The sequence below is a fragment of the Anaerosoma tenue genome (genome assembly GCF_023161965.1).
In the GTDB taxonomy this organism is placed as follows: Bacteria; Actinomycetota; Coriobacteriia; order Anaerosomatales; family Anaerosomataceae; genus Anaerosoma; species Anaerosoma tenue.
In genome coordinates this window covers 115,343-340,958 of the sequence record NZ_JALNTY010000003.1, presented here as the reverse complement: position 1 = coordinate 340,958, position 225,616 = coordinate 115,343, and the positions used below count along the sequence as shown (strand labels likewise).

At 66.1% G+C, this 225,616-nt stretch carries 235 protein-coding genes, 6 tRNA genes, 2 pseudogenes and 1 riboswitch (2 of these 244 cut by a window edge); of the genes and pseudogenes, 198 read left to right on the top strand and 45 right to left on the bottom strand.

Translation table 11 applies throughout. From position 1 onward, the window contains the following. From MSB02_RS09395 to MSB02_RS09345, 11 genes are all read left to right on the top strand, one after another. Positions 1-683: the 3' portion of an ABC transporter permease gene (locus tag MSB02_RS09395; protein WP_267194975.1), read on the top strand. It extends 52 nt beyond the left edge of the window; only the last 683 of its 735 coding nucleotides appear in the window; its start codon lies beyond the left edge, outside the window; the stop codon is at positions 681-683. Next, a complete protein-coding gene (locus MSB02_RS09390; RefSeq protein ID WP_267194974.1) occupies positions 673-1,803 on the top strand; it encodes an ABC transporter ATP-binding protein in 1,131 nt (376 codons plus the stop codon). The genes MSB02_RS09395 and MSB02_RS09390 overlap by 11 nt, the downstream gene beginning before the upstream one ends. Before the next feature lie 61 nt (positions 1,804-1,864). Continuing rightward, on the top strand, positions 1,865-3,271 hold the full coding sequence (gene fdhD / locus MSB02_RS09385; protein WP_267194973.1) for a formate dehydrogenase accessory sulfurtransferase FdhD: 1,407 nt from the start codon (positions 1,865-1,867) through the stop codon (positions 3,269-3,271). Beyond that, positions 3,272-4,513, top strand: a complete 1,242-nt coding sequence (locus MSB02_RS09380) for a molybdopterin molybdotransferase MoeA (RefSeq protein ID WP_267194972.1) — start codon at positions 3,272-3,274, stop codon at positions 4,511-4,513. Next, positions 4,510-4,728, top strand: coding sequence for a hypothetical protein (locus tag MSB02_RS09375; protein ID WP_267194971.1), 219 nt, complete (start codon positions 4,510-4,512; stop codon positions 4,726-4,728). Before MSB02_RS09380 ends, MSB02_RS09375 begins: the two co-directional genes overlap by 4 nt. Before the next feature lies 1 nt (position 4,729). Beyond that, positions 4,730-5,257, top strand: a complete 528-nt coding sequence (gene mobB / locus MSB02_RS09370) for a molybdopterin-guanine dinucleotide biosynthesis protein B (RefSeq protein ID WP_267194970.1) — start codon at positions 4,730-4,732, stop codon at positions 5,255-5,257. After that, the gene (moaA, locus tag MSB02_RS09365) at positions 5,244-6,266 is read left to right on the top strand and encodes a GTP 3',8-cyclase MoaA (RefSeq protein WP_267194969.1); all 1,023 of its coding nucleotides are present in this window, start codon (positions 5,244-5,246) and stop codon (positions 6,264-6,266) included. Before mobB ends, moaA begins: the two co-directional genes overlap by 14 nt. Position 6,267: 1 nt before the next feature. Next, complete coding sequence (gene moaC / locus MSB02_RS09360) at positions 6,268-6,774, top strand: cyclic pyranopterin monophosphate synthase MoaC (protein WP_267194968.1); 507 nt, start codon at positions 6,268-6,270, stop codon at positions 6,772-6,774. A gap of 3 nt (positions 6,775-6,777) precedes the next feature. After that, the gene (locus tag MSB02_RS09355; RefSeq protein ID WP_267194967.1) at positions 6,778-7,221 is read left to right on the top strand and encodes an MOSC domain-containing protein; all 444 of its coding nucleotides are present in this window, start codon (positions 6,778-6,780) and stop codon (positions 7,219-7,221) included. Then, positions 7,221-7,706, top strand: a complete 486-nt coding sequence (locus MSB02_RS09350; protein ID WP_267194966.1) for a MogA/MoaB family molybdenum cofactor biosynthesis protein — start codon at positions 7,221-7,223, stop codon at positions 7,704-7,706. The genes MSB02_RS09355 and MSB02_RS09350 overlap by 1 nt, the downstream gene beginning before the upstream one ends. 3 nt (positions 7,707-7,709) lie before the next feature. Then, positions 7,710-8,867 (top strand): aminotransferase class V-fold PLP-dependent enzyme, encoded by a 1,158-nt coding sequence (locus MSB02_RS09345; protein WP_267194965.1) that lies wholly within the window; start codon positions 7,710-7,712, stop codon positions 8,865-8,867. A gap of 17 nt (positions 8,868-8,884) precedes the next feature. Here the strand turns inward: MSB02_RS09345 and MSB02_RS09340 are convergent, their stop codons facing one another. Continuing rightward, positions 8,885-9,922: a L,D-transpeptidase family protein gene (locus tag MSB02_RS09340; RefSeq protein ID WP_267194964.1), complete on the bottom strand. Its 1,038-nt coding sequence runs from the start codon at positions 9,920-9,922 to the stop codon at positions 8,885-8,887. 101 nt (positions 9,923-10,023) lie between these two features. On the opposite strand from MSB02_RS09340, the gene MSB02_RS09335 reads away from it, so the two are divergent. The 14 genes from MSB02_RS09335 (at position 10,024) to MSB02_RS09270 (ending at position 23,683) form a co-directional block, all read left to right on the top strand. Then, positions 10,024-10,872 carry a CheR family methyltransferase gene (locus tag MSB02_RS09335; RefSeq protein ID WP_267194963.1) on the top strand — a complete coding sequence of 283 codons (849 nt, stop codon included), beginning with the start codon at positions 10,024-10,026 and terminating at the stop codon, positions 10,870-10,872. 67 nt (positions 10,873-10,939) lie between these two features. After that, entirely contained in the window at positions 10,940-12,268 is a 1,329-nt protein-coding gene (locus tag MSB02_RS09330) for a methyl-accepting chemotaxis protein (RefSeq protein ID WP_267194962.1), read from the top strand. Then, complete coding sequence (locus tag MSB02_RS09325; protein ID WP_267194961.1) at positions 12,265-12,756, top strand: chemotaxis protein CheW; 492 nt, start codon at positions 12,265-12,267, stop codon at positions 12,754-12,756. The genes MSB02_RS09330 and MSB02_RS09325 overlap by 4 nt, the downstream gene beginning before the upstream one ends. Further along, positions 12,749-13,123: a response regulator gene (locus MSB02_RS09320; protein WP_267194960.1), complete on the top strand. Its 375-nt coding sequence runs from the start codon at positions 12,749-12,751 to the stop codon at positions 13,121-13,123. Before MSB02_RS09325 ends, MSB02_RS09320 begins: the two co-directional genes overlap by 8 nt. A 10-nt stretch (positions 13,124-13,133) precedes the next feature. Further along, on the top strand, positions 13,134-14,180 hold the full coding sequence (locus tag MSB02_RS09315) for a protein-glutamate methylesterase/protein-glutamine glutaminase (protein ID WP_267194959.1): 1,047 nt from the start codon (positions 13,134-13,136) through the stop codon (positions 14,178-14,180). 7 nt (positions 14,181-14,187) lie between these two features. Beyond that, positions 14,188-16,137 carry a chemotaxis protein CheA gene (locus tag MSB02_RS09310; RefSeq protein WP_267194958.1) on the top strand — a complete coding sequence of 650 codons (1,950 nt, stop codon included), beginning with the start codon at positions 14,188-14,190 and terminating at the stop codon, positions 16,135-16,137. Position 16,138: 1 nt separating this feature from the next. Further along, a complete protein-coding gene (locus MSB02_RS09305; RefSeq protein ID WP_267194957.1) occupies positions 16,139-16,750 on the top strand; it encodes a chemotaxis protein CheC in 612 nt (203 codons plus the stop codon). 11 nt (positions 16,751-16,761) lie between these two features. After that, positions 16,762-17,274: a chemotaxis protein CheD gene (locus MSB02_RS09300; protein ID WP_267195011.1), complete on the top strand. Its 513-nt coding sequence runs from the start codon at positions 16,762-16,764 to the stop codon at positions 17,272-17,274. Positions 17,275-17,290: 16 nt separating this feature from the next. Continuing rightward, the gene (locus MSB02_RS09295) at positions 17,291-18,799 is read left to right on the top strand and encodes a sensor domain-containing diguanylate cyclase (RefSeq protein ID WP_267194956.1); all 1,509 of its coding nucleotides are present in this window, start codon (positions 17,291-17,293) and stop codon (positions 18,797-18,799) included. A 56-nt stretch (positions 18,800-18,855) separates the two neighbouring features. Beyond that, on the top strand, positions 18,856-19,194 hold the full coding sequence (locus tag MSB02_RS09290; RefSeq protein WP_267194955.1) for a hypothetical protein: 339 nt from the start codon (positions 18,856-18,858) through the stop codon (positions 19,192-19,194). 35 nt (positions 19,195-19,229) lie between these two features. After that, on the top strand, positions 19,230-20,150 hold the full coding sequence (locus tag MSB02_RS09285) for a peptidoglycan-binding domain-containing protein (RefSeq protein ID WP_267194954.1): 921 nt from the start codon (positions 19,230-19,232) through the stop codon (positions 20,148-20,150). 89 nt (positions 20,151-20,239) lie between these two features. Next, positions 20,240-21,232 (top strand): C40 family peptidase, encoded by a 993-nt coding sequence (locus MSB02_RS09280; protein ID WP_267194953.1) that lies wholly within the window; start codon positions 20,240-20,242, stop codon positions 21,230-21,232. A gap of 39 nt (positions 21,233-21,271) precedes the next feature. Then, positions 21,272-22,483: an MFS transporter gene (locus MSB02_RS09275; RefSeq protein WP_267194952.1), complete on the top strand. Its 1,212-nt coding sequence runs from the start codon at positions 21,272-21,274 to the stop codon at positions 22,481-22,483. 96 nt (positions 22,484-22,579) lie between these two features. Continuing rightward, positions 22,580-23,683, top strand: coding sequence for a type IV pilus twitching motility protein PilT (locus tag MSB02_RS09270; protein ID WP_267194951.1), 1,104 nt, complete (start codon positions 22,580-22,582; stop codon positions 23,681-23,683). A 27-nt stretch (positions 23,684-23,710) separates the two neighbouring features. Here the strand turns inward: MSB02_RS09270 and MSB02_RS09265 are convergent, their stop codons facing one another. Next, the gene (locus MSB02_RS09265) at positions 23,711-24,085 is read right to left on the bottom strand and encodes a VanZ family protein (protein ID WP_267194950.1); all 375 of its coding nucleotides are present in this window, start codon (positions 24,083-24,085) and stop codon (positions 23,711-23,713) included. Between the two features lie 85 nt (positions 24,086-24,170). On the opposite strand from MSB02_RS09265, the gene MSB02_RS09260 reads away from it, so the two are divergent. Continuing rightward, the gene (locus tag MSB02_RS09260; RefSeq protein WP_267194949.1) at positions 24,171-25,076 is read left to right on the top strand and encodes a DMT family transporter; all 906 of its coding nucleotides are present in this window, start codon (positions 24,171-24,173) and stop codon (positions 25,074-25,076) included. A 1-nt stretch (position 25,077) separates the two neighbouring features. Here MSB02_RS09260 and MSB02_RS09255 read toward each other — a convergent pair whose 3' ends face one another. The 3 genes from MSB02_RS09255 to MSB02_RS10615 all read right to left on the bottom strand — a co-directional run bounded on the left by MSB02_RS09255 (position 25,078) and on the right by MSB02_RS10615 (position 26,439). Next, entirely contained in the window at positions 25,078-25,740 is a 663-nt protein-coding gene (locus MSB02_RS09255; RefSeq protein WP_267194948.1) for a hypothetical protein, read from the bottom strand. Positions 25,741-25,897: 157 nt separating this feature from the next. Further along, positions 25,898-26,137 carry a DUF1462 family protein gene (locus tag MSB02_RS09250; protein WP_267195010.1) on the bottom strand — a complete coding sequence of 80 codons (240 nt, stop codon included), beginning with the start codon at positions 26,135-26,137 and terminating at the stop codon, positions 25,898-25,900. A 107-nt stretch (positions 26,138-26,244) separates the two neighbouring features. Next, positions 26,245-26,439: a 4Fe-4S binding protein gene (locus MSB02_RS10615; RefSeq protein ID WP_267195009.1), complete on the bottom strand. Its 195-nt coding sequence runs from the start codon at positions 26,437-26,439 to the stop codon at positions 26,245-26,247. 206 nt (positions 26,440-26,645) lie between these two features. Here MSB02_RS10615 and MSB02_RS09240 point away from each other — a divergent pair, with 206 nt between their 5' ends. From MSB02_RS09240 to MSB02_RS09215, 6 genes are all read left to right on the top strand, one after another. After that, positions 26,646-27,803 (top strand): methyl-accepting chemotaxis protein, encoded by a 1,158-nt coding sequence (locus tag MSB02_RS09240; protein ID WP_267194947.1) that lies wholly within the window; start codon positions 26,646-26,648, stop codon positions 27,801-27,803. After that, positions 27,803-28,261 (top strand): RidA family protein, encoded by a 459-nt coding sequence (locus MSB02_RS09235; RefSeq protein ID WP_267194946.1) that lies wholly within the window; start codon positions 27,803-27,805, stop codon positions 28,259-28,261. The genes MSB02_RS09240 and MSB02_RS09235 overlap by 1 nt, the downstream gene beginning before the upstream one ends. 179 nt (positions 28,262-28,440) lie before the next feature. After that, positions 28,441-30,582, top strand: coding sequence for a NapC/NirT family cytochrome c (locus MSB02_RS09230; protein ID WP_267194945.1), 2,142 nt, complete (start codon positions 28,441-28,443; stop codon positions 30,580-30,582). A gap of 147 nt (positions 30,583-30,729) precedes the next feature. Then, a tRNA-Pro gene (locus MSB02_RS09225) sits at positions 30,730-30,806 on the top strand. 58 nt (positions 30,807-30,864) lie between these two features. Next, positions 30,865-31,545: a DUF2085 domain-containing protein gene (locus MSB02_RS09220; protein WP_267194944.1), complete on the top strand. Its 681-nt coding sequence runs from the start codon at positions 30,865-30,867 to the stop codon at positions 31,543-31,545. Between the two features lie 63 nt (positions 31,546-31,608). Beyond that, the gene (locus tag MSB02_RS09215) at positions 31,609-31,986 is read left to right on the top strand and encodes a hypothetical protein (RefSeq protein ID WP_267194943.1); all 378 of its coding nucleotides are present in this window, start codon (positions 31,609-31,611) and stop codon (positions 31,984-31,986) included. A gap of 23 nt (positions 31,987-32,009) precedes the next feature. On the opposite strand, the gene MSB02_RS09210 is transcribed toward MSB02_RS09215, so the two are convergent. Further along, the gene (locus MSB02_RS09210; protein ID WP_267194942.1) at positions 32,010-32,459 is read right to left on the bottom strand and encodes a hypothetical protein; all 450 of its coding nucleotides are present in this window, start codon (positions 32,457-32,459) and stop codon (positions 32,010-32,012) included. A 68-nt stretch (positions 32,460-32,527) separates the two neighbouring features. Between MSB02_RS09210 and MSB02_RS09205 the strand changes: the two genes are divergently transcribed. The 75 genes and pseudogenes from MSB02_RS09205 to rpsI all read left to right on the top strand — a co-directional run bounded on the left by MSB02_RS09205 (position 32,528) and on the right by rpsI (position 91,117). Then, a complete protein-coding gene (locus tag MSB02_RS09205) occupies positions 32,528-33,337 on the top strand; it encodes an SAM hydrolase/SAM-dependent halogenase family protein (protein WP_267194941.1) in 810 nt (269 codons plus the stop codon). A 64-nt stretch (positions 33,338-33,401) separates the two neighbouring features. Then, a complete protein-coding gene (locus MSB02_RS09200; protein ID WP_267194940.1) occupies positions 33,402-34,400 on the top strand; it encodes a 3'-5' exoribonuclease YhaM family protein in 999 nt (332 codons plus the stop codon). An 85-nt stretch (positions 34,401-34,485) separates the two neighbouring features. Further along, positions 34,486-35,280, top strand: coding sequence for an S-methyl-5'-thioadenosine phosphorylase (locus MSB02_RS09195; protein WP_267194939.1), 795 nt, complete (start codon positions 34,486-34,488; stop codon positions 35,278-35,280). A 26-nt stretch (positions 35,281-35,306) separates the two neighbouring features. Beyond that, on the top strand, positions 35,307-36,440 hold the full coding sequence (locus MSB02_RS09190; RefSeq protein ID WP_267194938.1) for a site-2 protease family protein: 1,134 nt from the start codon (positions 35,307-35,309) through the stop codon (positions 36,438-36,440). A 118-nt stretch (positions 36,441-36,558) separates the two neighbouring features. Further along, on the top strand, positions 36,559-37,200 hold the full coding sequence (locus MSB02_RS09185) for a redox-sensing transcriptional repressor Rex (RefSeq protein WP_267194937.1): 642 nt from the start codon (positions 36,559-36,561) through the stop codon (positions 37,198-37,200). Positions 37,201-37,304: 104 nt separating this feature from the next. Continuing rightward, positions 37,305-37,535: a Sec-independent protein translocase subunit TatA/TatB gene (locus tag MSB02_RS09180; protein WP_267194936.1), complete on the top strand. Its 231-nt coding sequence runs from the start codon at positions 37,305-37,307 to the stop codon at positions 37,533-37,535. A 169-nt stretch (positions 37,536-37,704) separates the two neighbouring features. Further along, positions 37,705-38,178, top strand: coding sequence for a transcription elongation factor GreA (gene greA, locus MSB02_RS09175; protein WP_267194935.1), 474 nt, complete (start codon positions 37,705-37,707; stop codon positions 38,176-38,178). Between the two features lie 9 nt (positions 38,179-38,187). Further along, positions 38,188-39,687 (top strand): lysine--tRNA ligase, encoded by a 1,500-nt coding sequence (gene lysS / locus MSB02_RS09170; RefSeq protein WP_267194934.1) that lies wholly within the window; start codon positions 38,188-38,190, stop codon positions 39,685-39,687. A 187-nt stretch (positions 39,688-39,874) separates the two neighbouring features. Further along, a complete protein-coding gene (locus MSB02_RS09165) occupies positions 39,875-42,427 on the top strand; it encodes an ATP-dependent Clp protease ATP-binding subunit (protein WP_267194933.1) in 2,553 nt (850 codons plus the stop codon). A gap of 9 nt (positions 42,428-42,436) precedes the next feature. Beyond that, complete coding sequence (radA, locus tag MSB02_RS09160; protein ID WP_267194932.1) at positions 42,437-43,786, top strand: DNA repair protein RadA; 1,350 nt, start codon at positions 42,437-42,439, stop codon at positions 43,784-43,786. Between the two features lie 79 nt (positions 43,787-43,865). Then, entirely contained in the window at positions 43,866-44,921 is a 1,056-nt protein-coding gene (gene disA, locus MSB02_RS09155) for a DNA integrity scanning diadenylate cyclase DisA (protein ID WP_267194931.1), read from the top strand. Positions 44,922-45,050: 129 nt separating this feature from the next. After that, complete coding sequence (locus tag MSB02_RS09150) at positions 45,051-46,100, top strand: PIN/TRAM domain-containing protein (protein ID WP_267194930.1); 1,050 nt, start codon at positions 45,051-45,053, stop codon at positions 46,098-46,100. Further along, positions 46,097-47,290, top strand: coding sequence for a 2-C-methyl-D-erythritol 4-phosphate cytidylyltransferase (ispD, locus tag MSB02_RS09145; RefSeq protein WP_267194929.1), 1,194 nt, complete (start codon positions 46,097-46,099; stop codon positions 47,288-47,290). The genes MSB02_RS09150 and ispD overlap by 4 nt, the downstream gene beginning before the upstream one ends. Positions 47,291-47,389: 99 nt before the next feature. Then, complete coding sequence (gene cysE / locus MSB02_RS09140) at positions 47,390-48,106, top strand: serine O-acetyltransferase (protein WP_267194928.1); 717 nt, start codon at positions 47,390-47,392, stop codon at positions 48,104-48,106. Further along, positions 48,087-49,592 (top strand): cysteine--tRNA ligase, encoded by a 1,506-nt coding sequence (gene cysS / locus MSB02_RS09135; protein ID WP_267194927.1) that lies wholly within the window; start codon positions 48,087-48,089, stop codon positions 49,590-49,592. The genes cysE and cysS overlap by 20 nt, the downstream gene beginning before the upstream one ends. A 6-nt stretch (positions 49,593-49,598) precedes the next feature. After that, positions 49,599-50,330 carry a 23S rRNA (guanosine(2251)-2'-O)-methyltransferase RlmB gene (rlmB, locus tag MSB02_RS09130; protein ID WP_267194926.1) on the top strand — a complete coding sequence of 244 codons (732 nt, stop codon included), beginning with the start codon at positions 49,599-49,601 and terminating at the stop codon, positions 50,328-50,330. Then, positions 50,327-50,839, top strand: a complete 513-nt coding sequence (locus MSB02_RS09125) for an NYN domain-containing protein (RefSeq protein WP_267194925.1) — start codon at positions 50,327-50,329, stop codon at positions 50,837-50,839. The genes rlmB and MSB02_RS09125 overlap by 4 nt, the downstream gene beginning before the upstream one ends. A 228-nt stretch (positions 50,840-51,067) precedes the next feature. After that, positions 51,068-51,715 (top strand): RNA polymerase sporulation sigma factor SigH, encoded by a 648-nt coding sequence (sigH, locus tag MSB02_RS09120; RefSeq protein ID WP_267194924.1) that lies wholly within the window; start codon positions 51,068-51,070, stop codon positions 51,713-51,715. Positions 51,716-51,757: 42 nt separating this feature from the next. Continuing rightward, positions 51,758-51,832: transfer RNA gene (locus tag MSB02_RS09115), tRNA-Thr, on the top strand. A 183-nt stretch (positions 51,833-52,015) separates the two neighbouring features. Then, positions 52,016-52,636, top strand: coding sequence for a hypothetical protein (locus tag MSB02_RS09110; RefSeq protein ID WP_267194923.1), 621 nt, complete (start codon positions 52,016-52,018; stop codon positions 52,634-52,636). A gap of 171 nt (positions 52,637-52,807) precedes the next feature. Beyond that, a tRNA-Tyr gene (locus MSB02_RS09105) sits at positions 52,808-52,892 on the top strand. 34 nt (positions 52,893-52,926) lie between these two features. Further along, positions 52,927-53,002 (top strand) — tRNA-Thr (locus MSB02_RS09100). 32 nt (positions 53,003-53,034) lie between these two features. Further along, positions 53,035-53,111 (top strand) — tRNA-Met (locus tag MSB02_RS09095). A gap of 149 nt (positions 53,112-53,260) precedes the next feature. Further along, positions 53,261-54,448, top strand: a complete 1,188-nt coding sequence (gene tuf, locus MSB02_RS09090) for an elongation factor Tu (RefSeq protein WP_267194922.1) — start codon at positions 53,261-53,263, stop codon at positions 54,446-54,448. Between the two features lie 167 nt (positions 54,449-54,615). Then, positions 54,616-54,765 (top strand): 50S ribosomal protein L33, encoded by a 150-nt coding sequence (gene rpmG, locus MSB02_RS09085; protein ID WP_267194921.1) that lies wholly within the window; start codon positions 54,616-54,618, stop codon positions 54,763-54,765. A 35-nt stretch (positions 54,766-54,800) separates the two neighbouring features. Next, a tRNA-Trp gene (locus MSB02_RS09080) sits at positions 54,801-54,876 on the top strand. Between the two features lie 74 nt (positions 54,877-54,950). Continuing rightward, positions 54,951-55,184 (top strand): preprotein translocase subunit SecE, encoded by a 234-nt coding sequence (secE, locus tag MSB02_RS09075; RefSeq protein WP_267194920.1) that lies wholly within the window; start codon positions 54,951-54,953, stop codon positions 55,182-55,184. 6 nt (positions 55,185-55,190) lie between these two features. Then, positions 55,191-55,721: a transcription termination/antitermination protein NusG gene (nusG, locus tag MSB02_RS09070; protein ID WP_267194919.1), complete on the top strand. Its 531-nt coding sequence runs from the start codon at positions 55,191-55,193 to the stop codon at positions 55,719-55,721. A 121-nt stretch (positions 55,722-55,842) separates the two neighbouring features. Continuing rightward, positions 55,843-56,268, top strand: coding sequence for a 50S ribosomal protein L11 (gene rplK, locus MSB02_RS09065; protein WP_267194918.1), 426 nt, complete (start codon positions 55,843-55,845; stop codon positions 56,266-56,268). A 111-nt stretch (positions 56,269-56,379) separates the two neighbouring features. Further along, positions 56,380-57,087 carry a 50S ribosomal protein L1 gene (rplA, locus tag MSB02_RS09060; RefSeq protein ID WP_267194917.1) on the top strand — a complete coding sequence of 236 codons (708 nt, stop codon included), beginning with the start codon at positions 56,380-56,382 and terminating at the stop codon, positions 57,085-57,087. A 298-nt stretch (positions 57,088-57,385) separates the two neighbouring features. Next, positions 57,386-57,907: a 50S ribosomal protein L10 gene (gene rplJ, locus MSB02_RS09055; RefSeq protein ID WP_267194916.1), complete on the top strand. Its 522-nt coding sequence runs from the start codon at positions 57,386-57,388 to the stop codon at positions 57,905-57,907. Between the two features lie 72 nt (positions 57,908-57,979). Beyond that, a complete protein-coding gene (gene rplL, locus MSB02_RS09050) occupies positions 57,980-58,360 on the top strand; it encodes a 50S ribosomal protein L7/L12 (protein WP_267194915.1) in 381 nt (126 codons plus the stop codon). A 181-nt stretch (positions 58,361-58,541) separates the two neighbouring features. Continuing rightward, positions 58,542-62,168, top strand: a complete 3,627-nt coding sequence (gene rpoB / locus MSB02_RS09045; RefSeq protein WP_267194914.1) for a DNA-directed RNA polymerase subunit beta — start codon at positions 58,542-58,544, stop codon at positions 62,166-62,168. Positions 62,169-62,233: 65 nt separating this feature from the next. Further along, positions 62,234-66,478 (top strand): DNA-directed RNA polymerase subunit beta', encoded by a 4,245-nt coding sequence (locus tag MSB02_RS09040; protein ID WP_267194913.1) that lies wholly within the window; start codon positions 62,234-62,236, stop codon positions 66,476-66,478. A gap of 210 nt (positions 66,479-66,688) precedes the next feature. After that, positions 66,689-67,060, top strand: coding sequence for a 30S ribosomal protein S12 (rpsL, locus tag MSB02_RS09035; protein WP_267194912.1), 372 nt, complete (start codon positions 66,689-66,691; stop codon positions 67,058-67,060). Positions 67,061-67,126: 66 nt separating this feature from the next. Further along, on the top strand, positions 67,127-67,597 hold the full coding sequence (gene rpsG, locus MSB02_RS09030; RefSeq protein ID WP_267194911.1) for a 30S ribosomal protein S7: 471 nt from the start codon (positions 67,127-67,129) through the stop codon (positions 67,595-67,597). 34 nt (positions 67,598-67,631) lie between these two features. Beyond that, positions 67,632-69,728 carry an elongation factor G gene (gene fusA, locus MSB02_RS09025; protein WP_267194910.1) on the top strand — a complete coding sequence of 699 codons (2,097 nt, stop codon included), beginning with the start codon at positions 67,632-67,634 and terminating at the stop codon, positions 69,726-69,728. Between the two features lie 10 nt (positions 69,729-69,738). Continuing rightward, entirely contained in the window at positions 69,739-70,926 is a 1,188-nt protein-coding gene (tuf, locus tag MSB02_RS09020) for an elongation factor Tu (protein ID WP_267194909.1), read from the top strand. 36 nt (positions 70,927-70,962) lie between these two features. Continuing rightward, positions 70,963-71,271 carry a 30S ribosomal protein S10 gene (gene rpsJ / locus MSB02_RS09015; protein ID WP_267194908.1) on the top strand — a complete coding sequence of 103 codons (309 nt, stop codon included), beginning with the start codon at positions 70,963-70,965 and terminating at the stop codon, positions 71,269-71,271. A 108-nt stretch (positions 71,272-71,379) separates the two neighbouring features. Continuing rightward, the gene (gene rplC / locus MSB02_RS09010; protein WP_267194907.1) at positions 71,380-72,000 is read left to right on the top strand and encodes a 50S ribosomal protein L3; all 621 of its coding nucleotides are present in this window, start codon (positions 71,380-71,382) and stop codon (positions 71,998-72,000) included. 34 nt (positions 72,001-72,034) lie between these two features. Then, the gene (gene rplD / locus MSB02_RS09005; protein WP_267194906.1) at positions 72,035-72,658 is read left to right on the top strand and encodes a 50S ribosomal protein L4; all 624 of its coding nucleotides are present in this window, start codon (positions 72,035-72,037) and stop codon (positions 72,656-72,658) included. Further along, positions 72,658-72,942: a 50S ribosomal protein L23 gene (gene rplW, locus MSB02_RS09000; RefSeq protein WP_267194905.1), complete on the top strand. Its 285-nt coding sequence runs from the start codon at positions 72,658-72,660 to the stop codon at positions 72,940-72,942. The genes rplD and rplW overlap by 1 nt, the downstream gene beginning before the upstream one ends. A 147-nt stretch (positions 72,943-73,089) precedes the next feature. Beyond that, positions 73,090-73,920, top strand: a complete 831-nt coding sequence (gene rplB, locus MSB02_RS08995; protein WP_267194904.1) for a 50S ribosomal protein L2 — start codon at positions 73,090-73,092, stop codon at positions 73,918-73,920. An 18-nt stretch (positions 73,921-73,938) separates the two neighbouring features. Beyond that, the gene (gene rpsS / locus MSB02_RS08990) at positions 73,939-74,217 is read left to right on the top strand and encodes a 30S ribosomal protein S19 (RefSeq protein WP_267194903.1); all 279 of its coding nucleotides are present in this window, start codon (positions 73,939-73,941) and stop codon (positions 74,215-74,217) included. A 72-nt stretch (positions 74,218-74,289) separates the two neighbouring features. Further along, positions 74,290-74,631, top strand: coding sequence for a 50S ribosomal protein L22 (rplV, locus tag MSB02_RS08985; protein ID WP_267194902.1), 342 nt, complete (start codon positions 74,290-74,292; stop codon positions 74,629-74,631). A 4-nt stretch (positions 74,632-74,635) separates the two neighbouring features. Then, entirely contained in the window at positions 74,636-75,361 is a 726-nt protein-coding gene (gene rpsC, locus MSB02_RS08980) for a 30S ribosomal protein S3 (RefSeq protein ID WP_267194901.1), read from the top strand. After that, positions 75,362-75,787, top strand: a complete 426-nt coding sequence (gene rplP / locus MSB02_RS08975; RefSeq protein WP_267194900.1) for a 50S ribosomal protein L16 — start codon at positions 75,362-75,364, stop codon at positions 75,785-75,787. Further along, positions 75,788-76,000: a 50S ribosomal protein L29 gene (gene rpmC / locus MSB02_RS08970; protein ID WP_267194899.1), complete on the top strand. Its 213-nt coding sequence runs from the start codon at positions 75,788-75,790 to the stop codon at positions 75,998-76,000. 11 nt (positions 76,001-76,011) lie between these two features. Beyond that, positions 76,012-76,272 carry a 30S ribosomal protein S17 gene (rpsQ, locus tag MSB02_RS08965; protein WP_267194898.1) on the top strand — a complete coding sequence of 87 codons (261 nt, stop codon included), beginning with the start codon at positions 76,012-76,014 and terminating at the stop codon, positions 76,270-76,272. Between the two features lie 82 nt (positions 76,273-76,354). Beyond that, on the top strand, positions 76,355-76,723 hold the full coding sequence (rplN, locus tag MSB02_RS08960) for a 50S ribosomal protein L14 (RefSeq protein WP_267194897.1): 369 nt from the start codon (positions 76,355-76,357) through the stop codon (positions 76,721-76,723). Positions 76,724-76,752: 29 nt separating this feature from the next. Next, positions 76,753-77,064 carry a 50S ribosomal protein L24 gene (gene rplX, locus MSB02_RS08955; RefSeq protein ID WP_267194896.1) on the top strand — a complete coding sequence of 104 codons (312 nt, stop codon included), beginning with the start codon at positions 76,753-76,755 and terminating at the stop codon, positions 77,062-77,064. Positions 77,065-77,149: 85 nt separating this feature from the next. Continuing rightward, on the top strand, positions 77,150-77,692 hold the full coding sequence (rplE, locus tag MSB02_RS08950; RefSeq protein WP_267194895.1) for a 50S ribosomal protein L5: 543 nt from the start codon (positions 77,150-77,152) through the stop codon (positions 77,690-77,692). 55 nt (positions 77,693-77,747) lie between these two features. Next, complete coding sequence (locus MSB02_RS08945; protein ID WP_267194894.1) at positions 77,748-77,933, top strand: type Z 30S ribosomal protein S14; 186 nt, start codon at positions 77,748-77,750, stop codon at positions 77,931-77,933. A 104-nt stretch (positions 77,934-78,037) separates the two neighbouring features. Next, positions 78,038-78,436 (top strand): 30S ribosomal protein S8, encoded by a 399-nt coding sequence (gene rpsH / locus MSB02_RS08940; RefSeq protein WP_267194893.1) that lies wholly within the window; start codon positions 78,038-78,040, stop codon positions 78,434-78,436. A 27-nt stretch (positions 78,437-78,463) separates the two neighbouring features. Then, complete coding sequence (gene rplF / locus MSB02_RS08935; protein WP_267194892.1) at positions 78,464-79,000, top strand: 50S ribosomal protein L6; 537 nt, start codon at positions 78,464-78,466, stop codon at positions 78,998-79,000. A 51-nt stretch (positions 79,001-79,051) separates the two neighbouring features. Continuing rightward, the gene (rplR, locus tag MSB02_RS08930; protein ID WP_267194891.1) at positions 79,052-79,420 is read left to right on the top strand and encodes a 50S ribosomal protein L18; all 369 of its coding nucleotides are present in this window, start codon (positions 79,052-79,054) and stop codon (positions 79,418-79,420) included. Positions 79,421-79,436: 16 nt separating this feature from the next. Continuing rightward, positions 79,437-79,949, top strand: coding sequence for a 30S ribosomal protein S5 (gene rpsE, locus MSB02_RS08925; RefSeq protein ID WP_267194890.1), 513 nt, complete (start codon positions 79,437-79,439; stop codon positions 79,947-79,949). Between the two features lie 6 nt (positions 79,950-79,955). Further along, positions 79,956-80,144, top strand: a complete 189-nt coding sequence (gene rpmD, locus MSB02_RS08920) for a 50S ribosomal protein L30 (protein ID WP_267194889.1) — start codon at positions 79,956-79,958, stop codon at positions 80,142-80,144. Positions 80,145-80,234: 90 nt separating this feature from the next. After that, entirely contained in the window at positions 80,235-80,681 is a 447-nt protein-coding gene (gene rplO / locus MSB02_RS08915) for a 50S ribosomal protein L15 (protein WP_267194888.1), read from the top strand. Then, on the top strand, positions 80,678-81,940 hold the full coding sequence (gene secY, locus MSB02_RS08910; RefSeq protein ID WP_267194887.1) for a preprotein translocase subunit SecY: 1,263 nt from the start codon (positions 80,678-80,680) through the stop codon (positions 81,938-81,940). Before rplO ends, secY begins: the two co-directional genes overlap by 4 nt. A gap of 100 nt (positions 81,941-82,040) precedes the next feature. Next, complete coding sequence (locus MSB02_RS08905) at positions 82,041-82,688, top strand: adenylate kinase (protein ID WP_267194886.1); 648 nt, start codon at positions 82,041-82,043, stop codon at positions 82,686-82,688. Positions 82,689-82,691: 3 nt separating this feature from the next. Then, on the top strand, positions 82,692-83,441 hold the full coding sequence (map, locus tag MSB02_RS08900; protein ID WP_267194885.1) for a type I methionyl aminopeptidase: 750 nt from the start codon (positions 82,692-82,694) through the stop codon (positions 83,439-83,441). An 84-nt stretch (positions 83,442-83,525) separates the two neighbouring features. Then, entirely contained in the window at positions 83,526-83,747 is a 222-nt protein-coding gene (gene infA, locus MSB02_RS08895; protein ID WP_267194884.1) for a translation initiation factor IF-1, read from the top strand. A 124-nt stretch (positions 83,748-83,871) separates the two neighbouring features. Continuing rightward, on the top strand, positions 83,872-83,985 hold the full coding sequence (gene rpmJ, locus MSB02_RS08890) for a 50S ribosomal protein L36 (protein ID WP_267194883.1): 114 nt from the start codon (positions 83,872-83,874) through the stop codon (positions 83,983-83,985). Between the two features lie 13 nt (positions 83,986-83,998). Next, a complete protein-coding gene (gene rpsM, locus MSB02_RS08885; protein WP_267194882.1) occupies positions 83,999-84,373 on the top strand; it encodes a 30S ribosomal protein S13 in 375 nt (124 codons plus the stop codon). Positions 84,374-84,376: 3 nt separating this feature from the next. Continuing rightward, the gene (rpsK, locus tag MSB02_RS08880) at positions 84,377-84,778 is read left to right on the top strand and encodes a 30S ribosomal protein S11 (protein WP_267194881.1); all 402 of its coding nucleotides are present in this window, start codon (positions 84,377-84,379) and stop codon (positions 84,776-84,778) included. Between the two features lie 21 nt (positions 84,779-84,799). After that, positions 84,800-85,426 carry a 30S ribosomal protein S4 gene (gene rpsD, locus MSB02_RS08875; protein ID WP_267194880.1) on the top strand — a complete coding sequence of 209 codons (627 nt, stop codon included), beginning with the start codon at positions 84,800-84,802 and terminating at the stop codon, positions 85,424-85,426. A gap of 31 nt (positions 85,427-85,457) precedes the next feature. Continuing rightward, positions 85,458-86,396: a DNA-directed RNA polymerase subunit alpha gene (locus tag MSB02_RS08870; RefSeq protein ID WP_267194879.1), complete on the top strand. Its 939-nt coding sequence runs from the start codon at positions 85,458-85,460 to the stop codon at positions 86,394-86,396. 13 nt (positions 86,397-86,409) lie between these two features. Continuing rightward, a pseudogene (gene rplQ / locus MSB02_RS08865) lies at positions 86,410-86,757 on the top strand (50S ribosomal protein L17); the annotation flags it as partial. Positions 86,758-86,838: 81 nt separating this feature from the next. Further along, the gene (locus tag MSB02_RS08860) at positions 86,839-87,654 is read left to right on the top strand and encodes an ATP-binding cassette domain-containing protein (protein WP_267194878.1); all 816 of its coding nucleotides are present in this window, start codon (positions 86,839-86,841) and stop codon (positions 87,652-87,654) included. Beyond that, positions 87,642-88,472, top strand: coding sequence for an ATP-binding cassette domain-containing protein (locus tag MSB02_RS08855; RefSeq protein ID WP_267194877.1), 831 nt, complete (start codon positions 87,642-87,644; stop codon positions 88,470-88,472). Before MSB02_RS08860 ends, MSB02_RS08855 begins: the two co-directional genes overlap by 13 nt. Further along, the gene (locus MSB02_RS08850) at positions 88,469-89,266 is read left to right on the top strand and encodes an energy-coupling factor transporter transmembrane component T family protein (RefSeq protein ID WP_267194876.1); all 798 of its coding nucleotides are present in this window, start codon (positions 88,469-88,471) and stop codon (positions 89,264-89,266) included. Before MSB02_RS08855 ends, MSB02_RS08850 begins: the two co-directional genes overlap by 4 nt. 8 nt (positions 89,267-89,274) lie before the next feature. Beyond that, positions 89,275-90,048: a tRNA pseudouridine(38-40) synthase TruA gene (truA, locus tag MSB02_RS08845; RefSeq protein WP_267194875.1), complete on the top strand. Its 774-nt coding sequence runs from the start codon at positions 89,275-89,277 to the stop codon at positions 90,046-90,048. Positions 90,049-90,280: 232 nt separating this feature from the next. Next, complete coding sequence (rplM, locus tag MSB02_RS08840) at positions 90,281-90,715, top strand: 50S ribosomal protein L13 (RefSeq protein ID WP_267194874.1); 435 nt, start codon at positions 90,281-90,283, stop codon at positions 90,713-90,715. A gap of 3 nt (positions 90,716-90,718) precedes the next feature. Beyond that, complete coding sequence (gene rpsI / locus MSB02_RS08835; RefSeq protein WP_267194873.1) at positions 90,719-91,117, top strand: 30S ribosomal protein S9; 399 nt, start codon at positions 90,719-90,721, stop codon at positions 91,115-91,117. 81 nt (positions 91,118-91,198) lie between these two features. Here the strand turns inward: rpsI and glmS are convergent, their stop codons facing one another. From glmS to MSB02_RS08815, 4 genes are all read right to left on the bottom strand, one after another. After that, positions 91,199-93,055 carry a glutamine--fructose-6-phosphate transaminase (isomerizing) gene (gene glmS, locus MSB02_RS08830; RefSeq protein ID WP_267194872.1) on the bottom strand — a complete coding sequence of 619 codons (1,857 nt, stop codon included), beginning with the start codon at positions 93,053-93,055 and terminating at the stop codon, positions 91,199-91,201. An 81-nt stretch (positions 93,056-93,136) separates the two neighbouring features. Then, entirely contained in the window at positions 93,137-94,093 is a 957-nt protein-coding gene (locus MSB02_RS08825) for a 6-phosphogluconolactonase (RefSeq protein WP_267194871.1), read from the bottom strand. 9 nt (positions 94,094-94,102) lie between these two features. Then, complete coding sequence (glmM, locus tag MSB02_RS08820; RefSeq protein WP_267194870.1) at positions 94,103-95,452, bottom strand: phosphoglucosamine mutase; 1,350 nt, start codon at positions 95,450-95,452, stop codon at positions 94,103-94,105. Between the two features lie 29 nt (positions 95,453-95,481). Beyond that, on the bottom strand, positions 95,482-96,684 hold the full coding sequence (locus MSB02_RS08815) for a UDP-N-acetylglucosamine pyrophosphorylase (RefSeq protein WP_267194869.1): 1,203 nt from the start codon (positions 96,682-96,684) through the stop codon (positions 95,482-95,484). Between the two features lie 208 nt (positions 96,685-96,892). Between MSB02_RS08815 and MSB02_RS08810 the strand changes: the two genes are divergently transcribed. The 13 genes from MSB02_RS08810 (at position 96,893) to MSB02_RS08750 (ending at position 109,458) form a co-directional block, all read left to right on the top strand. Beyond that, positions 96,893-97,393 (top strand): holo-ACP synthase, encoded by a 501-nt coding sequence (locus tag MSB02_RS08810; protein ID WP_267194868.1) that lies wholly within the window; start codon positions 96,893-96,895, stop codon positions 97,391-97,393. A gap of 67 nt (positions 97,394-97,460) precedes the next feature. Beyond that, positions 97,461-98,960, top strand: coding sequence for an NAD(P)H-hydrate dehydratase (locus MSB02_RS08805; RefSeq protein WP_267194867.1), 1,500 nt, complete (start codon positions 97,461-97,463; stop codon positions 98,958-98,960). A gap of 50 nt (positions 98,961-99,010) precedes the next feature. Beyond that, positions 99,011-99,472, top strand: a complete 462-nt coding sequence (locus tag MSB02_RS08800) for a CBS domain-containing protein (RefSeq protein WP_267194866.1) — start codon at positions 99,011-99,013, stop codon at positions 99,470-99,472. Positions 99,473-99,475: 3 nt separating this feature from the next. Next, complete coding sequence (alr, locus tag MSB02_RS08795) at positions 99,476-100,600, top strand: alanine racemase (RefSeq protein WP_267194865.1); 1,125 nt, start codon at positions 99,476-99,478, stop codon at positions 100,598-100,600. Between the two features lie 225 nt (positions 100,601-100,825). Beyond that, a complete protein-coding gene (locus MSB02_RS08790; protein ID WP_267194864.1) occupies positions 100,826-101,194 on the top strand; it encodes a V-type ATPase subunit subunit G family protein in 369 nt (122 codons plus the stop codon). A gap of 61 nt (positions 101,195-101,255) precedes the next feature. After that, positions 101,256-103,223 carry a V-type ATP synthase subunit I gene (locus MSB02_RS08785; protein WP_267194863.1) on the top strand — a complete coding sequence of 656 codons (1,968 nt, stop codon included), beginning with the start codon at positions 101,256-101,258 and terminating at the stop codon, positions 103,221-103,223. Continuing rightward, on the top strand, positions 103,220-103,543 hold the full coding sequence (locus tag MSB02_RS10540) for a hypothetical protein (RefSeq protein ID WP_323748524.1): 324 nt from the start codon (positions 103,220-103,222) through the stop codon (positions 103,541-103,543). Before MSB02_RS08785 ends, MSB02_RS10540 begins: the two co-directional genes overlap by 4 nt. Before the next feature lie 43 nt (positions 103,544-103,586). Next, positions 103,587-104,165, top strand: coding sequence for a V-type ATP synthase subunit E (locus MSB02_RS08775; RefSeq protein WP_267194862.1), 579 nt, complete (start codon positions 103,587-103,589; stop codon positions 104,163-104,165). Continuing rightward, positions 104,162-105,268, top strand: coding sequence for an ATP synthase A1 subunit C (gene ahaC / locus MSB02_RS08770; RefSeq protein ID WP_267194861.1), 1,107 nt, complete (start codon positions 104,162-104,164; stop codon positions 105,266-105,268). The genes MSB02_RS08775 and ahaC overlap by 4 nt, the downstream gene beginning before the upstream one ends. Further along, complete coding sequence (locus MSB02_RS08765; protein WP_267194860.1) at positions 105,261-105,593, top strand: V-type ATP synthase subunit F; 333 nt, start codon at positions 105,261-105,263, stop codon at positions 105,591-105,593. The genes ahaC and MSB02_RS08765 overlap by 8 nt, the downstream gene beginning before the upstream one ends. Beyond that, positions 105,593-107,347 (top strand): V-type ATP synthase subunit A, encoded by a 1,755-nt coding sequence (locus tag MSB02_RS08760; RefSeq protein WP_267194859.1) that lies wholly within the window; start codon positions 105,593-105,595, stop codon positions 107,345-107,347. Before MSB02_RS08765 ends, MSB02_RS08760 begins: the two co-directional genes overlap by 1 nt. After that, entirely contained in the window at positions 107,348-108,778 is a 1,431-nt protein-coding gene (locus MSB02_RS08755) for a V-type ATP synthase subunit B (protein WP_267194858.1), read from the top strand. It begins immediately after the preceding gene. Between the two features lie 32 nt (positions 108,779-108,810). Continuing rightward, positions 108,811-109,458, top strand: a complete 648-nt coding sequence (locus MSB02_RS08750) for a V-type ATP synthase subunit D (RefSeq protein ID WP_267194857.1) — start codon at positions 108,811-108,813, stop codon at positions 109,456-109,458. Positions 109,459-109,702: 244 nt separating this feature from the next. Here the strand turns inward: MSB02_RS08750 and MSB02_RS08745 are convergent, their stop codons facing one another. Next, the gene (locus MSB02_RS08745; protein WP_267194856.1) at positions 109,703-110,047 is read right to left on the bottom strand and encodes a hypothetical protein; all 345 of its coding nucleotides are present in this window, start codon (positions 110,045-110,047) and stop codon (positions 109,703-109,705) included. Positions 110,048-110,181: 134 nt separating this feature from the next. Between MSB02_RS08745 and MSB02_RS08740 the strand changes: the two genes are divergently transcribed. From MSB02_RS08740 to MSB02_RS08700, 9 genes are all read left to right on the top strand, one after another. Continuing rightward, complete coding sequence (locus MSB02_RS08740; protein WP_267194855.1) at positions 110,182-110,697, top strand: nitroreductase family protein; 516 nt, start codon at positions 110,182-110,184, stop codon at positions 110,695-110,697. A 13-nt stretch (positions 110,698-110,710) separates the two neighbouring features. Continuing rightward, the gene (locus MSB02_RS08735; protein ID WP_267194854.1) at positions 110,711-111,346 is read left to right on the top strand and encodes a uracil-DNA glycosylase; all 636 of its coding nucleotides are present in this window, start codon (positions 110,711-110,713) and stop codon (positions 111,344-111,346) included. 10 nt (positions 111,347-111,356) lie between these two features. Next, complete coding sequence (tsaE, locus tag MSB02_RS08730) at positions 111,357-111,839, top strand: tRNA (adenosine(37)-N6)-threonylcarbamoyltransferase complex ATPase subunit type 1 TsaE (protein WP_267194853.1); 483 nt, start codon at positions 111,357-111,359, stop codon at positions 111,837-111,839. After that, the gene (gene tsaB, locus MSB02_RS08725) at positions 111,836-112,657 is read left to right on the top strand and encodes a tRNA (adenosine(37)-N6)-threonylcarbamoyltransferase complex dimerization subunit type 1 TsaB (protein WP_267194852.1); all 822 of its coding nucleotides are present in this window, start codon (positions 111,836-111,838) and stop codon (positions 112,655-112,657) included. Before tsaE ends, tsaB begins: the two co-directional genes overlap by 4 nt. Beyond that, the gene (gene tsaD, locus MSB02_RS08720; RefSeq protein ID WP_267194851.1) at positions 112,654-114,147 is read left to right on the top strand and encodes a tRNA (adenosine(37)-N6)-threonylcarbamoyltransferase complex transferase subunit TsaD; all 1,494 of its coding nucleotides are present in this window, start codon (positions 112,654-112,656) and stop codon (positions 114,145-114,147) included. The genes tsaB and tsaD overlap by 4 nt, the downstream gene beginning before the upstream one ends. Positions 114,148-114,371: 224 nt before the next feature. Then, positions 114,372-115,856, top strand: coding sequence for a cell wall-binding repeat-containing protein (locus MSB02_RS08715; protein ID WP_267194850.1), 1,485 nt, complete (start codon positions 114,372-114,374; stop codon positions 115,854-115,856). Positions 115,857-116,117: 261 nt separating this feature from the next. Further along, positions 116,118-116,411 carry a co-chaperone GroES gene (locus tag MSB02_RS08710; RefSeq protein WP_267194849.1) on the top strand — a complete coding sequence of 98 codons (294 nt, stop codon included), beginning with the start codon at positions 116,118-116,120 and terminating at the stop codon, positions 116,409-116,411. 47 nt (positions 116,412-116,458) lie between these two features. Next, the gene (gene groL / locus MSB02_RS08705) at positions 116,459-118,090 is read left to right on the top strand and encodes a chaperonin GroEL (RefSeq protein WP_267194848.1); all 1,632 of its coding nucleotides are present in this window, start codon (positions 116,459-116,461) and stop codon (positions 118,088-118,090) included. Between the two features lie 100 nt (positions 118,091-118,190). Next, positions 118,191-118,547, top strand: coding sequence for a hypothetical protein (locus MSB02_RS08700; RefSeq protein WP_267194847.1), 357 nt, complete (start codon positions 118,191-118,193; stop codon positions 118,545-118,547). On the opposite strand, the gene MSB02_RS08695 is transcribed toward MSB02_RS08700, so the two are convergent. After that, the gene (locus tag MSB02_RS08695; RefSeq protein WP_267194846.1) at positions 118,544-119,200 is read right to left on the bottom strand and encodes a LysE family transporter; all 657 of its coding nucleotides are present in this window, start codon (positions 119,198-119,200) and stop codon (positions 118,544-118,546) included. The two genes, MSB02_RS08700 and MSB02_RS08695, sit on opposite strands and share 4 nt — an antisense overlap. Positions 119,201-119,324: 124 nt before the next feature. Here MSB02_RS08695 and ychF point away from each other — a divergent pair, with 124 nt between their 5' ends. Next, on the top strand, positions 119,325-120,389 hold the full coding sequence (ychF, locus tag MSB02_RS08690; RefSeq protein ID WP_267194845.1) for a redox-regulated ATPase YchF: 1,065 nt from the start codon (positions 119,325-119,327) through the stop codon (positions 120,387-120,389). 9 nt (positions 120,390-120,398) lie between these two features. Here ychF and MSB02_RS08685 read toward each other — a convergent pair whose 3' ends face one another. Next, positions 120,399-122,051, bottom strand: coding sequence for an N-acetylmuramoyl-L-alanine amidase (locus tag MSB02_RS08685; protein ID WP_267194844.1), 1,653 nt, complete (start codon positions 122,049-122,051; stop codon positions 120,399-120,401). Between the two features lie 277 nt (positions 122,052-122,328). Between MSB02_RS08685 and MSB02_RS08680 the strand changes: the two genes are divergently transcribed. From MSB02_RS08680 to MSB02_RS08645, 8 genes are all read left to right on the top strand, one after another. Beyond that, positions 122,329-123,504, top strand: a complete 1,176-nt coding sequence (locus tag MSB02_RS08680; protein WP_267194843.1) for a GuaB3 family IMP dehydrogenase-related protein — start codon at positions 122,329-122,331, stop codon at positions 123,502-123,504. 8 nt (positions 123,505-123,512) lie between these two features. Then, complete coding sequence (gene guaA, locus MSB02_RS08675) at positions 123,513-125,063, top strand: glutamine-hydrolyzing GMP synthase (protein WP_267194842.1); 1,551 nt, start codon at positions 123,513-123,515, stop codon at positions 125,061-125,063. A 95-nt stretch (positions 125,064-125,158) separates the two neighbouring features. Then, complete coding sequence (locus MSB02_RS08670; RefSeq protein ID WP_267194841.1) at positions 125,159-125,437, top strand: chorismate mutase; 279 nt, start codon at positions 125,159-125,161, stop codon at positions 125,435-125,437. After that, entirely contained in the window at positions 125,434-126,231 is a 798-nt protein-coding gene (aroF, locus tag MSB02_RS08665; protein WP_267194840.1) for a 3-deoxy-7-phosphoheptulonate synthase, read from the top strand. Before MSB02_RS08670 ends, aroF begins: the two co-directional genes overlap by 4 nt. Positions 126,232-126,395: 164 nt before the next feature. Then, positions 126,396-126,605 (top strand): hypothetical protein, encoded by a 210-nt coding sequence (locus tag MSB02_RS08660; RefSeq protein ID WP_267194839.1) that lies wholly within the window; start codon positions 126,396-126,398, stop codon positions 126,603-126,605. A 49-nt stretch (positions 126,606-126,654) separates the two neighbouring features. Beyond that, positions 126,655-128,898: an ATP-dependent helicase gene (locus tag MSB02_RS08655; protein WP_267194838.1), complete on the top strand. Its 2,244-nt coding sequence runs from the start codon at positions 126,655-126,657 to the stop codon at positions 128,896-128,898. A gap of 26 nt (positions 128,899-128,924) precedes the next feature. Then, positions 128,925-130,553 (top strand): putative manganese-dependent inorganic diphosphatase, encoded by a 1,629-nt coding sequence (locus MSB02_RS08650; protein ID WP_267194837.1) that lies wholly within the window; start codon positions 128,925-128,927, stop codon positions 130,551-130,553. 2 nt (positions 130,554-130,555) lie between these two features. Then, on the top strand, positions 130,556-131,236 hold the full coding sequence (locus MSB02_RS08645; protein WP_267194836.1) for a phosphatase PAP2 family protein: 681 nt from the start codon (positions 130,556-130,558) through the stop codon (positions 131,234-131,236). Here MSB02_RS08645 and MSB02_RS08640 read toward each other — a convergent pair. Continuing rightward, the gene (locus tag MSB02_RS08640) at positions 131,229-132,986 is read right to left on the bottom strand and encodes a HAMP domain-containing sensor histidine kinase (protein ID WP_267194835.1); all 1,758 of its coding nucleotides are present in this window, start codon (positions 132,984-132,986) and stop codon (positions 131,229-131,231) included. The genes MSB02_RS08645 and MSB02_RS08640 overlap by 8 nt on opposite strands. Beyond that, positions 132,983-133,708 (bottom strand): response regulator transcription factor, encoded by a 726-nt coding sequence (locus tag MSB02_RS08635; protein ID WP_267194834.1) that lies wholly within the window; start codon positions 133,706-133,708, stop codon positions 132,983-132,985. The genes MSB02_RS08640 and MSB02_RS08635 overlap by 4 nt, the downstream gene beginning before the upstream one ends. A 196-nt stretch (positions 133,709-133,904) precedes the next feature. On the opposite strand from MSB02_RS08635, the gene MSB02_RS08630 reads away from it, so the two are divergent. The 4 genes from MSB02_RS08630 to pstB all read left to right on the top strand — a co-directional run bounded on the left by MSB02_RS08630 (position 133,905) and on the right by pstB (position 137,463). After that, entirely contained in the window at positions 133,905-134,789 is an 885-nt protein-coding gene (locus MSB02_RS08630) for a phosphate ABC transporter substrate-binding protein (protein WP_267194833.1), read from the top strand. Positions 134,790-134,795: 6 nt separating this feature from the next. Continuing rightward, on the top strand, positions 134,796-135,722 hold the full coding sequence (gene pstC / locus MSB02_RS08625) for a phosphate ABC transporter permease subunit PstC (protein WP_267194832.1): 927 nt from the start codon (positions 134,796-134,798) through the stop codon (positions 135,720-135,722). Next, on the top strand, positions 135,719-136,585 hold the full coding sequence (gene pstA, locus MSB02_RS08620; protein WP_267194831.1) for a phosphate ABC transporter permease PstA: 867 nt from the start codon (positions 135,719-135,721) through the stop codon (positions 136,583-136,585). Before pstC ends, pstA begins: the two co-directional genes overlap by 4 nt. 68 nt (positions 136,586-136,653) lie before the next feature. Further along, a complete protein-coding gene (gene pstB, locus MSB02_RS08615; RefSeq protein ID WP_267195008.1) occupies positions 136,654-137,463 on the top strand; it encodes a phosphate ABC transporter ATP-binding protein PstB in 810 nt (269 codons plus the stop codon). Positions 137,464-137,698: 235 nt separating this feature from the next. Here the strand turns inward: pstB and MSB02_RS08610 are convergent, their stop codons facing one another. After that, on the bottom strand, positions 137,699-138,460 hold the full coding sequence (locus MSB02_RS08610; RefSeq protein WP_267194830.1) for an SDR family NAD(P)-dependent oxidoreductase: 762 nt from the start codon (positions 138,458-138,460) through the stop codon (positions 137,699-137,701). Between the two features lie 196 nt (positions 138,461-138,656). Then, positions 138,657-140,018 carry an NADP-specific glutamate dehydrogenase gene (gdhA, locus tag MSB02_RS08605; RefSeq protein ID WP_267194829.1) on the bottom strand — a complete coding sequence of 454 codons (1,362 nt, stop codon included), beginning with the start codon at positions 140,016-140,018 and terminating at the stop codon, positions 138,657-138,659. A 114-nt stretch (positions 140,019-140,132) separates the two neighbouring features. Here gdhA and MSB02_RS08600 point away from each other — a divergent pair, with 114 nt between their 5' ends. Beyond that, positions 140,133-141,461, top strand: coding sequence for a glutamine synthetase family protein (locus MSB02_RS08600; RefSeq protein WP_267194828.1), 1,329 nt, complete (start codon positions 140,133-140,135; stop codon positions 141,459-141,461). An 80-nt stretch (positions 141,462-141,541) separates the two neighbouring features. On the opposite strand, the gene MSB02_RS08595 is transcribed toward MSB02_RS08600, so the two are convergent. The 13 genes from MSB02_RS08595 to MSB02_RS08535 all read right to left on the bottom strand — a co-directional run bounded on the left by MSB02_RS08595 (position 141,542) and on the right by MSB02_RS08535 (position 155,847). Next, positions 141,542-142,261 (bottom strand): ABC transporter ATP-binding protein, encoded by a 720-nt coding sequence (locus MSB02_RS08595; protein ID WP_267194827.1) that lies wholly within the window; start codon positions 142,259-142,261, stop codon positions 141,542-141,544. Continuing rightward, positions 142,236-143,036: an ABC transporter permease gene (locus MSB02_RS08590; protein WP_267194826.1), complete on the bottom strand. Its 801-nt coding sequence runs from the start codon at positions 143,034-143,036 to the stop codon at positions 142,236-142,238. Before MSB02_RS08590 ends, MSB02_RS08595 begins: the two co-directional genes overlap by 26 nt. After that, positions 143,036-143,866 (bottom strand): molybdate ABC transporter substrate-binding protein, encoded by an 831-nt coding sequence (modA, locus tag MSB02_RS08585; protein ID WP_267194825.1) that lies wholly within the window; start codon positions 143,864-143,866, stop codon positions 143,036-143,038. Before modA ends, MSB02_RS08590 begins: the two co-directional genes overlap by 1 nt. Before the next feature lie 237 nt (positions 143,867-144,103). Further along, complete coding sequence (locus tag MSB02_RS08580; RefSeq protein ID WP_267194824.1) at positions 144,104-144,382, bottom strand: DUF2149 domain-containing protein; 279 nt, start codon at positions 144,380-144,382, stop codon at positions 144,104-144,106. A 94-nt stretch (positions 144,383-144,476) separates the two neighbouring features. Beyond that, complete coding sequence (locus MSB02_RS08575; protein WP_267194823.1) at positions 144,477-145,109, bottom strand: MotA/TolQ/ExbB proton channel family protein; 633 nt, start codon at positions 145,107-145,109, stop codon at positions 144,477-144,479. 31 nt (positions 145,110-145,140) lie between these two features. After that, positions 145,141-146,904 (bottom strand): NHL repeat-containing protein, encoded by a 1,764-nt coding sequence (locus MSB02_RS08570; protein WP_267194822.1) that lies wholly within the window; start codon positions 146,902-146,904, stop codon positions 145,141-145,143. Continuing rightward, positions 146,901-147,452, bottom strand: a complete 552-nt coding sequence (locus tag MSB02_RS08565) for a hypothetical protein (protein WP_267194821.1) — start codon at positions 147,450-147,452, stop codon at positions 146,901-146,903. Before MSB02_RS08565 ends, MSB02_RS08570 begins: the two co-directional genes overlap by 4 nt. Positions 147,453-147,485: 33 nt before the next feature. Continuing rightward, positions 147,486-147,950 carry a hypothetical protein gene (locus MSB02_RS08560; RefSeq protein ID WP_267194820.1) on the bottom strand — a complete coding sequence of 155 codons (465 nt, stop codon included), beginning with the start codon at positions 147,948-147,950 and terminating at the stop codon, positions 147,486-147,488. 15 nt (positions 147,951-147,965) lie between these two features. Further along, positions 147,966-150,068: a cell wall-binding repeat-containing protein gene (locus MSB02_RS08555; RefSeq protein WP_267194819.1), complete on the bottom strand. Its 2,103-nt coding sequence runs from the start codon at positions 150,066-150,068 to the stop codon at positions 147,966-147,968. A 240-nt stretch (positions 150,069-150,308) separates the two neighbouring features. Then, positions 150,309-151,298 (bottom strand): substrate-binding domain-containing protein, encoded by a 990-nt coding sequence (locus tag MSB02_RS08550; protein ID WP_267194818.1) that lies wholly within the window; start codon positions 151,296-151,298, stop codon positions 150,309-150,311. A 78-nt stretch (positions 151,299-151,376) separates the two neighbouring features. Then, entirely contained in the window at positions 151,377-152,162 is a 786-nt protein-coding gene (locus tag MSB02_RS08545) for a hypothetical protein (RefSeq protein WP_267194817.1), read from the bottom strand. 35 nt (positions 152,163-152,197) lie between these two features. Beyond that, positions 152,198-153,730, bottom strand: coding sequence for a threonine synthase (gene thrC / locus MSB02_RS08540; protein ID WP_267194816.1), 1,533 nt, complete (start codon positions 153,728-153,730; stop codon positions 152,198-152,200). 89 nt (positions 153,731-153,819) lie between these two features. Next, the gene (locus tag MSB02_RS08535) at positions 153,820-155,847 is read right to left on the bottom strand and encodes a cell wall-binding repeat-containing protein (protein ID WP_267194815.1); all 2,028 of its coding nucleotides are present in this window, start codon (positions 155,845-155,847) and stop codon (positions 153,820-153,822) included. 161 nt (positions 155,848-156,008) lie between these two features. On the opposite strand from MSB02_RS08535, the gene MSB02_RS08530 reads away from it, so the two are divergent. Continuing rightward, entirely contained in the window at positions 156,009-156,596 is a 588-nt protein-coding gene (locus MSB02_RS08530; RefSeq protein ID WP_267194814.1) for a class I SAM-dependent methyltransferase, read from the top strand. Between the two features lie 42 nt (positions 156,597-156,638). Here MSB02_RS08530 and MSB02_RS08525 read toward each other — a convergent pair whose 3' ends face one another. From MSB02_RS08525 to MSB02_RS08515, 3 genes are read right to left on the bottom strand one after another with little or no spacing between them, the layout of a single operon-like run. Next, positions 156,639-158,597 carry a cell wall-binding repeat-containing protein gene (locus MSB02_RS08525; protein WP_267194813.1) on the bottom strand — a complete coding sequence of 653 codons (1,959 nt, stop codon included), beginning with the start codon at positions 158,595-158,597 and terminating at the stop codon, positions 156,639-156,641. A gap of 56 nt (positions 158,598-158,653) precedes the next feature. After that, the gene (locus MSB02_RS08520; protein WP_267194812.1) at positions 158,654-158,890 is read right to left on the bottom strand and encodes a hypothetical protein; all 237 of its coding nucleotides are present in this window, start codon (positions 158,888-158,890) and stop codon (positions 158,654-158,656) included. A gap of 28 nt (positions 158,891-158,918) precedes the next feature. Next, entirely contained in the window at positions 158,919-159,449 is a 531-nt protein-coding gene (locus MSB02_RS08515; protein WP_267194811.1) for a GNAT family N-acetyltransferase, read from the bottom strand. 81 nt (positions 159,450-159,530) lie between these two features. Between MSB02_RS08515 and MSB02_RS08510 the strand changes: the two genes are divergently transcribed. From MSB02_RS08510 to lipA, 12 genes are all read left to right on the top strand, one after another. Beyond that, complete coding sequence (locus tag MSB02_RS08510; RefSeq protein WP_267194810.1) at positions 159,531-160,712, top strand: cofactor-independent phosphoglycerate mutase; 1,182 nt, start codon at positions 159,531-159,533, stop codon at positions 160,710-160,712. A gap of 213 nt (positions 160,713-160,925) precedes the next feature. Then, positions 160,926-161,390, top strand: coding sequence for an NUDIX hydrolase (locus MSB02_RS08505; RefSeq protein WP_267194809.1), 465 nt, complete (start codon positions 160,926-160,928; stop codon positions 161,388-161,390). Between the two features lie 367 nt (positions 161,391-161,757). After that, on the top strand, positions 161,758-162,930 hold the full coding sequence (locus MSB02_RS08500; RefSeq protein WP_267194808.1) for a homocysteine biosynthesis protein: 1,173 nt from the start codon (positions 161,758-161,760) through the stop codon (positions 162,928-162,930). 2 nt (positions 162,931-162,932) lie between these two features. Continuing rightward, positions 162,933-163,340, top strand: coding sequence for an NIL domain-containing protein (locus tag MSB02_RS08495; protein ID WP_267194807.1), 408 nt, complete (start codon positions 162,933-162,935; stop codon positions 163,338-163,340). Positions 163,341-163,359: 19 nt separating this feature from the next. Beyond that, on the top strand, positions 163,360-163,728 hold the full coding sequence (locus MSB02_RS08490; protein WP_267194806.1) for a hypothetical protein: 369 nt from the start codon (positions 163,360-163,362) through the stop codon (positions 163,726-163,728). Then, positions 163,721-166,129: a homocysteine S-methyltransferase family protein gene (locus MSB02_RS08485; RefSeq protein ID WP_267194805.1), complete on the top strand. Its 2,409-nt coding sequence runs from the start codon at positions 163,721-163,723 to the stop codon at positions 166,127-166,129. Before MSB02_RS08490 ends, MSB02_RS08485 begins: the two co-directional genes overlap by 8 nt. Next, positions 166,126-166,788 (top strand): methylenetetrahydrofolate reductase C-terminal domain-containing protein, encoded by a 663-nt coding sequence (locus tag MSB02_RS08480; RefSeq protein WP_267194804.1) that lies wholly within the window; start codon positions 166,126-166,128, stop codon positions 166,786-166,788. The genes MSB02_RS08485 and MSB02_RS08480 overlap by 4 nt, the downstream gene beginning before the upstream one ends. Beyond that, positions 166,785-167,651: a methylenetetrahydrofolate reductase gene (locus MSB02_RS08475; RefSeq protein WP_267194803.1), complete on the top strand. Its 867-nt coding sequence runs from the start codon at positions 166,785-166,787 to the stop codon at positions 167,649-167,651. Before MSB02_RS08480 ends, MSB02_RS08475 begins: the two co-directional genes overlap by 4 nt. Further along, on the top strand, positions 167,635-169,245 hold the full coding sequence (locus MSB02_RS08470) for a metallophosphoesterase family protein (protein WP_267194802.1): 1,611 nt from the start codon (positions 167,635-167,637) through the stop codon (positions 169,243-169,245). Before MSB02_RS08475 ends, MSB02_RS08470 begins: the two co-directional genes overlap by 17 nt. Before the next feature lie 53 nt (positions 169,246-169,298). Continuing rightward, entirely contained in the window at positions 169,299-169,679 is a 381-nt protein-coding gene (locus tag MSB02_RS08465) for a molybdenum cofactor biosynthesis protein MoaE (protein WP_267194801.1), read from the top strand. 36 nt (positions 169,680-169,715) lie between these two features. Continuing rightward, entirely contained in the window at positions 169,716-171,107 is a 1,392-nt protein-coding gene (lpdA, locus tag MSB02_RS08460) for a dihydrolipoyl dehydrogenase (RefSeq protein ID WP_323748522.1), read from the top strand. Continuing rightward, complete coding sequence (gene lipA / locus MSB02_RS08455) at positions 171,107-171,979, top strand: lipoyl synthase (protein WP_267194800.1); 873 nt, start codon at positions 171,107-171,109, stop codon at positions 171,977-171,979. The genes lpdA and lipA overlap by 1 nt, the downstream gene beginning before the upstream one ends. Positions 171,980-171,989: 10 nt before the next feature. On the opposite strand, the gene MSB02_RS08450 is transcribed toward lipA, so the two are convergent. Next, positions 171,990-173,033 (bottom strand): GGDEF domain-containing protein, encoded by a 1,044-nt coding sequence (locus MSB02_RS08450; protein ID WP_267194799.1) that lies wholly within the window; start codon positions 173,031-173,033, stop codon positions 171,990-171,992. A gap of 99 nt (positions 173,034-173,132) precedes the next feature. On the opposite strand from MSB02_RS08450, the gene MSB02_RS08445 reads away from it, so the two are divergent. From MSB02_RS08445 to MSB02_RS08390, 13 genes and pseudogenes are all read left to right on the top strand, one after another. Continuing rightward, on the top strand, positions 173,133-173,831 hold the full coding sequence (locus MSB02_RS08445) for a UPF0280 family protein (RefSeq protein ID WP_267194798.1): 699 nt from the start codon (positions 173,133-173,135) through the stop codon (positions 173,829-173,831). A 41-nt stretch (positions 173,832-173,872) separates the two neighbouring features. Further along, the gene (locus MSB02_RS08440) at positions 173,873-174,166 is read left to right on the top strand and encodes a DUF2469 family protein (RefSeq protein ID WP_267194797.1); all 294 of its coding nucleotides are present in this window, start codon (positions 173,873-173,875) and stop codon (positions 174,164-174,166) included. A gap of 6 nt (positions 174,167-174,172) precedes the next feature. Beyond that, positions 174,173-176,302, top strand: a complete 2,130-nt coding sequence (gene ligA / locus MSB02_RS08435; RefSeq protein ID WP_267194796.1) for an NAD-dependent DNA ligase LigA — start codon at positions 174,173-174,175, stop codon at positions 176,300-176,302. A 40-nt stretch (positions 176,303-176,342) separates the two neighbouring features. Beyond that, positions 176,343-176,510, top strand: a pseudogene (locus MSB02_RS10610) (4Fe-4S binding protein); the annotation flags it as partial. A 171-nt stretch (positions 176,511-176,681) separates the two neighbouring features. Further along, positions 176,682-177,419: a CPBP family intramembrane glutamic endopeptidase gene (locus MSB02_RS08430; protein WP_267194795.1), complete on the top strand. Its 738-nt coding sequence runs from the start codon at positions 176,682-176,684 to the stop codon at positions 177,417-177,419. Between the two features lie 25 nt (positions 177,420-177,444). Further along, positions 177,445-177,750 carry a hypothetical protein gene (locus MSB02_RS08425; protein WP_267194794.1) on the top strand — a complete coding sequence of 102 codons (306 nt, stop codon included), beginning with the start codon at positions 177,445-177,447 and terminating at the stop codon, positions 177,748-177,750. An 82-nt stretch (positions 177,751-177,832) separates the two neighbouring features. Further along, positions 177,833-178,060, top strand: a complete 228-nt coding sequence (locus MSB02_RS08420; protein WP_267194793.1) for a hypothetical protein — start codon at positions 177,833-177,835, stop codon at positions 178,058-178,060. Positions 178,061-178,223: 163 nt separating this feature from the next. Then, positions 178,224-178,526, top strand: coding sequence for an Asp-tRNA(Asn)/Glu-tRNA(Gln) amidotransferase subunit GatC (gene gatC, locus MSB02_RS08415; protein WP_267194792.1), 303 nt, complete (start codon positions 178,224-178,226; stop codon positions 178,524-178,526). Continuing rightward, positions 178,523-180,007, top strand: a complete 1,485-nt coding sequence (gene gatA, locus MSB02_RS08410) for an Asp-tRNA(Asn)/Glu-tRNA(Gln) amidotransferase subunit GatA (protein WP_267194791.1) — start codon at positions 178,523-178,525, stop codon at positions 180,005-180,007. Before gatC ends, gatA begins: the two co-directional genes overlap by 4 nt. 126 nt (positions 180,008-180,133) lie before the next feature. Beyond that, the gene (locus tag MSB02_RS08405; RefSeq protein ID WP_267194790.1) at positions 180,134-180,568 is read left to right on the top strand and encodes an NHL repeat-containing protein; all 435 of its coding nucleotides are present in this window, start codon (positions 180,134-180,136) and stop codon (positions 180,566-180,568) included. A gap of 18 nt (positions 180,569-180,586) precedes the next feature. Continuing rightward, entirely contained in the window at positions 180,587-182,056 is a 1,470-nt protein-coding gene (locus MSB02_RS08400) for a cell wall-binding repeat-containing protein (RefSeq protein ID WP_267194789.1), read from the top strand. Between the two features lie 141 nt (positions 182,057-182,197). Next, positions 182,198-183,763 (top strand): Asp-tRNA(Asn)/Glu-tRNA(Gln) amidotransferase subunit GatB, encoded by a 1,566-nt coding sequence (gene gatB, locus MSB02_RS08395; RefSeq protein ID WP_267194788.1) that lies wholly within the window; start codon positions 182,198-182,200, stop codon positions 183,761-183,763. A 97-nt stretch (positions 183,764-183,860) separates the two neighbouring features. Next, positions 183,861-184,145, top strand: a complete 285-nt coding sequence (locus MSB02_RS08390; protein WP_267194787.1) for a hypothetical protein — start codon at positions 183,861-183,863, stop codon at positions 184,143-184,145. A gap of 387 nt (positions 184,146-184,532) precedes the next feature. Here MSB02_RS08390 and MSB02_RS08385 read toward each other — a convergent pair whose 3' ends face one another. After that, positions 184,533-184,868, bottom strand: a complete 336-nt coding sequence (locus MSB02_RS08385) for a hypothetical protein (RefSeq protein ID WP_267194786.1) — start codon at positions 184,866-184,868, stop codon at positions 184,533-184,535. A gap of 133 nt (positions 184,869-185,001) precedes the next feature. Here MSB02_RS08385 and MSB02_RS08380 point away from each other — a divergent pair, with 133 nt between their 5' ends. From MSB02_RS08380 to MSB02_RS08360, 5 genes are all read left to right on the top strand, one after another. Then, the gene (locus MSB02_RS08380) at positions 185,002-186,273 is read left to right on the top strand and encodes an MFS transporter (protein WP_267194785.1); all 1,272 of its coding nucleotides are present in this window, start codon (positions 185,002-185,004) and stop codon (positions 186,271-186,273) included. Continuing rightward, a complete protein-coding gene (locus tag MSB02_RS08375; protein WP_267194784.1) occupies positions 186,270-187,118 on the top strand; it encodes a GNAT family N-acetyltransferase in 849 nt (282 codons plus the stop codon). The genes MSB02_RS08380 and MSB02_RS08375 overlap by 4 nt, the downstream gene beginning before the upstream one ends. 78 nt (positions 187,119-187,196) lie before the next feature. Then, positions 187,197-188,084, top strand: a complete 888-nt coding sequence (locus MSB02_RS08370) for an NAD(P)-dependent oxidoreductase (RefSeq protein ID WP_267194783.1) — start codon at positions 187,197-187,199, stop codon at positions 188,082-188,084. Between the two features lie 68 nt (positions 188,085-188,152). Next, the gene (locus tag MSB02_RS08365) at positions 188,153-188,863 is read left to right on the top strand and encodes an AIM24 family protein (RefSeq protein ID WP_267194782.1); all 711 of its coding nucleotides are present in this window, start codon (positions 188,153-188,155) and stop codon (positions 188,861-188,863) included. A 35-nt stretch (positions 188,864-188,898) separates the two neighbouring features. Further along, on the top strand, positions 188,899-189,150 hold the full coding sequence (locus MSB02_RS08360; RefSeq protein WP_267194781.1) for a TIGR04076 family protein: 252 nt from the start codon (positions 188,899-188,901) through the stop codon (positions 189,148-189,150). A 100-nt stretch (positions 189,151-189,250) separates the two neighbouring features. Here MSB02_RS08360 and MSB02_RS08355 read toward each other — a convergent pair whose 3' ends face one another. The 4 genes from MSB02_RS08355 to cysK all read right to left on the bottom strand — a co-directional run bounded on the left by MSB02_RS08355 (position 189,251) and on the right by cysK (position 194,857). After that, positions 189,251-191,947 carry a heavy metal translocating P-type ATPase gene (locus MSB02_RS08355; protein WP_267194780.1) on the bottom strand — a complete coding sequence of 899 codons (2,697 nt, stop codon included), beginning with the start codon at positions 191,945-191,947 and terminating at the stop codon, positions 189,251-189,253. Positions 191,948-191,969: 22 nt separating this feature from the next. Then, entirely contained in the window at positions 191,970-193,391 is a 1,422-nt protein-coding gene (locus MSB02_RS08350) for an urease accessory protein UreH domain-containing protein (RefSeq protein ID WP_267194779.1), read from the bottom strand. Positions 193,392-193,474: 83 nt separating this feature from the next. Then, positions 193,475-193,819 carry a hypothetical protein gene (locus MSB02_RS08345; protein WP_267194778.1) on the bottom strand — a complete coding sequence of 115 codons (345 nt, stop codon included), beginning with the start codon at positions 193,817-193,819 and terminating at the stop codon, positions 193,475-193,477. 78 nt (positions 193,820-193,897) lie between these two features. Then, positions 193,898-194,857, bottom strand: coding sequence for a cysteine synthase A (gene cysK / locus MSB02_RS08340; protein WP_267194777.1), 960 nt, complete (start codon positions 194,855-194,857; stop codon positions 193,898-193,900). Positions 194,858-195,012: 155 nt separating this feature from the next. On the opposite strand from cysK, the gene MSB02_RS08335 reads away from it, so the two are divergent. The 12 genes from MSB02_RS08335 to MSB02_RS08280 all read left to right on the top strand — a co-directional run bounded on the left by MSB02_RS08335 (position 195,013) and on the right by MSB02_RS08280 (position 207,436). Further along, positions 195,013-195,540 carry an RNA polymerase sigma factor gene (locus MSB02_RS08335; RefSeq protein WP_267194776.1) on the top strand — a complete coding sequence of 176 codons (528 nt, stop codon included), beginning with the start codon at positions 195,013-195,015 and terminating at the stop codon, positions 195,538-195,540. Then, on the top strand, positions 195,540-196,328 hold the full coding sequence (locus tag MSB02_RS08330; protein ID WP_267194775.1) for an anti-sigma factor family protein: 789 nt from the start codon (positions 195,540-195,542) through the stop codon (positions 196,326-196,328). The genes MSB02_RS08335 and MSB02_RS08330 overlap by 1 nt, the downstream gene beginning before the upstream one ends. A 46-nt stretch (positions 196,329-196,374) precedes the next feature. Then, on the top strand, positions 196,375-197,847 hold the full coding sequence (locus MSB02_RS08325; protein ID WP_267194774.1) for a nicotinate phosphoribosyltransferase: 1,473 nt from the start codon (positions 196,375-196,377) through the stop codon (positions 197,845-197,847). Positions 197,848-197,860: 13 nt separating this feature from the next. Further along, positions 197,861-198,475 (top strand): bifunctional nicotinamidase/pyrazinamidase, encoded by a 615-nt coding sequence (gene pncA, locus MSB02_RS08320; protein ID WP_267194773.1) that lies wholly within the window; start codon positions 197,861-197,863, stop codon positions 198,473-198,475. 11 nt (positions 198,476-198,486) lie between these two features. Next, complete coding sequence (locus tag MSB02_RS08315; RefSeq protein ID WP_267194772.1) at positions 198,487-199,068, top strand: flavodoxin family protein; 582 nt, start codon at positions 198,487-198,489, stop codon at positions 199,066-199,068. Positions 199,069-199,201: 133 nt separating this feature from the next. Further along, on the top strand, positions 199,202-199,825 hold the full coding sequence (locus tag MSB02_RS08310; protein ID WP_267194771.1) for a hypothetical protein: 624 nt from the start codon (positions 199,202-199,204) through the stop codon (positions 199,823-199,825). A 190-nt stretch (positions 199,826-200,015) separates the two neighbouring features. Continuing rightward, the gene (locus tag MSB02_RS08305) at positions 200,016-200,615 is read left to right on the top strand and encodes a TetR/AcrR family transcriptional regulator (protein ID WP_267194770.1); all 600 of its coding nucleotides are present in this window, start codon (positions 200,016-200,018) and stop codon (positions 200,613-200,615) included. Next, complete coding sequence (locus MSB02_RS08300) at positions 200,609-202,687, top strand: efflux RND transporter permease subunit (RefSeq protein ID WP_267194769.1); 2,079 nt, start codon at positions 200,609-200,611, stop codon at positions 202,685-202,687. Before MSB02_RS08305 ends, MSB02_RS08300 begins: the two co-directional genes overlap by 7 nt. A gap of 3 nt (positions 202,688-202,690) precedes the next feature. Then, on the top strand, positions 202,691-204,652 hold the full coding sequence (locus MSB02_RS08295) for a hypothetical protein (RefSeq protein WP_267194768.1): 1,962 nt from the start codon (positions 202,691-202,693) through the stop codon (positions 204,650-204,652). Positions 204,653-204,781: 129 nt separating this feature from the next. Beyond that, the gene (locus MSB02_RS08290) at positions 204,782-205,654 is read left to right on the top strand and encodes a DegV family protein (RefSeq protein WP_267194767.1); all 873 of its coding nucleotides are present in this window, start codon (positions 204,782-204,784) and stop codon (positions 205,652-205,654) included. A gap of 64 nt (positions 205,655-205,718) precedes the next feature. Beyond that, positions 205,719-206,573, top strand: a complete 855-nt coding sequence (locus MSB02_RS08285; protein WP_267194766.1) for a DegV family protein — start codon at positions 205,719-205,721, stop codon at positions 206,571-206,573. Between the two features lie 5 nt (positions 206,574-206,578). Continuing rightward, complete coding sequence (locus MSB02_RS08280) at positions 206,579-207,436, top strand: alpha/beta hydrolase (protein ID WP_267194765.1); 858 nt, start codon at positions 206,579-206,581, stop codon at positions 207,434-207,436. A gap of 60 nt (positions 207,437-207,496) precedes the next feature. On the opposite strand, the gene MSB02_RS08275 is transcribed toward MSB02_RS08280, so the two are convergent. After that, positions 207,497-208,846: a cyclic 2,3-diphosphoglycerate synthase gene (locus tag MSB02_RS08275; protein ID WP_267194764.1), complete on the bottom strand. Its 1,350-nt coding sequence runs from the start codon at positions 208,844-208,846 to the stop codon at positions 207,497-207,499. A gap of 242 nt (positions 208,847-209,088) precedes the next feature. Between MSB02_RS08275 and MSB02_RS08270 the strand changes: the two genes are divergently transcribed. From MSB02_RS08270 to MSB02_RS08255, 4 genes are all read left to right on the top strand, one after another. Next, the gene (locus MSB02_RS08270) at positions 209,089-209,640 is read left to right on the top strand and encodes a hypothetical protein (protein ID WP_267194763.1); all 552 of its coding nucleotides are present in this window, start codon (positions 209,089-209,091) and stop codon (positions 209,638-209,640) included. Positions 209,641-209,829: 189 nt separating this feature from the next. Continuing rightward, positions 209,830-210,633: an NYN domain-containing protein gene (locus MSB02_RS08265; RefSeq protein WP_267194762.1), complete on the top strand. Its 804-nt coding sequence runs from the start codon at positions 209,830-209,832 to the stop codon at positions 210,631-210,633. After that, positions 210,630-211,748 carry a 1-aminocyclopropane-1-carboxylate deaminase/D-cysteine desulfhydrase gene (locus tag MSB02_RS08260; protein WP_267194761.1) on the top strand — a complete coding sequence of 373 codons (1,119 nt, stop codon included), beginning with the start codon at positions 210,630-210,632 and terminating at the stop codon, positions 211,746-211,748. The genes MSB02_RS08265 and MSB02_RS08260 overlap by 4 nt, the downstream gene beginning before the upstream one ends. 15 nt (positions 211,749-211,763) lie before the next feature. Then, positions 211,764-213,077: a glycosyltransferase gene (locus tag MSB02_RS08255; RefSeq protein WP_267194760.1), complete on the top strand. Its 1,314-nt coding sequence runs from the start codon at positions 211,764-211,766 to the stop codon at positions 213,075-213,077. Positions 213,078-213,105: 28 nt separating this feature from the next. Here the strand turns inward: MSB02_RS08255 and MSB02_RS08250 are convergent, their stop codons facing one another. Together MSB02_RS08250 and MSB02_RS08245 are read right to left on the bottom strand one after the other, a co-directional pair. Further along, complete coding sequence (locus MSB02_RS08250) at positions 213,106-213,300, bottom strand: ferredoxin (RefSeq protein WP_267194759.1); 195 nt, start codon at positions 213,298-213,300, stop codon at positions 213,106-213,108. 57 nt (positions 213,301-213,357) lie between these two features. Beyond that, on the bottom strand, positions 213,358-213,861 hold the full coding sequence (locus MSB02_RS08245) for a GNAT family N-acetyltransferase (protein ID WP_267194758.1): 504 nt from the start codon (positions 213,859-213,861) through the stop codon (positions 213,358-213,360). Between the two features lie 205 nt (positions 213,862-214,066). Between MSB02_RS08245 and nifV the strand changes: the two genes are divergently transcribed. The 3 genes from nifV to MSB02_RS08230 are packed head-to-tail and all read left to right on the top strand — an operon-like array spanning position 214,067 to position 217,032. Continuing rightward, the gene (gene nifV, locus MSB02_RS08240; protein WP_267194757.1) at positions 214,067-215,251 is read left to right on the top strand and encodes a homocitrate synthase; all 1,185 of its coding nucleotides are present in this window, start codon (positions 214,067-214,069) and stop codon (positions 215,249-215,251) included. After that, complete coding sequence (locus MSB02_RS08235; protein WP_323748521.1) at positions 215,248-216,528, top strand: 3-isopropylmalate dehydratase large subunit; 1,281 nt, start codon at positions 215,248-215,250, stop codon at positions 216,526-216,528. Before nifV ends, MSB02_RS08235 begins: the two co-directional genes overlap by 4 nt. 3 nt (positions 216,529-216,531) lie before the next feature. After that, complete coding sequence (locus tag MSB02_RS08230; RefSeq protein ID WP_267194756.1) at positions 216,532-217,032, top strand: 3-isopropylmalate dehydratase small subunit; 501 nt, start codon at positions 216,532-216,534, stop codon at positions 217,030-217,032. 169 nt (positions 217,033-217,201) lie between these two features. Here the strand turns inward: MSB02_RS08230 and MSB02_RS08225 are convergent, their stop codons facing one another. After that, entirely contained in the window at positions 217,202-217,597 is a 396-nt protein-coding gene (locus tag MSB02_RS08225) for a type II toxin-antitoxin system death-on-curing family toxin (protein ID WP_267194755.1), read from the bottom strand. Then, on the bottom strand, positions 217,594-217,842 hold the full coding sequence (locus MSB02_RS08220) for an AbrB/MazE/SpoVT family DNA-binding domain-containing protein (RefSeq protein WP_267194754.1): 249 nt from the start codon (positions 217,840-217,842) through the stop codon (positions 217,594-217,596). The genes MSB02_RS08225 and MSB02_RS08220 overlap by 4 nt, the downstream gene beginning before the upstream one ends. A 242-nt stretch (positions 217,843-218,084) precedes the next feature. Between MSB02_RS08220 and MSB02_RS08215 the strand changes: the two genes are divergently transcribed. After that, a complete protein-coding gene (locus tag MSB02_RS08215) occupies positions 218,085-219,176 on the top strand; it encodes an isocitrate/isopropylmalate dehydrogenase family protein (RefSeq protein ID WP_267194753.1) in 1,092 nt (363 codons plus the stop codon). Between the two features lie 21 nt (positions 219,177-219,197). After that, positions 219,198-220,367, top strand: a complete 1,170-nt coding sequence (locus tag MSB02_RS08210; RefSeq protein WP_267194752.1) for a TolB family protein — start codon at positions 219,198-219,200, stop codon at positions 220,365-220,367. 15 nt (positions 220,368-220,382) lie between these two features. Here MSB02_RS08210 and MSB02_RS08205 read toward each other — a convergent pair whose 3' ends face one another. Beyond that, a complete protein-coding gene (locus MSB02_RS08205) occupies positions 220,383-221,531 on the bottom strand; it encodes an acetoin utilization protein AcuC (protein WP_267194751.1) in 1,149 nt (382 codons plus the stop codon). A 229-nt stretch (positions 221,532-221,760) separates the two neighbouring features. Continuing rightward, positions 221,761-221,844: riboswitch (cyclic di-GMP riboswitch) on the top strand. A gap of 107 nt (positions 221,845-221,951) precedes the next feature. Here MSB02_RS08205 and MSB02_RS08200 point away from each other — a divergent pair. From MSB02_RS08200 to ilvB, 3 genes are all read left to right on the top strand, one after another. After that, positions 221,952-223,292 carry a cytochrome c3 family protein gene (locus MSB02_RS08200; RefSeq protein ID WP_267194750.1) on the top strand — a complete coding sequence of 447 codons (1,341 nt, stop codon included), beginning with the start codon at positions 221,952-221,954 and terminating at the stop codon, positions 223,290-223,292. Positions 223,293-223,787: 495 nt separating this feature from the next. Then, positions 223,788-225,452 carry a dihydroxy-acid dehydratase gene (gene ilvD / locus MSB02_RS08195; protein ID WP_267194749.1) on the top strand — a complete coding sequence of 555 codons (1,665 nt, stop codon included), beginning with the start codon at positions 223,788-223,790 and terminating at the stop codon, positions 225,450-225,452. Further along, positions 225,449-225,616 carry the beginning of a biosynthetic-type acetolactate synthase large subunit gene (gene ilvB, locus MSB02_RS08190; protein ID WP_267194748.1) on the top strand. The gene runs 1,581 nt beyond the window's last position, so the window shows 168 of its 1,749 coding nt (coding positions 1-168); it begins with the start codon at positions 225,449-225,451; its stop codon lies off the right edge, out of view. Before ilvD ends, ilvB begins: the two co-directional genes overlap by 4 nt.

Here is a 225,616-nt window from a genome sequence, read left to right as displayed (position 1 = left end):
GCGATCTCACGCTGTACGGGATCATCGGGCTGTCGCTGCAGGTCTCGGGCATCTCCATCGCGATAGCGATGGCGATCGGCGTTCCGCTCGGCTACTTGATCGGGTCAAGACGTTTCGTGGGGCGGCGGATGGTGCAGGTGCTCGTCAACACGGGCATGGGCCTGCCTCCGGTGGTCGCCGGCCTGACGGTGTACATCCTGCTCTCGCGCACCGGTCCGGTCTCCGAGTTGTGGACGTCCCTGTCTGGCTCGATAGCTCCGCGCATGCTCTTCACGCTGCCCGCGATGATCTTCGCGCAGGTGGTCATCTCCACCCCGCTGGTGACCGGCGTGACCGCGGCGGCCATCGGCTCGGTGCCCGTGGAGCTCAGGCTCCAGGCCCGCTCGCTCGGTGCTTCGGCCTGGCAGGAGGCGACCCTCGTGGTGAAGGAGGCGCGTCGGGGCGTGATGGCCGCCGTGGTGGCGGGGTTCGGCGGGATCATCTCCGAGGTCGGGGCGGTCATGATGGTCGGCGGCAACATCGAGGGGCAGACGCGCGTGATGACCACCGCCATCGTTCTCGAGAGCCGCAAGGGCAACTTCGGCATCGCGCTCGCGCTCGGGTTCATCCTCATCGGCATCGCGTTCGTCATCAACAACGGGCTGACCGCCCTCCAGCATTCGGGAGGGCGCTATGAGCGCTAGGACCCCCGCGTGCACGCGCACCCCCATCATCGTGGGCGAGGACATCGAGGTCAGGTACCATAAGCGGACCGTGCTCGAGGTCGAGCGCTTCGAGCTATGCAACGGTGAGACACACGCCATCCTGGGTCCCTCTGGCTCGGGCAAGTCCACGCTCCTCCGCATCCTCGGCCTGCTCGAGAAGCCGACCCGCGGCCATGTGACGCTCGACGGCCGGCCCGTGGAGCCCGGCGACAAGTCCGCGCGCATGATGATGGCGGCCGTCTTCCAGAACCCGTACCTCTTCAAGGGGACCGTGGGCGAGAACGTCGCCTACGGCCTGGCCCTCCGCAAGGTTCCGCGCGAACAACGGGATGAGCGCGTGGCGGCGGCACTCGAACGCGTGGGCCTGGGCGGGACGCAGAAATCCTCGGCGCTCCAGCTCTCCGGAGGAGAGGCGCAGCGGGTGGCGCTTGCCCGGGCGCTGGTGCTCGAGCCGCGGATCATGCTCCTCGACGAGCCGCTCTCGTACCTCGATCCGCTCATCAAGCGGCGTCTGGTCACCGACTTCTCGGAGATCCTCTCGGCCGAGGGTGTGACCGCGCTCTACGTCACCCACGACCAGGACGAGGCGATGGTGGTGTCCGACCGGGTCACGATCATCAACGAGGGCCGCGTCGTGCGAAGCGGCGGCGTGGACGAGGTGATGACCCTGCCCACCACCGAGTGGGTCGCGGACTTCATCGGGATGGAGACCGCGCTTCACGGTGGGATCGTGGGCCGTTCGGAAGGCGTGGCCGAGGTGTCTGTGGGCGGCGAGCGGGTCTTCGCGGTGACCGACCTGCCCGTTGGGATCGACGTTCTCGTGGGCATCCGTCCCGAAGATGTGTTGCTCTTCGATGCGGACGTCGATATCCCGCAATCCTCCGCTCGCAACCGCCTCCGCATGCGCGTCGACGGCGTGGAGCGGCGGGGCGGCACCGACAGGATCAGTCTGTCCTCCAACGGGTTCCGCATCGCCGCATCGGTATCACGAGCCTCGGCGCGCGAGATGGGTCTTGAGCCCGGCTCCGAGGTGATCGCCCTGTTCAAAGCGACCTCGGTCACGGTAGCCTCTGCAGTGGGTGTACCCTCTGGGGTATGATACCTGGGCCGCGTCCACCGGGCGCGACGCTCGCGGGCCGGCACTCGCGATGGAGGTAGGCGTGCCTGAGACAAGTCGAATCCCGGTCACCGCCGCTGTTTTGGCGGGTGGCCGATCCCAGCGGATGGGCGTCGATAAGACGCTCCTGCTCTTCGACGGCGAACCGCTCGTGCGGCGGGTGGCCGAGACGGCCGCCCGTGTTTGCCGTCATGTCGTGGTGGTCACGAACCGGCCGGACACCATCCGGCAGGCGGGGTTGCCCGCATCGGTCGAGGTGCTCACCGATGAGGTCGCGTACCAGGGTCCCCTCGGCGGACTGGTCACGGCGCTGGCCAATACCACGGACGAGTGGGTCCTGGCGCTTGCCGCCGACATGCCCTGGCTGGAGCCCTCGGTCATCCGGACGCTCTGGGAAGCGCGGGACGGCGCCCAGGTGGTGGTCCCGGTGGGCGAGAAGGGCCCCGAGCCGCTGCTCGCCCTCTACCACACCAGCTGCTTGCCCGAGGCTCGCCGGGTGCTGGCGTCGGGACGCCGGCGGCTGATGGCCCTGGTGCCTGCGGTCAAGACGGTCGAGGTGCCGCTCGAAACGTTTCGTGAAGTCGATCCCGGGCTCAAGAGCATCGTGAACATCAACACGCCGGACGAACTCCTCGAGTCTCGGGACCTGAGCTCACAGGAGTCGAAGGCTCCGGCGCCCCGGGTGTCCATCATCGAGGTGGGCGCACGAGCATCGCGCGGGATGCCGTCAGAGCGCCCCATCACCGTGTTCCTCAACGACGGCGAGATCGCCACCATGCAGTCGACCCCGGAGGATCTTGCCGACCTCGGCGTCGGCTTCCTGCTCGCGGAGGGCTTCATCAGCGACCGTGACGCACTCGAGGGTGTTGACGTCGACCACAAGCGGGGGCTCGTCTACGTTCGCTCGCGCGAGGAAGCGCCGCCCGACGTGGCCGAGCGCAAGCGGTACGTGACATCGGGCTGCGGCAAAGGGATCACGTTCGCGTCGGTGGGCCACGCCAGGGGCATCGAGGCCGTGGAGTCCGATGTGCAGGTGGATTCCGAGGTCGTCTACGACCTGGTGGGACAGCTCGCCCGCGCGGCTTCGGCATACCGCGACACCGGCGGGATGCACTCGTGCGGTATCGGACGAGGCCGGGACCTCCTGCTGGTGCGTGAGGACGTAGGGAGGCACAACGCGCTCGACAAGCTGTTCGGCCGGATCTGGCTCGACGGCATCGACACTCGCGACACGGTCCTCCTTACCACCGGTCGTATCAGCTATGAGATGGCGGTCAAGGCCGCCAAGGCCCGCGTTCCCGTGGTCGTCTCCCGCACGGCCGTCACCGACCTTGCCGCGGAGATCGCCGAGAGGGCAGGACTCACGCTGGTCGGGTATGCACGCGGTGGTAAGCTCGTTGTTTACACGCATCCGAATCGGATCAGAGTCTCGGAAGAAGAGGGTGAGTAGATGATCAGCGTCGAAGAGGCCCAGGAGCAGGTACTCTCCCGCATCTCCCGGCTGGAGCCGGAGCGGGTCGACCTCCTCGCGGCTCTCGGGCGCGTGCTGGCCGAGGATGTCGTATCGGACATCGACGTCGCGCCCTTCGACAACTCGGCCATGGACGGGTACGCCGTCCGTCATGCCGACGTGAGGTCGGCCTCGGCTGACACGCCGATCGTCCTCGACGTCGTCGAGCACATACCCGCCGGCGTCTCGCCGCAGGTCACCGTCGCACCGGGCACGGCGTCCCGCATCATGACGGGCGCCCCCATGCCCGCAGGAGCTGACACCGTCGTGATGGTGGAGCGCACCCGGCCCGGAAGAGCCGACGGCGGGCCGGACGGGTCGGTCGAGATCCTGGCCGCGCCGTCACCCGGCGAGAACGTCCGCACGCGCGGCGAGGAAGTCAGGGCCGGCGACACCGTGCTGCTTGCCGGAGAGAAGATCGGGCCTGCGGCGATCGGGTTGGCCGCGTCGGTGGGGCACGACACCCTGCTCGTGTACCGGAGACCGCGGGTAGCCATCGTCTCGACAGGTGATGAGCTCGTCGATGTGACCGAGAAGCCCGGCCCGGGTAAGATCCGCAACTCCAACTCCTACTCGCTTGCGGCCCAGGTCATGTCGGCCGGCGGCGAACCGCACATCCTCGGCGTGGCTCGTGACACTGAAGAGCACACGAGGTCCATGCTGGAGCGCGCCCCCGAGTTCGATCTGATGGTCACCACCGGAGGCGTGAGCATGGGCGACTTCGACGTCGTCAAGAAGGTGCTCGAGGAGATCGGCGAACTGGCGTTCTGGAAGGTCGCGATGCGTCCGGGCGGACCCCAGACATTCGGCGCGATCGGCGAGACGCCCTTCTTCGGGCTGCCCGGCAACCCCACCTCCACGATGGTGGGCTTCGAGATGTTCGTTCGTCCCGCCGTCCGCAAGATGGCCGGCTTCAGTGCGCTGCTGCGTCCGCGCTCGATCGCGAGGCTGACGCATGACGTGAAGAAGCGGGCCGAGAAACGGTACTTCCTGCGCTCCAGGATCACGCGGTCCTCCGACGGGCGCTACTCGGTCACGGTGTCAGGCAACCAGTCCTCCGCGCTGCTCACCTCGATGCATCGTGGCAACTGCCTGATCTCCCTTCCCGAGGGGGAATCGCTCATCACCGCGGGGACCGAGGTCCTCTGTATCCGGCTCGACATGGAAGAGGGAACAGCATGAGCAGCGACAGCCAGAAGTTCAAGGATCCCCGCTGGGCATCGCAGGTCACCGACGAGATGATGGAGGCCGTGAAGGCCAAGGCGCGCGACGGCAAGATCACGTGCCCCGTGCTTCGCAAGTTCGCTGAAGACCAGGGTGTGCCCTACAAGGTGGCTGGCGCCGCCGCCGACGCAGCCGGTCTCCGTGTCCACAACTGCGACCTCGGGTGCTTCTAGCGTGGCCCACAGTGCCGCGATCCCGGTCGTCTCGGTCGTAGGAAAGAGCGACTCGGGCAAGACCACGTTGATGGAGCGGTTGATCCGCGCTCTCACGGAGCGCGGCTACCGCGTCGGCAGTGTCAAACACCACGTGCACGACTTCGACATCGACGTGCCCGGCAAGGACTCCTGGCGCCACGCCAAGGCGGGAGCCGCATTAACGCTCGTGAGCTCGCCGTCGAAGCTCGGCATGGTGCGGCAGATGGATCACGAAGCGTCCCTGGACGAGTTGCTCTCGCTGGCGCACGACGTGGACATCCTCCTCACCGAGGGGTACCGTCGCGCGGGCGAGGTGCGGATCGAGGTCTCCCGGCGAGCCAGGTCCACCGAACTGGTATGCGAGGCGTCCGAGCTCTTCGCGCTCGTGACGGACAACCCGGAGATCCGGGTCGGCTCCGTACCGGTGTTCGGCCTGGACGACGCGGCCGGTCTTGCCGATCTCGTCGAGACCACGTTCCTGAAAGGCGGGCCGGATGGCGATCGATAGGCACGGACGCCGCATAGACTACCTGCGCATCAGCGTCACTGATAGGTGCAACCTGCGATGCGTGTACTGCATGCCGCCCGGCGGCATCGAGTGGAAGGCGCATGAGGAGATACTGACCTTCGAGGAGATCGAGCGATTCGCGCGGATCGCCGCGGAAGAAGGCATCAGCAAGATTCGCCTCACCGGAGGCGAGCCGCTGGTGCGGCTCGGGATCGTCGATCACATCAGGCGCCTCCACGAGACCACGGGCATCGAGGCCATCGCGCTGACCACCAACGCCACGTTGCTCGCACGGTACGCCGAGGACCTGGCCGATGCGGGCCTCAAGCGTATCAACATCTCGCTCGACACGCTCGATCCCGACGTCTACTCCCGGATCACCCGCGGAGGGAAGCTCGAGGACGTTCTCGAGGGCATCGAGGCGGCATTTCGCGTGGGCATGGATCCCGTGAAGATCAACGTCGTCGTTGTGCGCTCGCTCGAGCAGGACCTGGCAGGCTTCGCTCGCATGACGCTCGAGCGGCCCGTCCATATCCGCTTCATCGAGTACATGCCCGTGGGCGACGTGGGCGCGCACAGTTGCGCGAGCTCGGACACCGACGGCTGGACCGCGGACGATCACGTCCCGACCGATGAGATCCTCGAGCGCCTTACCACTGAGGGCGCGGCCCTCGGTTTCGGCGAGTTGGTGCCGGTGGAGCGCGACAACGCGCCGGGCGGGTGGGGTCCGGCAAGCTACTACCGGTTTGCCGGCGCGCCTGGAACCCTCGGCATGATCTCGCCGCTCTCGCACCACTTCTGCAGCGAGTGCAACAGGCTTCGCCTCACGGCCGACGGCGGGTTGCGCACGTGCCTGTTCAGTGACGACGAGATCGACGTCCGAAGCGTGCTGCGCGGTGGCTCCGACGAGGATGTCCGGGCGTTGATCCACAGGGCGCTCGCCGAGAAGCCGGAGAGCCACAACCAGCAACTGGGCACCGTCCGCCATATGTCAGAGATCGGAGGCTGAGATGGCATCCGGTGATGAACTCACGCATCTCGACGAACACGGTTCCGCACGCATGGTGGACGTGGGGTCCAAGCCGGTGACGCATCGCCAGGCTTCGGCCGAGGCGATGATCCGGATGCGGCCCGAGACGCTCGCCATGATCGTGGAGGGCCGGGCGCCCAAGGGAGACGTCTTCGCCGTCGCCCGCATCGCCGGTATCCAGGCGGCCAAGCGCACGCCGGACCTCATCCCGCTGTGCCACCCGCTGCCGATCACGAGCGTGGCGGTCGACCTCGAGCCCGTGGACGCCGGGGTGCACATCGTCGCCACATGCACCACGGACGGCAAGACCGGCATCGAGATGGAGGCGCTCACGGCGGCATCGACCGCTGCGCTCGCCCTGTACGACATGTGCAAAGCGGTCGATCGTGGCATGGAGATCGCTCATGTGCGCTTGCTCGAGAAGTCGGGCGGCGCATCGGGGCACTGGCTCCGTGAAGGCGCCAGCCCTGCTCACAAGGAGGACTGACACATGGCGGCCACCGTCACATCGGTGAACCTCTCGGCCAAGAAGACCGTTCGCAAGACGCCGGGCACGAGCGGTACGCTCGTTGTGGGTAGCGGCTTCGAAGGGGACGCGCATGCGGGAGACTGGCACCGGCAGGTAAGTCTGCTCGCAGAAGAATCGATCGCGAAGATGCAGGCCAAGGGGCTGGACGTGGATGCGGGCGACTTCGCCGAGAACATCACCACGAGCGGCATCGACCTCGTGTCACTGCCTGTGGGCACCAGGGTTCGTGTGGGGGACACGCTCCTCGAGGTGAGCCAGATCGGCAAGGAGTGCCACACCAAGTGCGCTATCTACTACCAGGCGGGTGACTGCGTGATGCCCAAGGAGGGGATCTTCGCGATCGTCCTGGAGGGTGGATGCGTGTCGGTGGGTGACGAGGTCGTCGTGATCGGGGAGGGTGCCTGATGGCCGATCTGCGTGTCGGGGTTCTGACATCATCGGACACCCGGTCCGCCGGGGAGGCCGAGGACACCTCGGGCGCCGCGCTCAGGGAGCTTTCCGAGGCCCGCGGTTGGACGGTCGTCGACTACCGGTTGCTGCCCGACGATCGCGACGCCATCGCGGCCGCGCTCGTGGAGATGGCCGACGAAACGTGCTGCGACGTCGTGTTCACCACCGGCGGCACGGGTTTGGGTCCTCGTGACGTGCTGCCTGAGACGACGCTCGCGGTCTGTGATCGTGAGGTGCCGGGTATCGGCGACGTGATCCGCTCGGAGAGCCTGAAGATCACCGACCGCGCGATGATCTCCCGTGGCACGGCCGGCCAGCGAGGCACCACGCTGATCGTGAACATGCCCGGATCGGAGAAGGCGGTGCGGGAGTCGTTCGGTTTCGTGGAGAGCGTCATCGAACATGCCGTGGAGATGATGGCCGGGGGAGGACACGGCTAGGTCATGTGCCCGCAGCCGATCCTCTACTTCGACCACTCGGCGACCTCGTGGCCCAAACCTCCCGGGGTGGCCGAGGCCATGCAGGAGGCTCTTCTGGAGGCCGGGGGGAACCCGGGGAGGGGCGCTCACTCGCTGGCGCTCGCAGCCGAGCACACGGTGACGCGCGCCCGGGGCGACGTTGCCCGGCTTCTCGGCGTCCCTGACGCCAGGGACCTCGTGTTCACACCAGGCTGCACCTTCGCGCTCAACCTCGTTCTCAAGGGGACGCTAAGACGCGGCGACCGGGTCGTCGTCTCGGCGCTCGAGCACAACGCCGTGGTGCGACCGCTGCACGTCCTTGCTGCCCGCGGCGTGAAGGTGGCGCGGGTGCAAGCCGACAGCGAAGGGCATATCGACGCCGATGCCGTGGAGCGCTCGGTGGCGGCGTCGGCCACACGCATGGTGATCTGTCAGCATGCGTCCAACGTCACGGGGGCCATCCAGCCGGTGGCGGATCTCGCTGATATCGCGCACGAGCACGGCGCCGTGATGGTGGTCGACGGCGCGCAGGCCGCCGGTCATCTGCCGCTCGATCTCGCCACGCTCGGCGTGGACGCGTACGCGTGCTCGGGCCACAAGGGCTTGCTCGGTCCTCAGGGCGTCGGGGTCCTGTACCTGGCGCCGGGTCTCTCCCCGGTGGAGCTCGTGCAGGGCGGCGGAGGCGGTCCCTCCGAGGAGCCCGCCCAGCCCGATATCCGTCCCGACCGGTACGAGGCCGGTACGGGGAACACGCCAGGGGCGGCAGGTCTCGGCGCTGCGGCGAGGTATCTGCTCGAGCACGGCGCCGAGATCGAGCGGCGCGAGCGTTCGCTCACTCGCCGGCTGCATGAAGGGTTGCTCGGTATCCCGGGCGTCAAGGTGCTCGGACCCGCGATCGACGTGCCGCGGGCCCCCGTCGTCAGCATGACCCACGACAGGATCCCGCCGGACGAGATCGCGTTCTCGCTGGACCGTCGGTACGGTATCGCGGTCCGCGCGGGCCTGCACTGCAGCCCGTGGACGCATAGCATGACCGGTACGCTCGAGACGGGCGCCGTGCGGTTCGGGCTCGGCTGGAACCTGACCGAGGACGATGTGGACCGTGCCCTGGAGGCGGTCCGCGAGGTCTGCGCCGGGTCCTGATCGGACAGGTCGGGCTTCTATCGCACCACGTAGACCGGGGTGCCCACGTCCACGCGCTCGTAGAGTTCCTCGATGTCCCAGCGGTGCATCCGCATGCACCCGTGTGATGCCGCGGTGCCGATCGAGGAGTCGATGTTGGTGCCGTGGATCCTGATACCCCCCACGTTCAGGTTGAACGCTCTGGTGCCGAGCGGGTTGTTGGGTCCGGGGCCGATGTAGCTCGGCATGTTGGCCGCCCAGGCAGACCCCGGGTTCCCCCACGTGGGCATGTACCGCTTCTGTGTGATCTCGAACTCCCCGCGCGGCGTCGGGTGGCCGGGGGTGCCCACCGCCACGCCGTACGTCTTGGCGAGAGCGCCGCGCTCGTACAGGTAGAGCCGGCGCTCGGAGATGTCCACGAGTATCGCGGGGCCGAGGTCGGCCTCGGTCGTCGTGGGCTCCGTGCTGCGCACGACCGCCTGTACCGTCCGCTGGCCGTTCGTAAGCGCCGACCTGAGGATATCGGCGGTGGCAGTGGTGTCCAGGGACACGCCGGCCCTCGACGGACGAACGACGATCGTGTCGGTCTCCAGGGCGAGGGCGGCGTCAGCGGCGGTCGTCTCTATCGAGGCGGCGGTACGTTCGAGCCAGGTCGCGAGCGCGCTCTCGTCAAGCGTGATGCTGAGATCCGAGGAGCCGCCGGACTCCCGCTCCGCGAACCGGCCGGCCACGCGCTCGGCGAGCGTCGAAGCCACTCGCGGCTGGAAGGCGGTCTCCACCATGGCGTCGACGTCGACCGCGACCATGGATGCGGCGTCGAGCGTGAACGAACGGTCGCCATGACGGACGGTGATCGGATCGGCCAGCGGCGCTGCCACATCGCGCGCTATGTGCTCCCGCGCCGCCTGACGTGTCATCCCCGACACGTCGACCCCGGCGATGGTCGAGCCCGGTGGCAGGATCTCGCGGGTACGCCAGTCGTCGGCAACGGCCACAGCACCCCCGCCGGCGGCGGCGAAAAGGAGGAGGGATGCGATGAGTGCGGTTATCCGTAGTGGAAGCGACGCCCGGTGCATGTATGCTCCTTGCAGGTGGGAGCGGCCGTTCACGTGCCGCATATTCTACAATGGGATCGTCCTGTGTGAAGGCCGGGCACGTTCATGGGCCGGGGGGTTCGATGCATCAAGGGGCGGGGGAGGACATCAACCGCGGCAGCCTCGAGCGGTTGTTGGCCAAAGTGATGAGCGATCGAGGCCTCGATCTCGGCCAGTTTCGTGCGCGATATGTGGAGCGGCGGGTCAACGTGCGGCTCAACGCGCTCGGCCTGACCACGTATCGGCAGTACGCCGCGTATCTCGATGCACATCCTGAGGAGTACGCAAGGCTGCTCGACACGCTCACCATCAATGTGACGCAGTTCTTCCGTGACCCCGATGTGTACCAGCTGTTCAGGGATGAGGTCCTTCCCGCGGTGGTGTCGGCGAAGCAGCAACGCAAGCAGCGGCTCCTGCGGATATGGTCCGCGGGATGCGCTACGGGCCAGGAGCCGTATTCCTTGGCGATGTCCGCGCTCGACGCGATCGAACGTCTCGACGCCGGAACGATGCTGCCGATGGTCATCGGTACGGACATCGACCCCGTTGCGTTGGCCACCGCCAAGGCGGGCGAGTACCCGGCCAAGGAGATCGCGCATATCCCTGAACCCGACCGCACGCGGTACGTGGAGGTCGATGGCGACAGGATGCGCATGCGCCAGAGCGTGAAGGACATCGTACGGTTCCAGTACCTCAACCTCTTCGAGAACCCGCCGATACATGGGGTTGACGTGGTGTTTTGTCGCAACGTATTCATCTACTTCAACCGGAACGACCAGGAGCGGCTGCTCAACGCGTTCTGGGAGTCGCTCACGCGGGGAGGCTATCTGGTGCTCGGGCGTTCCGAGCGTCTCACGCCTCAGGTATCGGAGCGGTTCGTGTTGGTGGACAGCAGACAGCGCATCTACCAGAAGCCGCGGGGACTGCAGTAACGATAAGGGTTTGCTATCGTTGACCGATGAGCATCGTGTCACGTGGCACAAGCCGAGGAGGGTCCGCATGACCGAGAACAACCGCGCCAGCCAGATGAAGCGTGGTCTGTCGTTCACCTTCACGCTTCTCACGTGGATCACGATCGGGCCTGCGGTGCTCGTCGGGCTCACGGCGACGGGGCTGTTCGCCCTCTACACGCTGGACCTGCCGTTCGAGACACTCCGAACGATCGCCGTCTTCGGCGCCATCGCGATGGCGATCTGCGCGGTACCGGGCTCGCTCGCATGGCGTGCGGCGTTCAAGAAGCGGGTGTTGGAGCCGCTCCGGGACCTCGGCTCGGTCATGGTCGAGGCGGGTGGAGGCGACCTCACCGTTCGCGCGGATGCTCCGCACGATGATGAGATCGGCTTGCTGGTCACGGAGTGCAACGGGCTGATCGCCTCGCTGGCCGATATCGCCAGCCAGGTACGGATCTCGGCCGAGTCGGTCACCAATGCGGCCACGCAGCTGTCCGCGTCTTCCGAGGAGATCAACGCTTCGTCGATGGAGATCTCGTCGTCGGTGCAGCAGATCGCGCACGGCGCAGAACTCCAGTCGAGGAAGGTCGAGGAGACCACCGCTGCGATGGAGTCGATCTCCACAAGCGTCACCGATATCGCGGACCGCGCCATGGACGCCAGCCGCACGAGCGACGCAGCGGCTCAGGTAGCCCTTGCCGGCGAGCAGTCCAACGAAGAGGCCATCGCGAAGATCAACGAGGTCCTTGAGGCGATCCTGGTGCTCGCCGATTCCGTGGAGAAGCTCGGCAAGCGCTCGAGTGAGATCGGGCAGATCGTCGATGTGATCACCACGATCGCCGACCAGACGAACCTCCTTTCGCTCAACGCCGCGATAGAGGCGGCGCGCGCAGGCGAGTCGGGCCGGGGCTTCTCGGTGGTGGCCGAAGAGGTGCGCAAGCTCGCGGAGGGCTCCGGCAAGGCCGCCGAGCAGATCGGCGAGCTCATCAAGGAGGTCCAGGCGGAGACCGCGAACGCCATCAAGTACATGGAGATCGGCACCAACGAGGTGCGTCTTGGCGCCGAGGTGGTCTCGCGTAGCGGCGATGCGCTCCGGCAGATCACCGAGGCGGTCACCAGGACCGCGCAGCTCGCCCAGCATATCGCCGACACCACCGCGGAGCAGGCGAAGCGTACCGGTGATGTCGACAGGGCGATGCATGACATAGCGGCGGTGGTGGAGGAGAACGCGGCGAGCGCCCAGGAGACTGCCGCGGCAGCCGAACAGCAGACGGCGTGCATGGAGGAGATATCCTCCTCGGCCCAGGATCTGGCCGACATGGCCCATCGTCTCGAGGAGTCTACCCTGCAGTTCCGTTTGGGAGAGGCGGACGCGTGATCGAGCCCGTTGCGAGCGAAGTCCGGCAGTACGTCCTTTTCAGCCTGTGCGAGGAGGAGTACGGGCTGCCGATCTCCGCTGTGCGCAGTGTGATCAGGTACGAAGACCCCACTCCCGTCCCCAGGGCTCCTGAGGGCGTGGAGGGCGTGTTCAACCTGCGCGGACAGATCCTCCCGCTCGTCGATCTCGGGCGGCAGTTGCGGGGGCGTCCCCTCGAGCCGACGACGCACTCGCGCATCATCGTCGCCGATGGTGGCGTGGGCGGCGTGGGCCTTGCGGTCGACCGGGTCCATGAGGTGGCGCGGATCCCCGTCGATGACGTCAAGCCCGCGCCCGCAGCCGCTGTCACCAGTGTGATGAGCGACGCGTTCGAGGGTGTCGCCACGTACAACGACCGGCTGATCATCCTGCTCGATGCGGAGAAGGCGCTACCCAGGCCGGTGCTCCCGTCTGCCGGCACAGTCCAGGAAGGTGGCCTCGATGCCTAGGTCCGTGCTCGTCGTCGACGACGCTGCGTTCATGCGCATGATGATCCGGGACATCCTGTCCCGGGAAGGCTACGTCATCTATGAGGCGGTCAACGGCCGTGATGCAGTGGAGAAGTACCACGAGGTGCACCCCGACCTCGTCACCATGGACATCACGATGCCGGGTATGAGCGGACTCGAAGCCCTGCAGACGATCCGCGACCAGGATCCCGCTGCGCGGGTGCTCATGGTGAGCGCCATGGGTCAACAGAAGATGATCGTCGAGGCGCTCGAGTACGGCGCGATGGACTTTCTGGTGAAGCCGTTCCAGCCCACGAAGGTGCTTGAAACGGTCAAGAAGTGCCTGCAAGCAGCACCACGCGGCTGAATGGGGAGCCATGCGCTCCACGGTCAAGGTCCTTGTGGTCGATGATTCGGCGCTCACACGTCAACTTCTGACAAGGGCGCTGTCGCTCGACCCTGCCATCGAGGTCGTTGGAACCGCGCGCACGGGTGTCGAGGCGATCGAGAAGACGCACTCCCTCGCGCCTGACGTCGTGACGCTCGATATCGAGATGCCCGAGCTCACCGGTCTTGAGGCGTTGCCCCACATCATCCGGACCAGCCCCGCGCGCGTGCTCATGCTCAGCTCGATAGACGACCCCGACACCACCTACACTGCGCTTGAGCGTGGGGCTACAGACTTCATCGTCAAGCCTGCGAGCGGATTCGCCACCTCGCTCACCGAGCTGAGCGAGGTGCTGATCAAGAAGATCAAGACGGCGTATCGCGTGCGTCCTGAGCGACGGCTGTTCGCACGTCACGACGAGTTGCGGCGGGTCGCGGGCATTCCGGGGCCGTCCGGGGGAGGTCCCCCGGACCACATCGTGGCGATAGCCGCTTCCACGGGAGGCCCGCCCGCGTTGGAGGCGGTCATCCTGGGCCTGGATACCGGTCTTGGCGCGTCGTACATGATCGTGCAGCACCTGCCGAAAGGGTTCACGGGCTCTCTCGCCCGCCGTCTGGGCAGACTGGCGCCGATCCCGGTGGTCGAGGCGGAGGACGGCATGCCGGTCGAGCGTGACACGGCGTACATCGCACCGCACGGCAGCCACATGACGGTGGCCGGGAGGCGGACGATGCGTATGTCGCTTCAGGATGCGCCGCCGCTCCACGGCGTGAGGCCTGCGGCCGATCCGCTGTTCATGAGTGTGGCCGAGCACGTCGGCAAGGACTCCGTGGGGGTGGTCCTCACCGGGATGGGCTCCGACGGCGCTGCAGGGCTGCGTTCGATCATGGAGGCCGGAGGTACGACGATCGTTCAAGACGAGGACAGCAGTGTGGTCTGGGGCATGCCCGGGGCCGCGGTGCGCATGGGTGTGGCATCCCGCGTGGTGCCGATCGACGATGTGGCGAGCGAGATCCGCCGCGCAGTGAGGGGGTGACCGGGTTGTGAGCGATGACATGTCCGCATATGTGGAGGTGTTCCTGAGCGAAAGCGCCGAGTACCTGCAGGCGATCACCGACGGCCTCCTTGCGCTCGAAGCCGATCCCGTGGACCTGGAGCCGGTGGAGACCGTCTTCCGGGGCGCCCACTCGCTCAAAGGGATGTCCGCCGCGATGGGTTACACACGCACGCAGGAACTGACGCACAAGATGGAGTCGCTCATGTCGACCGTGCGGTCACGGGAGCAGATGGCGGACCATGAGCTGATAGACCTTATGCTTCAGGCGACCGACCGCGTGCGTGAGGTCATCGCCGATGAGTCCTCGGGGGGCAGCACCGTCGCGATCGATGACATCGTGGCCCGGCTTGTATCGCGGACCGGCCAGGGGCCCGGTGCGGGGACGCCCGAGCGGCCCAAGGAAGGCCCTGCAGCGGCGCCGCGCGCGACCGGCGAAGGATCCCTCTTCAGCGTGCAGGTCCATATCGAGAAGAGCTGTGTACTCAAGGGCGTGCGCGCGTACATGGTCATCAAGCGGCTCAACCATCTCGGGACCGTGGTCGAGACCCATCCCGGAGCGAGGGAGATCGAGGACGAGCAGTTCGAGGACTCGTTCGAGGCGATCGTGCGGAGCAAGGCAACACCCGAGACCATCCGTGAGGCTGTCCTTGCCGTCACAGAGGTCGAGGGGGTCGAGGTCGAGGCAGCGCCGGAGCCTGACACCGCCGACTCACCCGGTCCGGGTGCGGTGGCGCGCCCGGAGGCGACCCGTACGAACGTGCCCAAGGTCGCGGAGACGCAGACGGTGAGGGTGTCTATCGGGCACCTGGATACCATCGTAGACCTCGTGGGCGAGCTCGTCATCGTCCGCTCCCGGTTGGAGGATGTCGCCGGACGGTTGCAGAGCAGTGAACTCTTCGAGTCCCTCGATGTCCTGAGGCGCATCAGCGCCGACCTGCAGCAGGAGGTCATGCAGACCCGGATGGTGCCGGTGGGCAACATCTTCAACCGCTTTCCCCGCATGGTCCGTGACCTGGCGCGTGATCTCGGCAAGGACGTCGTGCTCGAGATGGAGGGGCAGGACATCGAGCTCGACCGCACGGTGCTCGACGAGATCGGCGACCCGATCGTCCACCTCCTGCGCAACGCTGTGGACCACGGGATCGAGTCGCCCGAGGAGCGCGTGGCGGCCGGCAAGCCGGCGCGCGGGACGGTGCGTCTGGTGGCCGAGCGAGTGAGGGAGCAGGTGTTGATCACCGTCGAGGACGACGGGCGCGGCATGGATGTCGACCGGATATGGGAGAAGGCCGTCGAGCGCGGAATCGCCGACCGGGACGATCGTGACTCGTACTCCCACGAGGACATCCTGATGTTCGTCTGCATACCCGCGTTCACCACCGTGGACAAGGCGACCCGCGTATCGGGCCGGGGGGTGGGCATGGATGTGGTCAAGGGGAAGATCGAGTATCTCGGGGGCGGCATCGCGGTGTCCTCGACCCCCGGACAGGGCATGAGCATCGCGCTCCAGCTGCCGCTCACGCTCGCGATCATACAGGCGTTGCTCGTGAGCAGTGCCGACCAGGTGTACGCGCTGCCACTCAGTGCGGTCGACGAGGTTCTCTCGCCCGATGAGGTGCAGGCCAAGACCGTGGACGGCGCACCGGTGGTCGTGCTTCGCGACGGCACGGCGGTGCCTCTGAGCCGGCTCGACAAGCTCTTCTCGCACAGTCGTGCCGCGGACGACGACGGCGCCGACCACCACCTTGTGCTCGTGCGCTCGGGCCAGTCCATCCACGCGCTCGCCGTTCCCCTGCTCGTGGGGAGACGTGAGGTCGTGATCAAGCCGCTGTCGGCGCTGTTCCGCGGCCTCCACGGCCTCGGCGGCGCGACCGTTCTCGGGGATGGCCGGGTGGCTCTCATCCTTGACCCGCGGACGCTCTTCTCACAGGAGGTCTAGCATGGACCCACGCGATCTCACCGACATGCAGTTGGACGCACTGGGAGAGGTCGGGAGCATCGGCGCCGGCCACGCGGCAACGGCTCTCTCCCAGCTGCTCGGCACTCCGGTCGATATCGACGTGCCTGATGTCAGGCTCCTCCCTGTCACCGAGGTGCCTGCCGTGCTCGGCGGGCCCGAGAACCTGGTGGGAGCGGTATACAGCCGCCTTCTCGGCGATCTCGGTGGAGGACTGCTGTTCGTGCTGGATCGTGAAGGACTTCTCCAGCTCTCGGACCTGCTGCGGTCACGGGAACCAGGCACGTCCAAGTCGCTCGGCTCGGCCGAGGAGGCCACGGTCACCCATGCGGCCGCGATGCTCATATCCGCATACCTTGCGGCGGTCGCGAGACTCACGGAGCTCTCCGCGCTTCCCGGCCCGGAGCAGTTCGCGTTCGACATGCTGGGCGCAATCCTGGAGGGTGTCTCCATGCAGATCGGCCTCAAGGTCGACAACGCCATCCTCATACTGACGCGGTTCTCCACTGCAGGAGCAAGCGTCGACGCGGCGCTATTCTTCCTTCCCGACCCGGACAGCCTGGATGTCATGCTCGGCCGGCTCGGGATCATCTGATCGCCGTGACGATGTCCAACACGACAGGAGGCTTCTGGGCCGATCCAGATGAGAACACGGTGGTGGTGGCCACCGGCGAGCTCGCGGTGGCCGTCCATCCGCAGGTCCTTGTGACGCCCGCGCTGGGGTCGTGCGTCGGGGTCACGCTGTGGGACGCGTTCACCCGACGCGGCGGGATGGCACACATCATGCTGCCATCTCCTTCGGACACACGGCTCGGTGGGCTCGCGGACCGGTTCGCCACCGTGGCCGTACCGCGTCTTGCCGAGGCGGTGACGGGGGGCCTTCCACGGCGCAGGCTCGTTGCGAAGCTTGCTGGCGGTTCGACGATGTTCGGCGGTGAGGCGAACATCACCGGCATCGGGATGCGTAACGTGGATGCGGTGAAGCAGCAGTTGAGCCTGTTGCGGATTCCCGTTGTTGCCGAAGATATCGGTGGGAACTATGCGCGTACTATGGAGTTGTACCTGGATACCGGGCTGGTAGTGGTCCGCAGCTACCGGTACGGTATCAAGGAGTTGTGACAGCACGTCCAGGGTGTTGACCGGAAGGCTTGTGATGGAGGAGCGGGCAGGGGCTGCTGCGGCATCGGCGGTCCGGGAAGGCCATATCAGCATCGCGATCGCGGGAGGCGGCCTCCGCGCGACCTCGGTCCTGCGCCTGCTCAACGACATCGAGAATCTCGATGTCGTGGCAGTATTCGACATCGGCCGCACCGCTCCCGCGATGCGGCTCGCCGAAGACCTCGGGATCTTCACGACGACGCAGGTATCCGAACTCTCGCAGATCTCCGGTCTCGATCTGGTCCTGGATCTCTCCGAAGACGAGGCGTTGTACCGGTCGCTTGACGCCGAACGGCCCGCCGATGTCGTCGTCGTCACCGGCAGCGGGTCGGAACTCGTCTGGGACCTGCTGATCGCCAAGAAGCGCAGCGAGGAGCAGGAGAAGATATTCGTCGAACTGCAGGTGGCCTACGACAAGATCCGTAGTCATGAGCGCCGCCTGCAGGCCAGCAAAGAGGCGCTCGAGCGTGCCAACGAAGAGCTCGAAAGCCGCCTCGCGGAGATCTTCTTCACGCACGAGTTCTTCAAGGCGTTGACGACGTTCAGTTCCGTGGAGGACGTGACCAGCCTGATCGTGGACGGCGCGAACGGCATCCTCGGAGCGGAGATATCGGCTGTCTATCTGTTCGACCAGCGCGATTGGACGCTTCGCCTGCGCGCGAGCCAGGGTCGCCCCGAGGACTACTTCGTCCCGGCGGTCCCTGTGGCCGAGACCATCCTCGGCGTGGCGTTCCGGGAGGGCTTCGTCCAGCAGAGCGATGTGCAGGTTGGGACCGACCTCAATGCCTGGAGCACCCGGCCCGAGGAGATCCGGTCACATGCGGCGATGCCGCTACGCTCGGGCGACTCCGTGATCGGCGTGCTCATGATCGCCTCGGCCACGTTCCGGGATCTCACGCAGGCCGAGCGCGACAGGCTCCAGGTGATCGCCAACCAGTCATCGCTGGCCCTCCAGAACGCTCTGCTCCACGAGGAGCTGGAGCGGCTTTCGGTGACAGACCGGCTGACCGAGCTGTACAACCACGGCTATCTCCACCAGCGGCTCGACGAGGAGATAGAGCGCGCGATGCGGTTCGGCCACAGGCTGTCGGTGATCATGCTCGACATCGACGACTTCAAGCAGTTCAACGATCGGTTCGGGCATCCGAAGGGCGATATGGTCCTGAAGGCGGTGAGCTCGGTCATCAGGCAGAACCTCCGCGAGATCGATGTCGCGGCCCGCTACGGCGGCGAGGAGTTCGTCGTCGTGCTGCCCGAGACCGACGTGGCGGGCGCTCTCGCAGTGGCCGAGAGGATCCGCACCAGCATGGAAGAGTACCCGCACATCGCGGACGAGCAGGGCGAACGGGTCACACAGACGATCTCGCTCGGGGTGGCCACCTATCCGCTGCACGCCTCCGACGGGGCGTCGCTCATCGAAGCCGCGGATCAGGCCATGTATCGGGCGAAGCGTGCGGGCAAGAACCGGGTGGTCGTTGCGGCCTAGGGGCGCTGTCGACGCAGGTGTCGCGCGTGGCTGCATGACCAGGAGAGGTGGACGGCGTGAGCCTGGCACGGGCGCTCGCGAATCTTGAGCTTGACGCTACCAACGAGCGTGTCCTTCGTGATGTGCTCGTGTTGTTCGCGCACCATCCGGGCGAGCCGCTGACCGAGCACGACATCGTGATGCGCACGGGGCATCAGCGGGAGGAACTCTACGAGATGCTCTCGGCTCTCGTACGTGCGTTCGTGCTAGACTTCGACAGCGCATCGGGCGTGTATACCTTCAGTGGGGATGTCGTGGTGGGTTTCGAGATCGATACGTTCAAGCGGCGTGTCGACAGCCACCAAGGCCACGTATCCTCGAACGTCGCGCGGTTCAGGGAGCGTCACGGCTTCTGACCGCGCACTGACATGATCGCCGATCGGAGTCGATGGTGCTGAAGCCGATCTCACAAGGTGACCGGGGCGCCGCAGTCGAGGATGTGCAGAAGCGGTTGCTGATGCTCGGCTTCGATCTCGGCCCTACCGGCATAGACGGCGTCTTCCTGGGCGCGACGCTGACGGCCGTGAGGCGGTTCCAGCGAGAGCACGAGCTGTCCGAGGACGGTGTCGTCGGTGACGAGACGTGGTCCGCGCTCGTGGACGCCACATTCCGGCTCGGGGACCGGCTGCTGTACCTCAGGATCCCGTACTTCCACGGCGCCGACGTGTCTGTGCTGCAGGGCGCCCTCAACGTGCTCGGTTTCGCCTGCGGGCCTCCCGACGGCATCTTCGGCGCGTACACGGAGCGCGCGGTGGGCGAGTTCCAGTCGAACGTGGGCCTTCCGCGCGACGGCATCGCCGGTCCGGAGACCGTCCGTGCGATCGAGCAGCTCCATCATGTATGGCAGGGCAAGGATCCCGGAGCGCCTGCTGCGCTGCCCGTTGCGGCTGCGCGTGCTGCCGAGGCGCTCGGCAGGGCCCGTCTCGTCCTCGTATGGGAGGGACAGGGGGCCCGCGCCATCGCCGAGCGGGTGGCCAACCTGGCGTTGGCCGCGGAGCCTACGGCGCAGGTGGAGGTGCTCGAGACGGCAGAGCGTGTGTCCGCAGCCGCTGGTTCATTGACCGTCAGATTGTGCACAGGGCCGGAGGTGTCGCCGGCGGAGGGGATGCCCGTCGTCAGCGTGCACGCCGGAGCGGGCGCGGAAGGCAGGTTCGTCGCCGCGTTCGGTGCGCTTGGAGAGCGTCGGGAGGTCTGCGTGTCGCTTCCGGACGGTGCTCACAGCGACGAGCGGTCGGCACAATCGGTCGCGGTCCGCATCCTCGACGGCCTCTGTGCCGTGCTGTCTGCGAGGTCCGGGTCTGTGGTACGATGATTCGTCCATTCGGCGGTTCCGATCGATGGACGAGGAGGTCGAGAGTCCTGGGCGGTCCACTTCAGCGGGTTATCGGCCCGCTTCTGATCATGGCGATGCTGCTTGGTCTCGCCGCGCCCGCGTCGGCCACTCCTCTTGACGATAAGCGTGCAGAAGCAGCGCGCATCAAGGCACAGGTGGACGAGCTCGACGTGGAGCTCGAGATAGCCGCCGAGGAGTACAACGAGGCGCGCGGGCAGTACGAAGCGGTGACCGCGGACGTCCAGGCCAACGAGGAGCTCGCGGCTGAGCTCGAGGCCCGCCGGGCCACGCTGGAGACGCATCTCTCCACCCGTGTCGTGAGCATGTATCGTCAGGGCCCTCTCGGTGCGCTCGAGGTCCTGCTCGGCGCAACGTCCTTCGACGAGTTCGCTACGATGTGGGATGTGCTGCAGACGCTCAACGGCAGAGACGCCGCGCAGATGGCGGAGCTCCGGGAGACCCGCACGGAGCTTGAGCGCGTCCACGCCGAACTCGCGGCTCAGCAGGCCGAGGCCAAGGCCCACGCCGATGTCATGGAGCGCCAGAGGGCGGAGGTCGAAGGCCAGCTCGAGGAGCGCGAGCGGCTCCTCGCGGGGGTCGAGGAGGAGATCGCCGAGCTCGTTCGTGAGGCGGAGGAGGCGGCCAGGCGCCGTGCCGCAGCCGCGGCGGCAGCTGCACGACCGGCCACCGACTACGGCGATCCCACCAATGCTCCACGCTCATCCGTCGTGGCCATCGCCTTGTCGAAGCTCGGGTCTCCCTACAAGTGGGCGGCGGCGGGTCCGGACATGTTCGACTGCAGCGGCTTCACCATGTGGTGCTATGCGCAGATCGGCGTCAGCCTACCGCACAGCTCACGCGCACAGATCAACGTGGGCCAGCGCGTCTCGAAAGCCAACCTCGAGCCCGGAGACCTCGTGTTCTTCGGCCGAAGCACCATCCATCATGTCGGCATCTACGTTGGCAACGGCAACTACGTACACGCACCCAGCACGGGGGATGTCGTCAAGGTGTCGAGCCTGGGCGCGCGCAGCGATTACGTGGGGGCATGCAGGCCCTGACATCGGCGGGGCTTGTCTAGTGCATTGATGGGGGAGCAGATGCCGGGGGGTCGTCTGTGGGCGCCGTTGCGCTCATCTGACTATCGTCGTCTCTGGGCGGCACAGCTGATCTCGGTGGTCGGCGACAAGGTCGACCAGATCGCTCTTGGCGTGCTCGTATACGAGATCACCGGGTCCGAACTCCAGATGGGCATCATGCTGGCGATCTCGATGCTCCCGGCGGCGCTCTTCGGCATCGTGGCCGGCGCATATGTGGACAGGTGGGACCGCCGGCGCACGATGATCGTGGCGGACATCGCACGGGCGGCGCTCGTGCTCGCAGTCCCGTTCGTTGCCGAGTACAGCCTGATGGCCGTGTACGGGGTCGCGTTCCTCGTGGCGGCGGTCTCGCTCTTCTTCGAGCCCGCGAAGCTCTCGCTCATCCCGGATCTCGTGGCGCCCGACGACCTGATGGCGGCCAACTCCCTGGATAGCGTGACCGTCTCGGTGGCCGAGCTCACCGGTCTTGTCTTCGCAGGTGGTCTGGTCGCCCTGATGGGTACGCGGTCCGCCTTCTTCCTCGACTCGGGGACCTATCTGCTCTCCGCGGTGTTCGTGTCCCTCATCGCGCACCGGTCGCCGTCTGCGGCAGGTGCGGCGGGTGGCGTCTCGCTGGCGCCGATCGTGAGGGAGACCTCGGCGGGGCTGCAGTACGTGTGGAGTCACCCCATTCTGCGTGACCTTCTCGCTGTGTACTCGGTGGCGATGATGGGTGTCGCCGCGTCTACGGTGTTCATCTACACGATCGCGCTCGACCGCTACGCGGCTGGAGCGCCCGGTTTGGCGGTGCTTGACGGCGCGATCACCGTCGGCCTGCTTGTGGGAAGCGTGGCGGTCGGCCGCGGTGATCCGTCCGGCCCCGTGCGCACGCTATTGCGCGGCCTGTTCGCCTTCGGGCTGCTGGTGTCGCTGTTGGCTTTCGCGCCCTCGGTGCAGTGGGCGGCCGTCGTGTTCTTCGCAGCGGGTATCGCGAACATGTACTTCTATGTTCCGCTTGCGACGGTCCTGCAGCAGGGCACCCTTCCGATCATGCGAGGGCGCGTGTTCGCGGCCAAACAGACGCTCAGCCGCGTGCTCTCGGTCATCGGGTTCATCGGGGCGGGGGCACTTGCCGAAGGCGTGGGGCTCACACCCTCCATCCTCGCCGCGGCGGCCCTGATCGTCATCATGGCGCTGTTCGGGTGGTCCCGACCCCACCTGCGTGCGGCATGAGTCACTGACGTGCGTGGCCGAGAGGAGTAGACTGCAGCAGTAGCCGCCCGGTGCGCGCCGGACGGCCGAATCGTCGTCGAGTGAAAGCGGGCGCACATGGCGGAGATCGACGGCCTGCTGAAGATCATGGCGGAGCGGGGCAGTTCCGACCTGCACATCAAGGTCGGTTCGCCGCCTGCTGTGAGATTGAACGGCAAGCTGGTAGTGATGACCGAGTATCCCTCGCTGTCGCCTGACGCCACCCGCCAACTCGCTGTCGGCATGATGGACGACCGGCAGGAGCAGTCGTTCGAGAACCACCGCGAGCTCGACTTCGCGTACTCCGTGCCCGGTGTCGGGCGCTTCAGGGTCAACGTCTTCCATCAGCGGGGCAGCGTCGGCATGACGCTGCGACGGGTCACCACCGAGCGCACGGGTATCGAGCAGCTCGGACTCCCGCCGGTCGTTCGACGATTGGCCGAGGAGCCGCGTGGCCTGGTCCTCGTCACCGGTACGGCAGGCTCTGGCAAGACCACCACGCTCGCCGCGATGATCGATCACATCAATCACACCCGGGAAGGGCATATCGTCACGATCGAGGATCCGATCGAGGTGCTCCACCAGGATGTGAAGTGCATCATCAACCAGCGCGAGGTCGGCATCGACACGGAGAGCTACGCCGACGCGTTGCGGCATGTCGTCCGTCAGGATCCCGACGTCGTGCTCATCGGCGAGATGCGTGACCACGAGACCGTGTCCGCCGCGCTCACTGCGGCCGAGATCGGCAACCTCGTCCTCTCGACGCTGCACACCATCGACGCGACCGAGACGATCAACCGCATCATCGACTTCTTCCCTCCGTACCAGCAGAAACAGATCCGTCTCATGCTGGCGTCCACGCTCAAGGGCATCATCTCCATGCGGTTGATCCCCGCCATCAACGGCGGGCTGGTGCCGGCGGTCGAGGTCATGGTCATGACCGGCACGATCCGCGAGTACGTCATGGACTCCGAGAAGACCTACATGATCCGGGATGCGATGGAAGAGGGCGAGTACTACGGCATGCAGACGTTCGACCAGAGCCTGTTGCGGCTGTACTCGCAAGGCCGCATCACCCTGGAGGACGCCGTCGCCATGGCGCAGAACGCGCACGATTTCCGGATCAAGGTCCGGCAGCTGGGTGTCACTGCCGAGCAGGCGGCGCAGACCGGCGTGTACTGAGGGGGCCGCGGGCGCTCGCGCGCGCGGTCAGCGGTCGCGGCGCGCACGTCGTGCCAGTAGCAGTCCCATTGCGGCCCCGGCACAGGCGCCCGCCGTGTCCACGAGCCAGTCGGCCGGGTCCGGGACCCTGCCTGGCACGAGCGCCTGATGGAGCTCGTCGGTCACGCCATACGCGGAGGCGAGCACGACCGCGAGCAGCACGACCCGTGCTGTGGGCATACCGTCCGGGAGGGCCAGGGTATAGAGGGCGCCAAGCACGGCATAGAGGAAGAAGTGTCCGTACGAACCATAGTCACCGGCCGGGACCGCGTCTCCGGGCATCGATGACAGCGCGAAGATCACCGCCATCCAGGCGATCGCCGCATATCGTGCGTAACGTTCCATCGTGTCCGGGGTGGTCACGGCGGTTCCTCTCCATTGACGGGCCTCATGGGGTTCTGCCAGCGTAAGACATCCTACCGTCAGTCAGCCTAACGGAAGGCGCCCCATGCGTCGTGGAACGGCCCTTGCGCTGGTCGTCGCATCCGCAGCGTGCTTTGGCACGCTGGCGGTGCTCGGCGCGCTCGCCTACCGCTACGGCGCACGACCGCTTCCGCTCCTCGCATGGCGCTTCGCCATCGCGACCGTGGTGATGGGCGGCTACGTCGCGATCAGACGACCCGGCGCCCTGGTGGCGGCCCGTGCCGACCTCGGCCGGTTCGTCCTGCTCTCGGTCGCAGGGTACGGCGCGGCCTCGATGTGCTTCTTCTTCGCGTTGGGTCATGCTTCTGCGGCGGTCGTCACGGTGCTGCTCTACACGTACCCCGCCCTGGTCGCGCTCTACGAGACGTTGGCGGGTAGGAGCAAGCTGTCGTGGACGACGGTGGCGGGGGTGATCATGACGTTCGCCGGCTGCGCTCTGGTCGTGGGACTTCTCGACGCTGAGATCCACGTCGATGCGGTCGGGACGATCCTTGGCCTTGGAGCCGGCGTGGGATACGCGTCGTTCACCGTGATGTCGGGTCGACTCGTCGGCGGCCACTCGCGCCTGGTGGTGATGACGTTCCTGTTCGGAGTCTCTGCGGTGGTGATCGGCTGCGTGTCGCTCCTGGCAGGCGAGAGCCTGTCCCCGGCCGCGTGGACGCCAGCCCTCTGGGCAGTGCTGGCCTTGTTGGTCGTGATCCCCACCATCGTCGCAGTCGCTCTTTACATGGGAGGTATCAGGCGCCTCGGTGCGTCGCGAGCCGCTATCGCGTCCACCACGGAGCCGCTCTTCACGATCGCGCTCGCGTGGATGCTCCTCGGTGACAGGTTGACGTTCGTGCAGGCCATCGGGGCGCTGCTGGTGGTCGCGGGCGTGATGCTAGCCGAGAGGTTCGGCACCGGTGCTTCCGAGACGGTGCTGCCGGCCTAGTTCAGGCGGAGGCGACGAGGGCGAGTGCCGCCCGCCCCGCGACGCCGAGCATGAGGATCGCCGCCTGACCGCCGAACGCCCACCCTGCGGCCCGCCGCGTCGTCGCTTTCGATGCCCCTGCGGCTACAAGACCCCGCGCGGTGAGGATCCCTGAAGCCGCCAGGGCTCCGAGCTGGAAGACAGGGCCCAGGGCGAGCGCGTAAGGGATCAGCGCTGCCGTATATACGATGAGGAGACGCCCGCGCTCCAGTTCCGCGTGCGGCACGAGGAGCGCGAGGATGGTGAGGCGCGCCGCCGCCCACAACGATTCCACCGCAACGGCGAGGAGCACTCCGGCGAGCGGGTCGCCCCCGGCGGAGGCGAGGCCTGAAGCGATGGCAAGTCCTCCTACGAAGGCCCGGAGGCCGAACGCGGCGGCCGTCGATCGCGCTTCAGCAGGACCAGCATCCCAGGCGTGTACGGTGTCGAAGTGATAGGCACGGATGTGCCGCCACTGCGCCGACCATCCGGAAACGCCCCTCAGGACGGCACGCGCACCGTGCACGCACCGGCGCCACAACCGGGTGAGGAGCAGCCGCCACGTGAGAAAGAGAGCGAGCGCCGCGGCGCCGAGAGGGCCGTGATGTCGCGTCCGGGTGGTCGCCTGGGTGCTGTCGGCTTGCATGAGGGCGTGTCCGATCGATGCGCTGCGTCTGCCGGTACAGTCTACCCGACGGGCCCCGCCGGCCGTGCCCGAGAGCGATCCACGCCAGGTGTGATGGTGGGTGGAAAGGCGAAGGGCCGGGAGATCCCGGCCCTTCGGTGGTTCCGCGCGGCTGCGGTCAGTTGCTCGTGTCGAGCCTGGTCTGCACCGCACGAAGGATGGCGGGATACGAGACGGCACCGTCGTACATCGGCGTACCGTCGACCACCGTGACGGGATACACGAGACCCTGGTCCTGTATCAACGAGACCATGGTCTGGTGCGCGGCTGCTATCTCAGGGCGGCTGGTGTCGTAGTACAGCACACGAGCCTTGTCACCGAACCGGTGCTCGATCTCGGCGCGGACGATCGCGGTGATCTCCTCCGGAGACCATGATGGACCTCAACCACCGCTCCAGCAGGTGGTCTCTACAGGGAAGTCGTACACTTCCACGCTGACTGTCGTCTCGGGCATCGAGCATCCTCCTATGCAGTGCGGACGGCTCCACCGGGGCAGTAGCGCGCACAGATGGCGCAGCCGGTGCAGCGTTCTTCATCGACCGTGTAGCCGAGTGCTCCGGGGTACGGGCCACCCGCTACCGGGATGATCGCCCCTCGCGGGCAGGCCCTTCGTGCCGGACATCCGGGTGACCTGTCGCAGCTTGCCGCGTCTATGCTCACGTGGCGCACAGCGGCTCCTCTCGTTCCGTCAAGACATGGTCACGACGCATGGTATACCCCGCTGGGTATTCGTGCAAGTACGGCGCGCTCATGCGCGTACCGCATTCGAGGCCATGTCGGCCATGTCCGCTCGCAAACGCCGCCGTGCTGGTAGGATATGCCCAGGGGCGATGGTGTCCGGGCATCGAGATGCGAAGGCGGGGAGCATGGATCCAGAGACTGGCGCTGCAGCGCAGACGCGCTCGTTGTGGTCGTTCGTGGGGGCCGGGGCGATCGTCGGCGCCGTGTTCCCGTTCCTTGCCGCTCTCCTGGTCGAGCCCAAGAGCGCCGGTGCCGGGGTCATCTTCTGGGTGTTGTGTATCGCGGCGGGCGTGGGGGTGGGGGCCGCCTGCCACGTCATGCTCGGGCGGGTCACTGAACGCGCTCTTCGTGGCGTGTTGGAGCAGACGGGTAAGACGCTCGGCGTCTCGGTGCGCGAGACCGATGGTGTCGACGATGTGAACCGCGAGATCGCCCGCATCCTCGACCACCTGTCGTCCCTGCTCGGCCATGTGAGGTCGGTGGGGGCCAACATCAAGGCCGTCAACGCCGAGATCATGGCCGCCACCGAGGAGCAGGCATCGGGTGCGGCCCAGCAGGCGGCCGCCGTCACTGAGACCTCGGCGACCGTCGAGGAGCTGGCGCAGACATCGAGCCAGATCGCGGATAATGCGGCCGCGGTGGTCCGGATCGCGGAGAAGACGCTCGCCAGCGCCGAAGAAGGCATGAGCGCCGTCGCCGACACCGCCATGGGCATCGAGGAGATCCGTGAGACCACCACGCAGTCGTCCGACAGGATCCTCGCACTCGGCGAGCGCAGCCAGGAGATCGGGCGGGTCCTCTCGATCATCGACGAGATCGCCGAACAGACGAAGATCCTCGCGCTGAACGCCGCTATCGAGGCCGCGCGCGCCGGTGAGGCCGGCAAGGGTTTCTCGGTCGTCGCCGAGGAGATCCGCAAGCTCGCCGACTCGGTCACCGAGTCCACGCAGGAGATAGGTCGCGTGGTGCGCGAGATCCAGGCATCCACCTCATCGCTCATCATGCAGACCGAGAAGGCGGCCAAGAAGGTCGTCGAGGGCCAGGATCTCGCCGCGAACACCGCCACTGCCCTTGAGCGCATCGTGGAGCAGGTGGAGGAGACCACCGATTCGGCCAAGCAGATCTCCGTTGCGACTCAGCAACAGCGGACGGCCTCAGACCAGGTGGTCGTGTCGATGCGCGAGGTCGCACAGGTCTCGCAGCAGGCTGCCGAGGCGTCGCGGCGCATCAATGCGGCGATCACCGAACTCGGCCGTCTCTCCGACGACATCGCGGTGCGCTGATGGGCGTCCGCGATCGTCTCAAGAAAGCCGGCCTCGAACTTCCGGCGCCGGTCGCACCCGTGGGCGCGTATGTGCCGGCGGTGCGATCAGGAGCGCTCGTCTTCACGTCGGGGCAGATCCCGATGCGCAACGGTTCCCCGATCGCAACGGGACGCGTGGGTGGTGACGTCAGCGTGGACGAAGCCCGGGAGTGTGCGGTGCAGTGCATCCTGAACGCGCTCGCGGCCGCCTCGACCGTGTGCGACCTCGATGAGGTCGAGCGGGTGGTCAAGGTCGTCGGATACGTTGCGTCCGATCCCGCCTTCACCGGGCAGCCAGGCGTCATCGATGCCGCCAGTGACACGCTTATCGCCGCGTACTCCGATGCGGGGCGGCACGCGCGCGAGGCGGTGGGTGTGGCTGCGTTGCCTCTCGGGGCGCCGGTGGAGATCTCGCTCGTGCTTGAGATGCGGCGGTAGTCGCCGTGAGCAGGAACGCGCTCCCAGCCGCCGAATAACACGGGTGGAAGACCCGCCCGAGGCGGCATATCCGTATTGTCGGGTCGGTGGGGTTCGGCTATCGTTTATCGGAGGCGGCCGAGGGGGCTGTCTCCGTGGTGCTGCGACATACCAGGTACGTGTGCGAGGAGAGGGTGCGTATGGCCAAGGAGCCGAAAGAGAAGAAGGGCAAGTGGGGGAGGTGGGTAGCCGGCTGGAAGGACCCGGTGAAGCGTCCCCGGTACTACATCTGGACCGGTGTCGTCGTTCTCGCGCTCGTGGCGGTGATCAACGCTGCGTTCGTGGTGACATCCGGTTACTGGTTCTGTGAGACCTTCTGTCACTACATCCAGCTGGACTCCGTCCGTGCGTATGACGACGGCTCCCACAACATGGTCGCGTGCACATCCTGTCACATGCCCGTTGATGCCGACCCCGTCACTCTGACCTTGCATAAGATCGACGCGGTCGTCACCGGTATGTACCAGATGGTCACCGAGACCTACGCAGTGCCGCTCAACGCGACCAGCCACCTCGCGCTTCACAAGGTGCACATGGGCGACGAGCAGTGCACCCAGTGTCACGACCTCGACAACCGCAAGATCACCCCGAGCGAGGGCATCATCATCAACCACGATGCCCACACCGACCGGGAGATCCTTTGCACCGGATGCCACAACCGTGTCGCGCATCCCGAGGACGAGGCGTACGCCGACTTCATCACCGTTAACCCCGATACCGGCGAGAAGGCCGCGAAGCATGCCGACTTCATGACGATGACGGCGTGCTTCCGTTGCCACACGCTCACGGACGAGTCGCCCTCAGGCGCCGAGTTCAAGGCTCCCGGCACGTGTTCCGCGTGTCACCCGGCCGACTTCGATCTCAAGCCCGCCAACCACGACGAGCCCGGGTTCTATCCTGGCGGTCACGCTGAGCTGGCCGCGATGGAAGTCGATCACGCGACCGGTCGTCCGGCGGAGGACATCATCCGCCCGATCCCGACCGGCGGCGACTACCTGATGCATGAAGAGGCCGACGGCGAGCATGAGGCCGAAGGCGAGCATGAGGCCGACGGCGAGCATGAGGGCGAGCACCACGATGAAGACGTGCTTGCGGTCGTGCCCGTCGAGCAGGTCGACTACTGTGCGACCTGCCACGTGAAGTCGACGTTCTGCGACGGGTGCCATGGCATGGAGATGCCGCACCCCGAGGAGTTCAAGACGAAGACCCACCCCGAACTCGTGCCGACGATGATCGACAAGTGTGAGATGTGCCACCAGCAGTCGACCACGTACTTCTGCGACAGCTGTCACCATGGCTCGAAGGTCGACTGGACGTTCGACACGGCGGTGGCCTGGCAGACCCAGCATGCGACGACCGTGGTGGAGAAGGGCGTGGACGGCTGCCTCGGCGCCTGCCACGACCAGCAGTTCTGCGTGGATTGTCACAACGAGCTGCAGCCGCTCCCCACGTCGCATACGGCGAACGATTGGCTGCATGGTGAGCTCACCGTGACCAACTACCCGGATGAGCCTGCGGTCGCGACCGCTTCGCACGCGGTGTCGGCGCTGAAGTCGATCGAGAGCTGCGAGGTCTGTCACGGAGCCGGAGGCACGTCCGCGCAGTTCTGCGTCGACTGCCATGGCACCGCCGAGATCCCGCACCCGGACACCTTCAAGACGAACCACGTGTCCGGTCGCAACACCAAGGACATGTGCGCCAACTGTCACCAGGCCGTCGAGCTTTGCTCCGACTGCCACCACAAGGGTGCCGTGAACGGTACTCCGTGGCAGCAGCAGCATCCGGTGACGGTCGCTGAGGACGGCGCCCAGCCGTGCTTCGAGAAGTGCCACGAGGACAAGGCGTTCTGTGTCGACTGCCACACCGATCTCAACGCGGTGCCGTCATCTCACACGGTCGCTGACTGGACGCGCCGTACATCGGCTGACACGGGCGCTGCCCACCAGCTCGCGTACAAGGACGCTCCCGATTCGTGCGACTACTGTCACGGTGACGGTGGCGTCGAGGCGAAGTTCTGCCAGGGCTGCCACAAGCTCGAGATGCCCCACCCGGGCGGCTTCGATGAGCAGCACAAGGCCGATTTCGACGCCGACAAGTACACCAGGGACGTCTGCGCCAACTGCCACGACCAGTTCTTCTGCGACTCGTGCCACCATACCGGTGCCGTAGCCAACGAGGCGTGGCGGACGTACCACCCGAACATCGTGAAGAAGGATGGTGCGCAGCCTTGCTTCGACTGCCACGAGCCCACCTTCTGCTCGTACTGCCACGTAAGGCTGTAGCAGCAACGATGCTCGGTCGCTCATAGGTCTGAGCGAGGGCCCGGCCGGATCTTCCGGTCGGGCCCTCGGTGTGCGCCGGCGACGATCCCTGTCGCGCCACGATTTCCTTTGCCCTTGCCGCAGCGACCATGTATCATAGCGGCTCGTCGGGATGTGGCTCAGCTTGGTAGAGCGCTGCGTTCGGGACGCAGAGGTCGTGGGTTCGAATCCCGCCATCCCGACCATCCGAAACACCACTGACAGGCCGGCGTGACCGGCCTGTCAGCGTATCCGGGGGGCATGATGCTGGACACCCTTTTCACGGCGGTCGGCTACGGACTCTGCCACCAGTTGCCGGAGCGGTCGTTCTTCGCCGGTGGCTTCCAGCTCCCTGTGTGTGCCCGCGACACCGGCATCTACCTCGGCTTCGCACTGGGCCTGCTTGCTCTCAGGCTCATCCACCGGGACGAGCGCCCCACAGAGTTACCGCGCTGGCCGGTGTTGGCGCTGATGGCGGCGTTCATCGCCGCGATGGGGTTCGACGGTGTGACCTCCTACCTGGGGCTTCGGGAGTCCACCAACGACCTGAGACTCATCACCGGCATGCTTACCGGATGGGCTCTTGCAGGCATCACGCTCCCGATGGTCAACGGTCAGCTTTGGCGGCGTGCGGGCTCCGGGCGGATGCTGTCGTCTGCTGGCCGAGTGGCATCCTGGCTGATCCTGCTGGTCGCGGCGTTCGTGCTCGCGCGATGGGTGATGCCGCTGACCGGGATCCTCTATCCCATCACCGTCACCGCGGCGATCCTCCTTACGTTCATGAGCGTGAACCTCATCTTCGTCTGTCTCGTGCCGGCTTTCGAGCGGCGTGCGGAGCGCATGCGGGACGCCTGGCCACAGCTCCTGATCGCCCTGGCGCTCACCGGCATGGAGCTGGCGGCGGCTGCATGGCTCCGCAGCTTCACCGAGCGGTTGCTCGGATAGCGGGTTCCGTGTCATAGCGGCGCGATATCCTCCGGTCGAACATAGGTTCGGAGGAGGTACATCATGGTCGTGCAGCTATCGCTTCCCGTCTTCGTCAACGATACGGACCAGTTCGACGCGCTCATCGGTCGGCTCATCGCGGAGTGGGGCGATCGTACGGAGGCGCCACGCCATACCGAGTACGCCGCGCGGGTCACACGCGGTCGGTTCGATGAGTGGGATGGCCGGCCGCTGACACGAGACGAACAGCGGCGCGTGGAGTCCTACTTCAGGGCCGTGCTGCGGCGCCGGATCCTCGGAGGGTCCGACCGGAGTGCCCGTACCGCCCGGGGGCGGCTCGTCGCACTCAGCATCGAAGAAGACCTCATCCGTTCAGGGTGGGACGCCGCGCGTGCCGCAGATGAGGCCTCACGCGCCGCCGGTCTTCCGGCCAGTGCTTGAGGCGGGCGTGGAGATGGTCCGTTTCAGCGGATCGAGTGAGCGCTCACCAGGCTCATATCATCGGCCGAGTATATCCACATCCGACGGTAGCGCAGATCCTCTGACGGGTCGCCCCAGACCTCGATCACGACCCATGCGGGTTCACCCTCGTACGTTGCCGACCACACCTCCACCGGAACGGCGTTCACGTCTGCGGGGAAATCGGTGGTGAGCGCATCCGCCAACGCCGCCGCGTCATCACCATACGTACGGAGGTCGGCGAGCGCATCCTGCCTCGCCTGCTGCGCATCGTTCGGATCGATGTCGTGGGCGTCTTCGATCTGCACCGACTCGAGCATGAGGGTGAGGTCAGAGGCTCCGAAGGAGGCGCCGTCGGGTATATAGGTGACGCGCGTCGATGACGTGCACGCGGACGCGAGCATTAGGAGGATAGAAAGGCCTATCGCGTACGTGAGATGCTTGGCAGACGTCATGTGTACCTCCTGGCGATCCTGACAGCAACGATACCACCACGAGATGCGATCCGAATCGAAGGAGGGCCATGAATTCGATCATCTGCTTCACTTCCGACTTCGGCAGCGGTGACACGTGGGTGGGCATGTGTCACGCCGTGATCCTCCGTGCCTGCCCACAGGTGCGTATCGTGGATCTGGCCCACGACGTGCCCCCCTTCGACATCCGCAAGGCCGCTGTGGTGGCAGCCTCCGGTGTATGGCAGCTTCCCGATGCCATCCACCTTGCCGTCGTCGATCCGGGTGTTGGCGGTGGCCGCCGCGACCTCATCGTCGTCACCGGCTCCGGCTCGATCCTCGTGGGACCCGACAACGGCGTCCTGATCCCGGCGACCTGGCGTTCGGGTGGCATCGCCGAGGTCTTCTCGATCGTGCCGGAACATCTCGACTTCAGCCTCCCTCTGCCTACGTTCCATGCGCGCGACATCCTGGCGCCCGCAGCGGCGATACTCGCCTGCGGAGTGCAGGCCTCGGTCATCGGCGAGCCGGTGGACCCCGACACGATGGCCGGTCCTCCTTTCGCCCCACATCGTGTCGAAGGGGATGCTTTGGTTGCCGAGGTGATCGACATCGACCGCTTCGGATCGTTCCGGATCGCGATCCCCGCCGAGGCCCTGCACGACCGTGTGGGACGAGGCGAACGGGTGGAGATCACCATCGGCCACCTGTTGGTCGAGGCCCCGTTCGGTTTGACGTTCTCAGACGTCGAGGAGGGTGAACCCGTGGTGTTGATCGACTCCTCCGGATGGCTCACGGTCGCGGTGAATCTCGGCAGTGCGGCCGACAGGTACGGTGTCGAGCCCGGAGTCGTAGCGCACTGTCACCTGCCCGGGAGGTGAAGCGTCATGTCAGACCCGCGCGGTACGCTGCCAGCGGACGATGAGACGGTCCGACGGAGGTCTGATGGCGATGCCACGGCAGTACACGGTGAGTCTGACGGCAGGTGAGCGGGTCGATACGACGTTCGCACTCCGCTCGAAGGAGATGCGCTCCTCGCGCACCGGTGAGGCCTATCTGTCTCTGGAGTTCGCGGACAGGAGCGGCCGGATATCCGGGATCATGTTCAGGCCCGGCCGCGAGGCGGAGTCGGTACCGGTCGGGACGGTCGTCGCAGTCCGTGGCACGGTGACCGCGTACAGGGGCGTGCTTCGCGTATCCGTCAGCTCGATGAAGCCCGCCTCCCGCTACGAGCCCAGGGAGATACTCCCCGCAAGTCCGCGCGACGCTGACGAGATGATCTCCGAGCTGCGTGACCACGTGCGTGCGATCGCGAACCCAGGGCTCGCGGGTCTCGTGAAAGCAGTGTACGGTGACCGTCGGTTCATGCGCGCATTCCGCGTGTGCCCGGCCTCTCGCAGCGAGCACCACGCATACATCGGCGGCCTGCTCGAGCACACCGTTGCTGTCGCCGGCCTTTGCCGCACGATGGCGGATCTGCATCCTCAGATCGATGGGGACCTGCTGCTCACCGGCGCGCTGCTCCACGATATCGGGATCGTCGATGAACTCGAGTTCCAGACCTCGATCGAGTACACGGACCGCGGGCGGCTGTCGGGACATGGGGTTCTGGGCGATCGGCGCCTCTTTGCCGCGGCCGCTGCGCTTGGGAGCCCGCTGAAACCCGACGTGCTGGATCACGTGTCGCACATGGTGCTCTCGCACCACTCGGCTGACGAGCAGGGTGGTCGTCTGCGGCCGCGAACGCTCGAGGCGGCGGCTCTCGCGCAGGTGGATTCCCTCGATGCACGGACTGCGGGTTTCATAGCCGAGGGGCGGGTAGCCGGCATGGTGGGGGAGCGATGGACGAGCGGGGGGATCCAGGCTGTCAGCCCCCCATCCGATGAGTCGCCAATCCAGGCCGCCTCTGCTCCTGCAGCGGAGCTCGGGCGCAGGAGTGCCTGAAGCACGCGCGGGATGGTCTACAATCACCGTGTGAGCAGCGCCTCACAGAGTAGTCGCAAGCCCATCCGATACGAGGAGCTATCCAATGGACTATCCGCAGGCTGATATCGGTGTCTTCGGCGGCAGCGGCCTATACTCGCTTCTTGAGAGTCCCGCTGAAGTCACGGTCCACACACCCTACGGCGATCCCTCGGCCCCGATCACCTATGGTGAGATCGGTGGTCGCGTCGTCGCCTTCATGCCGAGGCATGGCACATCACACACCATCCCGCCGCACATGATCAACTACCGTGCGAACGTCTACGCGATGAAGCAGATGGGGGTCTCGCGCATCATCGGACCCAACGCCTGCGGGTCATTGCAGGCGCACGTGAAGCCCGGTGACTTCGTCGTATGTGACCAGTTCGTGGATCGCACCAAGGGGCGTAAGGACACCTTCTACGACGGGCCCCAGACGACGCACGTCTCTTCAGCAGACCCGTACTGCCCCACCATGCGGCAGGTCGCGGTTGAGACCGCTCGGGAGCTCGGGATCAGCGTCCACGATGGCGGGACCGTAGTCGTGATCCAGGGGCCGCGTTTCTCGACCCGTGCGGAGTCGCGCTGGTTCGCGTCCCAGGGCTGGGAAGTGATCAACATGACCCAGTACCCGGAGTCCTATCTCGCGCGAGAGCTGGAGATCTGTTACTGCAACATCTCTCTGATCACTGACTATGACGCCGGCACCGCGGGCGCCACGCCGGTGACCAACGACGAGGTCGTGCGGGTCTTCGCGGAGAACACGGAGAAGATCAAGAGTCTGCTGTACGCGATGATCCCGGCGCTACCGGAGGAGCGGCCGTGCCTGTGTGCGACCGCACTGGAAGGCGCCGTCTTCTGATGCCTCTCTCCAGGAGCTGAATCGCCGTGTTCGGTCTACCCTCGGTGCGGCTTGGGCGTCCGTTCGGCATACCGCTTGAGATCGATGCGAGCTGGCTCTTCGTCTTCTTCCTGGTGGCGGCCACACTCACCACGAGCTACTTCCCGGCCGCGGTTCCCGACGAAGGTCCGTTGGTCTACACCGTTCTCGGCTTGCTGACGTCTATAGTGTTCTTCGGATCGCTGGTGCTGCATGAGCTTGCCCATTCACTCGTGGCGAGAGCCGGAGGTCTGAGTGTGTCCCGGGTGACGCTGTTCGTGTTCGGTGGCGTCTCCCAACTCGACGACGAGCCGAGCAGCCCCGGGCGGGAGTTCCTCATGGCCCTGGCGGGGCCCGCCACGAGCCTGGTGCTTGCCGGGCTCTTCTGGGGCGCGTCGGTGTTTGCCGCGGCGGCTGGCGGGAGCGGGCTGCTACTGGTCCCCTTGGAGTATCTCGCCGTGATCAACGGATCGCTCGCCATCTTCAACCTGCTGCCGGGTTTCCCGCTTGACGGAGGACGCATCCTCCGCTCGATCCTGTGGGCTCTCACCGGCGACCAACTGAAGGCGACCAAGTGGGCGAGCAGGTCGGGACAGGCGATAGGCACGATGCTGATAGCTGTCGCCGTCTTCGGCGTTCTCGGCGGCAATTTCGATCTTGTTTGGCTGGCTGTCATGGGCTGGTTCATATCGAGCCTTGCGGCGGGTGCGTATCGCCAGCAGATGACCCGGTCACGCCTGGCGGACGTGCCGATCTCCACGATCATGTCGACGCCGGCGGTGCTTGCCCCTGCTGACCTCTCCCTCGAGGAGATGGGTCATACGTACTTCCTGGCCGGTCGCCATACCCGCTATCCTGTGGTCCAGGACGGCCACGTGATCGGCCTGATCGATGTGGAGCGAGCGAACGACGTTCCCCGTGAGCAGTGGCCGATGACGACCGTGGCCGAGGTGGCGTCGAGGAACCTCGAGGGTGCGGTGGCCACGCCGACGGTGTCGGTCGAGAGCGTGCTGTCACGCCTCGAGCCCGGAGGGCCTGGTGCGGTCCTCGTGGTGGAGGATGGAAGGCTGGCCGGGATAGTCACCCGCTCGGACGTGATCCGGTTCATCATGGACATCGCGCGCGAGCGTCCACTTTCGTAGACGCGGGGCCGGTCGGATATCATGGGCATCGGAGAAGTAGTCCCTTATCGTATCTTGTTTACTTTGTAACAGCGGGTTACCATGTTGTGCACCAGTCGCCACTGTGAATGGTTGGCCCATGAGAGAGCGAATACCCGAGGGTGTCATCGAGCGGTTGCCCGCCTACCTCAACGTGCTCATCCAGATGCGGGCGGACGGCGAGTGCACCGTCTCCTCGGCGCGACTCGGTGAGCTCACATCGGTCAATCCCGCACAGATCCGTCGAGACCTCACGTACTTCGGCTCGTTCGGCAAGCGCGGGGTCGGATATGACATCCAGACGCTCGTGGAGCGCATCCAGCACATCCTGGGATCTGACCATACGCACCGTCTCGCACTTGTCGGGGCAGGCAACCTCGGCTCGGCCATCGCGGGCTACAACGGTCTGCGCCAGCACGGTTTCCTCGTGACGTCCGTGTTCGACAACGATCCTCGCAAGGTGGGATCGCGCATCGGTGACATCGTGGTCCAGCCACTCGAAGACATGGAGCGGACTCTCAGGAAGCAGGATATCCGTATCGCGGTCATCGCCGTCCCGCCCGAAGCGGCGCAGGAAGTGACCGATCGGCTTGCAGCCGCGGGTGTGCGCGTGATCCTCAACTACACGCCGGTCATCGTGCGCGTGCCCGAGGGAGTGACCCTGCACAACACCGACCCGGTACAGGAGTTGCTTCACACGCTGTATTATCTGTCGCGTCAGGAGGGCGTTGCGCGCGTCTGAGCGCTGCGGCGGATGGCGCGTCTATCGCGTAGATGGTACGCTGGCCAGCAGTCACAGATGGTCCGTTCGCCGGCAGCGACGGGTCTGAGATCTAGGAGGTAGGCATGGCGGCATTTGGTCTTCCCGGTGGCATGGAAGTGTGGATCATCTTTGGGATCATCCTGCTCCTGTTCGGCCCCACGCAGCTGCCGAAGCTTGCCAAGATGTTCGGCAAGTCGGCCAAGGCGCTGAAGGAGGGCATGGACGAGGGAATGTCCGAGCTCGACGAGGACGACTCCGCCAAGAAGAAGTCGGCTGACGCCGAGGAAGCGTCCGGTGGACCGAAGGATTCGTAGCTTGTGGGTCACCGAGCACGACCGAACGAAAGGCGCCTAAAGGCGCCTTTCGTCATCCAGGTCGCTTGTGTCGCGTTCTGCCCGTCGCTATACTCTCCCGAGTCGCCGAGGGGTTCGGCGATGACGTGCCCACGGCTCGAAGCCGTGGACCGACGTACAGGAGTGTTGCATGCAGAGAGAAGTCGCGCTGACCGCTGAGGGCCAGGCCAAGCTCGAAGAAGAGCTGCTTCACCTGGAGACCGTGCGCCGCCGCGAGGTGGGGGAGCGCATACGCGAAGCCAAGGAATTCGGAGACATCTCGGAGAACTCCGAGTATGACGACGCGAAGAACGAGCAGGCCTGGGTCGAGAGCCGTATCGCGGAGATCAGCCAGATCCTGGCGAATGCCACGATAATCGAATCACCCCGTCGTCCCAGCTGCGTCACGCTCGGGGCACGCGTGCATCTGAAGGATGTCGCCAGCGCCGAGGTGTTCGTGTATCAGCTCGTCGGCTCCGCCGAAGCCGACCCGACGAACAGCAAGATCTCGAACGAGTCGCCGGTCGGCCAGGCGATCATGGGTTCGAAGAAGGGCGATGTCGTCGCTGTGACCACCCCGCGTGGAACACAGATCACCTACGAGATCGTCTCCATCACCAAGTAGCGGAGGGACATGACCGAGGAGCTGCGAGCCGACGCACGGACCACCGATGAGGTGATGGCGGGGCGCCTGGCGAAGATCGCTGAGCTTCGCGACAAGGGCATCGAGCCGTTCCGTGACGGTTTCGAGCGCACGGCGTCCGTCGGCGACGTGGTATCCCGCTACTCGGGGCTTGAAGCCGGCGAGGAGACCGATGACATCGTCACGGTGGCCGGACGCATCGTCGCCAAACGCGATCAGGGCAAGGTCCTCTTCCTCGTTATCCGCGACGGCGCTGCCGAGATCCAGGCCTTCTGCCGGCTCAACGTGCTGGGCGACGAAGCGTTCTCGTTCGCCCGTGATCTGGACCTCGGTGACTGGGTCGGCGTGACAGGACGGGTGATCAGGACCCGGCGCGGCGAGCTGTCCGTCTCACCCGGTGAGGTCGTGCTCCTCTCCAAGTCGATCCGGCCGCTCCCGGAGAAGTACCACGGCCTTGCCGACACGGAGACCCGCTACCGGCAGCGTTACGTCGACCTGATCGCCAACCCGGAGGTCCGCACCGTCTTCGAGACGCGCTTCCGGGTCATCGCCGCGATCCGGCGGTTCATGGACGCCCGCGGGTTCCTGGAAGTCGAGACGCCCATGCTCCAACCGATCCCTGGTGGAGCCACCGCTCGTCCGTTCGTGACGCACCACAACGCCCTCGACATGGACCTCTACCTTCGCATCGCGCCTGAGTTGTATCTGAAACGTCTGCTCGTGGGGGGTTTCGAGCGTGTGTACGAAGTGAACCGCTCCTTCCGCAACGAGGGCATGTCGCCTCGCCACAACCCCGAGTTCACGATGCTCGAGGCGTATCAGGCGTACGGCACGATGGAGACGATGCGCGAGCTGACGGAGTCGCTCATCACCCGTGTGGCCGAGGAGGTCCTCGGCACGCTCGAGATCGAGTACCAGGGTGTGGCCGTGTCCCTGATCTCGCCGTGGCGGCAGGCGACCATGGCGGACCTGGTGTCCGAGGCCGTCGGCGGAGAAGTGAGCGTCCACACACCGGTCGCGGAGCTCCTGGTCCTGTGCGATCGGCACCAGGTACCCGTCGACCCGTCGTGGGGTCCGGGCAAGCTGCTGACCGAACTCTTCGAGAAGCTCGTCGAACACACCCTCATCCAGCCCACCTTCGTCACGGGCTACCCCGCCGAAGTCTCTCCGCTTGCGCGCCGCAACGACGCGGACCCCGCGATCACCGATCGGTTCGAGCTGATGATCACGGGCCGTGAGTTCGCCAACGCGTTCTCAGAACTCGTGGACCCGCTCGACCAGCGTTCCCGCTTCCAGGCCCAGGCGGCCGCCAAGGACGCGGGCGACGATGAGGCCATGTGGGTGGACGAGGACTATCTGCGCGCGCAGGAGTACGGCATGCCGCCTGCGGGTGGTCTGGGTATCGGCATCGATCGTCTCGTGATGCTCCTCACGGATAGCGCGTCCATCCGGGACGTGCTCCTCTTTCCTCACATGCGTCCGGAAGCCTGACGTTCTCTCGGCGGTGCCGCGCCATGTACCGCACCGCATTCCATGATCTGAGTGTCAGGCACTCATATCCGTGGCATCGTGCTTGCTTGATCCCGGGTATGCTTCGACCCGTGCCGTCGAGCGGGGTAGAATGATCGTGCGGAACCCGATGCGCCGTCACAGGCGCTGCAGATAGGAGCGGATCGCGATGTTCGAGCGTTTCACCGAGAAGGCCAGACGCGTGGTGGTCTACGCGCAAGAAGAGGCCAAGAAGCTCAATCAGAACTACATCGGCACAGAGCACCTGCTGCTCGGGCTGATCCGTGAAGAGGACGGCATCGCCGCGAAGGCGCTCGAGAGCCTCGACATCTCGCTCGAGGACGTCCGCGACCAGGTCGAGGAGCTTATCGGTCACGGCACGTACATGCCCACGGGCCATATCCCGTTCACGCCTCGGGCCAAGAAGGTCCTCGAGCTCTCCCTCCGTGAAGCCCTCCAGCTCGGCCACAACTACATCGGGACGGAGCACATCCTGCTCGGCCTCATCCGCGAGGGCGAAGGCGTGGCGGCCCAGGTGCTGCTCAACCTGGGCGCCGACCTGGAGAAGGTGCGCTCGGCGGTCTTGCAGCTCCTTTCGGGCTACTACGGCAAGCAGAACGAGCCCGCCGAGGAGCGTCGCGGCGGGCGCGGCGGCGACGTGTCGTTGCTCGACGAGTTCGGGCGGAATCTCACACGGGCCGCGGACGAGGGCAAGCTGGACCCGGTGGTGGGCCGCGAGCAGGAGATCGAGCGCGTGATGCAGATCCTGTCACGCCGCACCAAGAACAACCCCGTGCTGATCGGTGAGCCGGGCGTCGGCAAGACCGCCGTGGTCGAGGGTCTGGCTCAGCGCATCGCGGCCGATCAGGTGCCGGAGACCATCAGCGACAAGCAGTTGTACACGCTCGATCTCGCCGCGCTGGTAGCCGGCAGCAAGTATCGCGGCGAGTTCGAGGAGCGTCTCAAGAAGGTCATGAAGGAGATCCGCGAACGCGGTGATGTCATCCTCTTCGTCGACGAGATGCACACGCTCGTGGGTGCGGGAGCCGCCGAGGGAGCGATCGATGCCGCCAGTATCGTGAAGCCGGCGCTTGCCCGGGGAGAGTTGCAGACGATCGGCGCCACCACGCTTGACGAATACCGGAAGTACGTCGAGAAGGACCCGGCGCTCGAGCGGCGGTTCCAGCCGATCATGGTGGGAGAGCCGAGCGTCTCCGAGACCGTCGAGATCCTTCGCGGACTCCGCGATCGCTACGAGGCGCATCACCGTGTCTCCATCACCGACTCGGCGATAGAGGCGGCTGCGCAACTATCGGCGCGCTACATATCCGACCGTTTCCTGCCCGACAAGGCGATCGACCTGATCGACGAAGCCGGCAGCAAGATGCGCATCAAGACGATGACGGCTCCTCCCGGCGTGCGTGAGATCGAGGAGCGGCTGAAGCAGGTGCGCCAGGAGAAAGAGGCGGCGATCGAGGCGCAGGAGTTCGAGAAAGCCGCTGCCCTCCGCGACAAGGAGAAGCAGACCATCGCCGAGAAGCGGCGTGTCGAAGAGGAGTGGCGCAAGCCCGATGTCCAGCGGATCGTCGAGGTGACCGAGCGCGAGATCGCCGACATCGTCTCGATGTGGACCGGCATCCCCGTCACCAGCCTCACCGAAGAAGAGACCGAGAAGCTGCTGCGTATGGAGACGAGCCTCCATCAGCGCATCGTCGGCCAGGACGAGGCCGTCACTGCCGTGTCGAAAGCGATCAGGCGCGCGCGTGCCGGTTTGAAGGACCCGCACCGCCCGGCCGGATCCTTCATCTTCCTGGGTCCGTCGGGCGTGGGTAAGACCGAGTTGGCGAAAGCCCTGGCCGAGTTCCTGTTCGGCAGCGAAGACGCGCTCGTCTCTCTCGACATGAGCGAGTACATGGAGAAGCATACGGTCTCCCGGCTCGTTGGATCGCCTCCCGGGTACGTCGGCTTCGACGAGGGCGGACAGCTCACGGAGGCCGTGCGCCGGCGGCCTTATTCGGTCGTCCTCTTCGATGAGATCGAGAAGGCGCACCCCGATGTGTTCAACGTGCTGCTCCAGATATTCGAGGAGGGTCGTCTGACCGACGCCCAGGGTCGCAAGGTGGACTTCAAGAACACCATCATCATCCTTACGTCGAACCTCGGGGCTCGCGATATCGTGAAGGGCCAGACCATCGGCTTCTCAGTGCAGGAGACAGGGGCGCTGGCGTACGAGACGCTCAAGGAACGCGTCACGGGCGAGCTCAAGAAGGTGTTCAGGCCCGAACTGCTCAACCGAGTGGACGAGGTGATCGTCTTCCACGACCTCAAGTCGGAGGAGACGGAGCAGATCGTCGACCTGGTGATGGAGCAGCTTGCCGACCAGATGCTGGTGCAGGGCCTCGGTATCAGGTTGACGCCCGCCGCCCGCAGCCTGCTCGCCGGCAGGGGCTTCGATCCCGCACTTGGAGCGAGGCCGTTGCGCCGGGCCATCCAGCGTTTGGTGGTAGACCCGCTCTCAGAGCAGATCCTGGCCGGTTCGTGGCCTCCGGGACAGACGGTGCTCGTGGATGCCGAGAACGACGAGATCGTCTTCAGCGCATCCGACGAGCCGGTTCAGATGCCGGTGTCCACGGCTGCCGACGCACCCAAGTCCACGATGGTGCCGCGGTCATCGGGTTCGCGTCGCGGTTCGGGCGCCACCGGCGGCTCGGTGGCGGAGTAGCGAGGTCCCGTGGCCAGACCGCACACGAGTTGGCGATGTCAGCAGTGCGGTCACGCCGAGCCGCGGTGGGTCGGGCGATGCCCTCAATGCGGCGAGTACGGAACGTTCGTAGAGGAGGCGGCCCCGGTCGCCGCGCCCGGCCCCTCGGGGGTGACCGCCTCGCCCCAGCCGGTCACCGCCCTGGCCGACGTCTCCGTCGAGGAGGAGTTCCGGTTCTCCACCGGCATCGGTGAGTTCGATACGGTCCTGGGCGGCGGTCTGGTACGAGGGTCCGTCGTCCTCATCGGAGGCGAGCCCGGGATCGGGAAGTCCACGCTCCTCCTCCAGGCGGCAGGCAGCCTCGGACATCGCGGTGTCGAAGTCCTCTATGTATGTGGCGAGGAGTCAGCGCAACAGGTGCGCTCGCGCGCGGACAGGGTCGGCGCGGCCAACGGCATCTCCCTCCTGCCCGAGGTGGATGTATCGGTCATCGAGGCCACGGTGCTCGCGGAGAAGCCCGCGGTGGTGGTCGTGGACTCCATCCAGACGCTCTTCGATCCCGGCCTCGATGGCGTTCCCGGGAGCGTGGGACAGGTGCGCGCGACCGCTGCTCGTCTCGTGCGGTTGGCGAAGTCGCACGGCACCACCGTCATCGTGGTGGGTCACGTCACCAAGGAGGGCTCGATCGCCGGTCCCCGTGTGCTCGAGCACGTCGTGGACACGGTTCTGTACTTCGAGGGTGCGTCGGATCACATGTTCCGCATCGTGCGAGCGGTCAAGAACCGCTTCGGGTCCGTGTCCGAGGCGGGGATATTCGAGATGACCGGAAGCGGTCTGGCCGAGGTGGCGCAGCCGTCCGCGGCGCTGCTCGCCGGGCGCGACGGCGGCGTGTCGGGCTCGGTCGTGATGGCCACGATGGAGGGCACGAGACCGCTGCTGGTCGAAGTGCAGGCGCTGGTGACCCCGAGCTATCTGCAGATGCCGCGGCGACTGGCGGTGGGCGTCGAGACGCCCCGGGTGCTGCAGGACATGGCCATCCTGGAGCGGCGTGCAGGAATCTCGCTCGGATCCCACGACGTCTACGTGTCGGTCGTCGGCGGGGTGCGGGTGAGCGAGCCGGCCGTCGATCTGCCCCTGGCTCTCGCGATCGCCTCGGCGTTGAAGAACAGGCCGGTGGGCGACGGTGTCGTGGTCTTTGGAGAGCTCGGTCTCACCGGTGATGTGCGGGGTGTGCCGCACGCTGAGGCGCGCATGAGGGAGGCGACGCGGATGGGCTTTGGAGACGTGCTCGCTCCGGCGTCGGCGGCATCAGCCGGTGGCAGCGCCCGATTCGTGGGTGTCAGGACGCTCGCCGAGGCAGTGGAGAGAACACTTGGGTGACGGCGGCTGGTGATGGGGCCGCCGACATGGGAGAATCACGGAAAGCCCTGATCGCACGACGCGGGAAGGTGACGAAACGGTGGAGCGCGAAGATGTGATGCTGGCCGCGCTGGAGTCTGTCGCCCCCGGTACCCCTCTGCGCCTCGCACTCGATCACGTGATCGCCGGGCGGACCGGTGCGTTGATCGTGATCGGGGACGAGAAGGGCGTGGATTCGCTCAGCAACGGCGGTTTCGAGATCGAAGCCTCGTTCACGCCCCAGCGGCTGTTCGAACTCGCCAAGATGGACGGGGCAATCCTGCTCGATGAAGGCGCGAGCGGCATCCGCAAGGCGAACGTGCATCTCATGCCCGATCCCGCGCTGCCCACGTCCGAGACCGGCATGCGTCACCGCACCGCCGAGCGTGTAAGCAGGCAGACGGACGCCCTGGTCATCTCGGTCTCACAGCGGCGCGAGGTGGTCACCCTGTACCGCCGGGGCACACGGCTCACGCTGCAGGACATCGACGTGGTGCTCGCCAAGGCGAATCAGGCCTTGCAGACGCTCGAGAGGTATCGCACGAGACTCGATCAGGTCTCGGCCCACCTCACCGCGCTGGAGTTCGAAGGGGCGGTCACCTTCCGGGATGTCGCCGTCGTGATCCAGCGCGCCGAGATGTTGCGGCGCGTCGCGCGCGAGCTGAGCCGCTCCATCGTCGAACTCGGCACAGAGGGGCGGCTCGTACGTCTTCAGCAGGAGGAACTCACTGCCGGAGCGGAGGACGACTACCTCATGCTCGTGCGCGACTACGCACCTGACCCGGCCGTGAAGAAGGCATCGGCCTCGATGGCACGGATCGGCGCACTAGGGACCGAGCAGCTCCTCGAGCCTTCGGCGATCGCGAGCGCACTGGGTTTGAGCGGCAAGTCCGACGCGGGCGAGCAGCCGGTCAGTCCACGCGGGTACCGGGCGCTGTATCGGATACCCCAGATCCCGGCGACCGTCGTGAACAGGCTGGTCGAGCATTTCGGCACGCTCTCAGCACTCAGCGAGGCGACCATGGACGAACTGGACTCTGTCGAGGGTGTGGGTGCGCGCCGCGCCCGCGTGGTGACCGATGGGCTTCGTCGCATGCGTGATCGCACGGTGCTCTGAGGGCGCCTCGCTGTGCTACGATCGGCCCGCTATCGGCTCTCGACACTATCAACAGCATCACGACCGGCCGATGGAAGGAGGTGAAGGCGCTCGCCAGATGTGCCATCTGGCGCCATAGCGTCGGAGCCCATGATCGTACAACTCGCACGGGTGCTGCTCGTGACGGGGGGCGCTCTCGGTGGTTTCGCGGTCTCGCAGCAGGTCGACTGGACTACCCCTACCGGTTTCTCAGAATCATTCGTCATCTTCATCTTCATCATCCTGGGAGCTTCGATGGGGTACCTTCTCGGCGGCATCCTGGGTCGCGAGTTCACCGCTGCGTGCCGCCGTGTCAGCTCGCGCCTCTCGGAACTTGAGACGCCCGCTCTCCTGCTCGGAGCCGTGGGCCTGCTCGTCGGTCTGCTCGTCGCGTTCATCCTGTCATCGGCGCTCCTGCGGTACATCGAACGGCCGCAGTGGCTGGGCTTCGCGGCAACGGCACTGCTCTTCCTGTTGTGCGCGTACGCCGGCGTGGCGCTGTTCATGCTCCCCGCACGGGACGGCTCGCTCAGCATCGGCGTGGCCGCATCTCCCGTGGATGCGCGTCCACCGAAGATCCTCGATACCAGCGCGATCATCGACGGGCGCTTCGCAGACGTCGCTCGCGCAGGTGCGTTGGACGGTCCGATCCGTGTCCCCAGGTTCGTGCTGATGGAGCTGCAGACGCTCGCCGACTCCGCTGATGACGCTCGCCGCGCACGCGGTCGCAGGGGTCTCGACCTGCTCACCGCCATGTCCGAGGGGGAGCCGCAGGTGCAGGTGCTCGAAGCCGACTTCCCCGAGATCCCCACGGTGGACGCCAAGCTCGTCCGCCTCGCGCTCACCAGCGGAGGCGCGATCGTGACGGTCGACTACAACCTCACCAAGGTCGCTCGCGTCGAGGGCGTTGGCGTGGTGAACATCCATGAGATCGCCGATGCCCTGAAGCCGGTGCTCCTGCCCGGAGACACGCTGCGGATCCCTGTCAGCAAGGAGGGCAAGGAGCGTGGCCAGGGCGTAGGGTACCTTGGAGACGGCACGATGGTCGTCATCGCTGACGGTGCCGGGATGATCGGCTCGGAGGCGGACATCGAGGTCACGTCCGTCTTGCAGACGTCGGGTGGGCGCATGGTGTTCGCCAAGCCGGTGAGGCCGGCATGAGAACGGCGATCATCGTGGCCGGCGGCAAGGGGGAAAGGCTTGGCCGAGATGGGGGCAAGCAGCTCGCACACATAGGGGGCGAGCCTGTGCTCTCCCACACGCTCCGCGTGTTCGATGCATGCGATCTCATCGACGCCATCGTCGTCGTGACCGATCCCGGGCGGGTTGCGGAGTATGGGTCGGTGGCGGTCGCTCCTGTCGGCTCGGCCAAGGTCGTGGCGGTGGTTCCCGGGGGTCTGTCGCGCTCTGATTCGGTGCGTTCCGGCCTCAGTGCCGCACCCGGCTCGACCGGCGTGATCGTCGTGCACGATGGTGCTCGACCGCTGGTCACCCCGGCGACGATCGCCGGAGCGATCGAGATGCTGGAGCGGGACGATGAATGTGCGGGGGTGGTGGTGGGGCACCCTTCGTATGACACCCTCAAGCAGGTGGATGATCTCGACGTGGTGGTTGCCACCCCCGATCGCGCGACGATCTGGTCGGCTCAGACGCCGCAGGTCTTCCGGGCGCAAGCCGTGCGGGATGCGTACGAGCAGGCTGCGCACACCGGGTGGACGGGCACGGATGATGCTTCGTTCGTCGAGCACGCCGGCGGCATGGTGCGGGTGTTCGCCGGGCCACGGGACAACGTGAAGATCACCGTGCCGGAGGATCTTCGGGTGGCCGAGGCGTTGCTGCAGGCACGGGAAGGACGGGCAGGGATGGATTCTCTCCGCGTCGGCACCGGCTACGATGTCCACGCGTTCGCAGAGGGGCGAGCCCTGGTGCTCGGCGGGGTCACCATCCCGTACGAGCGCGGATTGGCGGGGCATTCGGACGCAGATGTGCTTGTTCACGCACTCATGGACGCGATCGTCGGTGCACTGCGGGAGGGGGATATCGGCCGCCTGTTCCCGGACACCGACCCACGGTATTCCGGCGCATCGAGCGTCGGGCTGCTGCGTGAGGTGGCGGCCCTCATGCGCGAAAGAGGTTTCCGGCTCGTCGACGCGGACACCGTGCTCGTACTCGAGAAGCCCAGGATAGCCCCGTATCGCGAGGCGATGCGTGCGGGGATCGCGCGGGCGCTCGATGTGGATGTCGAGCGTGTCGGTGTGAAGGCCACCACCACCGAGGGGCTCGGCTTCGCGGGCCGCAAAGAGGGAGTCGCGGCTCACGCGGTGGCGCTGCTCGAGCGGTGCAGGGCGTGACCGGAGACGCGCCTCGTGCGCTGGTTGACACGCTTCGGATGGTGACGTGATAGTGGTGCGACCTGGCACCGGTGGGTGGACGATGGGAGGGTCCGACTGATGATCGCGCGTCTGCGCGCGGATATAGACGCGGTCATGGAGCGCGACCCCGCGTGCCCTTCGGCGTTCTCGGCGCTCACGAACTACCCCGGCCTGTGGGCCGTGTGGTGGCACCGGGTCACACACCGCTTGCACAGCGCCGGGCGGACCTGGCTGGCCCGGCGCATCAGCCAGTGCGTACGCGGCGCCACCGGAATCGAGATCCATCCGGGTGCGACCATCGGCGCGCGTTTCTTCATAGACCATGGCATGGGTGTCGTGATCGGTGAGACGACGGTCATCGGTGATGACGTGACGATCTATCAGGGAGTGACGCTCGGCGGGACCGGCAAGGAGCACGGGAAGCGCCACCCCACCCTGGAGGATTACGTGGTGGTGGGCGTGGGGGCAACGGTGCTCGGGGACATCACGATCGGACGTGCCACGCGCGTCGGAGCGGGCGCGGTCGTGGTCTCCGATGTGCCGCCACACTGCACCGTGGTCGGTGTACCTGGTCGCGTGGTGGTCCGCGAAGGAAAGCGCGTCGAGACCATCGACCTCCACCATGAGGATCTGCCCGATCCCATCATCGAGATGTACCGCGCGCTGCAGCGCCGGATGGACCGCATCGAGGCTCGTCTCGTACGCGACGAGGGTATCGGTGCCGAGGCTGGTGAGCGCGTGTTCCCCGTCGAAGACGAACGAGGAGAGGACAGCGATGACGATCCGCGTCTATAACACGCTGACGCGCTCGAAGCAGGAGTTCGTTCCGCGCGAGCCCGGCACCGTTGCCATGTACGTGTGCGGACCGACCGTCTACAACCACATACACATCGGCAACGCCCGGACCTTCCTCACGTTCGACGTCATCAGGCGGTATCTGACGTTCAGGGGATTCGACGTGCGGTTCGTGCAGAACATCACAGACGTGGACGACAAGATCATCGCTCGCGCGAACGAGGAGGGTCGTGCGCCGGGAGAGGTCGCCGCCGAGTATACGCAGGCGTTCCGGGAGGCCATGGACGCGCTCGGCGTGCTGAGGCCGACGGTCCAGCCCAAAGCCACCGAGACGATCGACGCGATGATCGAGATGACCCAGCGCCTGATCGAGCGTGGACACGCCTACGCGGTGGACGGCGACGTCTACTTCTCGGTGCGCAGCTTCCCCGGGTACGGGAAGCTCTCAGGACGGAACGTGGACGACCTGGAGAGCGGGGCTCGTGTCGACGTGGATGAGCGCAAGGACGATCCGCTCGACTTCGCGTTGTGGAAGGCGGCGAAGCCGGGTGAACCGCAGTGGCAGAGCCCGTGGGGGGCCGGCCGGCCCGGATGGCATCTTGAGTGCTCGGTCATGTCCGAGCGGGAACTCGGCCTCACGTTCGACATCCACGGCGGCGCGAGCGACCTCATCTTCCCGCACCACGAGAACGAGATAGCACAGTCGGAGGCCGCCACCGGGGAACCGTTCGTGCGGTACTGGCTCCATGGTGGGCTGCTCCAGGTCGATCAGGAGAAGATGAGCAAGTCGCTCGGCAACTTCCTGCTGCTGAAAGACGTGCTTGCCCGGTATCCTGCTCCCGTGATCCGACTGCTCATGCTCCAGACGCACTACCGGAGTCCGCTCGACTTCTCGACCGACCGCCTCGATGAGGCGGGACGCGCATACGAGCGGCTGACGACACCTCTGCGCAACTTCGTGTGGGCGAAGCGCAATCGCACGGCCAGCGAACTACCGGAAGCGACTCCGCTCGTTCTCGAGGCGCTCGAGGCGGCGCCGGGGGCGGCCCACGATGCGTTCATCGCGGCCATGGACGACGACTTCAACACCGCGGGTGCTCTGGCGGCGATCTTCGACCTCGTGCGCACCACCAACGCGTTCCTCGAGAGTCACGGCATCGGGGGGAACGCACGATACGCGGGGCGGCTCGAGGCGGCGACAGCGATGATCAGCGAGCTGCTGGGTGTGCTCGGCGTGGAGGTCACCGGCGAGGATGTCTCCGACGCATATCCGTCCGCCGTCCTGGATCTCGCCCGTGACTTCGCCGGCTACGATGGGACCGACACGCAGCAGGCGGTCACGTCGTTGCTCGCCGCGCGGTCTGCGGCACGGTCCGAGCGCAACTGGGCGGCGGCCGATGGCATCCGTGACGGTCTGGCCGACCTCGGCTTCACCATCGAGGACACCCCGTCGGGCGCACGTGTGTCGTACCGCGATCGAGGGTGACCCGCCATGCCGGATGTGATCGAGGGGCGTAACGCCGTCCTCGAGGCCTTGCGTTCCGGTGTCAGGCTTGAGCGTGTCCTGCTCGCAGACGGGCTCAAGCCGAATCCTGTCCTCGATGAGATACGCGGGCTTGCAGCGAAGGCGGACATACCCGTCGAGCGTGCCAGGCGCGATGAGCTCGACGGGCTGAGTGCACGTGGCGCGCACCAGGGCGTCATCGCGGCTGCGGCCCCTTTCGTGTATGCGGAACTCACGGACGTGCTGAGTGCGATCGCCGGTCGCCCCCGGGCGCTGGTGGTCGTGCTCGACCACGTCACCGACCCGGGGAACCTCGGCGCCATCATCCGATCGGTGGAGGTCGCGGGCGGCGATGCCGTGGTGATACCGCGAGACCGCGCGGCCGCCGTGGGCCCCGTGGTCCACAAGGCCTCGGCGGGTGCGACCGCTCACCTTCCGGTCGTGCGGGTATCCAACATCGCTCAGGCCATCGCCATTCTGAAGGACGCGGACGTGTGGGTCGGCGGCGCCGATGAGCGTGGTGAGGTCGATCTGTGGGATGCGCCTCTTGACGGACGTTGTGCGCTCGTTCTCGGCGCCGAGGGGTCGGGGCTGTCGCGGCTGGTCCGGGAGCGGTGCGACTTCCTCGTATCGATCCCGGTGGCCGGACGTGTCTCGTCGCTCAACGTGGCACAGGCAGCGAGCGTCCTTGCGTTCGAGTGGGTCCGGCGCCACCGATGAGCCGGCACCGGCTCATCATCGACGGCTACAACGTCATGCACGCCGCCCCGGAGTACCGCATGCTGATGGAGCATGACATCGACGCGGCAAGGGCGCGCTTCATCGGCGATCTCACGAGTCTTGCGCACGACGAGGGCCGGGTCACGGTCGTGTTCGATGGGGGAGGGAACCCCGCATCCGATGGGGCGCCACATCACATCGGCGGGCTCGCTATCGTGTTCTCTCCGGCCGGCGTGACCGCCGATACCGTCATCGAGGCGCTCGCACAACGCGCGCGTGAGCGTGGCGAACCGGCGATGGTGGTCACCTCCGATCGGGCCACACGCGATGCCGTGCGGTCCGGGACCGTCGCGGTCCGCTCGTCAGAGTCGTTCGCGGCCGACGTGCGGGGGTCGCTGTCAGAGACCACTCTGGGCGGCCGATCGAGCAGGAAGGGGACGGTGGCTACACGCATCGATCCCGAGGTGAGCAGGACACTCGCGCGGTGGGCGCGGGGAGAGCGCCGCTGACCCGTCCGTCGCCTTCGTGGCGGCGCTCGATGGCCATAGCCGTCGGATTGGATTAACGAATCTCAACAGGGAGAATCAGGCTTGTTCAGGCTTCCTGGAATCCGTTGACACCCCCCTTGCCGGTGCTATGGTCGTTAATGATTCACGAGTACCTTGTAAGGCGCGGCCGGCACCGTGCTCCACTCCTCCACCCCGATTGCGGGGGGATTCGCGGGAGGGACTAGGCCTTTGCAAAGGACGCTTGGGGACTCACGACGTAGACTCGATCGCTGCGACGAGATGACGCTCATCTGTGCGGCGCAGCAGGGCAACGAAGCGGCGAGTGCCGTGCTCGTCTCGAGGTACAAAGGATTCGTGCGTTGCAAGGCGCGCTCTTACTTCCTTGCAGGCGCGGATCGAGACGATGTCATCCAGGAGGGCATGATCGGCCTGTACAAGGCGATCCGCGATTACGACCCCTCCCGCCAGGCCAGCTTCCGTTCGTTCGCTGAGCTGTGCATCACCCGTCAGCTGATCACCGCGATCAAGTCGGCAAGCCGGCAGAAGCATTCTCCGCTGAACACATACGTGTCGCTCAGCCGATCCACCAGCGCCGAGGAAGAGGGCGACCGTGTGCTCGCCGACATCCTCGCGGCTCGTGAGGTCTGCGATCCCGCGGAGATCGTCATCGCTGCCTGGGAGACGGCGAGCATCCGGGAGGGATTCCTCCAGGTGCTGTCACCCTTCGAGAAAGAGGTGCTGCGCCTCTACGTGGAGGGGAAGTCCTACCAGGAGGTGGCGGACGCCCTTGAGCGGGGAGTGAAGTCGATCGACAACGCGCTTCAGCGCATCAAGCGCAAGATCGAGTTCCAGATCGAGGTTTGTCGCGCCTGCTGACAGGTGGCCTCGTCCGGCGGACGTCGTTACAATAGGCGGGCCGCCGGCGTAGCTCAACGGCAGAGCAATCGCCTTGTAAGCGATAGGTTGTGGGTTCGACTCCCTCCGCCGGCTCCACCTGGAATATCGGCCCGGACCTTGGTCCGGGCCGCGGTGTTTCCGTCGGGCATCCTTCTCGCGTTCTCCCGGTTGGGCTAGCATGGAGAGCGGCAGACGCCTATCGTGACCGCATCCCGGGTGAGCGCATCCGCTCCGGCATGTGCGGTATCGTCCGGAGGTGCGCTGCGGGAGGAGGGGCGCATGCAGCCGACAGGGGCAGGTCTGGCACGCGAGGTCGCCAAGCGGGTCCTGGCCGCACACATCGCGAGGACGGGCGGGACCCAGGTGGAACAGACGCCTGCCCGGCGCGAGGATCCGGCTGGTGTGGACATCCGGTACGTCCTCGCGGGGGTGCCGCGGAGCGCGCGGGTCAGGGTGGACACGTACTACGGTACCGATCCCGCGCACATCGCGGATCGTGCGCTTCCGTACTATCGCGCCGAGGCGCGTGCGTACGCACTGGAGGAGACCGCCGACGTGGCGACCCGCACCCCAGGCTGGGTGTATTCGTCACGAGCGGACGACCTCATGTACTATCGGATGGCGATCCCCCGGCCCGAGGCGGAGGTCGCCGCCCTGCTGTCCGCTCCTGACGGAGTGTTCCTCTCCGAGCTCGGGATCGAGCGGGACGACCTGCGTATCATTCCCATGGCGCCGCTGCGTGATTGGTTCTCCAGGGAGGGCGGCCGATTCGCGCCCCGGCCTGTGATAACCGGAGGACGGTCCTCATGGCAGCGCATCGTGCCGTTCGCCGACCTGGAGTCGGCTGTGCCAGGGGTGAGGCTGGTGGGTCCCGTCTATCGTTTCCTCGACGTCCGGTAGGCCGGGTGCCGTCTTGTGCGGTTCGGTCGCGGTGCGCCTGGGCGCTTGTATTGGATACGCCCGGCACCGTTGTAGTCGTTGACACTGTTCTTGGCGATGCAGTAGTATTCCTTTCGCCTGTCGCCAGGCAAGCAACTTGAAAATGTGATAGAGCACGGCTTTTTTATTGTCGGGAGTGTGCCCGAGTGGCTAAAGGGGACGGGCTGTAAACCCGTTGGCTATGCCTACCTTGGTTCGAATCCAAGCGCTCCCACCACGATCACCCCGTCTTGCAAGCGCAAGGCGTATCCGCCCACATAGCTCAGTCGGTAGAGCACTTCCTTGGTAAGGAAGAGGTCACCGGTTCAAGTCCGGTTGTGGGCTCCACCGTCCACGTGCCGGCCGCCTGGCCGGTTCGAGGCGGCGTAGCTCAGTTGGTTAGAGCACACGGTTCATACCCGTGATGTCACTGGTTCGAGTCCAGTCGCCGCTACCAGGCATCAAACGGAGACGCGGAAGCGTCACGTGCACACGATAGCTAGATACGATACTGCGATCCCCGCGCCGCGGGGGAAGCAGGCCGGAGGCGGGATCTTCAGCCCGCGACCGGCACGGTCGCCAGCAGGTCCCAGAAGGAGGAGACTCATGGCCAAGAAGAAGTTCGAGCGCACCAAGCCGCACATGAACATCGGCACCATCGGTCACGTCGACCACGGCAAGACCACGCTCACGGCTGCGATCACGAAGACCCAGGCGGACAAGGGCCTGGCCGACTTCACGCCGTTCGAGGACATCGACAAGGCTCCCGAGGAGCGCGAGCGCGGTATCACCATCGCCATCGCGCACGTGGAGTACGAGTCGGACAAGCGCCACTACGCGCACGTCGACTGCCCGGGTCACGCCGACTACGTGAAGAACATGATCACCGGTGCCGCCCAGATGGACGGCGCGATCCTCGTGATCGCCGCCACCGACGGCCCGATGGCCCAGACCCGCGAGCACATCCTGCTCGCCCGTCAGGTCGGCGTGCCGAACATCGTCGTGTACCTCAACAAGTGCGACATGGTCGACGACGAGGAGCTCCTCGAGCTCGTCGAGATGGAGGTCCGCGAGCTGCTGTCCGAGTACGAGTTCGACGGTGACAACATCCCGGTCATCCGTGGCTCGGCTCTGAAGGCGCTGGAGGGCGATGATCAGTGGCTGCCGTCGATCCAGGAGCTGCTCGACGCGGTCGACACGTACTTCCCGGATCCCGAGCGTGAGACCGACAAGCCGTTCCTGATGGCCATCGAGGACGTCTTCACCATCACCGGTCGCGGCACCGTTGCCACCGGCCGTGTCGAGCGCGGTGTGGTCAAGGTCGGCGACGAGGTCGAGATCGTGGGCATCCACGAGGAGACCCGCAAGACCGTCGTCACCGGCGTGGAGATGTTCCGCAAGCTGCTCGACCAGGCCGAGGCCGGCGACAACATCGGCGTGCTGCTGCGCGGCGTCGCCCGCGACGAGATCGAGCGCGGCCAGGTGCTCTGCAAGCCCGGTTCGATCACCCCGCACACCGAGTTCCTCGGCCAGGTCTACATCCTGACCAAGGAGGAAGGCGGCCGTCACACCCCGTTCTTCGACGGCTACCGTCCGCAGTTCTACTTCCGGACCACCGACGTGACCGGCGTGGCGCACCTGCCCGAGGGCACCGAGATGGTCATGCCCGGCGATAACGTCGAGATCAAAGGCGAGCTCATCGGCCCCATCGCGATGGAGGAAGGCCTGCGCTTCGCTATCCGCGAGGGCGGCCGGACCGTCGGCTCGGGCCGTGTGACGAAGATCATCAAGTAGGTCTTCACCCCATCAGAACCGAGACGGGGCCTGGCACATGGCCAGGCCCCGTTTTCGCCGCTCATGCGCGGTGTCGTGTTTTTGACAGTGCTCTAGAGCGGGTGTTAGATTACGCTATCGTGCGGCCAGTGGCCGGATGGTCCGGTCCACGGTCGTGAGGAGGAACGATGAGAACGCTCGTCACGCTGGCGTGCACAGAGTGCAAGCGGCGAAACTATACGACGAACAAGAACAAGCAGAACAACCCGGAGCGCATCGAGTACAAGAAGTACTGCAAGTGGTGCCAGACCCACACGCTCCACAAGGAGACCCGCTAGCGGGTCGGGTTACACCGCGTCGCAAGGCGCGTTACAGGGCAGTAGCTCCAACGGTAGAGCGCCGGTCTCCAAAACCGGATGTTGGGGGTTCGAATCCCTCCTGCCCTGCCAGATACGGATCGGCCGCAGTGTGCGGCATGAGATACCGGTCCCGCTCACGGCGGGGCGGAAGAGGTGTGAAACGCATGGGCCAGGGCAAGAAGAGCGCCGCGAAGCCGGGTGTGTTCAAGCGCATCGGCCAGTACTTCAAGGACGTCAAGGGTGAACTCAAGCGCGTGGTCTGGCCGTCGCGTCAGGAAGTGCTGAGTTCCAGCGTGATCGTGGTCGTGACACTCATATTCTTCGTGCTCTTCACGCTCGTCATCGACAACATCTCGTCGTTCGTCTTCATAGACGTGCTCGCCGGGATGGGCAGGTAGGACGTCATGGCCAAGAAGTGGTACGTCATACACACATACTCGGGCTACGAGAACAAGGTGGCCACCAACCTCCGTCACCGGATCGACTCCATGGGCGTACAGGACAAGATCTTCGACGTCCTCATCCCCAAGGAGACCGTGACCGACCTCAAGGCCGGCGGCCGCAAGGTCACGAGCGAGAAGAAGGTCTTCCCGGGCTATATCCTGGTGCAGATGGAGCTCGACGACGACTCCTGGTACGTCGTCCGCAACACGCCGGGTGTCACCGGGTTCGTGGGCGCCCAGGCCAAGCCGGTGCCGCTGTCCCGCGCCGAGGTCGAGCGGATCAAGGGCAGGGTGTCTGCGTCGGCTAAGCCTCGCACGATGACCGACTTCATCGACGGCATGCCTGTGAAGGTCACGTCCGGTCCTCTCGAGGACTTCGATGGCGTGATCGCCGAGGTCAACGCCGATCAGGGCAAGCTGAAGGTGTTGGTCTCCATCTTCGGCCGCGAGACGCCGGTCGAGCTCAGTTTCGACCAGGTGGCCAAGTTGTAACGAAGCGAGTCCGCTCGCGCCGGTGGGGGATGCTGCCACCGGGCTTCTCGTGAGGGATCGCTCGGTTGAGAAGGAACGTCAACGGCGTCGATCGAGACGCCGAGGAGTGAGGACGGAACAGATGGCGAAGAAAGTCGTCGGATTCATCAAACTGCAGATCCCGGCAGGACAGGCCAACCCGGCCCCGCCTGTCGGCCCGGCCCTCGGCCAGCACCAGGTGAACATCATGCAGTTCTGCCAGGCGTTCAACGCCGACACGCAGGACAAGATGGGCACCATCATCCCGGTCGAGATTACCGTGTACGAGGACCGCTCGTTCACCTACATCCTCAAGACTCCTCCCGCGGCCGTCCTGCTCAAGCAGGCCGCCGGGATCGAGTCCGGCTCGGCAACGCCCAACCGCACGAAGGTGGCTACAGTCACCCAGGCCCAGCTTCGTGAGATCGCCGAGACCAAGATGCCCGACCTGAACGCCAACGACGTCGAGGGTGCCATGAAGATCATCGCGGGTACCGCCCGTTCGATGGGTATCACGGTAGAGGGTTAGGCGGGCCGCCGCCGGGTGTAGCGGCGTCTGCGTGAAGGTTTCGCGTCCGGCATCCGGCCGGTCGCGTGATGTGGGAGGGCACTCGCTGCCCGCTGACCACGAGGAGGAACGATGAAGCGAGGTAAGAAGTTCGCGGCCGCGCAGGCTGCGGTGGACCGGGAGCGGCTCTACGCGCCGCTCGAGGCGATCAGGCTCGCCAAGGAGGTCGCCTCAGCCGCGTTCGATGAAACGGTGGAGGTCCACTTCCGTCTCGGCATCGACACCCGCCAGGCCGACCAGCAGGTTCGCGGGAGCATCTCGCTGCCGCAGGGCACCGGCAAGACCGTCCGTGTCGCCGTGTTCGCCCAGGGCGAGAAGGCGAAGGAGGCCGAGGAGGCGGGCGCCGATGTCGTTGGTGCCGATGACCTCGTGGAGCGCATCTCCGGCGGATTCCTCGACTTCGACGCCACGGTGGCGACGCCGGACATGATGTCCAAGGTCGGTCGTCTCGGCAAGATCCTCGGCACCCGCGGCCTCATGCCGAACCCCAAGCTTGGCACGGTCACCATGGATGTCGGCCGGGTCGTGAAGGAGCTGAAGGCGGGCCGCGTGGAGTATCGAGCCGACAAGTACGGTATCGCGCACGTGGGTATCGGAAAGAAGTCCTTCAGTGTCGAGGCGCTCGTGGAGAACTACGGGGCGCTGCTCGACGAGATCCTGCGTGTGAAGCCCGCCTCATCCAAGGGTCGCTACATCAAGTCGATCACCGTCTCGACGACGATGGGCCCCGGGATCAAGGTGGATCCGTTGAAGACGCGCAACCTGCTCGAAGAGGCCTGACGGCCGATCCGGGCTTGCACTATAGGGCCGGGGCGTGGATAATCGCACCCGCTCGCATTTGAAAACGCACGCACGAACGCTGCCGTAGACAGCAGGTACCCGGAGGCATCCGGGTCGAAAGGGACCGGGCCCGGTCCCGCCAGCCGAGGTGGAGCGACCATCGAACGTCAGACGCGCAGGCGTCATCGTAACGTGGCCTCCGCACTCACCGGCGGGGGCCACGTCGCATTCGGGAGCATTTCCGATGGAGCGGCCAGAGCCCGCAGGCGTGGTCGCGTGCCGGAAGGGAGGTGAGTGTATGCCAACGAACGAGAAGCAGCAGCAGGTAGCCGAGATCAAGGAGCGGCTGACCGGCTCCAGCGGCCTGATCATGGCCGACTACCGTGGTCTTACGGTGAAGGAGATGCGGCAGCTGCGCACGTCTGTTCGCGACATGGGCGCCGTGATCACGGTGTACAAGAACTCGCTCGCTCAGATCGCCATCCGCGAGCTGGATATGCCGAACATGGACGAGTACCTGGAGGGGCCGACGGCGTTCGTCTTCACTCCTGAGGATCCGGTCGCGACAGCGAAGGGCCTTCTGGCCTTCGCGAAGGAGCACAAGGTCTTCTCCTTCAAGGGTGGCTACATCGACGGGCAGTTGGTCGATGCGGAAGCCGTCAAGGCGATCGCATCGCTGCCGTCCCGCGAGGAACTCATCGCGAAGCTCATGGGTACCATGCTCAACCCGCTTCGGAACTTCATGGCCATGGCGAACGCCCCCGCGGGCGCATTCGCTCGCGCCGTCCAGGCCGTGGCGGATCAGAAGGCTGCCGCATAGGCAAAGAGTATCGACGTATACGGACCTGCGGCGCCGTCGTCAGGTCCCGGAACACAGAAGGAGTATCAAGCAATGGCTGATCTCAAGCGTGAAGACATCCTCGAGTGGGTCAAGGCCGCTCCGGCCCTCGAGCTCGCCGAGCTCGTCAAGGAGATGGAAGAGGTCTTCGGTGTCTCGGCTGCCGCGCCTGTGGCCGCCGCCGCTCCTGCCGCCGGCGAAGTCGCCGCCGTGGAGGAGAAGGACAGCTTCGACGTGGTCATCGCCTCGGCTGGAGGCACGAAGATCCAGGTCATCAAGGTCGTGCGTGAGCTCGACTCGAGCCTCGGTCTCAAGGAGGCCAAGGACCTCGTGGACTCAGCCCCGAAGGCGGTCCTCACGGGCGTGAACAAGGAGAAGGCCGACGAGGCCAAGGCCAAGCTCGAGGAAGCCGGCGCCACCGTCGAGGTCAAGTAGCTCTGAGCCAAAGCGGGGAGCTATACGGCCCCGTGACAGGTTCGTGGCCGGCGGCGCTCAAGCGCCGCCGGCCACGACGCACACGATACGTCAAGCGCTAGTTGACCGGGGGAATCACCTTCGGTAGACTGAACGTTTGCGACTCTCAGTACGCCGCTCGGGTATAAGGAGGAATAACCTGGTGCCGCGCGAAGCAGGTTCCCCCGTTCCCGCAGGTGCTCGCCTGCGCCGTTCGTTCGCGAAGATCCCGGAGATCCTAGAGGTCCCCAATCTCATCGCGATACAGACAGACAGTTTCAAATGGTTCCTCGAAGAGGGACTCCAGGACACGTTCCAGGACATATCTCCGATCAGCGACTTCACCGACACGCTTGCGGTGGAGTTCGGCGCGCACGAGTTCGGTGACGCGAAGTACTCCGTGGAGGAGTGCAAGGAGAAGGACATGTCCTACCAGGCGCCCTTGTTCGTGGAGGTGCGCTTCATCAACAAAGAGACCGGCGAGATGAAGGAGCAGCAGGTCTTCATGGGCGATTTCCCGCTCATGACCGATCGCGGCACCTTCGTCATCAACGGCACCGAGCGCGTGGTCGTATCGCAGTTGGTGCGGTCACCCGGCGCGTACTTCAAGTGGGATGTGCGTAACAACAAGAGCTACGCGGTCGGATCGGTCATCCCGAGCCGCGGCGCGTGGCTGGAGTTCGAGATCGGCCGCCCGTGGTTCTCATGGGTGGCAGCCGGTCGTCCGATGGAGATCGACAAGCAGTTCGGCGAGGCGTACGTGCGCGTCGACCGCAAGCGCAAGGTGCCGGCAACGGTGCTCATCCGCGCGTTGGGCATCGCGGAGACCGAGGAGGAGATGGTCGACATCCTCGGGGACACCTTCGTGGTGCGCCAGACGCTCGCACGCGACCACACGACCACCCGCGAAGAGGCTCTGATCGAGCTGTACAAGCGACTCCGTCCCGGCGAGCCCGCGAACGTGGAGTCCGCACGGTCGCTCCTCGACGGCCTCTTTTTCAACCCGCAGCGCTACGATCTCGGCAAGGTCGGCCGGTTCATGTTGAACCGCAAGCTCGAAGTGTCGATCCCCGAGGAGGTCCACACGCTCACGAACGAGGACGTCGTGGGCATGCTGAAGTTCCTCGTCGGCCTGTGGGAGCAGGACTACCGCGAGCACATCACGGACGATGTCGCTTCCACGATCCGCGCCAAGTTCGAGACCGTCCGGCTCGGTGACGCCGATCGCGGCTACGAGATCGACGACATCGACCACTTCGGCAACCGTCGGGTGCGAAGCGTGGGAGAGTTGATCCAGAACCAGTTCCGCATCGGTCTGGCGCGCATGGAGCGCGTGGTCCGTGAGCGCATGACGACGCAGGATGTGGAGCAGATCACGCCGCAGTCGCTCATCAACATCAGGCCGATCGTGGCCTCGATCAAGGAGTTCTTCGGCTCCTCGCAGCTCTCGCAGTTCATGGACCAGACCAACCCGCTCTCCGGCCTCACGCACAAGCGTCGCGTCTCGGCCCTCGGCCCCGGCGGTCTGTCGCGCGAGCGTGCCGGCTTCGAAGTCCGTGACGTGCATCCGTCGCACTACGGTCGCATGTGCCCCATCGAGACGCCTGAAGGCCCGAACATCGGCCTCATCGGCTCTCTGGCCACGTTCGCCCGCATCAACCCGTACGGCTTCATCGAGACGCCGTACCGCACGGTGGTCAAGGGCAAGGTGACCGACGAGATCGTCTACCTCACGGCGGATGCCGAGGAAGCCTACATCATCGCCCAGGCGGCGGAGCCGATCGACCCCAAGACCGGCAAGTTCCTGAACGAGCGCGTGCTGTGCCTCACCAAGGGCGGGAACCCGGAGGACGTGGAGCCCGAGCGCGTCGACCTGATGGACGTGAGCGCCCGCCAGATCGTCTCGGTCGCCACCGCGCTCATCCCGTTCCTTGAGCATGACGACGCCAACCGCGCCCTGATGGGCTCGAACATGCAGCGCCAGGCGGTCCCGCTCCTCACTCCGTCAGCGCCGTTGATCGGCACCGGTATGGAGTATCGCGCGGCGGTCGACACGGGCGAGATCCTGATCGCCCGGCGTGCCGGCACCGTGTCGTATGTCGACAGCATGGCGATCGAGGTCACCACCAAAGACGGTGTCGATCGTTACGTGCTCCCCAAGTTCACGAGGTCGAACCAGGGGACCTGCATCAACCATCGTCCGCTTGTCGCCACTGGTGACAAGGTCATCGAGGGTCAGGTGCTCGCTGACGGACCGTCTACCGAGGCTGGCGAGATGGCCCTCGGCCAGAACCTGCTCGTGGCGTTCATGCCGTGGGAGGGCTACAACTACGAGGACGCGATCATCCTTTCGGAGCGGGTGGTCCGCGACGACCTCCTCACCTCGATACACATCGAGGAGTACGAGGTGGAGGCGCGCGACACCAAGCTCGGCCCGGAGGAGATCACGCGCGAGATCCCGAACGTCGGCGAGGACGTCCTGGCCAACCTCGACGAGGACGGCATCATCCGCATCGGCGCCGAGGTCTTCCCCGGTGACGTGCTCGTGGGCAAGGTCACACCAAAGGGTGAGACCGAGCTCACCGCCGAGGAGCGGCTGCTTCGCGCGATCTTCGGTGAGAAGGCGCGCGAGGTGCGTGACACCTCGCTGAAGGTGCCGCACGGCGAGACCGGCCGTGTGATCGCCGTCCACAAGATGAGCCGCGACAACGGTGACGACCTCAACCCGGGTGTGAACGAGCTCGTCCGGGTGTACGTCGCCCAGAAGCGCAAGATCCAGGAGGGCGACAAGCTCGCCGGACGTCACGGCAACAAGGGTGTCATCTCCAAGATCCTCCCGATCGAGGACATGCCGTTCCTGGCCGACGGCACGCCGGTCGACATCATCCTCAACCCGCTCGGCGTGCCGAGCCGAATGAACATCGGGCAGCTGCTCGAGACGCACCTCGGCTGGGCCGCACGCGTAGGCTGGAGCGACGAAGCCAAGCAGACCGCGCCGGTAGCGGGGCCGATCCACATCGCCACGCCGGTGTTCGACGGCGCCAAGGAGCATGAGATATCCGAGACGCTCGCCAAGGCCGACCGCAACGTCAAGCTCCAGGCGAAGGACCGGTACGGCAAGCGTGTGTACGACCCGGTCGTGCCCACGATCTCCGACGAGGGCAAGACCCAGCTGTTCGACGGACGTACCGGCGAGCCGTTCCGCCAGCCGGTCACCATCGGCATGATCTACATCCTGAAGCTGCTGCACCTGGTGGACGACAAGATCCACGCGCGTTCCACGGGCCCGTACTCGCTGATCACCCAGCAGCCGCTGGGAGGCAAGGCGCAGTTCGGTGGCCAGCGTTTCGGTGAGATGGAAGTCTGGGCGCTGTATGCCTATGGCGCCGCGTACGTGCTCCAGGAGATCCTCACCATCAAGTCCGACGACGTCCTCGGACGTGTGAAAGCGTACGAGGCCATCGTCAAGGGTGAGAACATCCCTGAGCCTGGTATCCCCGAGAGCTTCAAGGTCCTCGTCAAGGAGATGCAGTCGCTGTGTCTCGACGTGGAGATCGTCTCGGAGACTGGCGAGGAGATAGAGCTCAAGGAGGACGAGGACGACGTGTTCCGCACCGCTGAGGAGCTCGGACTCGACCTCACCGGGATGGAAAGCGCGCGTCCCGGTGGCGGGCGCGGTGGCGCGGACGACGGGTCGGACGAGTCTCTCGACGACCTGGACACGTCGGAGATCGACCTCTCGCTGGAGTTCAGCGGGGACGATGACAACGCCCTTGGTGGCGACGAGTAGGGGCCCGGTCGGGACGAACGGGTAGGCGCCCGACTCGGGGCGCTCACCGGATGGAGGAATGAACGTTGCTCGACGTCGACGTCAACAACTTCGATAAGCTCCGCATCGGGCTTGCCAGCTCGGAGCAGATACGCCAGTGGTCACGCGGCGAGGTCAAGAAGCCCGAGACCATCAACTACCGCACGCTCAAGCCTGAGAAGGATGGCCTGTTCTGCGAGAAGATCTTCGGTCCTACCAAGGACTGGGAGTGCTTCTGCGGGAAGTACAAGCGCGTCCGCTTCAAGGGGATCATCTGCGAGCGCTGCGGCGTGGAGGTCACGCGTGCCAAGGTGCGCCGTGAGCGCATGGGCCATATCGAGCTCGCGGCCCCCGTCTCGCACATCTGGTACTTCAAGGGCGTGCCGAGCCGAATGGGCTACCTGCTCGACATCGCCCCGCGCGATCTTGAGAAGGTGCTCTACTTCGCGTCATCCATCATCACTTCGGTGAACGAGGAGGACCGCGAGGCCGATCTTGAGATGCTGCGTGATGAGCTCGAATCCGACGTGCAGTCCCTCGAAGCCGACGTGGCCGAGGAGAAGGCGCAGATCGAGGCCGAGCGCGACCGTCTCATCGCAATCGCGAAGGGCGAGCTCGAGCCCGAGGAGGGTGAGTCCTTCGACGAGGAGGTCGACCCCGCCGACCGTATCAAGAAGCTCGAAGCCGAAGCGAAGCGTGACATCAAGGACCTTGAGGAGGAACTCGAGGAGCGGCGCGATCTGCTCCGCGAGGCCTTCGACCGCTTCCAGAAGCTCGCGGTCAAGGACCTCGTCAACGACGAGACGCTCTACCGTGAGATGAAGCTCCGCTACGGCGACTACTTCCGTGGCGGCATGGGAGCGGAGGCCATCCAGGACCTGCTCCGCCAGATCGACATGAAGGTCCTGTCTGACGATCTGAAGCAGCAGATCGACGAGGGCAAGGGTCAGAAGAAGCAGAAGGCGATCAAGCGCCTCAAGGTCGTTTCCGCGTTCCTGCACTCGGACAACCGTGCCGAGTGGATGATCCTCGAGGCGATCCCCGTCATCCCGCCGGACCTGCGTCCGATGGTGCAGCTTGACGGTGGTCGCTTCGCGACATCGGATCTGAACGACCTGTACCGGCGCGTCATCAACCGCAACAACCGCCTCAAGCGGTTGCTCGACCTCGGCGCGCCCGAGATCATCGTGAACAATGAGAAGCGGATGTTGCAGGAGGCCGTGGACGCGCTCTTCGACAACGGTCGTCGCGGTCGCCCCGTCACGGGCCCGGGCAACCGTCCGCTCAAGTCCATCAGCGACATGTTGAAGGGCAAGCAGGGCCGCTTCCGTCAGAACCTGCTCGGTAAGCGCGTCGACTACTCCGGTCGCTCGGTCATCGTGGTGGGTCCGGAGCTGAAGCTCCATCAGTGCGGTCTGCCGAAGGTCATGGCGCTCGAGCTGTTCAAGCCGTTCGTCATGAAGCGGCTCGTGGACATGGAGTACGCGCAGAACATCAAGAGCGCCAAGCGCATGGTGGACCGCGGACGCGACGTGGTGTGGGACGTCCTCGAAGAGGTCATCTCAGACCACCCCGTCATGCTCAACCGTGCGCCTACGCTTCACCGCCTGGGCATCCAGGCGTTCGAGCCGATCCTCGTCGAGGGTAAGGCGATCCGCCTGCACCCGCTCGTGTGCACCGCGTTCAACGCGGACTTCGACGGCGACCAGATGGCCGTGCACCTGCCGCTTTCCGCGGAGGCGCAGGCCGAGGCCCGCACGCTCATGCTCTCCACCAACAACATCAAGAGCCCGGCGCACGGCCGTCCGCTGACCGTTCCTTCGCAGGACATGGTCATCGGCCTGTACTACCTCACCACAGTGCGCGAAGGCGCGGAGGGCGAAGGTCGCTTCTTCGCCAGCTTCGATGACGCGCAGCTCGCCTACGATAGCCGCGCCGATCTCGACCTGCAGGCCGTGATCAAGGTGCGTCTCACGCAGGACCTGGTCGTGGAGGCGTCGACAGGCGTCTTCGAGGAGATGAAGGCCGGCGACCGGATCGAGACGACGGTGGGACGCATCACGTTCAACCGCTCGCTCCCGTCCGACTACCCGTACATCAACCACGACGTGGACAAGAAGGGGATCTCCCGGATCGTCGAGGACTGCTCCGTCGTCTACTCGACCACACAGATGGGCGCGATCCTCGATGAGGTCAAGCGCCTCGGGTTCCACTACGCCACGCGGGCCGGCGTCACCGTCGGCGTGTACGACGCCGCCGTTCCGGAGGCCAAGCCTGAGATCATCGCCCGGTCAGAAGACGACGTCGAGAAGATCGAGCAGCAGTACGATCGTGGTCTCATCACGAAGGACGAGCGGCATCGCCAGATCGTCGAGGTGTGGACCCGTGCCACCGATGAGGTGGGCGACGCCATGGCTGCGAGTTTCGATAAGTTCAACCCCATCTACATGATGGCCCACTCGGGTGCTCGAGGTAACATCAAGCAGGTCCGTCAGCTCGCCGGTATGCGAGGCCTGATGGCCAACCCCAAGGGTGAGATCCTCGACCGCCCGATCAAGGCCAACTTCCGGGAAGGCCTGTCGGTGCTGGAGTACTTCATCTCCACGCACGGCGCCCGCAAGGGTCTGGCCGACACCGCGCTCAGGACCGCCGACTCCGGGTACCTCACCCGTCGTCTGGTCGACGTCGCGCAGGACGTCATCGTCCGCGAGAGCGACTGCGGTACCGACGAGGCGATGGAGTTCCGCGTCAGCGACGACAAGGGTCAGCCTGACCACGATCTCGTCGGCCGCTGCCTGCTGGAGCCGGCGGCCGATCCAAAGACCGGTGAGGTCCTGATCGATGCTGGCGATTACATCAAGAACGACAAGGATATGCAGCGTCTCGCCGACGCCGGGATCGAGACGATCCGGGCGCGGACGGTCATGACGTGCCGGGCGTCGCACGGCATCTGTCAGAAGTGCTACGGCTTCGATCTGGCTGCGGGCCGTCCGGTGGATATCGGCACCGCTGTCGGCATCATCGCCGCACAGTCCATCGGTGAGCCGGGCACGCAGCTCACGATGCGTACGTTCCACACGGGCGGCGTCGCCGGTGAAGACATCACGCACGGTCTGCCGCGTGTCACCGAGCTCTTCGAAGCACGCAAGCCGAAGGGCCAGGCACAGCTCGCCGAGATCACAGGCGCGCTGACCATCGAAGAAGGCGACAAGACGCGCACGCTCACTGTCACGGCCGAGGACGGCAAGGAGAAGGTCTACACGATCTCCCGCCGTGCACGCCTGCGTCCGGGCATCGCCGACGGCGCAGCCGTGGAGGCCGGTACCCAGCTGACCGAGGGCTCCGTGAACCCGCACGACCTGTTGCTGCTTCGCGGCCCCAAGTCGGTCCTCGGCTACATCGTGCGTGAGGTCCAGGACGTCTACGCGAGCCAGGGCGTGGACATCAACGACAAGCACATCGAGGTCATCGCTCGCCAGATGATGCGCAAGATCTCGGTCACCGAGGCGGGGGACACCTCGTACCTGCCGGGCCAGCTGGTCGACCGCCTGCAGTACGAGGCGGAGAACGAGCGCGTGATCGCCGAAGGCGGAGAGCCCGCAGTGGGCCACTCGGTGCTGCTGGGCATCACGAAGGCCTCGCTGGCGACCGACAGCTTCCTGTCGGCGGCTTCGTTCCAGGAGACCACGCGCGTGCTCACCGACGCCGCGATCGCGGGCAAGTCGGACGAGCTGCTCGGCCTCAAGGAGAACGTCATCATCGGCAAGCTGATCCCGGCCGCCACGGGCATGAAGCGCTACCGGTCGGTGAAGCTCACGTACCGCGGCCAGACCGCTGAGTGGAACGCCGAGGAGGGTGGCGGCCCGCTACCCAAGTTCGCGCCCGATGAGCTGCTCGAGCTGGAAGCCATGCTGCCCGGACCCGCCATCGATGAAGGCGGCCTGACGGAGGAGGAGACGGAGGCGCTCTTCGCCGACTTCGATCTCGACACCTCCGAGGAGACCATCGACGTGAGCGGATTCGAGGGCGTCGTGTTCGATCCCGATGAGGCGGCTCCGGCAGCTGACGAGCCACATCAGCGGCTGTGCGAGGCGACGTTCGGTGACGGAACCCCGTGCACCCATCCCGCCAAGGAGGGGTCGCGGTACTGTGGGATCCACGCGAAGCTCGCCGACTCCGACGGCCTGTGCCGGGCCTTCAGGGTGGACGGCACGCCTTGTCCCAACAAGGCGAAGGAAGGCCACTACTGCGGCGTCCACGCCAAACTGGAGTCGCAGGGGAACGACCAGTAGCGATACCGTTCGCCGGCCCCGGGAGCCGAGAGGGACCCCGGGGCCGGTGTGTGTCCGCCCGAAGTGGCGGTGGAGTATGGGATACGCCCGGGTGCGTGGTTTGACATGCTCCTGGTGCTTTGTTAGAGTTGCGCGTTGCGACTACGGTCGGCGCCAAGGAACGGGCGCCGTGAGATACAGCGCGACACGTTCGGACGAAGGAGATGAGTAGTGCCCACCATCAATCAGCTGGTGCGCAAGGGCCGTTCCCAGGCCGTTGACAAGAGCAAGACGCCGGCGCTGAAGGGGAACCCCCAGAAGCGCGGCGTGTGCACGCGCGTGTACACCACCACGCCCAAGAAGCCGAACTCAGCGCTTCGCAAGGTCGCCCGTGTCCGTCTGACCAACCAGATGGAGGTCACGGCGTACATCCCTGGAATCGGCCACAACCTCCAGGAGCATTCGATCGTGCTCGTGCGTGGCGGTCGAGTGAAGGATCTTCCGGGTGTCCGCTACAAGATCATCCGGGGCGCCCTCGACGCGGCCGGCGTCAGCAAGCGTGAGCAGGCCCGTTCGCGTTACGGGGTCAAGAAGCCCAAGTAAGACCGTATCTACGTCGGTCCGCCTGCCACTGCGGGCGGACTCTTCGTGTGAGCAGAGGAGTGAAGAATGCCAAGGCGTGCATCCGCACAGCGTCGTGAGGTGGTAGCCGATCCGGTCTACAACAACCGGTTGGTCACCCAACTCATCAACAAGGTGCTGCTCGACGGCAAGAAGTCGCTTGCCGAGCGCATCGTCTACGGCGCGTTCGACATCATCGAGCAGAAGATGGGTCAGGACCCGCTCTCCGTGTTCAAGAAGGCGATGGACAACGTCCGTCCGACCCTCGAGGTGAAGCCCAAGCGCGTGGGTGGCGCCACCTATCAGGTGCCGATCGAGGTCAACTCCCGTCGTTCGACGACGCTGGCTATCCGCTGGATCGTGGGTTATGCCCGCAAGCGTCGCGAGAAGACCATGGCCGAGCGGCTGGCCGGCGAGATCATGGACGCGGCGAACGGCCTGGGCGCCTCGGTGAAGAAGCGCGAGGACCTGTACAAGATGGCGGAGTCGAACCGCGCGTTCAGCCACTACCGCTGGTAGCCTGACGGACAGAGGAAGAGGACGAGTAGACTACATGGCACCGAAGAGGACACCGCTGGCCATGACCCGCAACATCGGGATCATGGCGCACATCGACGCCGGTAAGACCACGACGACCGAGCGCATCCTGTTCTACACAGGCAGGACGCACAAGATCGGCGAGGTGCACGACGGTGCGGCCACGATGGACTGGATGGCGCAGGAGCAGGAGCGCGGCATCACCATCACGTCGGCCGCCACCACGTGCTTCTGGAAGGACCACCGCATCCAGATCATAGATACGCCCGGCCACGTGGACTTCACGGTCGAGGTGGAGCGCTCGCTCCGCGTGCTCGACGGCACCGTCGCGGTGTTTTGCGCCGTCGGCGGCGTGCAGCCCCAGTCCGAGACCGTGTGGCGCCAGGCGGACCGTTACGGCGTGCCGCGCATGGCCTACATCAACAAGATGGACCGCACCGGGGCCGATTTCTTCAACGTCATCAAGATGATGAAGGACCGCCTCGACACCAGGCCGGTCCTGCTTCAGATGCCGATCGGCGCCGAGGACGAGTTCGTCGGCATCATCGACCTCATCGAGATGCATGCGATCCACTTCAACGAGGACGACAAGGGCATCAACCCGACGATCGAGGACATCCCCGCCGAGTTGCGCGATGAGGCGGAACTACGCCGCCACGACCTGGTGGAGGCGGCAGCGGAGTATGACGACGCGCTGCTTGAGAAGTTCCTCGGCGACGAGGAGATCAGCAAGGACGAGCTGAAGGCCGCGATCCGCACGGCGACCATCGACTGCGCCATCACTCCCGTCGTGTGCGGCGCATCGTTCAAGAACAAGGGCGTGCAGGCGCTGCTCGACGCCATCGTCGACTACCTGCCGAGTCCGCTCGACATCCCCCCGGTCAAGGGCACCTCGACCCGCGACGACTCGGAAGTCGTTCGCAAGGCCGACGACAACGAGCCGTTCGCCGCTCTGGCGTTCAAGGTCATGACCGATCCCTTCGTCGGGAAGCTGACCTTCTTCCGCGTGTACTCCGGGACCATGTCCGCAGGCTCGCACGTCCTCAACGCGACCAAGGGTCACAAGGAGCGTTTCGGGCGCCTTCTCCAGATGCACGCCAACCATCGTGAGGATGTCGACGCTGTGTATGCGGGCGACATCGTCGCGGCCGTCGGGCTGAAGAACACCACCACAGGAGACACGCTGTGCGGCGAGGATGCGCCGGTCCTCCTCGAGTCGATGGAGTTCCCCGACCCGGTCATCGATATCGCCATCGAGCCCAAGACCAAGGCCGAGCAGGACAAGCTCGGAGCCGCGCTCGCCAAGCTCGCCGAAGAAGACCCGACCTTCCGTGTGCACACCGATGAGGAGACCGGGCAGACGATCATCGCGGGTATGGGTGAGTTGCACCTCGAGATCATCGTCGACCGGCTGCTGCGCGAGTTCAAGGTCGAGGCGAACGTCGGCAAGCCGCAGGTCGCGTACCGCGAGACGGCTGGCAAGGCGGTCACGGACGTCCACGGCAAGTTCGTCCGCCAGACCGGCGGCCGCGGCCAGTACGGTCACGTGATCTTGAATGTCACGCCGCAGCAGCCCGGCGACGGGTATGCGTTCGAGAACAAGATCGTGGGTGGCTCGATCCCCAAGGAGTACATCCCGTCGGTGGACAAGGGCATCCAGGAGGCGATCACCACAGGCGTGCTCGCCGGCTACCCGGTCGTCGACATCAAAGTCCAGCTGGTCGACGGCTCGTACCACGAGGTCGACTCTTCCGAGATGGCGTTCAAGATCGCCGGCTCGATGGGCATCAAGGAGGCGCTCCGGAAATCGGCCCCGGTCATCCTCGAGCCTGTGATGTCGGTCGAGGTAGACACGCCCGAGGAGTTCATGGGCGACGTCATGGGAGACCTCTCGAGCCGCCGCGGCCACATCGAGGGCATGGAGCCTCGCGGCAACTCGCAGATCGTGCACGGCAAGGTGCCGCTGGCCAACATGTTCGGCTACGCCACAGACCTGCGTTCGCGCACCCAGGGTCGTGCCGCGTACACGATGCAGTTCAAGGCGTATGAGCCTGTTCCCAAGTCCATCGCCGAAGAGATCGTCGCCAAAGCCGGCGGCGGCGAGCAGGGTTAGGGAGACGGCCATGGCCAAGAAGAAGTTCGAGCGCACCAAACCGCACATGAACGTGGGCACCATCGGTCACGTCGACCACGGCAAGACCACGCTCACGGCTGCGATCACGAAGTGCCGCGCCTCCAAGGGCATGGCCGACTTCACGCCGTTCGAGAACATCGACAAGGCGCCCGAGGAGCGCGAGCGCGGTATCACCATCGCCATCGCGCACGTGGAGTACGAGTCGGACAAGCGCCACTACGCGCACGTCGACTGCCCGGGTCACGCCGACTACGTGAAGAACATGATCACCGGTGCCGCGCAGATGGATGGCGCGATCCTCGTGATCGCCGCCACCGACGGCCCGATGGCCCAGACCCGCGAGCACATCCTGCTCGCCCGTCAGGTCGGCGTGCCGAACATCGTCGTGTACCTCAACAAGTGCGACATGGTCGACGACGAGGAGCTCCTCGAGCTCGTCGAGATGGAGGTCCGCGAGCTGCTGTCCGAGTACGAGTTCGACGGTGACAACATCCCGGTCATCCGTGGCTCGGCTCTGAAGGCGCTGGAGGGCGATGATCAGTGGCTGCCGTCGATCCAGGAGCTGCTCGACGCGGTCGACACGTACTTCCCGGATCCCGAGCGTGAGACCGACAAGCCGTTCCTGATGGCCATCGAGGACGTCTTCACCATCACCGGTCGCGGCACCGTTGCCACCGGCCGTGTCGAGCGCGGTGTGGTCAAGGTCGGCGACGAGGTCGAGATCGTGGGCATCCACGAGGAGACCCGCAAGACCGTCGTCACCGGCGTGGAGATGTTCCGCAAGCTGCTCGACCAGGCCGAGGCCGGCGACAACATCGGCGTGCTGCTGCGCGGCGTCGCCCGCGACGAGATCGAGCGCGGCCAGGTGCTCTGCAAGCCCGGTTCGATCACCCCGCACACCGAGTTCCTCGGCCAGGTCTACATCCTGACCAAGGAGGAAGGCGGCCGTCACACCCCGTTCTTCGACGGCTACCGTCCGCAGTTCTACTTCCGGACCACCGATGTGACCGGCGTGGCGCACCTGCCCGAGGGCACCGAGATGGTCATGCCCGGCGACAACGTCGAGATCAAAGGCGAGCTCATCGGCCCCATCGCGATGGAGGAAGGCCTGCGCTTCGCTATCCGCGAGGGCGGCCGGACCGTCGGCTCGGGCCGTGTGACGAAGATCATCAAGTAGGCTTCTTGAAGGCCGTACAAGACGGAGGTAAGTGAGTTGGCGAACCAGAAGATCCGCATCCGGCTCAAGGCGTACGATCATGAGATCGTGGACAAGTCCACGAAGCTGATCGTCGAGACGGCGCAGAAGACCGGCGCCAAGGTGGCGGGACCGATCCCGCTTCCCACTGAGCGCAACCTGTACTGCGTCATCCGCTCGCCGCACGTGAACAAGGACAGCCGCGAGCACTTCGAGATGCGGACGCACAAGCGCCTCATCGACATACTCGAGCCCACCGCCAAGACGGTCGATTCACTGATGCGTCTCGATCTGCCGGCTGGCGTGGACATCGAGATCAAGCTCTAGGGTATTCCCGGCGCTCGTGGGCGCCGGTCACGATGCGCGGTCCTCTGGGAGGCGTCACGTGGTGTGGCGCACAGGGTCCCATAGACCGCACGGAAGAAAGGCACTGAGATGGCAACAGCGATACTCGGAAGGAAGCTGGGGATGACCCAGGTCTGGTCCGATGACGACCGGTTGATCCCGGTCACGGTCATCGAAGCCGGCCCCTGTGTCGTGTCCCAGGTCCGGACGGAAGACAGGGACGGCTACCGCGCTGTCCAGCTCGCGTTCGGTGACGTCAAGGAGTCGCGCTCCAACAAGCCGATGACCGGCCACTTCGCGAAGGCGGGAACCACCCCCAAGCGGTTCGTCGCAGAGGTTCCCGTTGGGGATGGCGATGACGTGAAACTCGGCCAGGTCGTGACGGTCGAGGGCTTCGAGGCGGGCCAGCAGGTCCATATCACCGGGACCAGCAAGGGCAAAGGTTTCCAGGGTGTCATGAAGCGGCACAACTTCCGTGGCGGCCCTGGCGGCCACGGCTCGCACGCGCACCGCGAACCCGGTTCCGTGGGACAGGCCTCCACGCCGTCCCGCGTGTTCAAGGGTGTTCGGCTTCCGGGCCAGATGGGTGGCGACACCGTCACGGTCCGCAACGTCGAGGTCGTGCGCGTCGACGCCGAGCAGAACCTCATGCTCGTCAAGGGCGCGGTGCCCGGTGGCAAGGACAGCCTGCTGACGATCCGCCTCGCATAAGCGGCGCGTCGGTTCGCACTAAGGAGCAGATGAGATGGCAACTGTGGAAGTGAAAGACAGCACGGGCAAGAAGGTGGGGCAGGCCGACGTGGCGGATGCCGTGTTCGCGATCGAGCCCAACCCCTTCGCCGTGCATCAGGTCGTCCGTAGCCAGATGGCTGCGCGGCGTCAGGGCACGCACAGCGTGAAGGGCCGGAGCGACGTCTCCGGCGGTGGCGCGAAGCCGTGGCGCCAGAAGGGTACCGGACGCGCCCGCCAGGGCTCCATCCGGGCCGGACAGTGGAAGGGCGGCGGTGTCATCTTCGGCCCCACCCCCAGAAGCTACGCGTTCAAGGTGCCGAACAAGGTCGTCAAGCTCGCCATGCGCAGCGTGCTCTCTGCGAAGCGTGCTGATGGCGATCTGTTCGTCATCGACTCCTTCGGTCTCGAGGAGCCGTCTACCAGGCAGGCCGCCGCCGTGCTTTCGGCGCTCGGCATCGACCGGAAGGTCACCGTCGTGGTGGACAACGACGACATCAACGCGCTGCTCTCGCTGCGAAACATCGAGCGGGCGCGCGTGATCACCGCCGCCGAGGCGAACACGTACGATCTTGTGGACAACACATGCCTGCTGTTCACCAAGCCGGCGCTCGAGTGGCTCGAGGGGGTGCTGAGCTGATGCAGGCGCATGACATCATCATCCGGCCGATCGTGTCGGAGAAGAGCTACGACCTGATGGAGCAGAACCGCTACACGTTCGAGGTCCACAAGACCGCGAAGAAGGAGCAGATCGCGGCCGCGATCTCCGAGATCTTCGGCGTGACGGTCACCAAAGTGAATACCATGAACGTTGCTGGTAAACCGCGCAGACTCCGGTACAATAAGGGGCTGTCGCGCTCGTGGAAGAAAGCGATAGTCACCCTCAAAGAGGGCGATACGATCGATATGTTCGCCGGTAGGTGATCCCAACGTGCTCCCGTTGACGCGGGAGTGCGACGGGGAATGGAGCCACCCGGCACCGTGGTAGAAGGAACGTCCGGCGTCGGGCCGCTCGGAGCGTGAGTAGCTCCGAGTCCCAAGCGGCCCGGCAATCGGAGTGAAGGAGAGATGATGGGACTTAAGAAGTACAAGCCGACCTCACCGGGTCGTCGATTCCAGACGGTCGCCGATTTCTCGGAGATCACATCGACGACGCCGGAGAAGTCGCTGCTCGAGCCGCTGCCCCAGAAGGGCGGCCGCAACAACAACGGGCGGATCACCACCCGGCATCAGGGTGGTGGCCACAAGCGCCAGTACCGGAAGATCGACTTCAAGCGAAACAAAGACGGGATCCCGGCGAAGGTCGCGACGATCGAGTACGACCCCAACCGGTCCGCTCGCATCGCGCTCCTGCACTATGCGGACGGCGAGAAGCGTTACATCATCGCCCCCGAGAAGCTGCGGGTCGGTGACGCGATCATGTCCGGCCCCGGCGCCGACATCAAGCCTGGTAACGCGCTGCCGCTGGAGAACATCCCCACCGGTACCGTGGTGCACGCGATCGAGCTGCAGCCGGGCAAGGGCGCGGCTATAGCGCGTTCGGCAGGCGCTTCCGCGCAGCTGATCGGCAAGGAGGGCCCCAACGCCATCCTGCGCATGCCGTCCTCCGAGATGCGCATGGTGCCGCTCACCTGCCGTGCGACCGTTGGCGAGGTCGGCAACAGCGAGCATGCCAACATCTCCATCGGAAAGGCCGGCCGCAATCGTCACCTTGGCAAGCGGCCGACCGTTCGTGGTACCGCGATGAACCCGGTCGACCACCCGCATGGCGGTGGCGAAGGCAAGAACAAGACCGCGGGTCGTCACCCGGTCACGCCGTGGGGTGTTCCTACCAAGGGCCACCGCACACGTGCGAAGCACAAGGCGTCCGACCGCATGATCATCCGCCGCCGCAAGAAGTAGCGGGAGAGGAAGTTATCGATGAGCAGAAGCCTTAAGAAGGGACCCTACGTCGAGCCGCGTCTCCTGAAGCGTATCCAGGACATGAACGAGGCCGGCGAGAAGAAGGTCATCAAGACCTGGTCACGTGCGTCGACCATCTTCCCGGAGATGGTGGGTCACACGGTTGCGGTGCACGACGGACGCAAGCACGTTCCCGTGTACGTGACCGAGTCCATGGTCGGCCACAAGTTCGGGGAGTTCTCCCCGACGCGGACGTTCCGCGGACATGCGGACGATCGCAAGAAGGGCAAGCGCTAGGACGCAGTCGCGTATCACTGACGCCGGGACGCCGCAGGGGCGCTCCGGATGACGGTCGGAGGTTTTCTCGAAATGGAAGCAAGAGCTACGGCGAAGTACGTGAGGGTGAGCCCGCGCAAGGCGCGCGAGGTCGTGGATCTCGTCCGCGGCAAGTCGGTGCCCGACGCCGAGGCGATCCTGAAGTTCACCCCGCGCGCTGCCGCAGAGGTGGTAGGCAAGGTGGTACACAGCGCCGCCGCCAACGCTGAGAAGCAGCACAGGATCAAGCCGGAGACGTTGTTCGTCTCCGAGGCCTTCGTCAACGAAGGGCCGACGATCAAGCGCATCCGCCCGCGCGCCATGGGCCGTGCGTTCCGTATCAACAAGCGCACGAGCCACATCACCGTGGTCGTGAAGCAGCGAGAGGAGGCGTAAAGGCATGGGCCAGAAAGTCTATCCCATCGGGTTCCGTCTCGGCATCACCGAGGAGTGGAGGAGCCGCTGGTATCAGGACAAGGGCTACAGCCAGACCCTGGCCGAGGACCTCGCGCTCAGGAAGTATCTGAAGGCGAAGCTCCGCCGCGCTGCCGTCTCGCGGATCGATATCGAGCGCAAGGGCGACAAGGTGTTCCTCGAGATCTGGACCGCGCGCCCGGGCATCGTCATCGGCAAGAAGGGCGCCGAGGTCGACGCGCTCCGCAAGGAACTGGAGCAGTTGGCTGGGCACCCCGTGGCCGTGAACATCGTGGAGGTGAAGCGTCCCGAGCTGGACGCGACCCTCGTTGCGCAGAGCGTTGCCGAGCAGCTCGTGGCTCGCGTCTCGTTCCGGCGCGCGATGAAGAAGGCAGTGACGAGCGCGATGAAGGGCGGTGCGCTGGGCGTCCGTATCCAGTGCTCCGGCCGTCTGGGCGGCGCAGAGATGGGTCGCCGTGAGTGGTATCGCGAAGGTCGGGTACCGCTCCATACGCTCCGTGCCAAGATCGACTATGGCACCACCGACGCTGTCACCACGTTCGGCGTCATCGGCGTGAAGGTCTGGATCTACCGCGGCGACAAGCTGCCCGGCCAGACGATGACCGCTGCCGAAGAGGCCGCTCTCGTGGAGCGTCCGCGCCCCGACCGTTCGCGCGGTCGTCGCGGCGCCGGTAACGGAAGGAGGGGCTAGATGCTGCTTCCTAAGCGTGTCAAGCACCGCAAGGTGATGCGCGGCTCCCGTAAGGGTATCGCCAAGGGCGGTACCGAGATCGCATTCGGCGAATACGGGCTGAAGGCTCTCGAGGCCGCATGGATCACCAACCGGCAGATCGAGGCGGCGCGTATCGCGATGACCCGCCACATGAAGCGTGGCGGCAAGGTGTGGATCAACATCTTCCCGGACAAGCCCGTGACCCAGAAGCCGGCAGAGACCCGGATGGGATCCGGCAAGGGCAACCCCGAGAAGTGGGTGGCGGTCGTGAAGCCCGGCCGCGTGATGTTCGAGGTGGCCGGCGTGAGCGAAGAGGTCGCCAAGGAAGCCATGCGCCTCGCGGCGCAGAAGCTGCCGATCAAGTGCAAGTTCGTGACCCGTGCTGACAGTGGCGGTGAATCATAAGTGAAGAAGACAGACATCAAGGGTCTTGCCGAGAGCGAGATCGCAGAGAAGCTGAAGGAGAGCAGGACGGAGTTGTTCAACCTCCGGTTCCAGCTCGCTACCGGTCAGCTCGACAATCCGCACCGCATCACGATGGTGAAGAGGGACATCGCGCGCCTGCACACAGAGTTGCGCAGCCGTGAGATCGCGGCGTCCAAGTCCCAGGCGCAGTAGGAGGACGGTAGATGAGTACTGAGCGTAACAGCCGCAAGGAGCGCCAGGGTGTCGTGGTCTCGACCGCAGGAGAGAAGACCTGCGTAGTCCAGGTCCAGGACCGCAAGCGTCATCCGCTGTACGGCAAGATGATCACGCGTTCGGCCAAGTTCCACGCCCACGATGAGAACAACGAGTGCGGTGTTGGCGACGTCGTGCGCATCATGGAGACCAGGCCCATCTCGAAGATGAAGAGATGGCGTCTGGTGGAGATCGTAGAGAAGGCCAAGTAGAGCCTGACCGGCAACACGTGGAACGACGGTCCTCTCGGGTACGGATGAACGCCCGACGACCGGCGAGTGACGGAGGAAGAGCATGATCCAGGCGGAGACCCGGCTGAAGGTAGCCGACAACTCCGGAGCGCGACGGGTGGCCTGCATCAAGGTCCTCGGCGGCTCCAAGAGGCGCTATGCCCATGTCGGCGACACCATCGTGTGCGCCGTGAAGGAGGCCACCCCGAACGGGGCGGTCAAGAAGGGCGATGTCGTGAAGGCGGTCGTCGTCCGTACGAAGAAGGAGATGCGCCGGCCTGACGGCAGCTACATCAAGTTCGATGAGAATGCTGCCGTGATCATCGACGCCCAGGGCAACCCGCGAGGCACGCGCATCTTCGGTCCTGTGGCGCGTGAGTTGCGCGACCGCAAGTACATGAAGATCGTGTCGCTCGCCCCGGAAGTCCTGTAGGGAGGGCCTGAAGAGATATGGCGAATTCAATGACGATCCGCAAGGGCGATCGCGTGCGCGTCATCGCCGGCAAGGACAAGGGCAAAGAGGGCAAGGTCCTCCGCTCGGTGCCGGAGAAGCAGCGCGTCGTCGTGGAGAACGTCCACATGATCAAGAAGCACACCCGCCCGAGCCAGAAGAACCAACAGGGCGGCATCATCGAGATGGAGGGGACGATCCACGTCTCCAACGTGATGCTCGTGTGCCCCAACTGCAGTCAGCCCACCCGGGTAAGCCGGCGCCGCGAGGATGGCGTCCGCACCCGCGTGTGCAAGTCGTGCGGTAAGGACATCGACAAGTAGAGCCAACGTCGCGATGCGACGCGGGCCAGAAGTCCCGCCGGGTCGGAAATCCGTCGGGCGAGAGAACACATCGGAGGTATGACGAGTGGCACCCAGACTGAAGGAGAAGTACCGCACGGAGGTCGTGCCGGCGCTCATGGAGCAGTTCGAGTACGGCAACGTGCATCAGGTCCCGCGTCTGGAGAAGATCGTCGTCAACATGGGCGTCGGTGCGGCGACCCAGGACGCGAAGCTTCTCGAGAATGCGATCAACGACCTGACGATCATCACTGGCCAGAAGCCAGCCATCACGCGTGCCAAGAAGTCCATAGCGAGCTTCAAGCTCCGCCAGGGCATGCCCATCGGCTGCAAGGTCACGCTTCGCGGTGATCGCATGTGGGAGTTCTTCGACCGCCTGCTTTCGACGGCGCTGCCGCGCATCCGCGACTTCCGCGGTGTGAGCGGAAAGGCGTTCGACGGTCGCGGCAACTACTCGCTCGGTGTCAACGAGCAGTTGATCTTCCCGGAGATCGACTACGACAAAGTGGACAAGATCCGTGGCATGGACATCACCTTTGTCACGAGTGCGGATACAGATGAAGAGTGTCGAGCGCTGTTCGATCAGTTCGGATTCCCGTTCAAGCGGTAGAGAAGACGCGGGTCGCCCGGGGGTCCGGGTCACCCACTTCGAGGAGGTTCGTCAAGTGGCAAAGAAGTCGATGATCGCCAAGGCAAAGCGTGCGCCGAAGTTCGCCGTGCGTACCGTGAACCGCTGCAACCGTTGCGGCAGGCCGCGCGCGTACTACAGGCAGTTCGGCCTCTGCCGCGTGTGTCTGCGCGAGCTGGCGAGCCGCGGTGAGCTGCCCGGTGTCCGTAAGGCCAGCTGGTAGGCCGTATCCAGACCCGGGCAACGGGTCCACAAGGCGCACCGGTCAAGGGCCGATGCGAACCGGTGGACACGGGCAGTCCCGAATCATAGGAGGTAGTCGAGAACATGAGCATGACCGATCCCATCGCTGACATGCTGACGCGTGTCAGGAACGCGAACAATGCGTTCCAGGCTTCTACGACGATGCCGTCGTCGAACAAGCTCGTCGCGATCGCCAAGATCATGAAGAGTGAGGGCTACATCGAGGACTACGAGGTAGTCCCCGGTGAGCCGCAGGCCACGCTGAGTATCACGCTCAAGTACGGGCCGAAGAAGCAGCGGACCATCACCGGCCTGCGTCGCATCAGCAAGCCCGGTCTTCGTGTGTACGCCAAGAAGGACGAGCTTCCCCGCGTGCTCGGTGGTCTCGGCATAGCCGTGATCTCCACTTCGCAGGGTGTCATGACCGAGAAGCAGGCCCGTGCCGCCGGTGTCGGCGGCGAGGTGCTTGCCTACATCTGGTAGTCGGACCGGAGCGAAAGGAGCCGAGCCGTGTCACGTATCGGCAAGCAGCCTATCCCGGTCCCGGCCGGGGTGGAAGTCACCATCGAGGGAACGGATGTCACCGTCAAGGGGCCGAAGGGCGTCCTGTCGCAGTCGTTCGACCCGGATATGCAGATCACGCTTGAGGACGGTGCTGTCCTCGTTCGCCGTCCCACCGACGGGCGTCGGCACCGCAGTCTTCATGGACTGACCCGTACGCTGATCTCCAACATGGTCGTCGGCGTCTCGGAGGGTTTCCGGAAGGACATGGAGATCGTGGGCGTCGGTTACCGCGCCGTGCTGAAGGGATCGGACCTCGATCTGTCACTCGGCCTGAGCCATCCCATGGTCGTACCGGCGCCGGAGGGCATCACGTTCGAGGTGCCTGCGCCCACCAAGATCTCGGTCATCGGCATCGATAAGCAGCGTGTCGGTCAGGTGGCGGCCGAGATCCGTGCGATCCGCCCGCCGGAGCCCTACAAGGGCAAGGGTATCCGTTACGCGGGCGAATACGTCCGCCGTAAGGTCGGCAAGGCCGCCAAGTAGTAACCGACCGCGTCTGTCGCCGGGCGCGAGGAGAAGGAGTCAAGACGGGTCATGGATAAGTCGAAAGCGAAGACAGCGGCACTCACCCGCCGTCAGCGCCGGGTACGCGGGAAGGTCGCCGGTACGGCCGAACGACCCCGCCTGCGTGTCAGCCGCAGCAACCAGCACATCTATGCGCAGCTCATCGATGATGTCGCCGGGGCCACGCTGGTCTCAGCGTCTTCGATCGACCCCGAGCTGAGAACGGCGCTCTCATCGGGCGCAAACGCCGACGCCGCGAAGGCGGTAGGCGGCGCACTTGGGCGCCGGGCTCTCGAGGCCGGCATCACCGAGGTCGTGTTCGACCGCGGCGGACGTCTCTATCACGGGCGGGTGGCCGCTCTCGCAGAGGGTGCCCGCGACGCCGGCCTGAAGTTCTAAGACAGGAGGATCTGTAATGGCGTATGACACCAACGCTCCGGTCTCCGAGATCCAGGAGCGCGTCGTCTACATCAATCGAGTGGCGAAGGTCGTCAAGGGCGGTCGTCGTTTCTCGCTGACCGCTCTCGTGGTCGTGGGAGACGGTAACGGCCGTGTCGGCGTGGGCATGGGCAAGGCCGCCGAGGTCCCCGTCGCCATCAAGAAGGGCATCGAGGACGCCAAGAAGAACATGTTCACGTTCCCGATGTCGGGCACGACCATCCCGCACACCGTCACCGGCGAGTATGGTGCCGGCAAGGTGCTCCTGAAGCCCGCTGCACCGGGTACCGGCGTCATCGCCGGCGGTCCGGTGCGTGCCCTGCTGGAGCTGGGCGGGGTCCAGGACGTGCTTTCCAAGTCCCTCGGCACCAGCAACGCCCTGAACATCGTGAAGGCGGCGGCGGCGGGTCTGCAGGAACTGAAGAGCCCGGCCGAGGTCGCGCGCAGCCGCGGCAAGACGGTCGCGGAGATCTACGGCAAAGAGGGGTAGTCAGATATGGCATCCGAGAAGACACTCAGGATCACTCAGGTGAGAAGCGCGATCGGGCTGCCCAAGGACCAGAAGGCCACGGTCCGGGCGCTCGGTCTCAAGCGCATGCACGATACCGTGGAGCAGGCCGACACGCCTGTCATCCGCGGCATGATCTTCAAGGTCAAGCACCTCGTCGAGGTCGAAGAGGCCTAGACGGGCACACGTCCACCGCACAGTCAGCCGGCGGCGAGCGGCCGGCATCCCCGCGGCGGTGCGCCCGGGGCGGAGCGATAAGGAGACACCATGCAGTTGCACGATCTGAGTCCGGCGCCGGGCTCGCGTAAGGACCGCAAGCGCGTAGGTCGCGGGAACGCCAGCGGGCATGGCACCACCGCTGGCCGCGGCGACAAAGGTCAGAACTCGCGGGCCGGTGGCGGCAAGGGCCCCGGCTTCGAGGGTGGACAGAACCCGCTTCACATGCGGATGCCGAAGCTCGGTGGGTTCAAGAACCGCAGCCGCGTGGAATACGCGGTCGTGAATGTCGGACGGCTCGAGGACCTCTATGCCGCGGGTGACACCGTGAGCGTGGACAGCCTGTTCGAGAAGGGCGTCATCAAGAGCAAGACCACTCCGGTCAAGGTGCTCGGCGACGGCGAGCTCACGAAGGCTCTTACCGTGAAGACCGACAGGGTCTCCGCCCCGGCCCGCACCAAGATCGAGGCGGCTGGAGGGACGGTCGATCTCTCGTGATCGATGCCATTCGCAACGCTCTTCGCATCCCGGATCTTCGCAGGAAGATCATCTTCACGCTGAGCATCATCGCGTTGTACCGGGTGGGTGCGCACATTCCCGTCCCCGGTGTCGATCCGGCATCGATGAAGGACCTGGTCAGCGGCGCGGGTAGTGCGCTCGGCCTGCTGAACCTCTTCGCTGGCGGCGCGCTGGAGAACTTCGCGATCTTCGCACTCGGGATCATGCCGTACATCACGGCAACGATCATCATGCAGTTGCTGCAGGCGGTCATCCCGACGTTCGAACGGTGGTCCAAGGAAGGGGAGGCCGGTCAGCGCAAGATAACGCAGACCGCGCGCTACATGACCCTGGGTATCGCGCTCATGGAGTCCCTGGGCCTCCTGACGGTCTTCCAGGCGCCTGCCACGAGCGGCGGCCTTGGAGTGCAGTTCAATCTGCTCACCGAGATCGTGATCGTCATCAGCCTCATCTCCGGGACCGCCGCCATCATGTGGATGGGCGAGCTGATCACCCAGCGAGGGATCGGCAACGGCATGTCGCTGTTGATATTCGCGAGCATCGTGTCGCGCTTCCCGCAGACGATCGTCTCTTCGTTCCGGGTGAACCCCTGGTTCATGTTGCTCGTGCTCGCCATCTCCTTGCTCGTGGTCGCGGCAGTGGTGTTCATGGAGGGCGGTCAGCGCCGTATCCCGGTCCAGTACGCCAAGCGTGTCGTGGGTCGCCGTGTGTATGGCGGCATGGGGACGTACATCCCGCTGAAGGTCAACGGGGCCAACGTCATCCCGATCATCTTCGCATCGTCGGTGCTGCTGTTCCCCTCGACGATCGCCCGGTTCTTCACCAGCGTCGAGTGGCTGCAGCAGGTAGCCGCCTGGCTTTCGGGTGGTTGGGCGTACATCCTGTTGTTCGCCGTGATGATCGTCTTCTTCTCGTACTTCTACACGGCCCTCGTGTTCAACCCGATCGAGACGGCGGACAATCTACGCAAGAACGGCGGGTTCATCCCGGGTGTCCGTCCGGGTAACCCCACCGCGCAGTACATCACCAACGTGCTGAACCGAATCACGCTGCCGGGCGCGGTGTTCCTGGCGGCCATAGCTGTCGTGCCGCAGATCATCTTCCAGCAGACAGGCGACCAGCTGGTCCAGGCATTCGGCGGCACATCGATCCTGATCATGGTCGGCGTCGCGCTCGAGACGATGCGGCAGCTGGAGAGTCAGTTGCAGATGCGTCACTACGACGGCTTCTTCAAGTGAGGTCCGGGCGCTAGCGCTCGATGTCGGTTGATCGCGAGCGCCCCGGTGCACGCCCGGTTCGGGCGGCATCGGGGCACTGGCGATGGATGGGAGGGGAATCATGAACGTCATGCTGCTCGGTGCCGCCGGCGCGGGGAAGGGGACACAGGCCACGAGGATCGTGGACGATTACGGCCTGGTGCATCTGTCCACCGGCGACATCCTGCGGAAAGCCGTTGCCGACGGCACCCCTCTCGGCATGGAGGCTAAGCGGTACATGGATTCCGGCGCCCTCGTACCCGACGAGGTCGTGATCGGCCTGGTCAAGGAGCGCATCAGTCAGCCTGACGCCCGCGAGAAGGGCGTGCTGTTCGACGGCTTCCCGCGTACCATTCCTCAGGCCGAAGCCCTGGGGACGGCACTCGCCGATATCGGCGTGGCGCTCGACGTCGTAGTGAGCATAGAGGTGGACCCCGAGGCGATCGTCACCCGCATCACGTCGCGGCGGCAGTGCCGTGGATGCGGCAAGATCTTCAACGTCGCCACCGACGGCGAACTCGAAGCCTGCACGGAATGCGGCGGTGAGGTCTATCAGCGTGACGACGACACGGAGCAGACCGTGAGGGCGCGGCTCGAGGCGTACGAGGAGCAGACAAGCAAGCTGATCCCCTACTACAGCGAGCACGGCACCCTGCACACGGTCGATGGGAACCAGTCACCGGATGCGGTCTACGCCGGTATCCGCGACATCCTGAACGGTGTCGGCTGAGCTGTGATCATCACGAAATCCCCCTCGGAGATCGCCGTCATGCGTGAAGCGGGCCGGATCACGTCTCGGGCGCTCGATGCGGTGGCAGCCGCCGTACGCCCTGGCGTGACGACCGCCGAGCTGGACGCTGTTGCCGAGGAGACGATCCTGGCTGCGGGAGCGCTGCCGGCCTTCAAGGGGTACCATGGCTTTCCCGCTACGTTGTGCACCTCGGTGGACGAGCAGGTGGTGCACGGTATTCCCGGCAAGCGCGTACTCCGCGAGGGCGAGATCGTCTCCGTCGACTGCGGGGCGATCGTCGACGGATACTACGGCGATTCGGCCCGCACCTTCCCGGTCGGGGCGGTGTCCTCGGAGGTAGTCCGCCTGATGGATGTCACACGGGCATCGCTCGAGGCGGGCATAGCGAGATGCGTGCCCGGGATGCGCCTGTATGATGTGTCCGCGGCGGTTCAATCCGTGGCGGAGGCGGCAGGCTTCTCGGTGGTCCGTGAGTACGTGGGCCACGGTATCGGTCGCGCCATGCATGAGGACCCCCAGGTGCCGAACTACGGCAAGGCGGGGACGGGTCCTACGCTGAAGGCAGGCATGGTTATTGCGATAGAGCCGATGATCAACGCCGGTGCCGCGGATGTGCGATCCCTCGATGACGGGTGGACAGTGGTGACCGCCGACGGCGCGGTGTCGGCCCACTTCGAGCACACCGTGGCGATCACCGATGACGGTCCGCTCATCCTCACGGTGTCGGAGTGAGAACGACCCGGCGCTGGACGTGAGCATCCGTCTTGGATATACTGCGGTTTTGCGACTTCACGCCTCTTGAAGGGAACCATGCACTTGGCAAAGCGCGATGACGCTATAGAGATGGAGGGTACCGTTCTTGAGGCCCTGCCCAACGCGATGTTCAGGGTAGAGCTCGACAACGGTCACAAGATGCTGGCCCACATCTCCGGCAAGATGCGGATGCACTACATCCGTATCCTCCCGGGTGACAAGGTCGTCGTCGAGTTGTCTCCGTACGACCTCACCCGTGGTCGGATCACGTATCGCTTCAAGTAGGACGTTCGTCATCGGGGGTCATGGAGACACCCGGCACCGTGTTAGCGTTTCAAGAAAGAACACGCCTGCGGCTGGGCGATGAGATAGATCGAAGTACGACAACAACGGAAAAGGGAACCAGAGCATGAAAGTCAGACCTTCCGTTAAGAAGATGTGCGAGAAATGCAAGGTCATCCGTCGCCATGGACGGGTACTCGTGATATGCGAGAACCCGCGCCACAAGCAGCGGCAGGGCTAGGAGGGAGCGGGCTTTGGCACGCATTTCGGGCGTCGACCTACCGCGCGAGAAGCGCGTGGAGATCGGCCTGACCTACATCTATGGCATCGGGCTCACCACAGCGCAGCAGATCCTGCGTGAGACCGGCATCAACCCGGACACGCGCGTACGCAACCTCACAGAAGAAGAGGTCGTTCGTTTGCGCGAGTTCATCGACCGGAACCTGAAGGTCGAAGGCGATCTGCGACGTGAGACGAGTCAGAATATCAAGCGGCTGATGGAGATCGGTTGCTACCGGGGCCTTCGTCACCGCCGTGGCCTGCCGGTGCGGGGACAGCGGACGCACACCAACGCGCGCACCCGCAAGGGTCCCCGTCGCCAGATCGGCGCGAAGAAGAAGGGCAAGTAGCATATGGCTGCTAAGAAGAAGAACGCCAAAACCAGGGTCCGCCGCAGCGAGCGAAAGAACATCGCCGTCGGGCAGGCCTACATCAAGAGCACGTTCAACAACACGATCATCAGCATCACCGACCCGCAGGGCAACGTGATCGCCTGGAAGTCGGCCGGTCAGGTCGGGTTCAAGGGTTCGCGTAAGTCCACGCCGTTCGCCGCCCAGCTCGCTGCCGAGCAGTGTGCGAAGCTGGCGCAGGAGCATGGCGTGCGCAAGGTGTCTGTGTTCGTGAAGGGTCCCGGCTCCGGCCGTGAGACCGCGATCCGCTCGCTGCAGGCCGCAGGCCTGGAAGTCGCGAGCATCCAGGATCGTACCCCTGTCCCGCACAACGGCTGCCGGCCGCGCAAGCGCCGCCGCGTGTAGTTTCTGGGAGGATCGACCTCTATGGCACGTTACACAGGGGCGGACTGCAGGCAGTGCCGCCGTGAAGGTGAGAAGCTCTTTCTGAAGGGCGACCGGTGCTACACGGACAAGTGTGGCATGGAGAAGCGCCCGTACCCTCCGGGTCAGGCGGGGAAGAAGCGCCCGCGCGACTCGGAGTATCGCGTTCAGCTTCGTGAGAAGCAGAAGGCGAAGCGTATCTACGGGGTCCTGGAGAAGCAGTTCCGGACCTACTATCAGATCGCGACGCGCCAGCCCGGCATCACCGGTGAGAACCTGCTCCGGCTGCTGGAAAGCCGTCTCGACAACGCTGTCTACCGTCTCGGTTTCGCCGCGTCACGCGACGAGGCCCGTCAGATGGTGCGTCACGGTCACTTCACCGTGGACGGCCACCGGGTGGACATCCCATCGTTCCGCGTGCGCCCCGGAGCTGTGATCGCCGTCGGCGAGAAGTCGAAGGACATGACGGCGATCAAGGCCGCGCTCATCTCGTCCTCGAAGATAGAGGTGCCGGGATGGCTCGAGGTGGATGTCGAGAAGCTGCAGGGCCGCGTGCTCTCGCTTCCGGCCCGCGAGCAGATCGAAGCACCGATCCGCGAGCAGCTCATCGTCGAGCTGTACTCGAAGTAACCACGCCTTGCCAGCCAAGGAGGCTTAGAGCATGACCGAGTTCATGAGGCCGAAAGTGACCGTTGACGAGATCGATGCGCGCACCGCTCGCTATGTGGTGGAGCCGCTCGAGCGTGGCTACGGATACACCCTCGGCAACTCGATGCGTAGAGTGTTGCTGTCGTCGCTCCAGGGCGCGGCCGCGACCTCGATCAGGATCGAAGGAGTGCAGCACGAGTTCGCGACGGTGGAGGGTGTCCGCGAGGATGTCACCGACATCGTTCTGAACGTGAAGGGTCTCGTTTTCAGCGATACGGGGATCGGCGAAGGTGAAGCGGTGGCGACCCTCGTCGCTGCCGGCCCCGCCACTGTGACCGGCGCCGACCTCAAGGTCCCCGCCGAGTTCTCGCTCGTCAACCCCCAGCATGTGATCGCGACCCTCGAGAAGGGCGCCAAGCTCGAGATGAGCATCCGTATCGGCGTGGGGCGTGGCTACGTCTCCGCGGACCGTAACAAGCGGATCGATGACCCCATCGGCGTGATCACCGTGGACTCGGTGTTCAGCCCGGTCATCCGGTGCACTTACGTCGTGGAGAACACCCGCGTGGGTCAGCGCACCGACTACGACAAGCTCGTGCTCGAGCTTGAGACGAACGGCGCCATGACTCCCGCCGATGCGGTGGCCCGTGCCGCGCGCGTCATCGATGAGCACATGATGCTGTTCCTCGAGCAGGCCGAGGGTGAGCTGCCGCAGGACGGCATCTTCGAGTCGATCCCCGACGAGAAGGACAGAGTGCTCGATACGCCGATCGAGGAGTTGGACCTCACCGTCCGCTCCTACAACTGCCTGAAGCGTCAGGGTGTGAACACCATCGGCCAGCTCACGGAGTGCAGCGAGGCCGACCTGCTCAACATCCGGAACTTCGGCGCCAAGTCGATCGAGGAAGTCAAGGACAAGCTCCAGACCATGGGTCTGGGTCTCGCAGGGTAGGAGAGCGTACGAGATGAGACATGCGAAGAAGGGGCGCACGCTCGGTACCGACGCAAGCCACACCAAGGCCATGCTTCGGAGCCTCGCCGCCGCCCTGCTCGTGAACGAGCGCATCAAGACGACCGAAGCGCGCGCCAAGGAGGTGCGGACGCTCGTGGACCGCATCATCACCTGGGGCAAGCGCGGGGATGTACATGCGCGACGTCTGGCGCTCGCCGAGCTCGGCGACCAGGCGCTCGTGAAGAAGGTCTTCGAGGATATCGCGCCGCGGTACGAGGAGCGGGAGGGTGGCTACACGCGCATCCTCAAGCTTGGTCCGCGCAAGGGCGATGCTGCCCCGATGGTCATCCTGGAGCTCGTGGACTAGTATCGGGCCGCGAGGTCATGACGAGCGACAAGGGCCCCGCATCGCGGGGCCCTTCGCGGTTCGGAGAGGAAGCCGGTGATCGTATTCGAGCATGTGGGGTTCACCTACCCCGGCGCTGTCGCGCCGGCGCTCGACGACGTCTCTGTCTCCGTATCACCGGGTCAGGTCGTGGCGCTGCTGGGGCCGAACGGCTCGGGCAAGTCCACACTGGCGCGGCTCGGCAACGGCCTCCTGGTCCCTTCGGCGGGTGTCGTGCGAGTCGATGGGACAGACACCGCCGATGAGGAGACCGTCTGGGACGTCCGCTCCCGGGTAGGGTTCATCCAACAGAACCCCGAGAACCAGATCGTAGGGACGCTCGCCGAGGAGGATGTCGCGTTCGGACCGGAGAACCTCGGCGTGCATCCAGATGAGCTGCGGGTGCGTGTCGATGACGCGCTTGCCGCAGTGGGCCTTTCGGGGTTCCAGCGTCGTGAGCCGCATCTCCTGTCCGAGGGCCAGAAGCAGCGGCTTGCTATCGCGGGCGCACTTGCCATGCGTCCGTCGTACCTGATCGCCGACGAGCCCACCGCGATGCTCGATCCGGTGGGGCGTCGCGACGTGCTCGCCGCGCTCGGGGATCTCAGGCGACGCGGAGTGGGCATCCTGCACGTGACGCATCACCTCGCCGACGTCGTGGATGCGGATGAGGTCGTGGTCCTCAGGAATGGGCGCATCGCGTACCAGGGAACGCCGAAGGCCCTGATGGCCGATCCGGGACATGCGCGGACGCTGGCGGTCGAGGTCCCGCCCGAGGCGGAGCTTGCGGATGCTCTGCGCAGGGGCGGCGTTCCGGTTCCCGACGGGGCATCGACGCCCGAGGCGATAGCGGAGAGCGTATGGCGCTCGTAGCCCGCGATGTGTCATACACGTATGCCGGAGGACGGTCTTTCGGCGTGGAGGCCCTGCGTTCGGTCGACCTGTCGCTCGAGCGCGGGAATCTGGTGGTGGTGACAGGCACCACGGGATCGGGTAAGTCCACGCTGCTCCGGTTACTCGCAGGGCTGCTCGCGCCGTCACAGGGCACCGTGGCTGTCGACGGCGTGGATCCGTCGGCGCGCGAAGCGCGAGGATCGGTGGCCATCGTCTTCCAGGATCCCGAGACCCAGTTCTTCGCCGAGACGCTGCACGCCGACGTCATGTTCGGCCCACGGAACCTCGGCCTGGATTCCGCCTCGGAAGAAGCGGACCGCGCACTGCGGACGGTCGGACTCGATCCCGATGTCTACGGTGGCAGGTCGCCCTTCACGTTGTCGGGAGGGGAGGCCCGGCGCGGCGCGATCGCCGGTGCTCTGGCCATGGCTGCGCCGTACCTGCTGCTCGATGAGCCGACATCGGGCCTGGACGCCGACGGCAGGCGCTCCATCCGCGAAGCTCTTGCCGCGGAACGCAGGAGAAGCGGCGTGCTGGTGGTGACGCACGATCCGATGGAGTTCCTGGACGAGGCCACGGCCGTCGTGGCGCTCGACTCGGGAGCCGTCGCATTCTCGGGCACCCCGCAGGAACTCTACGCTGACCCGGAGCCGTACACCGGTGCCGGGCTGGAGCTTCCGCCGGTCGTCCGTACGCAGTTGCTTGTCCGTGATGCCGGCATGCGTCTTGAGCACGTGGTGTGCGACCCGGCCCGGGCGGCCGAGTCGCTGCTCACGGCGCGGGGTGTGTCGTCATGAGGGTGCCGACGACCTTCGGGCAGTACGTCCCCGTCGACTCCCCGGTCCACTCCCTGGATCCACGCGCCAAGATGGGCGTCATCGTCGCCTTCACGCTGGGTCTGTTCCTGGTGGACGGTCTTGCGGGGATGAGCGTGTTCGCGGCGGCAGTGGGAGCCGTCTTGCTCGTCTCGCGTGTCCCTCCTCGAATCGCATTCAGGGGCCTCCGCGCGCTCGGCCTGATCCTGGTGTTCACGTTGCTGGCCCACGCCTTGCGGTGGGAGCCGGCCACCGTGAGCCTCGTGCGCATCGGGCCGGTGGGTGTGGATGCCGACGGGCTGCTAAGGGGCGTCTTCTTCGCGGTGCGTATCGTCCTGCTCGTGGTCGGCACGTCGCTGCTGACCCTCACCACGACCCCCGTTCAGCTGACCGACGCACTGGAGACGTTGATGCGTCCGTTGGGACGGGTGGGTTTCCCCGCCGGCGAGGTGGCGATGATGCTGACCATCGCGCTCCGCTTCATCCCCACCACCGCGCAAGAGGCCGAGAAGATCATCGTCGCTCAGACAGCGCGAGGAGCACGATTCGATGAAGGTGGACTCGTGGCGCGGGTCCGCGCCTACGTGCCGGTGCTCGTGCCGCTGTTCGTCAATCTGTTCCGCCGGGCGGAGGATCTCGCGGTGGCCATGGACGCTCGCTGCTATCGGGGCGGACGCGGCCGGACCCGGCTGCACGTCTCGGTCATGCGGGCACGCGACTGGGCGGTGCTACTGTTGTCGTGGGCCGGCTTCGTGACGGTCGGCATCCTGGTGTAGGGGGCGCTATGTCGGGGGTAGTGGCGATCACAGTCTCTTACGACGGCAGCGGCTTTGCGGGGTTCGCCCGCCAGCCGGGGCTGTCTACGGTGCAGGGTGAGATCGAGCGCGCGCTCGCGACGGTGTTGCGACGCGAGGTCGAGACCGTGGGGGCCGGCAGGACCGATGCGGGCGTGCATGCGCTCGGGCAGGTCATCAGCTTCGAGGCCGATGGAGCGGAGCCGGACGGTTCGTCGCTGCTTCGCTCACTGAACGCGCTCACGCCGCCCGGGATCGTGGTCACCGGTGTGCGCCGTGCGGCGGGGGGGTTCAGCGCCCGGCACTCGGCGGTGGCCCGCGAGTACCGGTACTTGCTTGTGCCCGGGCCTGTGCCGCCGCTGTTCCTGGACCGGTATGCATGGTGGGTGAGGCACACACTGGACCTGGGCGCGATGCGTGATGCCGCCGCCTGTCTCGTGGGTGAGCACGACTTCCGGTCGTTCTGCGTGACCGAGTCGGGGAGGGGCCGTCGCACGTGCCGGTATCTCGATCTCGTGCAGGTCGAGCCGGCGGTCATGCTCGGTGAGCACGTCGTTATGATCCGGGTCACCGGCAACGCGTTCCTGCACTCGATGGTCCGGGTGATAGTGGGAAGCCTGGTGGAGGTGGGCACGGGTCGACGGCCGGTGGCGTGGATGGCCGAGACGCTCGAGGCGCGGGATCGCAGGGTCGCAGGCCCTACCGCTCCGCCGCAGGGACTGACCCTCTGGCACGTCACCTATCCCGACGAGTGCTGGCTTTAGGCGCGAGGGTCCGCCCGGGCTTGCCGGCGCACGGGCGCCCGGCTGCATGCATCGGGTCGCTATACCCTTCTGACCTGGGGTGATGCACGTATCGTGCGCTGTGATCCGCCATAGATACGCCCGGACGCGTTGGTTGACACCCCACACCTGCGCGGATAAACTGCAAGGGTTCGTTTCGAGAGCCCCGTGAACTCGACAAACGACTACGTCCAGCACGTCTTGGAGGAACCAGTTGAAGACCTACTACGCAAAGCCCGGCGAGGTGGAGCGCGAGTGGCTGCTCGTCGATGCCACTGATATCCCCCTCGGCCGTCTGGCGAGCGAGGTCGCTTCCATTCTCAAGGGGAAGCGCAAGCCGCAGTACACCCCGAACGTCGATACCGGCGACTTCGTCGTCGTGGTCAACGCATCGAAGGTGAAGCTCACCGGCAACAAGCTCGCTGACAAGAAGAAGTACCGCCACTCCGGTTACCCGGGTGGCCTCAAGGAGACCCCAATCTCCGAGATGCTCGCGAAGAGGCCCGAGCGCGTCATCGAGGGCGCGGTCAAGGGCATGCTTCCCAAGAACACGCTGGGGAGGGCCATGGGCAAGAAGCTCAAGGTCTACGGCGGCCCGGACCATCCGCACCAGGCCCAGAACCCCCGTCAGATCACCCTGGAGGTCTAACGTATGGCTGAGAGCAAGGCAGTCTACTGGGGCACCGGCCGACGCAAGACGTCGGTCGCCCGTGTGCGGCTCATCCCCGGTTCAGGCCAGATGACGGTCAACGGCCGTGCGTTCGCCGACTACTTCGGCCGCGAGGTCATGAAGGGCTACGTCGAGCAGCCGTTCAAGGTCACTGAGACCATCGGTCACTTCGACGTGTTCGCGAACATCAAGGGCGGCGGTCTCTCGGGTCAGGCTGGCGCGATGCGTCACGCGATCTCCCGTGCGCTGCTCGAGGCCGGTGACGATTACCGCGCCGAACTCAAGCGTGCAGGCCTGCTGCGCCGCGATCCCCGTATGGTGGAGCGCAAGAAGTACGGCCTCAAGAAGGCCCGCAAGCGCCCGCAGTTCTCGAAGCGCTAGAGCTGCGATATCAGGAACGATGCGAAAGCCCCCCGACCGGATGGTCGGGGGGCTTTCCTTTGCGCGGCGGATCGATGACGTCTAGAGCACCGTGACGCTCTTGGCGAGGTTCCGGGGCTTGTCGACGTCACACCCGCGTGCCACCGCAAGGTGGTACGCGAAGAGCTGCAGCGGGACGCTGGCGATCAGCGGGTTCAGTTCGTCGCGCACCTTCGGGATGAAGATCACATCGTCGGCGATCCTGGCGATCTGTTCGTCGCCCTCGCTCGCAACGGCGATCACCGGGCCCTTGCGCGCCCGGATCATCTCGAGGTTGGCCATCGTCTTGTCGTACATGAAGTCCTGCGGGACCAGGAAGACCGTGGGGGTCTTCTCATCGATCAGGGCGATCGGACCGTGCTTCATCTCAGCAGCCGAGTAGCCTTCGGCGTGGATGTACGAGATCTCCTTCAGCTTGAGAGCGCCTTCAAGAGCGGTGGGGTAGCTGTAGCCCCGGCCGAGGAAGAAGAAATCGTCCGCCTCGGCATACTTGAGCGCGATCTCCCTGATCGCGTCGCTCTGGGCGAGCACCTGCTCGATCTGTGCAGGCAGCGCCTCGAGCCCCTTGAACGTCTTCGTGGCCTGGCCGGCGGAGAGCATGCGCATGCGCCCGAGGTGGATGGCGAGAAGCTCGAGACACACGAGCGTGGCGATGAAGGCCTTGGTGGAGGCGACACCGATCTCAGGTCCCGCATGCATGTAGATTCCGCCGTCGGCCTCACGTGCGATCGTGCTGCCCACGACGTTCACGATCGCGAGCGCCCTGTGTCCACGGCGTTTCGCCTCGCGCAACGCCATCAGCGTGTCGGCGGTCTCGCCCGACTGCGAGATGACGAGCACGAGCGTGTCACGCCGTACAGGCGCCATGCGATAGCAGAACTCGTGCGCGAACTCCACCTCCACGGGGATGTGCGCCAGGGCCTCGATGATGTACTCGCCGATGAGTGCGGCGTGCCAACTGGTGCCGCTCGCGGCGATGATGATCCGCTGCACCGAGCGCAGCTCGGCGGGCGTCATGTTCAGGCCGCCGAACCGGGCTGTGGCGCCCTCGCTGTCGATCCGGCCCCTGATCGCGTTTTCCACGGTGCGGGGCTGCTCGTGGATCTCCTTGAGCATGAAGTGCTCGAAGTCGCCACGCTGTGAGTCCTCGGCATCGAACTCGAGTTTGCTGATCTGAACGTCGGCGGTGTCGGTTCCGAGGTTGTGCACCTCGAACGATCCAGCCGTGACGGTGGCCACGTCGTAGTCGTTGAGGAACACCACCTGCTTGGTGTGGGCCACCACGGCGTTGGAGTCGCTCGTGAGGAAGTTCTCGTCTTCGCCGATACCGATTATCAGCGGGGAGCCACGACGGGCTCCCACGATCACACCGGGTATCTCGCTCGATATCACCGCGATGCCGTACGTGCCGATCACTTCGCGCAGCGCGGCCGAGACCGCTTCGTTGAGCAGGTCCGGCGTGGCGTCGCCGTCACGGAGACGCTCGTAGTGCACGCCGATCAGGTGCGCGAGAACCTCTGTGTCGGTTCCCGACTGGAACTCGTGGCCCGCATCGAGGAGTCGCTCCTTCAGGTGCTCGTAGTTCTCGATGACGCCGTTATGCACCACGGCGATACGGCCCGATGCGTCGAGATGGGGATGTGAGTTCTCATCCGAGGGCTCACCGTGGGTCGCCCATCTGGTGTGGGCGATACCCATGGTGCCGGGCGCGGGCTGGTCGGCGAGGGTGCGCGCGATGCCCTCGTCGATCTTGCCCTTCTTCTTGCGTACCGTGATGGCGTCGTCCTGAAGGACGGCGACACCCGCGCTGTCATACCCCCGGTACTCCAGCCGCCTCAAACCTTCGAGCAGTACCGGTGATGCTGGCTTCGGTCCTACGTAGCCGATGATTCCGCACATTCGATTACCTTTTCCGTTGTACGATCAGTCTGGTCGCGGGCGGTCGCCGCCTCGTGGGTGGCGACGGCGCGGACCGGTGCTTCAGCGGAGGTCGATGATCTCGTACCCCCTGGACTCGACCTCGTCGCGGCGGTCGAGCAGCTCCATGGCTGCCGTCTCGTCGAGAACGTACACGAGCGTGCCGCCGTCGGCAACGCAGCTCTGACTCCGGCTGATCGGGACATCGCAGGTGACATCGCCGAGGATCGATTCGGCCACCGGGGCGGTCTTGCGGCTCCCGTTCGCGACAAGAACGACCGTTCTGGCCTTGTACACGAGTTCGGCTCCCATGGATATCGCGTAGCGTGGACTCTCATCGACGGACGCGAAGTGACCGTCCGTCACCGCGTTCTCAACAGTGTTGTCATCCAGTCGGACCAGCAGCATGCTGTTGCCGTCGAAGGGGATGCCGCTCTCGTGGAACGCCACGTGCCCCCGGCCTCCAACGCCTACCACGTGAAGGTCGATCCCGCCGAAGCGCTCGATCTTCGCCTCATACGCATCGAGCACTTCCCGTCGGATCCACCCGAGGAAGCCGTCGGCGTCGGGCTTGATGACGATCGCCTTGCCCTTGTCGGTGCCCTGGAGCTCGTACTGCGACGGCTTGGCTTCGAGCGCGGTCACCAGCTCATCCTGGTCGATGAGCGTGCCCCATGGGACGTTCGTCTCGGTGAATGTGGGGTCGAGCAGACCGAAGAGCTCCCGGATCATGAAGTAGCTGTACGACTCGGGATGGAGCGCCCGCTGCTGGGCGTTCTCGCCGGGGAGTCCGACGTACTCGTCGAGATTGAAGCTCCTGACCCTGGGGGCATCTATCGTCCCCTCGTTGAACGCGCGCGCGAGCTCCTTGTACAGTCCGGTGGGCGAGTTGCCGGTGGCCAGGCCGAGCACATACTCGTCCTTGGCAGCCTGCTTCTCCTTGATATCGGCTATGACGACATCGGCCGCCACCCTGCTCATGTGGTCGAAATCGCGCGTGACGAAGATCTTGAAGGGCATGGCGGCTCCCTATCCGATGGAATCTCTGACGACGTCGGCCACCTGAGCGGCCAGCCTCTCGGTCACGTCGTCCGTGGGTCCTTCTACCATGACACGGCACATGTTCTGGGTTCCCGAGTACCTCACCAGGACGCGGCCCTCTTCGCCGAGTTCGGCCTCGGCGGTCTTGATTGCCTCCACGATCGCGGGAACGGTCTCGATCGGAGGCTTGCTCTTAACGTCGACGTTGATGAGCTTCTGCGGGAACACGTCCATCAGCTTGGCGAGCTCGGACAGAGGTCGTCCGGTCTTGACCATCGCGGCGAGCAGCTGCATGGCGGTGAGGATGCCGTCTCCTGTGGTGTGGTGTTCGAGGAAGATCATGTGCCCGGACTCTTCGCCTCCGATGATGGCGCCGAGTCGCTGCATGTCCTCGAGCACATACCGGTCGCCGACTTTCGCCGCGTGGTGTTTGAAGCCGTAGCGCTTGCAGGCGATCCGAAGCCCGAGGTTGCTCATGATGGTTGAGACGACGAGATCGTTCTTGAGGCGGCCTTCGTCCTTGAGCGCCTTGGCGCAGATCATGAGGATCTGGTCACCGGTGATCTCGTTTCCGAGCTCGTCGACCGCGATCAGCCTGTCGGCGTCGCCGTCGAACGCGAGTCCCACCGCCGCACCAGCCTCCACCACGGCTTCACGAAGGTCCTCTGTGTGCTGCGAGCCGCATCGATCGTTGATGTTCAGGCCGTTGGGCTCATCGTGGATCACGGTCACGTCCGCGCCGAGCTCGGTGAACGCGTCCGGCGCCACGCGATACGCGGCCCCGTTCGCCGTATCGAGCACGATCTTCATGCCCTCCATAGACAGCTCGCGCGGGAAGGTGTTCTTCAGGAAGACGATGTAGCGGCCGGTCGCGTCATCGAGGCGGTATGCGCGCCCCATGTCGTGCGGCGCCGGCACCATGGAGGGAAGGTCGCCCCCGAGCATGAGCTCTTCGATGGCGTCTTCCTGGGCGTCGGACAGCTTGAAGCCGCGACCCGAGAAGACCTTCAGCCCGTTGTCCTGGTACGGGTTGTGCGACGCGGAGATGACGATGCCCGCATCGGCGCGCATGCTCTCGGTGATGAAGGCGATGCCGGGGGTGGGCAGAACGCCCACGAGGTAGGGGACGCCTCCCATCGATGTCACGCCGGCCTCGAGCGCGCTCTCCAGCATGTAGCCGGACAGGCGGGTGTCCTTGCCGATGACCACCCGCGTGGTGTGGTGCTCCTCGCTCAACACCTTCGTGACCGCCTGGCCGAGCGAGAAGGCGGTCATGGCGTCGAGGGGGTACTTGTTGGCTTCCCCGCGGATGCCGTCGGTCCCGAACAGCTTACCCATCACAGGCTCCTCTTCTCAGGTGTCTCGTCTCATGCGGACGGAAGATCCATCGCCGGCAGGATGTCAGCAGCCTCTTGTGTGAGGCGTGCGACGATCTCCTCGAGCCACTGTACTCCTGCCGCTTTCGCTTCCGGGCTGAGGCCCTGCATCGTTTCCAGGTAGTTACCCGCCTTCCAGGATCCCTCGATGTGCCGCAGGAATGCCGATGCGTCGGCGATACCGCGCGCTTCCATAAAGTCCGTCGCGATGCGGTCCACTCCAGCCGCGAACTGCTCGGCAGCCTCGGTGGAGCGGGGTACCTTGGCCGCCATGGCCGACAGACGCTTGGTGCGCTCGGTCTTCGCGAGCGCGAGCATGTCGAGCGCGCCTTCATACACGAGGTCGCCCAGGGCCTGCCGCTCGAAGAACGGCGCACGCACTTCGCGGTACCAGTGCTCGAGCGCAACGAGGTTGGCCAGGTACGCCAGGTTGTTCGCCACCACTCGCGACAGGTTGCGGTACGAAAGGGGTTGATGCTGCCGCTCGTGGCTCTCGGGTGGCGATGCGAACACGAGGCGGTCGTCGCCGACGTCCGCCCGGAGGACGGACCCGGCCGCGACCACCGTTCCGTAGCCCACCCTGACGGGTCCTACTGCGCCGCCCTGTCCCCCGAGGAAGATGGGTGGCCGGTCGAGCATGACGCCGCGTGGGACGTCGCCGAAGAGAGATGCGGTCGTCTTGTCGCCGTCAGGCGTGTAGTTGAAGTGGACGTATGAGCTCCCGACCTCGCTGTGGTCCTTCCTGCTCGTGCCGCCGGCCATGAAGCAGTCGCAGAAGTTGATAAGGCTGCCGAGCGTGACGAACGGGAAGAGGATGGTCTGCTTCAGGCCTACACAGTGCGCGCCGTTCGCCTCCTCCTCGAGAAGACAGCCCTCGCGGACCTGGGCGCCAAGACCCATGTTGGCCTTCTCGAGGAACACCGACCGCTTGAAGTAGCCGCCCTTGAGGGCGACACGCGGGCCGAGCCTGCAGTCGTCGAGTGTGACCGGCCCCTCGGCCCCGAGCGTGCAGCCCTCCGATATCACCGTGCGTTCGCCGTAGATGCGGCATCCGGGGTAGATGGTGACGCCGTCGCCCGAGATCCGGGTGACATCGACCTCGTCACCCACATCGACGCTCAGGGGGGCGCGGACGTCGACCCCTTTCTCGATCAGCCGGACGACGTTCTCGTGAGCGCGTGGCTGCGGATCCATTGGGGCCTCCTTGGCGGGCCGCGTGTTCGATGTGCGCGAGTCCATCTTAGCCGTGTTCCCGGGGGTCCGGGCAAGACTCCCGCAGCACAACCCCACTGTCAAGGACGACCCGCGCTCCAGCGCTGCCACGGGGCGGAGCCTCTTCCGTGAGCAGGTCGCGACGTGTAAGGTTGTGCGGTCCACCCGTGACACAGGAAGCAGAAGACGCATGAGTGCAGAACACCGGGCGATCACAGGGCTCGGCGTGGACATAGTCGAGATCGCGCGTATGCGCGATGCGCTCGAAAGGCGCCCCCGCATGAAGGAGCGGCTCTTCTCGGATGAGGAGCGTGCCTACTGCGAGGGTCGCAACAAGCCGGAGATCCACTACGCCATGCGGTTCGCCGCGAAAGAGGCGGTTCTCAAGGCGCTGGGTACGGGTTTCTCGGGCATGCGCTTCCGGGACGTCGAGGTCGTGCGCGATGAGCGGGGACGACCGTCTCCGCATCTGAGCGGGCGCGCCGCCGAGGTGGCGGAGGCCGCGGGAGTCGTGGAGGTGCACCTCTCGCTGTCGTTCACCCATGAGAACGCGGTGGCGTCGGCCGTGGCGATCACCGAGGACATGCGGCCGAAGGTCGAGGCGGAGTTGGAGACCCCGCAGGAGCGGCTCGCGGCGTCGTTCAAGGACGCGCGGTCTTTCCTCGATGAGGTGGGGAACGAACAGCCCTGAGGGCACGGCGAGCAGGTCCATCGGATCTCCCGTGAGGCCATGCGCCTTCTGGCAGGGAGGGGGGCACATGCGGTACGCGCTCACATCGGAGCGGATGCGCGCAGCGGAGGCTGCGGCGGACACGACGCTCAGCGGTCTGATGGAACGTGCGGGCGCCGCTCTCGCCGCCGAGGTCCAGCGCGCCCATCCATCGGGCAGCGTGACCATCGTGTGCGGCGCAGGCAACAACGGTGGTGACGGGTGGGTCGCGGCCCGTGCGCTCGCCGAGGCGGGTCGCGCCGTGCAGGTGCTCGCGCTCCGGGAGCCTGATGGGCTCGCCGGCGAGGCCCGTGAGGCGGCAGCGGCGGCATCGGGAAGCGTCGCATGGCAGCATGTCTCCGATGCGCGCACGCTCGAGCGAGCTGTCGAGGGCTCATCGGTCGTGATCGACGCGATCTTCGGAATCGGCCTCCACGGCGCCGTGCGCGAGCCGTACCGCTCCCTCATCGGCGCCATCGCCACATGCGGCGTTCCGGTGGTCTCGGCCGACATACCGTCGGGACTTGACGCCGACACCGGTATGGCTGCGGGTCCTGTCGTAAGGGCCGCGATGACCGTGACCTTCTCGGCACTGAAGCCGGGGCTGCTCATGGAGCCGGGCCGGTCTCTGTCCGGGCGGGTCGTGGTGGTGGACATCGGTGTTCCCGTAGATGGAGTCGGCGCTCTCGAGGTCCCCGGCAGGTGCGATCTGCGCGGCCTGATGCGCTGGCCGGCGCCCGAGGACCACAAGGGTTCGCGGGGCACCGTCGCGGTCGTGGCCGGCTCGGCCGCATACCCCGGAGCCGCGGCGCTCGCCGCGGCGGGAGCGCTCAGGATGGGGGCCGGCTACGTGCATGTCGTCACCCCTGCACCCGCTGCCGGGGTGGTACGTCAGGCGTGGCCGAACGCGATCGTCCGACTGGTCGCTGCCGACGACGACGGCGCGATCGCGAGCGCGGTCGAGGTGCTCGAGGCCGTCTCCGGCGCCGACGCCGTGGTCGTAGGACCGGGGCTGACGACGGGCACGGGGCCTGCGGCGGCGGTGCGCGCGCTGATAGCCGAGGCTGCCACGCCCTTGCTCCTGGATGCCGACGCTCTGAACGTCCTGACGGGGGAAGTCGACGCCTTGCGTCGCAGGAACGCGCCGACCGTGATCACGCCGCATCCGGGGGAGGCGGGACGGCTTCTCGGGAGTGACGTGTCAGCTGTGAGCCATGATCGGCTGAAGGCCGCCTCCGCTCTCTCGGGAGACAGGTTGGTCTGTCTGCTGAAGGGGCCCGGCACGCTGGTCGTCGGAGGCGGACGTTCGGCGATCGTGGGTTCCGGCGGGCCGGGGCTGGCCAGGGCCGGCACGGGCGACGTGCTCGCGGGCATGATCGGCACCGCATTGGCGCAGGGGGTCGATACGTTCGATGCCGCCGTGCTCGGCGCGTATCTCCACGGGCGGGCCGGTGAGCGTGGTGCGGAGGATCTCACGGACACGTGTCTTACCGCAGTCGACCTTCCCGGCTACATACACCTGGCTGTCCGTGAGCTGTCCGGCGGGTAGAATCATCCTGAGGGCGCAGGCTCTCCCAGACGTCGACGACCGGAGGTACCATGGCTGCTCTTACCGCACGCGACATCATGACGAAGGACCCCATCACGGTCGAGCGTGATCTCTCCGTGACCGATGCGGCTCGCATGATGGTGGAGAGCCGGGTCGGGGCGCTGCCCGTTCTCGATGGAGACGCGTTGATCGGCCTCGTCACAGAGGGTGATCTGATCATGCGTGACGTCAAGGTCGAGTTCCCTACGTACCTGCACCTGCTCGACGGTTTCATCATGTACCCGCCCGCGACGGCGCGCTTCGAGTCGGAGCTCAAGAAGGCGGTCGGAGCCACGGTGGAGGACGTGATGAGCGCTGACCCGGTGACGGTCCAGGCCGATGCCCTGGTGAGCGATGTCGCCACCCTGATGGTGGATCGCGACGTCAGCCGCGTCCCGGTCCTCGACGGTGACCGGCTTGTAGGCATCATCAGCAAGTCGGACATCGTGCGTTCGCTCATCGTCGAGGGCTAGCGGATGCCCTACGAGCGTCCCGCATGGGTGGAGGTCGACGAGAACGCCATCGCGCACAACGTGAGGGCGCTCAAGGCCCTCACGCCCCCCCACACTCGCTTCATGGCTGTGGTCAAGGCGGACGGGTACGGGCACGGTGCACTCACGGTCTCACGCGCGGCGCTCCGCGCGGGTGCTGACCATCTCGGTGTCGCTACAGTCGATGAGGCTCTCGAGTTGCGCGCATCGGGCATCAGCGTGCCGCTCCAGGTCCTCGCCGAGCCGCCCGTCGAGGCGGCCGGAATGCTCGTGCGCGATGGTGTGACGGTCACGCTCACCACCCGCGAGATGGCGCTCGCGCTCTCGCGGCAGGCTGCATCAATCGGCACACCGGCCATCTGCCACCTGAAGGTCGACACCGGGATGAACCGCATCGGCGTGAAGCCCGAGGACGTGGGGGAGTTCGCGGCCTGGTTGAAGGGCCTCCCGGGAATCAGGCTCGAGGGCGTCTTCACGCATTTCGCTACTGCTGATGTGCCCGGGGACTGGGATTTCGCGCGTCAGGTGGACCGCTTCCGCGACGCGCTCGAGGACATCCGGGCCACCGGTGTCAGGCCTTCGATCGTACATGCCGCCAACAGCGCGGCCACCATCCTGCATGCCGACTCCCATCACGACATGGTGCGGTGCGGCATCGCTATCTACGGACTCGACGCGTCCGCGGCCACCGTGGGCCGTGTCGACCTCAGGCCCGCGATGAGCGTGAAGACGAGAGTCTCCTACGTGAAGCGGATAGGACTGGGTGACGGTGTGAGCTACGGGCTGACCTGGCATGCGAGCGGACCGACCACCATCGCGACGCTTCCGGTCGGGTATGCCGACGGCATCCACCGCGTGCTCTCCAACCAGATGGACGTCCTGATACGTGGCGTCCGTTGCCGGCAGGTGGGGCGGGTGTGCATGGACCAGATGATGGTGGAGATACCCGGTGGCATGGATGTGAGGGCGGGGGACGAGGCGGTGGTCGTCGGTCGTCAGGGGTCCGAGCACATCGCGATGGACGAGTTGGCTCAGCGTGCCGGCACGATCAACTACGAGATGGCATGCGCTTTCTCGCTTCGGATGGAGCGACGGTCCCTCCGCGCCTGAGGTCGACCCCGCCGATGCCCGCGCGGCGCCACGGCGCGATCCTTCTCCGAGATTCTTCATTCTTGCTTGCAGGAGTTCTTCGCCGCGTTGGCGAATCACGCTCACAGACAGATGCGGATGCACCATCCCACCGGCGTGCCGTCATGGAGCCGCGTGGGCGCGCGTGTGGCTGGCGCAGCCCATCGCGAAGGTGTGCCCCGATCGCTGCATCGCAAGGAGAGGTCGATGGACGAGAAGGTTCTTGAGGAGATCAGGTTCAATCAGGACGTCACAAGCAAGGACGCCTCATCCCCGCTCTTCCAGATCCGCGAGAAGGAGATGGAGATCTCCGGGCGCGTGTTCGCTGCCCGCAACCAGGCGGACAAGATGGTCAGTGACGCGCGACAGCGGGCGTTGGAGATCGTGCGTACCGCCCAGGAGGACGCGGACCGTCTCGCCAAGGAGCACGCGGACAAGGTGCTTGCAGGCGTCGAGGGCTCCATCAAGAAGGTGGAGGCGGACGGTACTGCAGAAGTAGAGGGTCTCAAGAAGGAATTGGCGACACGCCAGGGCGATGCAGCCGACTATCTTGTGAAGTTGGTCACATCGTTCTGACGCTCGCGGGCAGCTCGAGAATCCCGATGAATCGGGGGGGAGGGCGCGTATGTTGGTCCCAATGGCACGAATGGAGCTGATCGGCCCTAAGAACATCTTCCTGGATGTTCTGACGGCGCTCCATGAGGCCGGCACGCTGCATATCGAGGACCTGACGAAGAAGATTGATGCCGGCGAGCTCCCACTGGAGCACATGGAGGTCGTGGAGAACCAGGTCGTCGAGCAGGAGCGCATGGAGGAGTTGCTGATTCGTCTGCGCTCGATCATCAAGGCGCTTCACCTGCCCCCCGGTGAAGTGGATGAGGTCGGCAGGCAGAAGCACTACCTTGAGTTGTGGCAGATGGATTCCAAGGAGCTGGCGGCTGAGGTCACCAGCGTGATAGACCAGGTCGAGGACCGTACCTCGAGCCTCGCTCAGGCGCAGTTCGCCATGGAGGCGGAGATGGGCCTCCTGGCCAGGTACGAGCCGATCCTTGAGAAGATCCAGCCACTCGCCAAGCAGATCGTCACCACGGGCGCCTACGATTCCGTGGCGCTGCTGGTGGAGCGCCGCTACAAGGGCGCCCTGGACGGGCTCAAGAAGGAGCTCGATGCGATCACGAACAACCAGTGCGAGATCGTTTCCACCGATGTGGATGAGGACACCACAGCGGTCATCATCGTCTTCGGGAGGAAGTACTCGGAGGCGGTACACAAGTTCCTGGCCATGGAGAACGTGAACCAGGTGCGGCTGCCGTCGGAGTTCCAGGACATGCCGTTCGACGTCGCTTACGACCAGCTCCGCGAGCGCAGGAAAGAGTTGCCTGCACAGATGGAGAAGGTGCGGGCGGAGCTCGGATCCATGTCGAGCCAGTGGTATACGAAGCTGACGACAGTCCGTGACGTGCTTGTCGACAAGATCGACGAAGGGGCGGCCATCCCCAAGTTCGGCGCCACGGAATATGCCTTCGTGATCACCGGGTGGCTGCCGGTCGAGCAGATCAAGGAGTTCAGCAAGTACATCTACGACAAGTTCGGCCCTGACGTCATCGTGAACCAGCTCGAGATCGACGAGTGCGAGTACTGCGACGTCCCGGTCGCGATGAAGAATCCCAAGTGGATCCAGCCTTCCGAGTGGGCCATGAAGTACCTGATGGGCGGATCGCCCCAGTACGGCACCATCGACGCTTCGCTCGTCTGGGCGATCAGCTACCCGCTCATCTTCGGGATGATCGTCGGTGACGTCGGGTACGGCGCGGTCATGCTTGCGATCGTGCTGTGGCTCCGCTTCAAGTACAAGGACAAGGAGATGATCCAGATCGGCACGGGTCTTCTCGGTCCCGCCGCCACATCCACCATCCTGTTCGGCATCTTCTACGGGGAGTTCTTCGGAGCGATCCCGTGGCAGCAGGGATGGCTGGGACTGCCGGACCCGTGGTTCAAGCTTGTAGGGTTCGGAGTGCCATACAACCGCGAGCACGACGTGATGACGTTGATGGTCCTCGCGCTCGGACTCGGCGTCATCCAGATGATCATCGGTCTGGTCATGGGAACGATCAACGCTTCCCGCTCGAAGCACATGAAGCATGCATGGATGAAGGGAGGACTTACTGGGCTGATGGTCGGTGTCGTCATCCTGGTCGTGGCGATGATACCCGCGCTGGCTGGCTTGAAGGGCGTGGGTATGGCGATCGCCGGCATCCTGATGGGTGGCGGATTCCTGGTCGCGATGCGCTATGGAGGGATGATGGGGTTCGTCGAGACGCTCGAACTGATGAGCCACACCGCCAGTTACCTGCGTATCATGGCGGTCGGCCTGTCAGACGCCATCTTCGCAACGGCCATCAATTCGATGGCTGACGCGATGCCTCCTGGCGTTGGCATAGTGGTGGCGCTGTTCTTCCACGCGCTGCACCTGATCCTGGCGTTGTTCACGCCAACGATTCACGCGATGCGTCTCAATTTCTACGAGTTCGGCCAGAAGTACTACGAGAAGAGCAATGCAGAGTATCAGCCGTTCCACAAAACCGGAGGTGAAAAGAGCGCATGATCAAGAACAGGCTCGCAAAGGTGGTATTCGGGAGTACATTCCTGACTGCCATGATCGTCCCGGCCATGGCGCTGGCCCAGGAAAGCGGCGGCGCTGAGCTCGGCGACGCAGGGCAGGTCGCCAAGTACGCTGCGGCCGGCGCGTCGATGAGCATCGCCGCGATGAGCGCCGCTTACGCTCAGTCCAAGATCGGTTCCGCCGCTGCAGGTACGCTCGCCGAGCGTCCCGAGGTCGGTATGAACATGATCATCATGATGGCCCTTCCTGAGGTCATCGTGCTCCTCGGCTTCGTCATCGCGTTCATGATCGGCACGATGTAGCACTGCGGTGCGCTGAAGGCGATATCCACGGAGGGACTGACGCATGGCGATCGAAGACATCTTCAGAGCACTTGAGGAGCAGGCCGACGGTGAGGTGAATCGCATCCTGCATGCTGCCACCGTCCAGGCTGACGCTATCGAGCATGAGGCCAAGGACGAGGCAGAGCGGATCACGAGCGCCAAGATCGAGGCCGCAGAGGTCGCAGTACAGAACAAGGCGACCAAGGCAGTGAACGCTGCCCGCTTGCAGGTCAGACGTGATATGGCCGAAGTGCGTGACAACGCAGTGGACGCCGTTTTCGACGAGGCAGCGGACCGGCTCGCCGCCATGCGTGGAACGCCGGAGTACGAACGCATCTTCGCCGAACTCCTGAAGGAGGCGTCGACGAGAGTCGACGGCGAGTGCGAAGTGCAGGTCGGACCGGAGGACGCGGATCTCGCCAAGAAGATCGCAAGCGATCTGGGGATCACGTTCACCGTCGCTCCGACCCTTGAGACTATCGGTGGTGTGATCGTCTCGACCCACGGAGGGCGTGTCGTCCACGACAACACGTTCGAAAGCCGCCTGCACAAGGCGCGTAACGTCGCCGGCACCCATATCGCCGAGGTCCTGACTTCATGAAGACCCGCAAACCAGCAGCGCCCCCGGTACAAAGGGGCTACCGTCCGTCCGGAAGAGACTACGGGTATACGAACGCCCGCATCCGCGGGATGCGTTCGCGACTGCTGAAGCGCGCGTTCTTCGACGAGTTGATGGCCTCCAAGGACATCGGAGACGTCATCTCCGCGTTGATGCAGACCGAGTATGGGCCGGATCTCGAGACCCGGATCCTGCACGGGCACACTGCGGCGAACGTGGACGAGGCGCTGAAGGACAACATGGTGAGGACCTTCAACAAGGTGCTCGGCTATTCCAACAAGGAGGGCACGCAGCTCATCACCACACTGCTTGGCCGATGGGATCTGTTCAACATCAAGACCATCCTTCGCGGAAAGCACATGGGGTTGTCCGAGGAGGAGATCACGGACAGTCTGATCACGGTGGGCCAGCTCTCGAAGATCGACACCGATGAGCTGGCGCGGCAGTCGGGCATCCGCAGCGTGGTGGATACCCTCGGCACATGGGGTCTGCCGTTCGCAGTCCCGCTTCGCGAGGTGCTCCCGGATTACACGGAGAGCGAGGATCTCTCGCTGTTGGAGCTCGCTCTCGACCGCTACTACTACGGATGGGCATCCAAGCGGCTGAAGGGATGCAGGGAGAACAAGAAGATCGCCCGCGGATTCCTCGCGGCGCAGGTCGACACGATGAACCTGCTCACGAGCATCAGGCTGTTGAACGCGGATCTGCCGGAAGAGGAGGCCTCTCGCTTCTTCGTTCCGGGCGGCAAGGTAGTGACCGAGCCGCTGTTCACCGAGCTCTCGGCGATGTCTGACGTCGATGAGGTGTTCGATCGGATCAGGAAGACGCCGTATGGCAAGCCGCTGGACCAGGCTGCTCTGGCCTACATGGAGAAGGGTTCGGTGTCGGTGTTCGAGCGTGCGCTGGAAGACTACCTCTTCCGCCTCGCGTTCGAGACCAGCAAGACCGACACCCTCGGCATCGGACTCACGATCAGCTATCTGTGGACCAAGGCGAACGAGGTGACGAACCTGCGCATCGTGGTCAAGGGCGTGTCTGTCGGTATGCCGGAGGAGCGGATGAGGGAGGAGCTCATCATTGTATAAGCTCATCGTTCTCACCGATCCCGACACTGCTGACGGGTTCGGCCTGGCAGGTGTGACAGTGCACGTCGCCGAGTCTGAAGAGGACGCACGCCGCAAGCTGTCCGCGCTCATCGACGATGACGAGAGCGGTATCGTCGCGGTGAACGAGTCCTTCATGACCGAGATCGACGAACGCACGCAACAGAAGATCAACCAGTCGTATCGGCCGATCGTGATCTCATTGCCGATACGCGAGAAGTTGACCACGGAAGAGGACCATCGGGCGTATCTCTCTCGCCTGATCAGACGGGCCGTCGGATTCGATATCACTCTGAGGCGAGGCTGATGATTGTCGGAACACTTTCAAAGATCACCGGTCCTGTCGTCGTCGCAGACGGCATGACGGGTACCAAGATGTACGACGTCGTCCGGGTCGGCGATGCCGGCCTCATGGGCGAGGTCATCAGGCTCGAGGGCGAGCTCGCTACGATCCAGGTCTACGAGGATACTTCAGGCCTGCTGATCGGTGAGCCGGTCGAGTCAACAGGCGCGCCGCTCAAGCTGGAGCTCGGTCCGGGGCTCCTGTCGTCGATCTACGACGGCATCCAGCGGCCGTTGCCGGTCATCGCTGAGGAGACCGGGAGCGACTTCATCGCTCGCGGTACCGTCGCAAGCGCTCTCGACCGGTCGAAGAAGTGGGACTTCACCCCTGTGGCGAAGGTCGGCCAGGCTGTGACTGGCGGCGACGTCATCGGCACCACGCCCGAGGGTGGTACCGTGATCCACCGGGTCATGGTCCCGCCGGACGTGAAGGGGACGATCGCCACGATCGTCGAGCCCGGTTCGTATACGATCGACGAGGTCGTGGCACGGCTCGAGGACGGCGCCGAGATCACGATGAGCCAGTGGTGGCCGGTCAGGTACGGACGTCCGTACAAGCGCAAGCTCGACCCGACCACCCCGTTCATGACGGGGATGCGCATCCTCGACACGTTCTTCCCGGTGGCGCTCGGGGGCAACGCGATCATCCCGGGTGGCTTCGGGACGGGCAAGACGGTCACGCAGCAGTCGCTCGCCAAGTGGGCGGACGTGGACATCATCATCTACGTCGGTTGCGGTGAGCGCGGCAACGAGATGACCGAGGTCCTCGCTGAGTTCCCGGAACTTGACGACCCGCGTACGGGGCACAAACTGATGGACCGTACCGTTCTCGTGGCAAACACATCGAACATGCCGGTGGCCGCTCGTGAGGCATCGATCTACACGGGCGTCACGCTGGCGGAGTACTACCGCGACATGGGGTACAGCGTCGCGATGATGGCCGACTCCACCTCCCGATGGGGCGAAGCGCTCCGCGAGGTCTCCGGCCGTCTGGAAGAGATGCCCGGCGAGGAGGGCTACCCAGCCTACCTCGCTACTCGACTCGCGAGTTTCTACGAGCGCTCCGGACGCGTGGAGGCGCTTGGAGACGGCGAACGGGTCGGATCGGTCACCATGGTGGGCGCCGTCTCGCCTGCAGGTGGTGACATGTCGGAGCCGATGACGCAGAACTCGCTTCGTGTCACCGGTGCCTTCTGGGCCCTCGATACATCGCTCGCACACCGCCGTCACTTCCCGGCGATCTCGTGGACGAAGTCGTACACCCTCTATCTCGGCCAGGTTCGTGACTGGTTCGAGGACGAGGTCGCGGACGACTGGCGCGTCGTGCGAGAGCGTGCCATGTCGATCCTCCAGAAGGAGACGGAACTGCAGGAGATCGTCCAGCTGGTGGGCCCTGATGCGCTCCCCGAGACCGAGAAGATCATCCTCGAGGTGGCACGCATGCTGCGTGAGGACTTCCTGCAGCAGTTCGCTTTCGACGAGATCGACGCCTACTGCCCGCCCAAGAAGGCGTACTGGATCCTCAAGACGATCCTCGCCTTCAACGACGCGGCCACGCAGGCGATGTCGCGCGGCGTGTCGCTCCGTCAGGTCATGCAGCTACCGCTGCGTGATGAGGTCTCGCGTATGAAGACGACACCGCACGAGGATGCGCTCGAGCGCATGCCGGTGCTGGTGCAGGAGATCAATGAACAGATCGCCGGAATCGAGGTGCTGTAGATGACCGTGGAGGCAACAACCGACCGCTCACTGCTCTCCACCGAGTACCGGACGCTGACCTATGTCACCGGTCCTCTGATCTTCGTGGAGAACGTCCACGGCGTCGCGTACAACGAGATGGTCGCGGTTCTGATGTCCGATGGTAGCGAGCGCAGCGGACAGGTTCTCGAGGTCTCGGGCAGTACCGCCGTCATCCAGGTGTTCGAGGGTACGCAGGGTATCGACATCGATCGCACGCGTGTCCGCTTCCTCGAAGAGGTCGCCATGATCGATGTGGCGCCCGAACTGATGGGGCGTATCCTCAACGGTACCGGCAAGCCCATCGATGGTGGCGCCCCGATCATCCCGGAGCAGCGCCTCGACATCAACGGTTCGCCGATCAACCCGTTCCGCCGCGCTCAGCCGGCGGACTTCATCGAGACCGGCATCTCCGCTATCGACGGGCTGACCACCCTCGTGCGCGGTCAGAAGCTGCCGATTTTCTCGGGCTCTGGTCTTCCGGCGAACGAGCTTGCGGCACAGATCATCAGGCAGGCACGAGTGAAGTCGGGCGAGGAGTTCGCCATCGTCTTCGGCGCGATGGGTATCACCCATCGCGAGGCGGCCTACTTCATGAACCAGTTCGAGTCGACCGGCGCTCTGGAGCGCGTGGTCTTCTTCCTGAACCTGGCCGACGATCCAACGGTCGAACGTCTACTTACGCCGAAGTGCGCGCTCACCGTCGCCGAGTACCTCGCGTTCGAGAAGGACCTCCAGGTGCTCGTGATCCTTACGGACATGACGAACTACTGTGAGGCGTTGCGCGAGGTCTCGACTGCTCGCGAGGAGGTGCCGGGTCGCCGTGGCTACCCTGGCTACATGTACACGGACCTCTCGACGATTTACGAGCGCGCGGGTCGCATCAAGGGCCAGAAGGGCTCCGTGACCCAGTTGCCGATCCTCTCGATGCCTGACGATGACATCACGCACCCGATCCCCGATCTAACGGGCTACATCACCGAGGGGCAGATCGTGCTTTCCAGGCACCTGCACCGTCGTGGCGTGTTCCCGCCGATCGACGTGCTGCCGTGTCTGTCCCGCCTGATGAACCTTGGTATCGGCGAAGGCAAGACAAGGGACGATCACCGTGCGGTGGCGAACCAACTCTATGCGGCATATGCGCAGGGTCGTGACCTCCGCAGACTCGTCGCGATCGTCGGCGAGGAGGCGCTTTCCGACACCGATCGCCGGTATCTGCACTTCGCGGACGCCTTCGAGGCGCAGGTCATCGGCCAGGGTGATGAGGGACGTACGATCGAAGAGACGCTCTCCCTGGGCTGGGAACTCATGAGCGAACTGCCGATCGCCGAGCTCAAGCGTGTACGAGACTTCATCGACAAGTACCATCCCACCGCTGCCGCCAACAAGGCGGCCGAGATGGGCGACCTGTAGGCCGTCCGTCGAGCGAGGCGGGGAGGTGACACGTGGAAGAAGTACGACCTACCAGATCCGAGTTGCTGGAACGCAAGCAGCAGATCACGCTGGCCCAGCAGGGCATGGACCTGCTCAAGCAGAAGCGTGACGCCCTGCTCATCGAGTTCATGTCCGTGATGGATGAGACGTTGCGGTTGTCGAACGATCTGCAGCGCACGACCAACGAGGCGCAGTACAGCCTCGCGATCGCAAAGGCCGTGGACGGGACCGTGGCTGTTCGTTCCGCGGCGTTCGCCACCCGCGGCGAGGTGACCATCGACATGACCGGTACGAAGATCATGGGTATCGCGGTGCCGGTGGTGACGAAGGGCGAGAGTCCGTTGCGTACGTCGTTCACACGTGGGTACGCGATCACGGGCGTGTCATCCCGAATCGATGAGACCGCGGACAAGTTCGAACGGATCCTCGACGTGATCATCGAGTACGCGGATATCGAGACACGGCTCAAGCGGCTGGGCGAGGAGATCCAGAAGACCAACCGGCGCGTGAACGCGCTGGAGCAGATCACGGTGCCGCAGCTCAAGGAGCAGGTCGCGTACATCCGTCAGGCGCTCGACGAGCGGTCTCGCGAGGAGCTGTTCCGGCTCAAGAAGGTCAAGAAGAAGATCGAGCAGAAGAAAGCCGCCCACGCGTCGTAGGGTCGCTGCATCTGCCTGATCCATACTGTGAGGCGACTCGTCCACCGGGGGGTTCGACGTGTCGCCTCACCGCATTCCCCGGGATCGCCACGGCCTCCACTCAACGACGTTCACGGTCGGCCCGTGCATAGGGTGCCGGGTCCGTGCCGCGGTCGAGCTCAGGAGCGCGAACCCGTCTGGAACGCGAACCCGCGCCCGGAGGATCTCCTCCGAACGCGGGTAGGCTGTGAGGGTATGACACGCGTCAGACGCTGCGTGAACGGACCAGTTCCCCGATCCGCTCAAGTGCCTCCACGGTGTTGTGTGACTCGTTGTGCAGCGTGCGTCCGTCGGCGATCAGGCTCTGCACATCCTCGGCTGTGAGTTTGCTGAAGTGCAGGTCCTCCCAGTCGGCCCGCTTCTCGTATGCCCACAACTCGCCGAGGATCCAGTTGAGGTCGTTGAGGTCACGTTGCGTGAACATGGCCCAGTCGGCCTTGAGGCCCTGCCGTATCCGCTCCATCGCGCGCTCGACGGCCTTCGCCTTGCGCAGCTGGAACGCCCTCATGCCGATGTCTTCATCGGTGAGATCGGGTCTGTTGCTGTTCATCGGCGCCACCTCCTGATAGGTATGTTCGCCGCCACAGGTCGCTCCTCCTGCTGGAGTCCGCATATCGTCGATGACCATGCTCGGATACAATGGTCGGGTTCGGATGATGGCAGATCGTGATGAGAAGGAAGCGCATGGAGTTCAGCGATGTCGTTGCCAGGAGGAGGAGCGTTCGGCGCTTCAACACGAAGCTTGCCGTGAGCGACGCCGACGTCACGGCCCTGCTTGAGGCTGCTGTGACCGCTCCGTCTGCCGGCAACATCCAGCCGTGGCGCTTCTTCGTAGTGCGGTCCGCGGAGGCGCGGGAGCGCCTGGCGGGTGCGCTCTCCCAGCGCTGGGCGGCAGCCGCGCCGCTGGTTCTCGTGGTGGCGGTGGACCCCCGCCCGAGCGCGGCCCGCTACGGCGACCGCGGGGAGTATCTGTATTGCCTGCAGGACACCGCGGCAGCGGTGGAGATGATCCTGTTGACCGCCGTGGACAGGGGTCTGGCGTCGTGCTGGATCGGCGCGTTCGACGATCGCGCGGTAGCGGAAGCGATAGGTGCTGTCCCGCCCGTCACCCCCATCGCCGTGCTGCCGATCGGCCATCCCGCAGAATCGGGCGGGAGACCGACCAGGCGTCCCATCGATGAGATAACCACCTGGCTCTGAGGATGTGCAGGTGATGTACGACCCTGATGTGCACGAGGGTGATGTCGCCGACCTGTCCGGCCTCGTTGCTTTGCGCGCGAGGATCGGGGATTGTCACCGGTGCCCGCTGGGGGACACGCGCACCACTCTCGTCTTCGGCACGGGCGATCCGCATGCACGGCTGATGTTCATCGGAGAAGCCCCGGGGCGCAACGAGGACCTCAAGGGCGAGCCGTTCGTGGGCGCTGCGGGGCGTCTGCTCGACGAACTGCTTGGCAGCATCGGGCTGCAGCGGCAGGACGTGTATATCGCGAACATCCTCAAGTGCCGTCCGCCGGGGAACCGTGACCCCCTCCCGGAGGAGGTGGTCACGTGCACGCCGTTCCTCACCGAACAGGTGAGGTTGATCGACCCCCTTGTGGTGGCGACGCTCGGCAACCACGCCACGAGGTTCGTGCTGGACACGGCTCGCCCCATCAGCGCACTGAGGGGGCGTCTGTTCGAGAAGGACGGGCGGGGGATCGTGCCGATCTTCCATCCGGCTGCGGCGTTGTACGACAGGTCGAAGGCGCAGGTCTTGTTCGAGGACTTCCGTCGGCTGAAGGTCGTTCTTGAGCGTGGCGCAGCGGACGACGGTGCGCCGCATCCGGACCAGCCGCCGCTGTTCTGAGGAAGCGCGTATGATCTCGGCGTTCATCACCCATAGCGTTGTGGAGACGGAGCGAGCGGGAGCGCTGCTAGCGCCACTCTTGCGTGCGGGCGACGTGGTGGCGCTCGCGGGGGATCTTGGCGCCGGTAAGACGCATCTCGTGCAGGGCGTCGCTCGCGGGCTTGGCGTGACCGATCCTGTCACCAGCCCCACGTTCAACCTGTTGCTCGTGCATCCGGGCGCCCTGCCGTTGTATCACTTCGACCTGTATCGGCTGGAGGGAGCGCGTGAACTGGAGGATATCGGGTTCTTCGAGACGATCGAGGCCGACGGCGTGTCCTTCATCGAATGGGGCGACCGGTTCCCGGGAGTGCTCCCGCACGACCACGTTCTCGTATCGATAGCGCGGGGTACGGACGACGAGCGCAGGATGGCCATCGAGTCCTCGGGGGCCAGGGGCCGTGAACTCGCACGCCAGTGGCTTGACGTGCTGGGCAGCAGGGGGCGTGCATGAGGCCCTTCATCGCGTTCGACACGGCGACCGACCACCTGGCCCTTGGCGTCGGGGACCTTGACGACCCCGGCAGGTTGCTTGCGGAGGTGGACCGGCCAGCACCACGGGCAGCGAACACGGTACTGCTCGCGGCTATGGATACCCTTCTGAGCGAGAGGGGCATCGAGCCGGCGGACCTCGCCGCGGTCGCGTGCGGGCGCGGCCCGGGGTCCTTCACCGGTGTCCGCATCGGCGTCGCGACCGCGAAAGGGGCGGCGCATGGCGGGCGGCTCCCGCTGGTCGGGTTCAGCACACTCGATGCGATCGCGTGGAGGGTGTGGCTCGCAGGACAGGTCGACCCCGGGGGTCTCATCGGCGTGATAGGTGATGCCATGCGGGGCGAGGTCTACCCGGCTCTATTCCGGGTGACGCCGGAGGGGCTCACGCGACACGGCGACTACGGGGTGACGTCTCCGCAGGCCTGTGCCGCCGCGTGGTCATCGCTACGTGAGAAGGTCGTACTGGTCGGCGCCGGGCTCGCGAAGCATCGTATGGTGTTCGAGGAGGTCTTGGGCGAATGTGCGGTCGTTGCAGAGTCGCGATGGTGGACGCCTGACGGGGCGGGCCTCGTGGCCGCGGCGTGGGCCGCTACGGGTGACAGCACGCTCTCCTCTGTAGCCGGCATGTCGACCGCAGAGGCGTATGAGAAGGCGCACCCCGGGAGATTGCTGCCGATCTACACCCGTCTGTCGGATGCCGAGGAGGCGGAGCGCAGACGTGAGCGCTCCTCGACTCCCGCGAACGGTGTGGCAGGTCCGCTGGAGGGTGGACCACGATGAGCGTACGCCCGATGACAGGGTCCGATATCCCCGCGATCGCGGGGATCGAGCGTACCAGCTTCGACGACCCGTGGAACGAGGCGCTTTTCGGGGACGAACTGGGCCGGCCCGATCGCTCGTGGCTCGTGGCGACGTCACCTGATGGTCGGATCCAGGGTTACGGTGGTGTGATGGTCACGCATGGTGACGCACACCTCATGGACCTCGCCGTAGAGCCGGGGGTGCGCGGTTCCGGTCTCGGGCGTCGACTGCTCTGGGCCCTCGCGGAAGGATCGGTGGCGCTGGGTGCGCGTCGGATGACGCTCGAGGTGGCGGCGTCCAACGCGGCTGCCGTCAGCCTGTACGAGTCGTGCGGTTTCGACATCAGAGGGCGACGCCGAGGGTATTACCCGCGCACGGGCGATGACGCTCTGTTGATGTGGTCGCGACCACTGGGCCCGCACTTGGACGCGATGCGAGCGGCCGTGGCCGGTGACGATCTCGTGCTGGCCATAGAGAGTTCGTGCGATGAAACGGCGGCTTCGGTCATGCGAGGCGGCACGGAGCAGCTGTCCAACGTCGTAGCGAGCCAGGTGGATTTCCACGCGAGGTTCGGTGGCGTGGTGCCGGAGATCGCGTCTCGCAAGCACACGGAGGCGATAGCGGGGGTCGTGGACGAGGCGCTGGAGGCGGCCGGTGTGAGGCTGTCCGACTGCCACGCGATGGCGGTGACCATCGGACCCGGCCTTGTGGGGGCGCTCGTCGTCGGCGTGGCGTATGCGAAGGGTCTGGCGTACACAGCCGGTCTGCCTCTGGTGGGGGTGAACCATCTGGAAGGACACATCTACGCGGCCCGTCTGCTCGACCCGGGCCTCGAGCCCCCTATCGTGGCGCTGCTCGTGTCGGGTGGGCACACCATGCTCGTGCACATCACCGAGTGGGGCAGGTACGAGACGATCGGCAGGACCCTGGATGACGCCGTAGGCGAGGCGTTCGATAAGGTCGCCAAGTTGCTCGGGCTGGGCTACCCGGGCGGACCGGTGTTGTCGCGTCTCGCCGTTGATGGTGACCAACAGGCGATCCCGTTCCCGCGCCCGATGCTCCGGACCGACGACCTCAACGTTTCGTTGTCGGGCCTCAAGACCGCGGTGATCCAGTACGTGGAGGGGGAGCGGTCGGCAGGCAGGGCACTGCGCCTTCCGGATATCGCCGCATCGTTCCAGGCCGCGGTGACCGATGTGCAGGTGGCCAAGACGGTGCGTGCGGTGAACGAGCACGGGGCCCGCGCCGTGGTGCTCGCCGGCGGTGTCGCAGCAAACCCGTTCCTGCGCGAGCGTCTTCGGGGTGCGCTTGATGATATGGGTGTCAGGTTGAGTGTGCCACCCATGGACCTGTGCACCGACAATGCGGCGATGATCGCGGCAGCCGCGCACGATGCGATCTCGGCCGGCCGCTTCCTGGGTCTGGGGGCGGATGCTGTGCCCAACCTACGCCTCGGCCACGCCGTCTGACCGATACCATCCGGCAGAGGCACGGTGCCGCGCTGCGTATCCTTACGCATTATGAATCCATGCCGCATACGATGACCGCCTCCAAGGGGTATCATCAATCCGATATCGTCTGAGGGTGCCGCCGCGCGGATGCGTCGGCGTGTACCGAGAGGGGGCACGTGAGTATGCTCGTGAGACGGGGGAGTACTGGTGTCACTGTGTTGGCAGTGTGGTGCGCACTGCTCATGATGGTGTCGAGCGTCGCGTTCGCCAAGCCGGGAGATTCCGGCATCTCCACGCAGGCCACGGTGTCGGTGCCGGCAGACTCATGGGAATCGGATGACACATCCACGACAGCCCGGACACTGCCGAAGACCAGCTATCACACGCTGGACTCCTGGACCGATACCGACTGGATGAAGTTCAGCGTCTCGGCCACCGGCACGCCGTTCGTGTTCGAGACACAGATCACCGAAGGCAATACCTACTTCGATCTGTACATGTACCTCTACAAGCTCGAAGCCGATGGCTCGCTTACCGAGGTGGAGAGTTCGGATGACCACAGCTACTGGTCGGCGTACTCGGAGTTCATCCAGTGGGAAGCTTCCTCGCCAGGCACGTACTTCCTCGAAGTCACCGGCTACGGTGACGGCGAGACCGGGATGTACACGCTGCACTGGGACAAGGGCTTCGCGCGCCGCATCGCCGGTGCGGACAGGTACCGGACAGGTGTTGAGATCTCGAAGCTGATGTACCAGATGTATCACACGTACTACGACTACGGGTTCTACACGTCCGGCGTGGTCATCACGAGCGGTTCGAGTCCTGCGGATGCGCTTGCCGGCGGCTTGCTCGCGTCGTCGGTCGACGGACCATTGCTGCTCTCGGGTCCGACCGGCCTGAGCGCCGAGACGCGGGCGGAGATCTCAAGGATCCTGCGACCCGCGGTCTACTACGACAACAGCCCGCTGACCATCTACATCCTTGGTGGCACGGTTGCGGTGCCGTCCGCCGTGGAGACGCAGCTCCGGGCCATCCCCGAGGTGGCGGCGAGCCTGAAGGAAGAGAATCTCGAGATCGTACGGCTGAGCGGCGCCAACCGTTACGAGACTGCGGCCATGGTCGCAGAGGCTGTCGATTCCGTCGCGGGGATCACCGACACCGCCTACATCGTCGGGGGCACCGCATGGGCGGATGGTGTGGCAGTAGGCGCACCCTCCGTGTACATGGGCTCCCCGGTGCTGTTGACGGCACAGGGGTCGCTGTCACCCGAGGCGGCACAGGCGATCGATGATCTCGGCATAACCACGGCTTACGTCATCGGCGGGGAGGCCGTGGTCTCATCCGATGTCGAGGATGATCTCGTGGACATGCTCGGCGCAGCGAACGTCGACCGCCTGTCGGGCGGTTCACGTTACGCGACGGCGTGGGCGGTCGCGGAGCACGGCGTCGACATCGGCCTGAACGCCGACCGTATGATCCTGGTGAGCGGCCTCAACTGGCCGGACGCCCTGGTCGCAGCCCCCATGGTGTATCAGTACGGCGCGGGCAACGGTGTGTATGGCCCCATCATGCTCACGAGCCCCACGTCGCTCTCCGGGGAAGTCAAGGCGTTCGTGGAGGACCACGGGCAGCCTGATTCGCTCTGCTACGTGGTGGGCGGCACGAGCGCGGTGAGCGATACCGTGCTGAACCAGTTCAACGCCTTGCGGGCTTCCGTGCCGAACTGATCCTTCCCGACAGCAAGACACAGCATCGCCGAGAGGGCCGGGATTCACCGGCCCTCTTCGTGTGCGCCGGAATCTGAGTGCGACACCATCAGATTTTGTGTGACGGGTATTGCATTCGCACGTCCTCTCGGCCTAGAATCACGTTGCTTGGCACTCGGAGGGCGCGAGTGCCAAACGACCGCAAGGGGACGCAGGGTGATCTCCGCACGTGGTGCGGTATCCAGTGTGTTCGTTCCGATCGAAGAAACAGGAGGGTAGAGCATGAACCTGAAGCCGCTGTTCGACAACGTCGTCGTCAAGCCGGCCAAGGCCGAGGAGCAGACCAAGAGCGGTCTCGTGATCCCGGACTCAGCCAAAGAGAAGCCTCAGAAGGGCGAGATCGTCGCGGTGGGCGACGGCCGCTGGGACGACGAGGGTGAGAAGCGTGTGCCGATGGACGTGAAGGTCGGCGACGTCGTCATCTACAAGGAGTGGGGCAAGACCTCGATCAAGATCGAGGGCGAGGAGTTCTTCATCATGTCCCAGAACGACATCCTGGCCGTAGCGAACGGCTAGCATCCGTCCTGTTCCACCGACCCTGACAGAAGGAGGGGATCAGCCACATGGCTAAAGATATCCGATTCGACGAAGAGGCCCGGCGCGGCCTCGAGTCCGGCGTCAACAAGCTGGCGAACGCGGTCAAGGTGACGCTTGGCCCGCGCGGCCGCTATGTCGTGCTCGAGAAGAAGTTCGGCGCCCCCACGATCACCAATGATGGTGTGACCATCGCCAAGGAGATCGAACTCGACGATCCGATCGAGAACATGGGCGCGCAGCTCGTGAAGGAAGTCGCCACCAAGACCAACGACGTCGCCGGTGACGGCACCACCACCGCGACGCTGCTCGCCCAGGTCATCGTCCGCGAGGGCCTGCGCAACGTGGCGGCAGGCGCGAACCCGCTTGCCGTGAAGCGCGGCATCGAGAAGGCGGTGGACACGGTCGTTGAGACCATCAAGGGCCACGCCAAGGAGATCGAGGACCGCGACGAGATCGCGCACGTCGGCTCCATCTCGGCGGCCGACGAGAAGATCGGCGACAAGATCGCCGAGGCGATGGAGGTCGTGGGCAAGGACGGCGTCATCACCGTCGAGGAGTCGCAGACCTTCGGCATCGACATCGACACCGTCGAGGGCATGCAGTTCGACAAGGGCTACGTCTCGCCGTACATGATCACCGACTCCGATCGCATGGAGGCCGTGATCGACGACCCGCTCATCCTCATCGCCAACAGCAAGATCGGCAACATCCAGGACCTCCTGCCCGTGCTCGAGAAGGTCATGCAGGCAGGCAAGCAGCTCCTCATCATCTCCGAGGACGTGGAGGGCGAGGCGCTCGCCACGCTCATCGTCAACAAGCTGCGCGGCACGTTCACCTCGGTGGCCGTCAAGGCGCCGGGCTTCGGTGACCGCCGCAAGCGGATGCTCGAGGACATCGCCATCGTCACCGGCGGTCAGGTCGTCAGCGAGGAGCTTGGCCACAAGCTCGAGAACGTGACGCTCGACATGCTCGGCCGCGCCGAGAAGGTCAAGGTCACCAAGGACGACACCACGATCATCGGCGGCAAGGGTTCCGAGGATCAGATCAAGGCCCGCATCAACCAGATCAAGGCCGAGATCGAGAACTCCGACTCCGACTTCGACCGCGAGAAGCTCCAGGAGCGCTTGGCCAAGCTCTCCGGCGGCGTGGCCATCATCAAGGTGGGCGCGGCGACCGAGGTGGAGCTCAAGGAGAAGAAGCACCGAATCGAGGATGCGCTCCAGGCGACCCGCGCGGCCGTTGAAGAGGGCATCGTGGCGGGCGGTGGCGTGGCGCTGACCGACGCGACCCCGGCGCTCGAGGCCCTCGAGCTTGCGGGCGACGAGCAGATCGGCGTCAACATCATCAAGAAGGCGCTGGACGAGCCGCTGAAGCAGATCGCGGCCAACGCTGGTTATGAGGGCTCCGTCGTGGTCGAGAAGGTCAAGGCGCTCGACGCCGGCCAGGGCCTGAACGCCGCTACCGGCGAGTACGGCGACCTGCTCAAGATGGGCGTCATCGACCCGGTCAAGGTCACGCGCAGCGCGCTGCAGAACGCGGCGTCGATCGCGGCCCTTATCCTGATCACCGAGACCACCGTGAGCGACATCCCGGCCAAGGACGACGCTGCGGCAGCGGCGGCCATGGCGGGCATGGGTGGCGGAATGGGCATGATGTAGCCCGTAAGCCGTTCGTGTCGCGTGGAAGCGGGGCCCCGGGCCATACGGTCCGGGGCCCCGCTCGGTTACAATGGCGGCACGCTCACGAAGGGAGTCCGCGATGACCCAGAACGTACACTTCCTCGCGGAGTGGAACCGCCTCAAGAACGAGCACACCCACGACCGCGACAGCGCGAACAACTACGGCTGCTTCAACGTGGAGGCATGCCGCAACTGCAACTACATCTACAACGCCCGAGGCTGCATCGGCTGCCACAATTGCGACAGCGTGATCGAGTGCGTGCAGTGCGTCGACTGTCGTGACTGCGCCTACTGCGTGGGCCTGAACGGCGCGCGCTTCCACATCCTCAACAAGGAGTACACGGAAGAGGAGTACTACGCGAAGCTCAAGGCGTTCGGCATCGACTGGACCGTGGAGGCGTTCGATCCTCTCGATCCGTACGGGTCGCTCGGCTAGGCGCTGAGGCTGGAGACCCCGGCGATCGCGAACCGGAGTCCGAGATACACCAGGAACACCGCGCACGCGCCAAGCAACACCCGGTACGCATGGTCGGGCAGGATGCGCCGTCCACGCGCGGTAGCGGCGATCACGAGGCCGTACCACGCTATGTCCGCCATCTGATGGCCGATGAAGAACGCGGCCACGCCGACGGCTCCGATCGCAAGACCGTCCGATGCGAGCTTCACGCCCACTGTCGCCCACCAAAGCGTCCAGTACGGATTCGAAAGGCTCACGGTGACGCCCTGGATGACCGGCCCGAGCTTCGGCTCCGGGGTCACGGCGCCGGGGACGGGTACCGTGGCGCCGGAGAGCGTGTCACGTGCGAGCCCGAAGGCCAGCCATAGCAGGATCGCGCCTCCGACGATGCCGAGAACGCTGTTCACCACGGGTGCGGCGAGCAGGCGCTGGAGTCCGAAGGCGAAGCCCACGAGCAGCGCGCCCTCGAGCAGGGCGTGCCCCACGAGCATCAGGGCCGCCGACGCGGGGCCACGGGTGAGCGTGCGGGATATCGTGACCGTGAGGAACGGTCCCGGCGCCATCGCGCCCGAGAGCCCCACGAGGAACGCGGCTCCTCCCAGCGTGAACGCGTCGGCGATCCCGGCGTTCATCGGTATCCCGCTCCTGCGGAAGCGTGTGGAGCATCGATGCGTGGAGTGGGTGCCATGATGCTATAGTAGCGCAGCGCCGGGCAGGTCCGGCTGCGTAAGGAAGCACGGTGCGAAAGGGGTAGGCGTGTCGCTCTCCATCGGGATAGTGGGGTTGCCCAACGTCGGCAAGTCCACGCTCTTCACGGCCTTGACGCGGCGGCAGGTCGACGCGGCCAACTACCCGTTCGCCACGATCGAGCCCAACGTGGGCCTGGTACCCGTGCCGGATTCCCGGCTGGACCGTCTCGCCGAGCTGGTAAAGCCACAGCGGGTCGTGCCGGCGACGGTCGAGTTCGTCGACATCGCCGGGCTCGTGAAAGGTGCGAGCGAAGGCGAGGGCCTTGGCAACCAGTTCCTGGCCAACATCCGAGAGTGCGACGCCATCGCGGAGGTCGTGCGCTACTTCTCCGACCCCGGCGTGATCCACGTGGACGGCCGTGTCGATCCGGCATCTGACGTGGAGACGATCAAGACCGAGCTTATCCTCGCGGACCTTGCCACCATGGAGCGTGCGGTGCCGCGGCTCGAGAAGGAAGCGAAGCGCGATGCAGCGCTCGGCCCCAAGCTAGCCGTGGCTCGACGCCTTGAGGAGTGGATGGGGCAGGGCCATCGTGCCCGTACCATGGAGATGTCCGACGAAGAGCGGACTCTCATCCGGGATCTGCACCTGCTCACGATGAAGCCGATGCTGTACGTGGCGAACGTCGATGAGAGCGAGATCGGCGCGCCGCTCACGGAGATCGACGGGATCGCGCCCGTGCCGATCTGCGCGAAGATCGAGTCGGAGATGGCGGAGCTTGAGCCCGAAGAGCTCGCAGAGTACCTGGAGATGGAGGGCCTGGCGGAGCCGGGGCTGAACGCGCTCGTGCGTGAAGCGTACCGGCTGCTCGGCCTCCAGTCGTTCTTCACCGCGGGGGAGCAGGAGGCACGCGCCTGGACGGTGAGGGTGGGCGCCAAGGCGCCGGAAGCCGCCGGAGTCATACACACCGACTTCGAGAAGGGTTTCATCAAGGCCGAGGTCATCGCCTACGTCGACTACGACGCGCTTGGAAGCGAGACCGCTGCCAAGGCAGCCGGAAAGCTGCGGATCGAGGGCAAGGACTACGTGCTGGCCGACGGTGACGTGGTGCACTTCCGCTTCAACGTGTGAGACAGGGCGTCAGCGGAGCGCTTTGTCCAGCATCCAGTCGTGGAGGTAGGGGAGCACCGTCGATCCTCCCACCATCGTGAACGACTTGATGCGCGTCTCGTGGTTCTCGATGTACAGGCGCGTGTGGTTGCTGAGCGTGCGCGGCTGGACCAGCAGTATCGGCGAGACCGATTTCGCTCCTCGCACCCCTGCGGTCAGACAGTCCGGGTATGCCTCGCCGTTGGCCACGTAGTGGACGGTCGGGTCGGTGAAGAGCGTCTGCACGATGGCGGTGTTGGTGGCGTAGCGGTCCGGGCCCGCCAACCTGGTGGCGGTGGGGAGCGTGCTCTCCAGCGCCGGCGTGATCACGCTCGTGCCGCCGATGACCAGCGTCGACCGCCATGTGTCCGCGTGTGCGGCGGCAAACGCCGCTGTAGGGGCGCTCATGTCGTCGGGTCGTACGAGCAGGACGGGTATCTCGTTCGCGCCTGCGTACGAGGAGATGCTCACGGCGTCTGCGGGACCCGAGCCCGTGACCACGCAGACCTGCCCGCTCTCAGGCACGCCCACCCTGTCCGCGATGAGAGCGGCGGTCTCGTATCGGTTGGCGCCCTGGATCCGCTCGGTGGCCGACTCCTCGATGCTGGCCGCTCGCGCCGCCGCCGCCGCGATCTCCTGCGACACCGCATCGGTCCCGCCGAGCACGATCAGACGCTCCGGCATGAGCCGGGCAAGCTCCGCGGCTGTCTCGTCTGGCAGCGAATCGCGGCCGGTGAGCAGGAGCGGGGCGTCGAGGGCGTGGGACAGCGGGGCGCTGGCCAGCGCGTCAGGCCAGTTCTCACCGGTCGCAAGCAGCACGGTGCCGGCGCCGTCGGGCCAGCCGTCGAGCGAGAGTCCCGCAGCGGTGCCGTAGCGCCGATCCCCCGCGACGCGCGGCCAGATCGACCGGTACGGATCGCTGGCGAAGTACCCGTCCACGCCGTCGGCGATGGCGCGTGCGATCGTCGCCTGTCCACTCGCCGACGTGATGTATGCGCGGTCCGAGGCGTTGGAGAGGAAGCCGCACTCGGCAAGGATCGCCGGCATGTGCGACCACCGGATCACGTAGAAGCCGGTGGTCTTGGCGCCGCGGTCCCTGAGCGGGATGGCGTCGATGACCTCACGGTGCACGAACGTTGCGAGGGTCGCTCCCAGCCGGTCTTCAGCGGCCGAGTAGGTCTCGTAGCCCTGCGCCGCGCTCGTGATGCTCGCGTTGTTGTGTATCGAGATGAAGATGTCGGCGCCGGCGGCGTTCGCGCGGTCGCAGCGGGCTTGCAGGTCGTCGCGCGGAACGCCATCGCTGTACCGGGTGGTGCCGTCGGCGAACCAGTCCCAGGTGTCCGTCTCGGAGTCGTACCGCCAGATCGCCCGGTCGGTGGGCCCCACGGTCACGTCGCTTGTACGCGACATCGTGACCGTGTGACCGCGCGCGACGAGCTCCGAGCGCAGCCTGAGCGCGATCTGCAGGTTGACGGTCTTCTCGGCGACGCCCGCATAGACGGCGCCAGGGTAGATGCCACCGTGACCGGGGTCGATGAAGACACGCGCGGCGTATGCGGGGGAAGCCAGGGCGAGGGTGCTGGCGAAGGCGATCATGGCCAGCAGCATGCTGGCGCCGATCACGGGCCGGTGTCTACGGTACATTGCTACGGTCGGCCTTTCGGGTCGTATGCCGGCGGATGATGCCGCCGCGGAACCACGAATTGCCGGTATTATAGCGCAGAGTGTTCAACAACATCGGTCGAACCCCTACAATACGTCTACCGGGGCGGTCGGCATCACAGCTATCTGACACACCGATAGGATCACAGTCTCCTTCAGACCAGGTGTCGCCCGTTTCGAACACGGGGCTTGACCCTGGTCTTTGCACATAGACGGACGGCGGTTCCGGGAATACCGGACAAGAGAGGCGGCGCACAGCATGGAGATCGAGATCGGGCGTGGCAAGACGGCACGGCAGGCGTACGGATTCGACGACATCGCGATCGTCCCAAGCCGCCGGACCCGTGACCCCCGGGATGTGAATATCGGCTGGGAGTTCACGTTCAAGGGTCGCGACTACACCTTCGAGCTTCCCGTGCTCGCGTCGGCCATGGACGGTGTCGTGGATCCCGCGTTCGCCATCACGCTCGGCAAGCTGGGCGGTCTTGCGGTGCTGAACCTCGAGGGCATCCAGACCCGGTACGCCGACCCGGCCCCCCATCTCGACGCGATCGCCTCGTTCTCGCGTGAGGAAGCCACCCGCCGGATGCAGGAGATCTATGCCGCCGAGGACGTGAAGCCCGAGCTCGTGAAGCAGCGTGTCGCCGAGATCAAGGCGGGAGGCGTGCTCGCCGCCGCTTCGCTCACGCCGCAGAACGTGGAGAGGTTCATCGGTCCGGCGCTCGAAGGCGGACTCGATATCCTCATCATCCAGGGCACGGTGGTCTCGGCGGAGCATGTCTCGAGCTACGACAAGCCGCTCGACCTGAACGCCTTCATCGCGTCGCTCGACATCCCGGTGATCGTCGGCGGCTGCTGCAGCTACCAGGGTGCGCTGCATCTCATGCGCACCGGTGCGGTAGGCGTTCTGGTGGGCGTGGGTCCGGGTCACGCGTGCACCTCCCGCCGCGTGCTGGGTATCGGCGTGCCGCAGTGCACGGCAGTCGCTGACGCCGCGGCGGCCCGCATGCGGCATCTTGATGAGACCGGCGTGTACTGCCACGTCATCGCTGACGGCGGGATGCGTACGGGTGGCGACCTTGCCAAGGCCATCGCGTGCGGCGCTGACAGCGTGATGATCGGCTCGCCGCTGGCCGCCGCCGCTGAGGCGCCGGGCCGCGGCTACCACTGGGGCATGGCGACCTTCCACCCCGACCTGCCCCGCGGCACGCGTGTCTTCGCGGGCCAGAAGGGTACGCTTGAGGAGATCCTCACCGGTCCGGCGCATGAGAACGACGGCACGCTCAACCTCTGCGGCGGGCTTCGCACCTCCATGGCGACCTGCGGATACGAGAACCTCAAGGCGTTCCAGAAGGCCGAGGTCATGGTGGCCCCGGCGCTGCAGACGGAGGGCAAGTTCCTCCAGCAGTCGCAGGGCGTCGGCATGGGTCGCTAGGTGATGGCGTGACCGACTACCACGACCAGCAGCCCACGGTCCTCGTTCTTGATTTCGGTGCGCAGTATGCGCAGCTCATCGCCCGGCGCGTGCGCGAGGCGCGTGTCTACTCGGAGATCGTTCCGCACGATATCAGCCTCGAGGAGATCCAGCGCCGCCAGCCGGCGGCGCTGATCCTCTCCGGTGGCCCGGCGAGCGTCTATGCGCCTGACGCGCCCAAGATGGATGCGCGCATCTACGAGGCGGGGATACCGATCCTCGGGTTCTGCTACGGCATGCAGCTCATGGCGCTCGACCTCGGTGGCCAGGTACCGCATACCGACATCGGCGAGTACGGGTTCGCGGAACTTGTCGTCATGGAGCCGGAGTGCCGGTTGCTCGATGGCGTGCCGGAGAGCTCGCAGTGCTGGATGAGTCACCGCGACAGCGTCGGTTCGCCGCCGGACGGCTTCCTCGTGACGGCCCGCACGACGGTCACGCCCGTCGCCGCGATGGAGGACCCCGAGAGGAAGCTCTACGCCACGCAGTTCCATCCCGAGGTCGCCCACACCGCCTTCGGCCAGCAGATCATCAAGACCTTCCTGCACGACATCGCCGGGATACCGCCGGTATGGACGATGCTGAACATCATCGATGAGACGGTCGGGCGTGTGCGGGAGCAAGTGGGGGATGGCCGCGTCATCTGCGCACTGTCCGGTGGTGTCGACTCGAGCGTGGTGGCAGCCCTGCTGCATCGAGCCATCGGCGACCAGCTCACCTGTGTGTTCGTAGACCACGGTTTGCTGCGTCTGGACGAGGCAGACCAGGTGGTGCGCACGTTCCGTGACCAGTTCCAGATCGATCTCGTGCATGTGGAGGCCGAAGAGCGCTACCTGTCGCTCCTTGAAGGTGTGACCGATCCCGAGCAGAAGCGGCGCATCATCGGCGAGGAGTTCTGGAAGGTCTTCTTCGAGGAAGCCACGAAGCTCGAGGGTGTCGCGTGGCTTGCGCAGGGAACGCTCTATCCCGACGTCATAGAGAGCGGCAACAAGACCGCTGCGAAGATCAAGAGCCACCACAATCTCATCCCCTTCCCGGAAGGCGTGCACTTCGACCTCATCGAGCCGCTGAAGGCGCTCTTCAAGGACGAGGTCCGCGCCGTGGGCTCGGAACTCGGCCTGCCGGATGAGATCGTGCATCGTCAGCCGTTCCCGGGGCCGGGACTCGCGGTGCGTATCATCGGTGCGATCACGCGCGAGAAGCTTGACACCCTGCGTGCTGCGGACGCCATCGTGCGTGAGGAGATCGGTGCGTGGGATGTGGATCGGAGCGTGTGGCAGTACTTCGCGGTGCTGCCCGACATCCGCAGTGTAGGCGTGATGGGCGACGAGCGGACGTACGGTCATCCGATCATCGTGCGAGCGGTCGCCTCGGCTGATGCCATGACCGCCGACTGGGCGAGGTTGCCGCACGACCTGCTGGCGCGGATGAGCAACCGCATCATCAACGAGGTCGAGGGTATCAACCGGGTAGCGTACGACATCACGAGCAAGCCTCCCGGAACGATCGAGTGGGAGTAGGGATCAGAGTCATGTGACGCGGCGCCGGATGACCGGCGCCGCGTGCGCCATAAGGGCGTTGCACTGCACGGACCGTCGAGGTAAGGAGAGCGACCGTGACCGACGAATCCCGGGCCCAGGAAGAGATCGCCGCGCATCGAGTTCGAATCGACGAGGTCGACTGCGAGATCGTGCGGTTGCTGAACGAGCGCGCTGCGGAGTCGCTTGCGATCAGGGCGCTGAAGCCGCAGGTGCACTGGGGTCTGTACGATCCCAAGCGTGAGGAGGAGATCTTCGCCCATCTGGCCGCCTGCAACCAGGGACCCCTGTACGCGGAGAACCTGCGCGAGATCTACGAGACGATCCTGCACGTCATGAAGGAGATGCGCGGATGAGCGGCGAACGGAACGTGACTACCGACGCTGTCGTGCGCGACGGTGGAGTCACCGTCATCGCCGGCCCATGCTCGGTGGAGAGCCGCGAACAGATGCGCGAGGTGGCCGCGGCCCTGAAGGAACTCGGCATCCGGGTGATGCGCGGAGGAGCCTTCAAACCGCGCACGTCGCCCTTCTCGTTCCAGGGGCTCGAGCTCAAGGGCCTGGAGCTTCTGCGCGAGGCGGCCGACGAGTACGGACTGCTGGTGGTGACCGAGGTCACCGACTCGGCCAATGCGGCAGTGGTGAACGAGTATGCCGACATCCTGCAGGTGGGCACGCGGAACATGGCGAACTTCAGCTTGCTCAGGAAGATCGGAGAGGTCACGGCCGACTCGCGCAAGCCCGTGGTGTTCAAGCGGGGTATGGCCGCCACCATCGAGGAGTGGCTCCAGGCGAGCAACTACATAACGTTGCACGGGAATGAGAACGTGATCCTGTGCGAGCGGGGGATCCGAACCTTTGAGACCGCGTACCGCTTCACGCTCGACATCACGGCGGTGCCGGTCGTGAAGAGCCTGTCGTTGCTGCCGATCATCGTGGATGTGTCCCACCCGGCAGGGCGGGCCGACCTCGTGCCCGCGATCTCGCGGGCGGCGGTCGCGGTGGGCGCCGACGGCATCATGATCGAGGTGCACCCGAACCCGCGCGAGGCGCTCTGCGACGGCCCTCAGTCGCTCGATCTCGAGGGGATCCGTTCACTGATGGACGAGCTTCGTCCGATAGCCGGAGCGGTCGGGCGCTCGCTGGCGTAGGCTCACGGGCCGGGGGCGTTCAGTCGGTTATCCGGGTCACGATCTGAGGCGCCATCCTTGCGCAACCTTGTTGTGAGTCGCCGGTGCTGGCACAATGTTTGTTAGCTGTATGCCTGGAACCCGGCTCGTGCATGCGTATGGCATCGGCACAAGGAGGCGGCACGATGGCATCGTCGACACCGTTCAGCAAGATCTGCGTCCACTGCGGGGCTGAGGGTGTCGCGCGCATCGGCTACTGCACGGAGTGCGGCGAGGTCGTATGCGAGCGCTGCGGTGACACCCAGCTCAGCATGGGCAAGTCCCGCGTCATCCACCACTCGTGCCTTAGGACGGCGGGGGAGTCCACCTTCTCCATGATCAAGTTCGTCCAGTAGCGCACCGGCGCTTCAATCGGCCGCCGTCGCGGGGTACACTGTTCACCCCATGACACTTTCTCTCTCGGACCTCAATCCGGCGCAGCGCGACGCCGTCACCACCACAGAAGGGCCTCTGCTCGTGCTCGCTGGAGCAGGGAGCGGTAAGACCCGTGTGCTCACCTACCGCATCGCCAATCTGATCGAGAACCATGGGGTGTCTCCGGCGTCCATCCTGGCGATCACCTTCACCAACAAGGCGGCCGGCGAGATGCGGGAGCGTTTGATCGACCTCGTGGGGCCGTCGGCACGTCCGATGTGGGTGATGACGTTCCACGCCTTCTGTGTGCGGCTGCTGCGTGCCGACGGTGCCCGCCTCGGCTATTCGCGGTCGTTCACGATCTATGACGATGACGACAGCCGACGCCTCCTTGCGAGCGTGCTCACCGAACTGGATGTCGATACGAAGATGCATCCGCCACGGGCGGTGGCGGGCCGCATCTCAACCGCGAAGAACGAGCTTGTGGGTCCTGCCACGTATCGTGAGCGGGCGGTCGTGCCCCCGGAGAAGGTGGCGGCTCGGGCGTACGAGCTGTATCAACGGCGCCTTGCCGAGGCGAACGCGATGGACTTCGACGACTTGCTCGTGAATGCCGAGCGGCTGCTGCGAGAACACCCTGACGTCCTCGAGTTCTACCAGGACAGGTTCCGCTACGTCATGGTGGACGAGTACCAGGACACCAACAAGGCCCAGTACGAGATCGTGAACCGGCTTGCTGCCCGCGATCGGAACCTCATGGTGGTGGGTGACGACGACCAGTCGATCTACTCCTGGCGCGGGGCCGACATCCGCAACATCCTCGAGTTCGAGCGCGACTATCCCGACGCCACGGTGATCAGGCTCGAGCAGAACTACCGCTCCACAGCCACCATCCTCGCTGCCGCCAACGCGGTGGTGGCGAACAACCAGGGCCGCAAGCCGAAGACGCTCTGGACCGCGAACGCCGGCGGGGAGGCCATCACCCGGTACGCGGCCACTGACGAGCGGGACGAGGCCCGGTTCATCACGGAGGAGGTGGAGCGGCTCCTGCGGGAGGAGCACCGCTCGTACGCCGATTTCGCGGTCTTCTACCGCACCAACGCACAGTCACGCGTGATCGAGGACATGTTCCTGCGCGCGGGTGTCCCGTACCGCCTGGTGGGCGGGACGAGGTTCTTCGACCGCGCGGAGATCAGGGACGTCATGGCGTGGCTGCGCGCCACCGTGAACCCCGCCGACACGCAGTCGCTGGTCCGCGTGATGGAGAAGCGCGCCGGCATCGGGAAGACGACGATCGAGGCGCTCCGTGCGAAGGCGATCGAGGAGGGCATCACTCTCGCCAAGGCCATAGCCCGCGCAGGCGACAGCGGCTGGGTCGCCACGGCCCCGGCCCGGAAGGTCGCGGGGCTGGCGGCCGACCTGGAGGCGGCTCGAACGGCCGAAGGCGAGACGTTGCGGGAGCGAGTGGAGCGCATCGTGACCGCTTCGGGGCTGCTCGCGGCTTTGGCCGCGGAGCGCACCAGCGAGGCCGAGGGCCGTGCCGAGAACATCCGCGAGTTCTTCGGCGTGGTGGATGAGTACGACGCGCAGCACGAGGAGCCGGAGCAGCGAACGCTCGAGGCGCTGCTCGAGTGGGTGGCTCTCCGCACCGACCTCGACGAGATCGCCGAGGACGATCGTGCTGTGACGCTCATGACGCTCCATGCCGCCAAGGGTCTGGAGTTCCCCGTGGTGTTCCTCCCGGGGATGGAGGACATGATCTTCCCGCACGCGAGCGCGATCTTCGAGCCCACGGGCCTGGAGGAGGAGCGCCGGCTGTGTTACGTGGGCATCACCCGGGCGCGCGAGCGGTTGTACCTGCTGCACGCGGGTTCGAGGATGCTGTTCGGCCAGACCCAGTACAACCAGCCGAGCAGGTTCATCGACGAGATCCCGGACGAGCACCTCGCGGTGGAAGGCGTGGGCTCGTCGGGCTTCGGGGCCTCGGCGCCCGGGCGTGGCCGGGGCGACCGCGGAGGATCCGTCAGGTGGGGTGGCGGCTCACGTCGCGATCAGGCGCCAACGGGGGGGCGCGTGTTCGGTTCCGGTGTGCGGGCGGCCCGTGAGCCGGAGGAGAAGCTGGTGCTCGCTGTTGGTGACACGGTGGACCATAAGGTCTTTGGCCGGGGCGTGGTCCAGTCCGTCACGGGTGACAAGGTGAGTGTGACGTTCCCGGAAGGCGGGACGAAGAACCTGCTTCTAGGGTACGCTCCGATACGGAAGGTCGAGGGCTGAGCGGCACCACGGGCGAGAGGATGACGATGGGACCTGTCTTCGTCTTCGGGCATCGCAATCCCGACAACGATTCGATCTGCTCTGCGGTGGCGTACGCACACCTCAAGAACGTGACTGATCCTGATGAGGTGTACCTGGCGGCACGCCTCGGCCCTGTGCCACCTGAGACCCAGTGGGTGTTCGAACGCTTCGGGGTCGACCTGCCCGAGGAGATCCCGCATGTGCGCACCCGCGTCCGGGACGCGATGAGCGCCGACGTGGTTTCCATCGGAGTGGATGAGAATCTTCGCACGGCGGGCGCCCTGATGCGCGAACGCGGAGTGCGGGCGCTTCCCGTGGTGGACGACGAGGGTGTGGTGCGCGGGCTGCTGAACCAGAGCACGCTTGCCGAGCTCTATATCGGCGAGACCGAGATGCTCGGGTTCGAGAAGCTGCCGGTCACCGTGGGCGAGCTCGCCGAGGCGCTGGGCGGCACGGTCCTGTGCGGCGAGTCAGGGACGCTGCTCAAAGGACACGTGCTCATCGGCGCGATGGAGCCGGGCACCATGGTGTCGTACATCCGCGTCGGCGACACGCTCATCGTTGGCGACAGGGTACGCACCCAACCGCTGGCGATCGAGGCCGGAGCCGCATGCATCATCGTCACCGGCGGCTCGGCCCCTGAGAAGACGGTGGTCGATCTCGCCCGCACGCGCGGAGCGGCGATAGTGACGAGCCCCCACGACACCTACGCCACCGCGCGACTCGTCAACCTGGCGCATGCGGTCGGTGGCGTGATGGACGCGACCCCGCTGCTCGCCGACCCCGACGCACTGCTCGCCGAGGTGGCCGAGGACCTGATCGAAAGCGCGCACCGGGAGGCGCTGGTGGTGGATCAGGACGCCCGGCTCATCGGCATCCTGACACGCAGCAACCTCGCGCGTGGCTCGCGTAGGCGGGTCATCCTGCTCGACCACAACGAGGTGTCCCAGTCGGCACCGGGCGTCGAGGAGGCGGCGGTCATGGAGATCGTCGACCACCATCGCGTGGGCGACATCCAGACCGTCTCGCCGATCCTCTTCCTCAACCTGCCGGTGGGCTCCACTGCCACCATCGTCGCGGAACGCTATCGTGATCTCGGCGTCAGCCCGCCCGATCCCATCGCCGGGATCCTGCTCTCGGCCGTCCTGACCGATACCGTGCTGCTGAAGTCGCCCACCACCACACCGCTCGACCGCGAGGTGGCCGAGAGGCTGGCAGCGCAGATACACACCGATGTCACCGATTTCGGGCTGGAGATGTTCCGCGCGCGTTCCGCGAGGTCGGCGTTCTCGGCCGGCGACGCGGTGAGCCGGGACCTGAAGGAGTACCGTGTCGGAGAGGTGACCATCAGCGTGGCGCAGGTGGAGACCGTGGATGCAGGAGAATACCGGGATCGCTCGGCGGAGCTCTCAGAGGCGCTGGAGGCGTTCAGGGTCAGGCGTGGACTCGACCTCGCCATGCTGCTCGTGACCGACGTGGTCAAGGAGGGAAGCGAGGTGTTCGCCGCGGGGAAGCGGCGCATCGCCGAGCGTGCTCTCGGTATCGACCTGACGGATGGCTCCGCATGGATGGACGGGGTGCTGTCGCGCAAGAAGCAGGTCGCCGCGCGGTTGCTCGAGGGTCTGGGGGGATGACGGTGCTGAGGAGTCGGGGGGAATCGTGGCAGCGCGACCCGCGCCCTGGCGCGTCGGTGATCGCGGCGGGCGGCCTGCTGCTCGCCTTCGTCGCGCTCGGCGTGGCGCTGGTGTTCGCTCCGGCGTTCATCCGGTTCGACGCCGCGGTCTCGGAGGCGATCAGGTCGGTCACATGGCCGTGGGTCGAGTCTGTGGCGCGGGCGGCCACCTGGCTCGGCGACTTCTGGCCGATGGCGGCGCTGACAGCGGGCGCAGGCGCCGCACTATGGGTGATGGGGCGACGGACGTCCTCCGCGACGCTGGTGCTCACCGTGGCGCTGGGTTCGCTGTTGGGGAGCATCCTGAAGCTGCTGTTCGGGCGTCTTCGCCCGGCGCTGGAGGTGGCCCGCATCGCCCTCCCCGAGTCATACAGCTTCCCGTCGGGACACGCGCTCTCGAGCCTGCTGTTCTTCGGTTCGGTAGCTTTCTTGATCGTGCTTCATGTCCGGAGCCTGCGGGTGTCGGCCCTCGGCGTCGGCCTCTGCGGTCTTGCGGTCTTCGCCATCGGCATGGGACGCGTCTATCTCGGTGTCCACTTCTTGGGCGACATCATCGGATCGTGGTTGCTCGGCGCTGGGCTGCTCGCCCTGATGGTGATGATCTCAGCGCGATGGGGCGCCGGGAGCGAGGAGCGGGTCAGCTGACCCGCTTCAGCCGCACCGTGACGGACGTGCCCGAGCCGATGTGTGAATCGATCGACACCGAGCCACCGGCGCGCTCCACGGCGTTCTTCACGAGCGATAAGCCGAGGCCGGTGCCTCCGCTGGCGCGCGATCGGGCCCGGTCGACACGGTAGAACCGCTCGAAGACCCTCTCGCGGTCGTGTTCGGGGATCCCCATGCCGGTGTCGCTGACGGTGATGATGACGTCGGCACCGTCAGTGGACACGCTCACGCGCACCGATCCTGTCTCCGTGTACGTGATGGCGTTGGAGAGCAGGTTGTCGAGCACGATCGCCAGGTCTGTGTGGTCCATGGCCACCGCCACGTCTTCGCCCCGTATGGTGCTCAGGTCCGCCGTCAACTCAAGGCCGCGCCCGGAGGCTGAACGGTGGTGGGCGGAGATCGCCAGGTCGATGGAGCGCCGTACGTCGGCCACCGCCTCGGGGCCCGGCCGTTTCTCCATGCGGGAGAGATCGAGGAGGTCCGACACGAGCTTCTTCAGCCGGGCGGCCTCGCCCTGTATGGCCGTGACGAACCCGAGGGCGTTGGCGACGTCCCCGTCCTCGGCAGCGGAGGCCGCCGACTCGGCCAGCAGCAGGATGCCCGCCGTAGGGGTCTTGAGCTCGTGCGAGGCGTTGGCCACGAAGTCGCTTCGGATGGCGTCGAGCCTCATCCGGTCGGTGGTGTCGGTGATGACCACGAGCGAGCGCCGCCCGGTGGAGCTCCCGCCGAGAGGCACCGTTCTCACCCGGTGGTAGCGCTGGTACGGATCGGGTCCGAGATCGACCGTCGCAGGCTCGGCCTCATCGATATGCGAAGCGATCGCGCTCTCGAGTGAAGCCGGAAGGCCGATCGCATCGAGCGGTTTGCCCGTGATCTGCACGGGAGAGCCGCGCAGCAAGGTCCCGGCTACCCGGTTCGCCAGAGTCACGCTTCCGCCCTCGACCAGGAGCACGGCATCTGACAGGCCGTCCACAACGAGCCGGAGCGATTCACGCTCGCGTTCGATCTCCCCGATCCGGTCGCGCATCTGATCGCCAAGGGTCGCGAGCGCGTTGGAGAGGGGGGCGAGCGCCGGGGTCGTGCCGTGGACCGGCGTCGAGAGGTCCCCGGAGGCCATCGCGTGGGCGGTGTCCGCGAGCCGTTCGATCGGGCCTGCGGTCGTCCGCGAGATACGCCACGCGAGCGCCACCGCCGCAACGAGGGCGAGCGCGAGCAGCCACAGGCCCGTGTCGCGAATCCCCGCCGTGAGCGCTCGGATCCGCGTCAGGGACGTGGACGTGCGTACGACCAGGGCGCCGTCCGCGGATGGGACCGCCACATACAGACGCTCCAGACCCTGCGTGTCCGAGCGGCGGATGTCCTCCCCGCGGCGCCCGGCGAGGGCTTCGACGACCTCGGGCCGGTCCCCATGGTCTGCCATGGCCGCGGGATCCTCGTCGCTGTCGGCCAGCACCGTGCCGTCCGTGGTGATGAGCGTGACACGGAGGCCTGTGTCGGCGCCGAGGTCGACGACGGTCGCCTGGAGCGGAGCGTCGGTGGCCTCGAGCATGAGGGCCACCGAGGCCGCGACATCCGCAAGGTGCTCCGTCTGCTGCTCTATGACCGCGTCCGACAACGGCTGGTACAGGCTGAACACCCATGCGGCGGCAAGGAGGAGGGTCACGCCGACGATCCCGGCGAGAAGCCGTACACGGTACGCGGTCATGCCGCCGATGCGTGACGGCGTCACTGCGACCCACCTGCTGCCGCGTGTCCATCCATGGCCGGCTCCGGTTCGAACCGGTAACCGACCCCGTGGACCGTTTGTATGTAGTGGAAGGCGGACCGCTCGTCGAGCGCCTGCCGGAGGCGGCGGATGTGCACGTCGATCGTCCGCGATGAAGGCAGGAATTCGTACCCCCAGACCTCCCGCGCAAGACGTTGGCGCGACATGAGCTGGCCGTTGTTGCGTGCGAGCGCGAGCAGGAGCTGGAACTCCTTGAGGCGCAGCTTCACCGGCTCACCGGCCACCGTCGTACGCAGTTGCGCCGGCTCCAGCACCAGGTCGCCGACCCGGATGACGTCCTCCACCTCGAGCACGCTGCGCTCACGCACACGACGCAGGTTCGCGCGGACGCGGGCGAGGAGTTCCTCCATCGAGAACGGCTTGGTGAGATAGTCGTCCGCACCGGCATCGAGGCCGCGGATGGTGTTCCGTTCGCCATCGAGGGCCGTGACCATGATGATCGCCACCTCGGAGTTGTGTTTGCGGACCTCCTCGGCGAACCGGAACCCATCGATGCCGGGAAGCATGAGGTCGAGCACGATGAGGTCGGGCGAGCCGCTCCGGGCGAGACGGAGCCCCTCGACGCCATCGTCGGCCGAGGACGTGTCGAACCCCGCGCGCTTGAGCGCGTAGGTCACGGTCTGCCTGATGATCGGGTCGTCCTCTACGACGAGTACGTGCGACATGGCCATGCTCCCTGATGGTCGGCGTCTGCTGCCATTGTAGAGAGCGCGCACGGCATTGAACATCCATGTAACAAAGAGTTCACCTTCGGCCACCACCTTTTACATCGCTGCAACCACGCCATACGCCATGGCCCATAGCCTTGATGTCGTCCGGCGAGATGCCGGCGTCCGATCGTTCGAGACGAAGGAGTGGAGAGTGGATCTCAGGAAGTTCGTAGCGCCCGCCCTTGCAGCGTTGCTGCTTGCAGGCACCATGGCGTTGGCCGGTTGCAGTGCCGAGGAGCCCGCGTCCGAGGCGGAGCCCACCGCGGAAGGGGCCGCAGAGGAGCTCGAGGGTTCCATCACCGTGCAGGGCTCTGACACCCTGCTGAACGTCGCGACCGCCTGGAGCGAGTCGTTCATGGACGAGAACCCGGGCGTGGACATCTCGGTCCAGGGTGGTGGCTCGGGCACCGGTATCGCGGCGCTGATCAACGGCACCGTGGACTTCGCCAACGCGTCGCGCGGGATCAAGGACGAAGAGATCGCCGAGGCCGAAGGCAAGGGTATGGACATCGTCGAGCATTCCGTTGCGATCGACGGTATCGCGGTCGTGGTGAACCCCGCCAACGGCGTGTCGGATCTCTCGCTGGACGAGCTCGGCCAGATCTTCCGCGGCGAGATCACCAACTGGAAGGACGTTGGCGGCATCGACGCCGAGATCGTGCTCCTCTCGCGTGACAGCTCCTCCGGCACGTACGAGTTCTTCAAGGAGGCCGTCGTCGGCGAGGACTTCGAGTACGCGGCTTCCGCCAAGCTGCTGCCCTCCAACCAGGCGATCGCCGATGAGGTGACCGCCAACGAGGCCGGAATCGGTTACATCGGTCTCGGTTATCTCACGTCCGACGTGAAGATCGTCGCTGTCGACGGTGTTGAGGCATCGGTGGAGACGGCCGCCGACGGCACCTACCCGATCAGCCGTTACCTCTACATGTACAGTGATGGCGAGCCCCAAGGCGTCATGGCCGCCTACCTCGACTGGATCCTCGGCGCCGAGGGTCAGCAGCTGGTCGAGGACGAGGGTTTCGTACCGCTTCCGTAAGACCGTATGAGAACCCCTCCCTCAGACGGTGCGCGGCGTCTCGGCCGCACGACCACGCGTCGTGCGGCCGAGGCTGTCGCCCGCGCCATAATCCATGTGTGTGGCTGGCTCGCGATCGTCATACTCGCCGCGATCGCGATCTTCCTTGCGTGGAACTCGGTCCGCGCGTTCGGGGAGGCCGGGCTCGGGACGATGCTGTCCGAAACCGCCTGGTATCCCACCTCCGATCCGGGCAAGTTCGGCATGCTGCCGCTGATCCTCGGATCGCTGTTCGTGACGGGCGTCGCGCTGGCGGTCTCGGTCCCTGTGGGGGTGGCAGCCGCAGTGTTCATCTCCGAGTTCTCAGGCCCTGGCGTGAAGGACGTCATGAAGTCGATCATCGAGTTCATGGCCGCCGTGCCGTCGGTGGTCTACGGGCTTATCGGCGTGGCTGTGGTGATACCGTTGGTGAAGGACGTCTTCGCTCTCAACAGCGGCATGACGGCCCTCACCGGCGGCATCGTGCTCGGCGTGATGTCGCTGCCGACCGTGATCTCCATCTCCGAGGACGCGTTGCACGCGGTGCCGTTCGACCTGCGTCAGGGCTCGGCGGCGCTCGGCAACACCCGGTGGCAAACGACCTTCAAGGTGACCGTTCCGGCTGCGGGATCGGGAATCTTCGCGGCCGTGATGCTCGGGCTGGGTCGTGCGATCGGCGAGACGATGGCCGTGCTGATGCTCACGGGTAACGCTGCTGTCATGCCGACGACAGTGCTGGAGTCGGTCCGTACGATGACCGGGACGATCGCCGCCGAGATGGGTGAGGTCGTCCAGGGCGGCCTTCACTACTCGGTGTTGTTCGCCGTAGGACTCGTGTTGTTCGCGATCACCTTCACCATCAACCTCGCCGCCGATCTCGTTCTCGAGCGGCAGCGGAAGCGGTGGCGCCGATGAGCGGCATGTCTCGCACGCGCAGGGCACGCCGATCGGAGTTGGTGGCCAGGGCCGTCACGGGTCTGGCCGCCGTGTCGGTGGTGGCGGTCGCGCTGTTCGTCCTCGCATACATCGTGTATCACGGCATCGGCGCGATCGACTGGACGTTCCTGACCGACGTGCCGCGCGACCGCGGCCGGGAGGGCGGGATCCTGCCGGTGATCGTCGGGACCCTGTGGGTGGTCGCGACCACCGCCGGTCTCACCCTCCCGATCGGTATCCTCGCCGGGATCTACCTGTCCGAGTACGCGCCGCGCAACTTCACCACCAGGGCGATACGTCTAGCGATCACGAACATGGCCGGCGTCCCGTCCATCGTCTACGGGCTGTTCGGCCTCGCCGCCTTCGTGCTTCTCGCGGGGTTCGGCCGTTCGGTCATCGCCTCCGCGCTCACCTTGACGTGCATGACGTTGCCGGTCGTGATCACAGCGACCGAGGAAGCGCTGAGACAGATCCCGCAGGACCTTCGGCAGGCCTCGCTCGCGCTCGGCGCCACGCGGCTGCGCACGATCTACAAGGTCGTGTTGCCGGCGGCGGCGCCGGGTATCATCACCGGTTCCATCCTCGGCCTGGCAAGAGCGGCCGGTGAGACCGCGCCGATCCTGTTCACCGGTGCGGTGTTCCAGATGAGGAAGCTGCCGGATGGGCTGTCATCGCAGTTCATGTCGTTGCCCTATCACATATATGCGCAGGTCACGTCGGTGCCGGGGTGGAGTCCCACGCTCGTGTGGGGTACCGCGCTCGTGCTGGTGGCCGGCGTGAGCGTTGTGAGCGTCGTCGCGGCGCTGTGGCGCTCGGCTCAGAGAAGGAGGGTCAAGTGGTGAACGCACTGCTGCTCGAACGGGACGGGACGCTGGCGTACACCGCCGGATCCGTCGTAGCGGACGATGCGGTGGACGTTGCGACACGCGAGGATGCGTCGGCGGCCGTCCGTGGGACGTTCTCGCTCTCGGGCGTCTCGGTGGCGTACGGTCGTGACCGCGTCATCGAGGGGGTCGGCATGGAGATCCCCGCGCGCTCGGTGACCGCGCTCATAGGTCCGTCGGGGTGCGGCAAGTCGACGCTTCTGCGCTGTCTCAACCGCATGAACGACGAGATCGGCAACGTTCACGTGGACGGTCGCATCACCCTCGACGGCGCGGACATCATGGGCAAGGCTATGGACCCGGTCGAGCTACGCATGCGCGTAGGCCAGGTCTTCCAGAGACCCAACCCGTTCCCGATGAGCATCTACGACAACATCGCATATGGTCCCCGCACCCAGGGCATCCGCAGGAAGTCCGAGCTCGATCCGCTCGTGGAAGAGTCGCTCAGGGGCGCTGCGCTGTGGGACGAGGTGAAGAAGAGTCTCAAGAAGCACGCCTTCGAGCTCTCGGGGGGCCAGCAGCAGCGGCTGTGCATCGCACGCGCGCTGGCGACCAAGCCGGAGGTGATCCTCATGGACGAGCCCGCTTCCGCGCTCGACCCTATCTCCACGCAGCAGATCGAAGACACCATCGCCGAGCTGAAGGACTCGGTGACGATCGTCATCGTCACCCACAACATGCAGCAGGCGGCCCGCATATCCAACCAGACGGCGTTCATGCTGCGCGAGAGTCTGGAGGAGCCCGCACACCTCGTGGAGATGGGCGACACGAAGAAGATGTTCACCAATCCGGATGACTCGCGAACGGAGTCGTACATCACAGGGCGGTTCGGGTAGCGCGAGTATCGCCGGGAAAAAAGGAACGAGGCGCGTGGGGGGACGCGCCTCGTTTCATGTGAGCGGCGATTCCCCGCGTCCGAGGGGGGAGGGATTGCGGGTCGCACTGCTCGCGAGTATGCAAGCAATGTGCGTGCCAATATCGTGAGAAGGCCCGCCGAACGGACCCTGAGTGGTCGTCGGCGGGCCTTGGTATGCGCGAACACCGGTGTGGAGCGCGCGGGCTACATGCCGTCTACTGGCAGGTGTAGCCTCCATCCACGGCCACGTTGGAGCCGGTGACGAACGAAGCTTCGTCGGATGCGAGCCAGACGATGAGGTTCGCGACCTCATCCGCGGTGCCCAGCCGGTTCATCGCATGCTTGCCGGCGATGAACGCATATCCGTCCGAGCCCGGGGTGATCCCGGCCTTGGTAAGGAGCGGCGTCTCGATGAACCCGGGGTGGACCGAGTTGACCCGCAGTCCCTGCTGCGCATACTCGGTAGCCGCCGCCTTGGTGAGGCCCGAGACGCCGTGCTTGGCTGCGACGTATGCGGGAGCCGTTGCCCAGCCCACGAGTCCGAGGATGCTCGAGACGTTGACGATCGAGCCGCCACCGGAGGCGAGGATCGCCGGGATGCCGTACCGCATGCCGTAGAAGACGCCGTTCAGGTTGATGTCGATGACCTTGTGCCATCCCTCGAGCGAGTACTCGCCCGTGGGTCCGGCTTCGCCGCCGATACCGGCGTTGTTGACCACGATATGGAGTCCGCCATACGCCTCGACGGCTGCGGCGATCGCCGCCTCCACCTCGGCTGCCTCGGCGACGTTGGCGCGTACGAACATCGCGGTGCCGCCCGCCGTCTCGATCGCCGAGACGGTGTCGGCCCCTGCGGCCTCATCGACGTCCGAGACGACGACCTTTGCGCCCTGGCGCGCGAAACCGAGCGCGGCCTCACGGCCGATACCAGAACCTGCGCCGGTGATGAACGCGACCTTGCCTTCGAATCCAGCCATTAGCGACCCCTTTCACCCTGTGAAGAACGGACGGGCGCTATTGTAACAGAAGTTACAAGTAGTACGTCAAGGGCGGCGCGCAGTGGCCGGTGACGGTCTGCGCTCACGACGAAGGACGCCGCCTCCGGGTCCGGAAGCGGCGTCCTGATCTCGCTTGCGCATGGAGCGCCGTGATCGCGTTGAAGCGGGGGGTGAGCTACACGAGCCCCTGCGCCAGCATCGCGCGCGCGACCTTCATGAAGCCGGCGATGTTCGCGCCGTTGACGTAGTTGCCGGGGGTGCCGTACTCGTCGGCGGCGTCCACGCATGACTGATGGATCGACTGCATGATGCCGCGCAGCCGGGTGTCGACCTCTTCGCGGCTCCATGAGAGGCGCATGCTGTTCTGAGACATCTCGAGGCCCGACGTGGCCACGCCGCCCGCGTTGCTCGCCTTGCCGGGCGCGTACATGATCCCCGTCTCCACGAACGCGTGCACGGCCTCTGGGCTCGACGGCATGTTCGCGCCCTCGGCAACGAGGCTGACACCGTTGGCGAGCATGTTCTTCGCGTCCACTGCGTTGATCTCGTTCTGCGTGGCCGAAGGGAACGCGCAGTCCGCCGGCACTGCCCACAGCGGATTGTGATCGAGCGACGGGTCGGTGGGTGTGTAAGTGGCCGAGGGGTACTTGTCGGCGTACTCGGAGATGCGGCCCCGCTTGACGTTCTTGAGCTCCATCAGGTAGGCGAGCTTGGCGCGGTCGATGCCGGCCGGATCGTGGATGAATCCGCTCGAGTCGGAGGCGGTGACCACGGCGCCACCCAGATCGAGGATCTTCTCGATCGTGTACTGCGCCACGTTGCCGCTCCCGGAGACGAGGCAGGTCTTGCCCTCGAAGGAATCGCCGCGTGCCGCCAGCATCTCGGCGGCGAAGTAGACGCAGCCGTAGCCGGTGGCCTCGGGACGGATGAGCGAACCGCCCCAGTCGAGGCCCTTGCCGGTGAGCACGCCGGTGAACTCGTTACGGAGGCGCTTGTACTGGCCGAACATGAAGCCGATCTCGCGTCCGCCCACGCCGATGTCGCCTGCGGGGACATCGGTGTCAGGGCCGATGTGGCGCTGGAGCTCGGTCATGAAGCTCTGGCAGAAGCGCATCACCTCGGCGTCGCTCTTACCCTTGGGGTCGAAGTCGCTGCCGCCCTTGCCGCCGCCCATGGGCAGCGTGGTGAGCGAGTTCTTGAAGACCTGCTCGAAGGCGAGGAACTTGAGGATGCCCAGGTTGACCGAGGGATGGAAGCGCAGGCCGCCCTTGTAGGGGCCGATGGCGCTGTTCATCTCCACGCGGAACCCCCGGTTCACATGGACCTCGCCGTCATCGCCCTGCCACGGCACGCGGAACATGATCACGCGCTCGGGCTCGACCATGCGCTCGAGGATCTTGGCGTCGCGGAACTCGGGATGACGGTCGAGCACCACGCTGCACGACTCGACGACCTCGGCAACCGCCTGCAGGAACTCCGGTTCCCCCGAGTTCTTCGCGCGTACCGCGTCCATGAACTCGGTAGCATACCCTGACATCGAAAAGCCCCCTTCTTCACCGATGGTGCGTTTGGATTTCGGCAAGTGTAGCGTATTGTGTTCACGTTGCGAGAACGCTTCAACGATATTTCGTCACGCCGGCAAGGAGGGGTCATGCCGCAGGAACTACGGCACGATGTCATTCAGAAGATCAAGGACCAGAAGATCGAATTCATCCACCTCTGGTTCACCGACGTCCTGGGCTTCCTCAAGAGCTTCACGATGGACGTGGAGGAGCTCGAGAACGCGATGAGCGAGGGGATGGGCTTCGACGGCAGCTCGATCCAGGGCTTCGCGCGCATCCAGGAGTCGGACATGATCGCGTACCCCGATCCCACCACGCTGAAGATCCTGCCGTGGCGGCAGAGCGGTCAGGCGGTGGCCACGATGTTCTGCGACATCGTGCGGCCCGACGGCACGCCCTACGAGGCCGACCCGCGCTATGTGCTGAAGCGGCAACTCGAGCGCGCGGCGAAGATGGGCTACACGTTCTACGTTGGTCCTGAGCTCGAGTACTACTACTTCAAGGACGCCGAAGGTACCGAGGTCCTCGACCGGGGAACGTACTTCGACCAGACCACGCGCGACCTTGCGGTCGATCTGCGCAAGGACACGGTGCGGATGCTGAAGCGGTTCGACATACAGGTGGAGTACAGCCACCACGAGGTGGGCCCGAGCCAGCACGAGATCGACCTTCGGTATGCCGAGGCGCTCGTGATGGCCGACAACGTCATGACGTACCGCGTGGTCGTCAAGGAAGTGGCGCAGCAGAACGGCGTCTACGCCTCGTTCATGCCCAAGCCGATCTACGGCGAGGCGGGAAGCGGCATGCACGTGCACCAGTCGCTGTTCAAGGACGGCAGGAACGCGTTCTATGACGGCAGCGATCCCTACCACCTCTCGGCCACGGCCAAGAGCTACATCGCCGGGATCCTCGCGCACGCACGCGAGACCTGCCTGATCACCAACCAGTGGGTGAACAGCTACAAGCGCCTCGTGTCGGGATACGAGGCTCCGGTGTATATCTGCTGGGCGCACCGGAACCGCTCGGCGCTCGTTCGCGTACCGATGTACAAGCCGGGCAAGGAGAACGCCACGCGGGTGGAGCTCCGCTCGCCCGACCCCGCATGCAACCCGTACCTCGCATTCGCGGTGATGCTGGCGGCAGGCCTGGACGGCATCGAGAAGGGTCTCGAGCTGCCGGCCGACGTGACCGATGACGTCTACGAGATGACCTCGGCGGAGCGTGACGCCTGCGGTATCGGGATGCTCCCGGGCGATCTGGACGAGGCGATCGTGGAGATGGAGAAGAGCGATCTGGTACGCGAGGCCCTCGGCGACCAGGTCTTCGAGTACATCCTGCGCAACAAGAAGGCTGAGTGGATGGACTACCACACCCGCGTGACCCCGTACGAGCTTGAGGCATACCTGCCGCTGCTGTAGAGCCGCGATCGGCACATGAACATGACGACCGAAGGGCGCCCACACGGGCGCCCTTCGGCCTGAAGAAGATGCGAGATGCGCTAGGAGGCTGTGCGCGCCGCCGCCTGCAGCGGCTCCTCGCGATATCCGGAGGGGTCGTTGCAGCGCACGTGCCTGAAGGCTGCCTCCGCGGAATCCATGGTGCACACGATACCCTCCTGCATGATGGCGAAAGCGTCTCCGATCTCGGCGGCCTCGACAGGGTCGTGGGTGACGTACATCGCCGGGATACCCATGAAGTGGATGACATCACGGAACTCCGGTAGCAGGTTCTCCTTGGTTGTCACATCGATGTCGCTCAACGGCTCATCGAGCAACATGAGAGCCGGTTGCGGGGCGAGGGCCCGTGCCAGTGAGACGCGACTCTTGTAGCCGCCGCTGAGTTCGTGCGGGTGACGGTGGAGCAGGTCCTCAAGACCCAGCATCCGTGTCAGGCGCGCGAGATCCTCGGCCTTGTCCCGTTCGTCACGGACGCCGTACAGGATGTTCTGCTCGACCGTGAGATGGGGGAAGAGCGCCGCCTTCTGCGGGACGTATCCGATCCGCCGCCGCTCGGGCGGGACGCTGGTGATGTCGTCCCCGTTGAGTGTGATGCGCCCGGAATCGGGCTGCACGATCCCCGCAACGATCTTCAGCAGCGTGGACTTGCCACACCCGTTCACGCCGAGGAGCACCTTGATCTCCTTATCGATCGTGATCTCGGTATCGCGCAGGACCTCGTTCCGGCCATATGACTTACGCAACGACTCGACTGTGAGCATAGTGAGACCTCCCCCAGCTCAGAGCGGCCACGAGCATGACCGACAGAAGGATGCAGAACACGGCCGCCGTGACCGCCATCTCAAGCTCACCCTCTTCGACCTTGGTGAAGACGTAGGAGGCGAGGACCTGGGTGCGGCCCGGCAGATTCCCGCCGAACATGATGACTGCGGCGAACTCGCTGAGCGACCTTGAGAATGCAAGCACGAAGCCGGAGAACACCGCCTCCCCGATCGACGGCAGCACGATCTTGAAGTACGCCTGGGTCGGTGTGTCGCCGAGGGTCCGCGCCACGTCAACGACCTCACGCTCCGTCTGGTCCACGCCGCTCGCGATCGTTCTGGCGCAGAGTGAGTATGAGACGAAGAACATGCCGAGGACGACGGCGAAGAGCGTGAACGCCAGCCCGGTGTTCCCCAGGAAGCCGAAGTTGTTTCGTCCGAACGCCAGGAGCAGCGCGAGGCCGGCCACCGTGTGGGGAAGGGCGATAGGCAGGTCGTTGAGGAGGTTGGCCACCTTGTAGATCGGTGACTGCTGACTGTAGAGGTGGTAGTACCCGAAGCCGATCGCCACGATCAGCCCGAGCAGTGAGGCGAGGAACGCGGTCCATAGTGTGTTCCGCACCGCGATCCAGAAGACCTGATCGGTGAGCGTGGCGGTCATGCCCTCGACATCGAGGTTGAACACCAGAGCGAGGAGGGGGAAGACCACGAGCAGCAGGAAAAGCGGAACGAACACGAACGGAACTATGCTCTTGTTGATGCGCTGGGGCGCCATCACTCGTACGCTTCCCAGCCGTACGCGGTGAACACCTCAACCCGCTCGGAAGCGAAGTCCATGAACGCCCGCGCGAGATCCTCGTTCCCGCCATCGATCACCGCGGCCCCGAAGACGATCTCACCCGTGTCTTCGGGATCGAGGGTCTGCACGACCGGCAGTTCGTTCCCATTGGCGACGCTCGAGTACACCATGCCGGCGTCCACCTGGTCTTCCTTGACCATGATGGCCACCTGGTTGACGGTGGACGGACGCGCAACGAGGTTGTCCGACACGATCTCCCAGAGGCCGAGGCTCCGCAGCCCCTGCTCGGCGTACACGCCCGCCGGTGCGGCAGGATCGCCGATGACGAAGCTCACGTCGTCTCCGGCCAGGTCTTCGACCGACGCGACCTTGTCCTGCCCGCCGGGCGAGACGACGAGCACGATGGTGTCGCGAAGGAACTTGCGATCCTCGGCCACCTTGTCGATGTCGGCGCACTTCTCGATGTAGAGCCAATCAGCCGAGTAGTACAGGTCTGCGGGCTGTCCGGCGTCGATCTGTGCGTAGAGCTCGCCCGACGAGCCGTAGTTCACCAGTACCACAGCGCCTGTCTCTTCCTGGAACTCCGTGATCACGGTATCCATCGGCTTCTTCATGCCCGCGGCCACGAACAGACTGAGCTCCTGTCCGGCAAGGTCGTCAGCCGCGTCAGGCTCCGCCGGTGTTGCCGCCGCTCCGGTCGTCTCCGGTGCGGTTTCCTGGCCGGCGCACCCCACGCACGCAGTGAGGACGACGGCCAGCATGAGCGCGATGATCGCGCGGAAGGAAAGCGTTCTTACTGAGAGCATCCGGAACCCCCCAAGTATCTGGGCCGATCCACCCGGCCCGCTGACTGTCCCTCTCGCGCGGACGCGAAGACCCCCCCTTCTGGATTCGTAGGAAGTAGTGACTAGCGAGAGGACACGCTAAGGAGATGGTTAGCGTGTCCTAACAGGATAGGCATGCACGGGGTAGCACGCAAGGTCTATGTGCGGGTCGGCGCTGAGCGTTCGGGTCCGACTGCGATCGGCGCACCGGTACGGAGTCTACGGCGTGCCTTCCTGCGGGACCCAGATGACGCTACCGTCCTCGAGGCGGTACACCGTGCCGATGGCGTAGCCGCGACCCTCGTTGAGGTCGTCCGTACGCTCGAGGCGCTCGACCTCGCCGGCGGTCCTCGTGATGATCTCCATATCGCTCTGGCCCGGGTTCTTGACGATGGTGACGTCTTCTCCGCTGATCACTTCACTGAGCCCGAATCCAGTCAGTGCTACCACAAGGAAGCCGACAGCGAGAAGGATCGCCACGTCGAAGAGGTTGCCCATCGACTCCATCGGGTCGCCGTTGTGGTCTGCAAGGCCGCGCCGGCCCCGGCGTATGTATCCCTCTCGGACACGTGTTTCTCGCAGAGAGCCCATCTCACAACTCCGTGATCTCGAGCGCATACTCGATGTCACTGATGTCCTGGAGGTACTTGCGCTCGCGCACCGTGGAGATGACGTATCCGATGGCGCCGATCAGGAGGCCGACGACCGTGGTCGAGAACGCGACCACAAGATTGTCGGACAGGGTCTGCACGTCACCCTGAGCGAGCCCTACGAGCGCTGGCGATATCGGGATCAGGGTGCCCATCAGACCGAGGATCGGACCCAGACGCACAAGCATACGTGTCCTCTCGAGACGTCGACGGACCTCGCTTTCGGTATCGTCGAGGAGCTTCACGATGTGCGCGCGCCCCATGTGCTCCGGAGTCAGGCGCCCGGCGAACCGCTTGCCGTAGCCGGAGGTGCCCACCGCTTCGCCGAGGTGTGCGATCGCCCCTTCGGGGTCGCCACCGGCGAGGGCCTTCCGGGCTGCATCCGTGAGATCCCTGAGCGCGGGAAGCGAGCGCCTGTGACGCCGCATGGACATCTCGACGGTGAAGCGTCCTGCCTCGAACACCGAGAAGACCAGAAGCACGAGCTCAAGGATGATCACAGGGTACATCAGCGCATTCGCGGTGACGTAGATCAGTGCGCTCGGGTGGGTCAGGTAGTAGGCGATCGTATCCATGCGGTGGAGCCCCTTCCTCGGATCGGTTCCGTCACGACCGCCGCAGCGGGATGAACAGTGTGAGTGGTACGGACAGAGCGCCTGCAAGGTACACCGTCCCGAGCAGCAGGATGCCGAACGGGTCCGGAGAGGGCGCTGCCGGTGAACCTGCGCCGGGGGCGGTGTCACCGACCAGTGTCAACGCCCATCCGCGATGAGCGGCAGCGGCTCCTCCGCCCATCGTATCCGTGTCGATAGTCGCTTCACCCGAGGTGTAGCCTTCTCCCGCGCTCATGGCGACGGTGTCGGACCCGGCACCTCTGCCAGAGCTCGCGCCGCCGCCGATCGAGCCACTGCCGCCGCCGGAAGTCCCGCTACCGGAGCTCGATGAGCCGGAACCCTGGTCGTCGTCTCCGACGTCGTTCGGATCTTCGGGGGCGGGTTCGTAGGAGATCGTCACAGCCGTGAGACGGGGAGAGGCGTCGTGACGGCCTGTGGACAGGCGTACGCGATACTGCAGGAACGTCCCATACGTGCTGTCCGGGAGACCGGCCCCCGTGAGGGTTGCCCAGGTGCCCCCGTCCACGCTGTACAGCAGCTCGTACGAAGTGCCCTCGGGCACGTCGACCTGCGCTGTCAGCGCCGAGAACGCCTTGCGGACGCCGGGCAGCCCGCAGTCGATCCGGTCGGACGTGACGAGTCCGCTGTCCGCATAGCCGAGCTCCAGAATGCGCTGATGCGAGGAGTCCGCGATCAGCAGGGTGCCGTCATCGGTGATCGTGGCACGTCTCGGCCCGGCGAGCCCGTCGGCATCGAGACCGTACTCGTCCGGCTGGCCGATCTCCCACAAGATGGTCCCATCGACGTCGACTCGGAGCACTCTGTCGTTCTTGCCGTCGGTGATGAGTGTGGATCCATCGTCCAGGCGTTCGGCAGCGACCGGTTCGTTCAGCAGTCCGGGGTCAGACCCGGGGACTCCCGACTGTCCGTACTGCCAGACGACGGATTTCGCCGGGGTGACTTCGATCACGCGCTGGCCGGTCTCATCGGCGATGAGCGTGTTGCCGTTGTCGAGCCGTATCGCCCACTTCGGCCAGTCGAGGTAGCCATCGGCGTATCCGTGTTCGCTTGCGAGCTCGTGCGTGACCCCGTACTGCCAGACGATGCTCGACTCCGTGTACCCGTCATCGGGCGCGTCGGGGTCATAATCCGACGATCGGATCTCGATCACGCGACACGCCTGGTTCTCGGCGATCAGCGTGTTGCCGTTGGGCAGGCGGAACGCGGTGAACGGGTCGATGAGCTCTCCGGGGTCGGGCTGCTCGAGGTCGTCGTTCCGGTGGTAGTCGGGGTGGCTCGGGTCCATCGGGTTGTCGGGGACCCCGTAGCGCCACACCACGTCGCCTGCGGGTGTGACCTCCAGCACCGTCTCCTGCCAGCGATCGACCACGAGGGTGTTCCCGTTGGCCAGACGCGTGGCGTGGAACGGCCACAGGTTCGGGTCATCATCGCTTGAGTACGACCAGGCGACCGTTCCGTTGGTGGTCACTTCGTACACTCCACGGGTGTCACGGCTCGTGACGAGGGTGTTCCCGTTGCCGAGCCGCTCTACGGCGCGGGGGTCCAGTGCGGCGCCCGGGATGATCGAACCCAGCTCCCAGATGACGCTCCACGGAAGCTCGAGGTACTCACCGTCTCCTTTCGCCAGAGACCCCTGAAGCGACGTCACATCAGGCTCTGTCCATGTGGCCGCATGCGCGGGCTCGCACAGGAGCAGCGAAGAGGTCAGCAGCACGGCGAGGATGGTCTTCCTCATGCGGTCTCCTCGCGTACCCCGGCGAGCTCCTGAAGATGGGGGAGACCCGCGCGTCGCAACGCCTTGACCGTGATAGCGCCAAGCCAGCCCCCGAGGCCACCGAACACGATGTGGGTCGTTGCAGCCAGACCGAGGCCGAGGGCGAGGTAGCCCATCGGTATGCCGAGGGCGAGGCTGACGATCAGGCTCGTGACGAGCTTGGCGGTGTTCGCGATGGCTGCGGTGATGATGGCCACTATGGGGCTGTGAAGACGCTCACCGCTCAGGAAGGCGCCGAGGTCCATCACCATCCCGGGCGCCAGATACTTCATCCACAGGAGAAGCCCCTCCCGGCCTCCCACAACCGCAACCGCGAGGATCCCCGAGACGAGCCCCATGAGTGTTCCCGCCCACGGTTTGCGGACGAGGATCCTCCCCACCAGTAGGATGGCCATCCAGGTCATCCCCGAGTGGCCGGGCACGTGGATCGGTACGCGGAGGACGACCTTGGAAAGGGCGACGAGTCCCGCGAAGAGAGCGAGAAGGACGAGCTCTCTTGTGGTGAACATACGGCCGTCGGGGCTCCTACGGGCTGCCATGGGTCACTCGACCCGTATCTCGGTGAGATCGCGTACGCGGTCGGCCCATGCGATATCGGGGCCCGCGATCTTCACGGTGCCGCGGTTGGCGAGGTCGAGCACGACGTCTTCATCGATCTCCGCGCGAGTGAGGACGATCTCACCGTCGTCGCGGACGCCCTGGCCGAGGATCGTCACCCGCTCGAAGTCCTCCACCCCGGCTTCCGAGAGCACGAGCAGCAGCTGGGGCCCTTCCTCCCATTTCCCGAACTGTGAGACCTCGTGGGTAGGGAGATCGCGGATCTCCGCCATCGAGAAAGTGGCGAGGACCTCTCCACCACGGGTCACCAGAAGCGGCGGGATATCGTCCGGGGTGGTGAGCAGGCCCTCGGCCAGCCAAGCGACGGCGGCAACCGCGAGCAGGGAGACGACGGCGATGATCGCCACGGTTCGTCGTCTCGGCCCCTGCTCGCGGTTGCTCGTTGTCATGTCGCTCTTACGGTTCTACTGGAGGATCTGCGCTATCTGGCTGTACACGGCAGCGCTGACAGCGGACGTACCTCCGAAGACGTGTACCTCATCGATCACGTTCTTGTTGGCGCTGAGAGCGCTGCTCACCTCCGGGACCAGGCTGTCCGGACGGGTCAGGAGCAGCACGCCGTTCCAGCTGCCGGCCGCCGCGCCGCCGCCAAGGGCGTCGGGGAAGTCGAGGCCTGTGGCAACGCCGACGTAGTTGTAGCTGGCGGTTCCCGACGCCACGTGCGCGTCGGCGACGAGTCTTGCCGTCGCGTAGCGGTTGGCTCCGGCCCAGCGCTCGAGTGCGTTGCCGAGCAGCGTCTCGAGCGCGTCCTCGGCGTCACTGCTGACAGCCCCGTAGCCGCCGGCGATACCGCCTTCGGTGATGCCGAGGCTGGCGATCGCGGCGCTGGTGTACGCAGGCACTGATCCGGTGCGAACGAGCAGGATGGGAGTGGCTGTGCCGTACGCGAATGGCGAGATGGCGATCGCGTCAGCGAAATCGTCGCCGCGGACGAAGTAGGCGCTGTGTACGCCTCCGGTGAGATCGGCGACCTCCTGGGCGATCTTCGCGGCCGTCTCGTAGCGGTCCTGGCCTTGTATGCGGTCCACCGCGTATCCGGCGTTGGCGAACTCCTGGGCGACGTCATCGGAGATGGCTGCGGTCCCGCCCAACAGGACGACGTTGCCGGCCCCGAGGCGGTCGATCTCATTCTTGAGTGAGGTACCCATAGTGCTGCCTACCAGGAGCAACGGCGAGTCGTACGCTCCAGCGAGGCTCGATCCCGCGAGGGCGTCAGCGAACGCGTTGCCGGTGGCCACCACGACCGTATCGACAGAGCCGGCCGCGAACGTGGATTTGGACGTCTCGATCGCCGTTTCGTAGCGGGTCGCACCATCGTCGCGGACGAGATCGTTGGCGGCGATGGCCGTTGCGGTGGCGATGTTGGAACGAGCGCTGATGTTGCTGTCGCCGTCGATGGTGCGCACGGCGTATTCGTACGCCACGCCGCCCCTCGCGGTGGTGTCGGAGAAGACGGTGCCTGCGGCTTTGCCGATGAGCACGGGGGGATTGGTGGTCATACCGGCCAGATCGTACTGGTTCACAGCCGGCCACCGATATACGAGATAGCCTTCGATGCCCGAGCCACCGCTGTCGCTCCCGGCGTTCCAGCTCAGGTCGACTGCGCCTGCCGCTGCTTCTGCGGCGGCATCGGTCGCGGCAAGCGGGGCGGTCTGGTCGCTCACGCCAACCGCCATGTCACAGTCGGCGGCACCGGTGGTGAAGTCGTCGGCACGCAGGATGCGGTTCGTGTAGATGTCGACCACCGTGGCGATCGGCAGTGCGACGCGGTAATCACCGGTCATGCCTGCCGGACCGACATCCTCGGACGCATCGTCGATCATGCCGTCACCGTCGTCATCGACTCCGTTTTCCTCCGTCTGCCAGAGGCCGTACAGCGTTGCCGGGCTGCCGTCGGAGGTCGAGTCGCTGGAGCGGATACCCACGCGCTTGTCCGCCGCCGCGAGACCGGCGAGGCCGTTGTGCACCCATGAACCCTCAGTCTTCGCATCGAGCACGGTCACCATGGGCACGTCGCCCGGGTCCGGGTTGTACGAGCTCTCGTCGCCGGTGTCGGAGAGGGAGACGAGGATGTAGTAGTCACCCGACTCGCCCTCGTTGCCGAACTTGCCATAGACCCAGGTGTTCTTGATGGCCCCGGTCTCATCGGTGGTCACGGTCGGCCGGCCGAACCAGCGGCTTCCGTTGATGGACTCCCGTTCCATGATCCACTTGCCGGTGGCCGGATTCCAGGTGAAGCCACGGTTCGCGCTGCTGGACGGCGTCGTGTTCGGGCTGAGACGCAGCTTCACGTAGTAGGTCTCGTTCGGGGCTAGCCCGCTGCTCGCTTCTACACTGAACCGCACACCGAACGGCGTGTGGTCGTTCATGACGTATGCAGGGGCTTCGATGCTGCCGAGTGTGTAGTTCTCGGCCGCCGATGCCGGGGCCACCATGACACCCCCAAGCAGCATCATCGCGGCGACCATCACCGCGAGCAGTCTTCGCACGCTCTTCGCTCGCACCATGCTTACCCCTTCCTTCCGCTTGAGATGGGTCGACCACGGTGCGGTCGCTCCATCCGGTCTCCCATATCGTCTGTGGTGTGCCGGGATCACACGCTGCGGCCGGGAGGCCATGTGCGTCTCGAGCCGACACCCTCCGAGGGTGTCATCACCCTACACTAGAATGGAGTTTAGCGTACCTTGCACGAGCGTGCGTGGGCAGGGTGATGGCTCGGGGTTTCGCGTGCGCTCCGTGCGTTCGGGTCAGAGCCCCGCTTCTTCGCCAGTGTGTGCCGTGTCGTAGCCGGCGATCGCGCCCAGCGTGCGCTTGAGGTGTCGCGAGGACAGGCTGTCCAGAAGCGTCATCAGGGCGTCGTCACTGAGACGGTCCTTGCGCATGACCAGGTCGTATCGCTCCATGAAGAGGGGCGTGAATCCGAGGCCGAGCGCCTCGGCAGATGCCCGAAGCCCCACCCCGGCATCGGCTGCGCCGGATGCTATGGCGCCCGCCACCGCTGTGTGGGTCGACAGCGTGTCCTCGTAGCCCGGGATCTTCCCGGTGTCGATGGACTCGTGGCGAAGCCGGGCGTCAAGCCAGACCCTGGTGCCGGAACCCGGGTTGCGGTTGGCCAGGCGGACTCCGCCGCGGGAGAGGTCCTCGACTCCGTGAAGACCGAGGGGGTTCCCCGGGGCCGTGATAAGGCCCTGCTCGCGGTATGCGAGGGTCACGGCCAGGACGGGCATGTCGGGGAACAGATGGCGCAGGAACGGGGTGTTGTACTCATTGCGCTCGTCGTCGAACAGGTGGCATCCTGCGATGTCGCACAGCCCTTGGCGAAGCGCTATCAGACCGTCAAGGCTGCCGACCGGTACGCTTACCAGCCCGACATGCGAGCTCTCGACATCCTCGCTCAACAGCGCCAGTCCAAGGTCATGGCTGCCAAGCGCGATGAGCGTTCTGGGCTCGTCCGACTCGGGGGCGATGACCATATGCGCCTCGAACGCCCCTGCAGTGGCCGCGTAGTACTTCTCCACGTAGTTCTTGACGGCTCGCTCTTCGACAAGAGCGGCGAGTCGGGCGGCCACAAGGACCTGTACATGGTGGCGTACCCAGGCGGGGTGTTTGCCGATACGCTCGCCGATCTGACTCAGGGTCATCGGGCGCACCATCAGCATGCGCAGAATCGCCAGTCTGCGCGGATCGGCGATGGCGCTCAGTTGTACTTGCTGGTCGATGACTCCAAGACCCTTCATGCCTTCCACCTTACGCGCATCCGGGTAGAGGCGTCACCATCATCATCGCCCGTCCGGGCAGCCGGTGACCAGGACGCCCTACCAGTCGTCACCGCCATGCTGCACGCCGGCATGACCGCCTCCTGGTGTGGCGCCGCCTGGTCCGGCAAGACGCTGCTTGCCGATGGCGGTCCACGAGTCGGGGCCCGCGCTCGTCACAGGGGCGACCGGACGCCCACCCCACAGGCGTGGCCGAAGCCACCCCTGCGTATCCAGCGTGTCGGTCGGCTTAGGCATCTGGACGTTGCGATCCACCGGGACGACCATGATGCCAGCGTCCTCGACTTCCGCGACGGTGGTGACGATCGGGAACTCCCGGAGTGGTCGGTGGAACTCCACGAGCCTGCCGGACCAGCCGCTGGCAGTGAGGCCAACGCCCGCAAGCGCCCCGATGACACCGTCCTCGGTGCCGCCGTGTCCGCTCAGGTGGACGCCGGCTTCCTCCGCGATCGCCCGGGCCTCATCCTGTGTGACCACCTCGATCGCCGCACGGCTGGCGAATGCGATGATCGCCGAGAGGTCTGTGTTCTCATCGGCTATGCAGAGCCCGGGGTCGCTGCCGTCGATGAAGTGCTCGGCTATGTGCGCTGCTCCCAGGTTCGCGAGCAGCGGGAGGTACGAGGGGTCGGGCACGTCGAGGACCGCGCAGCCGGAACTGTTGTGAGATGTGTACGGGACGTCGGGATGCACGAGGAGCTGCTGCCGCACGACCCCCCACGAGGTACACCCCTCCGGGAGCCGCTCAGTGAACCAGCGCACCAGCTTCCCGGTACCGCGGTCGGCTCCCAGGCAGTCCGTGTCATCGAAGCTGACGTACACGCGCATCTGCGTGCTCCTCTCCGGCAGGTTCAGCAGAGCGCCTATCCTGCCAGCCAGTCCCTCACCGCATCCTCCACGCCGTGCTTGCCTGCCTCCACCACTCCACCGAAGCGCGGGCTCAGCCGGGACAGGTCCGCAAGCGGATCCGGGACCTTCGCGGCCCCGGGGGCCAGCGTTCCGACCAGGCCGAGCATCTCCAGGCCGCTCATGTCGCGCATCTCTGGCGGGAGCGGCTGGCCGTACGGGGTGTGGGTGAGTGCCTTGAGCACATCCGCGCCGAACTTGGCCCAATGCGCCGTGGAGACCACGAGCACCGGATCGAGCCCTCGGAGCCGCTCGGCGACCTCCCACGCCACGGCGGTGTGCGGGTCCATCAGGTAGCCGTGCTCCCGGTAGACACGGTCGATGGTGGCAAGGCTCTCGTCGTTGCTTGCCCAGTCGGCAACGAGCAGTCCGCGCACCGCCGCGAACGTCTCGCGGTCCACCGTGAATGTGCGGTTGGCGGCAAGCTCGGCCATCCAGCCCCGCACAGCCTCGGGGCCTGCCAGGTGATAGAGCAGGCGCTCCAGGTTGCTCGATATCAGGATGTCCATGCTCGGGCTCGGTGTGGTGACGAACTCGCGACCCGAGATGTCGTAGGTGCCGGTGGCGATGAAGTCGGTGAGCACGTTGTTCTCGTTGCTCGCGCAGAGGAGACGCCCGATGGGCACGCCGGCTCGCTTGGCGTAGTAGGCGCCGAGGATGTTGCCGAAGTTGCCCGTTGGGACGCAGACGTCCATGGGTGAGCCCGGCTTCACGCCGCCTGCGGCGACCATGTCCGCGTAGGCGCTCACGTAGTACGCGATCTGCGGGAGCAGGCGACCCCAGTTGATGGAGTTGGCGGAGGACAGGCGCAGCCCGTGGCGCTCGTGGAGCTCGGCGGCGAAGGCCTCGTCGTTGAACGCGGCCTTCACGGCGGTCTGGCAGTCGTCGAAGTTGCCGCGCACGCCGAACACACCCACGTTCTCCCCGCGCTGGGTCACCATCTGCAGGCGCTGGATGTCACTCACGCCGCCATCGGGGTAGAACACCACGATCGCGGTGTGGGCGCGGTCGGCGAAGCCTTCCAGCGCGGCTTTCCCGGTATCTCCCGAGGTCGCCACGAGGATGAGGAAGTCGTCGGCGATCTCGCCCGAGGACTGCATCGCATCGACCGCCTCGGAGAAGAAGAGCGGCATGCACTGGAGCGCCATGTCCTTGAAGGCGCTGGTGGGGCCGTGCCAGAGTTCGAGCACGTGGGTGCCCGCTGTCACCTCCACCACCGGGGCGATGCGCTCGTCGTCCCACTGGGTGCCGTAAGCAGCCCGCATCAGCTCGCCGATGCGGTCCTCCGGCACATCGACACCGAAGCGCTCGAACACCCGGGCGGCGCGCTGCCAGTACGGCATACCCGAGAGCTCGAGCACCTCGTCGAGCGAGAACGACGGGATGGCCTCGGGAACGAAGAGGCCTCCGCCGGGCGCGATGCCCTTGACCACGGCCCTGCTGAAGGCGGGGCGTGAATCATCGAGCGCGCGCGTGTCCATGTACCGCATGTGTCCGTCCATGTGCGCATGGTACCCGAAGTGCGCGGGCGGTGCCGCCGATCATCTGGCTGGCAGTCAGCGCGCCGGCCGGGGTTGCGTCACTTCAGCCGGGCGCGGACCCCGCTTCTCGTGGCCTCGCTCACCACATCCGGGCCGCCGAAGACGTCCCCGCGTCCGATGCGGTACTCGTGCGTCGTGAGGAAGTCCGTGAGACCCGGTGGCACCGCGGTGTTGCGCGTGAGCAGGAGCGGGCTACCGTAGTAGCCGCATGCAGCCCCTCCGCCGAGCGCGTCCGGGAAGTTCTCGCCGGTGGCGATGCCGATCATGTCGAAGTCGAGCGCACGGAGATAGTAGGCGTTGCGGGCGATCTGCGCGGCGGTGGCGTAGCGGTCGTCGCCGTACCAGCGCTCAGAGGGCGGACTGCTCATCCACGCGAGGTGGCCGTCGACCTGTGCCTTGGCGTGTTCGCTGACCGCCGTGACGCCACCGATGATCACCGCGTCCTCGATCTCAACGTCTACGAACCAGTCGTTGACGCTTCTGGGAAGCGCCGCGGGCGGTGTGAGCAGGACCGGTCGGTGCATACCGGCGGCGGCAGGTCCGGCCGCGAGTGCGTCCGGGAACGCGTCGCCGCGGGCCACGAAGACGCCCTTGTCCCAGATAATGCCGTCGAACTCGAGCTGCTGTGCGTACTTCTGGGCGACCTCGACCGAGGTCTCGTACCGGTCGTCACCCGCCACTCGGTCGATCTTGGCGCCCATCGCCGCGATCGTGTCGGCGACGCCCTTGGACACGACGTCCGGCCCGCCGATGATCATGACGCGCCATGGCTTCAGCCGCTTGAGCTCATCGATCACGACCTGCGGGAGCGAGGCGCCTGGCGTGAGCAGGAGGGGGGCGCCCATCTGTGCGGCGAGCGGTGTGGCCGCAAGCGCGTCGGGGAAGTTCTCACCGGTGGCGAGCACGACGGTGTAGCTGTTCGTGACGTTGCCGTCCCAGCCGTTGGCCGGTCCATCGGGGAAGTAGGCCTTGGAGATCTCGACGGCCGTGGCATACCGGTTGTCCCCGTAGGTGCGATCGACGCGGGGCTTGTCCGCTGCCATCCAGATGTCGCCGTTGGTGCCAGCCTGGTACACGAGCCGGTTGCCGAAGAGCGAAGGGCGCGTGAAGTTCTGGGTGTCGTCGTTGGTCGCGTCAAGGACCGAGTTCACGCCGACGATGAAGAAGTGCAGGGCCCGGTTGGCATCGGGGTCAGCCTCCCAGCTCTCCCACACGAGACTTCGGTCGAACAGGTTCGGCCGTGTCATCTGCTGTGAGAAATCCGGCAGGTAGGTTCTCGAGCGCCAGCGCAGGTCGATCAGCGCGGTGCGTGAGGTGAGTCCCGCAAGCTGTACGTACGCGCGCCTTGCATGGAACCGAACGTGCTGTATCGAGGGGAAGCCGGCTAGCGGGCTGAGCCCCGGGTAGACCTCGACCGGATACGCCATCTCACCCAACCGCCAGCTGTAGAGCGTGTCCTGCGGATTGCCGTCGACCGAGAAGACGACCATGTCGCCATCCACGTCCCAGTGCTCCACACCGGTGGACTCTGGGACTGTCGACATGGTCTGCGTTGCGAAGTCCCAGTACTCGAGGCTATCCGTCGCGAGGTTCTTCCATACGACGTGGCTCGCGCTGATGCGTGGCCGAACCTGTGCGGCGATACCGCTGCCGATCAGGCGACCCGAGCCGGGAGAAGCTTCACGCAAGTCGAGATAGTAGATGTCACCGTTGCCCGATTGTCGTGACTCGTAGGCGACCCTGCCCGCAGCCACATCGGGGTTCGTCTGGTCCGAGGCGAGGATCGGGTAGTTCGTGCCGTTTCCTGTCCGGAGGTTGTGGAAGGCGATGTTCCAGAACTGCTCGTTGGGGTCGGACGCGAACGAGTTCCTGTACTGATAGACGATGAACTCGCCTTCGATCTCGGGGTTCTGTTGGTGCAGGAGGCCGATCTTCAGCGGTCCCCGGTCGAGGTAGAACTTCGGGTAGTCGGCTGTCGTGAGCGCGTTCGCGTGCCCGAGCGGCATGAGCGCCAGCACAGCGATCAGAGCAAGAGCAATCGGGACGACGAGCCGGTTCCGGGACATGTCGCGCCTCCCCTGGTTGCCGCGCATGCACGGCGCTGCCATTGTGAGCCGTGCGTGCCCCCCAGCACGCGCGCAGCCCCTTATGCCACTGATACCCAGCGGTGGAGCACTCCAGGCGCTTGGCCCCGGCCTTGTGGGAGAATCCGGGGAGAGGAGGTCGCATGGCACACTACAAGTTCGACATCGCCAAGCTCGAGAAGCTGAACGATCCCGCACGGTTCGAAAGCCTTCCGCCCGATCTGTTCTTCGCCGCTCTCGACGTGCCGGACGGCGCATCGGTGATCGTGGAGATCGGCGCGGGGACCGGACTCTTCGCCGAGGCCATCGCGAAGCGGGCTCCTGAAGCCACGGTCTACGTGGCGGACATCGCCGAGGAGGCGATCGAGTGGATGCGGGAGCATCGTGCTGGCGTGGCCGAGGGTCGGATCGTGCCCGTCCTGGCCGGGGAGACGCATGTCCCGCTGGATGACGCCATCGCCGACGCGCTCTTCATGATCAACATCCACCACGAGTTCGTGGACACGGCGGCTTCGTATCGGGAAGCGCTTCGATTGCTGAAGCCCGGTGGTCGCCTGCTCGTGGTCGACTGGGCTGCACGGGAGACCCCGAAGGGGCCACCGCAGGCCGTGCGCGCCACGCCGTCCGGACTGGCTGAATGCCTCAAGGGCGCTGGGTTCGTCGACGTGATGGTGGACGATTCGGCGCTGCCGTGGCACACCATGGCCACCGCCCGCCGCTCCGGAGAGTGAGCCCGGCCGGCCGGAGGACGGTTCTCCGGCCGGCCGTGTGTATCAGTAGAGGTAGTCGTCCAGACGCCCGAACACGTAAGGGCTCACCACTGCCTCCCCGCCGTAGACCTCCATGCCGCCGAGCTCGTACCTCGTCGTGCCAAGGAAGTCGTCAAGGTCTTCCGGTATCGATGACGGGGGCGTGAGCAGGAGCGGGCTGCCGAAGTAGCCGCAGGCGGCGCCACCGCTGAGCGCGTCGGGGAAGTCCATACCGGTTGCTACGCCTACACGGTCGTAGTCGAGCCATCCGCGGGACACGCCCTGTCTGGCGCACTCGATGGCCGTGGCGTAGCGGTTGGCGCCCCACCACCGTACCGCTGCGTCACCAAGCAGGTCGCCGATGTCCTCGGCCGTGGGCGTCGAGATGGCTGCTGTCCCGCCGATGACGTAACCGTCGTTGATGTTGAAGTTCGCCACCGTCTGCGCCGTCACGGCCGGTACCGAGTCCTTGCGGACCAGCAGCACGGGCACGCCGATGGCGTACGCGTGGGGCGCTATCGCCAGCGCATCGGCGAAATCGTCACCGCGCACGAAGAAGGCGTCTCGTCTCCACCAGCGGTTCTCGTTACCCATGATGTCGACGAGGTATGGGACGATCCTGGCGGCGGTCTCGTATCGGTCCGATCCGGCGATGCGCTGCCAGGAGATGCCCATGTCATCGAGCTCGTCGGTGACGGCGGTACCGATCGCCGCTTCTCCGCCGATCACGAAGACGAAGGTCGTGTCCAGTCGTTCGAGTTCCGCTGAGATCGGAGCGGGCAGGTCGTTCTGTGCCGACAGGAGCAGGGGACTCTCGAGTGCTCCCGCCAGGCCGCTTGCGGCGAGGGCGTCGGCGAACCCGACGCCGGTGGCGAGGACCGCGGTGCCCGACTTGATGAACCTGTTCGCTGAGATCTTGGCCGAGGTCTCGTAGCGGTTGGCGCCGGAGATGCGCTGTGGTTCGAGTGCCGCTGTCGCCAGCGCGATATCGGAGTCGGAACCCGGGTCGACGATATACGCGACCGCGTGTCCGTAGACGTCCGGCGCTGCTTCGTTGGCTGCCGTCGTGGCGACATCCTGGTAACCGGGCGTCTCGGGACCCCACCACGCAAGGATGTCGTTGTCGCCAGTACGGTCATCCTGCCATGGCAGCAGGTCGCCCGAGATCGCCGGTGAGGTCTGCGTGGCGACGTTGTTCGTCACCTGGGCCACAACGCCCGTGCGCACGTTGGCTACCCATATGTTCTTGTCGTCGGTGCTGACAAGATACTCGCTCCAGGTCACGGCGTCGCCGTGGATGTCCACCGAGTCCGCGACGATCCTTCGTACGCTTGAGTCCACCTCTCGCACGGTGATCTCGGCGGTGGTCTCCGTGTCGTAGACGTACACTCCCTGCTTCCCGGCCACCTTCTCGTCGTCCATCCATGCCAGTCGGCCGGAATCGACGCAGAGTCCGTTGGGCAGGTTGCATGCGTCAACTACCCCTGCGGCGTGACGCTCGAGGTCGTAGAAGCGGATCTTGCGCCCACTGCCGAGGCCGTCGACCCACGCGATCGTGTTCCCATCGATCACCGATCCCGCATCGTCTCGCGTGTCGGTGGTGATGCGGGCGGGGGGAGTGGCGTTCGAGAGGTCGTCGTACCAGACCTCGCCATCGGCCTCGGCGTTGCTGATCCACACCACGCGGCTTCCCGAAACGTCGGTGTAGTGTTGGTCGATCCCATCACCGGCACCGTGCACGAGTGGGGTCGAGGGTGACTGGCGATCGTACACGACCACGTCCCGGTCGGTGCCGTCGTTGCGTGCGCGGTATGTCGCGATGTAGCGGCCACCGATGTGCGGTTGGCCGTACCAGTAACCCGGTGTGTCCAACACCACGCTGCCGCTGAACACGAGAGCGCCCGAAGCGGTGGAGGGCACAGTGAGCGCGACCGTCACCGCCAGCCCGATCGAAGCGAACAGGATACGATGCCGACGCTTCATGCGGACCACCCCCCGGGTGCACGTGAGCCGATAGGAATTCGTACCCGTTCGGCAGCCTAGTCGTGCGTCCCGAGCTGTCTGGAGAGCCCGCGTCCCACGATCGCGCTGTTCAGCTGGTCGCACAGAGCCTGGCGTGTGTATCGGCCCGGGGGCAGCCCGTTGACCACGTCCATCGCGTCCGAAGGCAGGTCGAAGGTCTGCGCCATGATCACGGCGTCCAGCTGCGTCGCGGTGGTCTCTGTGCGGTAGAGCGCGTCGAGCCAGCGCTGTATCTGCTCGCGGTCCTCTTCCATCGCTATCCGTTCACCGGTGCGCATGACGTCATGACTCGACGAACTCCTCGGCGAGCAGATCCATGAGCAGCCCGTCGCTCCACTGGCCGCTCGGGTCGCGTTCGTACTTGCGCATGACGCCCACCGGCTTGAAGCCCACTTTCCGGTACACATGGATCGCCCGGTCGTTGTGGACGGAGGGGTCGATGGTGATCCGGTGGTGGCCACGCTCCTCGATGAGGTAACGGATCAGGCGCCGGAGCACCGCGGTTCCCAGGCCGCGGTCCTGGAACGGATCGCCGAGGGTGATGTCCACGCCTGCGTGGCGGTATCCCGGATCGTTCTCCTCATGGAACTGGACGACGCCCGCGATCTCGCCGCCGACCATCACGAGATGGGTCATCCCGGCGCTGGCGCTGAAGAAATCATGCTCGAGCTTCTCGGTATCATAGGAGCCCCACCACCGCGCCACGCCCGGTTGCCGCAGCAGGTCCAGGACCGCATCTGCATCGGATCGCTGGAGCGGTCGCAGCGTGAAGCCCTTACCTTCGAGTATGGGCAGCGAGTGGCCGGGATGCATCAGGTGCGACCTCTTCGTTTGTGTGCGGCCAGGGCGGACAGGTACGATTCTACCCGCTGACAGCCTGCGGAGGGAGCGCCCGTGAAGCACGTGATCCTCATCCTCGACGGTGCGGCCGGGTGGCCGTTGCCCGAGCTGGGCTCCAAGACGACGCTTGGCTACGCACACACACCGAACCTCGACGCGTTGGCGGCGATGGGCATCGTTGGGCTTGCGCAGACGGTGCCTCCGGGGGTGGAGCCTTCGTCCTCGGCCGCGTGCACGTCGATCCTGGGATACGACCCGGTCGCCGACTACGTAGGCCGCGGCGCTATCGAGGCCGCCAGCCTCGGCATAGAACTGGCCGATGACGAAGTGGCGATGCGCATGAACCTGGTGAGCGTTGCCGACGGGGTCATGGCGTCGTACGCCGCGGGCCATATCAGCACGGCTGAGTCGCGGCGGATCGTCAGCGAACTGGCCGAGGCGCTCGGCGACGATGCCTTCACGTTCCACCCCGGACTGGCCTACCGGCACATCCTGGTGGTGAAGGGGCATCCCGAGGTGCTTGACCTGGCGTACACCCCGCCCCACGACATCAGTGACAGGCCGGTGGAGGGCAGCCTTCCCTCAGGGGAGGGTGCGGAGTTGCTGCTCGACTTGATGGAGCGGGCGCGGCCGGTGCTGGACGCCTCGGCTGTGAACGCCGCGCGCGTTGCGCGAGGAGACCTCCCGGCCAACGAGATCTGGCCCTTCTGGCCGGGAGCGGCGCCCCGTGGGCTGCGTCCGTTCGGGGAGGTCAGGGGCGTGACCGCGGCGCTCACCTCGGGCGTGGACCTGCTGAACGGCCTCGCGGTGCTCTTTGGCATCGATCGCCTGAGCATCGCCGGCGTCACCGATGGCTCCGATAACGACTACCGGGCGCAGATAGAGGGCGCGCTTGCCGTCTTGGACGACCACGATCTCGTGGTGGTGCACGTGGAGGCTCCCGACGAGGAGGGCCATGCGGGTGACGTGCAGGGCAAGATCGCCGCGATCGAGGCCATCGACCGCGAGATCGCGAGCGTGTTACGCGAGCGGGTCGGGGAGGTGCGGGTGCTTGCGATGCCCGATCACCCCACGCCCATCGAGCTGAAGACACACGTGGGGGAGCCGGTGCCGTTCCTGCTGGCGGGCCCCGGGATCATGGCCGACCAGGCGACGGCGTTCACGGAGGCCGAAGCCGCAGCGACCCGCCGGGTGATCGATCCCGGCCGCGGTGTCGTCGATCTGCTGCTTGCGTAGGCCGGGCATCCCTCCGACATGCGTACGGGGCGGGGCCGCATCATCGGCCCCGCCCCGCGTGCGAGGGGAGGGAGGTTCACGCTTGTATCCGGAGCACATCCGGGTACGACACCAGTATCCATCGCCGGTGTGCGGACGCCGTGCGCCGGTCGTGGAGATGTCGTGGAGCAGTGACGCGGTCCGTATGTCACAGGGTGGGCTACACTGGAACACATGCCGACGTACGAACATCCACGCCCTGCGCTCACCGCCGATGTCGTGGCGCTCGCTCACGGACCCGCGGGTCTCGTGGTGCTGCTGGTCCGGCGGGCTCATGAGCCGTTCGAAGGCCGCTGGGCGTTGCCCGGCGGTTTCGTGGACGAGGGCGAGGTCCCTGAGGCTGCGGCCCGGCGCGAGCTCGAGGAGGAGACCGGGCTGCGGGTAGGGCCGTCCCTGTCGCTCGTGGGCGTCTACGGGGAGCCCGGCCGCGATCCGCGTGGATGGACGGTATCGGCCGCGTATCTGGTGGTGCTCGACGAGCCTGCGGTCGTGCTCGGCGGTGATGACGCCGCCGAGGCGGCGTGGATGCCTGCAACGGATATGCCCGGCCTCGCTTTCGACCACGACGCGATCGTACGCGACGCGCTTGCGGCCGCCGGTGAGTTGACACCCCGGGGGAGCGACCGTACCCTTACCTGACAATCGAACAGATTCACGCCAGTGATGGGGATGAGTACGCGGTCCCGAGTAGGGCGGCAGAGAGCCGGGGTAGCTGCGAACCGGCGCCCGAAAGAACGCGGAACATGGCCCCGGAGGCATCCGGAGGAAACGCGCGAGTACGTCGATGCGCCGAGTAATACCGGACGGAGGCCCCCGTTACCAAGGGCTCGAGAGCATCGGACACCCGGCGTAGTCCCGCCCGCCGGACACCACCACCGTCCCGTGCTCGAGACGAGGCCACGAACGTGGCGAAGTCGGGTGGTACCGCGGAGGACGCATGAAGCGCCTTTCGCCCTGACGAACAGTCCGGGCGGGAGGTGTTTTTTCGTGTTCGGAGGTAGACGGTATGGCCAAGACCTGGGAAGAGATCAACGAACGCATAGCCAGCGGGGCGGCGGTCGTCTTCACGGCCGAGGAGTTCGCCGTGCTTGCAGCTGAGGAAGGCGTGAGCGCCGCGGCGAAGAAGGTCGACGTGGTGACGACAGGTACGTTCGGTCCGATGTGCTCGTCCGGCGTGGTGCTCAACTTCGGACACTCGGATCCACCGATCCGGATGACCGAGCTGACGCTGAACGACGTTCCGGCCTACGGCGGGCTTGCCGCTGTGGACACCTACCTGGGCGTCACGGAGACGAGCCGTGTGCGGGGTATCGAGTATGGTGGCGCCCACGTGATCGAAGACCTTCTGAGAGGCCGGGCGGTGCGGCTGAGAGCGGCGAGTCCGGGGACCGACTGCTACCCGCGTACCGAGATCGACACATGGGTCACGCTGGAGGAGCTCAACCAGGCGTACTTCTTCAACCCCCGGAACGCATATCAGAACTACGCGGTGGCCGTGAACACGAGCGATCGCGTGCTCCACACGTATCTGGGGACGCTCTTGCCGCGCCTGGGGAACGCCACGTACTGCTCGGCAGGCGCGCTTTCGCCGCTGCTCAACGACCCCACGTATCGCACGATAGGCGTGGGTTCGCGCATCTTCGTTGCTGGCGCCCCGGGGTATGTGGCCTGGGAAGGCACGCAGCACAATCCGCATGCCGACCGTGATGCGCACGGCGTACCGGTGAGGCCCGCCGGCACCCTGGCGGTGATCGCGGATCTGAAGCAGGCGAGTCCCGAGTACTTCTCGGCGGCGACGTTCACGGGTTACGGTGTCTCGAGTTTCGTGGGCATCGGCGTGCCCGTTCCTGTGCTCGACGAGGATATCGCGGCCACACTGGCGCTCACGGACGCCGATATCACGGCGACGGTGTACGACTACAGCGTCCAGCGGCGTTCGCGGCCGTCGCTGAGCACGGTCTCGTATGCGGATCTCCGCAGCGGGACGATCGAGATCGACGGCAAGAAGGTCCCCACGGGACCGATCTCGTCGCTGCCCAAGGCGCGTGCCATAGCCACCGAGCTGAAGCGGTGGATAACCGACGAGCGTTTCACACTCGCAGCGCCCGTGCAGTTGCTCCCGCAGGTAGGTGCGCCGGGCACGAGACCGCTCGAGATCAGAACAGGGGAGGCGATCTGACGATGGCACGCAAACGGCTCGACCTTACCTTCCCGCCCCGGCAGTCCCTCAAGCCGATCATCTACCACCTCGTGAAGGACTACGATCTGGTGCCGAACATCCTGCGCGCGCAGATCCATCCCGCCCAGGAGGGCCGGATGGTGCTCGAAGTGACCGGCACGAAGGAAGACTACGCTGCGGGGGTCGCGTTCCTCGAGGAGCAAGGCCTCACGGTGAACGAGGCGGCGAGCGATATCGTCCTGGACGACGCGCAGTGCGTGGACTGCGGCCTGTGCAGCGCGGTCTGCAAGCCTGGCGCATTGACCCTCGATCCCGTGACCCAGACGCTGCGGTTCGACAAGGACAAGTGCGTGTACTGCGAGGCATGCGTGATCGCCTGTCCGCGCAGGGCGATCACGTTGCGTTTCTGACCGGCGGGAAGGAGGACACATGCCTCAGTTGCCGTTCGTCCAGACGATGGCGGTCGCCGGTCTGACGGCGATCGCGCTGGTGGTGCTTGCCATGCCCACGGGGGCCTGGCTGGGAGCACGCGCCGGCCTGAGGGTGCTGCGCTTCAGCCTGGCCGGCGTCGCCGTGACCTTCATCGGGTGCATCGGCTGGGGGGCCCTCACCGGTGACCTCGCCGTCTTCAACGCCCGGATGGGTTTCGATGACTGGCTGCAGATGGGCGCGTTCTTCGGGATCGTCTACATCACGGGATACCGTTTCGTTGCGGCGTACCTGACGGACAAGCTTCGGGCGGATCGGCCCGGGAGTCCTGCCGGGGACGCGAAGACCACGGGAGGCGCGGATGCCTGATATCGGACTCCGGCTTGGCCGCGAGGTTCTTGTCATCGACGGGGCGATGGGCACCATGCTCCAACGACACGACATCCCCTCGGGCCAGTCGCTGATGCAGCTGAACGTCACCGCGCCCGAGTTGGTGGAGGAGGTGCACCGCCTGTACGCGCTCGCGGGAGCGGATTGCGCGACCACGAACTCGTTCGGGGGGTCTCGGCACAAGCTTGAAGCTTATGGCCTTGGCGATCAAGTGACAGACCTCAACCGGGCGGCGGTGCGTCTCGCGCGCTCGGGCGGGGCGCCGCACATCCTGGCCGACATGGGTCCCACCGGGTTGGTGATGGAGCCGCTCGGCAGTGCGACGTTCGACGAGGTCTTCGAGCAGTTCGCGGAGCAGGCGTCGGCGCTCGCGGCCGAGCATCCCGATGCGCTGTTCATCGAGACGATGACCGACATCGCCGAGGCGCGATGCGCCGTTCTCGCGGCGCGATCGGTCACCGATCTTCCCGTGTTCGTGACCGTGACGTTCGGGCTGAGCGGGCGCATGGACCTGTCGGGCACCAGCCCCGAGGCGGCTGCGGTGATACTCGAGGCGGCCGGGGCGACAGCGGTGGGGATGAACTGCGGGCTCGGCCCGGAGCAGATGCTGCCGCTCGTCGAGCGGATGGCAGAAGCCACATCGTTGCCGATCATCGTGCAGCCCAACGCTGGCATGCCCCGGCTCGAGGATGGGGTGACCGTGTTCCCCGGCACGGCGGACGAGATGGGCTCCTACGCCGCGCGTTTCGTGGACGCGGGGGCCTCCCTCGTTGGGTCGTGCTGTGGTTCGACGCCATCGTTCACCGGCGCGATCGTGGACTTCGCCAAGAGGCGCGACCTTGCTGACCGGCCGGAGCCCGAACCGGGCGTCGTGCTGGCGGGTCCGCGCGATGTCGTGCGGATAAGCAGCGGCGCGCCGCTCGTGCGTGTGGGGGAGCGGATCAACCCGACGGGCAAGAAGCGGCTTGCCGAGAGTCTTCGCGCGGGGCGACTGGATGTGGTGCGCGAGTACGCGATCGAGCAGGCCGACGCGGGCGCTGACCTGCTGGATGTGAACGTGGGCGCGGCGGGCGTGGAACAGGCCACTGTGCTCCCGGCCGCGGTGTTGGCGCTGAGCGGGCTGGTGGACCAGCCGCTCGTCCTCGACACGACCGACCCGGAGGCGCTGGAGGCGGCGTTGCGCGTCTACCCGGGCCGCGCGCTCATCAACAGCGTGAGCGGCGAGGCGGCCTCGATGGGATCCGTGCTCCCGCTGGCGCGGCGGTACGGCGCAGCGGTGGTCGTGCTTGCGCTCGACGACGACGGCATCCCCGCGACCGCAAGCGCGCGAGCCGACGTGGTACGGAAGGTCCGCGACGCGGCACGGAACAGCGGGCTCACCGATCATGACCTCGTGGCTGACACGCTGGTCCTCGCCGCCGCGACGCAGGCCGACGGCGCCGGTGCGACGCTCGAGGCGATCGCGACGGTGTCGGACGAGCTCGGCCTGGCCACAATCGCGGGAGTGAGCAACGTCAGCCACGGTCTTCCTGGCCGCGCGATGCTGAACGCGCGCTTCCTGGAGCTTGCAGCCGTGGTGGGCCTTGACGCCGCCATAGTCAACCCCTCGGAGTCGGTCTCGATGGACGCGGCCCTTTCGGATGCTGCCGATGACGTGCTATACGGGCGCGACGCCAGGGCCGAGCGCTGGATAGCGCTCGTCGCCTCGCGGAGCGCCGAGTCGGACCAGGGTGTGGTGGAGACGCCCGGAGATCCGGCGACACGTCTCGGCATGGTCATCGAACGCGGCGATGCCGACTCGGCGCCCGGTCTGGTGGACACGCTCGTCGGTGACGGCATGGAGCCGCAGGCGGTCATCGCCGGGGTGCTCACACCGGCGATCCAGAGGCTCGGCGACGCGTACGGTCGCGGTGACGTGTTCCTGCCGCAGCTGATAGCGGCGGCCGAGGCCATGAAGGCGGCTGTCGTTCGTGCAAAGGCGTACCTTCCTGAAGGGTCGGCCACACATGAGGGTCGTGTGGTGTTCGGCACGGTGAAGGGCGACATCCACTCCATCGGCAAGGACATCTGCGTCAGCATGCTGGAGAGCCAGGGGTTCCTTGTGGACGACCTGGGCGTCGATGTCTCGACCGAGCGGTTCGTGGATGCGGCTGAGGCCGCTGACGCCGTGTGCCTGTCCGCACTCATGACCACCACGCTCCGCACGATGGAGCGTACCGTGGCGGCCATCCGGGAGCAGGCGGAAGTACCCGTCTTCGTGGGCGGCGCCGTGGTGACCCGCGATTTCGCGGACCGTCTCGGGGCGGGGTATTCTGAGGATGCGCCGGGCTGCGTACGCGCGGTCCGGGATGCCGTGGCTGCGCGCAAGGGGAACGGATGATAATCACACGACCACGCGATTGGGACCGGATCAAGGCCAACCTTTCGGACATCGCCGCAAAACGGGTGTTCGTGATGGGCTGTGGCCAGTGCGCCACGGTCGCCCACACGGGTGGCGAGAAGGAGGTCCTGGAGACGGCGGAGAGGCTCCGTGCCGAGGGCTATGAGGTGACCGGTTGGGCTGTGGGCGAGGTCACGTGCCACCTGAACGGCACCAAGCTTGAGAGCCGGAAGCACCGCTCAGAGATCGACGACGCTGATGCGGTGCTCGTGCTGGCATGCGGTGCGGGCGTGCAGACGACCGCCGACGCGATCGCCAAACCCGTGTTCCCGGGGCTCGAGTCGCTGTTCCTCGGCACGGTGATACGCAACGGCATCTTCGAGGAGCGCTGTCAGACGTGCGGCGATTGCGTCTTGGACAAGACCGCGGGGATATGTCCGGTGACGACGTGCCCCAAGGGGCTGCTGAACGGCCCGTGCGGCGGTATGTGGAACGGCATGTGCGAGGTGCTGACCGACCGGGAGTGCACTCACGTGCGGATACAGCGCCGTCTTGCCGAGCAGGGACGGACGCGCAACTCCACACTCGAGCCGAAGGACTTCAGCACCGCGCTCAAGCCTGGTGGCGTGAACATCCGGCAGCAGGGAGGTGGACGATGAGCCGCCTGCGAGAGCTGCTGGAGTCGGGCGAGTTCGTCGTGACCGGGGAGGTCGCACCGCCGCGCGGTACGGACCTGGCCGACATGCATGCGTCGGTGGACCTCCTGGCGCCGCACTGCCACGCGCTCAACGTCACCGACAACCAGGGCGCCAGCCTCCACTTGTCGAGCCTCGCAGCGTCCAGGGCGATCCTGGAGCGCGGCATCGAGCCGATCTTCCAGCAGACATGCCGTGACCGGAACCGCCTCGCGCTGCAGTCGGATCTGCTCGCCGCGTGGTCGCTCGGCCTGGAGAACGTGCTCGTGGTGACCGGCGACGACCCGCGCGCCGGCGACCATCCGCACGCGAAGGGTGTGTTCGACCTCGACTCGACGCAGTTGGCCTCGATAGCCCTGGGCATGAACGAAGGCCGCGACATGATGGGTCGCGACCTCAAGGGCGGCACGGACTTCTATATCGGAGCCGCGATGTTCCCCGAGGCCGAGCCCTGGGACGTCCAGCTCGCGCGGATCGAGCAGAAGGTCGCGGCCGGGGTGCGCTTCTTCCAGACCCAGGCGATCTTCGATATGGACAAGCTGCAGCGGGCCGTGGACGCTGTGCGTCCGTTGGGAGTGAAGGTCATCGCGGGGGTGCTCGTCATCCGAAGCCCACGCGTCGTGGATTTCGTGAACCGGAACCTCGCGGGCCTCATGGTGCCCGACCACGTGGCGGACCGGATCCGCTCGGCGCCGGATCCGGCGGAAGAGGCCGTCCGTCTGGCGGCCGAGCAGGTGCGTGACATCCGTGAGATAGCCGACGGCGTACATGTCATGCCGCTCGGCCTGGACACGGAGGTCGGTCGCATCCTTGACGGATCGGGGTAGCGGGAGCGTGCGGCGGATCGCCCTGTATAGCGATGTCCACGGCAACCTCGCCGCGCTCGAGTCTGTGCTCGAGGACATCGAGGGGCGAGGGGTCTCGGAGCGCTACTGCCTCGGGGATCTCGTCGGCTATGGCCCGCACCCCGTGGAGGTGGTGGAGCGGATCCGGGATCTCGGCGACCCGGTCGCGCAGGGGAACTACGACAGGGCGATCAGCGAGCACGACGCGAGTCCCGGAAGCCGTTACGAGAGCGCCCGGGAGACCCTCGACGGTGCCGAGTCGTACGCGTACACGGTGTCTTCCCTGTCTTCCGAACATGTCGACTTTCTGGGGCGGCTCGCTGCGGAGGTCGTACTGGACGTCGATGGCGTGGGTATCCTGTTGTGTCACGGGTCCCCCCGCCGGATGGTCGAGGTCGTCGATGCCGACACTCCGCCGGCCTCACTGGCCGCTCACATCCAGGAAGCCGGAGTTGACGTCGTGTGCTGCGGCCACGTCCACGTCCCGTTCCATCGTTCCATGCCCACCGAGAGCAGTGTGCTGCACTGGGTGAACGCGGGTTCGGTGGGCCGTCCGCGCGACGGCGATCCTCGCGCGGCGTGGGTGGAGCTGGTCCTTGGCACGCATGAGGAGGTCCTTGCCGCGGCGCCGATGGATATCGCGTGCCGTCGTGCCGGGTGCACCGACGTCTGGATAAGCACCATCACCCATCGTGTGGCGTACGACGTTGAGCCGGTGATCCACGACATGATCGCCGCCGGCCTTCCACCCACACTCGCTGCCGGTCTGCGTAGCGGCCTCGAAGAGCATGCGTGGGAAGCGCTCATGGTTGAGCGCGCCGCGCACGACGCCGAGGAGACGGCTTCGCAGGATCCGGTCCGGGCCGAGTATCTTCTGCAGACGTGCGGTCATGACGGGGGATCGTGCACCTGCGCGATCGACGACCGCACCGCGTCGTACGAGTCACTGGCGCGGCTGTTCCGTGATGATGTGTCGGGAGTGGTGGTCGCGATCCGTCACCTCAGGACCGCCATGAGATCCTGCCGGGTGAGCCGCAACGTGGACGAGCAGGCGATACGTGAGGCGTTCGGCGATGCCGATCGCGCCGTCAGGACCGGGGAAGGGCGCCGGGCGTTCCTCGAGGAGCGACGGCGCCTGTTCGGGGGTGAGTCCCGCTTCGATCCCTTCTCGAACGTCCTATCCCCGGATGAGTCGACCTACGTCAGCGCCGATCCGGACACGTGCCTGGTCGTGCTCGGACTCACCTATCGCGAGGGCAGGTTCACGTCCCCGGCGATCGGCGGTATAGAGCGCGGCCTGGGTGATATCGCAACGGAGCTCTCGTACATGGGGCACTGCCTTCGCATGGCCGCAGCCGGCGATCCGGCCGCGGCGGTCAGAGCGCGCCGGTTCTTCATCGAGCACCTGTCCACCTGGGCGGTCCTGTTCGCCGTGGTCGTAGGGAGAGAGGCGCGCGAGCCGGTCATGAGGTACGCGGGGCTGGCGCTGGACAAGTTCCTCACGTGTGAGGCGGCGACTTTCCGCCACTCGATCCCGAGCCACTGTGGCGCGAGGTCACGCGGCCTTCGGGACTGACGCTGCGTGCTATCATGCCGGATACGTTCCCGCGACGAGAGAGGCGACCCACGATGAACGGATCTGCAGGTCCGAGCCTTGATGTCTGGCTGGCCGAGGCCAAGCGCGAGGCCAGCGCGGCCGACGTGGGGATGTATCTGTGTCACAACGGCGTCGTCCGCTCCTACTCGCGCGACGGTCGGCCGGTGATCTCCATGGACCTCTCGGTCGATCGCGAGCGGCTCGAGGAGCTCGTGTCGACAGCCCGGATGATGGAAGGCGTGTCGATCGTGCGCGTCTGGATCAACGAGGGCCATCTCGAGGTAGGTGACGACATCATGTACGTGATGGTGGGCGGTGACATCCGGCCCAACGTCATCGAGGCGCTCACCGCGCTGGTAGGGATGATCAAGTCCGAGGTGGTCACGGAGAAGGAGCAGCGGCCGGAGGCGTAGTCTCCAGCGACCGCAGTTCCAGACACGGGAGGCGTCATGCATATCGTCGTGCTCGGTGGAGGTCCCGGGGGCTATGGGGCGGCGTTCGAGGCGGCACGGCTGGGGGCCGATGTCACGCTGATCGAACGCGAGCGTCTCGGCGGCACCTGTCTCAACTGGGGCTGTATCCCCACCAAGACGATCCTGCGCTCGGCCCATATCGTCGCGGACACGCGCGATGCCGCCGAGTTCGGCCTTGATTCCGCGGTAGCCAGCGTCGATGTCCCTGCGCTGCGCTCGCGTAAGGAGCGCGTGGTCGACGAGCTGGTGGGACAGGTCGAATCGAGCGCGAAGCGGCTGAAGGTCAAGGTCGTCACCGGTGAGGGCCGGCTTGCCGGCCCCAAGGCGGTGGAGGTGACCGCCCCTGACGGGGCGACCGAGACGATCGCCGGCGACGCGCTGATCCTCGCCACCGGCTCGACCGTCTTCAGGCTTCCCGACATCGATCACGACCTCGAGGGCGTGTGGACCAGCGACGACGCGGTCTCGCTCTCGGAGATACCCAAGGACATCGTCATCATCGGTGGCGGCGTCATCGGACTCGAGTTCGCGTGCGCGTACGCGGCGTTCGGCAGCGTGGTCACGGTGGTCGAGTTGATGGAGCAGGTCCTGCCGGGTAACGACAAGCGCGTGGTGCGCCAGACCCAGGCCGCGCTCGAGGCGCTGGGGGTGGAGTTCCATCTTGGAGATGCCGTCTCCTTGGTGGAGCGGCACGACGGCCGGATGCGGAGCACGCTGCGCAGCGGGGCGGCGATCGAGAGCGACGTGGTGATGAGCGCGGTGGGCCGCATGCCCAACGCCGCCGGATTCGGTTACGAAGAGGCGGGCATCGAGTTCGACCGCCGCGCTGTGGCCGTGGACGAGCATCTCCGCACGAACATCCCCGGCGTGTACGCCGTCGGCGACGTCATCGGCGGCATGATGCTCGCGCACGTGGCCGAGGAGGAGGGCGTCATCGCGGCGCGGAACGCCGTGGCCGAGTCCGAGCACGGAGCCGGAGCCGGGCTTGAGAGCGTCCGTTACGACTGCATACCGGCATGCGTGTACACGTTCCCCGAGGTCGCCACCGTGGGATCGTCACGTGACTCGGCGAAGGAGCGCGGCATCGACGCGGTCCAGGCCATCGCCAAGTTCGCGGCGAACGGAAAGGCGCTCGGCGAAGGGGAGAGCGACGGGTTCGTGCAACTGGTCGCGGAGAAGGGCAGCGGCCGCATAGCGGGCTGCCAGATCGTGGGTCCCCACGCGGTCGAGACGATCCATGAGGTCGCCGTGGCGATGCGCCATGACCTCACCGTCCGCCAACTCGCCGAGACGGTTCACGCTCACCCCACCGTCTCCGAGGTCATCCGTATGGCGTGCGCTGACGCCGCCGGGAAGTGCGGCTGCTAGTGGCCTACGAGCACGGCTCTTCGGCCCGGCGTCTGCCGGCATGGCTCCGCCGTCCCATCGCGCACGGTGGCGAATACGTCGCCGTGGAGGGCCTGCTCGAGGAGCTGCATCTCTCAACGGTATGCCGCGAGGCGAAGTGCCCCAACCGCGGGGAGTGCTACGCGAGCGGCACCGCCACCTTCCTGATCGCCGGTGACGTGTGCACGCGCGGCTGCACGTTCTGCGCGGTGGAGTCGCGTTCCCCGCTGCCCCTTGATAAGGGCGAGCCCGCCCGCGTTGCCGAGGCCGTGGCGCGCATGGGCCTGCGTCACGCGGTGATCACCATGGTCACCAGGGACGATCTGGACGATGGGGCGGCTGCCCATGTGGTGGCCACGATCGAGGCGGTACGCGCGGCATCTCCCGCGACGGCGGTCGAGGTGCTCGTGAGCGACTTCGCGGGTGAGGAGCGTGCGATTGACGCCGTCGTCGATGCGCGTCCCGACGTCTTCAACCACAACGTGGAGACCGTGCCGCGGCTGTACCCGTCGGTGCGTCCTGGCGCGGACTACGGGAGGAGCCTGGGCGTTCTGGCCCGGGCGCATTCGCGCGCCTCGGACATGCCGGTCAAATCGGGGATGATGCTCGGCCTCGGGGAGACCCACGACGAGGTCGTGGACGTGATGCGCGACCTGCGGGAGGCCGGATGCGATCTCCTGACGCTCGGCCAGTATCTGCGTCCGAGCGCCCGGCACCTGCCAGTGGCCGCGTTCGTGGAGCCTGACGAATTCACCGCCCTGGCGCGTGAGGCCCGCCGCCTGGGATTCGCGGGTGTGGCGAGCGCGCCGTTCGTGCGCTCGAGTTATCACGCGGCCGAGCTCGCGGAGATGTGACGGCTGTCGTTCAGACCCGTTCGACGGTGAGCGGATCGGCCGCCCGGTCGCGGCCGGCGCTCTTGGCGCTGTAGAGTGCCTGGTCGGCCGCCGCGAGCAGGCTCTCTACACGGTACGGCGGGCTGCCGGCGACGTCGTGCGCCACCGCGCTGCCGATGCTCACCGTGAGCGGGATGGCAGAGCCATCATCGGCGCTGACGCTCACCTGCCGGATCGCCTCGACGATACGGTTCGCAAGATCCACGCATTCGCTGACGCCGGTCTCCGGGGCGATCACGGCGAACTCGTCGCCGCCGTATCGGACGACGAGGTCGGACGCCCGTGTGACATGGCGCATGGCCTGGGCGATCGACGCGAGCGCGCGGTCGCCGACGGCGTGGCCGTGCGTGTCGTTGATGTCCTTGAAGCGGTCGATGTCGATGAGGAGCACCGCGAGAGGGTGCCCGTACCGGGCCGACCATGCGGTCCACTGTGGCAGGTGCGTGTAGAGCGCTCTGCGGTTGTAGAGTCCCGTCAGCGCGTCGTGGGTGGCGTAGACGGACAGCCGCCGGTTGTCCCTCCAGGAGCGCGACAACGAGGATGCCAGGAGCGCGGCAAGGGAGTCGTCGGGGTAGCGCGCGGCGATCTCGTTCACGAGCCGCTGGATGTGCGCCTGGTAGGCCGCGTGGCGATGCTCCGACTGTGCGGGTTCGGTCAACTCGATGAGTTCGCTGAAGACCGGGTCGATCATGAAGAACTCCACACGCGCGGCGAGTGCGAGCATCCTCTCCACGTCGAGCTCGCCGATCGAGCCGAGGTCGATACGTGAGAGTTCGTCGTGCACGTCGGTCAGGCGCTCCGCGAGTCCGGTGGTGTCGTTCACGAGGTCGGGGAGGAGCCCGTGCTCCCATGCCTCGAGCAGCCCTTCCCACCATCCGGTGTGCTGGGCTTCGTCCGCGGCAAGGCGTGAGAAGGTAGTGGCGAGCCCGGGCTCCGGGCACTGCTCGGCAAGTGCCGCGTAGAGCCGCTCGGCGAACCGGTCCATCTTCACGCACACGTCCAGGATCTCTCGCATGTCAGGAGCCCTTCGTCGACACCTCTTCTGTCCAGTGTATCCCCGCAGGACTGATACCATGAACCCATGCGATGGGAGCCAAGGACATACCGCCTGGACATGGACGCCGCCGGCCTCGTCTCGTTCACCTGCGCGCAGGGCGAGACGGACCTTCATGTGAGCGCCCGCACCGACCTGCGCGGTGAGACGGAGACGCTCGTAGCGGGGCTCCGGGCCGACCTCGAGGGCCATATCTCGGCTCACCCCCGTTGGGCCGAGAGTTACGTGCCGGTCGACGCCGGGGAGGGGGCGCCTGAGATAGTCCGAGCGATGTCAGCCGCCGCGCGGGAAGCCGGGACCGGTCCGATGGCAGCGGTCGCGGGCGCGATCGCTGAGCGGGTCGCCCGGGGTCTGCAGACGCGTTCGCGTGAGGTGATCGTGGAGAACGGTGGCGATCTGTACCTCTGCGGGGAGATGCCGAGGCGTGTCCTCGTGGTGGCGGGCGGCTCCCCGCTCTCGGGCAGGGTCGCCGTCCATCTCGATGCCGCCGACCTCCCGGTGGCCGTATGCACATCATCGGGGAAAGTAGGGCATAGTGTGAGCCTCGGCACTGCGCACGCGGTGACGGTGCTTGCCGATGACGGCGCGCTGGCGGACGCGGTGGCCACGGCCGCCGGGAACGTGGTGCACGGCGCCGACGATGTGGAGCGCGCGCTCGACCGGGCGATGAGCGTGAGAGGCGTGCGGGGAGCAGTGGTGATCGCGGGCGACCGCGTGGGCTTCCGCGGCCGTGTGAACGTGGGGCCCGCTGACCGCTGAGCAGGACCGGCCGTGGTCTTACACGACTAAGGGGTGGACAGATGGACAGCATCGACGAGCTGGATATGTTCGAGGCCGACCGGCGGCTTGCCCTGTACAACGAGTACCGAGATGCCGCTCGTGTCTTCACCTACTACATCGAGACGGAGCTCCGCGCATACCTCGCCAACGGTGTGGATGTGGAGCCCGTGAACGGTCCGGGCGGGCTGTACTTCAAGGTCACGCTCACGGACGTGTGGATCTACGAAGCGGAGCGGATGAACCGTTTCGTTCCCGAGGCCGTCATCTACTCGGTGAACGACGTGCACGTGCAGACGCTCAAGGGCGAGGAGTAGTCGCAGATGACGGCCAGCGACCTGCCGGTCCCGGACTCTCCTGAACAGGCGGCTCAGCGCGCGGAGAGGCTTCGCGAGGAGATCCGGCGTCACGCGTGGCGCTACTATGCGCTCGACGCTCCCGAGATATCCGATGCCGCATACGACGGCCTGGTACGTGAGCTCGAGGCGATCGAAGACGCGTATCCGCAGCTCGTCACCCCCGACTCACCCACGCAGCGCGTAGGGGCGCCGCCGCTGGAGGCGTTCGCGCCCGTGGAGCATGCCGAGCGGATGTACTCGCTGGACAACGCCATGGACCTGGACGAGCTCGACGCGTGGCTCGAGCGTGTGGGCCGCGAGACAGGGGGCACGGACGTCGCCTTCATGTGCGAGCTGAAGATCGACGGCAGCTCGCTCGCACTCACGTACGAGGACGGGGCCCTCCTCCGCGCGGCGACACGAGGCGACGGCACCACCGGCGAGGACGTCACGGCGAACGTCCGCACGATCAAGGATGTGCCCCTGCGCCTTGTTCCTCGGCAGGCAGCCGAAGCCGAGGCGGCGACGGGTGGCGTGACCTCGGCCATCGACCGCCTTGAGGTGCGGGGCGAGGTCTATATGCCGAAGCGCAGCTTCGAGCGTCTCAACGCCGAGCAGGAGGACGCCGGACTGCAGCCCTATGCCAATCCCCGCAATGCCGCCGCCGGCGCTGTTCGTCAGAAGGACCCGGCCGTCACCGCCTCACGTGATCTCGCCACGTTCATGTACCAGGTGGTCGATCCGCGCCGACTGGGTCTCTCGGGGCAGAGCGAGGCTCTTGAGTGGCTCCGCGACGCAGGCTTCCGGGTCAACCCGGACATCGAGCTGTGCGGATCGGCGGAAGAGGTGCGCGCGTTCTGCCGGGCCGCTGTCGAGCGCAGGGGCGACCTCCCCTACGAGATCGACGGCGTCGTCGTGAAGGTGGACTCCTTCGCCCTGCAGTCTGAGTTGGGGTTCACGAGCAAGGCGCCGCGCTGGGCCATCGCCTTCAAGTTCCCTCCCGAGGAGAAGACTACCGTTCTGCGCGACATCCGTGTACAGGTGGGCCGCACGGGAGCCCTCACACCGGTAGCCGAGTTCGATCCCGTGCTCGTGGCGGGTTCCACCATCGCTCGTGCCACGCTCCACAACGAGGACGAGGTGCGCCGCAAGGGTGTGCGCATCGGGGACACCATCATCGTTCGAAAGGCCGGAGACGTGATTCCCGAGGTCGTGGGCCCCGTGGAGCGCCTTCGCGACGGGACCGAGCGTGTGTGGCGCATGCCTGCCACGTGCCCGAGCTGCGGTCATGAAGTGTGGCGCGAAGAGGGCGAGGTGGTGCCCCGGTGCACCAACGCCGGCTGTCCCGCACAGCGGCTCGAGCGCCTCGGCCATTGGGCGTCGCGGGGTGCGCTCGACATCGACGGCATGGGCACCGAGATCATCTCGCGGCTCGTGGAGCACGGACTGCTGCACGACGTCGCCGACTACTACTCGCTCAGCTTCGAGGACCTTGCGTCTCTCGATCTCGGGAGGGTCAAGAAGGACGGCTCGCCGGTGCTGTTGGGTGAGACGGTCGCGCGGAAGCTGATCGCGAGCATCGAAGCGAGCAAGGACCGGCCTCTGAAGCGGCTCGTCTTCGGCCTCGGGATACGGCACGTGGGCACGACGGTGGCCGAGGCGCTTGCCGGTGCGTTCGGGACGCTCGATGCACTGCTCGGCGCGTCGGAGGATGACCTCGCGGCGGTGGATCAGGTGGGTCCGGCGATCGCCGGGTCGGTGCGCGCGTTCGCGGACAACCCCGCCAACATGGATATCGTGGAGCGGTTGAAGGCGGCCGGCGTGAGGACGGCGGATGAGGGCACGGGTCCGCGGCGCGAGCAGACGCTTGCGGGAACCACCTGGGTGCTGACCGGCGCACTGGATCGCCTCACGCGGGCTGACGCGACCGCGGCGCTCAAGGAGCTCGGAGCCAAGGTGAGCGGCAGCGTCAGCAAGAAGACGTCCTACGTCGTCGTGGGTGCCGACCCGGGCAGCAAGTACGACGATGCGCTTCGCCTCGGTGTGCGGGTGCTATCAGAAGACGAGTTGATGGAGACGCTGGAAGACGGCGCGATACCGGGGGACGCCACGTGATGTCGCCTCTCGCCCGACGATGTGACCGGGTGCGGGCGTCGTGAAGCAGAGGCCACCGCTCTCGCTCAACCCACGCGCGTGCGACCGTTGCGGCGCGTGTCTCGCCGTCTGCCCGCATGACGCTCTCCGGGTGGGCAGGACGTACCTGCAGGTCGACTGGAAGCGGTGCGACGGGTGCGGCGCCTGCGCGAAGGCATGCCCTCGTCGCGCGATCGTGTCGAGGCCGGAACAGCGGACCGCCGGTGCGGGCGGGGAGCGGTCGCGCCCGGAGCCCGCGCCGCGCAAGAGAAGCGGCGCGACAGCAACGGCATCAGGCACGCCGCGCGCGAGGAGCGCCCAGGCCCGGAAGGAGACGGCCGCGCGGAAAGAGGCGGCCGCCGTGAAGCGAACTTCCAGGGGCGGGTCGCGCGGCGGTTTCCAGTGGACGCTTCTCGAGGCGGCGGCGATGCTATCGGTCACCTTCTCGATGTTCATGGTGAAGGAGGCGCTGTCGAGCATCGGGTGGGTCGAGACGCTCGGGCCGGGCGCCCGATTGCCGTTGCGGGTGTCGGTCCTTGCGCTCTACTACGCCGCGCAGATCGGGGTGATCGTCTGGCTTGTGCGACGAAGGGGAGGGGACGTTCTGGCCGCGCTCGGCCTCCGGCATGAGTCGCGGACGTTCCGCGGTGTGGCCGTCTCGGTCGGCCTGGTGATCGGCGGTCTCGCCCTCACGCGTTCGGTGGCCTCGGCGTACGCCTACGTCACACGTGAGATCGGGCTGCTCCCGCGCTCGGGCACCGACATGCTGACGCTCTTCGGCAACGACGAGGTGGGCCTCGTCCTGGCGATCCTCATGGTGGTGCTCGTGGGTCCCGTGGTGGAAGAGGCGGTGTTCCGGGGCGCGCTGCAGGAGGGCATCGCGGCGCGAGCGGGCATGTGGCCCGGGATCGTCCTTCAGGCGGCGCTGTTCGCGGCTTTCCACCGCAGTTGGTGGCTGCTGTTCCCGATGTTCGTGCTCGGTGTGGTCTTGGGGTGGCTGGCCGAGCGGACCGACAGCCTGTGGCCGCCGATCGCGCTCCATGCGCTCTACAACGCTATCACCGTGGCTGCCGTGTTCCTGGTGTCGGGCGCCGCCTGACGGGGATATAGCTTATGGAGTGTCCTTGCTCTCCAGGGGGGTGGCCGTCATGACGGAGTGCGAGCATCTCGTCACGTGCGCGTTCTTCCACGACCGACTGGCGAAGATGCCCTCGATGTCGCTCATGCTCAGACAGCGGTACTGCGAGGGCGAGTGGGCCGACAACACGCGGTGTGCCCGGCGGATCGTGGCCGTGAAGGTGGGTCTCGGCGATGTGCCGGACGACCTGTACCCGGCGGAGGTCTACCGGGTGAAAGGCATCACCGGCGTGCCGGCGAGCACGATCGTGCGTGGAGGGCCGGGTGCTGGAAGAGGTGAAGACGACCTCTGATTTTGCTTGGGGTAATCGGGGTATTCCCGTATACTAAGGGTCAGCCGGAATGTCTGAGCCGAGACCGACAGGGGGGACCCCGATGGCCGACTGCGAATGCCTGCCCAAGTGCCCGTTCTTTCATGACCAGATGAGCAACATGCCCTCGACAGCCGAGCTGGTGAAGAAGCAGTACTGCTCGGGACCGAACGCCGACAACATGAAGTGCGCGCGGCACATGGTCTTCGTGGTGCTGGGCCGCGACGGCGTACCGTCGGACCTGTACCCGTCGGAAGCGGGGCGTGCCGACAGGATCCTCGCGGGGCGGTAACACATCGATCTCACTGCGTCGTGGTGCGCTTGCAGTGCCGAACGCCCGGGTGGTCCCGATACGGACCGCCGGGCGTTCTTCCATGTGGCTGGCTCGGGTATGATGGGACGCGTTCATCACCGCAGCCCGTGCGGTTGCGTACCACCTACAGGAGGCTCCCCGTATGGCGATCACCGAGTCGGATGTCTGTCACGTAGCGATGCTTGCCCGTCTGGCGCTGACGAACGAGCAGGTGGATACGCTGACGGCCGAGCTCGATTCGCTGCTGGGCCATATCGACGAGTTGCGGAGACTGGACCTCGAGGGGGTCGAGCCGACCGCGCATCCGCTTGCGATGACCAACAGGACGCGCGCTGACGTGGTGCGGCCGGGCCTTTCGCGCGAGGACGCGCTCAGGAACGCGCCGGAGACTGACGGTACCGCCTTCGTGGTGCCCGCGATCACGGGCGGGGAGGATGCTTCATGAGCACCCTCGACCTCTCGGCTCTCAGTGCGCGGCAGGTCCGTGATGGGATCGTCGCTGGCGATCACTCCGCACGCGAGGTGGTGGACGCCGCGTACGCACGCGTCGAGGCGCTGGATGACCGCGTGCACGCGTTCCTGCAGCTCACGCCGGAGCTGGCGTACGAGGCGGCCGAGCGTGTCGACGCCGCCCGCGCCGCCGGGAATCCGCTCCCGCCGCTCGCTGGTGTGCCCGCGGGCCTCAAAGACAACATGAACCTGCTCGGTACGCGTACGACCTGCGGGAGCCGCATGCTCGAGACCTACGAGAGCGTGTACGATTGCACGGCCGTCAGGCGCCTGCTCGACGCGGGCGCGCTTCCCATTGGGAAGTGCAACATGGACGAGTTCGCGTTCGGCTCGTCGACCGAGAACTCGGCGTTCGGGCCCACACGCAACCCATGGGACCTGGATCGCGTGCCCGGGGGCTCCTCGGGCGGGAGCGCCGCGTGCGTGGCGGCAGGGATGACCAGCATCTCTCTCGGCAGCGACACGGGCGGCTCGATCAGGCAGCCCGGCGCGCTCACCGGGACCGTTGCCCTGAAGCCCACGTACGGACGCGTCAGCCGCTACGGCATCGTGGCGTTCGGCTCTTCGCTCGACCAGATCGGACCGTTCGGCACGTCGGTGGAGGACGTGGCACTGGCGCTCGAGGCGATCGCCGGCGAAGACCCCATGGACGCCACGTCGTCACCGGAGCCGGTCGTTCCGTACGGGTCTCTCCTCGAGGGGGGCGTTGCCGGACTCCGCGTGGGTCTCGTCACCGACATGCTCGAGATGGACGGCTGCGGCCGGGAGATACGTGCGAGCGTCGCGGCCGCCGCGGAGACCTTCGCTTCGCTCGGCGCCGAGGTGGGAGAGGTGGATCTGCCGAGTGCGAAGCACGGGCTGTCCGCATACTACGTGATCGGGCCGGCAGAGGCCTCATCCAACCTCGCTCGCTTCGACGGCATCCGGTACGGTCTGCGCGTTCCCGATGCGGAGGACGTGACGGACCTCTACGCGCGTTCACGCGCCGAAGGGTTCGGTCCGGAGACCATCCGCAGGATCATGCTCGGCACGTATGCGTTGTCGGCGGGCTACTACGATGCCTACTACGGGCAGGCGCAGAAGGCCCGGACACGGATCATCGAGGACTTCCGCTCGGCGTTCGAGCGCTTCGACGTGCTTCTCACCCCCACCACGCCTGAGGTGGCGTTCACCTTCGGCGAGAAGTCTGATCCGTTCACGATGTACCTCAACGATGTGTACACGATACCGGTGAACCTTGCCGGGAACTGCGCGATCAGTGTGCCAAGCGGAGTCTGTCCGGGGACAGGACTGCCGATCGGGCTGCAGATCATCGGCGACCACTTCGCCGAGACGACGATCCTGCGTGCGGCTGCGGCGTTCGAGGCGGCCACGGGCTTCGATCCGGTTCCGCCAACGGTGCGCGCGCTGGCCTGATGCGACGCCGGGAAACCGGACGTTCGACGTAGCGCTCCAGTGCCTGGAGCATGTGCGATGCGGGTACATCACCCATAGGGGTTGGGTGCACCCGCGTGCGCGGGCGCCTGGGCATGGGGGTGCGTCATGAAGCGATCGCTTCGCCTTCTGGCACTGTCGTTCCTTTCCACCACGGTCATGTTCGCGGTGATGCCTGCCCCCGGGGCCGTCGCGGTGCCGGTTACGGGTGTGACCTGGGAACGGAACTGGGGTAGCGAGGGCGCGCTCGACGGGCAGTTCAGCGGTCCGCTGGACGTCGAGGTGGACAAGTGGGGCCACGTCTACGTGACCGGTGTGTCGGATCCCGCGGACCGGCGAGTGCAGGTCTTCGATCCCGACGGCGCGTTCCTTGGCAAGACGTCGGTGGGATGGGCGGGGCAGCCGCTCTCATCGCCGAGGTCGCTCGCGTGCGACCGCTGGGGGAACGTGTACGTGGGGCAGATGGGCAACGGGGGGCTGGTCAACCGTTATCAGGCGCTGCTTGCGAATCCGAGTCCGCCGTTCGACGAGGCGGCGAGTTGAACGACCATCGACGCCCCCGTGGGTCTCGGGGCTTCGCTTGACGGTCATGTGTATCTTACGGACACGCTGCTCGGCAACCTCCAGATCTGGAACACGTACGGAGACGGGTGCGGGACATGGCTTCCCGAGGGCACCCCCACCACCGGTATCGACGTCTCGGAGGACGGGCTGATCCACACCACCACCGGGACGATGGGCGGCCTGACCGAGTCGGTGGTCGTCTACGATGGGGATCCGCTCGTGCCGGTGCTCAGCTGGGGTGGCCACGGCATCGCGTACGGTGACTTCCTGACGCCTGCGAGCGTGGCGGTCGACCCCGTCGGCCGGTCGTTCGTGGTGGAGACCGACGGGCACCGCGTCCAGGTGTTCGATGCCGCAGGAGGGACGGAGCGGGTCTTCGCCTCCTTCGGCTCCGGTGACGTGCAGGTCTCGCATCCGCGTGGCATCGCCCTCGGTCCCGACCGGACGGTCTACATCGCCGACACGGCGAACCACCGCATCTCCAAGTGGAGCGTTGCGGTGGCTACCGAGGAGACCGAGGTGGCGGGAGCGGATCGCTTCCTGACGGCGGTGGAGGCCTCACGGATGGCGTATCCGGTGGATGGAAGTGTCGACATCGTGGTCTTGGCCACCGCGTTCAACTGGCCCGACGCCCTCGGGGGCACCGCATTGGCCGGCACGGTCCAGGGCCCGCTGCTGCTCACGCCTCCGGACGCGTTGCCTTCGGCGGTTGCAGCCGAGATCACGCGGCTCGCCCCGAAGCGGGTCTACGTCCTCGGCGGTACCGCGGCGGTGAGCGATGACGTGCTGAAGGCCGCCAAGGCGCTCACCTCCATGGACATCGCCACGCGGCTCGACGGCGCCGACCGCTACGAGACCGCCATCGAGATCGCGGCCGAGGTGAAGGCGATGCGCGGCTCTCTCTACGACGGGACCGCGTTCGTGTGCACGGGCGCCGACTTCCCCGACGCCTTGTCGGCCGCACCGATAGCGGCGGCGAACGGCTGGCCGATCTACCTCACGCCCACGGACGCCCTTCCGGGTGATGTGGCTGACGCCATGATCCGTAACGACTGGGGCGGCAATCCGTCGAACCACGGCTACATCATCGGAGGCACGGCGGTCGTGAGCACGGGGGTGGCCGACACGCTCGACGCATCGCCGTTCATGGGCTTCATGCGCATCTGGGGTCCCAACCGCTATGCGACGTCCGCGGAGGTCGCAACGGTGGGCTTCGATGGTCTCGGCATGCTGATGTCGCGCCCGGCGCTCACGACAGGCGAGGACTTCCCCGACGCGCTCGCCGGCGGGGTGCTGCAGGGCAACGACTGCTGCCCGGTGCTTCTCACGCGCGGCACCAGCCTCAGTCCGGATGCGGGCGCGGTGCTCTCGGAGCACAAGGACATGATCTACGAGATCAGATACCTGGGCGGAGCGCAGGTTCTCACCGGACCGGTCCGTGCTTCGGCGCGCGCTCTCCTCTGGTGACGCCGATTCTCTCAGCGCTCGGACGCGGCAGGTCGGTCCTTGGTGGCCGGCCTGCCGCGTCGTATGGGCCAGACGTCGGTCCGCTCAGGTAGAATCGGAGCCGTACGCCGCACATCTCGCACCCATGAGGGGAGTCCCGTCTTGCCGAAAGACCGTCTGCTCGACGTGCTCGAACGCTACGAGGCCGTCATCGGTCTCGAGATCCATACCGAGATCACCGCCGCGGACACGAAGATGTTCTGCGGATGCCCGGTCGCTTTCGGCGGCGAGCCCAATACGCGGGTGTGCCCGGTGTGCCTCGGCATGCCCGGCGCACTGCCGGTGCCCAACGAGGCGGCCATCGAGTGGACGGTTCTGGCCGGGCTCGCCACCGAGTGCGATATCGCGCTCTGGAGCCAGTTCCACCGCAAGCAGTACTTCTATCCCGACATGCCCAAGGATTACCAGATCTCCCAGTACGACCTGCCGTTCTGCTCGGGTGGCGTGATCGATGTCGAGGTCGACGGGCCGGGTGTGGCCGAGCGGCTGGACCTGGGCGGCGGCGTTGCGGCCGACGGTCCGACGCCTGTGGCCGAGGACGGTGGCTATCGCGTGCCGATCGGCATCACGCGGATCCACCTCGAGGAGGACACGGGCAAGATGGTGCACGTGGGCGGCTCGGAAGGCCGCATCGCTGGCGCCACGCACTCGCTTGTGGACTTCAACCGCGCTGGCACGCCGCTCATGGAGCTCGTGAGCGAGCCCGATATCCGCACGCCGGAGGAGGCGCGGCGCTTTGCCCAGAAGCTGCGGAGCATCTGGCTCGCGCTCGGTGTGAGCGACTGCAGCATGGAGGAAGGCTCCATGCGCGTGGACGGCAACGTGTCGATCAGGCCGCGCGGCCGGGCCGAGTTCGGCACCAAGACCGAGATCAAGAACATGAACTCGTTCAAGGCGCTCCACGACGCGCTCGCCTACGAGATCGTGCGTCAGGCGGACCTGCTGGACGCCGGGGAGGCCGTGGTCCAGGAGACGCGCCACTGGGACGCAACCGCGCGCCGCACGAGCGGCCTGCGCAGCAAGGAAGAGGCGCACGACTACCGGTACTTCCCCGAGCCAGACATGGTGCCGTTCAGCTTCGAGCCCCAGTGGATCGCGTCGCTGGCGGCGCGGTTGCCTGAGCTGCCCGACGCGCGCCGCGACCGGTACATGGCCGAGTACGTCCTACCCAAGGCCGACGCGACGATGCTCGCCGCGGATACCGCGACGGGCTGCTACTTCGACGCCGCCGTGGAGATCGCCGGCGCCGACCGCGCCAAGCAGGTGGCCAACTGGATGCTCGGTGACCTGACGGCGCACCTGAATGCCGCGGGGATCGCCATCGGCGAGGCGCGTGTGACGCCAGCGATGCTGGCCGAGCTCATCGGGCTCGTCGAGGACGGGGCCATCAGCGGCAAGCAGGCCAAGCAGGTCTTCGCCGAGGCCGCCGGGACCGGTGACGCGCCTGGCGCGATCGTCGAAGCGCGTGGGATGAAGCAGGTCTCGGATACCGGCGCGATCGAAACGGTCGCCGAGGCGGTGCTTGCGGCGCATCCGGACGAAGTGGCCAGCTATCGCGCGGGCAAGACCGCAGTCATAGGGTTCTTCGTGGGCCAGGTCATGCGCGAGATGCGCGGCCAGGGCAATCCGGCCGTCGTGAACGAGGTCCTCCTGCGCCTCCTCGGCTGAGTACGCTGCGGCGTCCGTGTCATACCCCCCTGCTAGGGTCCTGTCAGGGGCCAGGAGTAGTGCGGCTGGACGGCCGCCGATCCAGGGGAGTGGTGTCATGGACATGTATCAGCACGACGCACGGGGGCGGGATCCGGAGTCGCAGGCGAGAGGAGCGCCTTCTGATCTGCAGCACGCCACGTTCCGCACGCCCGAGCATCTGGACACGTTGCTGGAGGCACATGCCTCCATCGTGTCGGAGATCCGCACAAGGGTGGCGCATCCAGACATCGATGGCACTGAGTTGGTGGCCCTCGCGAAGGCTGTGGCCGCTCTTGACGCCGTGATCGAACTCGTTGCCGAGGGGGTCGAGGGAGAAGCGAACGCCCCGACACGTGTGTAGTGGTCCGTTCGGACCCAGGAGAAGCCGTTCAGCATCCTCTATGTGCCATTCGGGGCTACAGAACGACCGTTCGGCGGCAATCTCTGCAATCGTGCGAAATTCGCTTGCAGCGACCGAGCAGGTGTCGTAGAGTGGGGTCGTCCCGAGAGGTCGAACCGGGCGAACCGCCAAAAGCGGCGTACCAGTAGCTGCCGGCGGGGTGTGTAGGCGGATGGCTTCGCGAAAGCTGGTCAGAGCCTTGCAGGCCCCAACGGTGTGAAACGGGAAGTCGCGGAGTAGTGGGTCTCGCTGGTGAGGTTTCTCGGGACACCTCTATTCTGAGACCAATAGCGCACAGACGAACGCCCGGCCTGCCTGAGACCGGGCGTTCGTCTGTGCCGTACCGCGTCAGTCTCCCAGCACCGCGTCCACTTCGCGCTCGCCCACCGACTTCAGCACCTGCGCTCTCGCAAGTGGATCGAGCGAGGCGAGCTCGTGGTGGATGAGGTCCTCGGCTTCCATGATCCGCTCCGCGCGGACATCGATCACGACATCCGACAGCAGGACGGCGCCCACGGCGAAGATGGCGCCGGGGATCGCCCACGCGAAGAACCCGCGGCGCTTGCTCATAAGCATGACTGCTGCGGCAAGAAGGCCGCCAGCCACGAACCCCGCTGCGAGCCCGGTCTCAACGCGCGACTCCTCCGGAACGGCTTCGCGCCACCGGTCGATGGCTTCCATCATCCGCACCTCCTCGTATCCGTCGTCAGGTCCGTACTCTCTATGTTCCCTCCCGAGCGGCCTTCATCGCCGCCCCCGCGTTCTGTGCGGGGCCGATACGCTACACTTCCCACGACGGCACACGGGCGGGAGGCTGATGGACGCACACGGGCAGGGGTCGGGCTGGACACCCGCACGCAGGAGCGTGGCGGCATGGGTCCTTTACGATCTCGCCAACACGACGTTCGCGCTCGGCGTCGGCAGCAGGTACTTCGGTCTGTGGCTCGTCGAGCACCGCGGCGGCTCCGACTGGATGCTGAGTGCGGCCATCATCCCGGCCATGGTCGCGGTCATCGTGCTGGGTCCGTGGCTCGGCGCCCTCACCGACCACCGGGGTCGGCGCGTCCCCTACCTGGCTGTCTCCACGCTCGTCTGCGTCGCTGCCACGGCGCTCCTGGCCACATGGGGGGTCGTGCCCTCGCTCGTGTTCTACGCGATAGGCACGGTGGGATTCCACCTGGGAGCCCTCGTCTACGACGCGCTGCTTCCCGATGTCAGCACCGAGCGGACGCGAGGACTCGTCTCGGGTATCGGAGTGGCGATCGGCTACATCGGTTCAGCCCTCGCTCTGGGCATCGGCGTCTACCTGCTGCCAAGGGCAGGATACGCCGCCGTGTTCCGGGCGCTTGCTGTGGCGTTCCTCGTGTTCGCGCTACCGGCGTTCGTATGGATCCGTGAGCGTCCGCGGCCCCGGCTTCCGGGGATGCCGCCCGGTCTTGGATCCGTGTTCATTGCGATGGGCGACGCGTGGAAGAGTGCGGCGCAACACAAGGGTGTGGTGAGGTTCCTCATCGGGCGGTTCCTGTACACGGATGCCATCAACACGGTCTTCCTGTTCAACGCGGTGTTCGCGAAGATGGAGCTCGGTTTCACCGACGCACAGACCGACCGCCTCGCGCTCCTGGGCATCACCTGCGCAGGGCTCGGCGCGATGGTGGCGGGGCGGCTCGCCGACCGGTACGGCTCCAAGCGTCTGCTCATGGCCGCGCTCGGGTCGCAACTGGTGGGATTGGCTGCGGCCATCATCGCGGCGGTGAGCGGCGTGCAGGCTGTCGGTTGGCTTGTGGCGGTCGGCGGCGGCGCCGGCATCGGCGGCGCCTGGGCGGCGGACCGCGTGCTCATGACGCAACTGTCGCCTCCGGCGAAACTCGGCGAGTTCTTCGGCCTGTACGCGATCGTCGGCCGCTTCGCAACGGTGCTCGGCCCGTTCATGTGGGCGCTGGTGGCCGACGGGATGGGTCTTGGACGCACGTGGGCGCTCGCGTCGCTCGGGGTGTTCATCGTTGCGGCAGTGTTCGTGCTGCGGCCGGTCGAGCCGCCACGCTCCGACGGGGTCGAGGTGCGACCAGCGCCGGAGGAGGCCGCATGACACAGGATCTGCTGATCGAGTCGGACCTTGTTCGCCGCGTCGAGGCGGTAGGCGTGTCCGATCTTGCGCGATATGTGGACGAGGCACGCGCGAGCGCCATCTACCCTGAGGCCACCACCTTCAGGGTCGGCGGTGGGGGAGCCTTCTGGTACTCCCATGGGAACATCGTGAACTCCGCGTTCGGTCTCGGCATGAGCGGTCCGGTCGAGCAGGAGGAGGTAGCGGCGCTCATCGCCTTCTTCGCCGAGCGTGATGAACAGGCGCGGATCGATGTGTGTCCGTATGCGGATGCCTCCCTGATGCGCTGGCTGGCCACGTATGGCTTCGTTGCGACGGGATTCGAGACCGTACTGCTGCAGCGACTCGGCGATGGGGAGGACGGCATCGACCACTCGTGCGGGCCCGTCGGTCCGGACGGACCGTTGGTGACGGTGCGTCAGGCGATGAGCGCCGGGGACCGGGAGCTCTGGGCGGAGTTGGAGGCGCGCGGGTTCAAGGACGGTGCGGTGACCGATGAGGATATGGCGCTCGCGCGGGCGATCGCCCTGAGGCGCGATGCGATGCATCTCGTCGGCTACGTGGACGGGCAGCCCGCCGGCACCGGGATGCTGGTGATCGGCGATGGTGCAGCGATGCTCAACGGGGACGCCACGCTTCCGGCGTTCCGCAACAAGGGAGTACAGACGGCGTTGCTCCGCACGCGGCTGCAGTTGGCCGTCGAGGCCGGGTGTGACCTTGCGGTGATCGAGGCCTCACCCGGCGGCACGTCGGAGCGCAACCAGCAGCGGGCTGGGTTCCGGGTGGCGTACACGCGGGTGACGATGGAGTTGCCCAAGCACATCTGACGGCGGATCGCGGGCGGCGGTCAAGCCCTGTCGCTCGCTATACTGGTGGAGCACGCACGCGTGAGAAGGGAGACCGTCATGGCCGCTCATCCTACCGTCGCCTTCGTCGGCACCGGGGTCATGGGTGCCGCGATGGCGGACAATCTCATGCAGGCGGGGTATCCGCTCGTGGTCCACAATCGGAGCCGGGCGAAAGCCGAGCCGCTCCTGGCTGCCGGGGCGACGTGGGCCGACTCCGCGGGCGAGGCGGCTTCCAGGGCGGAGATCACCATCACCATCGTTGGATATCCGCACGATGTCGAGCACGTCTATCTGGGCACGGACGGCATCGTGGATCGCGCGGTGCAAGGGGCTCTGCTCGTGGACATGACCACGTCGACTCCGTCGTTGGCCATGCGCATCGCAGGGGCCGCCGCTGCGCGGGGTCTCACCGCGCTGGATGCGCCGGTGTCCGGCGGCGACGTGGGCGCACGCAACGGGACGCTCACGATCATGGCGGGCGGGGAGCGCGCAGGGTTCGAGCGGGCGCTCCCGCTCTTCGAGGTCATGGGTAAGACCTACTCCCATATGGGTGGGCCGGGCGCGGGCCAGCACACCAAGATGGCCAACCAGATCGGGATCGCGGGTACGATGCTCGGCCTGGTGGAGGCGCTGCAGTACGCGAAGGCCGCCGGCCTCGACCTGGAGAAGGCGCACGCGGCACTCTCAGGAGGGGGCGCGAACTCATGGTCGTGGGGTGCGTACGGTCCACGGATCATCGCAGGCGACTTCACCCCGGGCTTCTTCGTGAAGCACTTCGTGAAGGACCTCCGCATCGCCATCGAGGAGGCGCATCGTCTCGAACTTGCTCTGCCCGGTCTGGAGCTTGCCGAGAGGCTGTACACGCGTCTGATGGAACACGATGGAGCCGAACTCGGCACCCAGGCGCTGTGGTTGCTCTACGAGAACAGGGATGTGGGGATATAGCCGCATAGGCGTACGCATCGTGGCGTGCCAGGTGGACATCCACCGGCACACGGGACAGGGGGTCTGTGATGGGCGACAGCGTTGGAGCAGGCGTGGCGGTCCGGCTTGGCGACTTCGTTGCCGCGCACGCACAGCAGGACACCGGCGGCACATGGCAACTCGAGAGCAAGAAGATGCTCGAGATCCACCTCGATAACGGCTCGGTGTTCACGAAGATGGGCGCGATGATCGGGTACTACGGGCAACTCGGTTTCGAGCGCGCCGGTGCGGGCAGCGCGGGCAAGTTCCTGAAGACTATGGCGACGGGCGAGAAGGCTGCGACCACCAAGGTCACCGGTTCGGGCATCTTGTACTGCGCCGACCAGGGCAAGGAGATCACGATCCTGTACCTGGACAACGAGTCGATCTTCGTGAACGGGAGCGACTGCCTGGCGTATTCGGATTCGCTGGCATGGGACATCGTGCTGACGGGCGGAGCGAGCATGATGGCGGGCGGTCTGTTCTCGCTGAAGCTGTCGGGCACCGGCTACGTGGCGATCACAACGCATGGCAGGCCGCTCGTCCTCGGCGTGGCGCCCAACTACCCGCTCTTCACCGACCCGAACGCCACGGTTGCGTGGTCGGAGGGCATGCAGACCTCGGTGAAGACCGACGTGAACCTGAAGACGTTCATCGGCCGAGCGAGCGGTGAGACGTTCCAGATGCGTTTCGACGGCCAAGGCTTCGTGGTGGTGCAGCCGTACGAGGAGGTCGTGGCCGCAAGCGGGGGCGGGTCGTGACCGAGCGGCGGACGGCACCGCCGGAGGGCCGGCGTGTGACGATCGAGATCACGGAGATCCAGGGTACCGGCGCGTGCTCGATCGGACATGCGGTCGGCGACCGATGGGAGGTCGACTCCGCGCTCGTTCCCGCCGGCATATGCGGCTGGGCGTACGCGGCGATGCTGCCGTTCCTGCAGCCGCTCCGCTTTGGTGGAAGCTTCCCCTGGGAGGCCGAGGGCGAGGCGCTCGTGTGCTGCCCCGACCCGGCGAACCCCGTGGTGTTCCGGTTGCGCGTGACGGACTGACGCCGGAGCCGGCGAGGGAGACCTAAGCGATGCCTCCGCAGGCGCGACCTGTGCGCCGAGGACAGCGAGCGTGGTCTACCCTCGCCGGCTCCGGCGTCCACTACTGCGACATGCTCGGCCGGAAACGCCGCAGCATGAGCGAGCTGGTCACGACGCTTACGGACGAGAGCGCCATCGCGGCGCCGGCGAGCTCGGGCTTGAGCAGGCCGAGGGCGGCCACCGGGATGCCGAGCGAGTTGTAGCCGAGCGCCCAGAAGAAGTTCTGGTGGATCTTCCTGATGGTGGCGCGTGAGAGCTCGATGGCCGTCACCACGTCACGCAGGTCGTTCTTGATGAGCACGATACCGCCGGTCTCCATGGCGATGTCGGTGCCTGCGCCCATGGCGATACCCACGTCGGCCTGCGCCAGCGCCGGCGTGTCGTTGATCCCGTCGCCCACCATCGCCACCGTGAGGCCGCGCGCCTGAAGCTTCGCGACCTCCTCGGCCTTGTGCTCGGGGAGCACCTCGGCGAGCACGTGGTCGGGCGCGATGCCCGCCTGCGCCGCGATGGCCTCGGCCGTGCGGCGGTTGTCGCCGGTGATCATGTAGACCTCGACGCCCATCCCGGTGAGTCGCTCCACCGCCTCTTTCGAGTTCTCCTTGAGCGTATCGGCCACCGCGACGATGCCGGCGAGCCTGGCGCCGTCCACGCCAACGAGCATGACCGTCTTGCCCTCACCTTCGAGCGTGTTGATGCGCTCCTCGAAGCGGGCGATGTCGATACCCTCGGCGGCCATCAGGCGCCGGTTGCCGAACGCCACTCGCATGCCGTCGACCGTGCCCTCCACGCCGTGACCGGGCACAGCTGCGAAACCTTCCACCTGAGGCAGGTGCATCGCGCGCTCCTTGGCGTGCGCGATGATCGCCTCGGCCAGCGGATGTTCGCTCCCGCGCTCGAGCGCTGCTGCGAGCATGAATACGCGGTCTGTGTCGTGCCCATCGGCGAGCTCGATGTCGGTCACCACGGGCTTGCCGTGTGTGAGCGTGCCGGTCTTGTCGAAGACGATGGCCTTGATCTTGTACGCGGTTTCGAGCGCTTCACCGCTCTTGATGAGGATGCCGTTCTCGGCACCCTTGCCGGTGCCCACCATGATGGCGGTGGGAGTGGCCAGGCCGAGCGCACAGGGGCACGCGATGACCACGACCGCCGTGCCGGCCAGGAGCGCCTTCACGAACGGGGTCACATCGGCATAGAAGGACGGGTCCGCGAACCTCGGCACCACGAGAAGCCACACGAGGAACGTGAGCACCGCAAGCGCCACGACCACCGGTACGAACACGGCCGAGATGCGGTCGGCGAACCGCTGCACCGGCGCCTTGGAGCCCTGGGCCTCCTCCACGAGCTTCACGATCTGCGCGAGCGCCGTCTCCGCACCGACCTTGGTGGCGCGGAAGCGGAAGGAGCCGAGCTTGTTGAGCGTGGCGCCGATGACGGTGTCGCCCTCGCGCTTCTCCACCGGGATCGACTCGCCGGTGAGCATGGATTCATCCACAGCCGAGGAGCCCTCGGTCACCACGCCGTCCACCGGGACCTTCTCGCCGGGACGCACCACGACGATGTCGCCGGCGAGGACCTGCTCCACGGGTACGTCGACCTCAGCGCCGTCGCGCACCACGCGCGCGGTCTTGGCCTGCAGCCCCATCAGCTTCTTGATGGCGTCGGACGTCCTGCCCTTGGCGCGCGCCTCGAGGAGCTTGCCGAGGATGACGAACGTGAGCAAGAGGGCGCTCGTCTCGAAGAACACCGGCTCGCCCATGAGCGAGGGGACGAAGGTGGCCGCAAGCGAGTAGAAGTACGCCGCCGAGGTGCCGATGGCCACGAGCGTGTCCATGTTGCCGGTGCGACGCTTGAGCGCATGCCAGAAGCCGCGGTAGAACTGCGCCCCGGCGATCAGCTGCACCGGCGTTGCCAGCGCGAAGCTGATGTACTTGAAGACCATCATCGGGTCCCACGTGCCACCCAAGGTCTTGGCGAGCCATTCGGAGACGATGAGCGGTACCGATTCCATGATGGACGGGACCATCAGGAGCAGCAGCGGGATCGAGAACGCGAGTGAGAAGACGAACAGCCGCTTCTGCCCGCGGATGTGCTCCTGCTGCGCCTCACGCTGGGCATCGCCGGCGGTGCCGGGAGCGGCGTCCTCGTCGCGCGGCACGGCGTCGTAGCCCGCCGAGCGTACAGCCGCGACAAGGTCGTCGACCGTGAGCGTATGGGGGTCGTACGCAACGGTGGCGGTCTCGGCGGCAAGGTTCACCACGGCGCTGCCCACGCCGGGCATGCGCTGGAGCGTCCGCTCGATCACCGCCTGGCACGACGAGCACGTCATGCCGATGATGCCGAGCGAGGCGGTTGCGGTGGCTGCGGCCGCGCTTGCCGCCATGATCGCGGGGTCGGGTGCGGGCGGCACCGTGGGGCAGGCACCGGTCTCGCAGGCGTCGGGGGCCTCGGCCTCACCGGTCGCGGTCGCAGCCGGAGGCGGGTCGGCGGATGCGGCGTCGGCAGCCGCCTCGGGCGCCCCCCGCTCGATCTCTTCGAGCGTGACCGCGCCACCGCGGGGCGTGAACCCCGCGGCGACGATGGCCGACTCCACGGATGCGGCGTCCACCGCACCCTCGGCGGAGAACACGGCGAAGCCCTCCTGCGCGTCGGCGGTCAGCACCGTCACGCCGGGTATCGCCGACAGGTTCATCGTGACGAGCCGCTCGCAGGCATGGCAGTGCATGCCGTCGATGGCGACCCGGTAGGTGTGTGTCATGGTCATCTCCAGAGTCCGATCGTTACTCGACGATGATAGTGCCGAACACCATCCGCATGCCGCACGAGAACGAGTACTCGCCGGGCTGCAGCGCGTCGGCCTCGATGCGGATGGTCTTGGGGCCGCCGGTCAGGTCCTCGTAGAAGCCGAGGTCCTCGCTCATCACCTCGGCCATGCAACCGCTTGCCTGCGAGAAGGTGATCTCCGCAGGCACACCCGCTGTCAGGCGGATCACGTTGGGGTCATACCCGTTGGTGACGTCCACGCTCATGCGCTGGACGTCGCCCTCAACGCTCGCGGCGCCCTCGATCGTCTCGTCGGTACCGCTGTTACCGCAGCATGCGCACGCGGGAATGGAGGGTGTCTCAGCCGGTGTGGCCGTGCTCGCCGTCGGCGCGGTCGCGGAGCCGGAGCCTCCGACCACCAGACTGCCGGACATCATGCCCATCCCGCACGTGAGGGTGTACCGGCCGTCCGCGGTCGCCGGGAGTTCCACCACCGTGGTCGCGTTGTCGGCAAGGTCGGCCAGCACGCCGAGCGCGGGCACGGCGAGCTGGTCCGAGCAAGGACTCGACTCGCGCCGGTCCACGATCAGTCGCACGGGAGTGCCGGCCGGGATCGAGAGCGTTTCCGGAACGAAGCGCGTGCCTTCGATCACCAGCGATACCTCGGTCACGCCGTCGGGCGCGATCGCGTACCCGGCGGCGTCCACGCCCTCGCTCTGACCGAAGACGGCGTTGCGTGCGGACTGCAGCGTGACGGGCGAGCCGAGCAGCATGGCGCCGCGGTTCAGGTAGGTCACCCCGAAGACGATCACAACGACCGCGAGCGCCGTCATCATGCGTTCCTTCCACTGGCGGGGAAGGAGACCCGATGCCGTACCGAAGCCGAGCATGAGCGGAGCCGTGCCGAGTCCGAACGCGAACATGGCGACCGCACCGCTCACCGCGCTGCCGCTCGCCGCTGCGTTGAGCTGCGCGGCCATGAGGGGAGCGCACGGCATGAGGCCCGTGAGCAGTCCGAAGGTGACGGGCGTGGCCATGGTTGAGCGCCCGTGCTCCGCGTCATCCACAGCCTTGCGGCGCACGGCCGTGAACGCGCGCAGCAGGAACGCGGGCGGTCTCGGCGTGAGGCGGGCGGCCCAGCGTGCCCGGCCGGTCATGGAAAGCGCGAGCACGATCATGTATGCGCCAGCGATGAGCATGACGTACGGCCGCACGGCATCGAGATCCAGTGCCGAGCCGGCCGCGCCCAGCAGCAGGCCCACGAGCACGTAGCTCGCGATCTTGGCCGCCTGGTAGGCGAGGTTGGGAACCAGGCGCTGGACGACGGTGCCGTCCTCGGCGCCCTTGAGGGCGTAGGTCACCACCATCGGTCCGCACATGGACACGCAGTGGAGGCTGGTGACAAGCCCCAGCATCAAAGACGGGATGAACAGTTCCATAGAGAGCACTCCTCATGTCGAGAGATACGCATACGCATACCCGCGAGCGGCGTCCGGCCGGCTCGCATCGATGAGGGGTGCTGTCAGATCGAGAGACGCATTCCGAGCGGGTCGAGCGGGGGAGGCGACGCCGTGGCTTCCGGTTGCGTCAGGAAGCGGTGGACCTGCACCGGGGCGTCAAGGGGATCGAGGTGCGCGACGACGAGAGCGGGCTCGACCATGTGGCCCTGAAGAGCGGTCGCGTCGTCGTGCGAATGCTTCATCACGATCGACTCGGGGCAGTCGTCGCACGCCGGCATGAAGTCCGAGCACGTCCCGGCGGCCACGTCGCCGCAGTCAGGCATGGCGCACACGGGCGTGGCGGCGCTCACCAACACGACGGCGACGAACACCGTCGTGAGCAACCGTATGATCTGTGCCGCATGCACCATCGTTCCTCGCTGACGCAGGTCCGCGATCCTGAGCGGTGCATATGCAACCGATATGCCAGGAGCGAGCCGTCGTGCTTACGCTCCGTACCCCTCCCACAGAGGAGTGGAGAGGTATCGCTCTCCGGTGGATGGCGCAACCGTCACGACCGTCATGCCATCAGCCTCCGCCATGCGTGCGAGCCTCAGCGCGACAGCGACGTTCGCTCCGGTGGAGATGCCCACCAAGAGACCTTCCTCGGCCGCGAGTCTGCGGGCCATGGAGATGGCGTCGCCGGTGGTGATCGTCTCCACAGAGTCGAGCACAGAGGCATCGAGCACCGAGGGAACGAAGTTGGCGCCGATACCCTGGATGCCGTGAGGAGCCGGCTGGAGCGGCCGTCCGGCGAGGGTCTGAGTGATGATCGGCGACTCCTCGGGCTCCACGGCCACTATCCTGCACCCCGGCCGCCGCTCCCGGAGGTAGCGCCCCGCGCCGGTCACGGTCCCTCCGGTGCCCACGCCGGCCACGAACGCGAAGAGCTGTTGCGCGCCGAGCGCTTCGTCGATCTCGGGCCCCGTGGTCTCGTAGTGGGCGGCGGGACCGGCGGGGTTCTCGAACTGCCGTGTGAGGTGGGCACCGGGTGTGCGCCCGGCGATCGCCTCCGCCTCGGCCACCGCGCCCGCCATACCCTCGGCCGCCGGCGTGAGGACGAGCTCGGCGCCATACGCGGCGAGCAGCGCCCGCCGCTCGCGGGACATCGACTCCGGCATCGTGAGCACGACACGATACCCGCGCGCGGCTCCGATCATGGCCAGCGCCACGCCCGTGTTCCCCGAAGTGGGCTCGATGATGACCGAGCGGCCGGGCTCGATGAGCCCGCGCTCCTCGGCGTCGTCGATCATGGCCCGGGCGATCCGGTCCTTGATCGAACCCCCCGGGTTGCGCGACTCGAGCTTGACCGCCACGCTGGCCGGGAGTCCGGCCGCGATGCGGCTCAGCCGGATGAGCGGCGTGCCGCCTATGGTTCGATCCACGCGGTCGTAGATCCCGGCCATGGTTCCTCCCGGTGGTTGGCGTCGTCCCTCACAGGGTACCCGTGCAGATGGGTGACGTTCAAAGTCATCGTCGGCTCCGGCGTCACCGATGCCGTATGCAAGGGAACCTTCTGGTCGTCCCGGTCATCTAACAGGGTGACCGAGAGGAGGGGATCGTGGAAGACCACGACCTGGTGGCCCGTGCTCAGCAGGGAGACGGGCAGGCGTTCACGCTGCTCGTGCGACGTCACGAGCGGACACTGTACGCGACCGCGTACGCGATGACGAGGTCGCAATGGGACGCGGCGGATGCCGTGCAGGACGCGCTGATGACTGCCCATGCCAAGCTGCGAACGCTGCGTGACCCGGACCGCTTCGGCGCCTGGCTGAGCCGGATACTCGTGAACCGCTGCAACTCGATGCTGCGGTCGCGTACGAGGACGGTGCCGGTGGCCGAGCCTCCCGAGCCCGCCGCCTTCCGCTGGGACGGGCCGGAAGACGGGATGGACCTCATGAATGCGCTCCAGCGGCTGACCCCGGATCACCGCGAGGTCCTCGCCCTCAGGTACTTCCGCGACCTCAAGCTGGAGGACATAGCGCGCGTCCTCGGCTGCCCCGCCGGTACGGTGAAGTCGCGCATCAACCGGGCCCTCGGCGCGATGCGTGCCGAGATGGACCATCCGACCCTTCAGGAGGTGCGCTGATGAACTGCCACGAGGCCATGGACGCCCTTGAGATGTACATCGCGGGAGACCTTGACGAGAGCGAGTCCCTCGACGTCGCCGCCCACCTCGCCACGTGCGACGGATGCGCTGCCGAGTACGAACGCCTGCGCACGCTGATCGGCGGCATGCGGGGTATCGCCGAGTCGTTCGTGCCGGTGGAGCGGTTCGTCGCGCCGGCGCCCGCCACCGTCGCGCGTCGCGCCGGCTGGGGATGGCGTGTCGCCACCGCGGCTGCGGCGCTTCTGGCGGCGGTGTCGGTGAGCGCGCTCACGGTGTCGGCGCTCGCCCGGCAGCTGCCGGTGCCGCTCGCCTCGGAGATCGAGCGCCTGGAGGGTGAGAACGCCGCACTCCAGGAAGAAGTCGATGACCTGACCGTGAGGCTCGAGACCGTCGGCGGGGAAGAGGTGCCGATCGTCGATACGACCCCCGGCGACCTTCCTGCCGAGGTGAACACCGCCGTCCAGACGCTCGCTATGGAGTTCGTGCGGGCTCAGTACGCGGGAGACCTCGAAGCGCTCGCCGCGATGGGGACCGACCGGCTCAAGGCCGACATCGAGGCGCACCCCGAGGACTACCTGCGGGCGCAGGGCGCCGAGATAGTGTTCGCGCAGATGACGGAGGCCGCGCAGACCGACGATGGGACGTATCTCGTCTTCGTGCGGCTGTCGGATTCCGAGGAGTGGACCGACAGCCAGTACCAGGAGGATTTCGAGATCGTGAAGGAGGGCGACCGTTATCTCGTCGATTTCATGGGCATGGACGCCTGAACGCCGCCTCCCGTATCGTAGGGGGACGATACGGGAGGAGCGCTCGATGCACGGAGCCCGCACCGGTCCGCCGGCGATGCTCACGGACCTTTACCAGCTCACGATGGCGCACGCATACCGCGAAGCGGGCGTGGCCGACACGGAGGCGTGCTTCCACCTCTACTTCCGGGGCAACCCCTTCGACGGCGGCTATACGGTCGCGTGTGGTCTCGCCCAGGCGATCGAGTATCTGCAGACCATGCGGTTCGCCGCCGAGGACACCGCGTACCTCTCGACGCTCACGGGCAACGACGGCAGGCCGCTGTTCTCGTCCGGCTTCCTGGAATGGCTCGGCTCGATGCGGTTCGACGCCGACGTGCATGCTGTGCCTGAAGGCACGGTGGTGTTCCCCGGCGAGCCGTTGCTGCGCATCACGGGCCCGGTGACCACGTGTCAGCTCGTTGAGACGACCCTGCTGAACATCATCAATTTCCAGACGCTCATCGCCACCAAGGCCGCGCGTGTGTGCAGGGCGGCCGAGGGAGACCCGGTGCTCGAGTTCGGGCTCCGGCGCGCGCAGGGGCCCGACGGAGGCCTGTCGGCCGGACGGGCGGCGTACATCGGCGGTTGCGCCGGAACGTCGAACGTCCTTACCGGGCAGCGGTACGGGGTCCCGGTGGGCGGCACGCATGCGCACAGTCTCGTGATGCTGTTCGACTCGGAGATCGAGGCGTTCATGGCCTATGCCGAGGCGATGCCGAACAACGCCGTCCTGCTCGTCGACACGTACGACACGCTCGAAGGGGTCCGGAACGCCGTGCGCGCGGGGGAGCGGCTCCGCGAGCTCGGCCACGATCTCGCGGGCATCCGGATCGACTCGGGCGACCTTGCGTGGCTCTCGATACGGGCGCGGGAGATCCTCGACGCCAGCGGCTTCGCGGCCACCCGCATCTACGCCTCTAACGAGCTCGACGAGCACACCATCGAGAGCCTCAAGGAGCAGGGCGCGGCGATCGACGTGTGGGGTGTGGGGACCAAGCTGGTGACCGCATACGACCAGCCCGCACTCGGCGGGGTGTACAAGCTCTCGGCGGTCCGCGAGCCGGGCGGGGAGTGGGAGCCGCGTGTCAAGGTGTCCGAGCAGGCTGCCAAGGTGACGACGCCGGGATTGCTGGGCGTGCGGCGCTTCACCGACGCGGACGGCCGGTTCATCGGCGACATGGTGTACGACGAGCTGGCGCCGCCCGACGCGGAGTGTCTGATGGTGGATCCCGCCGATGCGACGAGACGGACCTCGTACTGTGGCTCCGACTCCTACGACGATCTGCTGGTGCCGGTCTTCGAGGAGGGGGATCTCGTCTACGACGCGCCGGAGATCGAGTCGTCGCGCGCGCGGGCGAGCGAGCAGATCGGGCGGCTCGACCCGAGCCACGTGCGTCTGCTCAATCCGCATGTCTACAAGGTGGGGATGGAGATAGGCCTGTATGAGCGCAAGACGGCGCTCATCCTCAAGGCCCGTGGTTCGGCAGCCGGACGCTAGGAGGGTGAGGGCCGTGCGCGCACTGTTGCTCGTGGACCTGCAGAACGATTTCATGCCGTTCGGCGCGTTGCCGGTGGCCGATGGTGATGCGGTCATACCTGTGGCCAACGCGCTGATGGAGCGGTTCTCTCTCGTGGTGGCCACGCAGGACTGGCACCCGTCGAGCCACGGGAGTTTCGCCTCGAACCATCCCGGTGCATCGCCCGGGGACGTGGTGGACCTCTTCGGCGTCGAGCAGGTCCTTTGGCCCGACCATTGCGTCCAGGGCATGCCGGGAGCCTCGTTCCACTCGGCGCTCGACGTAGGCGGTGTGGACCACGTGATCCGCAAGGGCGCCGACCCGGCGGTGGACAGCTACAGCGCCTTCTTCGACAACGACCACCGAACGGACACGGGATTGGCGGCATTCCTCGAGGAGCGGGTAGCCGAGGACCTCGTGGTCATGGGTCTGGCCACCGATTACTGCGTGAAGGCGACGGTCCTCGACGCGTGCGGTCTCGGCTTCGCGGTGACGGTCATCATCGATGGCTGCCGGGGAGTGGAGATGCAGGATGGTGACAGCGAGCGGGCGTTCGCGCAGATGCGAAGCGCGGGAGCCCGTACGATCGCCCTGGCGGATCTGATCTGAGGAGGACACTCATGAAGGTGGTAGCGATAGCGGGTAGCCCGCGCAAGAACGGCAACACGGCCCGGATGCTCCGACGCGTGTTGGCTTCCCTCGAGGCCGAGGGCGTGGAGACCGAGCTGATCGAACTGGCAGGGAAGAAGGCGCAGGGGTGCACCGCATGCCTCAAGTGCCGAGAGCGCAAGGATCGGCGGTGTCATGGCCGCAACGACGCCATCAACGAGTGCATCGCCAAGGTTGACGAGGCGGACGGCGTGATCGTGGGCTCGCCAGTGTACTTCGCGGACATATCTGCCGAGACGAAAGCGCTCATAGACCGATTGGGCTATGTGGCGGGCGCCAATCCGGGCATGCTGGAACGGAAGGTCGCCGCCGCGGTGGTCGCGGAGCGACGCGCCGGCGCCGTCCACGCGTTCGACTCGATCATGCACATGTTCCTCATCCGCCAGATGATCATCGCCGGATCCACGTACTGGAACCTTGGCATCGGTGGACTGCCGGGCGACGTGGAGGAAGACGAAGAGGGCATGAGGACGATGGACACGCTCGGCAGGAACATGGCGTGGCTGTTGGAGCACACGGCGGCACACCGCTAAGAACCCGCCCATCGTCGACGCGTGTCATCTGTCACGGGCACGCCGTCCGTCATCTCGGGCTTCTGGACCCGGACACGGCAGCCGATATCACCACCAGGGGCATATGAGGGACTGACCTGTGTGGAGGTGTCGGATGAGACGGATACTGACGACGGCGCTCGCTCTCTCGCTCGCTTTCGCGATGCTGCTGCCGGCGACAGCCATGGCTGGCCGTGGCGGCGTCCCGTCGAGCGAGAACGGCAAAGGGGCTGCGGCTGCGAAGGCGGATCGCGATGTCGAGGAGAAGGGCGCTCGCGGCAAAGACGTGAGCGAGGCGGCTCGAGGCGAAGAACCGCGCGGGAACGGTCGCGCGGTTGCCGGCGCCAACGCGGGCGGCTCCGAGGAGGAAGCCCCCGGTGACGGTGAGACCGTGCAGGATCGGGAGCGGGTCCGGAGCCAGGAGGCTTCGGGTACCGTGTCGATGAAGCGGACGGGGATCGCCAACGCGCTCGACCGTCTCCAGGCCAACCTCGCGAGGATGCAGGAGGACCTGGACGCGGGGACCCGCGATTCGCTGCCGCCCGGACTGCAGAGGGTCATCGCCAAGTTCATGTCGTGGCTGGGTATCGAGGCTCCCGACGAGTCGCCGCTTCCGGATGACGGGGACGGCTCCGAGGAGACGAGCGGTACCGTGGAGACGAGCATCACCGTGCAGCCCGACGATGGCTCCGGTGACGGTGGAGAGACAGAGGGGGATGCGGCTCCTGAGAACATGTGAGCCGTACGACCTCGGGTATGGAGGCCGGTGTCCCGCGAGGGCGCCGGCCTCCATGTGTGTGACCGGCTCGCCGACGTCTGGCGGAGGCGGAGACCCCTTCGGGACCGACCGTGCCTTGACGCGGTCCGAGGCGGTCTGCGAAGGTACTGACTGAACGTTCAGTCAGTACCTTCGCCCCAGGGAGCGATCCATGGCACCCGACGGTCTCTCCGCACGTGAGCGCATACTCGGCACGGCAGGCGAGCTCTTCGCCGACCGCGGCTACAACGGCGTGTCCATCGCGGACATCGCTGCCGCCAGCGGTATCTCCACCGGCCTTGTGTACTACCACTTCAAGGACAAGGAGAGCCTCTATGAGAGCGTGGTGAGGGCGGGGCTCCACCTGCTTGAGGAGACAGCCGTCGGCACGCTCGGCGTGGAGGGGCATCCCACCGACCGGCTCCAGTCGTTCATCCACTCCTACATGACCCTCCTCGAAGGCCACCCTGCACTCATGCGTCTGCTCATCCGGAGCGTCACCGATGTCAGCAGCCCCGCTCCGGGACAAGTGCTCACGCGCAGCGCCGTGACGATCGACCGGCTTCAGTCGGTGATCGAAGAGGGCGTCACGTCGGGCGAGTTCAGGCCGGTCGACACCCACCTCGCGGCGACGGCGCTGTTCGCTCTCGTCAACACCCTGATCACCGCTCGCGTCCTCGACACGCCTCTCGGCCAGACGGGTGGCGCATCGATCGAGGAACGCGCCCGGTCCATGACCGGGCTGTTCCTGGAAGGGATCCGCGCATGCTGAGGATCGCTCAGACGATCGTCCGGGGCCGCAGGGCGGTCATGGCCATCACCGCGTTGCTGGTGATCGCCGGCATCTGGGGCATGATGAACAACCGCATCAACTACGACCTCATGTCGTACCTGCCCGCCGACCTGGATTCGATGCAGGGTCTGGAGATCGTGGACGAGGAGTTCGCCCTCGGCACCATGGTGCAGATCATGGTGTACGACGAGAGCGACGCCACGGTGGATGCGATCGCCGAACGGATACGCGAGGTCGAGGGCGTGAAGGCCGTGCACTGGGTCACCGATCTGGCGCCCGTGACGCAGCCCACGGAGTTCCGTGACGAAGAGGTGGTGTCGAACTACTACGCCGAGGGAGGCACGCTGCTCCAGGTAGCGTTCGACGGAGGCTCCAACGACCCGCACGTGAAGGAGGCCATCAGGCAGATACGCGACCTGCTGGACGGCTACGACACGCTGCTCACCGGGCACCAGCAGCTGGAGCTCGAAGAGGTGATGAGCCAGGACACGGTGCGGTTCGCGCTCGCGGCTCTCGTGCTCGTCACGATCGTGTTGCTGCTGACGATCCCGTCGATCGTGGTGCCGCTGCTCTTCGTGCTCACCATCGGCGCCGCTGTGGTGCTCAACCTGGGACTGTCGCACTACCTCGACCAACAGATGTCGTACATTACAGGCGTGATCGTCTTCGCACTGCAGTTCGCTGTCACCATGGACTACGCGCTCTTCCTGTACCACCGCTTCGATGAGGAGCGCCGTCGCTCCGAGCCCGAAGAGGCGATGATCACCGCGGTGGCCACGACGTTCAAGTCGATCTCGGCCGCGGCCATCACGACGTTCGCGGGCTTCCTGGCGCTGATGGTGATGCACCTCGGTTTCGGCGAGGACCTCGGCGTCACGCTGGCACGGGGTGTCCTGATCACCCTCGTGGCGGTGGTGACGCTGCTGCCCGCTCTGATCCTCACCGCGCTTCCCCTCATCGACCGGATCAGGCACAAGACCCCGTCGTTCGACTTCTCCAGGCTCGGCCACTTCATCGCGAAGCACGCAGGCGTTGTGTCGGTGGTGGGACTGCTGCTCTTCGTGCCGGCTCTCTGGGCGAACTCGCAGATATCCATCACGTACGACCTCAACACGAGCCTTCCGCACGACATGCCGTCGGTGCAGGCCGACGAGGCCATCTCGGAGGCATTCGGCCGGGAGGGCACCATGATCGTCGCCCTCGAGGATACGGGCAGCGCTGTGGACCTCGAGCGGCTGAGCGACCGGTTGGAGGGCGTCGAGGGGGTCACACGGGCCTTCGGGTACGGGTCCCTCGTGGATCCGCGGATCCCCGTCGAGTTCGTGCCAGCGGAGGCGCGGGAGTCCTTCTTCTCGGGCGGCTACACATACCTCACGCTGGACGTCTCATACGACATGGCCGACCCGCGGCTCACCGAGACGATCGAGGCCGTGCGTGCGGTGTCCGATGAGGAGTGGCCGGGCGCGTCGTACGTCACGGGGCAGTCGGTCCTGATGAACGACATGGAGCGGGTGTCCGAGGGCGACGACGTGCGCATCAACCTCATCTCGATCGTGGCGATCGTGGTGATCATCGGCATCGCGTTCAAGTCGGTGGCCATCCCGGTGGCGTTGGTGGCGGTGATCCAGCTTGCGATCCTCGTCAACCAGGGCTTCGAGGCGTTCGGCGGCGGCGAGCTCATCTTCGTCTCATCGCTCGCGATCGGAGCCATCCAGCTCGGCGCGACCGTCGATTACGCGATCCTCATCACCACGCGCTACGAAGAGGAACTCAAGCGTACGCGGGACAGGGTGGAGGCCATCACGGTCGCCGTGTCCGAGTCGAGCCAGTCCATCCTGGTGAGCGCTTCAACGATGTTCGCGGCGACGATCGCGCTCGCCGTGATGTCGAGCATCGGGATCATCTCGTCGCTCACGATGCTCATCGCCCGCGGTGCGCTGGTGAGCTTCTTCGTCGTGCTGGTGATCCTGCCCGCGATCCTTGTCGTCGGGCAACCGTTGTACGAACGGCTCAGCATCGGCTGGCCGCGTCATACCGTGAAGGGTGAGTAGCACATGGCACAGCCCCTGAAGATCGTCCGCGTGACCCGCCGGGCCTCCGTCGTCGCGGTGCTGACGGCCGTGACGCTGATGTCCGCCGCGGTAGCCTCATCGGCTCCGGCGCCGGGCGTTCCTGATTCGCTGGTGGACAACGAGACGGTGTACGTGGTCGCCGACGCGTCCGGCACGCCGCAGACCGCGGTCGTCGTCGATTGGCTGCAAGTCGAGGGACACGGCACGTTCGAGATCGCCGATCCTGCGCCGGACGCTGGGGCGATAGAGTCGCTCACCGACGGCTTCGACCCCGTGAAGAGCGGTGATACCGTGGCCGCCACGGTGGACGTGGACGGATACGGCGACTTCTTCTACCGCGCCGAGACCGACGCCCCTCTGCCGATCGATATCTCCGTCACCTACGTCCTCGATGGCGAGGAGATGGCGCCGGACGAGATCGCGGGTAAGAGCGGCCGTCTCCGCATCGAGTTCGAGGTCGTGAACCGTCTCGAGCGCACCGAGGTCGTCGAGTACCTGGATGCCGACGGCGCCCCGGCGTCGTCCGAGGTCACCTACACCGTGCCGCTCTTGTGTATCCCGCAACTCGAACTCGACGGCACGCGTATGACAGGCGTCGTGCCTCCGGAGGGGTCGCAGCTCGCCATCGCGGGCCAGACGATGACGTACGCCATCCCGATGATGCCGATGCCCGAGGCTTCGGTGGCGATCGAGATGGACGCGCGCGACATCGAGTTGGCGCCCACGATCGTCTCGGTGTTCCCCTCGCTCTCCGCCTCGCCCGATTTCTCCATGGTCGACGAGCTCGTGCAGTTGCGCGACTCGTTGTCGCTTCTGGAGGAGCTGTCGTCGGGGCACCGCACGGTGGCGCAACGCATCAGCGGCGAGCTGGCCGCGTACGACCTCTCGTCGATGACGGACGCTGCCGACGGCCTGAGCGCGCTCCGGAGCGGACTTGATGAGTTGACCGTCGGCGCGGAAGGTCTCGCGCAGCTCTCGGCCGGTCAGTATGCCTATCTCGATGGTGTGATCGGGTCGATCGATACGTCGCAGTTCGACCAGCTCGGACAGCTGGGCGTGGCGATCTCCGACATGCGGGCGGCCGCGTCACAGCTTGAGACAGGCACCGCCGGCCTGGTGACGCTTCTCGATGGCCAGATCGCCCTGGCCGAGTCGGTGAAGGCTTCCAACGCCGGTCTGTTGGCCGAGGCATCGGGATACGCAGCCGAGTATGGCGCGTACAGCACCGACGCCACGGCGCTCGCGGCGGCCGGCGACTTCGCGAGCCTTGCGAGCGGGCTCGGCGCGCAGGACCACCTGCTGGGCATCCTGCTCGACGGCGGCGACCCGGACGGCCCGGGACCACAGCCGGCGATGCCCGGACTCCGCGATGCGCGCGACTCGCTCGCGCAGATCCGTGACGGACTCACCGGGCTGCGGCAAGGACTTGAGGCCCTGGAGGCACAGGCGGGGTCGCTGAGCGCGGTCCCCGGAGCATTCGAGCAGATGAAAGGCGCGTTGATCGTCTTGCGCGACGGCGGTGACCCCGACGGCGCCGGACCCGCGCCGGTGATGCCGGGCCTGGAGGCCACCAGGGACGGCCTTGCCGGGCTGGCCGACGGTATCGGTCAGGCCGCGGCGGGGCTCGCCGGCTCGTCCGGCCAGTTCGAGATGCTCGATGAGGTGCCCGCGATGATGGCCGAGCTGCAGTCGGTCCTGAGCGCGCTGGCCGATGGCGGGACGGTGGAAGGCTCCGAGCTGCCGGGGATCGATACGACGATCGGGGCGCTTGATGAGATGGGCGCAGGCCTCGGTGACGGTATCGCCGAGGCGAGGGAGGGCGAAGCGCTCACGGACGCCATGAAGCGTGCGGCAGACGGCTACACGTCGTTCCTGGGGTCACCCGATGGCGCCGTGGGACGCCTCAGTTTCCTGTTCAAGATCGACGGGGTGTCGGCGCCTTAGTCTCGGCGTGGCACTCTCCAGTGCGGCATGCGGCTCCCTGCCGGACCCTCGGCAGGGAGCCGTCGCACGCCCGTGTGTACGTGGTAGTCTGTGCGGGCATGGTCCCGCTGTCCCGGGGAGGAGCCGCTCGTGGACGTGAAGGTGATCACCGACAGCACGTCGTACATCCCGCGTGCTCAGCGCGAATCGCTCGATATCGGCGTCACGACACTCTCGTCGCTTCTCGATGGTGTGACATACCCCGACGATCCTAACGACTGCTCGGCCTTCTATGCGGCGCTCGCAGCGTCGGATTCGTTTCCAACGACATCGCAGCCGGTGGTGCAGGATGTCGTGGACATGATGGAGGGGCGCGTGAAGGCGGGTCATGCGGTGGTAGGCGTCTTCATCTCGGAGCGCATGAGCGGTACATACTCCACGGCGCTGCTCGCGCGTGACATGGTCCTTGAGCGGTATCCCGACGCCCGGATCGAGGTGGTGGACGGGATGAGCAACTGCATGGAGCTCGGGTACGCGGTGCTCGCAGCAGCCGAGAAGGCCGCCGACGGCGGGAATGCCGCCGAGGTTGCGGAAGCGGCTCACGAGCGCACGCTCCACACGAGATTCCTCTTCACGCCCCTCACGCTCGAGTATCTGCGCCGTGGCGGGAGGATCGGGAACGCGCAGTCCCTGCTGGCGACGCTCCTGCAGATCAAGCCCATCCTCACCGTGGCCGACGGTGTCACCGATACCTTCGCCAAGGTGCGCACCGTTCAGAAGGCGCACGACATGATAGTGGACACGTTCGTGAGCGACATCCGCGAGAAGGGCGGTCTGGGTGGCGTCTGTGTGCATCACATCAACGACCCGGCTGCCGGACAGCGGTTCGCGGACCGCATCGCTGAAGTCGCCGACAGACCGGTCGACCTGATCGACATCGGTCCGGTGATCGGCACGCATGTGGGCCCGGGAACGGTCGGCGTCGTCTACTATACGAATGGCCCGATGCACAAGTCGGGCTGAGCCATGCATGTACCGCACGCGGTCCCGGGGGTGGACCGCGCCAATACGCTGTAGGGAGCACGCCGTGCTACTCATCGACACCTGCTCGGATCTGCCGGCCGGACTCGCCGAGGAGCTCGGCGTCGAGGTCCTGCACTTTCCGTATACGTTCGGAGGCGTCGAGCTCCGGGATGACTTCGGCCGCACCCAGTCGCACCGCGAGTTCTACACCGCGATGCGGGAGGGCGAGCATCCCACCACGATCCAGGTCCCTCGTCAGACGTTCATCGACGTGTTCACCCGGTACGCGTCCGCCGGAGAGCCCATCATGTACATCGGCTTCTCCTCGGCGTTGTCGGGCACCTTCGACACCGCCTGGGTGGCGCGCAGGGAGGTCCTGGAACAGTATCCCGATGCGGACATCAGGCTGGTGGACACCAAGGCGGCCGCGGTGGCGGAGGGCCTTCTCGTCTACGAGGCCGCCAGGCGCTGGCGCGATGGTATGGACTTCGATGCTCTCGAGTCGTGGATCGCCGCGCAGCGTCCCCGCCTCAACGGCTGGTTCATCGTGGACGACCTTGAGACTCTGAGGCGTGGGGGACGGCTCAACGGGGCCGTTGCCGCCGCCGGCACGCTGCTCGACGTGAAGCCGCTTCTGCACGTGACGAGCGATGGGCGCCTCGAGCTCAAGCGGTCGATCCGTGGCCGAGCGAAGTCGATGCGCGCGCTCGCCGACCTGGTTGCCGAGCGGGCGGTCGACCCGTCATCGCAGACGATCGCGGTGGCGCACGCCGACGTCCCCGACGACGCCGACCGGCTGAAAGCCCTGATCGCGGAACGCGTTGATGTCGCCGACGTCATGACCATGCAGACAGGCCCCGTGATCGGCGCGCATACCGGACCGGGCATGCTTGCGGTGGTGTTCTGGGGGGAGGCGTAGGCAGGGTGGCTTCCCGGGCGTGGGAGATCGCGGAACGGCTCTCGCTCCCGCTGCTGTACGCGGAGCTCAGGGCTCGCGGCTCCGGGGCGGCTTCCGCCTTCACGGAGGAGACGCTGTCGTTCGGCCCTTCGGCGGAGCAGCATGTCCTGCTCGTGTGCCCTCGGAACGTTCGCCCCGGTGCGCCGCTCGTCTACTTCTTGCACGGTGGAAGCTGGCGGCATGGCTCCCCGGGCGACTTCAGGGCCGTGGGCAGGTTCCTCGCGCGTAACGGCTATGTCACCGCGCTCGGCGGGTACCGCCTCCTCCCTGGCTCGGTGTTCCCCGCACAGCTGCACGACGCGGTGGACGGGATGGCTGAGGCGGTGCGTCATCTCAAGGATACGGGCCGCCCGCCGGCAGCCGTGGTGCTCGCCGGCCAGTCGGCGGGAGCGCATCTTGCCGCGCTGGCGGCCTTCGACGTGGAGACCCGGCGAAGCCGGGGGCTCGGCGACCTGCCGCTGTCGGGTGTCCTTGCCGTCAGCGGTGTCCTCGACCTGGAGGTGCTGTGTCCGGATCGATCGGCGTGCCCTCTGGTGCGGGATCTCATGGGCGGGGATGACGGGTGGGAGTGCGCCGACCCCGCCCGGTTCGTGCACGGTGGCCCCATGATCCCCGTGCTTGCGCTTCACGGCTCTCGTGATCCGCTCGTGCCCGTGGAGGTGGCGGCGTCGTTCGTGTTACGCGCCAATGGGGCCGAGGGGGACCATGCTGTCTTCGCAGCCGACCCGAAGGGTCACCACTCGGACCTCATCAGGGTCTTCTTCGGCACATCTTCTCTGACGCCGACGATGCTCGCATGGCTCGAGGACGTGACAGCGCCCTGACAGCACACGAACGGCCGACATGTGCCGGCCGTTCGTGGAGTCGACGCCGCAACGCGTGTGTCAGCGCACCATCGGCTTCGTCTTGAGGCTGAATTTCGTGCAGAACATCTCGATGACATGCGAAAGGGGGAGGCTCGTGCCCCGCTCGGCGATGCTGTACCGGGCCCGGACGGAGGGCTTGCCCAGGTCCAGCAGGCGGGAGAGGTCGACAGGGGTGGCCACAAGCACGACGTCGGCATCGCAGGCCTGTACCGTTGCCTCGAGATCGGCGAGCTGGTCTTCGGAGTAGCCCATGGCGGGAAGCACCTCGGTGAGGTGCGGGAACTTGTCGAGCGTGGCCTTGATGCTGCGCACGGCGAACGGACGCGGGTCCACGAGCTCGGCCGCGCCGGAGCGCCTGGCGGCTACCGCGCCGGCACCGTAGGGCATGCCGCCGTGGGTCACGGTGGGGCCGTCCTCGATCACGAGCACGCGCTTGCCTTCGAGCGCGGAGGTGTCCACGTCGATCACCGAGTCGGTCTCTATCACTATCGCTGTGGGGTTGTGTTCGAGCGCGGCGGCCCGCACGGCGGCCACGTCGTCGGGATCGGCGCTGTCGACCTTGTTGATCACGAGCACCGTGGCGCGCAGGAAGTTGGCCTCCCCGGGATGATATAGGCGCTCGTGGCCGGCCCGGTGAGGGTCGAGCGCGACGATCTCAAGGTCTGAGCGGTAGAAGGGGAGGTCGTTGTTCCCTCCATCCCAGACGATCACATCCGCCTCTTTCTCGGCCTCACGCAGGATGCGCTCATAGTCGACGCCCGCCATCACCACGGCGCCTTCCTCGATGAGCGGTTCGTACTCCTCGCGCTCCTCGATGGTGCAGCCGAGCCGGTCGAGGTCCTCGAGTGAGGCGTAGCGCTCCACCGCCATGGCGGTGAGGTCGCGGTATGGCATGGGATGTCGGATATCCACGGCCTTGAGGCCGCGTTCACGGAGCAGCTTGAAGAGGTGACGGCTGATGCCGCTCTTGCCCACGCCGGTACGGACGGCGCACACGGAGATGACAGGCTTGGTGGAGGGGATCATCGTCGGTTCCGCGCCAAGAAGGGTGAAGTCCGCCCCCGCGGCTATGACCGCCTGGGCGTGATGCATGACGTACTCGTGGCTCACGTCGCTGTAGGCGAAGACCACCTCGTCAACGTCCTCTTCCGCGATCAGGTCGAGCAGGCGGCTCTCGGGGACTATCCCGATGCCGTCGGGGTACCGGGGTCCGGCGAGGTCTGCGGGGAAGGTCCGAGAGTCGATGCCCGGGATCTGTGTCGCGGTGAACGCCACCACGCGTACGGTCTCATCGTCGCGGTACCGGACGAGGAAGTCGTGGAAGTCGCGTCCCGCGGCCCCCATGATCACGATGCGTCGTTCGGACATCTCGGCTCCAATCAGTATGCGGAACAGTACTCAGATTATGCACCACCGGAGTGGTGCGCACACCGCTGAAGGGCATCCTCATCGTGGGCGCAGGTCTGTGGCGCCGTGCCTGTCTGCGCGATGTTCACGTGAGGCGCGCTTCGCGTTCACATCTTCTTCAAACCCCCCGGTGATACTCATCACTGTAAGGCATCAACCGATGCCGTGCCGTATCATCGAGAACACCGTAGGAGGTGTGCACTGTGAAGAAGGGTAAGACACTCGCACTTGTAGCGCTCGGCCTGACGGCCGGGCTCGTACTGGGCAGCGTCGGCGTCTCGTACGCCGCGACCGACACGGAGAGCACGAGTCCGGTCGTGTGCGCCGGGGCGAGGATGGGGCAGTCCATCCGCGACGCAGGCGCCAGGCTCATCGATATCGTGGCCGACCTGACCGGTCTCCCGGTCGAGGATGTCCAGGCTGAGCGCGCGGAAGGCGCTTCGGTGGCTGACATCGCCGAGGCCAACGGCGTTGCCACGGAAGACGTCGTAGCCAAGGCGCTTGATGAGCGCAAGGCGATCCTCGACGCGAAGGTCGCTGACGGCACGATCTCCCAGGAGCAGGCCGACCTGGCCTACGACCGGATGACCGAGCGCCTGAGCGACCGCGTGACCACCGATGAGACCGGTCGTCCCGAATGGGCCGGCCAGGGCGGCGGCATGGGCGGCGGTCAGGGTGGCCGTGGCGGCATGGGCGCCGGCGGTGGCCAGGGTGGCATGGGTCTGCGTGACGGCTCCTGCGCCACGACGCTGTAACGCGTGACGGATCCGCGCCGTCCTCTGGCGCTACGCATGGCACTGATGATGGGCGGTCCCACCGGGGCCGCCCATCAGCGTGTGCGGGTGACACCAACGGAGGCGCTTCGTCTTCGCCATGTCCTACCCGGCCACGTGTGTGGCATGATTGGGGTGCACGTTGGATCCTGAGGGGAAGGTCGTGCCTCCATGGCCGATGAATCACACTCGCTCGCAGTCTTGATCGACTTCGAGAACCTGGCGCTCGGCATAGAGCGTCCGTCCGGCAAGCCGTCTTCGGGACGGACGTCCCGCGTGAAGAAGACCACTGACACCTTCGACATCAAGCTGGTTCTCGAGCGGCTGGTGGAGAAGGGCAAGGTCATCGTCAAGCGCGCCTATGCGGACTGGGGGCGCTTCAACTCGTACCGCGAGGTCATGCACGACTCGGGGATCCAGATGATGGAGATCCCCGAGAGAGGGAAGACCGGCAAGAACCATGCGGACATACAACTCTGCGTGGATGCGATGGACATGTGCTACAGCAAGGAGCATATCGACACGTTCGTGATCGTGTCGGGCGACTCCGACTTCACGCCGCTCGTCTCCAAGCTCAAGGAGAACGGCAAGAGTGTGATCGGTCTCGGCATCAAGGACTCCACGAGCGACCTGCTCGCCGCCAGCTGCGATGAGTTCATCTACTACGAGGATATCGTGAAAGGTCCCGCCAAGCCGCCGGTCCCTGTTGCTGACATCCCGCGGACGAAGCGCCCAGCGATGAACCTCATGATCGAGGCGGTCCAGGCGCTGCAGCGCGAGAACAAGGACGTCATGCTCGCCTCGATGGTCAAGGACACCATGCGCCGCAAGCAGCCGCAGTTCTCCGAGTCGAGCTACGGGTACAGGTCGTTCTCCGAGTTCCTGCAGGACGCGGAGCGGATGGGGATCATCACGCTCAGAGCCGACCAGCGCTCGGGGACGTGGGTCGTGGTCGGATTCGCGGAGAAACGATGACGATCCTCTCCGGCCCGAGCGCACACCCGCTCTTCTCCCGCTGCCCCGCGCTGCGGGAGTCGCTGCCGCACGTGCCACTTGGCACGTTCCCTACGCCCGTGGAGCGGCACGACGAGCTTGCGGCGCGCCTGGGCGTGGGCGAGCTGTGGGTCAAGCGCGATGACCTCTCGGGCGAGATCTACGGCGGCAACAAGGTCCGTAAGCTGGAGGTCCTTCTGGCCGACGCGCTTCGCACAGGCGCGACAGAGGTCGTGACCTTCGGGGCCGCGGGTTCGAACCACGCTCTCGCTACCGCCGTCTACGGCAAACGGCTAGGGCTGTCCGTGGACCTGTTCCTCACGCCGCAGCCCGCTTCCGACCACGTCCGCCGCAACCTCCTGCTCGACGACGTGTTCGGCGCGCGCCTTCATCACGCTGCTGACGCCGGGGAGGCGGCGAGCGCCGCTGCCGCGCACGTGGCCAAGCGCACGGCAGAGACCGGTGTGGCACCGTATGTGATCCCGTACGGCGGCACCAATGCGCTCTCGGTCACCGGGATGATCGACGCCGGGCTGGAGCTCGTGATGCAGTCGTTCCAGGGTGAACTGCCTGAGCCGGATCTGGTCTATGTGGCAGCGGGCTCGATGGGGACCGCAGCCGGTATCGCTGTCGGCCTGGCGGCAGGTGGCTGTGAGGCTGAGGTTCGGGCGGTGCGCGTCACCCCGCCGGAGGTGGCCTCCCAGCAGGGCCTCGATTCGCTGATCGCCGAGGTGCAGGATCTCGTATGCGCGATGGATGGCTCGTGCGGCTGCACCGTTGAGATCGAGCCGAAGGCGCGTTTGCTGGAAGGGTTCTACGGCGACGGGTATGGGGAGCCTCTTGAGGCCGCCAGTGCGGCAATCGAACTCGGCCGCACGGCCGGCCTGGTCCTCGACGCCACGTACACAGGGCGGGCGTTCGCGGCGCTGATGGCGGATGCCGCCACGGGTGATCTCACGGATACGCGTGTGCTGTTCTGGAACACCTTCGATTCCCACGACTTCTCGGCCGTCACAGAAGGTCGAGATCCTGACTCGCTGCCGACGGCGTTCGGCGGGTACTTCGCGGACGGCGCCGGAGCGGCTCCCCGCACCTAGGCTGGTGACGCATCGATGCGGATAGCGGTGTTCACCGACACGTATCTGCCCGAGGTCAACGGCGCGGTCACGAGCATCGATTCTCACTCCCGCCTGCTCGGCGCCAGGGGCCATCAGGTGCTCATCATCTGCCCCAAGTACCGCAGACCGATCCTGCACGTTGTGCCGCACGTGCAGATCAAGCGCTACCGGAGTCTCAGCGTCTCATCGAACCGCGCGACACGTCTCGCGCTCCCGTCGATGGCCTCGGTCGCGGCGACGCTGCGGCGTTTCGACCCCGATGTCGTGCACATCCACACACCCCTTTCGGTGGGCGTGGTGGGTCTTGCGACCGCCCGCATGATGCGGCTCCCGATAGTGGAGACCTACCACACGTACATCCCCGACTTCATGCAGTACGTGGAGCTGCACCGGCTGCTGCGCCTCGACAGTCTTCAGGATCGCATCGTCGACTCGCTGGTGTTCGAGCGGATGTTCGAGTCGGGCATGTTCCACACGCTTGCCTCGCTCATCAGCGGAGGAGACCGGGCGATCGAGGAGGTCGCGGCCGTTGCGGAGGACGTGCGGGGCGGACTCGAGCGCGATCAGTCTCCAGAGCTGTCGACACGCTTCGCCTGGCAGTTCACACGAACCGTGTACAACCGCGCCGACCTGGTGCTCACGCCGTCGCTCACGCTGAAACGCGAGTTGGAAGAGCACGGTGTCACCGTTCCCGTGGAGTACCTCAGCAACGGTATCGACGACTCCACCGTGGCATCCAAGCTCTCCTACGCTCCCGCAGGGCGACTCCTGCATGCTGGGCGACTCGGGTTCGAGAAGAACGTCGACGTGGTGGTGGAGGCGTTCGCGCGGCTGTTGGCGCGGCGTCCGGAGTACACGCTCGACATCGTGGGAGACGGCCCGGCAAAGGACCACATCGAGCGACTCGCGGCGCGGCTCGGGGTGGGGGACCGTGTACGGATGCGCGGCTTCATGGACCGCGCTGCTCTCGGCAGGATCTACCGCGATTACGACGCGTTCCTCACGGCCAGTACGATCGAGACGCAGGGGATCGTCCTGCTCGAGGCGATGGCGGCCGGGCTGCCTATCGTGGCTGTGCGCGCGCTCGCCGTGCCTGAGCTCGTGGGCGAGGGGAGGGCCGGCGTGCTGGTGCAGCCCGGTGACGTGGACGGGTTCGCCGATGCGCTCGACGGGTTGCTGGGCGACGAGGCTCTTCGCTCGCGCATGGGGGCGGCGGGACAGACCGACGTCAAGAAGCACGCGCTGCCTTCGATCGTCACGCGTCTCGAGCAGATCTACGCCGAGGTCTCCGGCCGACGCTCCGGGTAGTCCGGCGTGGCGGTCAGGCGTTGGAGACTCAGACGGCCGTCACGCTGATCGCGGCCACGGGGCAGAGTTCCACGCAGGCCTCGATGTCGGGGTAGGTCTCGGCAGGCGGGTCATCATCGATCACCATGGCGAGACCGTCCTCGCCCATCCGGAACACCTCCGGGCAGGTGTCTTCGCACAACCCACAACCGATGCACAGATCGCGGTCCACGATGGCCTTCACAGGACGCCTCCTTCCCGTGGCTTCTCCTTCACCACAGTGTGTCCCCTGTTCGCGCCCCTACGACGCGTCCGGAGTGCAGACGATGTACTCCCATGTGGCCACGTCGAGCCACCGGTCGAACTTCCGGCCCACTTCGTGCATCGTTCCCACGTACGCGAAATCGAGCGCGCGCACCATCTCTATGCTCGGCGTGTTCTCGGTGCAGATCCGGGCGAGGAGGACATGGATCTGTGCCGACTCGGCTCTCTCGATCAAGGCTGCGGTGATAGAGCGGCCGATGCCACGCTTCCGGAACGCCTCATCCACGTACACCGACAGTTCGACCGTTGCGGCGTACGCCCGGCGCTCGGAATAGGGCGACAGTGCGCCCCATCCGGCCACTACGCCATCGGCTTCGCACACGAGCACCGGGTGCACCGGGGAGCGGGCTTTCAACCAGCGCTCACGGTCCTCGGCGCTGACCGGCTCGACATCGAAGCTGGCGGTGGTGGTGAGGACCGCGCGGCTGTAGATCGAGGCGATCGCGCCAGCGTCCGCGATGGTGGCGTCACGTATCAGCATCTATCCCATCCAATCCACGGCCGACGTGGGTATCCTACGGCAACGGACGCCCGGCGTCAGGTCGAGGAGAGCCGCCCCTTCGTGGACGCTCATCGGCGGGTGCCGTACACTATCACTTCCGTCGAGCCGGGGGGTCGTACCGCCGGTCCCGTGCGGCCGTCTGACCCTCAGGCCGGGGGTCCGGGACACTAAGGAGCCGAGGTCCATGAATCAGACCGCGAAAGACTTCCCGGTTGAGAGCAGCCTGGGGGTCGGGCGCGTGATGATCGACGACACCACGTTGCGCGACGGGGAACAGACCGCCGGCGTGGTCTTCGCGAATCGCGAGAAGGTGCGCATCGCGCGTCTGCTCGACGAAGTGGGCGTCCATCAGATCGAGGCGGGCATCCCCGCGATGGGTGGAGACGAACGGGACGTCATCGAGGAGATCGCGCACCTGGGGCTGAAGGCCTCCGTTCTGGGATGGAACCGCGCGAACACGCAGGACATCCAGGCATCGCTCGACTGCGGTGTGGACGCGATAGCGATCTCGCTCGCCACGTCGGACATCCACATACAGACGAAGCTCGTGAAGGACCGCGCCTGGGTGCTCGACACCATCCGGGAGAGCGTCGCTTTCGCCAAGTCGGCCGATCCCGACCTGTATGTGTCGGTGAACGCCGAGGACGCGTCGCGCACCGAGCTTCCGTTCCTGATCGAGTACGCCAAGGCGGCACAGGCGGAGGGTGCGGACCGCATCCGGTTCTGCGACACGATCGGGCTCATGGAGCCGTTCCGCACCTACGAGGTGGTGCGGCACCTGCGTGAAGAAAGCGGCCTTGAGGTCGAGATGCACACGCATAACGACTTCGGGATGGCGGTGGCCAATGCCATCGCAGGCGTTCACGCGGGCGCAACATGGGTCAACGTCACGGTCGGCGGACTCGGCGAGCGCGCCGGCAATGCAGCGCTCGAAGAGGTCGCCATGGCGCTCAAGCACATCGAGGGGTTCGACCTCGAGATGGACACCACGCGCTTCCGTGAGCTGGGCGAATACGTTATGGCCGCGGCAGGCAGGCAGATACCGGTGTGGAAGTCGGTCATCGGCACGAACATGTTCGCGCACGAGAGCGGCATCCATGCCGATGGCGTGATCAAGAACCCGAGCACGTACGAGGTCTTCGCACCTGCCGAGGTAGGTCTGGCGCGGCAGATCGTGATCGGGAAGCACTCCGGGTCGCGCGCGCTCGAGCTCAAGTTCGAGGAGTACGGGATCCAGGTGACGAAGGAGGAGGCGAGCGAGCTCCTTCCACGCGTGCGCACGATGGCGATCGAACTCAAACGCGCGCTCTTCGATAAGGAGCTCATCTACATCTACAACGACTGGAAAGCGGAGAAGGACAAGGGGTGAGGACGATTCCAGGCAAGACGATCGCCGAGAAGATCTTCTCGGCACACTCAGGAAGCGACGCGACCGCGGGCGATATCGTGGTTGCGGACATCGACTTCGTGATGGGGCAGGACGGCACCACGCCGCTTGCCATCCGCGCGCTCGAGAGCATGGGCGTGGACGAGGTCTTCGATCCGGCCAAGGTCGCAGTGGTGATGGACCACTCGTCGCCGAGTCCTATCGAGGGCGTCTCGGCGCTCCACACGATGATGCGCGAGTTCGGCAAGAAGACCGGCGCGAAGGTCTATGACGTGGGCTGCGGCGTGTGCCACCAGCTCATCCCCGAGGCGGGCCACGTGGTGCCGGGCGACCTCATGGTGGGCTGCGACAGCCACACGTGCACGTACGGCGCGGTGAACGTGTTCTCCACCGGCGTGGGCTCCACCGACGGGGCGGCCGCCATGGCCTCCGGCAAGCTGTGGTTCAAGGTGCCGGACACCATGAAGGTCACCTACAACGGCGAGCTTCAGCCGGGCGTCTTCAGCAAGGACCTCGTCCTCGCGCTGGCGGGTCACATCGGCGCGGATGGCGCCACCTACATGGCGCTCGAGTTCCACGGTCCCGTCATCGACGCGCTTTCGGTCGACGCGCGCATGACGATCTCCAACATGGCGATCGAGGTGGGCGCCAAGGCTGGTCTGATGCGCGCCGACGAGAAGACGCTCGCGTGGTACGAGGGCCGAGGCGGCCGCGTTCCGCAGCCGGTGGATCCGGACGCCGACGCCGTCTATGCCGAGGAGGTCACGCTCGATGCCTCGGCCATTGGTCCGCAGGTCGCCAAGCCGCATGCCGTGGACAACGTCTCGCCGATCGAGGAGGTCGCCGGTACGCCCATCGCACAGGGCTTCATCGGCACCTGCACCAACGGGCGCCTCGAGGACCTGAGGATCGCAGCCGACATCCTGCGCGGGCGGAAGGTGCACCCCGATGTGCGGCTCATCGTGGCCCCGGCGAGCAAGCAGATCTTCCTGAACGCCATGGAGGCCGGGTACGTGCGCGACCTCGTTGAGGCCGGCGCCGCGTTCGTGACGCCAGGTTGCGGTCCTTGCGTGGGGACGCACAACGGTGTGCCGAGCGACGGCGAGAACGTGATCTCCACGGCCAACCGCAACTTCAAGGGCCGCATGGGCAACAGCAACGCGTTCATCTACCTCGGCAGTCCGGCCACCGTGGCGGCATCGGTCATCGAGGGCGCGATCACCGATCCACGGAAGTACTTCACGGGAGAGGGGGCCTAAGCGATGGCGATGACCGCGAAGGCGTTCAAGTACGGTGACGATATAAACACCGACTACATCATCAGCGGCAAGTACAAGTTCAAGTCGGCCGACATGGAGGCCATGGCTGTGCACGCCATGGAGGACCTCGACCCCGACTACTACAGCAAGGTGAAGCCCGACGGCGGTTTCCTGGTGGCCGGTACGAACTTCGGTATGGGTTCAAGCCGCGAGCAGGCTCCGCTCGTGCTCATCCACTCCAACACGAAGGCGGTGCTCGCCAAGAGCTTCGCGCGCATCTTCTATCGCAACGCGATCAACACCGGCCTTCCCGTGGTGGAGTGCGACACCGACCTGATCGCCGACGGCGATGAGCTCTCGCTCGACCTCGAGGGCGGCGTCCTCAAGAACATCACGCAGGGTACCGAGATTCCGTTCGCGCCGCTGCCGCCCGTGATGGCGCAGCTGCTGGCCGACGGCGGTCTCGCGGCGCACTTCCGCAAGCATGGAGGGTTCGCGGTATAGCGGCACCAAGGTCACCCCGGGGTATGGCCACGCGCTCGAGCTTCGCAAATGGAGCGCTTAGGCCATACCCCGGGGTGACTCGCGTCTGGGTACCCTGTGCTCGAGCCTCGCAAATGGAGCGCTGCGACCATCTGCCGGGCCCTCACCCGCACGCGGCCCCCAGGCGCTACTACTCGAACGCCTCGGCGTTCTCGCGGAACGCGGCGGCCAGTGCCTTCTTCGTGACGGTTCCCTCGCAGACGCCGATCACGAGTTCGTAGGCCGCCTCCTCGGATATGATGAGCTCGAGGCCGTTCAGATCCAGGAACACTACGGCGGCCACGAAACCTGCGCGCTTGTTACCGTCGATGAACGGATGGTTCATGACGATATGGAACAGATACGCGGCGGCCATCTCGAAGAGGTCCTCGTGGAGGTACTCATCGCCGAGTCCTGCCTGAGGCATCGCCACTGCAGACTCAAGCATGCCTCTGTCGCGGAGGCCATGCGAACCCCCGCGACGTTCGACTTCATGTTGATGGAGATACTCGACCTCGTCGATCGAAAGGAAGACGGGACGGTTCATCTGGCAAGCCTGTCCAGGGTCGTCGAGTATCGCTCGTCGACACGCAGCAATGCCTCATCGATCCGCGCCCGGCGCGCGTCGATATCGGCGACCGGTGTGATCGTGAGCGAGCGGCCATCGGTGCTGACGATCACTTCCTCGTCGTCTCCCAGGTTGAGGAGTTCGAGGATCGCCTTGTCGATGACCAGCGCCCTGCTGTTGCCATGTTTCACGAGTCTCTTGCGCATCACTGTCGCACATCCCATCGGCCTCACCTCCACGCGCAAGCGTAGAGTAATGTACTTACCGAACGTATACCAAAATGATAACCCAAGTTAAACCAACAGTGTATGGTTCGGCCTTCCGGTGTCTTCTCGGCTCCGATTTCCTCCCCGTGGCGCTCCCCTGCCGTACAATCACCGGGCACACATGCGACGCCCAGGCGTCGCATCCACCCGTCCGAGGGCGCGCCGCGTGAGCCGTCCGCGAACACTGGAGGTACACCTGAATGGCTAAGCACACCGTGACTCTGATCCCCGGTGATGGCATCGGGCCGGAGCTCACCACCGCGATGACGCGCGTGGTGGAGGCCACCGGCGTCGACATCGAGTGGGAGGTCGCCGAGGCAGGCGCCGACGTGATGGAGAAGTACGGTACGCCGCTTCCCGAGCACGTGCTCGACTCCATCCGCACGAACAAGGTCGCCATCAAGGGCCCGATCACCACGCCAGTGGGCACCGGCTTCCGCAGCGTCAACGTCTCGATCCGCAAGGAGCTCGACCTGTACGCGTGTCTGCGTCCGGCATTCTCGATCCCCGGTAACGGCGCCCGCTACGATGACATCGACCTCGTCATCGTGCGTGAGAACACCGAGGACCTGTACGCGGGCATCGAGTTCGAGCAGGGCAGCGAGGGCGCCCGCAAGCTCATCGAGTTCGCGGCCGCCGAGGGCGCGGGCATCATCCGCCCCGACTCGGGCATCTCGCTCAAGCCGATCAGCATCGAGCGCAGCCGGCGCATCGTGAAGTACGCCTTCGACTATGCGATAGCCAACGGTCGCAAGAAGGTCACGGCCGTGCACAAGGCTAACATCCTCAAGTACTCCGACGGCCTCTTCCTCAAGGTCGCGCGCGAGGTGGCCGCCGAGTACAAAGACTCGGGCATCCAGTTCGAGGACTACATAGTGGACGCCACCTGCATGCAGCTGGTGCTGCACCCGGAGTGGTGGGATGTGCTCGTGCTGCCGAACCTGTACGGCGACATCCTCTCGGACCTTGCCGCGGGGCTCATCGGCGGGCTCGGCATCGCGCCGGGCGCCAACATCGGCGCCGACTGTGCGGTCTTCGAGCCCACGCACGGCAGCGCGCCCAAATACGCGGGCAAGGACATGGCCAACCCCACGGCCGAGATTCTCTCGGCGGTCCTGATGTTGAACCACCTCGGCGAGCGCGACGCGGCCGACCGCGTGCTCGCGGCCGTGCGCGGAGTCATCGGCGAGGGCGACAAGGTCACCTATGACATCAAACGCTCGGTCACGGGCAGTACCGACGGCTGCGTGGGCACGCAAGCGTACGCGAATGCGCTGATCGAGCGCTTGTAGCGACTGGAAGGCGGGCCGCCGGTGGCCGGGGGCACTACACCGTCAGACTGGCACGATATCGACCGGCGGCATCGGGCGGGGATCCTGCTCGGTGCCGCCGTCGTGCTCGTAGCCGCCGCCGCGGGGTTGGTCGCGCTGCTCGGTGGCGAACCTGCCGTCGTGCCGGGCGGTGAGACCACCCCTACGATCACGCCTGCCGAGCAGACCACCGAGACAATCTCACCGGCGCCCGGGTACGACTCCGCCCTCATCGGAGAGGAGGGGCGGGAGGAGGTCGCGGCCTCTCCCGATGCTCCGGCGCCGGCGCAGGACACGGCAGGGAACGTTTCCGGCTCCGTCGCGTACCGTCGCGACGGGTGGCTATGCGTTGTTACGGAGGATGGCGCGGACGAGCGGCGCGTGGCCGAGTCGGGCTCTGGTGCGTTCACGCTCTCGCCTGATGGCGGCACCCTCGCGTTGATCGACGGCGGATCGGGTCAGCTGGTGCTGGTGGATGTCGATAGCGGCGATCGGGTGTCCGTGGGTCCTGCCATCGACGACCCTCCTGCGTGGGCTCCCGACTCGGGCTGGCTGGTCTACGCCGCATCCGGCTCCCGTGTGATGCGCGCCGACCGCAGCGGCGCGGCCGCGACGTTGCTCATGGCGGGGACGATGCCGGTGGTCTCTCCGGATGGGCGGACGGTGGTGGCGGTCATCGACGCTGCACGTCGCGGCGAGATCGCGGTCTGGCAGGATGACGGCACGCGGCGCTACATCACCAGCGCCCCCGTCTCCGGCGTCTGCTGCACCGATGAGCGGGTCTACTACGGAAGCGGCCCCGACGTCTCCGGTGCGGTGTCGCTGCGTTCGATGAGACTCGACGGCAGAGGGGACCGGGCCGAGTTGACGCGGGCACAGTCGGCGCGGCCCGTCGCATACGCCGATCTGCTCCGTTCGCCGGACGGTTCGTGGGTGTGCTTCGCCGAGCGCGGCGACGACGGGTACTCTCGCGCGTTCGCGCTGCCGGCGGCGGGTGGGCGGTTGGTGGAATTGTCCGGGCGTCGCGACTGCTACCCGCTGATGTGGAGCGGTGACGGCTCTGCCGTCTACCTCATCGAGGGGAACGCGATGCAGGGCGAGCCGACATGGCTCGTCTCCGTGATCCTCGGGGACGGTATGCGCCGTGCGCTCGTGGACCTCGGCGTTCGATGACTCGGCTGCCGGTCGTCATCCGGCCATGATGCGTGAGATCACATGGGCGGTGTCGTGCTCGACACGCGCGACCGTGTCGTCGTCCAGGTCGGGACCGGGGTCCTCTCGGAGCCGTGTCGGTGGTTCCCCGCCGAGTGCGCGTACCCGTTCCTGCCATGCAGCGGGGATCTCATCGGACAGGTCAAGGCGCAGGAGCGAGGCGGCGAGCAGCGTCCACACACGGGGCACCACGGTGAGCCAGGAATACCCGCCTCCGCCAAGGGCGACGAGCCGACCGCCGCAGACCCGGTCGGCCAGCGTGCTCAGCCGGGTGAACAGCATCTCGTATCCGGGCACGGTCATGCCGAGCGAGGTGAGCGGGTCGCTCCAATGTGCGTCCGCGCCGTTCTGGGTGACGATCACGTCGGGCGCGAAGGAGCGCACCAGCGGATCCACCACCTTGTCGAAGGCGAGCCGATAACCGTCAGGTCCCGCGTACGGCGGCAGCGGCACGTTGATCGTCGTGCCGAGGCCATCACCTGCTCCGCGCTCTCGATAGGAGCCGGTGCCCGGGAACAGGTACCGGCCGTCCTCGTGGATCGAGGCCACAAGCACCCGCGGCTCGTTGCAGAACGCCTCCTGCACGCCGTCGGCATGGTGGGCGTCGATGTCGATGTAGGCGATACGGAGATCGGGCCGCTCGGATAGAGCGCGTACCATCGCGACGGCGGCGTCGTTGTAGATGCAGAAGCCGGCGGCACGGTCTCGGTGCGCATGGTGTAGCCCGCCCGCTGGCGCGAACGCCCGCACTGAGACACCGGAAAGCACGTGGTCCAATGCGGTACACGTGGCGGCTACCACGCGCGTGGCGGCCTCGTGCATCCCCGCGAACGCCGGGTCGTCCCCGGTGCCGATCCCGTGCCCGACCCGCGCATCCGGGTCGATGGAGGCCCTCTCGACGGCCTCGATGTACGTCTCATCATGCACAAGCGCCAGCGCCTCGCGGTCGATCGCCCGGGGTGGCAGGAGCGAGAACCGTCCCGGCCCAGGGTCGTCGCCGGTGGCGATGAGGCCGTACGCGGCGATCAGATCGAGTGTCAGGGTCACCCGCTCGGGACGGAGCGGGTGCCAGGGCGCGAGGTCGTATGCGCCAAGCAAGGTGTCGTACACGATGACCGGGCGCACGGAGCCTCCTGTCCAGCGGATGGCACGTATGGAAGGACTCGATCGAGGGACCAACGGTTACTTCATATGTCCCCAGATGTGCCGAGCGGCTGAGTGCGGCGTCTGATCGTCACGTGCTGCCGCTCATCAGTGTGAATGGGCATTAATGTGTTGCGTGTCACAACAAGGTTGCGAATCGGTACAAGAGCGTTCATAATTCACAATCGCCCGGTGGATATGGGGGAGTGCCGGGCCGATCCGAAGCGATGAACCGCCATCTGTGATTGGGCGCCTGGATGACGGGGAGCGAGTGGCGCAACCGGCTGATCGTGTTCGGCCGGTTTTTTCATTTCCCGCCCTAGGGGCGGACGGGGGATGCGGCCGGGCCGCCCATGTGGGCTTTTTCGACATGTCGGTGCCGAAGAAGAGGTGGCGATCCGTATGCGTCCTCGTATCATGCCCGTGCTGGTCCTCGCTCTGGTCACTGTCGCACTCGCTGCAGGTGTGGCCATTGCCGAGGAGACCGGTGACACCACGTACTCGAGCGGCTCGGAAGAGTGCTACGTCTGTCACGGCGTGGACGCCGTCAGCGGCGTGCGCGTCGTGGACTTCCGCGTCGGTGCCGTGGACTACACGAGGTGCTCGACCTGCCATGGTGCGATCAACACGAGCCAGCACTGGCACAACCCATCGTTCCTGTTCACGCGCTGCAGCGACTGCCATAGTGGCATGCTGCCGATCATCCGGGATCTGACGCAGCGCTTCACTTCCACGTACATCGATCCGGTCTACGGCACCTTCAAGACGTCCGTTTCCCTCAGCAGTACTCCGCAGACGCTCCATGCGGCGCACTCCGGCGAGGGTTGGGTCAACTCGCTGGTGTTCAAGGTGGGCAGCACCGCCGAATGCCAGAGTTGTCACGCGGCAGCAGCCTGCTCGGCATGCCACTCTGATGCCGTGCCACACGGGGACCACGCGGTCTCCGGCTATCCGGGCGTCAGCTACGTGCAGGCCACCGGGACCGGTACGGTCACCGAGCCCTCCACGTGCGTCAACCCGGCCTGTCACGATCTCGCCAAGGTGGCCGTGGTCGAGTTCATCCCGCAGTGCGCTACGTGCCACTTCACCTTCGAGGAGCATTACGGGGCCGAGCGGCACACCAGTTCCTGGGCGCCGATGTCCGGGTGCAGTGACGACGGGTGCCATGATTCCTCGGGAGACCTCATGACCATCCATGAGGAGCATCGCACCGTCGAGGAGGGCGAGTTCGGGTGTGTGGGTTGCCACGCCAACGCGCTCTATGCCGATGAGATCGCAGCCGGCCTTACCGGTTGCGACGACTGTCACGAGATCCACGGCGATGTGTCCGTGATCCATACGGCCATCGACAGCGCGGGTTGCGTGGATTGCCACGAGACGGGCGACACGCTCGCGCTGCACGTGGCTGCAGACGGCTCTGCCGACTGCGCACTGTGCCACAGGGCGCCCGCCGGACGGATCGACTGGTCCACAGCCACGATCGAGTGCGCGTCGTGCCACGGGGCGCTTCAGCCGGTCGAGACACAGCACTACCCGGTGGACGTTCACGCGTCAGTGCCCTTGAGCAATGGTTGTCCCAACTGCCACTCCATGGACCTCAAGACCGAGCACTTCAAGCCCACCGTCGCCGTTGGCTGCGTGGAGTGTCACGAGACGTATGTGGACTCGTTCACGGCGCCCTGGGACGGCACGTGCGATGCGTGTCACCCTGCGCGGCACCGTGATCGTCCGAGCCGCTGGTAGATGTGCCCGGCCGGGAGCCTGCCCGAGAGGGTAGGGGCTCGGCCGCGACGAGCAGGGGAGTCCGAGGTCCGGGGGGACCCATGGGATCTCGTTGAGGGGCTGAAGGGCCTGCTTGTGCAGGCCCTTCAGCATTCGTGTATACTCGCAGCCTCACAAGCGCAGAGCACGATCGGCGTAGACGGGGAACAGTAGAGGTCAATCCCAGCAATAGAGAGTCGGGGACGGTGGAAACCCGGCGCGGGACGCTTCGAAACCCACCCCAGAGCCACCCGGAAGAACGATCCGGTACCCGGTGCGGACGACCTCCGCAGGGGCTGGACCAAGTAGGACGGGTCGGCGGCATCCGTTACCTGCCGCATGAGTGTGATGGCATCGCCCGATCCGGGCATACGTGCCGTCTCCATGGATGCGGACGGCTGCGAGCCGATCCTCTGCATCTCTCACCTCGCTCCATGCGGCACAACGGGTCCCCGCCCAGGAAGGCAGGGTCTGAGCATGGAGTATCGAAGCGACCTGATGAAGAGCGGCCCCGCACGGGCGCCTCATCGCAGCCTCTTGAAGGCCGACGGCCTCACCGACGAGGAGATCGCGCGCCCGCTTGTTGCCGTGATCAACTCCGCCAATGAGATCATCCCCGGTCATGTGGGCATGGACCGGGTCGCCGACGCCGTGAAGGCCGGCGTGCGTATGGCCGGCGGCACTCCGCTCGAGATCTCCACCATCGGGGTGTGCGACGGCATCGCGATGGGTCACCAGGGCATGAGGTACTCCCTGGCGAGCCGCGAAGTCATCGCCGACTCGGTGGAGATCGCGGTCTCGGCCCACGCGTTCGACGCGGTCGTGCTCATCCCCAACTGCGACAAGATCATCCCCGGCATGCTCATCGCCGCCGCGCGCCTCGACCTGCCCACCGTGGTGGTGTCGGCCGGACCGATGCTTGCCGGTCGCTGGGAGAATCGGCACGTCGACCTGGACACCGTCTTCACCGCCGTTGGCGCCCACGCCAAGGGCGAGGTGAGCGACGAGTCGCTCCTCGAGCTCGAGAACAACGCATGCCCTACCTGCGGAAGCTGCGCGGGCATGTTCACCGCCAACTCCATGAACTGCCTCACCGAGGCGATCGGCATGGGTCTGCCGGGCAACGGCACCGTGCCGGCCGTTTACTCCGAGCGTATCCGTTTGGCCAAGCGCGCCGGCATGCAGGTGATGACGATGCTCGAACGCGGCATCACCGCACGGCAGATCATGACGCCCGCCGCCATCGCCAACGCGATGACGCTCGACATGGCGTTTGGTGGGTCGTCCAACACGGTCCTCCATCTCACCGCCATAGCCGCCGAGGCAGGCGCGCCGATCACGCTTGACGACTGGCAGGCGGTCTCGGAGCGCACCCCCAACCTCGTGCGCGTCTCGCCGGCGGGCGCGATACACATCGAGGACCTGTACTTCGCAGGCGGTATCCCCGCGATCATGGCGGAGCTCGCCAAGGGCGGCCTGATCGACACGGCGGCGCGTACGGTCACCGGACAGACCGTGGGCGAGAATCTCGCAGCGGTGCAAGGCGCCGACGGCACCGTGATCCGTCCGCTCGATGACCCGTACGCGCCCTTCGGCGGTCTGCGCGTGATGAAGGGCGACCTCGCTCCGGCGGGCGCCGTGGTGAAGCAGTCGGCGGTTGCGCCGGAGATGCGCCACCACAGCGGTCCGGCGCGGGTGTTCGAGTCGGAAGAGGCGGCTAGCGAGGCGATCCTCGGCGGTCGCATCGAGGCGGGTGACGTGATCGTCATCCGCTACGAGGGTCCCAAAGGCGGCCCGGGGATGCGCGAGATGCTCTCGCCCACAGCCTCCGTCAAGGGAATGGGACTCGCCACGAGCGTTGCGCTCATCACCGACGGCCGCTTCAGCGGCGCCACTTCGGGTGCGTCCATCGGCCATGTGAGCCCGGAGGCGGCCGCCGGCGGCCCGATCGCGCTCGTGCGCGAGGGCGACACCATCTCCATCGACATCGACACCGGTTCGCTCACGCTCGAGGTGCCGGGATCCGAGCTCGAGGCCAGGCGTGCAGCATGGAAGGCGCCGGAGCCGAAGGTCGCGCGGGGCTACCTCGCCCGCTACGCGCGTTTCGTCACAGGTGCTGAACGAGGGGCGGTGTTGGAATGAGAGTGACCGGCGCAGAAGCCATCGTGAAGTCGCTTCAGGCCGAGGGCGTCGAGGTGGTCTTCGGCTATCCCGGCGGCGTGGTGCTGCCGCTCTTCGACGCTCTGTACGAGGCCGAGGGCCTTCGCGTGGTGCTCACGAGGCACGAGCAGGGAGCAGCGCATGCG

What these genes read in the sequence shown, in the direction of transcription:
- MSB02_RS08505 (WP_267194809.1), top strand. Translation starts at nt 160,926, where the DNA reads ATGCCGACGTACGAACATCCACGCCCTGCGCTCACCGCCGATGTCGTG.
- MSB02_RS09165 (WP_267194933.1), top strand. Translation starts at nt 39,875, where the DNA reads ATGTTCGAGCGTTTCACCGAGAAGGCCAGACGCGTGGTGGTCTACGCG.
- MSB02_RS08490 (WP_267194806.1), top strand. Translation starts at nt 163,360, where the DNA reads ATGCCTCAGTTGCCGTTCGTCCAGACGATGGCGGTCGCCGGTCTGACG.
- MSB02_RS08475 (WP_267194803.1), top strand. Translation starts at nt 166,785, where the DNA reads ATGAGCCGCCTGCGAGAGCTGCTGGAGTCGGGCGAGTTCGTCGTGACC.
- MSB02_RS08790 (WP_267194864.1), top strand. Translation starts at nt 100,826, where the DNA reads ATGGACGAGAAGGTTCTTGAGGAGATCAGGTTCAATCAGGACGTCACA.
- MSB02_RS09110 (WP_267194923.1), top strand. Translation starts at nt 52,016, where the DNA reads ATGCAGCCGACAGGGGCAGGTCTGGCACGCGAGGTCGCCAAGCGGGTC.
- MSB02_RS08230 (WP_267194756.1), top strand. Translation starts at nt 216,532, where the DNA reads ATGGCGATGACCGCGAAGGCGTTCAAGTACGGTGACGATATAAACACC.
- rplK (WP_267194918.1), top strand. Translation starts at nt 55,843, where the DNA reads ATGGCGAAGAAAGTCGTCGGATTCATCAAACTGCAGATCCCGGCAGGA.
- MSB02_RS09275 (WP_267194952.1), top strand. Translation starts at nt 21,272, where the DNA reads ATGCCGGGGGGTCGTCTGTGGGCGCCGTTGCGCTCATCTGACTATCGT.
- rpsQ (WP_267194898.1), top strand. Translation starts at nt 76,012, where the DNA reads ATGAGTACTGAGCGTAACAGCCGCAAGGAGCGCCAGGGTGTCGTGGTC.
- rlmB (WP_267194926.1), top strand. Translation starts at nt 49,599, where the DNA reads ATGCCGGATGTGATCGAGGGGCGTAACGCCGTCCTCGAGGCCTTGCGT.
- rplO (WP_267194888.1), top strand. Translation starts at nt 80,235, where the DNA reads ATGCAGTTGCACGATCTGAGTCCGGCGCCGGGCTCGCGTAAGGACCGC.
- MSB02_RS08710 (WP_267194849.1), top strand. Translation starts at nt 116,118, where the DNA reads ATGAACCTGAAGCCGCTGTTCGACAACGTCGTCGTCAAGCCGGCCAAG.
- nifV (WP_267194757.1), top strand. Translation starts at nt 214,067, where the DNA reads ATGAATCAGACCGCGAAAGACTTCCCGGTTGAGAGCAGCCTGGGGGTC.
- MSB02_RS08545 (WP_267194817.1), bottom strand. Translation starts at nt 152,162, where the DNA reads ATGCGCGTGTACGTCAGCTTCGATGACACGGACTGCCTGGGAGCCGAC.
- rplL (WP_267194915.1), top strand. Translation starts at nt 57,980, where the DNA reads ATGGCTGATCTCAAGCGTGAAGACATCCTCGAGTGGGTCAAGGCCGCT.
- MSB02_RS08785 (WP_267194863.1), top strand. Translation starts at nt 101,256, where the DNA reads ATGGCACGAATGGAGCTGATCGGCCCTAAGAACATCTTCCTGGATGTT.
- MSB02_RS08735 (WP_267194854.1), top strand. Translation starts at nt 110,711, where the DNA reads ATGTACGACCCTGATGTGCACGAGGGTGATGTCGCCGACCTGTCCGGC.
- MSB02_RS08365 (WP_267194782.1), top strand. Translation starts at nt 188,153, where the DNA reads ATGGGCGACAGCGTTGGAGCAGGCGTGGCGGTCCGGCTTGGCGACTTC.
- MSB02_RS08805 (WP_267194867.1), top strand. Translation starts at nt 97,461, where the DNA reads ATGCGGTACGCGCTCACATCGGAGCGGATGCGCGCAGCGGAGGCTGCG.
- MSB02_RS08225 (WP_267194755.1), bottom strand. Translation starts at nt 217,597, where the DNA reads ATGAACCGTCCCGTCTTCCTTTCGATCGACGAGGTCGAGTATCTCCAT.
- MSB02_RS08905 (WP_267194886.1), top strand. Translation starts at nt 82,041, where the DNA reads ATGAACGTCATGCTGCTCGGTGCCGCCGGCGCGGGGAAGGGGACACAG.
- MSB02_RS09255 (WP_267194948.1), bottom strand. Translation starts at nt 25,740, where the DNA reads ATGCAAGCCGACAGCACCCAGGCGACCACCCGGACGCGACATCACGGC.
- MSB02_RS08680 (WP_267194843.1), top strand. Translation starts at nt 122,329, where the DNA reads ATGGAGATCGAGATCGGGCGTGGCAAGACGGCACGGCAGGCGTACGGA.
- rpsK (WP_267194881.1), top strand. Translation starts at nt 84,377, where the DNA reads ATGGCTGCTAAGAAGAAGAACGCCAAAACCAGGGTCCGCCGCAGCGAG.
- MSB02_RS10540 (WP_323748524.1), top strand. Translation starts at nt 103,220, where the DNA reads ATGATCAAGAACAGGCTCGCAAAGGTGGTATTCGGGAGTACATTCCTG.
- secE (WP_267194920.1), top strand. Translation starts at nt 54,951, where the DNA reads ATGGGCCAGGGCAAGAAGAGCGCCGCGAAGCCGGGTGTGTTCAAGCGC.
- gdhA (WP_267194829.1), bottom strand. Translation starts at nt 140,018, where the DNA reads ATGTCAGGGTATGCTACCGAGTTCATGGACGCGGTACGCGCGAAGAAC.
- lysS (WP_267194934.1), top strand. Translation starts at nt 38,188, where the DNA reads ATGACCGAGGAGCTGCGAGCCGACGCACGGACCACCGATGAGGTGATG.
- MSB02_RS08520 (WP_267194812.1), bottom strand. Translation starts at nt 158,890, where the DNA reads ATGGAAGAGGACCGCGAGCAGATACAGCGCTGGCTCGACGCGCTCTAC.
- MSB02_RS08275 (WP_267194764.1), bottom strand. Translation starts at nt 208,846, where the DNA reads ATGTCCGAACGACGCATCGTGATCATGGGGGCCGCGGGACGCGACTTC.
- MSB02_RS08370 (WP_267194783.1), top strand. Translation starts at nt 187,197, where the DNA reads ATGGCCGCTCATCCTACCGTCGCCTTCGTCGGCACCGGGGTCATGGGT.
- tsaD (WP_267194851.1), top strand. Translation starts at nt 112,654, where the DNA reads ATGAGCGTACGCCCGATGACAGGGTCCGATATCCCCGCGATCGCGGGG.
- MSB02_RS09315 (WP_267194959.1), top strand. Translation starts at nt 13,134, where the DNA reads ATGCGCTCCACGGTCAAGGTCCTTGTGGTCGATGATTCGGCGCTCACA.
- MSB02_RS08635 (WP_267194834.1), bottom strand. Translation starts at nt 133,708, where the DNA reads ATGTCGCACGTACTCGTCGTAGAGGACGACCCGATCATCAGGCAGACC.
- MSB02_RS08380 (WP_267194785.1), top strand. Translation starts at nt 185,002, where the DNA reads ATGGACGCACACGGGCAGGGGTCGGGCTGGACACCCGCACGCAGGAGC.
- MSB02_RS09270 (WP_267194951.1), top strand. Translation starts at nt 22,580, where the DNA reads ATGGCGGAGATCGACGGCCTGCTGAAGATCATGGCGGAGCGGGGCAGT.
- MSB02_RS08580 (WP_267194824.1), bottom strand. Translation starts at nt 144,382, where the DNA reads ATGGGCAACCTCTTCGACGTGGCGATCCTTCTCGCTGTCGGCTTCCTT.
- MSB02_RS08715 (WP_267194850.1), top strand. Translation starts at nt 114,372, where the DNA reads ATGATGGTGTCGAGCGTCGCGTTCGCCAAGCCGGGAGATTCCGGCATC.
- MSB02_RS08595 (WP_267194827.1), bottom strand. Translation starts at nt 142,261, where the DNA reads ATGCTCACAGTCGAGTCGTTGCGTAAGTCATATGGCCGGAACGAGGTC.
- rplP (WP_267194900.1), top strand. Translation starts at nt 75,362, where the DNA reads ATGCTGCTTCCTAAGCGTGTCAAGCACCGCAAGGTGATGCGCGGCTCC.
- rplB (WP_267194904.1), top strand. Translation starts at nt 73,090, where the DNA reads ATGGGACTTAAGAAGTACAAGCCGACCTCACCGGGTCGTCGATTCCAG.
- MSB02_RS08385 (WP_267194786.1), bottom strand. Translation starts at nt 184,868, where the DNA reads ATGATGGAAGCCATCGACCGGTGGCGCGAAGCCGTTCCGGAGGAGTCG.
- MSB02_RS08565 (WP_267194821.1), bottom strand. Translation starts at nt 147,452, where the DNA reads ATGTTCACCACAAGAGAGCTCGTCCTTCTCGCTCTCTTCGCGGGACTC.
- MSB02_RS08350 (WP_267194779.1), bottom strand. Translation starts at nt 193,391, where the DNA reads ATGGAACTGTTCATCCCGTCTTTGATGCTGGGGCTTGTCACCAGCCTC.
- MSB02_RS08480 (WP_267194804.1), top strand. Translation starts at nt 166,126, where the DNA reads ATGATAATCACACGACCACGCGATTGGGACCGGATCAAGGCCAACCTT.
- MSB02_RS08260 (WP_267194761.1), top strand. Translation starts at nt 210,630, where the DNA reads ATGACGATCCTCTCCGGCCCGAGCGCACACCCGCTCTTCTCCCGCTGC.
- glmM (WP_267194870.1), bottom strand. Translation starts at nt 95,452, where the DNA reads ATGGGTAAGCTGTTCGGGACCGACGGCATCCGCGGGGAAGCCAACAAG.
- MSB02_RS08760 (WP_267194859.1), top strand. Translation starts at nt 105,593, where the DNA reads ATGATTGTCGGAACACTTTCAAAGATCACCGGTCCTGTCGTCGTCGCA.
- MSB02_RS08590 (WP_267194826.1), bottom strand. Translation starts at nt 143,036, where the DNA reads ATGGCGCCCCAGCGCATCAACAAGAGCATAGTTCCGTTCGTGTTCGTT.
- MSB02_RS08740 (WP_267194855.1), top strand. Translation starts at nt 110,182, where the DNA reads ATGGAGTTCAGCGATGTCGTTGCCAGGAGGAGGAGCGTTCGGCGCTTC.
- MSB02_RS08815 (WP_267194869.1), bottom strand. Translation starts at nt 96,684, where the DNA reads ATGGATCCGCAGCCACGCGCTCACGAGAACGTCGTCCGGCTGATCGAG.
- MSB02_RS09220 (WP_267194944.1), top strand. Translation starts at nt 30,865, where the DNA reads ATGCTGGACACCCTTTTCACGGCGGTCGGCTACGGACTCTGCCACCAG.
- rplJ (WP_267194916.1), top strand. Translation starts at nt 57,386, where the DNA reads ATGCCAACGAACGAGAAGCAGCAGCAGGTAGCCGAGATCAAGGAGCGG.
- MSB02_RS09235 (WP_267194946.1), top strand. Translation starts at nt 27,803, where the DNA reads ATGGGCGTCCGCGATCGTCTCAAGAAAGCCGGCCTCGAACTTCCGGCG.
- rplR (WP_267194891.1), top strand. Translation starts at nt 79,052, where the DNA reads ATGGATAAGTCGAAAGCGAAGACAGCGGCACTCACCCGCCGTCAGCGC.
- MSB02_RS09180 (WP_267194936.1), top strand. Translation starts at nt 37,305, where the DNA reads ATGGCGGCATTTGGTCTTCCCGGTGGCATGGAAGTGTGGATCATCTTT.
- fusA (WP_267194910.1), top strand. Translation starts at nt 67,632, where the DNA reads ATGGCACCGAAGAGGACACCGCTGGCCATGACCCGCAACATCGGGATC.
- MSB02_RS09345 (WP_267194965.1), top strand. Translation starts at nt 7,710, where the DNA reads ATGTGCCCGCAGCCGATCCTCTACTTCGACCACTCGGCGACCTCGTGG.
- rpsI (WP_267194873.1), top strand. Translation starts at nt 90,719, where the DNA reads ATGGCTGAGAGCAAGGCAGTCTACTGGGGCACCGGCCGACGCAAGACG.
- rpsD (WP_267194880.1), top strand. Translation starts at nt 84,800, where the DNA reads ATGGCACGTTACACAGGGGCGGACTGCAGGCAGTGCCGCCGTGAAGGT.
- MSB02_RS08440 (WP_267194797.1), top strand. Translation starts at nt 173,873, where the DNA reads ATGGACAGCATCGACGAGCTGGATATGTTCGAGGCCGACCGGCGGCTT.
- MSB02_RS08220 (WP_267194754.1), bottom strand. Translation starts at nt 217,842, where the DNA reads ATGGGATGTGCGACAGTGATGCGCAAGAGACTCGTGAAACATGGCAAC.
- MSB02_RS09195 (WP_267194939.1), top strand. Translation starts at nt 34,486, where the DNA reads ATGGACTATCCGCAGGCTGATATCGGTGTCTTCGGCGGCAGCGGCCTA.
- cysK (WP_267194777.1), bottom strand. Translation starts at nt 194,857, where the DNA reads ATGGCCGGGATCTACGACCGCGTGGATCGAACCATAGGCGGCACGCCG.
- MSB02_RS08465 (WP_267194801.1), top strand. Translation starts at nt 169,299, where the DNA reads ATGAACGGATCTGCAGGTCCGAGCCTTGATGTCTGGCTGGCCGAGGCC.
- MSB02_RS08310 (WP_267194771.1), top strand. Translation starts at nt 199,202, where the DNA reads ATGAGACGGATACTGACGACGGCGCTCGCTCTCTCGCTCGCTTTCGCG.
- rplD (WP_267194906.1), top strand. Translation starts at nt 72,035, where the DNA reads ATGGCAACTGTGGAAGTGAAAGACAGCACGGGCAAGAAGGTGGGGCAG.
- ispD (WP_267194929.1), top strand. Translation starts at nt 46,097, where the DNA reads ATGAGAACGGCGATCATCGTGGCCGGCGGCAAGGGGGAAAGGCTTGGC.
- MSB02_RS08600 (WP_267194828.1), top strand. Translation starts at nt 140,133, where the DNA reads ATGCCGCAGGAACTACGGCACGATGTCATTCAGAAGATCAAGGACCAG.
- gatC (WP_267194792.1), top strand. Translation starts at nt 178,224, where the DNA reads ATGGCGATCACCGAGTCGGATGTCTGTCACGTAGCGATGCTTGCCCGT.
- modA (WP_267194825.1), bottom strand. Translation starts at nt 143,866, where the DNA reads ATGCTCTCAGTAAGAACGCTTTCCTTCCGCGCGATCATCGCGCTCATG.
- MSB02_RS08245 (WP_267194758.1), bottom strand. Translation starts at nt 213,861, where the DNA reads ATGCTGATACGTGACGCCACCATCGCGGACGCTGGCGCGATCGCCTCG.
- rplC (WP_267194907.1), top strand. Translation starts at nt 71,380, where the DNA reads ATGGCAACAGCGATACTCGGAAGGAAGCTGGGGATGACCCAGGTCTGG.
- thrC (WP_267194816.1), bottom strand. Translation starts at nt 153,730, where the DNA reads ATGCGGTACATGGACACGCGCGCGCTCGATGATTCACGCCCCGCCTTC.
- glmS (WP_267194872.1), bottom strand. Translation starts at nt 93,055, where the DNA reads ATGTGCGGAATCATCGGCTACGTAGGACCGAAGCCAGCATCACCGGTA.
- tuf (WP_267194922.1), top strand. Translation starts at nt 53,261, where the DNA reads ATGGCCAAGAAGAAGTTCGAGCGCACCAAGCCGCACATGAACATCGGC.
- MSB02_RS08650 (WP_267194837.1), top strand. Translation starts at nt 128,925, where the DNA reads ATGGGACCTGTCTTCGTCTTCGGGCATCGCAATCCCGACAACGATTCG.
- MSB02_RS09305 (WP_267194957.1), top strand. Translation starts at nt 16,139, where the DNA reads ATGGACCCACGCGATCTCACCGACATGCAGTTGGACGCACTGGGAGAG.
- MSB02_RS09215 (WP_267194943.1), top strand. Translation starts at nt 31,609, where the DNA reads ATGGTCGTGCAGCTATCGCTTCCCGTCTTCGTCAACGATACGGACCAG.
- MSB02_RS08535 (WP_267194815.1), bottom strand. Translation starts at nt 155,847, where the DNA reads ATGTCCCGGAACCGGCTCGTCGTCCCGATTGCTCTTGCTCTGATCGCT.
- MSB02_RS08695 (WP_267194846.1), bottom strand. Translation starts at nt 119,200, where the DNA reads ATGAACGCCGGGATCGCCGACGCGTTCACGCTGGGAGGAGCCGCGTTC.
- nusG (WP_267194919.1), top strand. Translation starts at nt 55,191, where the DNA reads ATGGCCAAGAAGTGGTACGTCATACACACATACTCGGGCTACGAGAAC.
- MSB02_RS09350 (WP_267194966.1), top strand. Translation starts at nt 7,221, where the DNA reads ATGGCCGATCTGCGTGTCGGGGTTCTGACATCATCGGACACCCGGTCC.
- MSB02_RS09320 (WP_267194960.1), top strand. Translation starts at nt 12,749, where the DNA reads ATGCCTAGGTCCGTGCTCGTCGTCGACGACGCTGCGTTCATGCGCATG.
- pstA (WP_267194831.1), top strand. Translation starts at nt 135,719, where the DNA reads ATGAGCGGCATGTCTCGCACGCGCAGGGCACGCCGATCGGAGTTGGTG.
- MSB02_RS08355 (WP_267194780.1), bottom strand. Translation starts at nt 191,947, where the DNA reads ATGACACACACCTACCGGGTCGCCATCGACGGCATGCACTGCCATGCC.
- MSB02_RS08685 (WP_267194844.1), bottom strand. Translation starts at nt 122,051, where the DNA reads ATGTACCGTAGACACCGGCCCGTGATCGGCGCCAGCATGCTGCTGGCC.
- ilvD (WP_267194749.1), top strand. Translation starts at nt 223,788, where the DNA reads ATGGAGTATCGAAGCGACCTGATGAAGAGCGGCCCCGCACGGGCGCCT.
- MSB02_RS09230 (WP_267194945.1), top strand. Translation starts at nt 28,441, where the DNA reads ATGGCCAAGGAGCCGAAAGAGAAGAAGGGCAAGTGGGGGAGGTGGGTA.
- MSB02_RS09125 (WP_267194925.1), top strand. Translation starts at nt 50,327, where the DNA reads ATGAGCCGGCACCGGCTCATCATCGACGGCTACAACGTCATGCACGCC.
- MSB02_RS08800 (WP_267194866.1), top strand. Translation starts at nt 99,011, where the DNA reads ATGGCTGCTCTTACCGCACGCGACATCATGACGAAGGACCCCATCACG.
- cysE (WP_267194928.1), top strand. Translation starts at nt 47,390, where the DNA reads ATGATCGCGCGTCTGCGCGCGGATATAGACGCGGTCATGGAGCGCGAC.
- MSB02_RS08550 (WP_267194818.1), bottom strand. Translation starts at nt 151,298, where the DNA reads ATGAAGGGTCTTGGAGTCATCGACCAGCAAGTACAACTGAGCGCCATC.
- ligA (WP_267194796.1), top strand. Translation starts at nt 174,173, where the DNA reads ATGACGGCCAGCGACCTGCCGGTCCCGGACTCTCCTGAACAGGCGGCT.
- MSB02_RS09260 (WP_267194949.1), top strand. Translation starts at nt 24,171, where the DNA reads ATGCGTCGTGGAACGGCCCTTGCGCTGGTCGTCGCATCCGCAGCGTGC.
- lpdA (WP_323748522.1), top strand. Translation starts at nt 169,716, where the DNA reads ATGCATATCGTCGTGCTCGGTGGAGGTCCCGGGGGCTATGGGGCGGCG.
- MSB02_RS08745 (WP_267194856.1), bottom strand. Translation starts at nt 110,047, where the DNA reads ATGAACAGCAACAGACCCGATCTCACCGATGAAGACATCGGCATGAGG.
- MSB02_RS08420 (WP_267194793.1), top strand. Translation starts at nt 177,833, where the DNA reads ATGGCCGACTGCGAATGCCTGCCCAAGTGCCCGTTCTTTCATGACCAG.
- MSB02_RS08655 (WP_267194838.1), top strand. Translation starts at nt 126,655, where the DNA reads ATGACACTTTCTCTCTCGGACCTCAATCCGGCGCAGCGCGACGCCGTC.
- rplV (WP_267194902.1), top strand. Translation starts at nt 74,290, where the DNA reads ATGGAAGCAAGAGCTACGGCGAAGTACGTGAGGGTGAGCCCGCGCAAG.
- MSB02_RS08300 (WP_267194769.1), top strand. Translation starts at nt 200,609, where the DNA reads ATGCTGAGGATCGCTCAGACGATCGTCCGGGGCCGCAGGGCGGTCATG.
- alr (WP_267194865.1), top strand. Translation starts at nt 99,476, where the DNA reads ATGCCCTACGAGCGTCCCGCATGGGTGGAGGTCGACGAGAACGCCATC.
- MSB02_RS08525 (WP_267194813.1), bottom strand. Translation starts at nt 158,597, where the DNA reads ATGAAGCGTCGGCATCGTATCCTGTTCGCTTCGATCGGGCTGGCGGTG.
- MSB02_RS09340 (WP_267194964.1), bottom strand. Translation starts at nt 9,922, where the DNA reads ATGCACCGGGCGTCGCTTCCACTACGGATAACCGCACTCATCGCATCC.
- MSB02_RS08305 (WP_267194770.1), top strand. Translation starts at nt 200,016, where the DNA reads ATGGCACCCGACGGTCTCTCCGCACGTGAGCGCATACTCGGCACGGCA.
- rpmJ (WP_267194883.1), top strand. Translation starts at nt 83,872, where the DNA reads ATGAAAGTCAGACCTTCCGTTAAGAAGATGTGCGAGAAATGCAAGGTC.
- tsaE (WP_267194853.1), top strand. Translation starts at nt 111,357, where the DNA reads ATGATCTCGGCGTTCATCACCCATAGCGTTGTGGAGACGGAGCGAGCG.
- MSB02_RS08295 (WP_267194768.1), top strand. Translation starts at nt 202,691, where the DNA reads ATGGCACAGCCCCTGAAGATCGTCCGCGTGACCCGCCGGGCCTCCGTC.
- MSB02_RS08515 (WP_267194811.1), bottom strand. Translation starts at nt 159,449, where the DNA reads ATGCATCCCGGCCACTCGCTGCCCATACTCGAAGGTAAGGGCTTCACG.
- MSB02_RS08850 (WP_267194876.1), top strand. Translation starts at nt 88,469, where the DNA reads ATGAGGGTGCCGACGACCTTCGGGCAGTACGTCCCCGTCGACTCCCCG.
- cysS (WP_267194927.1), top strand. Translation starts at nt 48,087, where the DNA reads ATGACGATCCGCGTCTATAACACGCTGACGCGCTCGAAGCAGGAGTTC.
- aroF (WP_267194840.1), top strand. Translation starts at nt 125,434, where the DNA reads ATGAGCGGCGAACGGAACGTGACTACCGACGCTGTCGTGCGCGACGGT.
- MSB02_RS08555 (WP_267194819.1), bottom strand. Translation starts at nt 150,068, where the DNA reads ATGGTGCGAGCGAAGAGCGTGCGAAGACTGCTCGCGGTGATGGTCGCC.
- MSB02_RS08325 (WP_267194774.1), top strand. Translation starts at nt 196,375, where the DNA reads ATGCACGGAGCCCGCACCGGTCCGCCGGCGATGCTCACGGACCTTTAC.
- rpmD (WP_267194889.1), top strand. Translation starts at nt 79,956, where the DNA reads ATGGCATCCGAGAAGACACTCAGGATCACTCAGGTGAGAAGCGCGATC.
- MSB02_RS08450 (WP_267194799.1), bottom strand. Translation starts at nt 173,033, where the DNA reads ATGCGAGAGATCCTGGACGTGTGCGTGAAGATGGACCGGTTCGCCGAG.
- MSB02_RS08215 (WP_267194753.1), top strand. Translation starts at nt 218,085, where the DNA reads ATGGCTAAGCACACCGTGACTCTGATCCCCGGTGATGGCATCGGGCCG.
- MSB02_RS08445 (WP_267194798.1), top strand. Translation starts at nt 173,133, where the DNA reads ATGGACGCCGCCGGCCTCGTCTCGTTCACCTGCGCGCAGGGCGAGACG.
- MSB02_RS08530 (WP_267194814.1), top strand. Translation starts at nt 156,009, where the DNA reads ATGGCACACTACAAGTTCGACATCGCCAAGCTCGAGAAGCTGAACGAT.
- MSB02_RS08495 (WP_267194807.1), top strand. Translation starts at nt 162,933, where the DNA reads ATGGCACGCAAACGGCTCGACCTTACCTTCCCGCCCCGGCAGTCCCTC.
- MSB02_RS08315 (WP_267194772.1), top strand. Translation starts at nt 198,487, where the DNA reads ATGAAGGTGGTAGCGATAGCGGGTAGCCCGCGCAAGAACGGCAACACG.
- MSB02_RS09240 (WP_267194947.1), top strand. Translation starts at nt 26,646, where the DNA reads ATGGATCCAGAGACTGGCGCTGCAGCGCAGACGCGCTCGTTGTGGTCG.
- MSB02_RS08485 (WP_267194805.1), top strand. Translation starts at nt 163,721, where the DNA reads ATGCCTGATATCGGACTCCGGCTTGGCCGCGAGGTTCTTGTCATCGAC.
- MSB02_RS08390 (WP_267194787.1), top strand. Translation starts at nt 183,861, where the DNA reads ATGGACATGTATCAGCACGACGCACGGGGGCGGGATCCGGAGTCGCAG.
- rpsH (WP_267194893.1), top strand. Translation starts at nt 78,038, where the DNA reads ATGAGCATGACCGATCCCATCGCTGACATGCTGACGCGTGTCAGGAAC.
- MSB02_RS08500 (WP_267194808.1), top strand. Translation starts at nt 161,758, where the DNA reads ATGGCCAAGACCTGGGAAGAGATCAACGAACGCATAGCCAGCGGGGCG.
- MSB02_RS08255 (WP_267194760.1), top strand. Translation starts at nt 211,764, where the DNA reads ATGCGGATAGCGGTGTTCACCGACACGTATCTGCCCGAGGTCAACGGC.
- MSB02_RS08755 (WP_267194858.1), top strand. Translation starts at nt 107,348, where the DNA reads ATGACCGTGGAGGCAACAACCGACCGCTCACTGCTCTCCACCGAGTAC.
- ahaC (WP_267194861.1), top strand. Translation starts at nt 104,162, where the DNA reads ATGAAGACCCGCAAACCAGCAGCGCCCCCGGTACAAAGGGGCTACCGT.
- MSB02_RS08610 (WP_267194830.1), bottom strand. Translation starts at nt 138,460, where the DNA reads ATGGCTGGATTCGAAGGCAAGGTCGCGTTCATCACCGGCGCAGGTTCT.
- MSB02_RS09380 (WP_267194972.1), top strand. Translation starts at nt 3,272, where the DNA reads ATGATCAGCGTCGAAGAGGCCCAGGAGCAGGTACTCTCCCGCATCTCC.
- tuf (WP_267194909.1), top strand. Translation starts at nt 69,739, where the DNA reads ATGGCCAAGAAGAAGTTCGAGCGCACCAAACCGCACATGAACGTGGGC.
- rplW (WP_267194905.1), top strand. Translation starts at nt 72,658, where the DNA reads ATGCAGGCGCATGACATCATCATCCGGCCGATCGTGTCGGAGAAGAGC.
- groL (WP_267194848.1), top strand. Translation starts at nt 116,459, where the DNA reads ATGGCTAAAGATATCCGATTCGACGAAGAGGCCCGGCGCGGCCTCGAG.
- MSB02_RS09390 (WP_267194974.1), top strand. Translation starts at nt 673, where the DNA reads ATGAGCGCTAGGACCCCCGCGTGCACGCGCACCCCCATCATCGTGGGC.
- MSB02_RS08330 (WP_267194775.1), top strand. Translation starts at nt 195,540, where the DNA reads ATGAACTGCCACGAGGCCATGGACGCCCTTGAGATGTACATCGCGGGA.
- MSB02_RS08575 (WP_267194823.1), bottom strand. Translation starts at nt 145,109, where the DNA reads ATGGATACGATCGCCTACTACCTGACCCACCCGAGCGCACTGATCTAC.
- greA (WP_267194935.1), top strand. Translation starts at nt 37,705, where the DNA reads ATGCAGAGAGAAGTCGCGCTGACCGCTGAGGGCCAGGCCAAGCTCGAA.
- MSB02_RS08810 (WP_267194868.1), top strand. Translation starts at nt 96,893, where the DNA reads ATGAGTGCAGAACACCGGGCGATCACAGGGCTCGGCGTGGACATAGTC.
- moaA (WP_267194969.1), top strand. Translation starts at nt 5,244, where the DNA reads ATGGCGATCGATAGGCACGGACGCCGCATAGACTACCTGCGCATCAGC.
- rpsG (WP_267194911.1), top strand. Translation starts at nt 67,127, where the DNA reads ATGCCAAGGCGTGCATCCGCACAGCGTCGTGAGGTGGTAGCCGATCCG.
- rpsS (WP_267194903.1), top strand. Translation starts at nt 73,939, where the DNA reads ATGAGCAGAAGCCTTAAGAAGGGACCCTACGTCGAGCCGCGTCTCCTG.
- MSB02_RS09375 (WP_267194971.1), top strand. Translation starts at nt 4,510, where the DNA reads ATGAGCAGCGACAGCCAGAAGTTCAAGGATCCCCGCTGGGCATCGCAG.
- rpmG (WP_267194921.1), top strand. Translation starts at nt 54,616, where the DNA reads ATGAGAACGCTCGTCACGCTGGCGTGCACAGAGTGCAAGCGGCGAAAC.
- truA (WP_267194875.1), top strand. Translation starts at nt 89,275, where the DNA reads ATGTCGGGGGTAGTGGCGATCACAGTCTCTTACGACGGCAGCGGCTTT.
- rplA (WP_267194917.1), top strand. Translation starts at nt 56,380, where the DNA reads ATGAAGCGAGGTAAGAAGTTCGCGGCCGCGCAGGCTGCGGTGGACCGG.
- MSB02_RS09150 (WP_267194930.1), top strand. Translation starts at nt 45,051, where the DNA reads ATGATCGTACAACTCGCACGGGTGCTGCTCGTGACGGGGGGCGCTCTC.
- MSB02_RS09210 (WP_267194942.1), bottom strand. Translation starts at nt 32,459, where the DNA reads ATGACGTCTGCCAAGCATCTCACGTACGCGATAGGCCTTTCTATCCTC.
- MSB02_RS09355 (WP_267194967.1), top strand. Translation starts at nt 6,778, where the DNA reads ATGGCGGCCACCGTCACATCGGTGAACCTCTCGGCCAAGAAGACCGTT.
- MSB02_RS08870 (WP_267194879.1), top strand. Translation starts at nt 85,458, where the DNA reads ATGACCGAGTTCATGAGGCCGAAAGTGACCGTTGACGAGATCGATGCG.
- MSB02_RS09280 (WP_267194953.1), top strand. Translation starts at nt 20,240, where the DNA reads ATGGCGATGCTGCTTGGTCTCGCCGCGCCCGCGTCGGCCACTCCTCTT.
- moaC (WP_267194968.1), top strand. Translation starts at nt 6,268, where the DNA reads ATGGCATCCGGTGATGAACTCACGCATCTCGACGAACACGGTTCCGCA.
- rpsE (WP_267194890.1), top strand. Translation starts at nt 79,437, where the DNA reads ATGGCGTATGACACCAACGCTCCGGTCTCCGAGATCCAGGAGCGCGTC.
- MSB02_RS08825 (WP_267194871.1), bottom strand. Translation starts at nt 94,093, where the DNA reads ATGCCCTTCAAGATCTTCGTCACGCGCGATTTCGACCACATGAGCAGG.
- MSB02_RS09185 (WP_267194937.1), top strand. Translation starts at nt 36,559, where the DNA reads ATGAGAGAGCGAATACCCGAGGGTGTCATCGAGCGGTTGCCCGCCTAC.
- MSB02_RS08200 (WP_267194750.1), top strand. Translation starts at nt 221,952, where the DNA reads ATGCGTCCTCGTATCATGCCCGTGCTGGTCCTCGCTCTGGTCACTGTC.
- pstC (WP_267194832.1), top strand. Translation starts at nt 134,796, where the DNA reads ATGAGAACCCCTCCCTCAGACGGTGCGCGGCGTCTCGGCCGCACGACC.
- MSB02_RS08375 (WP_267194784.1), top strand. Translation starts at nt 186,270, where the DNA reads ATGACACAGGATCTGCTGATCGAGTCGGACCTTGTTCGCCGCGTCGAG.
- MSB02_RS09200 (WP_267194940.1), top strand. Translation starts at nt 33,402, where the DNA reads ATGGCGATGCCACGGCAGTACACGGTGAGTCTGACGGCAGGTGAGCGG.
- MSB02_RS08560 (WP_267194820.1), bottom strand. Translation starts at nt 147,950, where the DNA reads ATGACAACGAGCAACCGCGAGCAGGGGCCGAGACGACGAACCGTGGCG.
- MSB02_RS08660 (WP_267194839.1), top strand. Translation starts at nt 126,396, where the DNA reads ATGGCATCGTCGACACCGTTCAGCAAGATCTGCGTCCACTGCGGGGCT.
- gatA (WP_267194791.1), top strand. Translation starts at nt 178,523, where the DNA reads ATGAGCACCCTCGACCTCTCGGCTCTCAGTGCGCGGCAGGTCCGTGAT.
- MSB02_RS09300 (WP_267195011.1), top strand. Translation starts at nt 16,762, where the DNA reads ATGTCCAACACGACAGGAGGCTTCTGGGCCGATCCAGATGAGAACACG.
- MSB02_RS08405 (WP_267194790.1), top strand. Translation starts at nt 180,134, where the DNA reads ATGAAGCGATCGCTTCGCCTTCTGGCACTGTCGTTCCTTTCCACCACG.
- rplN (WP_267194897.1), top strand. Translation starts at nt 76,355, where the DNA reads ATGATCCAGGCGGAGACCCGGCTGAAGGTAGCCGACAACTCCGGAGCG.
- rplX (WP_267194896.1), top strand. Translation starts at nt 76,753, where the DNA reads ATGACGATCCGCAAGGGCGATCGCGTGCGCGTCATCGCCGGCAAGGAC.
- tsaB (WP_267194852.1), top strand. Translation starts at nt 111,836, where the DNA reads ATGAGGCCCTTCATCGCGTTCGACACGGCGACCGACCACCTGGCCCTT.
- MSB02_RS09330 (WP_267194962.1), top strand. Translation starts at nt 10,940, where the DNA reads ATGACCGAGAACAACCGCGCCAGCCAGATGAAGCGTGGTCTGTCGTTC.
- MSB02_RS08855 (WP_267194877.1), top strand. Translation starts at nt 87,642, where the DNA reads ATGGCGCTCGTAGCCCGCGATGTGTCATACACGTATGCCGGAGGACGG.
- MSB02_RS08265 (WP_267194762.1), top strand. Translation starts at nt 209,830, where the DNA reads ATGGCCGATGAATCACACTCGCTCGCAGTCTTGATCGACTTCGAGAAC.
- MSB02_RS09335 (WP_267194963.1), top strand. Translation starts at nt 10,024, where the DNA reads ATGCATCAAGGGGCGGGGGAGGACATCAACCGCGGCAGCCTCGAGCGG.
- rpsC (WP_267194901.1), top strand. Translation starts at nt 74,636, where the DNA reads ATGGGCCAGAAAGTCTATCCCATCGGGTTCCGTCTCGGCATCACCGAG.
- MSB02_RS08570 (WP_267194822.1), bottom strand. Translation starts at nt 146,904, where the DNA reads ATGAGGAAGACCATCCTCGCCGTGCTGCTGACCTCTTCGCTGCTCCTG.
- MSB02_RS09205 (WP_267194941.1), top strand. Translation starts at nt 32,528, where the DNA reads ATGAATTCGATCATCTGCTTCACTTCCGACTTCGGCAGCGGTGACACG.
- MSB02_RS08700 (WP_267194847.1), top strand. Translation starts at nt 118,191, where the DNA reads ATGACCCAGAACGTACACTTCCTCGCGGAGTGGAACCGCCTCAAGAAC.
- MSB02_RS08775 (WP_267194862.1), top strand. Translation starts at nt 103,587, where the DNA reads ATGGCGATCGAAGACATCTTCAGAGCACTTGAGGAGCAGGCCGACGGT.